Annotated in this window: 218 protein-coding genes, 1 tRNA gene and 12 pseudogenes (2 of these 231 only partly in view); 105 read left to right on the top strand and 126 right to left on the bottom strand. The window is 64.3% G+C overall.

Features of this window, described 5'->3' with window-relative positions; all coding sequences use genetic code 11:
- From NKH51_RS10230 to NKH51_RS10210, 5 genes and pseudogenes are all read right to left on the bottom strand, one after another.
- Positions 1–91 carry the start of an RICIN domain-containing protein gene (locus NKH51_RS10230; RefSeq protein WP_254761582.1) on the bottom strand. 1,169 nt of this gene lie to the left of the window's left edge, so the window shows 91 of its 1,260 coding nt (coding positions 1–91); the start codon lies at positions 89–91; its stop codon lies beyond the left edge, outside the window.
- A 407-nt stretch (positions 92–498) separates the two neighbouring features.
- Positions 499–927, bottom strand: coding sequence for an RICIN domain-containing protein (locus NKH51_RS10225; RefSeq protein ID WP_256527526.1), 429 nt, complete (start codon positions 925–927; stop codon positions 499–501).
- A 30-nt stretch (positions 928–957) separates the two neighbouring features.
- A pseudogene (locus NKH51_RS10220) lies at positions 958–1,788 on the bottom strand (alpha/beta fold hydrolase); the annotation flags it as partial.
- Positions 1,789–2,263: 475 nt separating this feature from the next.
- Positions 2,264–2,692 carry an RICIN domain-containing protein gene (locus NKH51_RS10215; protein ID WP_254765140.1) on the bottom strand — a complete coding sequence of 143 codons (429 nt, stop codon included), beginning with the start codon at positions 2,690–2,692 and terminating at the stop codon, positions 2,264–2,266.
- A gap of 27 nt (positions 2,693–2,719) precedes the next feature.
- Positions 2,720–3,550, bottom strand: a pseudogene (locus NKH51_RS10210) (alpha/beta fold hydrolase); the annotation flags it as partial.
- Positions 3,551–3,825: 275 nt separating this feature from the next.
- On the opposite strand from NKH51_RS10210, the gene NKH51_RS10205 reads away from it, so the two are divergent.
- The 4 genes from NKH51_RS10205 (at position 3,826) to NKH51_RS10190 (ending at position 10,110) form a co-directional block, all read left to right on the top strand.
- A complete protein-coding gene (locus NKH51_RS10205; RefSeq protein ID WP_254761581.1) occupies positions 3,826–4,659 on the top strand; it encodes a pantoate kinase in 834 nt (277 codons plus the stop codon).
- 329 nt (positions 4,660–4,988) lie between these two features.
- Positions 4,989–7,889: a DUF1508 domain-containing protein gene (locus NKH51_RS10200; RefSeq protein WP_254761580.1), complete on the top strand. Its 2,901-nt coding sequence runs from the start codon at positions 4,989–4,991 to the stop codon at positions 7,887–7,889.
- A gap of 139 nt (positions 7,890–8,028) precedes the next feature.
- Positions 8,029–8,709 (top strand): class I SAM-dependent methyltransferase, encoded by a 681-nt coding sequence (locus NKH51_RS10195; RefSeq protein WP_254761579.1) that lies wholly within the window; start codon positions 8,029–8,031, stop codon positions 8,707–8,709.
- A 621-nt stretch (positions 8,710–9,330) separates the two neighbouring features.
- A complete protein-coding gene (locus tag NKH51_RS10190) occupies positions 9,331–10,110 on the top strand; it encodes a 4-phosphopantoate--beta-alanine ligase (protein WP_254761578.1) in 780 nt (259 codons plus the stop codon).
- Positions 10,111–10,138: 28 nt separating this feature from the next.
- Here the strand turns inward: NKH51_RS10190 and NKH51_RS10185 are convergent, their stop codons facing one another.
- The gene (locus NKH51_RS10185) at positions 10,139–10,789 is read right to left on the bottom strand and encodes a hypothetical protein (protein ID WP_254761577.1); all 651 of its coding nucleotides are present in this window, start codon (positions 10,787–10,789) and stop codon (positions 10,139–10,141) included.
- A gap of 298 nt (positions 10,790–11,087) precedes the next feature.
- Here NKH51_RS10185 and NKH51_RS10180 point away from each other — a divergent pair, with 298 nt between their 5' ends.
- Both NKH51_RS10180 and NKH51_RS10175 read left to right on the top strand, forming a co-directional pair.
- On the top strand, positions 11,088–12,068 hold the full coding sequence (locus tag NKH51_RS10180) for a tyrosine--tRNA ligase (protein ID WP_254765139.1): 981 nt from the start codon (positions 11,088–11,090) through the stop codon (positions 12,066–12,068).
- 148 nt (positions 12,069–12,216) lie between these two features.
- Positions 12,217–13,155, top strand: coding sequence for a biotin--[acetyl-CoA-carboxylase] ligase (locus NKH51_RS10175; RefSeq protein WP_254761576.1), 939 nt, complete (start codon positions 12,217–12,219; stop codon positions 13,153–13,155).
- Positions 13,156–13,175: 20 nt separating this feature from the next.
- Here the strand turns inward: NKH51_RS10175 and NKH51_RS10170 are convergent, their stop codons facing one another.
- Positions 13,176–13,652 carry a universal stress protein gene (locus NKH51_RS10170; protein ID WP_254765138.1) on the bottom strand — a complete coding sequence of 159 codons (477 nt, stop codon included), beginning with the start codon at positions 13,650–13,652 and terminating at the stop codon, positions 13,176–13,178.
- Positions 13,653–13,840: 188 nt separating this feature from the next.
- Here NKH51_RS10170 and NKH51_RS10165 point away from each other — a divergent pair, with 188 nt between their 5' ends.
- Both NKH51_RS10165 and NKH51_RS10160 read left to right on the top strand, forming a co-directional pair.
- Positions 13,841–14,317 carry a DUF5799 family protein gene (locus NKH51_RS10165; protein WP_254761575.1) on the top strand — a complete coding sequence of 159 codons (477 nt, stop codon included), beginning with the start codon at positions 13,841–13,843 and terminating at the stop codon, positions 14,315–14,317.
- Between the two features lie 159 nt (positions 14,318–14,476).
- Entirely contained in the window at positions 14,477–14,767 is a 291-nt protein-coding gene (locus NKH51_RS10160; protein ID WP_254761574.1) for a DUF7545 family protein, read from the top strand.
- Positions 14,768–14,859: 92 nt separating this feature from the next.
- On the opposite strand, the gene NKH51_RS10155 is transcribed toward NKH51_RS10160, so the two are convergent.
- Complete coding sequence (locus tag NKH51_RS10155; RefSeq protein WP_254761573.1) at positions 14,860–18,678, bottom strand: DUF7282 domain-containing protein; 3,819 nt, start codon at positions 18,676–18,678, stop codon at positions 14,860–14,862.
- 427 nt (positions 18,679–19,105) lie between these two features.
- On the opposite strand from NKH51_RS10155, the gene NKH51_RS10150 reads away from it, so the two are divergent.
- Genes NKH51_RS10150 through NKH51_RS10140 form a run of 3 tightly spaced genes read left to right on the top strand, consistent with a single transcriptional unit; the run spans position 19,106 to position 21,124 of the window.
- The gene (locus NKH51_RS10150) at positions 19,106–19,687 is read left to right on the top strand and encodes a biotin transporter BioY (RefSeq protein WP_254761572.1); all 582 of its coding nucleotides are present in this window, start codon (positions 19,106–19,108) and stop codon (positions 19,685–19,687) included.
- Positions 19,688–19,712: 25 nt separating this feature from the next.
- Positions 19,713–20,426, top strand: coding sequence for an energy-coupling factor ABC transporter ATP-binding protein (locus NKH51_RS10145; RefSeq protein WP_254761571.1), 714 nt, complete (start codon positions 19,713–19,715; stop codon positions 20,424–20,426).
- Entirely contained in the window at positions 20,420–21,124 is a 705-nt protein-coding gene (locus NKH51_RS10140; protein WP_254761570.1) for an energy-coupling factor transporter transmembrane component T family protein, read from the top strand. Before NKH51_RS10145 ends, NKH51_RS10140 begins: the two co-directional genes overlap by 7 nt.
- On the opposite strand, the gene NKH51_RS10135 is transcribed toward NKH51_RS10140, so the two are convergent.
- The 4 genes from NKH51_RS10135 to NKH51_RS10120 form a co-directional block, all read right to left on the bottom strand.
- A complete protein-coding gene (locus NKH51_RS10135; RefSeq protein ID WP_254761569.1) occupies positions 21,121–21,507 on the bottom strand; it encodes a hypothetical protein in 387 nt (128 codons plus the stop codon). The genes NKH51_RS10140 and NKH51_RS10135 overlap by 4 nt on opposite strands.
- A 456-nt stretch (positions 21,508–21,963) precedes the next feature.
- On the bottom strand, positions 21,964–23,205 hold the full coding sequence (locus tag NKH51_RS10130) for an alkyl sulfatase dimerization domain-containing protein (RefSeq protein WP_254761568.1): 1,242 nt from the start codon (positions 23,203–23,205) through the stop codon (positions 21,964–21,966).
- A 725-nt stretch (positions 23,206–23,930) separates the two neighbouring features.
- Positions 23,931–24,004, bottom strand: a tRNA-Thr gene (locus tag NKH51_RS10125).
- 102 nt (positions 24,005–24,106) lie between these two features.
- Positions 24,107–25,096, bottom strand: a complete 990-nt coding sequence (locus NKH51_RS10120; RefSeq protein ID WP_254761567.1) for a class I SAM-dependent methyltransferase — start codon at positions 25,094–25,096, stop codon at positions 24,107–24,109.
- 146 nt (positions 25,097–25,242) lie between these two features.
- On the opposite strand from NKH51_RS10120, the gene NKH51_RS10115 reads away from it, so the two are divergent.
- Positions 25,243–26,019, top strand: a complete 777-nt coding sequence (locus NKH51_RS10115) for a 2-oxo acid dehydrogenase subunit E2 (RefSeq protein ID WP_254761566.1) — start codon at positions 25,243–25,245, stop codon at positions 26,017–26,019.
- 265 nt (positions 26,020–26,284) lie between these two features.
- Here the strand turns inward: NKH51_RS10115 and NKH51_RS10110 are convergent, their stop codons facing one another.
- Positions 26,285–27,520, bottom strand: coding sequence for a transposase (locus NKH51_RS10110; RefSeq protein ID WP_254761565.1), 1,236 nt, complete (start codon positions 27,518–27,520; stop codon positions 26,285–26,287).
- 266 nt (positions 27,521–27,786) lie between these two features.
- On the opposite strand from NKH51_RS10110, the gene NKH51_RS10105 reads away from it, so the two are divergent.
- From NKH51_RS10105 to NKH51_RS18860, 4 genes and pseudogenes are all read left to right on the top strand, one after another.
- Positions 27,787–28,629 carry a DUF2182 domain-containing protein gene (locus NKH51_RS10105; RefSeq protein ID WP_254761564.1) on the top strand — a complete coding sequence of 281 codons (843 nt, stop codon included), beginning with the start codon at positions 27,787–27,789 and terminating at the stop codon, positions 28,627–28,629.
- A 307-nt stretch (positions 28,630–28,936) separates the two neighbouring features.
- Complete coding sequence (locus NKH51_RS10100) at positions 28,937–29,080, top strand: DUF2080 family transposase-associated protein (RefSeq protein ID WP_254761563.1); 144 nt, start codon at positions 28,937–28,939, stop codon at positions 29,078–29,080.
- The gene (locus NKH51_RS10095) at positions 29,081–30,310 is read left to right on the top strand and encodes an RNA-guided endonuclease InsQ/TnpB family protein (protein WP_254761562.1); all 1,230 of its coding nucleotides are present in this window, start codon (positions 29,081–29,083) and stop codon (positions 30,308–30,310) included. It abuts the gene before it with no gap.
- A gap of 57 nt (positions 30,311–30,367) precedes the next feature.
- Positions 30,368–30,481 (top strand): annotated as a pseudogene (locus NKH51_RS18860) (Rieske (2Fe-2S) protein); the annotation flags it as partial.
- A gap of 246 nt (positions 30,482–30,727) precedes the next feature.
- On the opposite strand, the gene NKH51_RS10085 reads toward NKH51_RS18860, so the two are convergent.
- Positions 30,728–30,904 carry a hypothetical protein gene (locus NKH51_RS10085; protein WP_254761561.1) on the bottom strand — a complete coding sequence of 59 codons (177 nt, stop codon included), beginning with the start codon at positions 30,902–30,904 and terminating at the stop codon, positions 30,728–30,730.
- A gap of 213 nt (positions 30,905–31,117) precedes the next feature.
- On the opposite strand from NKH51_RS10085, the gene dph5 reads away from it, so the two are divergent.
- Complete coding sequence (dph5, locus tag NKH51_RS10080; protein WP_254761560.1) at positions 31,118–31,891, top strand: diphthine synthase; 774 nt, start codon at positions 31,118–31,120, stop codon at positions 31,889–31,891.
- 86 nt (positions 31,892–31,977) lie between these two features.
- Positions 31,978–32,187: pseudogene (locus NKH51_RS10075) on the top strand (hypothetical protein); the annotation flags it as partial.
- An 80-nt stretch (positions 32,188–32,267) separates the two neighbouring features.
- Here the strand turns inward: NKH51_RS10075 and NKH51_RS10070 are convergent.
- The gene (locus NKH51_RS10070; protein WP_254761558.1) at positions 32,268–33,533 is read right to left on the bottom strand and encodes an RNA-guided endonuclease InsQ/TnpB family protein; all 1,266 of its coding nucleotides are present in this window, start codon (positions 33,531–33,533) and stop codon (positions 32,268–32,270) included.
- A gap of 53 nt (positions 33,534–33,586) precedes the next feature.
- Between NKH51_RS10070 and NKH51_RS10065 the strand changes: the two genes are divergently transcribed.
- Together NKH51_RS10065 and NKH51_RS10060 are read left to right on the top strand one after the other, a co-directional pair.
- Positions 33,587–33,724: a hypothetical protein gene (locus NKH51_RS10065; protein WP_254761557.1), complete on the top strand. Its 138-nt coding sequence runs from the start codon at positions 33,587–33,589 to the stop codon at positions 33,722–33,724.
- A gap of 70 nt (positions 33,725–33,794) precedes the next feature.
- Positions 33,795–34,412 (top strand): annotated as a pseudogene (locus NKH51_RS10060) (hypothetical protein); the annotation flags it as partial.
- A 13-nt stretch (positions 34,413–34,425) separates the two neighbouring features.
- Here NKH51_RS10060 and NKH51_RS10055 read toward each other — a convergent pair.
- The 4 genes and pseudogenes from NKH51_RS10055 to leuB all read right to left on the bottom strand — a co-directional run.
- A pseudogene (locus NKH51_RS10055) lies at positions 34,426–34,764 on the bottom strand (alpha/beta hydrolase); the annotation flags it as partial.
- A 62-nt stretch (positions 34,765–34,826) separates the two neighbouring features.
- Positions 34,827–36,050 carry a transposase gene (locus NKH51_RS10050; protein ID WP_254761555.1) on the bottom strand — a complete coding sequence of 408 codons (1,224 nt, stop codon included), beginning with the start codon at positions 36,048–36,050 and terminating at the stop codon, positions 34,827–34,829.
- Positions 36,051–36,389: 339 nt separating this feature from the next.
- Positions 36,390–37,646, bottom strand: coding sequence for an MFS transporter (locus tag NKH51_RS10045; RefSeq protein WP_254761554.1), 1,257 nt, complete (start codon positions 37,644–37,646; stop codon positions 36,390–36,392).
- Positions 37,647–37,680: 34 nt separating this feature from the next.
- Complete coding sequence (gene leuB, locus NKH51_RS10040; protein WP_254761553.1) at positions 37,681–38,661, bottom strand: 3-isopropylmalate dehydrogenase; 981 nt, start codon at positions 38,659–38,661, stop codon at positions 37,681–37,683.
- Between the two features lie 176 nt (positions 38,662–38,837).
- Between leuB and NKH51_RS10035 the strand changes: the two genes are divergently transcribed.
- Positions 38,838–39,527, top strand: a complete 690-nt coding sequence (locus NKH51_RS10035; RefSeq protein ID WP_425606666.1) for a nucleotidyltransferase domain-containing protein — start codon at positions 38,838–38,840, stop codon at positions 39,525–39,527.
- Complete coding sequence (locus tag NKH51_RS10030) at positions 39,520–40,005, top strand: DUF8154 family protein (RefSeq protein ID WP_254761551.1); 486 nt, start codon at positions 39,520–39,522, stop codon at positions 40,003–40,005. Before NKH51_RS10035 ends, NKH51_RS10030 begins: the two co-directional genes overlap by 8 nt.
- Before the next feature lie 23 nt (positions 40,006–40,028).
- Here NKH51_RS10030 and NKH51_RS10025 read toward each other — a convergent pair whose 3' ends face one another.
- The 8 genes from NKH51_RS10025 to NKH51_RS09990 all read right to left on the bottom strand — a co-directional run bounded on the left by NKH51_RS10025 (position 40,029) and on the right by NKH51_RS09990 (position 48,543).
- On the bottom strand, positions 40,029–40,943 hold the full coding sequence (locus tag NKH51_RS10025) for a DMT family transporter (protein WP_254761550.1): 915 nt from the start codon (positions 40,941–40,943) through the stop codon (positions 40,029–40,031).
- A 177-nt stretch (positions 40,944–41,120) separates the two neighbouring features.
- A complete protein-coding gene (gene leuD / locus NKH51_RS10020; RefSeq protein WP_254761549.1) occupies positions 41,121–41,756 on the bottom strand; it encodes a 3-isopropylmalate dehydratase small subunit in 636 nt (211 codons plus the stop codon).
- Positions 41,753–43,174, bottom strand: coding sequence for a 3-isopropylmalate dehydratase large subunit (gene leuC / locus NKH51_RS10015; RefSeq protein WP_254761548.1), 1,422 nt, complete (start codon positions 43,172–43,174; stop codon positions 41,753–41,755). Before leuC ends, leuD begins: the two co-directional genes overlap by 4 nt.
- Entirely contained in the window at positions 43,171–43,446 is a 276-nt protein-coding gene (locus NKH51_RS10010; RefSeq protein ID WP_254761547.1) for a DUF7989 family protein, read from the bottom strand. Before NKH51_RS10010 ends, leuC begins: the two co-directional genes overlap by 4 nt.
- A gap of 13 nt (positions 43,447–43,459) precedes the next feature.
- On the bottom strand, positions 43,460–44,515 hold the full coding sequence (ilvC, locus tag NKH51_RS10005; protein WP_254761546.1) for a ketol-acid reductoisomerase: 1,056 nt from the start codon (positions 44,513–44,515) through the stop codon (positions 43,460–43,462).
- Complete coding sequence (gene ilvN, locus NKH51_RS10000) at positions 44,508–45,167, bottom strand: acetolactate synthase small subunit (protein ID WP_254761545.1); 660 nt, start codon at positions 45,165–45,167, stop codon at positions 44,508–44,510. Before ilvN ends, ilvC begins: the two co-directional genes overlap by 8 nt.
- Positions 45,164–46,984, bottom strand: a complete 1,821-nt coding sequence (gene ilvB, locus NKH51_RS09995) for a biosynthetic-type acetolactate synthase large subunit (RefSeq protein ID WP_254761544.1) — start codon at positions 46,982–46,984, stop codon at positions 45,164–45,166. Before ilvB ends, ilvN begins: the two co-directional genes overlap by 4 nt.
- A 314-nt stretch (positions 46,985–47,298) precedes the next feature.
- Positions 47,299–48,543, bottom strand: coding sequence for a LeuA family protein (locus NKH51_RS09990; RefSeq protein WP_425606702.1), 1,245 nt, complete (start codon positions 48,541–48,543; stop codon positions 47,299–47,301).
- 456 nt (positions 48,544–48,999) lie between these two features.
- Between NKH51_RS09990 and NKH51_RS09985 the strand changes: the two genes are divergently transcribed.
- A complete protein-coding gene (locus NKH51_RS09985) occupies positions 49,000–49,455 on the top strand; it encodes a ferritin-like domain-containing protein (protein ID WP_254761543.1) in 456 nt (151 codons plus the stop codon).
- 297 nt (positions 49,456–49,752) lie between these two features.
- A complete protein-coding gene (locus tag NKH51_RS09980) occupies positions 49,753–50,043 on the top strand; it encodes a DUF5779 family protein (protein WP_254761542.1) in 291 nt (96 codons plus the stop codon).
- A 23-nt stretch (positions 50,044–50,066) separates the two neighbouring features.
- On the opposite strand, the gene NKH51_RS09975 is transcribed toward NKH51_RS09980, so the two are convergent.
- From NKH51_RS09975 to NKH51_RS09965, 3 genes are all read right to left on the bottom strand, one after another.
- Positions 50,067–51,452: an arylsulfotransferase family protein gene (locus NKH51_RS09975; protein ID WP_254761541.1), complete on the bottom strand. Its 1,386-nt coding sequence runs from the start codon at positions 51,450–51,452 to the stop codon at positions 50,067–50,069.
- Between the two features lie 156 nt (positions 51,453–51,608).
- Entirely contained in the window at positions 51,609–53,045 is a 1,437-nt protein-coding gene (locus NKH51_RS09970) for an oligosaccharide flippase family protein (RefSeq protein ID WP_254761540.1), read from the bottom strand.
- Positions 53,046–53,285: 240 nt separating this feature from the next.
- Positions 53,286–53,972 carry a VOC family protein gene (locus tag NKH51_RS09965; RefSeq protein ID WP_254761539.1) on the bottom strand — a complete coding sequence of 229 codons (687 nt, stop codon included), beginning with the start codon at positions 53,970–53,972 and terminating at the stop codon, positions 53,286–53,288.
- A 146-nt stretch (positions 53,973–54,118) separates the two neighbouring features.
- Between NKH51_RS09965 and NKH51_RS09960 the strand changes: the two genes are divergently transcribed.
- From NKH51_RS09960 to NKH51_RS09945, 4 genes are read left to right on the top strand one after another with little or no spacing between them, the layout of a single operon-like run.
- Positions 54,119–54,421, top strand: a complete 303-nt coding sequence (locus NKH51_RS09960) for a hypothetical protein (RefSeq protein WP_254761538.1) — start codon at positions 54,119–54,121, stop codon at positions 54,419–54,421.
- A gap of 2 nt (positions 54,422–54,423) precedes the next feature.
- Positions 54,424–55,302 carry an FAD:protein FMN transferase gene (locus tag NKH51_RS09955; protein WP_254761537.1) on the top strand — a complete coding sequence of 293 codons (879 nt, stop codon included), beginning with the start codon at positions 54,424–54,426 and terminating at the stop codon, positions 55,300–55,302.
- Entirely contained in the window at positions 55,286–55,573 is a 288-nt protein-coding gene (locus tag NKH51_RS09950) for a thrombospondin type 3 repeat-containing protein (RefSeq protein ID WP_254761536.1), read from the top strand. The genes NKH51_RS09955 and NKH51_RS09950 overlap by 17 nt, the downstream gene beginning before the upstream one ends.
- A complete protein-coding gene (locus NKH51_RS09945; RefSeq protein WP_254761535.1) occupies positions 55,573–56,118 on the top strand; it encodes a hypothetical protein in 546 nt (181 codons plus the stop codon). Before NKH51_RS09950 ends, NKH51_RS09945 begins: the two co-directional genes overlap by 1 nt.
- Here the strand turns inward: NKH51_RS09945 and NKH51_RS09940 are convergent, their stop codons facing one another.
- Positions 56,119–56,658, bottom strand: coding sequence for a winged helix-turn-helix transcriptional regulator (locus NKH51_RS09940; RefSeq protein WP_254761534.1), 540 nt, complete (start codon positions 56,656–56,658; stop codon positions 56,119–56,121).
- 2 nt (positions 56,659–56,660) lie between these two features.
- Positions 56,661–56,978, bottom strand: a complete 318-nt coding sequence (locus tag NKH51_RS09935; RefSeq protein WP_254761533.1) for a hypothetical protein — start codon at positions 56,976–56,978, stop codon at positions 56,661–56,663.
- A 142-nt stretch (positions 56,979–57,120) separates the two neighbouring features.
- Here NKH51_RS09935 and NKH51_RS09930 point away from each other — a divergent pair, with 142 nt between their 5' ends.
- Both NKH51_RS09930 and NKH51_RS09925 read left to right on the top strand, forming a co-directional pair.
- Positions 57,121–57,804 (top strand): hypothetical protein, encoded by a 684-nt coding sequence (locus tag NKH51_RS09930; protein WP_254761532.1) that lies wholly within the window; start codon positions 57,121–57,123, stop codon positions 57,802–57,804.
- Between the two features lie 81 nt (positions 57,805–57,885).
- Complete coding sequence (locus NKH51_RS09925; protein ID WP_254761531.1) at positions 57,886–58,308, top strand: JAB/MPN domain protein-containing protein; 423 nt, start codon at positions 57,886–57,888, stop codon at positions 58,306–58,308.
- A gap of 330 nt (positions 58,309–58,638) precedes the next feature.
- On the opposite strand, the gene NKH51_RS09920 is transcribed toward NKH51_RS09925, so the two are convergent.
- Positions 58,639–58,848 (bottom strand): ribbon-helix-helix domain-containing protein, encoded by a 210-nt coding sequence (locus NKH51_RS09920; protein WP_006186097.1) that lies wholly within the window; start codon positions 58,846–58,848, stop codon positions 58,639–58,641.
- A gap of 171 nt (positions 58,849–59,019) precedes the next feature.
- Between NKH51_RS09920 and NKH51_RS09915 the strand changes: the two genes are divergently transcribed.
- Positions 59,020–59,349, top strand: a complete 330-nt coding sequence (locus NKH51_RS09915) for a DUF5789 family protein (RefSeq protein ID WP_254761530.1) — start codon at positions 59,020–59,022, stop codon at positions 59,347–59,349.
- Between the two features lie 130 nt (positions 59,350–59,479).
- Here NKH51_RS09915 and aglJ read toward each other — a convergent pair whose 3' ends face one another.
- The 5 genes and pseudogenes from aglJ to aglF form a co-directional block, all read right to left on the bottom strand.
- Positions 59,480–60,487, bottom strand: coding sequence for an S-layer glycoprotein N-glycosyltransferase AglJ (gene aglJ / locus NKH51_RS09910; protein WP_254761529.1), 1,008 nt, complete (start codon positions 60,485–60,487; stop codon positions 59,480–59,482).
- Positions 60,488–60,619: 132 nt separating this feature from the next.
- Positions 60,620–61,909: a UDP-glucose 6-dehydrogenase AglM gene (gene aglM, locus NKH51_RS09905; protein ID WP_254761528.1), complete on the bottom strand. Its 1,290-nt coding sequence runs from the start codon at positions 61,907–61,909 to the stop codon at positions 60,620–60,622.
- Between the two features lie 167 nt (positions 61,910–62,076).
- Positions 62,077–62,829, bottom strand: coding sequence for a phage NrS-1 polymerase family protein (locus NKH51_RS09900; RefSeq protein ID WP_254761527.1), 753 nt, complete (start codon positions 62,827–62,829; stop codon positions 62,077–62,079).
- A gap of 482 nt (positions 62,830–63,311) precedes the next feature.
- Positions 63,312–65,213, bottom strand: a pseudogene (locus tag NKH51_RS09895) (VirB4 family type IV secretion system protein); the annotation flags it as partial.
- Positions 65,214–65,551: 338 nt separating this feature from the next.
- Positions 65,552–66,310: a UTP--glucose-1-phosphate uridylyltransferase AglF gene (gene aglF / locus NKH51_RS09885; protein ID WP_254761526.1), complete on the bottom strand. Its 759-nt coding sequence runs from the start codon at positions 66,308–66,310 to the stop codon at positions 65,552–65,554.
- A gap of 241 nt (positions 66,311–66,551) precedes the next feature.
- Here aglF and NKH51_RS18920 point away from each other — a divergent pair.
- The 6 genes and pseudogenes from NKH51_RS18920 to NKH51_RS09855 all read left to right on the top strand — a co-directional run.
- Positions 66,552–67,032, top strand: a pseudogene (locus NKH51_RS18920) (transposase domain-containing protein); the annotation flags it as partial.
- Positions 67,033–67,109: 77 nt separating this feature from the next.
- Complete coding sequence (locus NKH51_RS09880) at positions 67,110–67,784, top strand: IS6 family transposase (protein WP_254761525.1); 675 nt, start codon at positions 67,110–67,112, stop codon at positions 67,782–67,784.
- A 518-nt stretch (positions 67,785–68,302) separates the two neighbouring features.
- On the top strand, positions 68,303–69,013 hold the full coding sequence (locus NKH51_RS09870) for a glycosyltransferase family 2 protein (protein ID WP_254761524.1): 711 nt from the start codon (positions 68,303–68,305) through the stop codon (positions 69,011–69,013).
- 4 nt (positions 69,014–69,017) lie between these two features.
- Entirely contained in the window at positions 69,018–70,688 is a 1,671-nt protein-coding gene (locus NKH51_RS09865) for a phosphotransferase (protein WP_254761523.1), read from the top strand.
- Positions 70,689–70,726: 38 nt separating this feature from the next.
- The gene (locus tag NKH51_RS09860; RefSeq protein WP_254761522.1) at positions 70,727–71,131 is read left to right on the top strand and encodes an LNS2 domain-containing protein; all 405 of its coding nucleotides are present in this window, start codon (positions 70,727–70,729) and stop codon (positions 71,129–71,131) included.
- Positions 71,128–72,312, top strand: a complete 1,185-nt coding sequence (locus tag NKH51_RS09855) for a hypothetical protein (RefSeq protein WP_254761521.1) — start codon at positions 71,128–71,130, stop codon at positions 72,310–72,312. Before NKH51_RS09860 ends, NKH51_RS09855 begins: the two co-directional genes overlap by 4 nt.
- Positions 72,313–72,426: 114 nt before the next feature.
- Here the strand turns inward: NKH51_RS09855 and NKH51_RS09850 are convergent, their stop codons facing one another.
- Complete coding sequence (locus tag NKH51_RS09850) at positions 72,427–72,717, bottom strand: hypothetical protein (RefSeq protein WP_254765184.1); 291 nt, start codon at positions 72,715–72,717, stop codon at positions 72,427–72,429.
- On the opposite strand from NKH51_RS09850, the gene NKH51_RS09845 reads away from it, so the two are divergent.
- The 7 genes from NKH51_RS09845 (at position 72,671) to pseG (ending at position 80,826) form a co-directional block, all read left to right on the top strand.
- Positions 72,671–74,077, top strand: coding sequence for an oligosaccharide flippase family protein (locus tag NKH51_RS09845; RefSeq protein ID WP_254765136.1), 1,407 nt, complete (start codon positions 72,671–72,673; stop codon positions 74,075–74,077). The genes NKH51_RS09850 and NKH51_RS09845 overlap by 47 nt on opposite strands.
- A gap of 41 nt (positions 74,078–74,118) precedes the next feature.
- The gene (locus NKH51_RS09840) at positions 74,119–75,099 is read left to right on the top strand and encodes a sulfatase-like hydrolase/transferase (protein ID WP_254761520.1); all 981 of its coding nucleotides are present in this window, start codon (positions 74,119–74,121) and stop codon (positions 75,097–75,099) included.
- A gap of 117 nt (positions 75,100–75,216) precedes the next feature.
- The gene (locus tag NKH51_RS09835) at positions 75,217–76,638 is read left to right on the top strand and encodes a hypothetical protein (protein ID WP_254761519.1); all 1,422 of its coding nucleotides are present in this window, start codon (positions 75,217–75,219) and stop codon (positions 76,636–76,638) included.
- Positions 76,639–76,723: 85 nt separating this feature from the next.
- On the top strand, positions 76,724–78,163 hold the full coding sequence (locus tag NKH51_RS09830; RefSeq protein ID WP_254761518.1) for a sulfatase: 1,440 nt from the start codon (positions 76,724–76,726) through the stop codon (positions 78,161–78,163).
- Between the two features lie 78 nt (positions 78,164–78,241).
- Positions 78,242–78,784: an acyltransferase gene (locus NKH51_RS09825; RefSeq protein WP_254761517.1), complete on the top strand. Its 543-nt coding sequence runs from the start codon at positions 78,242–78,244 to the stop codon at positions 78,782–78,784.
- A gap of 318 nt (positions 78,785–79,102) precedes the next feature.
- Entirely contained in the window at positions 79,103–79,849 is a 747-nt protein-coding gene (locus tag NKH51_RS09820; protein ID WP_256527457.1) for a cytidylyltransferase domain-containing protein, read from the top strand.
- On the top strand, positions 79,849–80,826 hold the full coding sequence (gene pseG, locus NKH51_RS09815; protein WP_254761515.1) for a UDP-2,4-diacetamido-2,4,6-trideoxy-beta-L-altropyranose hydrolase: 978 nt from the start codon (positions 79,849–79,851) through the stop codon (positions 80,824–80,826). Before NKH51_RS09820 ends, pseG begins: the two co-directional genes overlap by 1 nt.
- An 83-nt stretch (positions 80,827–80,909) precedes the next feature.
- Here the strand turns inward: pseG and NKH51_RS09810 are convergent, their stop codons facing one another.
- From NKH51_RS09810 to NKH51_RS09775, 8 genes are all read right to left on the bottom strand, one after another.
- A complete protein-coding gene (locus NKH51_RS09810; protein ID WP_256527525.1) occupies positions 80,910–81,629 on the bottom strand; it encodes a WbqC family protein in 720 nt (239 codons plus the stop codon).
- 20 nt (positions 81,630–81,649) lie between these two features.
- Positions 81,650–82,894 carry a sulfatase family protein gene (locus tag NKH51_RS09805; protein WP_254761513.1) on the bottom strand — a complete coding sequence of 415 codons (1,245 nt, stop codon included), beginning with the start codon at positions 82,892–82,894 and terminating at the stop codon, positions 81,650–81,652.
- Between the two features lie 39 nt (positions 82,895–82,933).
- Positions 82,934–83,989: an N-acetylneuraminate synthase family protein gene (locus NKH51_RS09800; RefSeq protein WP_254761512.1), complete on the bottom strand. Its 1,056-nt coding sequence runs from the start codon at positions 83,987–83,989 to the stop codon at positions 82,934–82,936.
- 35 nt (positions 83,990–84,024) lie between these two features.
- Positions 84,025–85,212 carry a DegT/DnrJ/EryC1/StrS family aminotransferase gene (locus NKH51_RS09795; protein ID WP_254761511.1) on the bottom strand — a complete coding sequence of 396 codons (1,188 nt, stop codon included), beginning with the start codon at positions 85,210–85,212 and terminating at the stop codon, positions 84,025–84,027.
- Positions 85,212–86,159, bottom strand: coding sequence for a dTDP-glucose 4,6-dehydratase (locus NKH51_RS09790; RefSeq protein ID WP_254761510.1), 948 nt, complete (start codon positions 86,157–86,159; stop codon positions 85,212–85,214). Before NKH51_RS09790 ends, NKH51_RS09795 begins: the two co-directional genes overlap by 1 nt.
- A complete protein-coding gene (locus NKH51_RS09785) occupies positions 86,159–87,262 on the bottom strand; it encodes a polysaccharide biosynthesis protein (RefSeq protein ID WP_254761509.1) in 1,104 nt (367 codons plus the stop codon). Before NKH51_RS09785 ends, NKH51_RS09790 begins: the two co-directional genes overlap by 1 nt.
- A 427-nt stretch (positions 87,263–87,689) precedes the next feature.
- Positions 87,690–89,489, bottom strand: coding sequence for a glutamine--fructose-6-phosphate transaminase (isomerizing) (gene glmS, locus NKH51_RS09780; protein WP_254761508.1), 1,800 nt, complete (start codon positions 89,487–89,489; stop codon positions 87,690–87,692).
- On the bottom strand, positions 89,489–90,694 hold the full coding sequence (locus tag NKH51_RS09775) for a sugar phosphate nucleotidyltransferase (RefSeq protein WP_254761507.1): 1,206 nt from the start codon (positions 90,692–90,694) through the stop codon (positions 89,489–89,491). Before NKH51_RS09775 ends, glmS begins: the two co-directional genes overlap by 1 nt.
- A gap of 185 nt (positions 90,695–90,879) precedes the next feature.
- Between NKH51_RS09775 and NKH51_RS09770 the strand changes: the two genes are divergently transcribed.
- Positions 90,880–91,764, top strand: a complete 885-nt coding sequence (locus tag NKH51_RS09770) for a glycosyltransferase family 2 protein (protein WP_254761506.1) — start codon at positions 90,880–90,882, stop codon at positions 91,762–91,764.
- Positions 91,765–91,832: 68 nt separating this feature from the next.
- Here the strand turns inward: NKH51_RS09770 and aglG are convergent, their stop codons facing one another.
- Positions 91,833–92,792, bottom strand: a complete 960-nt coding sequence (gene aglG, locus NKH51_RS09765; RefSeq protein ID WP_254761505.1) for a glucosyl-dolichyl phosphate glucuronosyltransferase — start codon at positions 92,790–92,792, stop codon at positions 91,833–91,835.
- Positions 92,793–92,966: 174 nt separating this feature from the next.
- Here aglG and NKH51_RS09760 point away from each other — a divergent pair, with 174 nt between their 5' ends.
- Positions 92,967–95,864 (top strand): oligosaccharyl transferase, archaeosortase A system-associated, encoded by a 2,898-nt coding sequence (locus NKH51_RS09760; RefSeq protein ID WP_254761504.1) that lies wholly within the window; start codon positions 92,967–92,969, stop codon positions 95,862–95,864.
- A 180-nt stretch (positions 95,865–96,044) separates the two neighbouring features.
- On the opposite strand, the pseudogene NKH51_RS09755 reads toward NKH51_RS09760, so the two are convergent.
- A pseudogene (locus tag NKH51_RS09755) lies at positions 96,045–96,350 on the bottom strand (hypothetical protein); the annotation flags it as partial.
- 459 nt (positions 96,351–96,809) lie between these two features.
- On the opposite strand from NKH51_RS09755, the gene NKH51_RS09750 reads away from it, so the two are divergent.
- The 3 genes from NKH51_RS09750 to NKH51_RS09740 all read left to right on the top strand — a co-directional run bounded on the left by NKH51_RS09750 (position 96,810) and on the right by NKH51_RS09740 (position 98,437).
- Complete coding sequence (locus tag NKH51_RS09750) at positions 96,810–97,178, top strand: hypothetical protein (protein ID WP_254761503.1); 369 nt, start codon at positions 96,810–96,812, stop codon at positions 97,176–97,178.
- Positions 97,179–97,287: 109 nt separating this feature from the next.
- Positions 97,288–97,527, top strand: a complete 240-nt coding sequence (locus NKH51_RS09745; protein ID WP_254761502.1) for a hypothetical protein — start codon at positions 97,288–97,290, stop codon at positions 97,525–97,527.
- On the top strand, positions 97,520–98,437 hold the full coding sequence (locus tag NKH51_RS09740) for a DUF8008 family protein (protein ID WP_254761501.1): 918 nt from the start codon (positions 97,520–97,522) through the stop codon (positions 98,435–98,437). The genes NKH51_RS09745 and NKH51_RS09740 overlap by 8 nt, the downstream gene beginning before the upstream one ends.
- Before the next feature lie 391 nt (positions 98,438–98,828).
- Here NKH51_RS09740 and NKH51_RS09735 read toward each other — a convergent pair whose 3' ends face one another.
- Both NKH51_RS09735 and NKH51_RS09730 read right to left on the bottom strand, forming a co-directional pair.
- The gene (locus NKH51_RS09735; RefSeq protein WP_254761500.1) at positions 98,829–99,263 is read right to left on the bottom strand and encodes a PIN domain-containing protein; all 435 of its coding nucleotides are present in this window, start codon (positions 99,261–99,263) and stop codon (positions 98,829–98,831) included.
- Positions 99,264–99,515, bottom strand: coding sequence for an AbrB/MazE/SpoVT family DNA-binding domain-containing protein (locus tag NKH51_RS09730; RefSeq protein ID WP_254761499.1), 252 nt, complete (start codon positions 99,513–99,515; stop codon positions 99,264–99,266).
- A gap of 162 nt (positions 99,516–99,677) precedes the next feature.
- Between NKH51_RS09730 and NKH51_RS09725 the strand changes: the two genes are divergently transcribed.
- Positions 99,678–99,872 carry an antitoxin VapB family protein gene (locus NKH51_RS09725; RefSeq protein ID WP_254761498.1) on the top strand — a complete coding sequence of 65 codons (195 nt, stop codon included), beginning with the start codon at positions 99,678–99,680 and terminating at the stop codon, positions 99,870–99,872.
- 531 nt (positions 99,873–100,403) lie between these two features.
- On the opposite strand, the gene NKH51_RS09720 is transcribed toward NKH51_RS09725, so the two are convergent.
- A complete protein-coding gene (locus NKH51_RS09720) occupies positions 100,404–100,682 on the bottom strand; it encodes a hypothetical protein (RefSeq protein ID WP_254761497.1) in 279 nt (92 codons plus the stop codon).
- Between the two features lie 380 nt (positions 100,683–101,062).
- Between NKH51_RS09720 and NKH51_RS09715 the strand changes: the two genes are divergently transcribed.
- A complete protein-coding gene (locus NKH51_RS09715) occupies positions 101,063–101,359 on the top strand; it encodes a toxin-antitoxin system TumE family protein (RefSeq protein ID WP_254761496.1) in 297 nt (98 codons plus the stop codon).
- 79 nt (positions 101,360–101,438) lie between these two features.
- Entirely contained in the window at positions 101,439–101,831 is a 393-nt protein-coding gene (locus tag NKH51_RS09710) for an HVO_A0114 family putative DNA-binding protein (RefSeq protein WP_254761495.1), read from the top strand.
- 618 nt (positions 101,832–102,449) lie between these two features.
- Here the strand turns inward: NKH51_RS09710 and NKH51_RS09705 are convergent.
- Positions 102,450–103,766 carry an ATP-grasp domain-containing protein gene (locus NKH51_RS09705; RefSeq protein ID WP_254761494.1) on the bottom strand — a complete coding sequence of 439 codons (1,317 nt, stop codon included), beginning with the start codon at positions 103,764–103,766 and terminating at the stop codon, positions 102,450–102,452.
- 108 nt (positions 103,767–103,874) lie between these two features.
- Positions 103,875–104,087, bottom strand: a pseudogene (locus NKH51_RS18850) (DUF234 domain-containing protein); the annotation flags it as partial.
- Positions 104,088–104,190: 103 nt separating this feature from the next.
- Between NKH51_RS18850 and NKH51_RS18915 the strand changes: the two are divergent.
- Positions 104,191–104,283: pseudogene (locus NKH51_RS18915) on the top strand (IS5/IS1182 family transposase); the annotation flags it as partial.
- On the opposite strand, the gene NKH51_RS09700 reads toward NKH51_RS18915, so the two are convergent.
- From NKH51_RS09700 to NKH51_RS09690, 3 genes are all read right to left on the bottom strand, one after another.
- A complete protein-coding gene (locus NKH51_RS09700) occupies positions 104,280–104,633 on the bottom strand; it encodes a helix-turn-helix domain-containing protein (RefSeq protein WP_254761493.1) in 354 nt (117 codons plus the stop codon). The pseudogene NKH51_RS18915 and the gene NKH51_RS09700 overlap by 4 nt on opposite strands.
- Before the next feature lie 37 nt (positions 104,634–104,670).
- Positions 104,671–106,008 carry a bacterio-opsin activator domain-containing protein gene (locus NKH51_RS09695; RefSeq protein WP_254761492.1) on the bottom strand — a complete coding sequence of 446 codons (1,338 nt, stop codon included), beginning with the start codon at positions 106,006–106,008 and terminating at the stop codon, positions 104,671–104,673.
- 310 nt (positions 106,009–106,318) lie between these two features.
- A complete protein-coding gene (locus tag NKH51_RS09690; RefSeq protein WP_254761491.1) occupies positions 106,319–107,227 on the bottom strand; it encodes a hypothetical protein in 909 nt (302 codons plus the stop codon).
- A gap of 476 nt (positions 107,228–107,703) precedes the next feature.
- Here NKH51_RS09690 and NKH51_RS09685 point away from each other — a divergent pair, with 476 nt between their 5' ends.
- The 5 genes from NKH51_RS09685 (at position 107,704) to NKH51_RS18820 (ending at position 113,458) form a co-directional block, all read left to right on the top strand.
- Positions 107,704–109,041: an RNA-guided endonuclease TnpB family protein gene (locus tag NKH51_RS09685; RefSeq protein ID WP_254761490.1), complete on the top strand. Its 1,338-nt coding sequence runs from the start codon at positions 107,704–107,706 to the stop codon at positions 109,039–109,041.
- Positions 109,042–109,201: 160 nt separating this feature from the next.
- Positions 109,202–109,741 carry a DUF998 domain-containing protein gene (locus tag NKH51_RS09680; RefSeq protein ID WP_425606701.1) on the top strand — a complete coding sequence of 180 codons (540 nt, stop codon included), beginning with the start codon at positions 109,202–109,204 and terminating at the stop codon, positions 109,739–109,741.
- Positions 109,742–109,880: 139 nt separating this feature from the next.
- Positions 109,881–111,845 carry a serine hydrolase domain-containing protein gene (locus NKH51_RS09675; protein WP_254761488.1) on the top strand — a complete coding sequence of 655 codons (1,965 nt, stop codon included), beginning with the start codon at positions 109,881–109,883 and terminating at the stop codon, positions 111,843–111,845.
- A gap of 158 nt (positions 111,846–112,003) precedes the next feature.
- Positions 112,004–112,765: a CPBP family intramembrane glutamic endopeptidase gene (locus NKH51_RS09670; RefSeq protein WP_254761487.1), complete on the top strand. Its 762-nt coding sequence runs from the start codon at positions 112,004–112,006 to the stop codon at positions 112,763–112,765.
- A gap of 558 nt (positions 112,766–113,323) precedes the next feature.
- Entirely contained in the window at positions 113,324–113,458 is a 135-nt protein-coding gene (locus tag NKH51_RS18820) for a DUF7503 family protein (RefSeq protein ID WP_256527456.1), read from the top strand.
- A 98-nt stretch (positions 113,459–113,556) separates the two neighbouring features.
- On the opposite strand, the gene NKH51_RS09665 is transcribed toward NKH51_RS18820, so the two are convergent.
- Complete coding sequence (locus tag NKH51_RS09665) at positions 113,557–115,641, bottom strand: hypothetical protein (RefSeq protein WP_254761486.1); 2,085 nt, start codon at positions 115,639–115,641, stop codon at positions 113,557–113,559.
- 349 nt (positions 115,642–115,990) lie between these two features.
- Between NKH51_RS09665 and NKH51_RS09660 the strand changes: the two genes are divergently transcribed.
- Positions 115,991–116,887: an esterase/lipase family protein gene (locus NKH51_RS09660; RefSeq protein ID WP_254761485.1), complete on the top strand. Its 897-nt coding sequence runs from the start codon at positions 115,991–115,993 to the stop codon at positions 116,885–116,887.
- 223 nt (positions 116,888–117,110) lie between these two features.
- Here the strand turns inward: NKH51_RS09660 and NKH51_RS09655 are convergent, their stop codons facing one another.
- The 4 genes from NKH51_RS09655 to glpA form a co-directional block, all read right to left on the bottom strand.
- Entirely contained in the window at positions 117,111–118,289 is a 1,179-nt protein-coding gene (locus tag NKH51_RS09655) for an AAA family ATPase (RefSeq protein ID WP_254761484.1), read from the bottom strand.
- On the bottom strand, positions 118,289–119,746 hold the full coding sequence (locus NKH51_RS09650) for an anaerobic glycerol-3-phosphate dehydrogenase subunit C (protein WP_254761483.1): 1,458 nt from the start codon (positions 119,744–119,746) through the stop codon (positions 118,289–118,291). The genes NKH51_RS09655 and NKH51_RS09650 overlap by 1 nt, the downstream gene beginning before the upstream one ends.
- A gap of 85 nt (positions 119,747–119,831) precedes the next feature.
- Positions 119,832–121,136: a glycerol-3-phosphate dehydrogenase subunit GlpB gene (gene glpB / locus NKH51_RS09645; protein ID WP_254761482.1), complete on the bottom strand. Its 1,305-nt coding sequence runs from the start codon at positions 121,134–121,136 to the stop codon at positions 119,832–119,834.
- Positions 121,137–122,846, bottom strand: coding sequence for an anaerobic glycerol-3-phosphate dehydrogenase subunit GlpA (gene glpA / locus NKH51_RS09640; RefSeq protein WP_254761481.1), 1,710 nt, complete (start codon positions 122,844–122,846; stop codon positions 121,137–121,139).
- Positions 122,847–123,102: 256 nt separating this feature from the next.
- Between glpA and glpK the strand changes: the two genes are divergently transcribed.
- Positions 123,103–124,644 (top strand): glycerol kinase GlpK, encoded by a 1,542-nt coding sequence (gene glpK / locus NKH51_RS09635; RefSeq protein ID WP_254761480.1) that lies wholly within the window; start codon positions 123,103–123,105, stop codon positions 124,642–124,644.
- Between the two features lie 3 nt (positions 124,645–124,647).
- Positions 124,648–125,721: a DUF7973 family transport facilitator gene (locus NKH51_RS09630; RefSeq protein WP_254761479.1), complete on the top strand. Its 1,074-nt coding sequence runs from the start codon at positions 124,648–124,650 to the stop codon at positions 125,719–125,721.
- A gap of 126 nt (positions 125,722–125,847) precedes the next feature.
- On the opposite strand, the gene NKH51_RS09625 is transcribed toward NKH51_RS09630, so the two are convergent.
- The gene (locus NKH51_RS09625; protein WP_254761478.1) at positions 125,848–126,042 is read right to left on the bottom strand and encodes a hypothetical protein; all 195 of its coding nucleotides are present in this window, start codon (positions 126,040–126,042) and stop codon (positions 125,848–125,850) included.
- A 124-nt stretch (positions 126,043–126,166) separates the two neighbouring features.
- On the opposite strand from NKH51_RS09625, the gene NKH51_RS09620 reads away from it, so the two are divergent.
- Positions 126,167–126,850 carry an HAD-IIB family hydrolase gene (locus NKH51_RS09620; protein ID WP_254761477.1) on the top strand — a complete coding sequence of 228 codons (684 nt, stop codon included), beginning with the start codon at positions 126,167–126,169 and terminating at the stop codon, positions 126,848–126,850.
- Between the two features lie 50 nt (positions 126,851–126,900).
- On the opposite strand, the gene NKH51_RS09615 is transcribed toward NKH51_RS09620, so the two are convergent.
- The 3 genes from NKH51_RS09615 to NKH51_RS09605 all read right to left on the bottom strand — a co-directional run bounded on the left by NKH51_RS09615 (position 126,901) and on the right by NKH51_RS09605 (position 128,556).
- Positions 126,901–127,224: a hypothetical protein gene (locus NKH51_RS09615; protein ID WP_254761476.1), complete on the bottom strand. Its 324-nt coding sequence runs from the start codon at positions 127,222–127,224 to the stop codon at positions 126,901–126,903.
- A 187-nt stretch (positions 127,225–127,411) separates the two neighbouring features.
- Positions 127,412–128,314 (bottom strand): hypothetical protein, encoded by a 903-nt coding sequence (locus NKH51_RS09610; protein ID WP_254761475.1) that lies wholly within the window; start codon positions 128,312–128,314, stop codon positions 127,412–127,414.
- Between the two features lie 23 nt (positions 128,315–128,337).
- Positions 128,338–128,556, bottom strand: coding sequence for a hypothetical protein (locus tag NKH51_RS09605; protein ID WP_254761474.1), 219 nt, complete (start codon positions 128,554–128,556; stop codon positions 128,338–128,340).
- Positions 128,557–128,713: 157 nt separating this feature from the next.
- Between NKH51_RS09605 and NKH51_RS09600 the strand changes: the two genes are divergently transcribed.
- The 4 genes from NKH51_RS09600 (at position 128,714) to NKH51_RS09585 (ending at position 131,502) form a co-directional block, all read left to right on the top strand.
- A complete protein-coding gene (locus tag NKH51_RS09600) occupies positions 128,714–129,052 on the top strand; it encodes a hypothetical protein (RefSeq protein WP_254761473.1) in 339 nt (112 codons plus the stop codon).
- A 98-nt stretch (positions 129,053–129,150) separates the two neighbouring features.
- Positions 129,151–130,170: a 4-demethylwyosine synthase TYW1 gene (twy1, locus tag NKH51_RS09595; RefSeq protein WP_254761472.1), complete on the top strand. Its 1,020-nt coding sequence runs from the start codon at positions 129,151–129,153 to the stop codon at positions 130,168–130,170.
- A gap of 87 nt (positions 130,171–130,257) precedes the next feature.
- On the top strand, positions 130,258–131,064 hold the full coding sequence (locus tag NKH51_RS09590) for a histidine kinase (protein WP_254761471.1): 807 nt from the start codon (positions 130,258–130,260) through the stop codon (positions 131,062–131,064).
- 57 nt (positions 131,065–131,121) lie between these two features.
- Positions 131,122–131,502 carry a PaaI family thioesterase gene (locus tag NKH51_RS09585; protein ID WP_254761470.1) on the top strand — a complete coding sequence of 127 codons (381 nt, stop codon included), beginning with the start codon at positions 131,122–131,124 and terminating at the stop codon, positions 131,500–131,502.
- Between the two features lie 6 nt (positions 131,503–131,508).
- Here NKH51_RS09585 and NKH51_RS09580 read toward each other — a convergent pair whose 3' ends face one another.
- Genes NKH51_RS09580 through NKH51_RS09540 form a run of 9 tightly spaced genes read right to left on the bottom strand, consistent with a single transcriptional unit; the run spans position 131,509 to position 141,279 of the window.
- Positions 131,509–132,951, bottom strand: a complete 1,443-nt coding sequence (locus NKH51_RS09580) for a lipopolysaccharide biosynthesis protein (RefSeq protein WP_254761469.1) — start codon at positions 132,949–132,951, stop codon at positions 131,509–131,511.
- The gene (locus NKH51_RS09575; RefSeq protein WP_254761468.1) at positions 132,948–133,865 is read right to left on the bottom strand and encodes an alkaline phosphatase family protein; all 918 of its coding nucleotides are present in this window, start codon (positions 133,863–133,865) and stop codon (positions 132,948–132,950) included. Before NKH51_RS09575 ends, NKH51_RS09580 begins: the two co-directional genes overlap by 4 nt.
- Positions 133,862–134,986: a sulfatase-like hydrolase/transferase gene (locus NKH51_RS09570; RefSeq protein ID WP_254761467.1), complete on the bottom strand. Its 1,125-nt coding sequence runs from the start codon at positions 134,984–134,986 to the stop codon at positions 133,862–133,864. The genes NKH51_RS09575 and NKH51_RS09570 overlap by 4 nt, the downstream gene beginning before the upstream one ends.
- Before the next feature lie 2 nt (positions 134,987–134,988).
- Entirely contained in the window at positions 134,989–135,627 is a 639-nt protein-coding gene (locus NKH51_RS09565; protein ID WP_254761466.1) for a methyltransferase domain-containing protein, read from the bottom strand.
- Positions 135,624–137,042, bottom strand: coding sequence for a sulfatase-like hydrolase/transferase (locus NKH51_RS09560; protein WP_254761465.1), 1,419 nt, complete (start codon positions 137,040–137,042; stop codon positions 135,624–135,626). Before NKH51_RS09560 ends, NKH51_RS09565 begins: the two co-directional genes overlap by 4 nt.
- Entirely contained in the window at positions 137,039–138,139 is a 1,101-nt protein-coding gene (locus NKH51_RS09555) for a glycosyltransferase family 4 protein (protein ID WP_254761464.1), read from the bottom strand. Before NKH51_RS09555 ends, NKH51_RS09560 begins: the two co-directional genes overlap by 4 nt.
- Positions 138,132–138,839 carry a glycosyltransferase family 2 protein gene (locus NKH51_RS09550; protein WP_254761463.1) on the bottom strand — a complete coding sequence of 236 codons (708 nt, stop codon included), beginning with the start codon at positions 138,837–138,839 and terminating at the stop codon, positions 138,132–138,134. The genes NKH51_RS09555 and NKH51_RS09550 overlap by 8 nt, the downstream gene beginning before the upstream one ends.
- Entirely contained in the window at positions 138,836–140,119 is a 1,284-nt protein-coding gene (locus tag NKH51_RS09545; protein ID WP_254761462.1) for a glycosyltransferase, read from the bottom strand. The genes NKH51_RS09550 and NKH51_RS09545 overlap by 4 nt, the downstream gene beginning before the upstream one ends.
- Positions 140,116–141,279 carry a glycosyltransferase gene (locus tag NKH51_RS09540; RefSeq protein WP_254761461.1) on the bottom strand — a complete coding sequence of 388 codons (1,164 nt, stop codon included), beginning with the start codon at positions 141,277–141,279 and terminating at the stop codon, positions 140,116–140,118. The genes NKH51_RS09545 and NKH51_RS09540 overlap by 4 nt, the downstream gene beginning before the upstream one ends.
- Positions 141,280–141,791: 512 nt before the next feature.
- On the opposite strand from NKH51_RS09540, the gene NKH51_RS09535 reads away from it, so the two are divergent.
- The 3 genes from NKH51_RS09535 to NKH51_RS09525 all read left to right on the top strand — a co-directional run bounded on the left by NKH51_RS09535 (position 141,792) and on the right by NKH51_RS09525 (position 144,273).
- Positions 141,792–142,499: a CTP-dependent riboflavin kinase gene (locus tag NKH51_RS09535; RefSeq protein ID WP_254761460.1), complete on the top strand. Its 708-nt coding sequence runs from the start codon at positions 141,792–141,794 to the stop codon at positions 142,497–142,499.
- Positions 142,496–143,203, top strand: coding sequence for a 3,4-dihydroxy-2-butanone-4-phosphate synthase (gene ribB / locus NKH51_RS09530; RefSeq protein ID WP_254761459.1), 708 nt, complete (start codon positions 142,496–142,498; stop codon positions 143,201–143,203). Before NKH51_RS09535 ends, ribB begins: the two co-directional genes overlap by 4 nt.
- Positions 143,204–143,337: 134 nt before the next feature.
- A complete protein-coding gene (locus tag NKH51_RS09525; RefSeq protein ID WP_254761458.1) occupies positions 143,338–144,273 on the top strand; it encodes a branched-chain amino acid transaminase in 936 nt (311 codons plus the stop codon).
- A gap of 363 nt (positions 144,274–144,636) precedes the next feature.
- On the opposite strand, the gene NKH51_RS09520 is transcribed toward NKH51_RS09525, so the two are convergent.
- A complete protein-coding gene (locus NKH51_RS09520) occupies positions 144,637–145,353 on the bottom strand; it encodes a DUF502 domain-containing protein (protein ID WP_254761457.1) in 717 nt (238 codons plus the stop codon).
- A 203-nt stretch (positions 145,354–145,556) separates the two neighbouring features.
- Between NKH51_RS09520 and NKH51_RS09515 the strand changes: the two genes are divergently transcribed.
- A complete protein-coding gene (locus NKH51_RS09515) occupies positions 145,557–146,933 on the top strand; it encodes an MFS transporter (RefSeq protein WP_254761456.1) in 1,377 nt (458 codons plus the stop codon).
- Positions 146,934–146,958: 25 nt separating this feature from the next.
- Here the strand turns inward: NKH51_RS09515 and NKH51_RS09510 are convergent, their stop codons facing one another.
- Positions 146,959–148,485, bottom strand: coding sequence for a stage II sporulation protein M (locus NKH51_RS09510; protein WP_254761455.1), 1,527 nt, complete (start codon positions 148,483–148,485; stop codon positions 146,959–146,961).
- A gap of 147 nt (positions 148,486–148,632) precedes the next feature.
- Here NKH51_RS09510 and NKH51_RS09505 point away from each other — a divergent pair, with 147 nt between their 5' ends.
- Positions 148,633–149,775 carry an MBL fold metallo-hydrolase gene (locus NKH51_RS09505; RefSeq protein WP_254761454.1) on the top strand — a complete coding sequence of 381 codons (1,143 nt, stop codon included), beginning with the start codon at positions 148,633–148,635 and terminating at the stop codon, positions 149,773–149,775.
- A 1-nt stretch (position 149,776) separates the two neighbouring features.
- Here NKH51_RS09505 and NKH51_RS09500 read toward each other — a convergent pair whose 3' ends face one another.
- Positions 149,777–150,100: a nuclear transport factor 2 family protein gene (locus NKH51_RS09500; protein ID WP_254761453.1), complete on the bottom strand. Its 324-nt coding sequence runs from the start codon at positions 150,098–150,100 to the stop codon at positions 149,777–149,779.
- 145 nt (positions 150,101–150,245) lie between these two features.
- Here NKH51_RS09500 and NKH51_RS09495 point away from each other — a divergent pair, with 145 nt between their 5' ends.
- The gene (locus tag NKH51_RS09495) at positions 150,246–150,749 is read left to right on the top strand and encodes a DUF367 family protein (protein ID WP_254761452.1); all 504 of its coding nucleotides are present in this window, start codon (positions 150,246–150,248) and stop codon (positions 150,747–150,749) included.
- 98 nt (positions 150,750–150,847) lie between these two features.
- On the top strand, positions 150,848–150,997 hold the full coding sequence (locus NKH51_RS09490; RefSeq protein ID WP_254761451.1) for a 50S ribosomal protein L40e: 150 nt from the start codon (positions 150,848–150,850) through the stop codon (positions 150,995–150,997).
- 182 nt (positions 150,998–151,179) lie between these two features.
- Here the strand turns inward: NKH51_RS09490 and NKH51_RS09485 are convergent, their stop codons facing one another.
- On the bottom strand, positions 151,180–151,587 hold the full coding sequence (locus NKH51_RS09485; protein ID WP_254761450.1) for a DUF7344 domain-containing protein: 408 nt from the start codon (positions 151,585–151,587) through the stop codon (positions 151,180–151,182).
- 172 nt (positions 151,588–151,759) lie between these two features.
- The gene (locus NKH51_RS09480) at positions 151,760–152,428 is read right to left on the bottom strand and encodes an MBL fold metallo-hydrolase (protein WP_254761449.1); all 669 of its coding nucleotides are present in this window, start codon (positions 152,426–152,428) and stop codon (positions 151,760–151,762) included.
- A gap of 223 nt (positions 152,429–152,651) precedes the next feature.
- On the opposite strand from NKH51_RS09480, the gene NKH51_RS09475 reads away from it, so the two are divergent.
- The 6 genes from NKH51_RS09475 (at position 152,652) to hisH (ending at position 155,991) form a co-directional block, all read left to right on the top strand.
- Positions 152,652–152,831, top strand: a complete 180-nt coding sequence (locus tag NKH51_RS09475) for a DUF5786 family protein (protein ID WP_254761448.1) — start codon at positions 152,652–152,654, stop codon at positions 152,829–152,831.
- Complete coding sequence (locus NKH51_RS09470; RefSeq protein WP_254761447.1) at positions 152,831–153,406, top strand: endonuclease dU; 576 nt, start codon at positions 152,831–152,833, stop codon at positions 153,404–153,406. The genes NKH51_RS09475 and NKH51_RS09470 overlap by 1 nt, the downstream gene beginning before the upstream one ends.
- A 144-nt stretch (positions 153,407–153,550) precedes the next feature.
- Positions 153,551–153,907 carry a GerW family sporulation protein gene (locus NKH51_RS09465; protein WP_254761446.1) on the top strand — a complete coding sequence of 119 codons (357 nt, stop codon included), beginning with the start codon at positions 153,551–153,553 and terminating at the stop codon, positions 153,905–153,907.
- Positions 153,908–154,081: 174 nt separating this feature from the next.
- Complete coding sequence (locus NKH51_RS09460; protein WP_254761445.1) at positions 154,082–154,678, top strand: uracil-DNA glycosylase; 597 nt, start codon at positions 154,082–154,084, stop codon at positions 154,676–154,678.
- A gap of 129 nt (positions 154,679–154,807) precedes the next feature.
- Positions 154,808–155,275: a hypothetical protein gene (locus tag NKH51_RS09455; protein ID WP_254761444.1), complete on the top strand. Its 468-nt coding sequence runs from the start codon at positions 154,808–154,810 to the stop codon at positions 155,273–155,275.
- 53 nt (positions 155,276–155,328) lie between these two features.
- Complete coding sequence (hisH, locus tag NKH51_RS09450) at positions 155,329–155,991, top strand: imidazole glycerol phosphate synthase subunit HisH (RefSeq protein ID WP_254761443.1); 663 nt, start codon at positions 155,329–155,331, stop codon at positions 155,989–155,991.
- 426 nt (positions 155,992–156,417) lie between these two features.
- On the opposite strand, the gene NKH51_RS09445 is transcribed toward hisH, so the two are convergent.
- Positions 156,418–156,774 carry a hypothetical protein gene (locus NKH51_RS09445; RefSeq protein ID WP_254761442.1) on the bottom strand — a complete coding sequence of 119 codons (357 nt, stop codon included), beginning with the start codon at positions 156,772–156,774 and terminating at the stop codon, positions 156,418–156,420.
- A gap of 124 nt (positions 156,775–156,898) precedes the next feature.
- On the opposite strand from NKH51_RS09445, the gene NKH51_RS09440 reads away from it, so the two are divergent.
- The gene (locus NKH51_RS09440; RefSeq protein WP_254761441.1) at positions 156,899–158,020 is read left to right on the top strand and encodes a tRNA (guanine(26)-N(2))-dimethyltransferase; all 1,122 of its coding nucleotides are present in this window, start codon (positions 156,899–156,901) and stop codon (positions 158,018–158,020) included.
- A 25-nt stretch (positions 158,021–158,045) separates the two neighbouring features.
- Here NKH51_RS09440 and NKH51_RS09435 read toward each other — a convergent pair whose 3' ends face one another.
- Positions 158,046–158,246: a hypothetical protein gene (locus NKH51_RS09435; RefSeq protein ID WP_254761440.1), complete on the bottom strand. Its 201-nt coding sequence runs from the start codon at positions 158,244–158,246 to the stop codon at positions 158,046–158,048.
- Positions 158,247–158,490: 244 nt separating this feature from the next.
- Here NKH51_RS09435 and NKH51_RS09430 point away from each other — a divergent pair, with 244 nt between their 5' ends.
- Positions 158,491–159,789, top strand: a complete 1,299-nt coding sequence (locus tag NKH51_RS09430) for a YihY/virulence factor BrkB family protein (RefSeq protein WP_254761439.1) — start codon at positions 158,491–158,493, stop codon at positions 159,787–159,789.
- 33 nt (positions 159,790–159,822) lie between these two features.
- On the opposite strand, the gene NKH51_RS09425 is transcribed toward NKH51_RS09430, so the two are convergent.
- The 4 genes from NKH51_RS09425 to dcd all read right to left on the bottom strand — a co-directional run bounded on the left by NKH51_RS09425 (position 159,823) and on the right by dcd (position 163,208).
- The gene (locus NKH51_RS09425; RefSeq protein WP_254761438.1) at positions 159,823–160,635 is read right to left on the bottom strand and encodes an alpha/beta fold hydrolase; all 813 of its coding nucleotides are present in this window, start codon (positions 160,633–160,635) and stop codon (positions 159,823–159,825) included.
- Between the two features lie 85 nt (positions 160,636–160,720).
- Positions 160,721–161,326, bottom strand: a complete 606-nt coding sequence (locus NKH51_RS09420; protein WP_254761437.1) for a hypothetical protein — start codon at positions 161,324–161,326, stop codon at positions 160,721–160,723.
- A gap of 87 nt (positions 161,327–161,413) precedes the next feature.
- On the bottom strand, positions 161,414–162,493 hold the full coding sequence (locus NKH51_RS09415) for a Vms1/Ankzf1 family peptidyl-tRNA hydrolase (protein ID WP_254761436.1): 1,080 nt from the start codon (positions 162,491–162,493) through the stop codon (positions 161,414–161,416).
- A 112-nt stretch (positions 162,494–162,605) separates the two neighbouring features.
- Positions 162,606–163,208 carry a dCTP deaminase gene (dcd, locus tag NKH51_RS09410; RefSeq protein WP_254761435.1) on the bottom strand — a complete coding sequence of 201 codons (603 nt, stop codon included), beginning with the start codon at positions 163,206–163,208 and terminating at the stop codon, positions 162,606–162,608.
- A 200-nt stretch (positions 163,209–163,408) separates the two neighbouring features.
- Between dcd and NKH51_RS09405 the strand changes: the two genes are divergently transcribed.
- Positions 163,409–164,224, top strand: a complete 816-nt coding sequence (locus NKH51_RS09405) for a hypothetical protein (protein ID WP_254761434.1) — start codon at positions 163,409–163,411, stop codon at positions 164,222–164,224.
- Positions 164,225–164,308: 84 nt separating this feature from the next.
- On the top strand, positions 164,309–164,647 hold the full coding sequence (pth2, locus tag NKH51_RS09400) for a peptidyl-tRNA hydrolase Pth2 (RefSeq protein WP_254761433.1): 339 nt from the start codon (positions 164,309–164,311) through the stop codon (positions 164,645–164,647).
- Here pth2 and NKH51_RS09395 read toward each other — a convergent pair.
- Positions 164,644–165,624, bottom strand: a complete 981-nt coding sequence (locus tag NKH51_RS09395; protein ID WP_254761432.1) for a DMT family transporter — start codon at positions 165,622–165,624, stop codon at positions 164,644–164,646. The genes pth2 and NKH51_RS09395 overlap by 4 nt on opposite strands.
- A 235-nt stretch (positions 165,625–165,859) precedes the next feature.
- Between NKH51_RS09395 and NKH51_RS09390 the strand changes: the two genes are divergently transcribed.
- Positions 165,860–166,654: a helix-turn-helix transcriptional regulator gene (locus NKH51_RS09390; RefSeq protein ID WP_254761431.1), complete on the top strand. Its 795-nt coding sequence runs from the start codon at positions 165,860–165,862 to the stop codon at positions 166,652–166,654.
- A gap of 21 nt (positions 166,655–166,675) precedes the next feature.
- Here the strand turns inward: NKH51_RS09390 and NKH51_RS09385 are convergent, their stop codons facing one another.
- Positions 166,676–168,337 (bottom strand): spermidine synthase, encoded by a 1,662-nt coding sequence (locus tag NKH51_RS09385; RefSeq protein WP_254761430.1) that lies wholly within the window; start codon positions 168,335–168,337, stop codon positions 166,676–166,678.
- A gap of 230 nt (positions 168,338–168,567) precedes the next feature.
- Between NKH51_RS09385 and NKH51_RS09380 the strand changes: the two genes are divergently transcribed.
- Positions 168,568–170,517 (top strand): hypothetical protein, encoded by a 1,950-nt coding sequence (locus NKH51_RS09380; RefSeq protein ID WP_254761429.1) that lies wholly within the window; start codon positions 168,568–168,570, stop codon positions 170,515–170,517.
- Positions 170,518–170,554: 37 nt separating this feature from the next.
- On the opposite strand, the gene NKH51_RS09375 is transcribed toward NKH51_RS09380, so the two are convergent.
- From NKH51_RS09375 to NKH51_RS09365, 3 genes are all read right to left on the bottom strand, one after another.
- On the bottom strand, positions 170,555–171,754 hold the full coding sequence (locus NKH51_RS09375; protein WP_254761428.1) for a redox-regulated ATPase YchF: 1,200 nt from the start codon (positions 171,752–171,754) through the stop codon (positions 170,555–170,557).
- A 125-nt stretch (positions 171,755–171,879) separates the two neighbouring features.
- Positions 171,880–172,854, bottom strand: a complete 975-nt coding sequence (locus tag NKH51_RS09370) for an ArsA family ATPase (RefSeq protein WP_254761427.1) — start codon at positions 172,852–172,854, stop codon at positions 171,880–171,882.
- Positions 172,854–173,150 (bottom strand): DUF7990 family protein, encoded by a 297-nt coding sequence (locus NKH51_RS09365; protein WP_254761426.1) that lies wholly within the window; start codon positions 173,148–173,150, stop codon positions 172,854–172,856. The genes NKH51_RS09370 and NKH51_RS09365 overlap by 1 nt, the downstream gene beginning before the upstream one ends.
- 73 nt (positions 173,151–173,223) lie before the next feature.
- Between NKH51_RS09365 and NKH51_RS09360 the strand changes: the two genes are divergently transcribed.
- Positions 173,224–174,489: a CobW family GTP-binding protein gene (locus NKH51_RS09360; RefSeq protein WP_254761425.1), complete on the top strand. Its 1,266-nt coding sequence runs from the start codon at positions 173,224–173,226 to the stop codon at positions 174,487–174,489.
- A gap of 15 nt (positions 174,490–174,504) precedes the next feature.
- Here NKH51_RS09360 and NKH51_RS09355 read toward each other — a convergent pair whose 3' ends face one another.
- Together NKH51_RS09355 and NKH51_RS09350 are read right to left on the bottom strand one after the other, a co-directional pair.
- Positions 174,505–174,708 (bottom strand): hypothetical protein, encoded by a 204-nt coding sequence (locus NKH51_RS09355; protein ID WP_254761424.1) that lies wholly within the window; start codon positions 174,706–174,708, stop codon positions 174,505–174,507.
- Between the two features lie 100 nt (positions 174,709–174,808).
- Positions 174,809–175,123: a hypothetical protein gene (locus NKH51_RS09350; protein ID WP_254761423.1), complete on the bottom strand. Its 315-nt coding sequence runs from the start codon at positions 175,121–175,123 to the stop codon at positions 174,809–174,811.
- A gap of 136 nt (positions 175,124–175,259) precedes the next feature.
- Here NKH51_RS09350 and NKH51_RS09345 point away from each other — a divergent pair, with 136 nt between their 5' ends.
- Positions 175,260–175,484 carry a DUF8107 family protein gene (locus NKH51_RS09345; RefSeq protein WP_254761422.1) on the top strand — a complete coding sequence of 75 codons (225 nt, stop codon included), beginning with the start codon at positions 175,260–175,262 and terminating at the stop codon, positions 175,482–175,484.
- A 26-nt stretch (positions 175,485–175,510) separates the two neighbouring features.
- Here NKH51_RS09345 and NKH51_RS09340 read toward each other — a convergent pair whose 3' ends face one another.
- Complete coding sequence (locus tag NKH51_RS09340) at positions 175,511–175,735, bottom strand: DUF8007 family protein (protein WP_486632920.1); 225 nt, start codon at positions 175,733–175,735, stop codon at positions 175,511–175,513.
- Between the two features lie 194 nt (positions 175,736–175,929).
- On the opposite strand from NKH51_RS09340, the gene NKH51_RS09335 reads away from it, so the two are divergent.
- Positions 175,930–176,538 (top strand): DUF8052 family protein, encoded by a 609-nt coding sequence (locus NKH51_RS09335; protein WP_254761420.1) that lies wholly within the window; start codon positions 175,930–175,932, stop codon positions 176,536–176,538.
- A 56-nt stretch (positions 176,539–176,594) separates the two neighbouring features.
- Here the strand turns inward: NKH51_RS09335 and NKH51_RS09330 are convergent, their stop codons facing one another.
- Complete coding sequence (locus tag NKH51_RS09330) at positions 176,595–178,445, bottom strand: carbon starvation CstA family protein (protein ID WP_254761419.1); 1,851 nt, start codon at positions 178,443–178,445, stop codon at positions 176,595–176,597.
- Positions 178,446–178,734: 289 nt separating this feature from the next.
- Positions 178,735–179,802 (bottom strand): pyridoxal-phosphate-dependent aminotransferase family protein, encoded by a 1,068-nt coding sequence (locus NKH51_RS09325; RefSeq protein ID WP_254761418.1) that lies wholly within the window; start codon positions 179,800–179,802, stop codon positions 178,735–178,737.
- A gap of 146 nt (positions 179,803–179,948) precedes the next feature.
- Between NKH51_RS09325 and NKH51_RS09320 the strand changes: the two genes are divergently transcribed.
- The 3 genes from NKH51_RS09320 (at position 179,949) to NKH51_RS09310 (ending at position 181,973) form a co-directional block, all read left to right on the top strand.
- Positions 179,949–180,611, top strand: a complete 663-nt coding sequence (locus tag NKH51_RS09320; protein WP_254761417.1) for a class I SAM-dependent methyltransferase — start codon at positions 179,949–179,951, stop codon at positions 180,609–180,611.
- A gap of 80 nt (positions 180,612–180,691) precedes the next feature.
- Positions 180,692–181,132: a universal stress protein gene (locus NKH51_RS09315; RefSeq protein WP_254761416.1), complete on the top strand. Its 441-nt coding sequence runs from the start codon at positions 180,692–180,694 to the stop codon at positions 181,130–181,132.
- Positions 181,133–181,346: 214 nt separating this feature from the next.
- A complete protein-coding gene (locus NKH51_RS09310) occupies positions 181,347–181,973 on the top strand; it encodes a phosphoribosyltransferase (RefSeq protein WP_254761415.1) in 627 nt (208 codons plus the stop codon).
- A gap of 67 nt (positions 181,974–182,040) precedes the next feature.
- On the opposite strand, the gene NKH51_RS09305 is transcribed toward NKH51_RS09310, so the two are convergent.
- From NKH51_RS09305 to NKH51_RS09290, 4 genes and pseudogenes are all read right to left on the bottom strand, one after another.
- The gene (locus NKH51_RS09305; RefSeq protein WP_254761414.1) at positions 182,041–182,214 is read right to left on the bottom strand and encodes a DUF7556 family protein; all 174 of its coding nucleotides are present in this window, start codon (positions 182,212–182,214) and stop codon (positions 182,041–182,043) included.
- Between the two features lie 129 nt (positions 182,215–182,343).
- Positions 182,344–182,561: pseudogene (locus tag NKH51_RS09300) on the bottom strand (DUF2196 domain-containing protein).
- Positions 182,562–182,678: 117 nt separating this feature from the next.
- Entirely contained in the window at positions 182,679–183,080 is a 402-nt protein-coding gene (msrB, locus tag NKH51_RS09295) for a peptide-methionine (R)-S-oxide reductase MsrB (RefSeq protein WP_254761413.1), read from the bottom strand.
- 688 nt (positions 183,081–183,768) lie between these two features.
- Positions 183,769–184,995 (bottom strand): carboxypeptidase-like regulatory domain-containing protein, encoded by a 1,227-nt coding sequence (locus NKH51_RS09290; RefSeq protein ID WP_254761412.1) that lies wholly within the window; start codon positions 184,993–184,995, stop codon positions 183,769–183,771.
- Positions 184,996–185,151: 156 nt separating this feature from the next.
- Between NKH51_RS09290 and NKH51_RS09285 the strand changes: the two genes are divergently transcribed.
- The 3 genes from NKH51_RS09285 (at position 185,152) to NKH51_RS09275 (ending at position 188,049) form a co-directional block, all read left to right on the top strand.
- On the top strand, positions 185,152–186,753 hold the full coding sequence (locus NKH51_RS09285) for a bacterio-opsin activator domain-containing protein (protein WP_254765098.1): 1,602 nt from the start codon (positions 185,152–185,154) through the stop codon (positions 186,751–186,753).
- Between the two features lie 120 nt (positions 186,754–186,873).
- Complete coding sequence (locus NKH51_RS09280) at positions 186,874–187,824, top strand: phytoene/squalene synthase family protein (protein WP_254765097.1); 951 nt, start codon at positions 186,874–186,876, stop codon at positions 187,822–187,824.
- A gap of 72 nt (positions 187,825–187,896) precedes the next feature.
- A complete protein-coding gene (locus NKH51_RS09275) occupies positions 187,897–188,049 on the top strand; it encodes a hypothetical protein (RefSeq protein WP_254765096.1) in 153 nt (50 codons plus the stop codon).
- 28 nt (positions 188,050–188,077) lie between these two features.
- Here NKH51_RS09275 and cruF read toward each other — a convergent pair whose 3' ends face one another.
- The 4 genes from cruF to NKH51_RS09255 form a co-directional block, all read right to left on the bottom strand.
- Positions 188,078–189,001, bottom strand: a complete 924-nt coding sequence (gene cruF, locus NKH51_RS09270; RefSeq protein WP_254765095.1) for a bisanhydrobacterioruberin hydratase — start codon at positions 188,999–189,001, stop codon at positions 188,078–188,080.
- Positions 188,994–189,872: a prenyltransferase gene (locus tag NKH51_RS09265; RefSeq protein WP_254765094.1), complete on the bottom strand. Its 879-nt coding sequence runs from the start codon at positions 189,870–189,872 to the stop codon at positions 188,994–188,996. Before NKH51_RS09265 ends, cruF begins: the two co-directional genes overlap by 8 nt.
- A gap of 37 nt (positions 189,873–189,909) precedes the next feature.
- The gene (locus tag NKH51_RS09260; RefSeq protein WP_254765093.1) at positions 189,910–191,391 is read right to left on the bottom strand and encodes a phytoene desaturase family protein; all 1,482 of its coding nucleotides are present in this window, start codon (positions 191,389–191,391) and stop codon (positions 189,910–189,912) included.
- Positions 191,392–191,509: 118 nt separating this feature from the next.
- The gene (locus NKH51_RS09255) at positions 191,510–192,613 is read right to left on the bottom strand and encodes a sulfite exporter TauE/SafE family protein (protein ID WP_254765092.1); all 1,104 of its coding nucleotides are present in this window, start codon (positions 192,611–192,613) and stop codon (positions 191,510–191,512) included.
- A gap of 182 nt (positions 192,614–192,795) precedes the next feature.
- Here NKH51_RS09255 and NKH51_RS09250 point away from each other — a divergent pair, with 182 nt between their 5' ends.
- Positions 192,796–192,984, top strand: a complete 189-nt coding sequence (locus NKH51_RS09250; RefSeq protein WP_254765091.1) for a hypothetical protein — start codon at positions 192,796–192,798, stop codon at positions 192,982–192,984.
- A 110-nt stretch (positions 192,985–193,094) separates the two neighbouring features.
- Entirely contained in the window at positions 193,095–193,268 is a 174-nt protein-coding gene (locus NKH51_RS09245; RefSeq protein WP_254765090.1) for a hypothetical protein, read from the top strand.
- 118 nt (positions 193,269–193,386) lie between these two features.
- Here the strand turns inward: NKH51_RS09245 and NKH51_RS09240 are convergent, their stop codons facing one another.
- Together NKH51_RS09240 and NKH51_RS09235 are read right to left on the bottom strand one after the other, a co-directional pair.
- A complete protein-coding gene (locus tag NKH51_RS09240; protein WP_081603348.1) occupies positions 193,387–193,671 on the bottom strand; it encodes a translation initiation factor eIF-1A in 285 nt (94 codons plus the stop codon).
- 91 nt (positions 193,672–193,762) lie between these two features.
- Positions 193,763–194,275 (bottom strand): YkgJ family cysteine cluster protein, encoded by a 513-nt coding sequence (locus NKH51_RS09235; RefSeq protein ID WP_254765089.1) that lies wholly within the window; start codon positions 194,273–194,275, stop codon positions 193,763–193,765.
- Between the two features lie 408 nt (positions 194,276–194,683).
- On the opposite strand from NKH51_RS09235, the gene NKH51_RS09230 reads away from it, so the two are divergent.
- On the top strand, positions 194,684–195,295 hold the full coding sequence (locus NKH51_RS09230; RefSeq protein WP_254765088.1) for a hypothetical protein: 612 nt from the start codon (positions 194,684–194,686) through the stop codon (positions 195,293–195,295).
- Positions 195,296–195,417: 122 nt separating this feature from the next.
- Here NKH51_RS09230 and NKH51_RS09225 read toward each other — a convergent pair whose 3' ends face one another.
- The 12 genes from NKH51_RS09225 to NKH51_RS09170 form a co-directional block, all read right to left on the bottom strand.
- Positions 195,418–196,179, bottom strand: a complete 762-nt coding sequence (locus NKH51_RS09225; RefSeq protein WP_254765087.1) for a fumarylacetoacetate hydrolase family protein — start codon at positions 196,177–196,179, stop codon at positions 195,418–195,420.
- Positions 196,180–196,274: 95 nt separating this feature from the next.
- Complete coding sequence (locus NKH51_RS09220; protein WP_254765086.1) at positions 196,275–196,508, bottom strand: hypothetical protein; 234 nt, start codon at positions 196,506–196,508, stop codon at positions 196,275–196,277.
- A gap of 124 nt (positions 196,509–196,632) precedes the next feature.
- Positions 196,633–197,085 carry a DUF8009 family protein gene (locus NKH51_RS09215; protein WP_254765085.1) on the bottom strand — a complete coding sequence of 151 codons (453 nt, stop codon included), beginning with the start codon at positions 197,083–197,085 and terminating at the stop codon, positions 196,633–196,635.
- 26 nt (positions 197,086–197,111) lie between these two features.
- Positions 197,112–197,909: an adenosylcobinamide amidohydrolase gene (locus NKH51_RS09210; RefSeq protein WP_254765084.1), complete on the bottom strand. Its 798-nt coding sequence runs from the start codon at positions 197,907–197,909 to the stop codon at positions 197,112–197,114.
- Positions 197,902–198,954, bottom strand: coding sequence for an aminotransferase class I/II-fold pyridoxal phosphate-dependent enzyme (locus NKH51_RS09205; RefSeq protein WP_254765083.1), 1,053 nt, complete (start codon positions 198,952–198,954; stop codon positions 197,902–197,904). The genes NKH51_RS09210 and NKH51_RS09205 overlap by 8 nt, the downstream gene beginning before the upstream one ends.
- Complete coding sequence (gene cobT, locus NKH51_RS09200) at positions 198,944–199,996, bottom strand: nicotinate mononucleotide-dependent phosphoribosyltransferase CobT (RefSeq protein WP_254765082.1); 1,053 nt, start codon at positions 199,994–199,996, stop codon at positions 198,944–198,946. Before cobT ends, NKH51_RS09205 begins: the two co-directional genes overlap by 11 nt.
- 1 nt (position 199,997) lies before the next feature.
- Positions 199,998–200,585: an NTP transferase domain-containing protein gene (locus NKH51_RS09195; RefSeq protein WP_254765135.1), complete on the bottom strand. Its 588-nt coding sequence runs from the start codon at positions 200,583–200,585 to the stop codon at positions 199,998–200,000.
- A complete protein-coding gene (gene cobS / locus NKH51_RS09190; protein WP_254765081.1) occupies positions 200,585–201,352 on the bottom strand; it encodes an adenosylcobinamide-GDP ribazoletransferase in 768 nt (255 codons plus the stop codon). The genes NKH51_RS09195 and cobS overlap by 1 nt, the downstream gene beginning before the upstream one ends.
- Entirely contained in the window at positions 201,349–202,323 is a 975-nt protein-coding gene (cbiB, locus tag NKH51_RS09185) for an adenosylcobinamide-phosphate synthase CbiB (protein WP_254765080.1), read from the bottom strand. Before cbiB ends, cobS begins: the two co-directional genes overlap by 4 nt.
- A gap of 36 nt (positions 202,324–202,359) precedes the next feature.
- Positions 202,360–202,998, bottom strand: a complete 639-nt coding sequence (locus tag NKH51_RS09180) for an HAD family hydrolase (RefSeq protein ID WP_254765079.1) — start codon at positions 202,996–202,998, stop codon at positions 202,360–202,362.
- A gap of 113 nt (positions 202,999–203,111) precedes the next feature.
- On the bottom strand, positions 203,112–203,723 hold the full coding sequence (locus NKH51_RS09175) for a translation initiation factor IF-2 subunit beta (protein ID WP_254765078.1): 612 nt from the start codon (positions 203,721–203,723) through the stop codon (positions 203,112–203,114).
- 112 nt (positions 203,724–203,835) lie between these two features.
- Positions 203,836–204,222: a DUF5789 family protein gene (locus NKH51_RS09170; protein WP_254765077.1), complete on the bottom strand. Its 387-nt coding sequence runs from the start codon at positions 204,220–204,222 to the stop codon at positions 203,836–203,838.
- Between the two features lie 848 nt (positions 204,223–205,070).
- Here NKH51_RS09170 and NKH51_RS09165 point away from each other — a divergent pair.
- Both NKH51_RS09165 and NKH51_RS09160 read left to right on the top strand, forming a co-directional pair.
- Complete coding sequence (locus NKH51_RS09165; protein ID WP_425606698.1) at positions 205,071–206,000, top strand: PGF-CTERM sorting domain-containing protein; 930 nt, start codon at positions 205,071–205,073, stop codon at positions 205,998–206,000.
- A 422-nt stretch (positions 206,001–206,422) separates the two neighbouring features.
- On the top strand, positions 206,423–206,650 hold the full coding sequence (locus NKH51_RS09160; protein WP_254765075.1) for a DUF8149 family protein: 228 nt from the start codon (positions 206,423–206,425) through the stop codon (positions 206,648–206,650).
- A gap of 36 nt (positions 206,651–206,686) precedes the next feature.
- Here NKH51_RS09160 and NKH51_RS09155 read toward each other — a convergent pair whose 3' ends face one another.
- Positions 206,687–207,025 carry a DUF7344 domain-containing protein gene (locus tag NKH51_RS09155; RefSeq protein WP_254765074.1) on the bottom strand — a complete coding sequence of 113 codons (339 nt, stop codon included), beginning with the start codon at positions 207,023–207,025 and terminating at the stop codon, positions 206,687–206,689.
- A gap of 222 nt (positions 207,026–207,247) precedes the next feature.
- Here NKH51_RS09155 and NKH51_RS09150 point away from each other — a divergent pair, with 222 nt between their 5' ends.
- The 3 genes from NKH51_RS09150 (at position 207,248) to NKH51_RS09140 (ending at position 211,566) form a co-directional block, all read left to right on the top strand.
- A complete protein-coding gene (locus tag NKH51_RS09150) occupies positions 207,248–210,595 on the top strand; it encodes a PAS domain-containing protein (protein ID WP_254765073.1) in 3,348 nt (1,115 codons plus the stop codon).
- Positions 210,596–210,736: 141 nt separating this feature from the next.
- The gene (locus tag NKH51_RS09145; protein ID WP_254765072.1) at positions 210,737–211,150 is read left to right on the top strand and encodes a hypothetical protein; all 414 of its coding nucleotides are present in this window, start codon (positions 210,737–210,739) and stop codon (positions 211,148–211,150) included.
- A 59-nt stretch (positions 211,151–211,209) separates the two neighbouring features.
- On the top strand, positions 211,210–211,566 hold the full coding sequence (locus tag NKH51_RS09140; protein WP_254765071.1) for a hypothetical protein: 357 nt from the start codon (positions 211,210–211,212) through the stop codon (positions 211,564–211,566).
- Between the two features lies 1 nt (position 211,567).
- Here NKH51_RS09140 and NKH51_RS09135 read toward each other — a convergent pair whose 3' ends face one another.
- The 3 genes from NKH51_RS09135 to NKH51_RS09125 form a co-directional block, all read right to left on the bottom strand.
- Positions 211,568–214,102, bottom strand: a complete 2,535-nt coding sequence (locus NKH51_RS09135) for a DEAD/DEAH box helicase (protein ID WP_254765070.1) — start codon at positions 214,100–214,102, stop codon at positions 211,568–211,570.
- A gap of 2 nt (positions 214,103–214,104) precedes the next feature.
- Positions 214,105–215,601, bottom strand: coding sequence for a ribonuclease H-like domain-containing protein (locus NKH51_RS09130; RefSeq protein ID WP_254765069.1), 1,497 nt, complete (start codon positions 215,599–215,601; stop codon positions 214,105–214,107).
- Between the two features lie 82 nt (positions 215,602–215,683).
- Positions 215,684–216,034 carry a thioredoxin family protein gene (locus NKH51_RS09125; RefSeq protein ID WP_254765068.1) on the bottom strand — a complete coding sequence of 117 codons (351 nt, stop codon included), beginning with the start codon at positions 216,032–216,034 and terminating at the stop codon, positions 215,684–215,686.
- A gap of 210 nt (positions 216,035–216,244) precedes the next feature.
- On the opposite strand from NKH51_RS09125, the gene NKH51_RS09120 reads away from it, so the two are divergent.
- Together NKH51_RS09120 and glnA are read left to right on the top strand one after the other, a co-directional pair.
- On the top strand, positions 216,245–216,601 hold the full coding sequence (locus NKH51_RS09120; RefSeq protein WP_254765067.1) for a DUF8106 domain-containing protein: 357 nt from the start codon (positions 216,245–216,247) through the stop codon (positions 216,599–216,601).
- Positions 216,602–216,848: 247 nt separating this feature from the next.
- Positions 216,849–218,201 carry a type I glutamate--ammonia ligase gene (gene glnA, locus NKH51_RS09115; RefSeq protein ID WP_254765066.1) on the top strand — a complete coding sequence of 451 codons (1,353 nt, stop codon included), beginning with the start codon at positions 216,849–216,851 and terminating at the stop codon, positions 218,199–218,201.
- Positions 218,202–218,317: 116 nt separating this feature from the next.
- Here the strand turns inward: glnA and NKH51_RS09110 are convergent, their stop codons facing one another.
- Positions 218,318–218,551: a helix-turn-helix domain-containing protein gene (locus tag NKH51_RS09110; protein WP_254765065.1), complete on the bottom strand. Its 234-nt coding sequence runs from the start codon at positions 218,549–218,551 to the stop codon at positions 218,318–218,320.
- Between the two features lie 161 nt (positions 218,552–218,712).
- On the opposite strand from NKH51_RS09110, the gene NKH51_RS09105 reads away from it, so the two are divergent.
- The gene (locus NKH51_RS09105; protein ID WP_254765064.1) at positions 218,713–219,030 is read left to right on the top strand and encodes a hypothetical protein; all 318 of its coding nucleotides are present in this window, start codon (positions 218,713–218,715) and stop codon (positions 219,028–219,030) included.
- A 22-nt stretch (positions 219,031–219,052) separates the two neighbouring features.
- On the opposite strand, the gene NKH51_RS09100 is transcribed toward NKH51_RS09105, so the two are convergent.
- From NKH51_RS09100 to NKH51_RS09090, 3 genes are all read right to left on the bottom strand, one after another.
- Entirely contained in the window at positions 219,053–219,880 is an 828-nt protein-coding gene (locus tag NKH51_RS09100; protein WP_254765063.1) for a hypothetical protein, read from the bottom strand.
- Positions 219,881–220,014: 134 nt separating this feature from the next.
- The gene (locus NKH51_RS09095; protein ID WP_254765062.1) at positions 220,015–220,863 is read right to left on the bottom strand and encodes a metallophosphoesterase; all 849 of its coding nucleotides are present in this window, start codon (positions 220,861–220,863) and stop codon (positions 220,015–220,017) included.
- A gap of 7 nt (positions 220,864–220,870) precedes the next feature.
- Positions 220,871–221,469, bottom strand: the final stretch of a protein-coding gene (locus tag NKH51_RS09090; RefSeq protein WP_254765061.1) for a hypothetical protein. Its footprint extends 1,111 nt past the window's final position; 599 of the gene's 1,710 nt are visible here — the last part of the coding sequence; its start codon lies off the right edge, out of view; its stop codon occupies positions 220,871–220,873.

The following is a 221,469-nucleotide window of genomic DNA, read 5'->3' as shown; positions in this document are numbered from 1 at the left end:
CCACGGTCGCGGCGGCCGCCGTCGCGGTGGTCTTGAGGAGCGTTCGTCGATCGGTCGAATACGAGTCGTCGGGTGTACGCTCGTCTGACATACTACACCCCCTCATTTCGGTACGAGCCAGTTGCTTGTTCTCCCACTATTATGAGCATATTCAAAACACGGATGATGAAATATTATGCATCAATCATTCTGGGCCAACACGCTCAGCCGCCGTTTGCTCGGCGAGCACGCGACGTACACTGTACTTGTAGTGGCGTTGGCCCGCCTCTCGAGGATCGAACCGGCGAAGTGGGTAGCGTTGTGTGCGGGCGCCGCGCCCGCGGAACGTCGCTTGAGAGAACGCCCGCGTTATGTTCGGTGAGTAGACGACCCTGACGAAAAGCGTTCGACGACGGCTATCCGTCTTGCTGGGTCGCCGACGGACCGCGGTGAACCGCTCGAGGACCATCGGCTCCCGTCCGAACTATCCGCGTCCGGGCAGCGCGGTCGGCCCTGGGATTAGACCCGATCTAAGGTCCAGCGCTGCCACGCGCCACCGTTCCAGGACCACTGGTTCACGTTGGCGCCGTCGGAGGTACTTCCCTCGTAGACTTCGGCGACTTTGCCGCTGTTGGCGTTCTCGAGGGCGACGGTCCCGTCGCCGTTGTCGAGAACGACCCAGTCCTGGGTCGGATGGCCGGTATCGGCGTACTGCCGGACGTTCGCGCCGTTAACCGTCTCCGCGTTCGCGACCTCGAGGAACTTCCCGCTATTGGCGTTCTCGAACGTGTAGGTGCCGTCACCGTTGTCGCTGACGACCCACTCCTGACACGGGTGGCCGGTGTCGGCGAACTGCCGGACGTTCGCGCCGTCGCTCGTGTTCGCGTTCGCGACCTCGAGCAGTTTGCCGCTATTGGCGTTCGTGACGCGGTAGGTCCCCTCGGCGATCCCCGTCGGCGTCCCGCGAGGTGCACCGCCGCACCCACCGGCGTTGATGACGCCGGCGAGGTGGTTGCCAACGGACGCGTCACCCAGATACTCGAGGTGGCCGCCGACGCTGCCGGTCACGTCGACGTCCCGATAGTTCGGCGCGACGCCGCAGCCGGCCCCCTCGGTACCCAGCGCAGTCGTGCCGCCGAGGCCGTAGGCCCCGCCGACCGTCGAGTCGTTGAAGGAGTGGTAGTTGCGGACCTGACAGGCGTTGGCCATGCCCGGGTTCCAGGGGTTGCCACAGATTTCCGCGCCATCGGCGGCGGCACCGAGCCCGGCGACGGTCTCGATCGTGTAGCCGCTCGCAAGTTTGGTCGCGGTCCAGTAGACACAGCGACCGCCCAGCGAGTGGCCGACCAGCCGGACGTTGCCGCCGCCCGCGTCCTTGAACTCCTCGATGAGGCCGGCGACGACGTTCCCGACGCTTTCGGTGTCGGCCTCGGCGCCGAAAAAGTTGAGCGTGCTGCCCGGCCACTCGATGGCGACGGTCGCATCGGGCGAATAGCCGCCCCCTTCCAAGGAACTGAGGACCTGGGATGCCTGACTCGAGACGGTGGTGTCACCGAACCAGCCGTGGATGAAGATCAGGAGCTCGTCGGTGACCGGCAGACTCCCGTCGGCGCTCCAGCCGAACAGACCGTCTTCGACGTTGATGATCTCCGGGCCGCCGAGAAACTGGGCGGACGCCGAGTTGGACGCGGTGGCAAGTCCCGCGCCGCCGACGATCGTCGTGCCGGCGGTCTTCAGGAGTGTTCGTCGATCGGTCATCCGTGACTCGTCTGCAGGCCGCTGCTCATCGTGGGTGTCGTTGTTCGTCATGCGACAGATTATCATATGCCTCGTTCTCCGTTGTAATTTATTAATCAGAATTGAGTATATTTAATACGAGGCGGGCTGCGATTTTATCGCAGCGGCGCACGGTTTTTCAGGGCGCGGCAGAGAACGGCAGTGTTCGTGGTATCAAAGGAGAACCGAACGCTGCAGTCGGTGATCGAGGCCGCGGCTACGGATCGCCACTGCGCCGAGAGAGGAAGGGTCGGTCGGGTCGACTCGAGACGGCGGGTCACTGCGTCCGCTGATGTGACGAGAGGAAAGTCGCGCTGTAGCGTCTCGGCTCCGTAGACGTAGTCGTTTCTCCTCTGGGTCTGGTGGGTGGACACGTCGCCGACGCTACCGAGTTCGACAGGAACGCAAGAACTCTCGAGGGGTCGGATCGGCAGTTATGAGTTCGGTGCCCCAGGGATCAATCGGAGCGCTTGCCACCTATCGATTCCCGGTACGTTTCGATCGTGGCTCAGATCTGCTGGAGGTTCCAACGCTGCCAGGCGCCGCCGTTCGAGGACCACTGGACGACGTTGGCGCCATCGGCCGTGCTCGCTTCGTAGACTTCGGCGACCTTGCCGCTGTTGGCGTTCTCGAGGCTGACGGTCCCGTCGCCGTTATCGAGGACGATCCAGTCCTGGCATGGGCTGCCGGTGTCGGCGTACTGCCGGACGTTGTCGCCGTCGCTCGTGCCGGCGCCCGCGACTTCGAGGAACTTCCCGCTGTTGGCGTTGGTGAAGGTGTAGGTGCCGTCGCCGTTGGCACTCACGTCCCACTCCTGGCACGGATGACCAGTATCGGCGTACTGCCGAACGTTCGCGCCGTCGCTCGTGTCCGCGTTGGCGACCTCGAGGAACTTCCCGCTGTTGGCGTTCGTAAGCCTGTAGGTTCCTTCGGAGATCTGCGTGGGTGTTCCGCCACCGCTGCCACTGCCGCCACAGCCGGCGTTGATCGCCGCGGCGAGGTCAGAGCCGACGGCACTGTCGCCGAGGTACGCGAGGTGGCTGCCGACGCTGTAGGTGACGTCGACATCGGTGTAGTTCGAGGCGGGGTTGCAGCCGGCGCCCTCGGTACCGAGTGCGGTGTCGCCGAGGCCGCCGTAGGCCCCGCCGACCGTCGAATCATTCAGGGAGTAGTAGTTGCGGACCTCGCAGGCGTTGCTGAGCCCGGGATTCCACGGGTTACCACAGATTTCCGAGCCGTCCGCGGCGGCCCCGAGGCCGGCGACGGTCTCGATTTCGTAGCCGCTGCTAAGCTTCGTGGCGGTCCAGTAGACACAGCGGCCACCGAGCGAGTGACCGACGAGACGGATGTTCCCGCCACCGTTGTCGTAGAACTCCTCGATGAGACCGGCGACGACCTCGCCGACGTCTTCGGTGTCGGCCTCGGCGCCGAAAAAGTTGAGCGTGCTGCCCGGCCACTCGATGGCGACGGTCTGATCGGGTGAATAGCCGCCAGCCTCGAGCGAACCGAGCACGTCGGAGGCTTGGCTCTCGACGGTGGTGTCGCCGAACCAGCCGTGGATGAAGATCAGGAGTTCGTCGGTGACCGGGAGGCTATCGTCGGCGCTCCAGCCGAACCAGCCGTCATCGACCTGAATGACTTCCGGGCCGCCGAACTGGGCGGACGCCGAACTCGATGCAGCGGCCAGCCCCGTCCCCCCGACGATCGTCGTCCCAGTCGCTTTCAGGAGTGCTCGTCGGTCCATCGTCGATTCGCGTGCTTCGGGTCGATCGGTAGACGTGTCGTCTTCTGTCATGGTGCATACTACGAGAAGACATACCGAAGGTTGGCTTTTCTTTCTCTATACTGAGCACGTTTAAGACACATTATGATATATAGAATAATCACTATATTGTTTTGTATGAGGAATAGTCGTCTCGGTCATTTTGGTCGATAGCACGTCAGCACGTTGATTTCCATGGATGTCATACTTAGTATATTATCTGAACTTACACTATAATGATGGTCGACACAACGCCGCTGCGTGGAATTCTTCAACGTTATACCGTTCGGGCCGAAAGCGAAGGCGTAATGCGCGAGGAGGCGACGGCGTTCGTACCCGGACACATCACCGGCTTTTTCAGCGCCCACCCGGACGAGGACCCGACAAAGGCAGGGTCTCGAGGTGCGGGACTGACGCTGACGGATGGCGTCGAGGTGACGGTCGAGCCCGCGGCGGGCGACGACTCGACCGTCGTCCTCGACGGAACGGAGATCGAGATCGACCCGGTGACGACCGTCCTCGAGACGCTAGACGCGACCGCGCGCGTCGAGGCCGAATCCGAGGTCCCACTCGGTGCCGGCTTCGGCGTCTCGGGCGCGATGGCGCTCGGAACGGCGCTGGCGACCAACCGGGTGTTCGAACGCAAACTCTCCATGAACGAACTCGTAACGATCGCCCACGGTGCCGAGGTACAGGCGGGAACGGGTCTGGGCGACGTGGTGGCCCAGGCCCACGGCGGCGTCCCGATCCGCCTCGAGCCCGGCGGGCCACAGGACAACAAACTCGACGCGATCCCCTCGCGGGCGCGCGTGGAATACATCTCCTTCGGCGAGCTTTCGACGGCTGACGTGCTCTCGGGGGACACCGAGGAACTGACAGCCGCCGGCAAGGAGGCGCTGGCTCGGGTCGTCGAGGAGCCGACCCTCCTCTCGTTTCTGTACGCCTCGCGGTTGTTCGCGCGCGACGCCGGTCTCCTCACCGACCGGGTCACCGAGACCATCGCCGATGTCTCGGCGGCTGACGGACAGGCGTCGATGGCCATGCTCGGCGAGACCGTCTTCGCGCTCGGAACCGGGCTCTCCGACGCCGGCTACGAACCGTCGATCTGTGCGACCCACCCGGCTGGCGCCCTCCTGCGGTAGTTAAGTACCCCTGCTATCTATCAGCCGGTGTACCCGTCCTGCCGCCGAATCGCAAGCAAGCGCACCGATTTGGTTTAATCCGATGGTCGAAAACTGGTAGTAAACGCACTCGACACCCAGCTCTCCGTACACTATCACTCTTGAAAATGCTCATTACAGCCGTACTGACTTTCGATTTTGTCCGAATTTGTGCACTCGTCGTCGCCGAATCACGATTCGAACGAGGACCCGACATCACCCAAAATATAAATTATAGTATGTGACAGATAGAGTACCGATAGCCAGAACTTTATTATGGTGCGTTCGAGTTATCCGCTCAAGATTTGGCAATGGCTTCACGGACTGACATTCATCAAAACCTGTTTCAGCTGTACGAACACTACGTCGGTGAACCCGACTCGAGCAAGGACGTCTACGGGTATTGGCTGTTCATCGTCGGCTATATCATCGGCGCAGCGGGCGTCGCAACCTTCGTCGTTGGCTACGCGGGCGCGGCGGACTCCTATACCCTAATCAAAATCTCCGGCGTCACGGCTGCGACGGGGCTCGCGCTCTGTCTGTTCGGTATCGTACTGATGTTGCCGGTGCGAAAGCGGGGGATACAGGCCAGCGTCGTCGGACTCGCGGTCGCCTTCGGGGGCGTCGGCTTCTTCGCCTGGGCGTACCCGTACAACTGGCGCGCGCTCGGCACCGACTACAGCGTCGAAGTAATCTCGGTGTACACGTTCGGTATCGGGATCATCGCGGGCGTCACCGCGCTGGTTCCAGTCCTCACCGGTCAGCGAGGGATGTTCGTCGAAGAGGAAGGACAGACCGAAGACCCGGAGATTCTCACGGGCGACGCGATGGAGAGTGCCCAGTTCGCCGTCTTCCGCGACGAGAACGGCGACTGGAAGTGGCACGTCCTCCACCTCGAGGCGCTGGCCCAGAGCACCGAGAGCGCCGTCACGCGGCCGGACGCGACCGAGGGCATCGAACGCGTCAAGTCCCAGATCAGCTCCGCAGGGCTGATGGAGCTGACGACCTCGGCGTTCCGGCTCTACGAGGACCGCGACGGCACCTGGCAGTGGACGCTCGCGCGCGACGACGGCTCGATCGTCGGCTCTTGTGCCGGCGAGTTCGACCGACGCGACGGTGCCGAGGAGTCGGTCAGCTTCCTGAAAGACCGTGGCCCCGAGGCCGACGTGATCGAGATCGAGGGCGCCGCGTTCACCTACGAGCAGCGGCGTGACCAGTGGTACTGGCAACTCGTCGATGATGACCGCACGCCGCTGGCCTCGAGCGACACGGGCCACTCGACGCAAGAACGTGCCGAGGAGGCCGCCCGGACGTTCGCCGAGCGGTTCGACCGCGCGCGAGTGCTCGATGTCGAGCACATCGGCGTGGAACTCTGCGAGGGGACCGCCGGCTGGACTTGGCGGTTCGTCGACGCCGACGACGACATCATCGCCACCAGCACGCACGAGTTCAGCTCCCGACGCAGCGCCGAGGAAGCCGCGGGCGACCTGCTGCCGGAACTGGACTCGGCGTCGATCACCGTCGCCGGCGAACCGACGTTCGAACTCTACGAAGACGACGACGAGTGGCAGTACCGACTCGTCGACGCGACCGAACACGTCGTCGCGCGCGGCCCCGAGGGGACGCCCGAACTGGGCGGCTCCGAGGCGTGGGCCGACGAGTTCAGCGAGAACGCGCGCGACGCCGATGTCGTCGAGATCGGAAGCGCGGAGTACGAAGTCTACCCAGCCCCGGATGCCGCGGGCGACGAATACACGTTCAGCGAGGCCGAGACATCCGCTGCGGCGATCGAAGACCCCGATCTGACACCCGACGGCGGGACGGTCGCAGACGATGGAGCCGACGACACCGGGCCATGGAACTGGCGACTCGTCACTGACGACCGGGACATCATCGCGGCGAGTAATGTCCCCCACGGTGACGCGGACTCGGCCGCCGACGCGATCGAGCGCGTCCGCCAGCAGGCCAGCGAGGCTGACCTCATCGAGTTCGAGAACGCCGCGTTCCAGGTCTACGAGGCCGACGACGGCGAGTGGCGCTGGCGGCTCATCGACGAGGACGGCAACGTCTTAGCCGACAGCGGCGCAGAACACACCTCCCGCGGGGAGGCCGCCGAAGCGATGATGACGCTCAAAGAGCAGGCCCCCGACGCCGAACTGCTCGAGATCGAGACCGCCGCCTTCGAACTGTTCGTCAACGAAGACGACGAGTGGGGCTGGCGGCTCATCGACGCGGGCGGCAAACTCGTCGCCGAGGACCCCAACACCCATCCGACGCGCGACGCCGCGCGCGACGCGATGAACCGTCTGCTCGAGCACCTCGATTCGAACGTGCGGACGATGGATCGAGCGATCTTCCAGACGTACCCGACCGAAGACTGGCACTGGCAGTTCGTCATGCCGGACGGCGAAATCGTCGCCGTCGGCGGCGAGGAGTATCCGACCCGTGACGAACTGGTCGACAGCCTCGACGACGTGCGCGAGGCCGCCGCGTCGGCTCGCCAATTCACGATCGGCGATGTCTCGGTCCAACTCTACGAGACCGACGACTGGCACTTCCGCCTGCTCGACCGCGACCGCGAGGAGATCGCCGACTCGAACGTCTCCTTCGGCGAGCGCGACGCGGCGATGGCCGGCGTCGAGGACCTCGCGGACCACGCCGCCGACGCGCCGATCTTCGCGATCGAGGACGCCGCGATCCGCCTGACCGACGAGGACGGCTGGTCGTGGGAGCTGGTCGACCGCGACCGACAGGTGCTCGCCGAAGCGGTCGACACCGAAGCGACCAAGGACGACCTCTACGACGTGATCGAGGAGGTCCGTCAGCTTGCGCCGATGGCCGGCCGGGTCGACTTCGACGTGGCCTCCTTCGAACTCGTTGCCGACGAGGACGATCGCTGGCACTGGCGGCTCATCGACGAGGACGGCCGAACCGTCGCGACCGGCTCCGAATCGTACGAGACGTCCGACGCTGCCCGCGAGGCCCTGGAGGACGTCCGCGAGCTGATCAAGTCCGCGAGCATCCTCGAGATCGACAGCGTCTCGTTCGAGCTCCACATCGACGACGACGGCTGGGTCTGGCAGCTCATCGACGAGTACGGCGCGACGATGGCCGAGAGCACCCAGACCTACGAGACTCGGACCGCAGCCCGCGAGGCGATGAACGACGTGAAGGCCCAGGCGCCCGAGGGCTGGATCACCTTCACGGAGTAACGGTCGTTCGGAAGCCGATTTTTTGCAGTCGCTCGTCCGTGCCTGACTCGATGCGATTGCTGCGTGTGTGGTGCATATCGATCGTCCCGTCAGGTATAACGGACCGAAGAGACGACCTATTTCACCGGAGGATCTCGGTATGACACAGCCGACACGGGGCGACGCTACCGTCAAGGAACTCGTCCGACAGCACTGGAACGGCCGCGCGGGGACGTTCGACGAGGAGAGCCACCATGGAATCCACTCCGACGAACAGCACGACCGCTGGCTTTCGGTGTTGCGCGAGTGGGCGGGCGACGACGCTCATCGCGTCCTCGATGTCGGGTGTGGGACAGGGGTCGTCTCGCTGTTGCTCGCAGAACTCGGCCACGAGGTCGTGGGCGTAGACTTCGCCCCGGAGATGCTCACACGCGCCCGCGAGAAGGCCCGACGGACAGCGTGCTCGGTCGCGCTCCAGCAAGGGGATGCGGAGACGCTCGCCTTCCCAGATGCCACCGTCGAACTGCTCACTGCTCGCCACCTCGTCTGGACGCTTCCCAATCCCACTGCGGCACTGCAGGAGTGGCAACGAGTCGTCGAGCCAGGTGGTCGGATTCTCCTCATCGAGGGGTACTGGGATCACGACGAGCCGTGGGACGAGTACGAGGATATGTACGACGACCTCCCGATGTACGATGGCCGACCACCAGACGAACTGGCCGACGTGCTCGCCGACGAGGGGTTCTCCGATGTCACGTACGAACCCCTCGTGGACGCGACGCTGTGGGGCCGAGAACCCCACCACGACTACTATATCATGAGTGGCGTAGTCCCCCGCTGATGGTGCCGAGTTGGCTCTCCGCAACTGACGATTCGACGAGAAATACGTGTCCTGCACTGAGCGATAGCGACGGATGCTTACTCGACGTCGTCGGGTTCTTTGGCGGTGAGTCTGTGGCCAGTTTCTCGACCGTGTTCTACAATCACTTCTGCAGATTTTTGCCCTTCCTTCGTTACCAGTTTCGAGAACGTACATTCAGTACAGACGATGCGGACGTTCTCTGGGGTCTGCATGGTTCCAGTTGTCGAGGGTTCCTCGTTCTTGGACATGTGTAGTCACTGAGGGGGAATTCGTGTCCATTATGATGTGTTCCACGTGACAGCGACGTGGAGAGAACAAGGTGCGCTCCTCAGCAGAACGGGTCTCTGGTTCAATCGTCCCCTTCATCCTCGGGGTGCAAACACACGATATGACTCGTTATTCCGTACTGGATAGAGTCCCTTCTGATAGATAATTGTTTGTGAGCGAACAGCGACTCTTACCTACTCGCTTCGAACGAGACGTGCGCACCCGGTACTGCGTACCGATTTCAGCATCCTGTCCGAACAGCGAAGCCGTGCGCCCTCGATAACACGCCGGCGATCAATCGGCTTTTTTATCGACGGTGCCCAGTCTCCCCACGTGAGCGATTACGACACCGTCTCCGCCGACGTCGAGCACGAGGAGGAGATCCCGGAGGATCACCCCAGATATCAGGATCTACTCACCCGCCACCGAATCGAGCGGGGCGTCGAGAAGGGGATCACCCACCTCCAGGGGATGCACGCAGAGGGCCGGGGCAGCGCGTTCGACTACCTGCTGGGCGAGGAGACGATTCCCAGCGCCGACGACGCCGAACGGGCGGCCGCAGCCCACCTCCTGCTCGCCGACCGGCCGGTGCTCTCGATCAACGGCAACGTCGCGGCGCTGGTTCCCGGTGAGATGGTCGAACTGGCCGACGCGACGGGGGCCGACCTCGAGGTCAACCTGTTCAATCGAACGCCCGAGCGCATCGAAGCCATCGCGGATCACCTCCGCGAGCACGGCGCGGACGAGGTGAAGGGGATCGAGGCCGACGCGCACATTCCGAACCTGGACCACGAGCGCTCGAAGGTCGACGCCGACGGGATCTACGCGGCTGACGTGGTTCTCGTACCTCTCGAGGATGGCGACCGCGCCGAGGCGTTAGACGAGATGGGCAAGACCGAGGTCGTGATCGACCTCAACCCGCTATCGCGCTCGCCGCAGGTGGCCGACGTACCGATCGTGGACAACATCATCCGCGCGGTGCCGAACATGACCGAGCACGCGCGAGACCTGGCCGATGCCGAGGAAGACGAACTGCGCGCGATTATCGACGAGTTCGACCGAGAACGCGCGCTCGAGGACGCCGAAGAGCGAATTCGATCGGGCGACCTCTGATCGTGCGTTCTTCAAGCTCCGCCAGCGCTCACGTCTCCGCGATCGTCGGCGAGACCGAATCGCGCTTCCCTTCGTGCTCGACGACCTGCGGCGCTGCTTCGCCGTCGACGAACGGTAGCTTCGACGCGAACGCTCCCTTCGCCTCCTTGATACGGTAGTACGACAGCCACAGCGCCTCGCTCGCCCGTCGCGCGAGCGAGTTGTCGATTTCGTAGTCGATGCCCGGCCCGAACGCGAGTTCGTCGCCGTCGACGAGCCAGCGCCGCGCGAGCGCGACGCCTTTCTCGGCGTCGTAGCCGCGGGCGACGTAGTGGTGGTACGGATGACGCGTCCACGAACACTCCCAGTGGGCGTAGACGTCGATGCCCGCCTCGTTCTCGAGGTCGTGGAGGACGATGTGCAGTTGCTCGTCGGCGAACAGCGACGGCCGCCACACCCACGACCCCTCGGAGGTGTTGCCGTCCATCCGAACCTTGAGCGCGGCGACCGGGTTGCGCGAAAAGCCCAGCCGCTCGAGGACGTCCTCGAGTGTCCCCTCCGAGCAGTGGGCCGTGAGGGCGTACTCGTCGGCGGTCGTGTGACTGACCGCGTAGCCGCCGAACGTCCCCCGGAGGAGGAAGTGCACTTGCGGAAGAAAGCTGCGCCGCACGGCGTTGACGGCGTCCTCTTGGGAGGTCATCGGTCGGCGTGGTTACGACGACCGATCGGAAGAGTGTTCGGCCGGCACCCGTGGGCGATCGCTCGAGCTACCGTCTCTGCGATCGGAACACGCCTCCTGCGGCGCGGTCGCGGGAGCGAAACTCGGCGGGAAGGTCGGCGGGGCCAGCGGTGCCGTCGCTGCCGGCGTCGGCGCGGCGACCGGTTACCTCGCCAGCGCGGCCCGCGACCGCGCCCAATCGGTCCCGAACCCGTTCTTGGACCCTGGGTCGACGGCTCGAGTCGGGCGATATAAATTCCTGCTCCGGTTCCTGCCACACATGGACGCCTACGAGTTACTCACGCGAAACGCCGAGGAGGTCGTCACCGACGAGGAGGTCCGCGACCTCGCCGAGGATCCGGCGGGGAAACGCGCCTACGTCGGCTACGAGCCCTCCGGCGTGCTCCATCTGGGCCACCTGCTGACGGCGAACAAGCTCATCGATCTGCAGGACGCGGGCATGGAGGTCGTCGTCTTGTTGGCGGACGTCCACGCCTACCTCAACGGGAAGGGCTCCTTCGAGGAGATCCGCGACACCGCCGAGCAGATGAAGGCGCAGTTCCTCGCGTACGGCCTCGACGAGGACAACGCCGAGTTCGTCTACGGCTCGGAGTTCCAGCTCGACGAGGAGTACGTCCTCGACCTGCACGCCCTCGAGGTTGGGACCACGATGAACCGCGCCCAGCGCGCGATGGCCGAGATCCAGGGCGACGAGACGGCCAAGGTGAGCCACCTCGTCTACCCGCTGATGCAGACGCTGGATATCGAGTACCTCGACCTCGACCTCGCCGTCGGCGGCTTAGATCAGCGGAAGGTCCACATGCTCGCCCGCGAGAAGCTCCCGGACCTCGGCTACGAGGTCCGGCCCGCCATCCACACCCCGATCGTCGCGAACCTCTCCGACGGGGAGGGGAAGATGTCCTCGAGCGAGGGGATCACCATCTCGATGGAGGACTCGACCGAGGACCTCGAGGAGAAGGTCAACTCGGCCTTTTGCCCGCCGACGCGGGATCCCGAGGGCGACCTCGAGAACCCCGTCCTCGAACTGTTCGAGTACCACGTCTTCCCGCGGTTCGACGAGGTCGTCGTCGAACGTCCCGAGAAGTACGGCGGCGACCTGACCTACGAGGACTACGAGCGTCTCGCCACGGATCTCGAGTCCGGTGAGCTTCACCCCGCCGACGCGAAGGGGACGCTCGCGACCTACCTCGACGAACTGATCGCGCCGGGCCGCGAGAAGCTGCGCGAGCTCCGGGCCTGAACCGGCTCACGCGGCGGCCCGTTCGACTCCCTCTCTCGCCCAGCGGTCTGTTTCTGGAGCGTCGTCGCCGATCCGAACCTTGCACTCGGGCCCTCCGAACTTCGGCTGATCCCGCCGATTGAAGTACGAGCGGCCCCCTCTCGAGGCTATGAACGAGACACGACGGGCGATCCTCGCGGCGCTGTCGGACGGTCCGGTCTCGGGGCCGGCACTCGCCGACGACCTCGAGATCTCGCGGGCGGCGGTCTGGAAACACATCGAGGAACTGCGCGAAGCGGAGTTCGCGATCGAGAGCGGGCCGAACGGCTACGAACTGGTCGGTGTCGACGCCTACAACGCGCCGGCGATCGAGTTCGGACTCGAGGCCCCGTTTTCGGTCGAGTACCACGACACGCTGGGGAGCACGAACGACCGCGCGCGCGAGCTAGCGGCCGACGGCGCGGCCGACGTAGCCGTCATCGCGGACGAACAGACCGGCGGACGCGGCCGTCTCGAGCGCGAGTGGTCGGCGCCGTCGGGCGGCGTCTGGGTGAGTATCGTCACTCGGCCCGAAATCACGCCCGCACAGGCCCCGTTGTACACGCTCGCGTCGGCGGTCGCGACGGCGACGGTCGCCCGCGAGGCCGGCGTCGACGCCTGGATCAAGTGGCCAAACGACGTGGTCGTCCCGGTCGGCGACGACGGCGACTACCGAAAGCTCGTCGGCATCCTCACCGAGATGGAAGGCGAAATGGATCGCGTAGACTGGCTTATCCCCGGGATCGGGGTCAACGCCAATGTAGACGCCGACGGGCTTCCCGAGGGCGCGACCAGCATTCGGGACGAGGCCGGCGATGTCGACCGGCGGGCGTTCGTTCAGCGCTTGCTCGAGGAGTTCGATCGCTATCGGATCGACCTCGACGCCATCGTTCCCGCGTGGCGCGAACTGGCGCTGACGCTCGGCCAGCGCGTCCGAGTCGAGCTACCGTCGGGCGACGTCGTCGGCGAGGCGGTCGACATCACCGACTCGGGGGCGCTCGAGATCGAGACCGACGACGAACGCGTGACCGTCTCGGCGGGCGACTGCGAGCACCTGCGCCCGGTCTGAGCGGCGACCCACCTCGTCGCTCACTCGGCGGCGAGGTGTGGCCGTTCGGGGCTGTCGTCGACCGCGTCGGGATCGACCTGCACCGTGAGGACGGGAACTGCGGCGCGCCGGACCACGCATTCCGTGACGCTGCCGAGCAACAGTCGGTCGATCCCGCCACGGCCGTGGGTCCCCATCACGATCAGGTCGCACTCGCTTGGATCGGCCGCGGCGACGATGGCGTGACTCGGCGATCCCTCGCGTACTTCGGTCTCGACCGCGATGTCCGCCGGCGCGAGGTCCGCGACCCGTTCGACCGCGGCCCGCCCCTCTTCGTGGAGCGCGTCGCTGATTCCTTCGAGCGCGGTCTCCATGGGGAGGCCGCTGTAGCCGGTCACGTTGACCACGTAGAGCGCGCGGACGGTCGCGTCGTGGGTGTGCGCGAGTTCGAAGGCGTACTCGAGCGCGCGTTCGACCTCCGGGGAACCGTCGGTCGGGACGAGGATTCGGTCGTACATTGCGATACGTGATAGCATACAACAAGCACCTATATCAGCGTTTTCATGGCGAGAATTCCGCCCTGTAGCACCGTTGTCCCGCTGGTGGCGACCGACGGAGCGATCGGCAAGCCGGCACTCGCCCGCCCGACCAGCGACGGGCGCGCGGAGGGGAAACGCTGATACAGCCGCCCCGCCAACCGAATTCCATGAGCGACACGTCGTGGACCGATCGGATCGTCGGGGACCGCATGACCGTCGATCAGGAGTTCGCCGCGCGGATCCGGGAGTCGCAGTTTTCCAACCAGCAGTGGAGCCTGATCATGACCGCGACGGAGTTCGAGATCGAACACCCCGACGACCCCGATCGGGCCCAGATCGTCGCCAACACGGACAAACTCGAGGGAGTGATCCCCGAACTCGACAACGTACAGGCGGGGATGGGCGCCATGGCCGGCGGGCCCGGCGGGCCCGGCGGCTCCACCGACTCGAGTTCGTCGAGCGGCGGCGTCTTCGACTCGATCATGGGCGCGCTCGGAATCGGCGGCGACGGCGGGTCCGCGGAAAAGGAACAGCTCGAGGCCGCCGAACGGCTCACGCAGGAGTACGCGACGGAGATACAGTCACATCTCGAGACGAAGGGGCGATGGGAGTCCGTCCGACAGCACGTCGCCGACGACAGCTAACACGAGTGTTCGACGATTGCTGGCCCTCGCGCCGGCAACTGACCGGCGACGACAACGCAGGCGCGACGGAGCGCCCCGACGGCCGCGCGCGATCGGGCGGCAACGTGGCGTCGGGCCCAAGCCACAGCATCTATAGGTACGGTTCCCGACCGTAGGAGTATGTCAGACGAAGTCCAGACGACGACCTTCTCGATCAGTTCCGACGACGGCGCGACCGACGAGGTAACGATTCCGGCGGGACTCGTCGATCTCGTCGCCGAGGGCGACCAGACCGACGCCGAGACGGTCGGCGACGTGATGCTGCTCTCGTTTGCCAGCCGCGCCCACCACATCGTCCACCACGGCGACGACGCCGATCCGGAACTCGAGGCCCAGGAAGCAGCAGTGATGGACCTCTTCGAGGAGCGGTTCGGCGTCACGTTCGGCGAAGCGACCGGTCACCAGCACTGACGACCGCGCGACTCGACTCGCTCGCTTCCGACACCGGTTTTCCGCGGCCAACCTGCCGCGACGAGTCGGACGATAGGCTGTCGATACGAGACTTATCCGGCACCGGCGGTTTCGTTTCCGGTGTCTGCGGTACCACCCTCGCCAGCCGCGCCGCCGGTTCCGTCGCCCGTCTCGGTCTGCCCGTCGCCGGTCGCGTTCGGGCCAGCGTCACCGTTCGCGTCGGGCTGGGCTGGGTCCGTGGTCTGGTCGGTGCCACCGTCGGCTTCCGGCTCTTGTGGGCTGGGCGGTTCGGGCTGCTCGGGCGGCGCTGGCGTCTCGGGTTGATCCGGCGGTGTCGGTGCGTCGGGCTCTGCCGGGCCGGTCGGCTCGAGTTCGCCGGCGGGCGGCGTCGCCGCGGTCAGCGGCTCTTCGTAGCCGAAGTTCGAGAGGTCGACCCGCCAGACGAGGCGTTCGTCGGTACGTTCGGGCGTCCACTCGGCGGTGAACGTCTGCTGTCCGGGCTCGAGTTCGGTCGGCGGTTGGGCGGTCGTCGTTCCCTCGACGAACTCGCTGGTCGCGGCCAGCGCGGCGTCGTTCGGGTTCTCGTATTCGAAGGTCACGTCGATGCCGTCATCGGTCGAGGTCGTCTCCGCGACCGAGATCGCGGGTCGATCCGGCCGGACCGAATCGAGACACGTCTCGTCGGGGTTCGGGTAGTCGATGCCGCCGACGCGCGCCGCTTCGGGTGAGCTGATACCCGATATGTAGGTTCCGAAGGTCCCGTAGTCGGGCACCTCGACGATCACGCGGTCGCCGTCGGTCGTGACGTTGCGCTCGTCGCTGATCCGGAAGACGATCGTGCCGTCGAACGGCGCGCTGACATCCTCGCCGACGGTGATCATGTCGTCGACGATCGTATTTCCGAAGCCGCCGGTGGTATAGAAGCCCGTGCTCGCGGCGACCCGGTCGCCTTCCTCGAGCGAGGCGTTGACCTCCGCGTACGTGCAGTTGACGAACGCGACATCGAACTGTGCCAGATCGCCGTCGACTGCGTACTCGACCGTGTCCGTCTCGAGGACGGTGCCGTTTGCGGCGTCGACGACCGCGACCTCCAGAGTCGCGTTCGACTCGAGCGGCGGCTCGAGGGGGAACTCGAGCGGGCCGATCGTCTCGTTCGCGCCGAAGGCTTCGGTCGCCGTGCGCTGCGTGCCGTTCTCGTCGGTGACGGTGATCGCGTAGTCGACGGACGCGTTGGCCTGCGTGACGGTGATCGCCCCGCCGTCGCCAGTTTGATCGGCTACCGAGAGGTTCGCCGTCGGCCGGTCAGGAGCCGGTTCCTCGAGGCCGTACGTGATCGTCTCGTTCGCCAGCGCCGCGTCGTCCGCCGCGGCGCGGACGGAGACATCGACGGTCGTGTTCGTTTCGATCGGGGGCTCGAGTTCGAGGACCGCATCGGTGGCCGTCGTGTTCGCCTCGAACGCCTCGCTGTCGACGCGCTGGCCGTCGTACTCGGCCGCGATCACGTACGGGACGGACGCGCTCGCCGCGTCGACCGCGAGCGTCTCGCCGTCGCCGGTCTGGTTGTCGACCGAAAGCGATCCCTCGGGGCCTTCGTCCGCGACGGTGTACGCGATCGTCTCGTTCGCCAGCGTCGTCTCGGCGGCCGCGTCGACGACGGCCACCTCGAGCGTCGCGTTCTCGGCGACGGACGGCTCGAGGTCGATCGTCTCGTTTTCCACCGGCTCGGCGGCCGCGATCGGCTCGGTCGCCGCGAGCCGCGTGCCGTTCTCGTGGGTCACGGTGAGCGCGTAGTCAACGGTCGCGTTCGCCTCGTCGACCGTCAGGCTCGAGCCGGTACCGGTCTGGTCGGCCACCGCCAGCGTTCCGCTCGGCTCGTCCGGTGCTCCCGTGACCGTCACGAACGCGCCACCGAGAACCGGCGCGCCGGCACCGGTGACGTACGGCGGGTCCGCCTCGCCGTCGGAGTCGATGTAGTCGAACGCCTCGTTCGCGTTCGTGTCGTGATGGGCGACCGCCACGACCGCCCCGCTCTCCACGAGCGGTTGGTCGAGTTCGATCGTGACGTTCTCGCTGGTTCCGGCCTCGAGGTAGCTCGAGACGCCGATCACGCTCTCGGGCTCGGCGTCGACGGCGACGCCCTGATAGACGGCCACGAAGCCGCCTTCCGAAAGGGAAATCTCATCGACGGTGACCCGCTGGCCGCTCGAGGCCTGGTCGGCGATGTCGACCGAAGCGGTCCCCTCGAGCCGGTCGACCGTCTCGAGGCGCTGGACGACGGTGACCGCGACGCGCTGGCTGATGACCGTCACGTCGTCGGTCTCCTCCTGTATCGCGTAGGCAGTCGCATCGGCGGCCGTCTCCGCGGTCACCCGCTGGAGCTGCTGGACGCTGATCTGCTGGCTCTGGACGGCGTCGGCTGTCTCCGTGGTGGCGAGCCGGGCGGCCGTCTGGATCTGTTCGACGGTCGCCGACTGGGTCTGCGTCAGCGCGCCGCTCGCGCCGCCGCGCGCGAGGGACTGGACCTGCGTGATCTCGACGAGTTGCGTCTGGGTCACCGCCCCTTCCCCGGCACCGAACGCGGCGGCCTGTATCTGTTCGACGGTCACCGTCTGTCGCTGGATCGCGGACGTGATCGCACCCTCCGCGGCCCCGACTGCGGCGTACTGGATCTGCGTGATCGAGACGACCTGGCGCTGGACCAACACGCCGCTCGCGCTCCCGGTCGCCGCGGCGTGGATCTGCTCGACCGTCGCCGCCTGGCTCTGGGCGATCGCGCCCTTCGCCGCGCCGAAGGAAGCCTCCTGGACCTGCGTGATCGAGATCCGCTGATACTGCTCGATGCGGATCGTCTGGACCTGCTTCAGCGAGCCCCGGCTCGCCCCGCGGGCCGCGGCCTGGGTCTGCTGGACCGACACCCGCTGCTTCTGGACGAGCGCACCTTTCGCCGCGCCGGCGGCGGCCTTCTGGACCTGCTTGATCGTCACCCGCTGGCGCTGTTCGACTTCGACGCGTTGTTCCTGCGTCACGTCGATCCGCTGTTCCTGACTGACGTTCGTCGCCCCGTCGATCGCCCCCGCAGCGGCACCCGCCGCCGCGTGCTGGACGTGCTCGAGCGTCACTCGCTGGCGCTGTTCGACCGTGATCGACTGGTACTGCGTCAGCACGCCGTAGGCCGATCCCTGTGCAGCCTCCTGAATCATCGGCACTTTTCCGGTGTCTTTCGCGCCCGCTTCCGTCGCAGCACCCGCGGCCGCGCCCCTGGTCGCGACCTGAATCTGTTCGCCGGTCACGCGCTGGCTCTGTGCGAGTCCGCCGTGGGCCGCGCCCCAAGTCGCGGCCTGCAACTGGGTCGCGTTCGCCGACTGGGCCTGCGAGAGCCCGCCGCCGGTCGCCCCGGCGACCGCGTGCTGGATCTGCGTCGCGTTCACCGACTGTTTCTGGATCAGCGCGCCGTGGACGGCTCCCGCCGTCGCCGCCTGTACCTGTTCGGCCTCGACGGTCTGGTACTGGGTTACTGCCGCGCGAGCGCCCTCGAGCGCTGCCGCCCGCTGCTCCTGTGTCACGTTGATTCCCTGGGGCTGGACGAGTTCGACGCCCTCCGCGACGCCCGCTTCGACCGGCGAATCGTTGGATTCCTGAACCGCGTCCTGCTCGGCTTCACCGGCGTCGGCCGCCGACTCCCCATCGAACGTCACCAGTTCGAACTCGGATTCGGCGGGCGGCGAAGCGTTCTGGACGGCGGCGGCCTCGAGCGCAGCCATCGGACCGCCAGTCCCGGCACCGTCCCCGGTCGTTTCGCCACCAGCGGTGACCCGGTCGGCGCTGCCGCCGAGGATGGGGACTGCGACGACGCTGCCGACCAGCGCGACTGCGAGCAGGACGACGGCCGCGGTCGTTCGTCGCCGTCTCATCTGTCGATCCCTCCCGCGGCAGCGTCCGCGAATGTCGTTTCGCTCTCCCTCCGACTTGACCCCATTCTCGCCCCGCGTCGCCCCTGATCGCCAGCCGTCTGACTACCGGTTCCCATTTTCCCATCACGGGGCCGAACGTTCGCATAAGACCGCTGGTCGTTCCGGTTGGTGGGGTGAGACAATCAGCTGTTACCGCGGACGACTGGCATCTCTCATGACGGAAGCGATCGGCAGCCGCGCTGTGGCGACCGCACTCGAAATATCGGCAGCCGACCGAGACTTTCATCGAAACTGTGAGGAAGCGCTTTGTTTCGTGCTGCCGCGGTATCGAGGGAGACCCGGAACCCGTTCGACACTACCTGTAATATCGCTCACCACTCGTCTCGGAAACCGAAGTTTTGATCCCGGTTTACGAGAGAGCGGAGGTATGGCAACGGATCAAAATTCGGTCGAACTCGTCGACGACGACGTCGTCAAGCCCTTCGCGCGGGCGGCGGTCCTCGCGGCGCTGCTGGGCGCGTCCGCCTTCGTCGGATCGATTCCCATCCCGTTCTCGCCGGTTTCGGTAACGCTGCAGGTACTCGTCGTCTTCCTCGCCGGACTCTACCTCGGTCCGTACTGGGGGACGGTCTCCGTCCTGCTGTACCTGACCGCCGGCGCGGTCGGGCTCCCGGTCTTCGCCGACCGCGCAGCCGGTATCGGCGTCCTCGTGGGTAACAGCGCGGGCTATCTCTGGTCGTATCCGATCGCGACCCTGCTGATCGGCGCCGTCGTCGATCGGTGGAGCGAGTTCGGTGATCCCGCGGAGCTCTCGCGGCCGGTCCTCGTCGCGACGCTGCTCGCGGCGCTGGCGATCATCTATCTGCTCGGGGCCGCCTGGCTCGGCTACGTCCTCGAGTTGACCCCGATCAAAGCGGCCGAACTCGGCGTCATTCCGTTCGTTCCCGTCGATCTCATCAAGGTCGCTGCCGCGGTCGCTATCGTCGAGGGGGGACGCATCGCGACATGACCGCCGACCGTCGCGTGTCACAGCGATGATCGAGTTCCGGTCGGTCTCCTACGCCTTCGACGACGTGCCCGTCCTCCGAGACCTCTCGCTGTCGATCGACGACGGCGAGTTCGTCCTGCTGGCGGGTGCCAACGGCAGCGGGAAGACCACGCTGTTACGCCACTGCAATGGGCTCTTAGAGCCCGATTCGGGCGACGTGCTCGTCGACGGGACGCCGGTCGCCGAGGATCTGATCGCCGCCCGCTCGAGCGTGGGGATGGTCTTCCAGCACCCGCGCGATCAGTTCGTCGCCGCGACCGTCGGCGCGGACGTGGCCTTCGGCCCCGAGAATCTCGGGCTGGCGCGGGAGGAGATCGACCGTCGCGTCGCGGCCGCGCTCGAGGCGGTGAACCTGGCCGGCCGGGGCGACGAGCGGATCGACACCCTCTCGGGGGGCGAACAGTCCCGCGTCGCCATCGCCGGCGCGCTCGCGATGGAGCCGACCCACCTCGTGCTCGACGAGCCCTTCACTGGACTGGACGAGCCCGCACGTCGGTCCGTCCTCGAGCGCCTGGAAGCGCTGTCGGCCGACGGAACGGGTGTCCTGCTCGCCACCCACGACCTCCGTGACGTTTGCGGGCTCGCGGACCGCGTGATCGCCATGCGGGACGGCCGCGTCGCCGTCGACGGCCCGCCCGCGGACGCGCTGGGAGAACTCGAGGGGCTCGAGGTACGAATCCCGGACGCCGCACGATGCTGACCTACGAGCCCGGCGAGAGCCTCGCCCACCGGCTCGACCCGCGATCCAAGCTGGCGGTCCAGATGGGATTCGCCGCCACCGCGCTGGCCCATCCGACACCGCGCGCGCTTCTCGCCTTCTCGGGGTTGACGGCGGTCGCGCTGGCTGCGGCGCGACTGTCGCTTCGCCGGACTCTCGTCGCCTACCGGTTCGCACTGCTCCTTCTCGTTCTCGCGCCGCTGCTCGCCGGGGTCACCCTCGGTGCGCCCTGGTTCGACCGCTCGGCCGCCGTCGCCTCGGGACTGGCGAGCTATCGGGTGCTGCTCATCCTCCTCGTCAGCGCCGCCTACGTCCGATCGACGCCGGTTCGGGACTCTCGAGCGGCGATTCAGCGGACGATCCCCGGCAAGCCGGGCCAACTCCTCGGCGTCGGCGTCGGGCTCGTCTTCCGGTTTCTCCCCGTGCTCTACGGCGACCTTCGGACGATCCGCGAGGCGATGGCCGCCCGGCTGGGAACCGAGCGCGGCGCCGTCGACCGCGCCGGCACGATCGCGGTGCTCGGCGTGATGCGCGCGTTCGAGCGGGCCGATCGGCTCTCGCTCGCGCTACGAGCCCGGTGTTTCGCGTGGAACCCCACGCTCCCGCCGCTTTCGTTCTCGTGGCTCGACTATCCCGTGCTCGTCCTCGCCGTCGCCCTCGCGCTTTCGACGTTCTACTAATCCGTTTCGAACTCGACCGTCTCGATCTCCGCGATCTGATCTTCGATCGATTCTTCGACAGGTTCGACGCGTTCGATGTCCCCGATCTCCGTGACGATCTCGGCGGCGGCCGGAATCGCCCGGAAATCGACTATCTGTGCGCCGAATCGCTCCTCCTCCGCTCGATCGTGACGGCGGCTCTCTATCGCCTCGAGCCGGGCGATGCCGTCGCCGTCGACCGCGAAGCGAAACCGCGGCGCACCGTAGGTGACCCGCTTTTTCCCGACGTTGGTCTCGTGGCTCGTCTCGTAAGAGAGTCGGAGGTCGACGTGCTCGAGTCGGCCCGCGTGGTCATAGGCCGCCGATACGTCGTCGACGGTCACCGTTAGCTCTCTCGAAGTCATGCCACCCGAATGATCAGGGGCGGGTAAAAGAGTTAGGGCGCCCGGGCGTTTCGTCCGGCGTCCGGCGAGTCGCAGCGCCGTTCCAAACGTGTTTGGGGCCACTGCTATGCCCACCGCGTACCTTCCTTGGGGCACGGCAGGAAGCCACGAATCTCCTGGGCCATACACGCGAAGGTCCTGCCGTCGTACCCCTACTCCCTCGTCGGTTCAATCACCTTCAGCGCCGCAGCCCCGGCGTCGCTCAGTTCGCCGTCCGCGGCCGTTCTCCGCCGGAGTCCGACGGTGCGGTTTCCCTCGACCCGCACCGAGCAACTCGTTCGACGGCCGTTTCGACGGATTTGCTATCGTCGTATTTGGTTTATCCCTGTTTCGTCCCGCTCACGAGGGGCTATCGGCGAGGGCTCGACTACTGTGCAAACCGGGAAAACAGCGATCGAACTCAGTGCGCGGGTTCGCTCACCGAAACGGCCGCCCCTCTCTGGCGTACGCGGCCGCGGACCGAAAGAGGTTCGTCGCCATCAGACTCTCTTCGGCGGCCGCGCGTTCGTCGTACAGTTCGGCCGCAGCTTCCCGGACGGATTCGTCCGCCGGAGCGGCCTCCATTGCGTAGTCGACGAAATGCGTTGCCCGGCGGTACTCCCCGTCGGAAACCAGTTCCTCGGCGCGCTCGAGCAACGCGTCCGGACCGCCGGCCAGCGCCGCGATCTCTTCGGCCTGATCGTCGCGGGTGGCGGGCTTCAGGTCGCTCGGTCGCCCGTTCCACCAGCCGCCGTAGCGCCGGATCAGGTTCCGGACGATGAACTCGCTCTCGTCGTAGATCTCCTCGAGCCAGGACGATTCCGCGTCGGGCGCGTCGACAGCGTGCACGATGTCGGTATGTGGCGGGGAGCCGTCGTTCAGTGCCTCGATGGTCTGGTCTACGATCGACTCCAGATAGGCTGCCGTCTCCTCGAGGCGCGTCCGAATCGCCGCCGGATCGTCGACGACGGCGCTGCCGTGTCCGGGGCAGAGGTGGGCCGGCTCGAGGGCGGCGATTTCGCGCAGCGTCTCGGCCCACTCCTCCGGATACCGCTGGACCTTCTGGGGGTTACCGGCGTTCGGCGACATCGAGATGAAGAAGTCGCCGGTACAGACGACGTCTCGGTCCGGACAGTACACCCAGCTGTGGTCGTCGGTCTCCCCGCGGCCGTGGCGAATCTCGAAGGTCGTCTCGCCGACTTCGATCTCGAGTTCGTCCTCGTAGAGGGTGTCTGGCGTGAGATCCGGTGCCCGGAAGTTCGTGTCCTCTTCGTACCACTCGTCGGCCGCCGACACGGCACCGCCGAACTGGCGGGCATTGATCGCCTCGTTGTGGCCGATCGTTCGCTCGTATCGCGCCCAACGGTCGGGCATCGCCTCGTGGGCGATGATTCGCGGTCGCTCCTGGTCGTCGGTGAGGAAGTGTTCTAGACCGTGAACGTGATCGGCGTGTCCGTGCGTGAAAACCGCCGTGTGGACCGGCCGATCGGTGAACTCTCGGAGCGAGTCGTTCAGTTTCGGACCGAGCTCGCCGAGTCCGGAATCGACCAACACGAGGCCCTCATCGGTCTCGAACGCGGTCACGGCGCTGAACTGCGAGATGTAGTACGTGCGCTCGGTCACGTCCGTCGGCTCGTCAGTCCAGCCGATATCGCGGTAATCCGTGGCATCGTCGGACATGCCCAAGCACTACCATCGTATCGACAAGTAGCTTCGGCAGGCACCGTCTAGTTAGCGCGGTTTGAGAAGCGACCAGGTCGTAGAGCTAGTTTGACATGCAGTTCGCAGACCTGCTCAGCGAGTGCTACGCGGCGGAGGACCCGGCCGAGATGGGAAGAGTTTCCAGCAGCTGTCTACCGGAACAGCACATACTATGTTTTACGAGGAGACAATAAATTAATAAACTGAGGATAATACAATAACATCGAATTGACGAGAAACCCAGCTCATGGCGTGATCCCGGTATATTTCCACTATTGTCGGCGTCATCGCCACAGGCGCATTGCTCTTCTATAGCGTATTGGTCGACTCAGCACCCTCGGTAGAGACGATCACCATCGTTCTTCTTTGGGTGCTTGGTCCCGTGGCGCTAGCGTATGAAGCCTCACGTCGCTGGTTATAGGGTGTGCACGTCTGTGTTCGGTGCGGGAGTCACCGGAGGCACTGCCTGTATCTGTTGTGTGCTGTCCGGAATCGGATTCGTTAGTATCGAACGTAACGTTTGTAGATAACGGAGTATGTGGCCATAGCCTCACCCGAGTCCGTCTATTCCGATTTCACAGTTAGTATTACTTTTCACCACCCGGACCAGTGATAGCAGGTGGGACGACGGCCACGACGAATTGGGCTCCGATTCTACCTCCCAGAGCGCATTCGCTGTTCGCGAATTTGCTCGCAGCAGAAAGAGCCGGTGGAGGGATTTGAACCCTCGACCTAATCCTTACGAAGGATTCGCTCTGCCAGTCTGAGCTACACCGGCACACTCGCGTCGTTCACGTCCCGCGCATTCATTCGTAGGACCGATACCAGCCATAAGGATTGCGAATCGGTGTGGTCGTGTGATGGCGTCCCGACCGAGCGGCTAGCGCTCGAGGCGCACGTCCAGACAGACGTTCAGCTCGTGGGGGGCGTAGGAACGGACGGTGTGGCGCGTCTCGACGGTGACCTCGTATTCGGGCTCGGCGGCCGCGCGGATCGCGCGCTCGCCCGGACCGAAGGGGTCGTCTTCGTGCTGGATGTCGTAGTAGTGGATGACGCAGTCGTCGCCGGCGATGGCGACGGCCGACTCGAGAAACTCGTCGGCGCTGTGAGGGAGGTTCATCACGATGCGGTCGGCCCAGTCCTCGTAATCGGATGCCACGTCGCGAACGTCGCCGTTGATAGCGGTGACGCGCTCTGAAACGCCGTTTCGGCGGGCGTTCTCGCGGAGATAGTCGATCGCGTCGGCGTTGATATCGACGCCGACGCACTCGGCGCCCCGTTTTGCGAACGGGACGACGAAGGGGCCGACGCCGGCGAACATATCGAACGTGCGCTCGCCCGACGCGATTTGCTCGACGACGCGATGACGCTCGGTCGCGAGCCGCGGCGAGAAGTAAACGTTCGCGAGATCGAGGAGGAACTCACAGCCGTACTCGCGGTGGACGACCTCCGTGTCCTCGCCCGCGAGCAACTCCCAGTCGCGTACGCGAGTCTCGCCTTTGACCTTCGAGGCCTTGTTCAGCACCGTTTCGACGGGGAGATCCGACTCGAGAATCGCGTCTGCGATCTCGCGTGCGCGCTCGCCGTCGTCCTCGTCGATGAGCGCGGCCCTGCCGAGTCGTTCGTAGGAGGGCTCGAACGCGAGGAGGTCTGCGGGCGTCGTCTGCGTCTCGCGTTCGTCGACCGTGCGGGTGACGATCGCGGCGTCCTCGAGCAGCTCCCGCGCTGCGTCGGGGTCTGACACGGGAACGTAGAGCCACCCGTCTTCGACGGCGATCTCGTAGGCGTCGTCGATCAGGTCCGCCTCGGCGAGCGTCGTTCGCGTCGCTTCCCCGTCCTCGCGCGCGACGCGGACGCACGGCACTTCCATACGCGAACTGGCCGACGAGTCGCCGTAACGCTGACGTTTTCGTCGCCGCGCTCGAGGAGGAAAACCCATGAATAAACCAGTAGTCGATATATCGAATCGTCCAGTGCGGGGACAAATACGATGCCGGCCGTTGAGGTACGGGACGTATGACAGACCGGACGAAGGCGACCGAGCCTATTCCGCTCCAGCGACGGGGAACGATCGATTACATGCGGATGGCCGGAAAGCGAAGCGACGTTTACGGACTCGTGGAGTTCGACGTAACCGAGGCCAGACGACGCATTCGCGACCGGGAGGAGAACACGGGAGAGTCGCCGTCGTTCACGGCGTTCCTGGCGTACTGTCTGGCTCGGGCCCTCAACGATCACCCGCACGTCCAGGCGTACTCCGACTGGCGGGGTCGGCTCGTCCGGTTCGACGAGGTGGACGTGAACGTCCTGATCGAACGGGAGATCGACGGTAGCCGGATCGCCGTCCCGCACGTGGTCAGAGCGGCGAACCAACGGTCGTTCCGGTCGATCCACGAGGAGATTCGAACTGCCCAGACGGACCCCGACGAGGGCAGACAGACGGGAGTGACCTCGTTGGCCCTCCGGCTCCCCGGACCCCTTCGGCGGCAGTTGTGGCGGTTGCCGCAGTTGTTTCCCCGGCGCTGGAAACGGCTGGCGGGCACCGTGGCCATCACCTCCGTCGGCATGTTCGGTACGGGCGGCGGCTGGGCGCTCAGCCCAACGAACTACACGCTTCAACTGACGGTCGGTGGGATCGATCGCAAGCCGGGGCTCGTCGACGGTGACATCGAGCCAAGAGAGTTCCTCAGTCTCACGGTGACGTTCGATCACGACATCGTCGACGGCGCCCCCGCCGCGCGGTTCGTCCAGCGGCTGCGAGAACTCGTCGAAGGGGCACACGGGCTGGAGTGAACGGCAGTGAGTGCGTCTCTCGGCCTCGGCTCGTTCGATAGTCTGCCCGTCGACGGACGGATCCTCCCGGTCCTCCTCGTGCCTGCCGATTCAAGTCTTCGGTAGCGTTTACTCCAGAAAGTATCAACGGTTGGGTAGCTTATGTACTGCCGGCTCGTTGCCCGGTTGCAGCATGGACGAATACACGCTCGAGGTTCCGGATGCGACATCCTCACCCGCCCTAAAGGGCGGGGCTTCCTACAAGGGAAGCCTCAAGTCGGAGGTTTCAGGACTCGAAGGCCGCAAGCGTCGTCTGTCGGGATTGCCGACTCGGCGTGCGGTGTCCTGTGGCCGTGTCACAACGGCACCCATTCCGTGGCGAGTCATTGCGTTCCGGTTTCCAAGGAACGCTCTCTCCCCATGGATCGACGCGACCGGCGATATTCGCAGCCGCGTTGATATCTGCCTGAAACGTCGAAACGTGACACTCCGCGTTCGTACACGTGAACTCGGCTTGCGATCCACGACGGCCGATGTGACCACAAGCGTGGCACGTCTGAGACGTGTAGCGCGGGTTCACAAACTCGACCGGAATACCGGCTTCGAGCGCCTTGTCCTCAATCCGGCCAGTGAGCCGAGCAAATGCCCACGCGTGAAGTCGTCGGTTCATGTACTTGCCGTAGTCCACGTTCTCACGGATGTACGTCAGGTCCTCGAATACGATTACCGGGTCGTCGAAGGACCTAGCGTACTCGACGGCTTCTCGAGACGCCTTCTCGACGATGTCCGTCAGGGCGTTCTGGTAGTGGCCGAAGCGTTCATCTACGCGCCACTCGGCGGCGTCACGCTCTTGCAGACGCTTCAGCGTTGTGTACATCTCCTTACGAAGTGCTCGCGCACGACCGCCGTCGTAGATGTACGGTTGGATCGGGGTGTCGTTCTGACAGGCACAGCCCGTCAGCAGTTTGGATTCGCCGATATCGAAACCAATTCGAGTCGGCTCGTCCGGGATCTCTGGGTCGGCGACCTCGTACTCGACGGTGATGTGCAGCACCCAGTTCGTGCGGTGTTCTTGGAGTCGGAACTCGCCGACCGAGACGTCCTCGTTGAGCAGGTCGAACCACAGCGATTCCTGTTCGGGATTGATCCGAAGTGGAATCCAGAAGGCGTTGCCATGTCCTACTTGCGGGACGCGCCAGCAGAACTCGTGCGTTCGCTCGCCCGAGTGGTCAATCCGAAAGCCTCGGTTCGTGAATCGAACCGGGTGGTCATCAGCCAACTCGGAAGCATTGTACGTATCTCGGAGCTTCGGGACGTAGTTCTTGAGCGCGTCTTTCGCGTAGGACGTGAGCGTGTACGGCGTGACGACATCGTTGACCGCCGTCTGCGTGTCCGCGCCACTCTCGAAGGCGTCCGAGAGGGCGCGTCGGTAGGTCGCCACAGTACGCTCGAGCCGTTGCTCTTTACCCGTTGTAGGCGGGGCAAGCGTGGCTTCGAGCGTTTTGGTGGCAGTTACCGTCACAACTACGAGTACGATAGCGTAATAGTTAAAACTAACGAAAAACTAACCATGTATATAGATGCCCAACTTGAACATCGAAGTAGATCAAGAAGAGTACGATCGTCTAAGCGAGATCAAAGACGCACACGGTCTCACCTGGAAAGGGGTGTTGCTCCAAGGTGCAAAGTCGTTGGACACCGAGGGGCCGTTGTAGGGCAAGTCGAGACACGAACGAACACGATTCCTCTCCGTGCTAAGGCACGGGGTTTCTTCGCTACCGCAAGGCGATGACCGTCTCGCTTCGATCCGCACTCGAGGGAGCGACCAATCACCTCTCGATCGAAATCGATCGGACGACCGCCGTCGTGACGGCGATGCTCGGTCTCGATGCGGTCTGGTGGCTCCTGCTGTACGGCGGCTCCGTCCCGATGCCGGGGATGCGGTGGCTGATGGCGGCCGAAATCCCGATGGCCGCGCCCGGCGCGATGGAGCGTGCCGTCTTCCACGTCGGGACGCTCGAGGCGATCGCCGGGTACACCGTCATGTGGGGCGTGATGATGTGGGCGATGATGCAACCGGCGATGACGCGGTTCACTCGCGAGTACACCGCCGCGTATCGGGGATCGGCCGTCGGCGCGGCGCGGGCGCTGGCGGCCTTCCTCGGGGGCTACTGCGTCGTCTGGGCGGCCTCGGCCTGCGTGCCGCTCCTGTACAACGCGGTTCTCCCGGGCGGAATCTACGGGCTCACTCGCGAGTACACGCCCTTCGTCATCGGGGGCGTTCTCGTTCTCACCGGGATTTACCAGGTCTCGCGGTTCAAGCGGTCGCGCCTGCGGACGTGCTGTGCGTCCGTCGGCTCGCATTCGGACGATGCAGTGGACGCGGTTCGGGCAGGAGCACACCACGGTGTTCAGTGCATCCTCACCTGCTTCGGCGTCTTCTTCCTCGCGATGATCTTCTTCGGTGAGATGAACCTCGTCTGGATGGTCGCGCTGACGGCCGTCGTGACGGTCGAGCGGCTTCCGACCTGGGGCGAGGAACTGGCGGTCGGCACCGGCGTCCTCTCGCTCGTCGCGGGCCTCCTCGTACTCTTGCTCCGACCGGACCTCCCGCTCGCGTTCGCGCTCTGAGACTGCCGTCGGCGTCGCCCCTTCGGCGGGGGCGTTTTCCGTTCGACGCCCGTATCGGCTGCTATCGATGAGCGAGCGAACGCGACTCACGACCGTCGAGACGGTCCACGAGAGTCGGTCGTGGCTGTTTACCTAAAAATCAGGCGCTAATGCCCCGTCCTCAATAAGCAACGTAGGGAGCGAAGCGACCGAGTAGCGCAGTAGGGCGGGGATACAGCGCCGTCATCGTCACACATACACTCCACAACGACAGGCCCACAGGCCAACCAGAACGTTTATGAGTCCCGACAATGTATCTACATCGTACATGGGGCAGTTCACAATCAACGGCCACGAAGTCGTGGATGGCGACGTGAAAGCCACCGGTAACGGCGCTCACGTCTACGTCCCGAAACGCTGGCGTGGCGCGGACGTGAAAGTCGTCCGCACATCCGACCCGAACGACGAATAGATGAACTACAACTACAGGTATCGGCTGAACCCGACCGACGACTTCCGCGAGCGGTTAGCGTGGACTGTCGATACCTGTAGGCAGGTCTACAACCATTTCCTCCACCGTCTCAATAGACACGACGATACCTCGTCGTACTCCGAGCAGAAGCGCCTACCGGACCTAAAAGACTGGTGGAGTGGCCTGCGAGACGTTCACTCGAAGGTACTTCAGAAAGTCGTCCAGCGGTTGTACGACAACCTCTCGACGCTCAACGGCCGGAAGCAGAACGGCTACAACGTCGGGGAGTTAAAGTGGAAAGCACCGAGAGAGTACCAGTCGTTCACCTACAGTCAGTCCGGCTTCACACTCAAAAACACGAGTGGTCGGACGCGACTGTGGCTCTCGAAGATTGGTGACATCCCCATCACGTTCCACCGCGACCTGCCCGACGACGCCACCATCAAGACCGTCACGGTCAAACGCGAACCCACCGGCACGTGGTACGCCATCCTCGGCGTCGAAACCTCTGACGACCCACCCGAGAAGCCCGACGAGGTGACTGACGCAGTTGGTATCGACGTGGGAATCCTGAAATACGTCCACGACAGCGACGGGACCGCCGTCGAGTCGCCGGACCTTTCCGACGAACGCGAGCGGTTGGAACGCGCTCAACGCAACCTCTCGCGGAAAGAACACGGTTCGAACAACTGGGAGGAAAACCGCAAGACGGTCGCTCGACGCCACGCCGACCTGAAGCGCAAGCGACGTGATTTCTTGCACAAACTCTCGGCGTACTACGCCCGCGAGTACGACCTTGTAGCGGTCGAGGACTTGGACACGAAGGGGCTGGTCGAACTACCGGGCAACTCTCGGAACCGAGCCGGTGCCTCGTGGGGGACGTTCCTCCGAATGCTCGAATACAAGTGCGAGCGGGAAGGAACGCACTTCGTCGCCGTGGACCCCCGAGGCACGACCAAAGAGTGTGCGTCGTGCGGAACCGAGACGGACAAGCCGTTGTGGGTACGCGAGCATTCGTGTCCGTCGTGTGGGTTCGAGGCGGACAGAGACGCGAATGCGTCGTGGAACATCCTTTCTCGCGGTCTTGAACAAGTAGGGACGGGCTGTCCCGAATCACCGCCTGTGGAGACTGCGCTCCCTCCGGACACCGATTCGGTGTCTGCAAAGCGCGTCGTGGAAGCAGGAAGCCCCACCCTCAAGAAGCGAACCGCGTCAGCGGTGAACGAGTAGGGTGGGGAGGAAGTCACGATCGAAGACGAGCACGGAGAGGAAGACGAGGTCATCCTCGTGCCGTGCGACGACGGCGTCGAAGCCTGGATCAACCGGTGTACGCACGAGGCTCAGCGGCTCGATACGGGCCGCGGCGCGGCGATGCGCGACGGGCAGATAATCTGTCCGAAACACGGCTCGATGTTCGACTCCTGTTCGGGCCACTGCGACAACGGCGAGGCGGCCGACACCACACTGCCCGCCGTCGACGTGACCGTCGACGACGGCGTCGTCTATCTCACCGACGGCGACGTGAGCTTCGCCCACGAGGGCGGATCGACGACGAGGACGATGACGACGGCCCCGCGTCGACCTCCCATATCGGCTTCTGACTGTAGAGCGACGATCGAACCGAGATTCGCGTCTCGAAACAGCGACCTACGGCTCCTCGTGTCGGCGCTCGGGGTGTTCGTCCTGTCGCTCGAGGAGCCGTCGGGCCTCCTGCGTCCGCCTGTGCTGTGGGGAGGTGATCGCTTCGCCGGTGCCCTCGATACGCTCCTCGGCGTCCTCGACGGCGATCCGTTCGCGGAGCCAGGCAATGATCCGTCGGACCATAGTGAGACTACATTTCTAGATGACATAAATGTGCGGCAGGGCGAGCGGTCGCAGGCGGATCGCCGCGTCGGGACGGTTTCACCTCGGCTCCGGCTCGCTCACGTGGCAGAGAACCGGAAATCGATTCGAACGGCGTCCGACGGCGTTACTCGACGGTGGAACGCGGCGGCCGGTCTCGAAAGCATATTCCGGATGCTCCCGCTACGACTCGCTATGCTCACGTTCATCGGTCTCGGCCTCTACGACGAGCGGTCGATCACCGTCGAGGGCCGCGACGCCCTCCGGGCGGCCGACCGCGTCTACGCCGAGTTCTACACCAGCCGGCTGATCGGGACGACGATCGAAGACCTCGAGTCCGCCCACGAGATCGAGATCGACGTCCGCGATCGGGCGGGCGTCGAACAACACCCCGAAGAGATGCTCGAGGCGGCCGAACGCGAGGACGTGGCCTTTCTGACGGCGGGCGACACGATGATTTCGACGACCCACGTCGACCTCCGGTTGCGGGCTCACGACCGCGGGATCGAGACGCGGGTGATCCACGGCGTCACGGCCCAGACGGCGACCAGTTCGCTAACTGGGCTGCAGAACTACCGGTTCGGGAAGGCGACGACGCTCCCGTTTCCCTACGCCCACGGGGCCGACGGTCTCCCCGCGAGCGTGACCGAGACGATCGATGCGAATCGGGCCGACGGGCTGCACACGGTCGTCTACCTCGATATAAAAGCCGAACGCGAGGAGTACATGACCGCCGACACCGGCGCCGACCTCCTCGCCGAGGAGTACCCCGATCTGGTCGGCGTCGTCGTCGCCCGCGCGGGCAGCCCCGACCCGCTCGTCGAGGCCGGGACGATGACCGACCTCGCGGACCGGACGTTCGGCGACCCGCTGCACCTGCTCGTCGTTCCGGGGGAGTGTCACCTGCTCGAGGCCGACGCGCTGGTCGAGCTGGCCGGGGCGGATCGCGACGCCCTCGAAATCGCCTGATAGGGGGACCGTCGGACGAGGCCGGCGCCCTCTCGAGCGGATCCGACCGCCGGGGGATTTACGGTCGGGGCGAGAAAGGGTAGCGCATGAGCGGCCCGGAGGGCACGGACGAGTCGGCCCGCGACGTCTCGGCGACGGCCGACGCGTCGGGCGAGTTCGATCGGGAGACGATCGAACTGGCTCGCGAGGAGCTTCGGACGACGTTCGACTATCAGATCGAACGGATCCGCGAGATCGACGCCAAGGCGATCGAGATCCTGAAGGCGAACCTCCTGTTGATCGGGGTCGTCTTGACATCCTCCCGCGCCTAAAGGGCGCGAGAATCCTCACATTGGGGACTCGGCTCATGCCGAACCACCACGCGAGCGACTTTCTCCTATGCGTGGATACTCCGGTTCGTGCGCGCTTCTTTGGAACTTTCGCGAGAGTGTGGTAGCTCCGACCAGTGGTGGTCGTCCCACTCGAATCGCACGGGCCGTGCCATCGGCCGTGGTACGTCTGTTTCGTGCCGCCTCAGGAACGCCTCCGACGCCGTGAGGTCTGCGTGACCCTCGAAGCCGCAGGTGCACGTGAGCGTGTCGCGGTGGCGAGTCGTGTCCTCCGTCGAACCACAGTTCGGACACGTCTGTGAGGTCCATGCTTCCGTTCGCACTTCGACGGAGATACCGAACTCCTCGGCGGTATACGCCAGCCGGTCGATGAACGCGCGGAACGACCAGAAGTTGTGTGTCTTGGCGTTCACTCGCACCGACCAGTGCGTCTCCAGTACGTTGGTGAGGTCGCCGACGTACACCGTTGAGACACCCTCCTCGTATAGCCGTTCTACGAGATCGCGGGCGAGTGCGTCCATGGCGTGGTCGCGTCGACGCGTCTGTCGGCGGTACAGCCGCCGTATCCGGTTCGACGAGTATCTGCCCTCGCGGAGTTTTGACTGTAGCCGGGCGATCTCTCGCGTTGTTTCGCGGAAGCGTTCGAAGAGGCCGCGACCTTCATACAGGTACTGCTCGCCGGTAGTGGTCGTACAGGCGACGATGTTGTTCACACCGATATCCAGAGCGGCGGTTTCGTCCGCCAGTGGTGAATCCAGTCGAGAATTGTCGACATTGACTGGCTGAAAGGCCCTGAATTGGTCCGAAGGCTCGTCGTAGTACAGTTCCAATCGGCCCTGCTTGCCGTTCCACTCCGGGTCGCCCGCAACTTCGAGGCGTAGACGCTCGGTGTAGCCAAGGCCGTACTTCTCTTTGAGTTCTTTCCCGACGGGAATCTCGAGACGTGAGCAGTCGCCGAGTTTCAGTGTATACTGGTCGTTGCGAACGTAGGTCCGCAGCGTACGACCGTCGTCCTCCTTGCCCCAGTAGCCGGGTGGGGAGCACCTCTCGCCGTCTTGTTTGAGCGAGAAGAACGATTTCCACGCGCTCTTGCTCTTCCGAATGAGCTGTTGGGCGGTGGCACTGCCGAGAACACCGACATACTGTTTGCGGTAGTCGGCGGTGTCCCAAACGCTTTCGCCGTCGAAGTACTGCTGGCGCCGTTCGTAGGTAAGCTCGTTCCAGAGGCTGGCAGAAGCGTCCAACAGTTCGTGCAGTAGCTCCCGATCCTGTTCGGATTGGGGGCGAACGACGAACTTGTTGGCCCGCTTCATCATTATATTCTACAACCATGACATACATAAGTGTATGTATTTTGTAGGTGGGTATGGGACGGACCCTGCACATTAAGGTTGACGATGAACAGTACGAGTGGCTCTCTAACGTGAAAGAGAAGCGCGGCCTCACGTGGCGAGGGATGCTTATCCACGCCGCCGAGGACTTGGAGACCGAAGACGGCCTGTAGTCGGTGACTGTTCGGTAGTGCCTACCGCTCGACCCCCTGCCTTCAGACGGGGGCATACGCTTTATTTTCTGTCACCGGCGGCTCGATCGTGGTCCAAGTCGACTTCCCGGTCGCGCCGTTCGTCAACCTCTTTACGGTCGCCGGCGGGTTCCTCCTGCTGGTATCGACGGGACTCGCCGGCGTGACGTACACGGCGTCGAACCTCAGGGGCGGCATCGACGGCGACGCGGTCGAGGCCGCGCTCGCGACGGCGCGGGCCGAACCGGCCGCCGACGGCGACCGGTTCGAGGTGCGACTGCTCAGAAGCTACGGGCGGTGGATCGAGTACAACGCCCGGGTGACGGCCGTCAACGATATGTTCGCGACGATCACCGTCCTCATGGTGATCGCGGCGTTCGTCTACGTCGTCGCCGGGATCGCGGTCGGCGCGCTCGGCCCGTCGACGCTCGTCTCGGTCGGCGCCTTCGTCGCGCTCACCGCCGCGCTGCTGTGGCTCGGGGCGTTCGCGTACTACATGGATCACCTCGGCGCGAACGACGAGCGCTGGGAGGGGACGTTCGACGGCGTCAGGATCTCGAAGGGCGTAACTCGAGAGCGGGGGCTGTCGACGCTGCGATCGATGCGCAGCGAGGGCGCGACCGACGAACGGGAGGAAGAAGCCGCCGCCGAGCGGCCGCCGAAGCCCTGAGAACGCCGCGACCTCAGCCGCGCAGGACGGCCTGGAGCCGCTCCATGAAGTCGCTGGGGACCTCGATGTGAGGCGCGTGCCCCGTCTTGCCGAAGACGACCTCCTCGTACTCGCCGCCGCGGTCGGCGTAGGTCTCGCAGACGGCGCGGGTCTGATCGACCATCGGCTGGGGCGGGAAGACGTCCTCGCCGGGCCAGCCGGGTAGTTCTCCCATTCGGCCGAGCGTGCCGACGTCGAACAGGGACGCGTTCGAGACGATCTGGTCCGAATCGCCGCGGATCCACGTGATCGGCGGCTTCTCGTCGGGGTCGATGTCGGTGATCGCCTCGAGGTCGCAGTACTTCGGCGAGGTGACATCCTCCCAGCCGTGAACGGCGGGGCTTCCCCTACAAGGGGAAGCCAATCTGGCAGGTTTCAGTCCGAGTAGGCCGCGAGCGTCATCTGCGAGGATTTCTCGCTCGTCTCGCGGTGGACTGTGGCGCTGTCACTGGCGCTCCCGTTCCGAGGTGAGTCATCGTGTTCCGGTTCCCAAGGAACGCTCTCTCCCCACGGATCTACGCGACCGGCGATGTTCGCCGCCGCGTTGATATCTGCTTGGAACTCTGTTACGTGGCAGTCGTCGTGCGGACAGACGAACTCAGCTTGTTCGTCTCGTCGCCCGAGGCGGTTGCAGGCGTGGCAGATTTGCGACGTGTACGCCGCGTTGACGTACTCAACTCGAATCCGGGCCTCGGACGCCTTGTCCTCGATACGGCCCTGGAGTCGAGCGAACGCCCACGCGTGGAGACGCCGGTTCATGAACTTGCCGTAGTCGAGTCGTTCGCGGATGTACGACAAGTCCTCGAGCACGATTACCGGGTCCTCGAAGGACTTAGCGTACTCGACGGCACACCGAGATACCTTCTCGATGATATCCGTGAGCGCGTTCTGGTAGTGGTCGAATCGCTCGTCGATCCGCCACTCGGCGGCGTCGCGCTCTTGCAGGCGTTTCAGAGTCGTGAACATTTCCTTGCGGAGGTGTCGGGCACGACTGCCACTTTCTATCATCGGCTCCCGTGGTACGTCGCGTTTGAGGGCACAGCCCGTAATCAACGCGCTCTCACCGACGTCGAAACCGATGTACGTTGGATCGTCCGATTCAGTCGGTTCGTCGACGGAGAACTCAACGGTGACGTGCAACTCCCACGACGTTCGGTGACGCTGAAGACGAAGCTCGCCCGCTTTCGCGTCGTCGTTGAGCAAGTCGAACCACAGAGATTCCTGTTCCGGATTGATCTGAAGCGGAATCCAGAAGTTCGTCCCACGGCCGGGTTGTGGAGCCTGCCAGACAAAGCCGTATTCACGCTCATCAGAGTAGTCGAACTTCGCAGCCCGGTTGACGAGTCGAAGTGGATGCTCGTCGTCGAGCTCGCGGGCATTGTACGTGTCCCGAAGCTTTGGGACGTAGGACTTGAGCGCGTCTTTGGCCTGATACGGCAGGTCATAGGGCGTCACGATATCGTTGACAGCGGACATCGTGTTTGCCCCAGCGTCGAAAGCGTCGTGGAGTGCAGTTCGGTAGGTGTCCAAGAGGTTCCGTAGGCGTTGCTCTTTGCCCGTAGTGGGCGTGGCGAGCGTAGCCTGCAGCGTTTTCGTCACCGTATCGGACGCAAACTTAGATATATCTTAGACGAGATTAAGTATATCGGAGTGTAAGAATGACTTGTGCCAAACATCAATTTCGAAGTAGACGACGACCAGTACGAACAATTGAAAGAGACAAAGAAGCGCCAAGGTCTGACCTGGAAGGGAATGATGCTCTACGCGCAAGAACAGTTGGATTCCGAGAGAGGAGAATGATCGGCGGACAGCGTAGTCGAGTGACGCGATTCCCCACCCGGCCTAAAGGCCGGGGTTCCCTCGCTGTTTAAAGATGGCCCCCGGTACCACGGCCCCGGTGATAACTCTCGGGTCGCCGGATCGACTGCTGAGGCCCGCTCAGTCGTTCGCAGGGACGCCGTCCGGGGACCGTAGTCCGGAGCGGCGACGGAGCGTCCCGCCGATGAGGGCGGCGACCGCTGCGAAGGCGGCGACGACGACGAACAGCGTCGTCGGCGTCGACCGCGTCAGGACGAGCCCGGCCAGCGCCGATCCGATCGCGCCGACGCCGAAGATCGCCGTGTAGGAGTAGCCAAAGGAGAGTCCCCTCGCGTCGGCCGGGGTGTACGCCGAGATCGCTTCCTGATTGATCGGCGCGATCGTGAAGGCGAGAAACCCGAGCAGCCCGGCGACGACCAGCAGCGGTCCGAGCCCCGCGTTCGCCGCCGGCACGAACGCGAGCGCGATCGCCGAAAGCGCCGCGTAGCCGCCGAGCAGGGCGGTCTCGACTCGGACGCGGTCGGCGATGATCCCTCCGACGTACTGGCCGAGCCCGCCGATGAGCAGCAACCCGGAGTAGACGTACTGGCTCGGCTCGAACGACCGCCCGGCCAGCGCCACCGCCTCGAACAGGGGGAGTCCCGCCAGGATATCGGGCAAGAACGTGAACGTCGCCCGGTAGTACAGCCCGTAGAGGACCCCGGTCGCGAACACCAGCGCGAACCCGCCGGTGAAGAGCAGTTTCGAACTGGCGACGAACGTCGCGAGGCTATCGGGCTGGTCCCTGCCGGCTTCGTCGCCCGTCTCGCGGGCGTCGGCCCCGGCTGTCTCGTCGAACTCGAGGCGCGCGCCGACGACCGCGGCCGCGACGACCGGGACGACGAGCAGGGCGGCGACGGTCCGCCAGCCGACGAACGCGAGCAAGACCGCGGCGAGCAGCGGGCCGGTCGCGACGCCGACGTTGCCCGCCGCGCCGTGGTACGCGAAGGCGGCGCCTCGCTCTTTCGCGCCGCGGCTGAGCAGGGCCAGTCCGGCCGGATGGTAGAGGCTCGCCGCCGCGCCCCACAGCAACAGCCCGACCGCGAGCACCGCGAGCGTCGGCGCGACGCTCACCAGCGCGAACGAGCCGGCCATCCCGAGCAGGCAGGCCAGCACGAGCCGCTTCGAACCGATCCGATCGGCGAGCAGCCCGCTCGGTAGCGCGCCGATCCCGATCAGGGCGTAGCTCGCGCCGACGACGGTCCCCAGAACCGCCGGCGTCGCCGAGAACGCCTCGAGCCAGCTGACGACGAAGATCGGGATCACCAGCTCGTAGGTGTGGAAGGTCGCGTGGCCCAGCATGGCGAACGCGGTCACGGCCCTGTCGTTTCGATCCATTCGAAAACGGTGGTCAGTCTCGGTCTGCGAGCCGTTACAGCCGGTCGATGATCGCCTCGGTCACGTCCTCGGTCGAGGCGTCCCCGCCCAGATCGGGCGTGCGCGGCCCCTCGGCGAGCGTGGCCTCGACGGCCTCGTGAACGGCGTCTGCCTGTTCGTCGTAGCCGAGGTACTCGAGCAGCATGGCCGCCGAGATGATCGTCGCGGCCGGGTTCGCGACGCCCTCGCCGGCGATGTCGGGCGCGGTGCCGTGGACCGGCTCGAACAGCGCGCGGTCGGGGCCGATGTTGGCCGAGGGGAGCAGGCCGAGCCCGCCGACGAGGCCGGCGGCCAGATCCGAGAGCACGTCGCCCGCGAGGTTCGGGCAGACGACGACGTCGAACTGCTCGGGATCGAGACAGACGCGCGTCGCGAAGGCGTCCATCAGCACCTCGTCCGTCTCGACGCCCGCGTCGTCGGCGACCGCCTTGACGGTGTCCCGGAAGAGGCCGTCCGTCTCGCGCATGACGTTGGCCTTGTGGACGATCGAGAAGCCGTCGTGCTCGTCGCCGGCGACGTAGTCGCAGGCGAACTCGGCGAGGCGTTCGGAGGCCGATTCCGTCACGACGCGGGTCAGGGTCGACACGTCGTCGGTCAGCCGGTCTTCGTGGCCCGCGTAGACGCCCTCCGTGTTCTCTCGGAGGAAGACTAGGTCCGTCTCGGGTCGCACCGCGTCGATCCCCGGATACGCCTTCGCGGGGCGGACGTTGACGAACGAGTCGACCGCCTCCCGGAGCGGCAGGATGACGTCTGCGGCCGAGTCACCGGCCGCGCCGAACAGCGTCGCGTCGGCCGACGCCGCGAGGTCGTACGTCTCCTGTGGGAGCGCTTCGCCGGTCTCCGCTTCGACCGCGTCGCCGGCGTCCGCTTCGACGAACTCGAAGTCGATATCCAGCGACTCGAGGACCTCGACGGCGGCCGGTGTCACTTCCTGTCCGATCCCGTCGCCCGGGATGACGGCGATTTCGTGAGTCATGCCCGAACATCGACGGGGGGCCGAAAAGAGCGTATCGATACCGGTAGCGGGAGCGGCCGACGACATCGGTTGCGCCTCGCGGTCGCGAGCGTTGATAGTCGAAACCGGTCACGCGCTCGGTCAGAAAGTAGGCCTCTTCGCGCCAATCTTTATACCTCGTTGCAGATAATAGGACAGTGTCCGACGAGATGAAACACCAAACACGAGTTTGTCTGCGTCTCCAACCCGGAGACGATACGAAGATATTCAGATTTCGTGCTGCGGACGACCTGTTACGACTGCTCGTTGACGCCCACGAATCGGAATTCACGATAGCAGAGCTCGCCAGCGAAACGGACCACAGTCGATCGACTGTCTGGCGAGCGATCGACCTGCTCGAAGAACTCGATGTCGTCGAGATACGTGAGACGACACAACGGAAGTACGTCGCCATCGATCCGAACCATCTCGAGAAAGACGATCCTGTTCTCGCTATCGAGCAGACGGAATACCACGAACCTGTTCGAGCATTCGTCCGGCGAGTCGAGGATGCAGCCGAGGAAGCCGACGAGATTGATCGGCTGCTTGGGTTACTCATCTTTGGGAGCGTCGCTCGCGGTGAGGCCGACCGGAAGAGCGACATCGATGTGTTCGTCCTCGTCGACGGCGACCGAACCGTCGCTCGCCGTATCGTCTCTCACATCGCGACCGAACTTGGAGAGGAGCGCTTCGATGGCGATCGGTACACGTTCGAACCGTTCGTCGAAACCGTCGAGAGTGCACAGCGCGCGGGTGAAAAACTCCGAGAAGTATTTCGGGAAGGGATCACCGTCCGAGGCGGTGAGGAGTTCCATCGAGTCAGAAAAGAAGTGATGAGTGATGAGTAGTACTCGAATCGAGACGCTGATAGATGAGGTGCAGGCCGCGTTCGACCGTCGACCGGACGAGATCGAAACCGGGTTGGAGACGAACGAAGCGGACCTCCTTCAGCTCCGGAAGTCATGTCGACTACTCGCCGGAGCAGCGGCGCTTCTCGAACAAGGATACTACACGCTCGTGATCGAGGCATCGTTCGTCGCCATCGAACGGGTCATCGAATTCAAACTACTCGAGGGCGGTGTCGAACCGAGGGATTTGCCGGGAACGCATCCCGGCGTGTACGCGGACGCAACCAGACGCGGTATTCTCTCGGAACACGTCGCCGAAAATCTGCAGGACCTGTGGCGAAACCATCGAGCGAAGACGTACTACCAGGACGGGCTCGCCGCGAGAGAACGCGCGCAACTGTTGTTCGAACTCGCGTCGGAGACGCACGAGTACGTGGTCAACCAATCGTCGAAGCGTCACGAGTGCCGTTGCGGATGAGCGACGACGGGGTCTGTCGCCGCTCAGGGACTGCCGACGCCGCTCGAGACCCCGACCGCGTCGGCGATCGCGCGGCGCTTGAGCAGGACGAAGCCGACGGCGACCAGCGCGAACCCGCCGACCGTCAGCGCGCCGATCGACTCGTCGAGCAGGACTACGCCGGCGACTGTCGCGACGATCGGCACCAGGTAGCCGATCAGCGCCGCCTCGAACGCACCGTGGCGCTCGAGGATCCCGAAGTAGATCATGAACGCGACCGCGGTCGCGAAGACGCCGAGATAGAGCAGGGCGGCCAGCGACAGCGGGTCGAACACGGCCGCACCGAGTCCCTCGCCGAACCCGGCGCTGACCGTGTGCAAGACGAGGCCGCCGACGAGCATCGACCAGCCGACCAGCGGCAGCTGCTCGAGGGTCGGATCGGCCCGCTGTATCAGGACCCCTCCCAGCGAGACGCTGCAGACCTGGCCGACGATGAGCAGCCGCGCGGCGGTGTCGCCGGCCAGCAGGTTCCCCGGATCGGGCTGGACGATGAGGCCGACGCCCAGAAAGCCGATCGCGGCGCCGACAGCACCGAGCCCCGAGAGGCGCTCGCCCAGCAGCGGGATCGCCCAGAGCGCGGTGATGATCGGTACGAGTCCCTGCAGGATCGCGGCGACGCCGCTCGGGACCGTCTGCTGGCCGAGAAAGAGCAGGCCGTTACCGGCGATCAGGAAGACGCCGCCGCCGGCGATGGCCGCTAGATCCTTCCGCGCCGTCGGTCGCCACCGCTCGACCCGGACGACGGCCGCGCCCAGCAACAGGACCGCGGCGATGTCGTAGCGGGCGGCCGCGAAGAGCAGCGGCGGCAGCGACTCGAGACCGACCGAGATCGCGGGAAAGGAAAATCCCCAGAGAACGGCGAGCACCACGAAAAGCGGTGCGTCGAAGGACCGAGACATAGGACAGGATACCGGCCTGGCGCCGAAGTATCTCGCGATGTCGGTACGGACCTGCCGGTTCCGGCGTGATACCATGGACCATGACGCGGCTCGAGTCGGTACGCCTCGCTCGAGCGGCTGGAGAAACGAGCGCGACGAACAGTCGAAACCGAGCCGCGAAATGGGCGTCGGAACGCGCTACTCGGCTTCGGGAATCGCGCTTTCCTCGACGTACGGCAGCTCTCGAGCTCTCTCTCGGACCGCGCCGGCGTTGGACTTCATCAGCGCCGTCGTGTCCCAGACGCCCTCGACCAGAGCCTTGCGCTGGGCCTCGTCGACGGTGACGTCGATCGTCCGCCCACCGTAGGTGACTTCCTCGGCCTCGACGTCGATCTCGATCTCGCCGTCGGGGTTCGCGTCGACCCAGTCCTGCAGTTCCCCGATCGTCTCGCTGTCGGCCGTGACGGTCGGGATGCCGAGGGCCAGACAGTTGCCCGCGAAGATCTCGGCGAAGCTCTCGCCGATGATCGCGTCGATCCCCCAGCGCATCAGCGCCTGCGGGGCGTGTTCGCGCGAGGAGCCACAGCCGAAGTTCGAGTTGACGACCATCACCGACGAGTCCTGATAGCGGTCCTCGTTGAACGGGTGCTCCTTCTGGTTGTCGTCGTCGTCGAAGCGCAGGTCGAAGAACGCGAACTCGCCCAGGCCGTCGAAGGTGACGACCTTCATGAACCGCGCGGGGATGATCTGGTCCGTGTCGATGTCGTTGCCGCGGATCGGGACGCCCGAGCCGGCGACGTAGTTGACCTCGGGAATCTCGACTTCGTCGCTCATGCGAGGTTCACCTCCTTCAGGTCGCGTACGTCAGAGACCTCGCCGTTGATCGCCGCCGCGGCGACCATCTGCGGGCTCATCAGGACGGTCCGGCCGTCCTTGCTGCCCTGTCGGCCGACGAAGTTCCGGTTCGAGGAGGAGGCACAGGCCTCGTCGCCCTCGAGCTGGTCTTCGTTCATGCCGAGACACATCGAGCAGCCGGCGTTGCGCCACTCGAAGCCGGCCTCCTCGAAGGTATCTTTGAGCCCCTCCTCCTCGGCGGCCGTCTGGACGCGCTGGCTGCCGGGGACGACCATCGCGCGCACGTCGTCGTCCACCTCGCGGCCCTCGACGATCCGGGCGGCGCGTCGCAGGTCCGGCAGGCGGGCGTTCGTACAGGAGCCGAGGAAGGCGACGTCGATGTCGTAGCCCTCCATCGTCTCGCCGGGCTCGACGCGCATGTGCTCCTGGGCGCGCCGGGCCGTGTCCTGCTTGTCTTCGGGTAAATCCTCGGGTGCCGGGATCGGCTGGGTGACGCCGACGCCCTGCCCGGGCGTGGTGCCCCAGGTGACCACCGGCTCGAGTTCGTTCGCATCGATCCGGACGATATCGTCGTACTCGGCGTCCGCGTCGGAGCGGATCGACTCCCAGTAGGGTTTGAGTTCGTCGAACTTCTCGGGGTTCTCCTGGAAGTAGTCGGTCCCCTCGAGCCACTCGTAGGTGGTCTCGTCGGGGTTGACGTAGCCCGCGCGGGCGCCGCCCTCGATGGACATGTTACAGATGGACATCCGGCCTTCCATCCCCAGCGACTCGATGGCCTCGCCGGCGTACTCGTAGACGTAGCCGACGCCGCCCTCGGTGCCGAGCCGGCGGATGATCTCGAGGATGATGTCCTTCGCTTCGACGCCCTCGCCGAGTTCGCCGTCGACCTGAATCTTGCGGACCTTCTGTTTCTCCATGGCGACGGTGCCCGTCGCGAGCACGTCGCGGATCTGGGAGGTCCCGATGCCGAAGGCCAGCGCGCCGAACGCGCCGTGAGTCGAGGTGTGGCTGTCGCCACAGACGATCGTCTTTCCGGGCTGGGTCAGCCCTTGCTCCGGCCCGATGACGTGGACGATCCCCTGATCGCCCGTCGTCGGGTCCGAGAAGTCGATGCCGGCCTCGCGGACGTTCTCCTCGAGTTCGGACATCATCTCCTCGGCCGCGTCCTCGGCGTAGGGCCGAGACTGGTCGGCCGTCGGGACGATGTGATCGACCGTCGCGTGGGTCAGCTCCGGGAAGGCGACCTCGAGGTCGCGCTCGCGGAGCATCCCGAACGCCTGCGGACTCGTGACCTCGTGGATGAGGTGGAGGCCGACGAACAGCTGATCCTGTCCCGTCGGCAGCGTCGTTACCTTGTGGCGATCCCAGACCTTGTCGTACAGCGTGCCCTCGCTCATTCCTCGTCCTCTACGGGTGTTCGGCCGCGCTCGAAGACGCGGTTCGCGCCCTCGGCGTCCTGTGGCGGCGTGTGATCCACGTCCGCCATCGTGTCGGTCGGTTCGTCGTCTGTGCGCCCGTTCGAATCGGTTGCGGTCCGTTCGCTACGGTCCGTCCCCCCGTCGGCTGCGACGGTCGGGCCGCGATCGAACAGCCGGCCAGCCGTCTCCCCGGTGTGGGGGTTCGTGTGGCTGACGTCGGCCATCGTGTCTGTCGGATTGTCTTCGCTCATTGGTGGTTCGGTCTCAGTCGTCCGCCTGCACCTGGACGGACTCGTCTTCGTTCTCGCTCGCTTCGTCCTCGGCCCACGCGAACAGGTCGCGCAGTCGCGCGCCGACCTGCTCGATCTCGTGGTTCTTCTCGGCCTCCCGGAGCTGGTTGTAGCTCGGGCGGCCGGCCTGGTTCTCGAGGATCCACTCGCGGGTGAACTCGCCGTTTTGAATCTCCTCGAGCGTCTCCTCCATGTTCTCGCGAACCGTCTCGTCGACGATGCGGTCGCCCCGCGAGAGGCCGCCGTACTCGGCCGTGTCGGAGACGGAGTCCCACATCTCGGCGTGGCCGCCTTCGTACATCAGGTCGACGATCAGCTTGAGCTCGTTGAGACACTCGAAGTAGGCGATCTCCGGCGAGTAGCCCGCGTCGACGAGCGTCTCGTAGCCGTGTTTGACCAGCGAGGTGACGCCGCCACAGAGGACGGCCTGCTCGCCGAAGAGGTCGGACTCGACCTCCTCCTGGAACGTCGTCTCGATGACGCCCGCGCGGGTACAGCCGATCCCCTTCGCGTACGCCAGCGCGCGTTCTTCCGCGTCGCCCGTCGCGTCCTGGTAGACCGCGAGCAGGCCGGGGGTCCCCTCGTCGTTCTCGTAGTTGCGGCGGACGAGGTGGCCCGGGCTCTTGGGGGCAACCATCGTCACGTCGACGCCCTCTGGGGGCTCGATCTGGTTGTAGTGGATGTTCAGCCCGTGGGCAAACTGCAGCGTATCGCCGGCCTCGAGGTTCGGCTCGATGGCGTTCTCGTAGACGTCAGCCTGCACGGTGTCGGGCACGAGCACGGAGACGTAGGAGGCCTGCGCGACCGCGTCGGCGGGCGTCTCGACGGTCAGTCCGTCGGCCTCGGCGGCGTCCCGCGAGGAAGAACTCTCGCGGAGGCCGACGACCACGTCGACGCCGCTGTCCGAAAGGTTCAGCGCGTGGGCGTGGCCCTGGCTGCCGTAACCGAGTACGGCCACGGTCTCGTCGTCGAGCGTCGATACGTCAGCGTCGTCGTCGTAGTAGATGTCGGTGGTGAATTCGTCAGTCATCGTTAGCTGTCTGCGTGTATGTCTCCTGATTCGCCCCGTCGGCGGGCTGTGCGGCTTCGGGCGCGGCCGTCTGGTCGGTGCCGCGGGCCAGCGCCGTCGTCCCGGTCCGTGAAATCTCTCGAATGCCGAACTGACTGAAGGTGTCGATCGCGGCCTCGATCTTCTGGCGCGCACCCGTCACCTCGATCGTCGCCGTCTCCGGACTCGAGTCGACGGTCTCGCCGTCGTACATGTCCGCGACGGCGGCGACCTCGGCGGGCCGGTCGGCGTTGACCTTGATCAGGGCCAGTTCCCGGCGCATCGCGTCTGGCTCGAGTTCGCGCACGGAGATGACCGGCACGAGTTTGCGCAGCTGTTTCTCGACCTGGTCGATACCGGGATCGGGCTCCTCGACGACGATCGTGATCCGCGCGAGGTCCTCGTCCTCGGTCGGGCCGACCGTCAGGCTCTCGATGTTGAACTGCCGCCGGGAGAACAGCCCGGAGACGTCCGAGAGGACGCCGGGCTCGTGTTCGACCAGCGCCGAGATGACGGTACGTCGTGGCTCGTAGGTCGCCTCGACCTCGGGGTCGATGCGGATACCCTGTTTGTTGCGTCGACCCCGCGGGGTCGGGCGCTCCTCTGGACTCGGACCTTCTAATCCACGTTTCATAGCTGGTCCTCCGTCAGCGCGAACTGGCCGTTGTCGCCGCCGCTCGGCACCATCGGGTAGACGTTGGCGTCGGGGTCGATGTGGACGTCGATCACCGACGGGCCGTCGTAGGCGATCGCTTCCTCGATCGTCTCCGCGACGTCGTCGTAGTCGTCGATCCGGAAGCCGGCGGCGCCGAAGGCCTCGGCGAGCTTGTCGAACTCGGGCATCCAGTGGTAGTCCGAGGCAGAGTGACGGCCCTCGAAGAAGGCGTCCTGCCACTGCCGGACCATGCCGATGTACTCGTTGTTGAGTACGGCGACCGTGATGTCTAAGTTCTCCCGGACGGCGACCGACAGCCCCTGTAGCGTCATCAGGAACGAGCCGTCGCCGTCGATGCAGACGACCTCCTGATCGTCGTCGGCCGCGAGTCGTGCGCCGATCGCCGACGGGAGTCCGTACCCCATCGCGCCGAGGCCGTGACTCGAGACCCAGGTTCGGGGCTCGGTGTAGGTCCAGTACTGACAGGCCCACATCTGGTGTTGGCCGACGCCGGTCGTGACGATCGCGCGGTCGCTCGTGGCCTCGTCTAACGCCTCGACGACGAACTCCGGCTGGACCGGCTCGTCCTCGGGGGCCTCGTAGGCCATCGAGTAGTCGGACTTCCACTGCTGGCACTGGGCGCGCCACTTCTTGGCCTCCGGCGAGGCGTCGACGGCGTCGGCCAGCTGTTCGACGACGGTCTCGGCGTCGCCGACCAGCGGGTAGTCAGCGTGGATGTTCTTCGAGATTTCGGCGGGATCGATGTCGACGTGGATGACCTCCGCGTCGGGCGCGAAGGTCTCGATGCCGCCGGTCAGGCGGTCGTCGAACCGGGTGCCGATCCCGATCAGCGTGTCGCAGTGGGTGATCGCCATGTTGGCGTAGCCCGTGCCGTGCATCCCGGCCATCTCGAGGGACAGCTCGTGGTCCTCGGGGAACGCGCCGATACCGGGCATCGTGGTGATGACCGGAATCTCGTGTTCGATGGCGAACTCGCGGCAGGCCTCGCTGGCCTCGCCTTTGATGACGCCGCCGCCCAGCAGCATCACGGGTTTGTTCGAGGTCTCGATCCGCTCGGCCGCGGCGTCGACGATCTCGGGGTCGGCCCGTTCCTGCACGCGGTAGGTGTCGGGCACTTTCGGGGCGTCTGGCTCGCGGTCGGTCTCGCCCTTGGTGACGTCCTTGGGGAGGTCGACCAGGGTCGGCCCCGGTCGGCCTTCGCGGGCGAGCGCGAACGCCTCGCTGACGTCGCTGCCGACGCGGTCCGAGTCGCTCGAGAAGGTGTTGTCCTTCGTGATCGGCGTCGTGACGCCGGTGGTGTCTGTCTCCTGGAAGGCGTCGTTGCCGACGAACTCCGTCGGGACCTGCCCGGTCAGCGCGACCATCGGATCCGAGTCCATGTCGGCGTCCGCGATGCCGGTGACGAGGTTGGTCGCGCCGGGGCCAGAGGTCGCCAGACAGACGCCCGGTTCGCCCGAGACGATGCCGTAGGCGTCGGCCGCGTGGGCCGCGCCCTGCTCGTGGGCCATCGTCACGTGGTAGATGTCCGAGTCGTAGAGGGCGTCGTAGACGGGCATGATCGCCCCGCCTTGCACGCCGAAGGCGTACTCGACGCCCGCGTTCTCTAACGCGCGGACGACGGCCTCGGCGCCCGAGGTGACGGGTTCGGTCGTCGTCTCGGCGTCGGCGTCGGTCGTCGACTCGCTCTCGGTGGCCGCGTCGGGCGCGGCGCTGTCGGTGATCTGGTCGTCGTCCTGTTCCTCTTCCGGTGTGACCTTTGCTGCGCGTTCGCTCATCGATTGCCTCCCGCCGGTGTGCGGCGATCGGGTGGTGTAGGGTGGTGTGTCATCTGCTGGATTGCTGATCGCTCGGAGAACGATACGGATTCCGGTCCGAAGCTACGAGGTACTGAGGGTGGGGCTAGGACGCCCCTACAATACGAATCGGAGCGAGCGCGCCGTTGCCGACCGTGCGAACGCGAGCCGACAGGGGAGCGCTGACCGTCATTACTGACAATGTAGCTCCCCCGAGGGACATAATGGTTACGAGTCCGGTCGCTCGAGCGCGACAGCAGGGGCTCGCGGCCGGTGGCAAACGGGGAGGACATCCCTCAGGCGCGCACCTCCTCGTGCTCCTGCTGGCGTTCGACGCCAGCCTCCTCGGCGAAGCGCTCCAAGACGTCGACGGTGACGCGGCGCTTCTCTGCCCCGTAGTCTTTGACGCGGCGGGTGACCGCCTTGACCTGCTCGTCGGTGGGCTCGAAGCCCCGCTCGACGAGGCGTTCCCGTACCGAGTGGGTGCCGGTGTGCTTGCCCATGACGAGCTTGCGCTCGGCGCCGACCATCTCCGGGGTCATGACGCCGGGTTCGAAGGTATCGGAGTTCTCGATGACGCCGGCGGCGTGGATGCCGCTCTCGTGGGAGAAGGCGTTGTCGCCGACGACGGGCTTGTTGCCCGGCGTCGCCATCCCGCTCTTCTCCTCGACGATCTCCGACAGTTCGGTGATGCGCGTCGTGTCGATCCCCGTATCGGTCTGGTAGAGCGACTCGACGGCCATCACGTACTCCTCGTAGGCGGCGTTGCCGGCCCGCTCCCCGATGGAGTTGACCGACACCTGCGCCTGGGACGCGCCGGCTTCGATGCCGGCCAAGGCGTTGGCGGTGGCCAGCCCGAAGTCGTCGTGGGTGTGGACGTCGACCTTCGCGTCGGTGTGGGCACAGACCTTCTCGATCATGGCCTTGAACCGGGTCGGCGTCGCGACACCGCAGGTGTCCGGGATGTTGATCCAGTCGGTACCGGCCTCGGAGACCGCTTCGATGACCTCGATCAGGTACTCCTCGTCGGTTCGCGTCGCATCCATCGGCGAGAACATGCAGGTCACGCCCGCCTCTTTGATGCGTTCGACCGACTCGACTGCGCGTTCGACGACCTCCTCGCGGGTGGCGTGCATCGAATCCTCGATCTGGACATCGCTGGTGGACACGAAGGTGTGCACCATCTCGACGCCGGAATCGAGCGCCGCTTCGATGTCAGCGTCGACGACGCGGGCTAAGCCGCAGGTCGTCGAACTGGTGGACGAAGCGATATCACGAACGGCCTCAAACTCGGCGTCCGAGTTGACGGGGAACCCGGCCTCGATGACGTGGGTTCCCATCTCGTCCAGAACGGACGCGATCTGCCGTTTATCGTCGTAGGAGAACGAAGTGCCGGGCGACTGCTCGCCGTCCCGGAGGGTCGTATCGAAGACACGTGCTGACTCTATTTCGTCAGTGGAATCTAACGTGCCCTGGAAGAACTCGACCCCCCTGACTGTTGTCAGAGGATGGGCTGTCTTGTGAAGACATTGTATCTGAATCCCAGGTGCGACGATATATATAAAGCTAACGCTGTCTTCACTGAGAGTCGGACCGTCTGATCATCATGATCGTTCGTGAACGGTGGAAAATCGCACGACGGCAGCGTCCTATTAGTTCGGGGTACGTCCTAATACAGTATTTATCACCGCGGCCGTCTGCAGTAGTCACTGCCTGACTTCAGCGCGATCACCCCCGATTCGACCCGCACTCGCTCGTTCGAGCGCTGGCGCGCGCTCGAGAGTGGCCGTTCGGTCGGTCTCGACTCTTCGAAACCGTATCGATACCGAAATTGTGCAGTTTCGTCGAATATCGGAGACAAGTGGTCGGTTCTTCCCCCGATCGGTCGAGAATCGCGCGCTCGAGACGCCGCTTCCGTCGAGACGCTCGTCCCCGGCGGCCGACGTGGGACATGTGAGTGTCAGGATTTTATGCGGGGTCGTGGTACGCCACCGCGCATGACATCTGACGAGGTCACTCGGCTACTGACCGAGGCGTACAACGACGAACTCGAGACCGTGATGAACTACCTCTCGAACGCGATCGTCCTCGACGGGATCCACGCCGAGGAGGTCAAAGAGAGCCTCGAGGTGGACATTCAGGAGGAGCTCGACCACGCCCGAATGCTCGGCGACCGGCTGAAACAGCTCGACGAGTCCCCGCCCGGTTCCGAGTCGTTCGAGGCGAGACAGCACAGCCTCCAGCCGCCCGAAGACACGACCGACGTCCAGTCGGTTATCGAGGGCGTCCTCGAGGCCGAAGAGGACGCCATCGAGACCTACCGGTCGCTGATCGAGGCCGCGACAGAGGCGAACGATCCCGTCACGGAGGACGTGGCGGTGACGATCCTCTCCGACGAGGAGGCCCACCGGACGGAGTTCCGCGGGTTCCAGAAGGAGTTCCCGATGGACTGATCGGTCCGCATTCGATAATCTCCGCGAGCGAACGAATGCGCGGCGCAAAGCGCCCGGAAGGCGAACGGCGGAGTCGTTCGAAACGCCGAAGACGTTTCGTGATGACGAGAGAGCTTTGCTCTCTCGAACCACCGTGAGCCAGTGAGCGAGCGGGCCGACGACCGATGTGGAGGCCTCTTCGGGGCCGGAACGGAGGGAGGAGTGCTTTTGATCGACCTTTTGCGAGGGCCAACGAAACTGGCCCGGAGCGCAAAAAGTTGCCGAACGTTTTTCTAATCCCGGTTCGAGCCACCTCGTATGAGCGATTTCGACCTCGACCTTCGGGCCGTCGAGGAACACATCGACGACGAACTCGAGCTCGAAGGGAGCATCGTCCTCGGCGTCCTCGACGGGGAGACGCCGGCCGAGGAGTGGCTCGAAGCGATCTCCAAGGGAAACGTGCTCGTCCTGAACGTCGACGGCGACGTCAACGAACTGGCCTCCGGCTTCGCGCGCGATATCAAAGAGTCGGGCGGTAACCTCGTTCACTTCCGGGGGTTCCTGCTCGTGACGCCGCCGGGCGTCGACGTGAGTACCGAACGGTTATGAGTCGGTGGGCGGCGAGGCGCTCGCTAGTCGTTTCGATAGATGGGTGAGCGGAAGCCGACGCCGCGAGCCCGAAGGAACCATCCCAGTTCGACCGCTCCCCAGAGCAGCCCCGTAGAGAGCGCGACGATCACCGGACCGATGTCGGACGGTCCCAGCCACGTCGGGCTGGCGTGGACGAGCGCGTTGACGAAGCGGGACGGGACGAGGTCCCGGAACCCGTCGACGATCGGCTCGAAGAGGCCGAGGTCGATGTCGCGGCCGCCCGGATCGTCCGCGCTGCTCGTGCGGGACGCGAGGCCGAGCGCGGCCGCGCTTCGCCCGCCGGCGCTCTCGTCGCCGGTCTCGAGGCGTTCGGCGTCGTACGGATGTTTGAACCGGGCTTGCCAGACGATACCGCCGGATTCGTTCACCTCGAGCACCCGCTCGCCGTCGGTGTCGACGATGAGCGTGCTCCCGCCCGGCAACCGGTCGGCGTCGCGGGGCCACTGCATCTGTGCGTCTGACCAGACCCAGCTCCGGTTCCACGTCCCGTTTTGGCGCTGGAACTCCTGGACGCGTCCGTTCTCGGAGTCGGCGACGACGACGGCGGGCCCGCCCCGACTTTCGGGGATATAGTCCGGATTGTGCTGCTCGTTGAGTATCGAGTAGTCGTCTTCCGCGCCGAGCGTCCAATCCTCGAGCATACCGGTCTCGGGGTCGATGAAGACGACCTGATCCTGGTTTCGCAGACTGGCCATTACGGTGCCCGCCATCCGCCCCCGTTCGATGTACTCCACGTCGTTGAGGTGGACCCAGTTGCCGGGGTAGGGCCCGCCACCGGAGACGGGGAACTCGCTCTGGGCGTCCCAGGTCCACTCGATCATCTCGGTCTTTGTGTCGACCGCGAACACCTGATCGGCGGCGATGTCGGCGACGACGATGTGTCGGTCGTTGATCCGATCGGCGTCGTGCCACTCGCCGGCGGTCTCTCGATAGACGTACTGAGAGTAGATCTCGGTCACCTCGCCCGTCGAGAGGTTCGCGCGTTCGATGACGTTTCGAGCACAGGGCGGATCCTGACACTGCGGACTCTCCGCGTACAGCGTGTCCGTCGCGGCGTACTCGACGGTCATTGAGGCGTTCGCCACGGGGTCGACGTCGTAGTATTTCGTGTGGGTGTCGTTCGAATAGATGCGGCTCCCGTTCGGCGCATACGCGACGATGTTCCCGATTCGGCCGGACTGCGTGACGACCGTGTGATTATCGGTCGACGGGACGGTGCGGACTGTCCCCGTGTTCCCGGCCGTGGAGTCGGCGACCGCGCTGTAGACGATCCCCGCCCCGCTCACCACGAGCACTGTCAGAAACACGATACGCAGTCGCCGTCTCGTTATCCGCTCTGCTATCGGCCCGAGTGCCACGCGTACCATTTGGCAGTTGGCGTCTCTCACCGGCGACGACAATAGTGTTTCAGGGTAGCCTCTCTCCGTGAGGACTGTCTCTTCAATCGACTAGCACGGACCGACGGACCGCTCGCCGAGCGACCGCTCGACGAGAGCGTTCTCGTGACCTGTATTGTCTCCCGATCAGGAACGTAGCGGGAGCCAAGACGGAGAGTTAGCGGTAACAGTCGTTCGGAACTGGGGGGAGACCGCGAACAGCGTCAAAAAGTAGCTGAGTGCTCCGACCGCAACGAGGGAGACGACGATCAAGGCATTGTGGCTGATATCGGATGTTTCGAAGAGGGATCGGCCCGTTTTAACCACGACAGCCATCATCACCGCAGCAGCGCACTGTCTCGCCAGTTCGCCGGCGGGGACCGTGAAGGCAACGAGTTGCCGAAGTGCCCGATACGAGAGGACCAATCCGACACACGCGGAAAGGACGGTTGCGACTGCAGCGCCGACCCAGCCGGTCCACCAGACGAGAAGAATGTTCAGTAACGCGTTCAGCACGATGAAGACCGTATTGATTCGGAACGCGATATCGGGTCGGTCCAGCGCGTTCAAGGCGTTCATCAGTTGTTTCTGATAGCCGTATATGAGGGCCGCGAGGATCAGGAGCCCGAGGACGGCCGTCCCTTGCGTAAACGTCTCACCGTACAGGCGAAGGAGTCGGTCGGCGAGGATGACACCACCGAAGAGCCCGGGGATGACGATCAGACCGCCGTACGATAGCGAATCGGTGATCAACCTCGAAATCCGATCGCGATCCGCTGACGCTTCGGCCTGGCTCAGCTCGGGGAACAGCGTGGCACTCACCGCGCTGTCGAACAGCGTGAGGAACGTCGCGATGCTCCAGGCGACGGAATAGACGCCCACCAGCGCGGAGGGGACGAGCGCACCGAGCACGACGATGTCGACGTCGTTGAACGAGCGGGATTTGAGCCCGCTGAGCCACGAGAACTTCGCGAAGTCGAACAGACTCCGAAAGTGGCGTTTCCGCGGCCGTGTCACGTCGACCGAGAGGAACGCCGCTCCGAGGAGAACGGCGAGGAAGGCGCCGATCGCGTGTCCGATGAGCATCCCCGCTAGTCCGAACCCGGTGAGGACGAGTCCGATCTGGGCCACGCTCCGGAAGCCGGTCTGTATCGGCATGAGCAGTCCGGAAAGGTGGACCAGTCGTTCTCCCTGAAGCGCGGCGGTGACGAGCGAGGACGACAACGAGATCAACAAGAGCACTGCGACGAACGGTGCGACTCGCTCGCCGACGTAGCCGTTCACGACGGCACCGAACGCGAGTACGCCCAGCGAAAGCCCCAGTCCGAGCACCGCGACGATAACCATCCCAGCGGTGAAATGCGCCGACGGCTCCTGCCCCTCGCTGATCCGTTTGACGACCGCCGACGCGATTCCGAGTTGGCCGCCGAGCGAGAGCCACGCGACGATCGCGAGGACGATCGCGTAGTGGCCGAGGACCGTCGCACCGAGCGTACGTGCGAAGTACAGCGTCGCGACGAACCCCAATGCCGAGCCGACGAGCTTGGAGGCGAAGACGACGAACGACGTCTGGCCGATTCTCATATGGTTCTGAAATTCTTCTCTCTGGGAGGGCTGTGCGACCCCCTTCGCTAACCGCGATACTCTCGTCGCACAAATCCGTTGTGAAGCGTTCCTCCTCGATGCCGAATTGCGTCTCGAGTTGGGCGTCGAGCTGTCGGTGTTCGACGCCTGCGGCGCGTGTATCGCCGTGCAGCGTCGAACGACGGACCACGGAACCTGACCAAGCGACAGTCGAACGGGAAATTCCGTTCGCGACGGCTGCTACGGCGACGTGAACGTCAGGAAGTGCCCGTCCGGATCGCGCACGACGATCTCGTCGTCCGTCTCCCGATCGACGGCCCGCACTCGATCGCGCACCGCCTCGAGCGCGGCCGCCGGCTCGTCCGTTTCGAATCCCAGGTCGACGTGGACGCCGCCGCGGGCGTCGGCGATGCCCAGGTGGGGCTCCCACAGCTCGAGCGCCATCGGGCCGTGGAGGCGCACGCGCTTCCGGTCGTCGCCCTCGTCGACGGTCTCGAAGCCCAGCGCCTCGTAAAACGCCTGCGCGCGGTCGAGGTCCTCGACCTCGAGCACGACCTCGAAGATCCCGTCGATCCCCGATCCGGCCACGTCCTGCTGGCCGAGTTCGACGCAGTTGCCGTCGGGATCGTAGAGGTATAGCGACCGCGCGGGGCCGAACCGCGCCTCCTCGAGGTCGTAGTCCGCGGAGAGCCGGTCCCACCAGTCGTCGTACTCGGCCTCGGGGATCGAGAACGCGTAGTGCGTGTGGAGACCCCCGCGCGGGACTCCGGCGGGACGACGGAGGACCAGATCGGTCTCGCCCGCCGCGAAGACGAGCTCGTCGTCGCTGCGCTCGCGGACGGTCAGCCCCAATTCCTCCTCGTAGAACGCCTTCGCCGGCTCGAGGTATTTCGCCTCGAGCGCCAGCCAGGCCAGCCCGGAAAGCATGGCCGTTCGTACGTGAGGGATCGGCATAGAAGCGTCGCCGGCGCGTCGAGGCCGGCTGCTCGCGCGGGACGATTCGACGGTTGGACGAACATTCGACGGATGGACGCGAAGCGATAGATACGGTTCTGGGCTATCTCTACGTGCCCATGAGAGCACCACTCCCGACCAACAGACTCGTCTCGCTGACGCTCGCCGGCGCGGTGCTGACCGCCGTCGTCGCGCTCGCGCTGGCGGCTCCCGGCCTCGGACTCGTCGGCGATGCGCCGACCGACGGGCCCACGTCGACGCCGCTCGCGAGCGACGCACCGACGCCGAACGCGGACTTCACCCCGGCGGTCGATACGCAAGGCGGTGAGTACGAGGACGAGTACGAAGACCACGAGGAAGACGACTACGAGGAGGACGAACACGATGAAGACGAGTACGGCGACGAACGGGAGGACGACTAGCTATGAGCCTGGCGGAGACCCTCACCGCCGCCCGCACGCGACTCGGTGACGCGAGCCTGACCTTCCGGTGTTGCGATACGGAGTTCGTCGTCCGGACGACCGGCTACCGCGCCGACGCCGCGGCCGAGCGCGCACGGCGGACCGCGCTGTCGCTCGAGGCCGAACTCGACGCGTTCGATCCCGAGAGCGCGGTCGCGCGGCTCAACCGGACCGGCAGCGTCGAGAACGAACACGTCGCCCGCCTCGTCCGGCGCGGCCTCGAGTACGCCGAGCGTACCGGCGGCGTCTTCGATATCCGACAGGGCGCGGTCGAACACGACCTGAAGGCGTACCTCCGCGGTGACCGAGCGGATCTCGCGGCGTCGTTCGACACCGACTCGGACGGGGCGGTGGGCGTCGACGGCGACCGCGTCGACGCCGAGGTCGAACTCGATCTCAACGGCCTCGCGAAGGGGTACATCGTCGACCGCGCGGCCGCCGCGGCGGCGGGTCCTGGCCGGCGCGGTTTCGTCAGCGGCGGCGGCGATATGTCGCCGCCGACCGGCCCGGTCGCCGTCGAGAGCCCCTACGGGGACGCCCGCCCGCTCAGGGTCCTCGAGACCGACTGGAACGTCGCCACGTCCGGCGGTTACCGTCGCCGGCGCGGCGGCGTCGACCACGTCTACGACCCGACGACGCAGCGGCGCGGCTCGCGCCACGAGTCGGTCACCGTGATCGCGAAGCGGGACTGTACGGAGGCCGACGCGCTCGCGACGACGCTCGCCGCCGCGCCGCTGTCGGACGCGCTCGAGCTCGCGGCGGACTGGCCCGACCTCGAGGCGTTCGTGGTCCACGACGGCATCTTCCACGCGACGGAGGGATTCGATGCCCACGTCGCATAGTCAGACGATCGCGATCGTCGCGATCGTGTTTTTCGTCCTCGCGCTCCCGGTCACGTGGGGGATCGCCGACGTGCGCGAGACCCAGGCGGTCGACCGCGAGAAGAAGGATCTCGTCGATTCGACGGTCGCGACGAGACAGGCGCCCGCGGATTACGACGGCGACGGGATCCGCGACGCCGCGGACCGCTGCCCGACGCGTCCGGAGACGACGAACGGCTTTCAGGACGGCGACGGCTGTCCGGACGTCGTCGCGACGACGGGGGCCTCGTGATGGAGATTATCTGGTATCTCGACCGCGCGGCGGCGCTCGTCGCCTATCCCGCGTTGTATCTGGCCGTCCTGACGGGGATCTTCTACAGTGCGCGGTCGTTCGGTCCCCTCCACCGCCTCGCCCGCTCGGTCCACATCGAAATCTCGGTGTTCGCCATGCTCGTGACGCTGCTCCACGGTGTCCTCGGCGTCCTCGACACGTGGTTCATCGTCTCTGGGGCAGCCCCTCAGCCCGCGTATTCGACGACTTACCTGCTCGCCGGCGTCGTCGTCGGCGTCGGAGCGCTCCAGTTGCTCGTCGTCGCGGTCCTGGGCTTTCTGGACGCGCGCCGGTTCGAGCGCCCTTGGGGCCCCCGGGTCGTCCACGCGTTCGCTTACGGCGGCTTCGGCTTCGCCACGGTCCACGCGGCCGCGGTCGGGACCGACGTCGCGGGACTGATCCGGCCGGTCTTCGGCCCGGCGGTCGTGTTCCTCGTCTACGTCCTGCTGTTGCGCGTGCTGGCGGACAGCGGCCGGCTGTCGACGCCCGCGACGGCGGAGCAGTAGTCAGTAGCTGTCCCAGAGGTCGAACAGCCGGTCGACGACCCGGTCGGTGAACGTCCGCCGGTGGACCGTGTAGAGGTACTGGACGCGCTCCGGATCGCGCAACTCGTAGGCGACGCTGCGTCCCTGCCGTTCCTTGGTCACGAGGTCGGCCTCCTCGAGCTTCGAGAGGTGCCACGAGACCGTCGAGGGCGACCGGTCGAGGCGCTCGCTCAGCTCGGCGGTCGACAGCGCCCCTTCGACGGCGAGGTGGGCGACGATCCGGCGGGCGTACTCGCGTCGCAACGCGTTCATCACGGCCCGATCGGCCTCGTCGAACTCCTCCGCGGGATAGTACCGGGTGTACTTCCCGTCGTCCGACACGTCCACCAGCCCGCGTTTTTCCAGCCAGCGGAGGTGATACTGGAGCGTTCCCTGGGCGTACTCGAGGTCGTCGAGCAGGCCGCGAAAGTGTACACCCGGATTGGCGCGGACGTGCTGGTAGATCGCCCGCCGCGACCGGAGTTCGAGCTCCGGCTCGCGGTCCGGATCGGCGTCCGTCATGATCAGCCCCGGGAGAGCGCGACGAAGAAGGCGAGCAGTCCCACGAGGATGAGCGCGGCCGCGCCGTGTTCTATGAGCTCGACGGTCCGAAAGGAGAGGTACGGGAGGAGGTAATACTCGAGGAAGACGACGACGCCGTAGACCGCGAACATGAGATAGCCGACGGCGACGACGCCCATGCGGCGGTCGCGCTCCCGTCGCCACGCCAGCAGGCTGAGCGCCGCCAGCGTTCCGGCCAGCAGGAAGATACCGAGACTGATCGACTGCTCGAGCTGTTGGGCGAGCGTCAGTGCGACGACCCCCGAAACCGGCGATACCATTCGGTCTGATTCGACCGACGGTTCGGTCGGGAAAAAGGATTGTCGTCCAACCGTCGAATCGAGCCGGAGCGCCGCTCGGCGGCGCCTCGAGACCCCGATTTGTCGACGAGATTTTATCAGTACCCCGTCCGTAGCCCGGATCATGGCATTTCGCGCCGACGAGCGTGCGACCGATTTCCGGGAGATCGACCGATTCGACGGCGGCGTCGGCTGGATCGCCCACCCCGACGAGCGGATGCAACGCGCCAGCCACGCCCTCGCGGTCGACGGCGAGGTCTGGGTGATCGACCCCGTCGACGCCGACGGGCTCGACGACTTGTTCGCGGAGTTCGGCGACGTGGCCGGCGTCGTCGTCGGCCTCGACCGGCACAAGCGCGACGCCGCCGCCATCGCCGACCGCCACGACGTCCCGGTCTACCTCCCCGAGTTCTTCGAGGGCGTCACCGAGGACATCGACGCCGCGGTCGCCCGGTTCGACGAGGAACTCTCGGACACCGGGATCCGATCGCTGAAAGTGGTCGACAACCGGTTCTGGCAGGAGGTCGCTCTCTACAATCCGGCCGACGGGACCCTCGTCGTCCCCGAGACCGTCGGGACCGTCGATTACTTCCTGGCGGGCGACGAGGAACTCGGCGTCCACCCGGCGCTGCGATTGAAACCACCCCGGGAAGCGCTGCGCGAGGTCGCTCCGGAGCGCGTTCTCGTCGGCCACGGCGCCGGCGTGATGGATCACGGCGCGCGCGCCCTCGAGGATGCCCTCGCCCGCTCTCGGCGGGGCGCGCCCAGACTATACGCCTCGACCGCACTCGACATGCTGCCGATCTGACGAGCCGCGGGCCGAGACCCGGACCGCTGACTCGCCCTACGCGTGGCATACATTGAACTACCGCGCACCCTAAACTGCCGTGTGGTCTACGTAACCCGCGCGCTCGTCGACGTCCTGCTGGACCTTGCCAGCGACGCCGATCCGTCGCCGCTGACGACCGGCGTCTCCGTCACCGCCGCGAGCGAACTCGAGGGCGAGAGCGAGCTGCCGCCAGACACCCCGGTCTTCACGGACTTCTTCCTGCCGAACTCCGACAACCCCGTCAACGCCGTCTTCGGCGTCGACCTCTCGACGCCCGCCCGCCAGACCCAGGGCCGGTTCGTCTCTCACCCCGTCGGCGAGCTCGAGGTGACCCGCCGGGACGACCTGGCCCAGATCGTCTTCGTCGCCGTCCCGCCGTGGGAGGTCGACGAGCGGTCGTTCGCCGCCTTCGACCGCAGCGGCCGACGCCAGCCCCTCGAGATCGTCGACGCCGCGCCGCCGGGCCAGTCGCTGACGGACTGAGCCGGCTCGCGCTCGGAGCAGCGCCGAGGCTAGCTGTCGGTGTGTCTGGCTCGGCCGAAAAAACTCGAGTCGGGCGTCAGCCCCCGAAGGACACCGGGAACTCGTCGTCGCCGATAATTCGGTCGATGATGCCTCCCGGGCTCCGATCACGCCCGTCGTCGTCGCGGTCGTCGGACGGAAACTTCGGGATGTGAGGCACGTGTGGCGACCCTCCACGTAGAGCTAACCGGCTCGAGGCCCAAAAGCGCTGGCCCCCGGTTCTCGGCGGCCGCGGTCGAGCGAGTGGCCCTTTGCGAGCCGCCCCTGTCGGAACGTGAAGCCGGCGCTACGTCACTCGAGGTAGCCAAGCCCCCGGAGCTGTTCGGTGATCTCTTCGAACTCCGCCTCGGTGAGTTCGCCCTCTTTCTGGTGCTGGATGACGATACTGCGCAGGAGGAACCGAACGAGGTCGCTGGTGCTCTGGAAGCTCGTCCCTTCGATCGTCTCCTCGACGCGGTCGGCGAGATCCTTCGGGATCGACACCGTGGTGTATTCGGTCATACGCCATACTCCGTCGCGGCCCCCAAAGGCGTGTCGACGGACGACGGCGGTTCGCGGTCGTCGGTCGCTACTGCGTCCGTCGGCGGCGGCTATCGTGTCAGTCGTCGTCGATTCTCGCCGGTCGTCTCCGCAGGCGTTTTTATATTTGGCTCCGTACCCAAGGGTACAGGCATGGGAGTCCGGCCACCATCGAGCGGAGACGACGAGGAACCCGACAGTATCGAGTTCGGCATCGCCGCCGTCGACGCCCGTCTCAGAGCGTCCGATCTCTCCTTTCCGGCCACGAAAGAGGACGTCAAGGCCGAGCTCGGCCACGAGCGCATCCCCTACGACGTTCACGGCAACGACGTGGCGCTCGTCGAGATGCTCGACCGCGTCCCGACGACCCAGTTCGACTCCCGGCAGGAACTGCTGAACCAGCTCCACCAGCCGTTCGAGGAGTACCGCCGGAACAGCTCGAGCGGCGTCGTCGCACAGGTCCGCTCGCTGCTGCCGTTCTGAGCCGCGCTTCGATCTCGCGTCCGCTGTTCTCGCTCGTTTTTCGATCGTCGCGCCGGGAGCCCAGCGGCGCTATCGACTACGCGTGAGCCGAGCACCCTCGATAAGCGGGAGATCGCCCGAGTCTCTCGAGTTAATCGTCGCGTGCCTCGCGTGCGATCCGCTCGAGCCGGCGCCGTTGCTCGCGGTGGAGGGTCACGAGCATGTCCGAAAGGACGCCGAACATGAGCAGTTGGACGCCCAGAATGATCGCGGCCGCCGAGACGACGGCCATGACCTCGTGGCTCTGCGTGTACTGGATCCACTCCCAGAGGACGTAGGCCGCGATGAGGGCTCCCGAGAGGATCCCGGCGACGCCGAGGCTCCCAAAGTAAAAGAGGGGGTTGTTCGTCTTGGCCAGCGAGTACAGCGCCAGCAGGATCGTCCCGCCGTCTCTGACCGGGTGGAGGTTGGTCTCGGACTCGTCGGGGCGCGCGCGGTAGCTGACCGGGACGACCGTCGTCTCGATCCCGTGTTTGACGCACTCGACGGCCAGCTCGGTCTCGATCGTGAAGCCGTCCGAATCGAGCGAGAGCCGCTCGAACGAGTCGACGGTAAAGGCCCGGTAGCCCGAGAGGATATCCTCATAGTTGGCCCCGTGGACGAAGCCGAACGCGCGGTTGATCATCCGGTTGCCGAACCCGTTCAGCGCACGCATCGCGTCGTCGTCCATGTCCGCGAAGCGGTTGCCGATCACGTGTTCGTAGCCCCGCGCGAGCGGCTCGATCATCTTGTCTGCGTCGGCCGGATCGTAGGTGCCGTCGCCGTCGAGCATCAGGACGTACGGCACCGTCACGTACTCGAGGGCCTCGCGGACGGCCTGGCCCTTGCCGCTCCCCGACTGGACGAACACCTCCGCGCCGTGCTCGCGGGCGATCTCGCGGGTATCGTCCGAGGAGTCGCCGTCGACGACGACGACGTTCGTGTACCCCTCCTCGTAGAAGCCCTCGATCACGTCGCCGATCGTGGCCGCCTCCTCGAGCGTCGGGATGAGCACGCAGACCTCGTCCGGCGTGATCTCGTCGGCCTCCTCGCCCACGGCGACGGCCTCGCCACCGTCCGAGAGGACGCTCGAGTCCGCACGCACCGCGTCGTCTTCCATCGGGAGGTACTCCCCCGCGGATCCGCAAAAGGCTACTGATTGACTAGTGTCGGGCTTTTACCGGTATATACGGCGAGAAATGACGATCAGTGGGAACTGATTTTCAGCAGGGATCGAACGTGTCTCGCTGCGTTACCACGTCAGCCCTTCGTAGACGTCAACGGCGTCCTCGTCGACGTCGATCCGGCGCCCGTCGACGACGACGGAGCGAGCCATCCCTTCGAACGTGAGGTCGTCGAACTCGGGCCAGTCGGTCGCGACGACGGCCCCGTCGGCGTCCGCGAGCGCACCGTCGGCCGAGTCGGCGTACTCGAGTTCGGGGTAGTCGGGTCGGACGTTCTCGATCGCGACCGGATCATAGGCGACGACCGTCGCGCCGCGCTCGTGGAGGTGCTCGATCACGTCCAGCGCGCGCGACTTGCGTACGTCGTCGGTGCCGGGCTTGAACGAGAGCCCGAGGACCGCGATGCGCGCCCCCTCGAGAGAGACGTGTTCTTCGAGCAACTCGACCAGCCGCCGGGGCTGGTCGTCGTTGACGTCGACGACCGCGTCGAGCAGTTCGGGCTCGTATCCCTGCTCGCGCGCACCGGCCCGCAGGGCGTTGACGTCCTTCGGGAAACAGGAGCCGCCCCAGCCCAGCCCCGAGCGCATGAAGCGTTCGGAGATTCGGTCGTCGAGACCGACCGCCTCGAGCACTTCGTAGGCGTCCGCGTCGTACTCCGTCGCGATGTTGCCCAGCTCGTTGACCAGCGAGACCTTGGCCGCGAGGAAGGCGTTGTTCGCGTACTTGATGAGTTCGGCCTCGCGGATGTCGGTCTCGACGAGGTCCGTTTCGTCTCGGTCGAGAATGGGCGCGTACAGCTCGCGGAGGGTGGCGGCCGCCTCGTCGCTCGCCGTTCCGAGGACGACCTTGTCGGGTTCGAGGAAGTCCGCGACGGCGGTCCCCATCCGGAGGAACTCGGGATTCATCGCGACCTCGATCCCCTCGCCGATCGGGGTGCCGGACTCGGCCTCGAGGATCGGCGCGACCACCTCCTCGGTCGTGCCCGGGAGGACCGTGCTCTTGACGACTACGAGGTGGTCGTCGTCTTTCTCGGCCAGCGCTCGCCCTAGCGACTCCGCGCCGGCGCGCATGACCGCGAGGTCGAGGCTGCCGTCGTCGGTCTGAGGCGTGGGGAGACAGAGAAACGTGACGTCAGTGTCGCGGATTTCGTCGTAGTCCGTCGTCGCGCGGAGGGTGGTGCCCGCGTGGGCGGCGATGCGTTCGGCGAGGCCCGACTCGTGGATCGGGGCCTCGCCGGCGTTGATGCTGGCGACGATGTCCTCGTCGATCTCGACGTTGATGACGTTGTGGCCGAGATCCGCAAGACAGGCGGCGATCGTGGTACCGACGTAGCCGCTGCCGACGATAGAGACGTTCATAGGGCGTGAGATGAGCGGTGGACGTTAGACGTTTTTGGGTTCGAGCGGACCCGATTCGGTCCATCGATTCGTGTCCAGCTCGTCACTAGGTCGGGTCTTCGTAGCTCTCGAGGGCGTCCGATCGTACCACGTCTCGAGTAGTCACTCGCTCTTCTCTCTCTTTTCTACTATCGGTCGAAAATCCTCTGTATCCACTGAACGATAGACTTCGACTGATCTTCTTTCGACGGGTCAGGCGTTGCTTCTCGAGTCATCGGCTTTGCCTCATATATCTCGAGCCGTCGCTCGAGTTGCTCGATACGCGCGGTCTTCTCCTCCAACTGCGTTTCGAGAGTCGTAGTTTGCTTTTGAAGCAGTGAGAACTTCTCCTCGAGGTACACACGCTCACGATCTCGCAGTGACTCACCGTTCTGCCCCTTCGTCTCGCCTTGGCCTGTCCGTGAAGGCTCGTAGAACTCAGAGGTGTGCGAGATTGCGCGAGCGATCGTCTTCTCACCGTACGTTGAGCCATCGGCGTAGTGAACCTCAGACCACTTCGGACGGTCCAGTCTGGATCGGCGAAACAATCGATCCATTTGGACAGCATGGCCACCAGTCCAGAATGCGAGGAGACAACACAACGCCATATCTGCTTCCGACTGGCTCGCGTACCCGACAGTCGACCCGTTCCAGAGACGCTCGAATTTCTCCCCATTCGATGCGTTTCGTGCCTTCTCGAGTATTTCGTCGTCCGTAAGGAGCGGTTCCGAACCCCCCTCTGGCGAAGGCATCGGTGATGGAATCTCGTGGGCATCATCGTTGATTTCGCGAACGTACGCCGCGTGAATCTCCTCGAGGTCAGCTTGTCGGTGTTCGATTCGTGTCGGCGTACCCGATACGTGATCACCGGTGACGGTGAAGTATCGGGCGTGGTCGTACATTTCGACATGCCCACGTCGATTACGACCCGCTGGAAGCTCTCCGCGAATCAATACGTGATAGCCAGTCTCTGATGGTGAAATTTCGGTATACGAGTCTAACTGGTTGATGATCCTCTTTGCTTGCTCTGTTGGCTGACCGGTTGCTGGGTCGCGACAGTCATCTAAATCGATTCCAACAAGCGAATCAGTGCTCGAAAACACGAATCCAATCCCACTGGCTGCCGTCGGACTCGACCCGAGATACGCGAGCGCAGTCTCGAGACTGCTCCACGTTCGATCGTCCGTCGTCGATGCGAATTCTGCTGTCTGTGGGTCGATCGGAACCTTCGTCGTCTCTCCATCCCGTTCGGTTTGCTCCCAGCAGATCCACTGCTCTCGAGAACGCAGTGTCTCAGGGATTGCTGTTTCGTCAATCATAACTCTCAGTCAGAGAGGGGTCTCCCCTTCTGACCGCCACCCTTGGTGCGGTCAGAAACACCACCACTATCAGTAGACTGACCTGGCAACTCGGACCGAGACTGTACCTTCGGATCGAAGTCGATAACCGCCTTCTCGTGGGCTAACGCCCGAATCTCTATACCGCGCCATTCGCCATCGACGCCAACGAGAGCCTCTGAATAACCTGCTAAATCATTACCAGGGACCGCATCCTGGACGAAGCGCATTTGCGCGGAGTTCAGACCGAACTCGTCGGCCCACTCACGGTCCATTCCATCGAGATGGTGGAACTGTTTGATCGCACACTGGTCAATGATCGCTTCCGACTCGGGATGTTGGAAGAACTCGTCGACGGTCTGGGTCACGAGTCGGATCGAGAGGTTGTGATGTCGGTGGTGACGGAAGACGATCTCGAGGTACTCGAGACTCGCTGCGTCTTGCATGATGTAGCGGGCCTCGTCGATAACGAAGACGACCTCCTTGTCCGTCTCTTTCGCACGTTCGTACACCGACGAAATCAGTAGTTGCATGATGAGGCTCGTACTGCCGCCGAGACTCCCCTCCTGCTGGGCGAGATCTAAGTAGATCACCTTCTCATCACGGATATCGAACTCCGTCTCACGGCCGAGATTCTCATAGCGGCCGCCTTCGGCGAACGGTCGTAATTGGTCGATGAGCCACGTCGCGTCCTCACGGATTTTGAGTATCTCTTCGTGTGTCCGAACGACGTAGTCGTCAGGGTCGTCGACCATCCCCTGAAGGATATCGAGGGCGTCACGCATCGTCGGACTCTCATTTTGATGCGTCGCGATATCGTCGGTGATTCCCTTGCGGGCGTATGCCTCCTCGATTGCCGTCTCGAGTGTCGTCCGCCGATCGCCGAGTTTGATTCCGCGGAGGGCGAAGTAGTTTGACAGGAAACTCATCACGCTGTCCAGTTTCTCACGATATGGACTGGCGTCTTCGCCCATCGCCCGCTGAACCCGTTCGGGAGTGGGCTTGATCTCGAGCGGGTTCAGTCCCATGTTCCCGCCAATCGTGATCCGTTCTCCGCCGAGCGCTTCGGCAACACCCGCCCAGTTATTCAACGGCTCGAGGATGATCCCGATTCGATCTTCGCTATCCTCGATCGAGCGGATGAAGTTCTGTTTCGAGCCGAAGGATTTCCCGGAACCGGGATCTCCGATCGTGAACATCGCGTACCCGTTTTCTCGAGCAAAGGGATCGATCACGACCGGGCTCTGATTCCGCCAGTGGACGCCAAACTCGACGCCGCCGTCTTCGAGGATCGTCGCGTTGTGCGGCGACGCCAACAGTGCCCCAATAGCCCCGCCGAGTGCCGTTGCCTCCCGACCAAAGGGATTCGGACCGATCGGTGCCGCGGCCTGGATCGCGAGGTCCTGCTTACAGATGGCCGTCTTCGGTGTGAGCCCTGCCGGTTCCTCGCGGAGTCGGCTCTTGATCGTACGGACAGCATCTCGAAGCTGATCACGCGACTCCGCACGGATCGTGATGAACGTTCCCTGATCGAACACACGGCTGCCGTTCTCGACGCACTTGTAGGTCGAGACCGCTTCACCAGCTCGTTCTTGGAGATACGCACCGCGAACACTTCTCTCGAGGTCTGCATCGGCCCGGAGATCGTCCGCGACTCGCTGGAGTTCGTCGCGTGCTTGCTGTTGATTCTTCGGCGTGACGTGAACCGTCAGGTCGAACTCAACGTCGGTGAGCTCGAACAGTTCGTTGAGATACCCGTCTTTCGGATAATCGGGATAGTCAGCGATGTAGAGCGTAGACGTCCACTGGTTGCCAACGCGTGCCGTACGGGTCTCCCACTCGATCGCAGCCGGTGCAACTGCGTGCTTGTGCTGTTCCGTAAGATCATCGAGCAACTCTCCCTCTTCGAGTCCCTCCTCAACGAGTTCGTCCTCGAGCAGATCGGCGATGATTCAAGCGGTCTGAAATACTGAACCGACGGATCGCGAAGCAGATGCGGAGAACGATATTGGATGGCCGCTCATCTCGACAGCATGGTCCTGTTCGAAGAGTTCTTCGGCGATAGAGGGGCTAATGAAACTTATACCGCCGATTACGAGGTGGTTCATGTCCGTCTGAATGGAGGGATCTTAGTTAGTCAATTGCGACCGTGTCGTTACCAGGTGAGGCCTTCGTACGCTTCGGAGACGTCCTCGTTGACGCCGATCCGCCGGCCGTCGACGGCTCCTTGGGCTATCACGTCGAACGTGCGGTCATCGAACTCGGGCCAGCTGGTCGTGACGACGGATTACTGTTCTGGCGCATCTGCCGTCTGCTCTTCCGACTGGTCTGCCGTCCGCTCGGCGAGCCACTCCTCGGCGCGTTCCCGGTCTTCCGGATAGCCGACGTCGATCCGTTTGCCGTCCATGCGGATCGCGTCGATCGTCCGCCCGGACTGAATGAGCAAGTCGATTGCGTCCGGCAGTTCGTACTCACCGCGATCCGAGGGCTGGACGAGGTGGCAGGCGTGGAAAATCTCCGGCGTGAAGGTGTAGAACCCAGTCATGACGAGGTTCGACGGCGGGTCGTCGGGTTTCTCCACGACCTCGACGATTTCACCGTACTCGTTGGTATCGAGGACGCCGTATCTCGAGGCCTCCTCGTACGGGACTTCCTCGACGAGAAAGGCGGCGTCGGCGCGGGCTTCCTGCTGGCGATTGATCACGTCGCCAAGGTTCGCCCGGAAGATGTTGTCCCCGAGCATGAGGACGAAGTCGCTGTCAATATGGGGTTCGGCCTGGAGGATGGCGTGGGCGAGCCCGAACTGTTCGCGCTGGTGGGCGTAGGTAATCGGCGCGCCGCGGTACTCGTCGCCGTAGCGCTCGATGATCTGCTCTTTCCGGTAGCCGACGACAACGACGAATTCAGTGATGCCGATGTCGATCAGGTTGTCGAAGACATCCTCGATGAGGGGCTTGCTGTCAACTTCGACGAGGACCTTGGGCTTGTCTTCGGTGAGCGGCCGGAGACGAGTACCTTTTCCGGCTGCTAAAACCACTGCTTGCATATTCTATATGGTTTCAGCCGGGGATTATATGTCTTGTGAGCGATTCAGATTCGAGTTTACTGGACGTGTCATCGCGAGCTAAATTGAGCTCTCGATCGTTCTTTCGCTTGACTCCCGCTCAACTTTCAGGTTGACCTGAGGAGAGATCGAATACGGGGGTACTGTCTAGTTGCCCAGTTTGGGAACGAGCAGGTCGTTGAGTGAATTGGACTAAAATTCACACAGATCTGCTCGCAAGCACTATAATGCGGGTTTAGAAGAATCGTGGGAGAACGAGCGGATGGTGACGCCCGTCAGGATGTTCGCCGTTCGCCTCCACGAAACCGGTTGTTCGCTCCGTGAGTTAACAACGACCTTGACGGGATTAGGCGTTAGACGCTCGCATGGAGTGATTTGGAAATGAGTTCATCGGCTGGCTGACAGCGGGTGCGACCCGCTTGAGGCGCAGCCGAAGCAGGTTGCGATTGACGAGAGCGCCATCATATTAAAGACAAGTAATCTTAGCTGTACGCTGCAATAGAGACCGAGACGAACCTCATACTCGACGTCGCGTTATCACTCGGAATGGAACCGATCCGGCAATTGTGTTTTTGCAGGACTTGACTATAAATTAAATATATATGACATGATATTTCTCGTGGAGTAATTCGGCTATCGGCTGCCATGCTCGATTAGGGTTGAGCGGTCAGGTCAACTACACCGAGCGAAACCTCGCCAAAAAGTGACTTCATACCCTCAAAGGCACCGTCTAGTTAGTGCGGTTTGAGAAGCGAGCAGGTCGTAGAGTTAGTTTGGATCAATGCTCGTAGACCTGCTCAGCGAGGGCTACGCGGCGGAATTTGATGAATGTTGGGAGCGTGAGCGGACGGCGACGCCCGTTAGGGTGTTCGCCGTCCGCCTTCACGCGACCGGTTGTTCGCTTCGAGAGACACAAGCAATTCTCCGCTTGATCGGCGTAGAGCGCACTCATCAAGCAATCTGGCACTGGGTACATCGGCTGGCTGACAGCGTACCAGACCCGCCGACGGCAAAGCCGTCGCGGGTCGCTATTGATGAAACTGCTGTCAAGATCAACGGAAAATGGTCTTGGGTATACGCTGCAATAGATCTAGACTCGCGGCTGATTCTCGATGTCGCAGTGTTCGGACGACGAGGCACCGATCCGGCTGCTGCGTTCCTGCATAAACTGACCGAGAAACACGATCTCTCCGAGACGGTGTTTCTCGTTGATGGCTACGGTTATCTGACTGCCCTCTCTCGATTAGGGCTGAGCGGTCAACTCGACTACGTTGATCGAAACCTCATCGAAAAGTGGTTTCATACCTTCAAGATGAGAGTTGACCGCTTCCATAATTCATGGGTGGGCAGTCGGGCGAGCGTCAGAAAATGGCTTGAACAGTTCGTACACTACTACAATACACAACGACCGCACCAATCACTTAACGGACAGACGCCAGCGGAGGTGCTTAACTAGACAGTGCCCCCTCAAAATGCGCATCGACCGCTTGAACAATTCGTGAGGGGGCAGTCGTCCGAGCGCACGCAAATAGGTTATGAACAATTTATGCACTACAACCGCCAGAGACCGCATCAAACTATCAACAGAAAGACGCCAATCGAGGAGGTGCAGAACTAGATAGTGCCTTCTTCAGGAGTTAATTTCTTGCCAATTCCCTTCGCTTTCCAGAACCAGTACATGGATCCGGAATCGTCGGTGTCGACGGCAGTGCGATTAGTTGCTGGTATATCTCGAGTTTGAAGAACCTTGGATTGCCCGTTGCAGGTATGGACAGTAGACAGGGTAAGAGGACGATCCTGATCAGAACCTCAGGCCACAGGTCGTATTCGGAGGTGAGTCTATTCATAAGATGAACCACCCTAGCAGGATCGGTGACACTGCTACTCGGTTGGGGCCTTAAAGAAGAGGCGTTGAAAGAGACACTGCTAAGTTAGCCTATTCCAGTTATTAGTTCTGTGAAAGTCCTGATTACGATGGCCGGAAAGGGAAGTCGGTTCAGAAACGTCGGTGTCTCCATTCCGAAACATGAGATTTCGGTCAGGGGCCGACCGATGTTTGACTGGGCGATGCAGAGTTTAAAAATGTTTTTTGATTCGGAGTTTATCTTCGTGACGCAATCTGAACACGCCGCCGCATCGTTCCTTGAAGAAGCGTGCGATCGGCTCGGGATTTCGACGTTCCAAGAGGTCTCTCTTGATGAGTATACCAATGGCCAAGCAGCTACGGCAATGGCCGCTGATCGGCTGATTGGCAACTCTGAATCTGTCGTAATATACAATATCGATACATACATTGAGGCAGGCCAGATCTCGCCCAGCGATATTTCAGGAGACGGGTTTATCCCAGTCTTCGAGACACCTGGCGAACGTTGGAGTTTCGTTCGTAAAGACGAAGACGGAACTGTTACCAGGGTCTCAGAGAAGGAAAAGATCTCGGACCAAGCGACTGTCGGCTTTTATCACTTCGCAGAATGGGGCTCGTTCGCCGACGCGTACGAAGCCGCAGCCTCGAGTGTCAAGTCAAAATACGGCGAAACGTACGTCGCGCCGCTGTACAACTATCTGATCGAGAAGGGTCTAGAGGTAACAACTCATCAAATCGACAGTGAGAGCGTTCACGTTCTCGGAACGCCGGACGACCTTCGCATGTTTGACCCCGGCTTTAATCCAGAAAGCACTGAGTAACAATATGCTCGATCAATCCGCCACAGACATCTTAATCGTTCCGTCAGCGGTGCTGGTTCCTGACGAATTGCGTCTCGACGTCGGCTCGATTCCTACGGGGCTGATTCCACTCCAAGGTCGACCAATCCTCGAGCGAATCGCAGACACGTATGAGGAAATCGACTTGACGAAGGTCGTTGCGGTATCCGAGTCGGGAGACCTAATCCGTGAGTACGTCGACCGGAGTGCATACGAGTGGGAAGTTATCGATGTCGGCGAGACGGTCAGCGTGGGTGATACTATTTTACGAACTCTCGAGAGCCTATCAGTCGAAATGCTAGCCAATTCTGATCTTTATATCAATTTCGCAGACACCCTCGTCGAGCCGGTCCAGCGCGTTTCTGGCCGTGATTACATATCTTACACAGAAGAAGATCGGTCCTATCGATGGACGACTTTCGATATCTCGGGTGGGGAGATCGATACAGTGACAGAGAAGTATAGCTCGGTCGATGAGGGGACACGCCCAACATTCGTCGGCCAGTTTGGGATTACAAATGCGAGAGCCTTTCAAGATGATCTTAAAGTGGCCGTTGAAACTAATTCTCAGGGCCTTGATCCTTTCTACCAAGGCTTACTATCTTATCTCTCAGACCACCAATATTCTCTCCGTGAGCCCGATGTTTGGTTAGATGTCGGCCATCTAGACACCTACCACCGGGCGGCGAAAGAGTTCCTGAACGCCCGTGAATTCAACGAATTAGAGGTCAACGAGAAAAATGTCATCGCAAAGCATAGTGACGATACTAGTACGCTCATTAGCGAGATTAACTGGTATAACCAGATTCCAAATCAACTTCAGCCGTATCTCCCACGTCTCTACGACTGGTCAACTGACGTTCAAGACCCCTACATTGAGATGGAGTATATCGGCTATCCGTCCTTAAGTGATCTACAACTGTACGGATCTCACGGAGACCATATCTGGGATAACGTATTCCACCGGCTATTTGATATGCTCGCCGAGTTCCGACAGTTCAAGGTGGAATCATCCTCGTCTGTCATTCAAAATTCGCTGAAGGAGATCTATCTCGCAAAAACGCGACGACGGCTGAGTGCGCTACACGATAGTGGTCGTGCGGACGCGATGTTCGAAGCAGAAAGCGTTTGCATTAATGGACGCTCATACCCCGATGTTTCGACGATTCTCGAGGAGATCGAGGACCTTGTCTATTCAGTTGGCCTTCTCGATCAGGAAGAATTCTCCGTAATCCACGGCGATCTTTGTTTCCCGAATATATTATACGATCCTCGGAACGGGATCCTGAAACTCATCGACCCACGCGGGGAATTTGGGGAGTTCACGATCTACGGCGATCCACGATATGATGTCGCGAAACTGCGTCATAGTGTCGCCGGACACTACGAGCATCTTATCAATGGTCGATTCTCTGCATCATACGATCCAGAGTCCGCTTCGATTGACTACGAGATTTACACCACTGACCGTCAGAAAGCCCGTAAATCGCATTTCGATGCACTTCTTGAGGAACGTGACGGGATTAGCCTCAAAACGGTGAAACTGGTCGAGGGTTTGTTATTTTTGAGCATGGTTCCGTTGCACGCAGATAGTCCATCACGGCAGCAGTGTATGCTTGCACAGGGAATTGAGAAAGTAGCGCCATATCTTGAGTAACCAGTAAGTTTGTAACGGCTCCGTCGTAAGAGGATATTATGAACCCTAGACCGAATAAGCGGGTTGTATTCGATGTAGACGGTGTCATTTGTAAAAAAGACGCTGAACTGGACTATACTGATCGAAAACCCCACGAAGAAGTCGTGGAGCAATTGCGGAAATATAAGGAAAACGGCTACTACATCATTCTCTATACAGCCCGGAATATGAATACTCACGAGGGCCGTCTCGGGCGGATCAACGCCGACACGGCGAAGACCCTTTTAGAGTGGCTGGAGGAGCACGAAATTCCTCATGATGAGATTCACTACGGAAAACCATGGTGCGGACATGACGGTTTCTATGTCGACGATAAAGCAATCCGTCCGACTGAACTGCTGGAGTACAGCCGCGACGAAATTGAATCACTCTTAGAAGCAGAAGCAGAGGCAATCCATCAATGAACGCGATCGCTGTCTCCCTGTACGATAAGTTCGACGACCTAGCTGTCTTGGTAGATATCATCCGTCATAATTGGGAAGAAGACTACTATATCTTGGTCTGCTCAAACCATCCTGATGCTCACAAGAAAATCTCTGCGATTGAGGGAGAGATTGATTTCTTTGAGCAAGGTGCGCAGATCCGATATGACGATCTCTCGGCAGTCTCTCGGTCAAGAAACAACCTGAGTTTTCGTATCTACGATTCGATCCGAACCTCCTGTAGAGCCGCCTTTGCTAAGGACGATGTTGATTATGTAATGCATCTCCATGCCGACGCCTGGCCGCTTAGTGAAGAGGAATTCAAGAGCCTAATTCAGGACATGGAACAGAATAACTACTCTGTCGCATTCCCTAGCAATACTCGCGCATTTATGGACAAATACTCTCCGGGTAGTTTCGAAGACAACTTCTTGGTGTTTGATGCCGCAGATGCGGCCGCTGTCAATCTCTTTGAGCATTCACCTCTAGAATTACCCCCGACGTGGATACACCAAATTCTCCCGTTTCTCTGTATCCCGAAATTTGGGTGGGGGAAGATTTACCAGTATACAAATGGGGCAGAACGGGAGCACTGGGACGGAAAACCTAGCGCTGAGATTTCCAATGATGCCCGACCAATGTTTCACAATCCCACATTCGGGCAAGTCCACATTGCTAAAGAGGACTTCGCCAGTGAGCTCGGAAAAGCTCTTCAATCCTACTACCTGAGGGACTACGGAATCACCGACGGTGAGTATGTTCAACAGCTATTAGATGATTATGAGTTGCCAGACGATGAATTGTTCCGACGTTTAGATGCCTACCTCGAAAGATTTAACGATGAACTCAAATGGTATCTCCTCTCAGACGATTCGTTTGGCCGAGATATACGGAAAATAAAAGAATTTCTGGAGGAGAAGTCACTACCTGAAAAAGCCATTATATCGGTGGAGAGGAACTCCGAAAATCTGTTCATCCAACCCTTGCTGAAAGGGGCGTTCAAGAGTATAAAGCAATTGATAACGGATAGCCCTCCGGAGTCGTACAACAAATATCCAAATCAATCAATCAACGATCGGTTTAAGCGGGACCTGAAGGAAAGCGATTTTCCAAAAGAACTGCGGGAGGATTATCGGGATACGTTTGAGAAAGGCGATCAATAGGGACACTCGTTCAGGGAACATCAGTCTGTGTATATTTCCGAACATATTGAAATTGGTAACCCAACTGAATGAGTCTCACACACCCACCGATCAGGTATTTTTCCACCGCAGTATTCAGAGGATTTCTTCCAGTTCAACAAGCATACTGTACAGACCCCCGATGGCAAGCGCGAGCCATGCATGAACTAACAGCGTATCAAAAACAGTGTCAGAAAGCAATCGCGCACCGGCGACGATCCCCGTAATCGATACGACGAACCAGCGCCCCGCTAAGGCGAGATATTGATATGGCGACGATAGCAACATCAACTGGACCCACAAATCCCGCGTGACTACTATGAGATACGGCCGCACCTCTATGGTGAATTTCTTCTCCCAGCTTGCAATGTCTCTTTCGGGATTCATTGCGACAATTGTCCTTACACGCACGCTCGGACAGAGCCAGTACGGCACGTACGTTGTCGTGCTATCCGTACTTTCATGGGTCTTGATCGGCGGTCAGCTTGGTCTCCCGCAAGCAGTTCGAAAACGTGTTAGTGAGGCTGACGACGGCAATTATATTGTTTCTGGTGCGGCTGTACAATTTGCGTTGTATGGGGTTGTAGCGATCTGTCTATGGATCGCCCGTCCGTACTTCAATGATTTCATGGGTATTGAGGCGACTTGGATCCTCATCGCTATGTTGGCTGGACAGCTTGCACTCGGTTTCGTCCAAATGGTCCTTGACGGTCAGCACCTCGTACACGTATCAAGCATTCTCTCTCCAATTGAATGGACGAGTCGTAGTATCGTCCAGATCGCTCTAGTTCTTTCGGGATTCAGTATCATCGGCGCGTTTGCCGGGTACATCCTCGGTACGGTCGTTGCAGCCGCTATCGGGGCGTACTTCATTACTATCCCAAATGAGCTACCATCACGGCGAGACTTCTATCGATTGAAATCGTACGCGCAATTTTCGTGGCTCGGTTCTATCAAAGGCCGGACCTTCTTATCGATGGATACGATTATCCTTGCAGTCTTTGTTTCACATAGCCTCATCGCAGTCTACGAAATCGCATGGAATCTCGCCTCTCTACTCGCCATCTTTGGGTCGTCTATCTCTAAGACGTTATTTCCAGAGATGAGCAAATTATCGTCGGAAGGGGAATCTGCGGACCAAATTTCTGGGCTGTTACGCGTCAGTCTCGCGTATTCAGGACTCTTCATCATTCCAGGGCTGACCGGGGCCGCTCTCGTCGGCGACATCGTTCTGACTATCTATGGTTCCGGATTCGAGATGGGGTATTACATTCTTCTCGTGCTTACATTCGCTCGGCTGCTATACGGCTATATGGGGCAATTCCTCTCCACGATTGACGCGCTTGATTATCCGGATCTCACGTTCTCTGTCAACGCTATTTTCGTCGCGGTGAACCTCTCGTTGAATATTCTACTCACATGGCAGTTCGGCTGGTATGGAGCAGCAGCAGCGACGACTCTTTCTGCCGGGATCGGCCTGCTGCTCGGATATCATTATGCCAATCGCGTCATTGATGTCATCCTTCCAGTGAATGAAATCGCTAAACAGTGTCTATCTGCCGGCATTATGGCTACGGTCGTTCTCGTCGCGCGTGTGATGGTCGGTGATTCATTGCCGGTTATCGGTGTACTCGTTATCGTTGGCGCTACAGTCTACTTCTCAGTACTACTCGTACTCTCCCAAGAGTTCCGTACGACTGTCGAAGATAATCTCCCGTTCCGGCTCCCAGTGCTCTCTCCGGAGTGAATCGGTTATCTCATTACCGTTCGTTCTGCTATGGAGAATACATGCAGACAAACGTCCGGGAGTGGCTCTCGGAGATGCGGGAACAACTTCGTGAGAATCCGACTCGAGCACCTCTTTACGTTGTTTATACATGGTATCTCATCCTCTGGTATGCGGTTACGTCGCGAATCCCATTCGGAACGAACGTCTACGAACGTGACTGGGACATCCTGATAATCCTCGATGCATGCCGGGTTGACACGCTTCGCGAAGTTGCGGACGAGTACGACTTCATTGAGGATATCGATACGATATGGTCAGTCGGGAGTCAGTCGGACGAGTGGATGGCGAATACATTTACCGAAACGTACCACGAAGAAATAGAGCAAACACACTACGTGGTTGGAAACGGTCACGTTAGCCAGCTGTTCGAACGCGGTGATCTGCCACCGAAGAACAATACGACACCAATAGATTTCTCGAAATGGGATCTCGTCGATTTGGCAACGTTTGACGCAGTAGATATGGTCTGGCGAGACTACCATGACGACACCTATCACGTGGTTCTTCCAAGGGTAATGACTGACCACGCAATCGAGGCTGGGCGACAAGACAATCCCGATAAACTGATAGTGCACTACATGCAGCCACACCTGCCATATATCGGTCAATCAGTATGCGAGGGACGGCCACCAACCGATATTGAAAGAGATGGATACAAGCGTCTCGAAACTGGTGATGCAGAACATGAGGAAGTCTATAGACTGTACAAAGAGACGCTCCGTTTTGTCCTTGATGACATTGAAACCCTCTTGGAAAACATAAATGCTGAAACCGTTGCGATTACTGCTGATCACGGCGAAGCGTTTGGAGAGTTAGGAGCGTACGGTCATCCAGAAGGGTTCCCTCATCCTATTGTGAAGAGAGTACCCTGGATAACGACATCAGCAAATGATATGGAAACACGGAAACCGAACTTAGGACCAGACACGGCTGAAGAAACAGACTTAGAGAAACACCTCCGGGATCTCGGTTATCGGTAGGCCCCTCAACTATTCAATCAGTTTTGTTATATTAATATGTGTTTCCTGACAGCAGTGTAGAAGCAGTTATCAGGCGAAGTCATTAAACCGACCGAGTCTCATAGGGGAACCAGTTATATGGGTCTCGACCACTCCGACTTCGAAGCCTTTGAACTCGAGCACTCGCTCTTCGAGTTGCGCGTTGATGGGGTGCCAATCTGGGAACGGATCCGGTTTCACGTCCACAGAGAGATTGCCGAGCAAAACGGAACTGGACAGGCTCACACCGGAGTCGGTGACGACTGGCGAGATTACCTTCGTGGGGCAGGGTTGTTTCTCAAAAACATCGTACAGAAGAATCCGTATCTTACAGCGGAACACGATATCCTCTTCTGGGGTCATCACAGACGGAAAAAGCGAGACGACGGCTATTGGTGGGATATCTACTGCGATCCGATTCACGAGTGCAGTGATTACGACTACGTGCATTACGAGAAACCACACATGTTAGAACACCGTAGTCCGGCGCGAACGTCGAACCTTCGCTACCTCGATCTCATAGAACACGGTGGGACCATCCAGCAACTCTTAGGTGTGAACGAACCATCAATCCCGAAAGCGGAACGAGATCGACTTGAGGCGGCTCAAGACGCAATCCGAGATCGGTTCGATGCCGACGTCGATCTAGTTTCGATGGCGAAAGAAGCCCTTCACGTTCGACGGACGACGCTTCCGCTTTACCGATGGCTTCTCAAGCGAGTCGATGCGGAACTGGCCGTCATCGTCGTAAGCTATTGTCGAGAAACCTTCATCGATGCCTGCAAGGAACAAAATGTTCCAGTTGTCGAACTGCAACACGGCGTCATCTACGATCATCACTTTGGCTACTCGTTCCGCGGTCCTCGGACGAAGGAGACATTTCCCGACTATCTCCTCACCTTCGGTGACTTCTGGAAGGAGTCCGTTGAGTTTCCGATTCCAGACGATCGGGTCTTTCCCATTGGATATCCGTATCTCGAGCAATCCATCGACAAGTACGACGATGTCGAAACCAAAGACCAGCTACTATTCATTTCTCAAGGAACGATCGGCGAGCAACTCTCAAAATTCGCACTGGAAGTCGATCGACATTCGGAAATCGACCACGAAATCGTATACAAACTCCATCCGGGAGAGTACGATCGGTGGGAAACAGAATATCCGTGGTTGCTTGAGACAGATATCGAGGTTGTTGATAGCTCTGATCGTCAATTGTATAAGCTATTTGCCGAGTCAGATGCACAGATTGGCGTTGGTTCTACGGCTGTCTACGAGGGATTGGCGTTCGGACTCCAAACGTACATTTACGACTGTCCGGGATCGGAGGTACTAGAGCCTTTGGTAAACGAAGGTTCCGCCAAACTCGTGACTTCAGTCGAGGGGTTTGTTTCATCACTTGGCCGTGAAGAAGGAACGTTTGATCGTGAATATTACTTTGCACTGAAGGCAACTGAACAAGCAAGAAACGTCATTGGACACTTAGCCGATAACGGAACACCGTATGAACTTTCGATCGAATAGATTATATAAATATTTCTACCGACCCGACAGTAATTTGGATCTCTAAGCCAGAACAGTGATAAGGAGAGAAACAAGCGAGATAACTATGACCCGCTCTCAACCAAACATTCTTTGGATTACACTTGATAGTGTTCGAGCTGATCACACTTCTCTCCATGAGTACCGGCGAGATACGACGCCTGAACTCTCTCGAATCGCCTCCGACGTAAACAGTGTTAATTTCAAGCACGGAATTGCACATAGCACTCGGACACCGGTGTCAGTTCCGTCTATGCTCACAGGCTTATATCCATCTCGACACCGAATGATTGGGACAAGTTCGGGGGATATGCTTCCCAAATCTATGAAGACTGCTCCGGAATTACTCTCGAAACAAGGCTATCGGACTATCGGTATCTCTGAAAACGGATATGCAGGTGAGGCGAAAGGAATTGATGAACGATTTGATGATTTTATTAAGTCATCTCCGTCAGGCATCCGAGACTTGTTCTCGCATCAGTACAGATCTAGCTTTCTTAAGTATAGTCTCAAGATGCGAAAGCACGGTCCAGGCTTGACGCTAGATGCTGGCGAACATGGGAAACAGAATTCCTTCTTTACGACAGATATCACGAAGCGGAAACTGCGTCGCGTCTCAAAGATGGATGAACCGTTCTTTTGTTACGTCCACTACAACGACCCCCATCACCCATACATTCCGCCGGTTTCCTGTCGTGACGAGTACGTAGACGAGATCAATGCGACGATAGGTGAGGCTGTTACGTTCGCACAGCGTATGCACGACGAGATGTACGAGTGGATAGCGAATGCACTGCCGCTCTCAGACGACAAACGAGAGATATTATATGCGATGTACGATGCAACGATTAAATATACGGACGCATGTGTAGGGGAGTTATTCGATTTCGTCCAGAAGAGATTTGAGGATACAATCATCGTCATTACAGCGGATCACGGTGATTTATTTGGGGAATATGGCCTCCTCGGACATCATATGGTACTTCACGACGGTTTGATCCATGTTCCACTTATCACCTACGGACTTGACGATGTGGATCACCATGCGGAACGACCCACACAGCATATTGATATAATGAATACCATACTTTCATTAGTCGGTACTGACACGTCTCAGTTTCAAGGGTACGACATACGACAGCAGTCTCGTGATGTTGCAGTTAGCCAAGATTTGCGTGGTACAGTTGACGATAACGAGGCTCAGAACTACGAACGTATCCGTCAGTATAACCCTGATATCGACCTCTCGCATCTTCCACGGTCTCTCATTACAACTGCTCGGACAACCGAGTTTAAACTCGTACAGACAAAAGAGGAAAAGAAACTCTATCAGTTACCTAATGAAAATAGTGATGTTAAAAATAGCTATCCATCTATATACAAGGAACTTACTTCGTTCTTAGATACATGGCTAGAAACCGAGGGTAAACCATTTGAAACTGCGCCAAAAGAACCGAAGCTGGCAGAAGAAACGGAACAGCATCTCCGTGAGATGGGGTACATCTAAACCCGCTATGCAACGTACTACCGTAGCAATCATAACCAAAAGAATATTAGAAGAATGGTTCATATGGACAGATGAAAGATGTTAGGTGACTTATCTCGTGTATTAGTTCCGATGGCTAAATTATTATTTAACTATATGAATAAAATAGAAAGGTGGTACTATACAATGAGAGTTAAGTTAACAGCAGAATCAACTGGCAAAGACCTGAGAGTAAATGGAAAATCCTATGTGAACGCAAATACGGAACTAGGAGATAATGTCAATTTTAATGGGATGAAGATTCGTGGCGATGGGAAAGTAACGATAGGAGATAATTTCCACTCTGGACCGGACTGTCGCATTTTAACTCGGAACCATAATTATGATAACGGGACTAAGATCCCCTATGACTCCACGTATATCCGGAAAGAAGTATCTGTAGGAGATAACGTCTGGATGGGAGTTGATTCAATGATCTTGCCAGGAGTGAATATTGAAGAAGGAGCAATTATTCAGGCTGGTTCAACCGTTGTATCTGATGTTCCGAAGGGAGCGATCGTCGGAGGTCATCCAGCAGAATTATTCTCTTATCGAGACATGGAACATTATAAGAAAATGAAGGAAGAAGGGAATTTTCAATAGTATTTTACATCATGAAAATTATAATAGTTAAAAAGAATAGATCAATCATAAGTCTGCAAGACTTGATCCATCGGTGAGGGGATAAAACTACTAATGATTACAGATACGTCATGATGTTCTAACTCATTGAAAATGTATTGGCGCTGGTAAAAATTCTGTTGGTGGTCGAGGCGAATCCGCCGCCATTCTGTGGGGCGGCGAATTTGTCAACTACACAGTTATTTCATATAGTCCTCCACTGACCATATTCGATATTCTGTGAGATAACATAAACCGGTAAGTGTAAATCACACCGTGAATGATCCATTGCAAGGACCGATGGTAAACATAACTGCTGTTCTTCAAGCCAGAATCGGCTCTACTCGCCTCCCGGGTAAAGTCATGTATCCACTTAACGGCCAGCCAGCACTCGAACATGTCGTCACTCGAGTCAGTCACGCGGACGCCGTAACCGATACCGTCGTCGCAACCTCCACAGAACCTCAGGACGATGTAATTGAACAGTACGCACCCAAGTTTGGCGCGGATGTCATCAGAGGAAGCGAATCGAACGTACTGAGTCGGTTCGAACAGGTAGTCGAGCAGTACGAACCGGAAATCGTCGTCCGAGTGACGGCTGATTGCCCACTCATCTCTCCACGATTTATTGACGCTAGTATCCAGCGTATCAGGGAAAGCGATGCAGAGTATGTGTCCGCTGGTTTCGACCGAACATTCCCTCGCGGAGTGTCATGCGAGGTTTTTACAGCCGAGTCGTTCGAGCAAGTGAATGCTAAATCGACTGAACCTCGTCATCGCGAGCACGTCACACCGTACTACCGGGAGCATCCCGAAGCGTTCGAGCTGTCCAACCTAGGGTCCAACCAGGTATTTGATGAACCATGGCTGCAGGATCGTACCGATCTCCGACTCACGCTTGACGAACCGGCTGATTACCATCTGCTCGAGACAGTGTATCGCGAGGTAGAGTACGAGGAAATGATTGACATTGCTGATGTGATCAAGTATATCGACAAGAACGGACTTGTGGAGATTAATGATCACGTAGAACAGAAGACCGTCTAATGAGAGTCGGAATTCGGGCCGATGGTGGTCCATCCATTGGATTTGGGCATTTGGTTCGAACAGGTGCTATCGCGGCGGAGTGTCTTCGCCGGGGAGATACTGTCGTATATTTTACTACGACGCCTGACTCTGTCTCGACAACGCTACCGGATCCCATAACGATGGAAACACTGGACACCGCGGACGATCCAACAGAAGTGGTGCAGGCACTCAACGAATGTACCATCGATACACTTTTTGTAGATTTATTTGAAGCAGATACAAAATATCAGCGAACACTCTCTCAGAGTGATTCAAGAATCGTTGTTCGCCATAACTATATGAATCATACTGTCTGTTGTGATGCTCTCGTTTACGGTGATCTGCATGCGCCCGCTCTTGATTACGAATGGATCGGAACAAAACCGGAGTTCCTGCTTGGGCCCGACTACGTACTTCTTCGTGAACAATTCCGTGAGGCCACACAAAAAGATACAAATTGGAAGCAAGAGCCGACCCGGGCCCTGATCACGATGGGCGGGAGTGACGTATCAAACGCAACTCCCGATATTATGAAGGCTTTCCAAAATTTCAGTGGAACCGTTGATGTAGTCATTGGGCCAGGCTTTTCGAATACGGAAGAAATAGAGCGAGCGACTGAATCGCTCTCTACCCAGTTCAATCTATTACGCTCTCCTGATAACATGGCAGGACTCATGCGGCGGGCGGATCTTGCAGTGAGTGCTGTAGGCGGAACTGTGTTTGAGCTGCTCGCCGTTCAAACCCCTTTCGTTGGGATACCGCAAGTTGATAACCAGATGCAACGGGCCGAGGTGCTGCGTCGGAACGGACTTGCTAGTATCGTCACTACCGATGACGAAGTTCTATCCGAAGTTGAATCACTGGTGAAAGATGACGGAAAGCGAAGAACATTATTTGAGCGTATGGCTGGTGTTGTTGATGGAGACGGAGCGAAACGGGTTTACGAAGCGTTTTAGATATGGTTGTTTAGCTGGATGAAGGCTTTATGACGAATAATGTATATAAAATATATTAATAATACATACGTATTCTCTCTCAGTTAGGCCTCCTGTAGTAATGCGTTTTCTTCTCCAGTCCGAATTAGAGAAGTCAGTTCATCACCAACGTTGAATAGTGCGTCAATTATTGAAAGATGGGATACAAAATCACCATATAATTGATTATAGCGGGGATGATCAAACTCGTGCCAGTATAGAGATATGCCATTTTCGACAAATTGGTTTACATTTAGGTAGTCTTTCGCACCAGGGCCAGAAATGTACTCATCAGCGTTGATGTGCTGTAAAGTCTTTATAAGCTTATCTGTCCCACTACTATCGATATCAAAATCTGACGAGAGACAGAATTCTACATCGTCAATGGACAACTCTTCATATAATTTCTTTATTAAATGTATATTTAGGTCTCGCAATGACTTCCAATCCTCATTATATATATCGTTGAGTAAATGGATATAGTCGTCGAAGTATGGTGCACTTGCTGATCCATATGGAACCGATTTTGGACCATACGCAGATTTGATGGTTGATAGGTGCTCTTGTTGCCAGTCTCGGGCTTGGTCGATTCGAACAGATCTAATATCCTGTCCGAAGTCCTCAATCACTGGGACTTTTAACCACTCGGTCTGTCCACTGGCTTCTGGGACCTTTATACGGTTTCGTTGCTGCCAAGAGTCACGACTGAACTGGACGTCATCGTAGAATACGAAAACATCGGCCTGATCGATCATGCCAAAGTATCCCAACCAAGGGAGGTACATCGGTTGTAGGACGACTGCCTTCATAGATATCCGAGATCTTCGAGTCGTTGTTTTACCTCGTCTGAATGTTCCTCGTTAGAGAGCAACTGACCGTACTGTGCCCTTAGTTGCTCGTCCATTTGCTCGGCGATGTCCTGTCGCTTGTCAATCATGTTAATTTCCTCACCAGAATCAGATGTTGTATCATAGAGTTCTCGGGTATCTTTGTCGACCGAGACGATGTATTTCCAGCCATCGCGACGAGAGACAGAGAACCGGTTGAACGTCGATACCGACTCTTCATCCGCTTCACCGATTCCGCCGAACTGATCATGTGTCGTCGTGCTACTAAACGCGTATTCGGGAAATTCTCCCTTCCCTTGTTCGAGTTGGGGTAGTAGGGAACTCCCGTCCAGATCATCCCTTAACGGTGTGGTACCGAGGGCGTCCAATATCGTCGGAAGAATATCGACAGATCGAACCATCTCGGAGACCGAACCCGTGTAGTCGATGTCAAAGTTGTAGAGGATCAACGGAACTTTTAGCGCTTCGTCATACAGCAATGTTCCGTGGAGATCAAAGAGGTCAACCGTTGACTGATCGTCGAAGCGTTTTCCCCAACTCTCGCCGTGATCGCCAGTGATCACGATTGCCGTATCCTCAAGCAAGTCCTCTTTACGAAGCCGATCGATAATTGCACCGACGTACCACTCACTAAAGCGTTCGATCGAACGTTCGTATCGATACTTGGCCTCTTCAAGACCTTCACCACCTTCCTGAATGAGAGACATCACCTCGTCCTTACCTCGATGCCATGCCTCACTCGAGTATTTCAGCGTGTACGGGACGTGTGTCCCCCGGTAGAGGTTGTATATAAAGAACGGTTCGTCCTTGTTCTCCGAGATAAAATCAAGTAAGGCTTCGAGATCGTACGACCAATCGTCGTGATCAACGTTTTCGGAGAAGAGTTCGTCCCTTCGGTCGCTGTCGTAGTAGAGTGCAGTCTTGTAGCCGTCCGCTTTGAACTGATCAAATACAGTTTCCCCTTCGTCGACATCTGAGTCAAAAATTCCGATCTCGTGAGGATACTTACCAGTCCCGTGGGATTTCACCGATGGAATCGTCCACGGAGCGGCTGAAACGGTATTTTCGAATCGAACACCGCTTTCAGCTAGCTCATCAATCTCCGAAGACAGGACGGAATCGTTTCCGTAGCAACCCAGATAATCGGCTCGAAGCGAATCTGCGATAAGATAGATTACGTTCTTCTTAGTCTTCGTCCCCATACGGGAGAGTATCGCATTCAAGGTATAAAAACAGTGGAGTCACAGGATCTGAACGTCTACGTCATCCACGTTGACTGGATCTCCCTCGGAGAGGTCGTTGATTGCTGTTGCTCCGACAACGTCTGTCATATATTTGGGAGCAAGACCTTCGCGTTCTAAGGTGCCTGGTCTGAGTGCTCGAACAGCATCTTCAGTAATAATATCGCCTTCATCGATATCACGTACGACAAAAAGACTACGGGTAGCGCGACTAACGGATTCCCTCTCGACAGACGAAACAGCTAACTCCCCAGTTCCTAAAGCCCGTTCGGTCCTGCGAACCTGTTGGATCATTTCAGCTAGTTCGTCGGGCTCGAGTGCAAAGGAATGATCCGGCCCCTCCATCTGGTTATCGAGCGTAAAGTGTTTCTCGACGACTGTCCCTCCGAGAGCGGTCGCTGCTGCTGGTGAAATTGCGGGCTCCGTGGTGTGGTCGGAAAGTCCTACCAATGTTTCAAACTCGTCTTGTAGCGACTGGACGGCTTGAACGTTGATTTTCTCTAGCGGCGTCGGATACGAGGATACACAATGTAACAGAACGAGATCGGCGACGCCGTTCTCACGAAGAACCGTGACGGCTTCGCGTACCTCGTCGATACTGTGGCCCCCGGTAGACATAATGATCGGCTTGCCATACTGTGCGAGTTCCTCAAGGAACGGATGATGCGACAGTGTAAACGACGCCACCTTGAATGCGGGCACGTACTCCGCGAGTTCTGCAGCCGATCGCTCGTCAAACGGCGACGACATGAACTGTATGCCTCGCAACTGGCAGTGTTCGGACAGCTCTGGGATCCATGTGTAGGGTTGCTCGAGCCTCTCCAAGAGCGAGTACGTCGAGTCCTGGGGATCATCGACGAGATGGCGATCATCGACGTACAGATCCTCTGCTCGGAAGGTCTGAAACTTCACTGCGTCGGCCCCAGCGTCTGCAGCAACGTCGATGAGTTCCTTCGCCGTCTCGAGATCACCGTTGTGATTCGAACCGGCTTCGGCGATAACGTATGTCGGCTCGTCGGGACCGATTGCTCGATCTCCGATTTTGAACGATTCCATGTCCGTACCCCGTCACGGAATAGCAATAAGCCCACCTACTTGAGATCCGCGTCGCGAAGTGATTCGATTGCCGTCAAGACGTCCGTGACATCTCGGTCACTCATTTCAGCGTGTAACGGAAGACTCACTAGACCGTCGTACACTCGTTCCGTTTCGGTGAAGAGACCGGGTTCGTACCCGAACTCCTCCTGGAAGTACGGATGGTAATGGAGGGGGACGTAATGCACTTGCACACCGATGTTTTCTGCATGGAGTGCGTTCACGAACTCGGTTCGATCACAGCCGAACGACTCACGCACTTCGATCGCGTAGAGATGGTACATCGGATCTGATTCGGTCGCGTCGGGCGGTGTCCGGATCCCATCGATCTCGTCCAGTGCCTTATTGTACTGCTCGATAATATCGTCACGTCGGTGCTTGAACACCTCAAGACGGTCTAACTGCGCTAGACCGAGTGCTGCCTGCAGATCGGTGACATTGTAGTTGTAGCCGATGCCCTCAGTCACTTGATACCACGGTTCGTCGTCGTGACCGCTGGGGCTGTATTCCATATCGAATGATCGGAGTCGACGACATCGCTCCGCTAGTTCGTCGTTGTCGGTTACGACCATTCCTCCCTCGCCCGTCGTGACGTTCTTGACTGGGTGGAAGCTGAACACGGCTATATCACGCTGTGCGCCGATTGGTTCGCCTCGCCACGTGCCACCGAAGGCGTGACACGCGTCCCAGATCACTGTCAGGTCGTGGTCGTCGGCGACCTCGAGTAATCCCTTGATGTCGGCCGGGTGGCCGGCGTAATGCATCGGAATGAGCCCGACAGTATCGTTAGTCACCTGTTCCCGGACTGCGTCCGGATCCAGCGTGCGGCGATGTGGATCGATATCCGCAAACACCGGGGTTGCCTCGTTGTACGTCGCAGCGTGGGCCGTCGAGACGAATGTCAACGGTGTCGTGATCACATCATCGCCAAGTTCGAATCCGGCTGCTCGCCCGGCTAAGTGCAACGCAGTTGTTCCCGACGTCGTGGCGATTGCATGCTCTACACCAATGAGCTCGGCCACGCGCTCTTCGAACGCTTCGACCGTCGGCCCGCGAGTAATGTAGTCTCCCTCGAGCGACTCGAGGACTGCTTCTTTCTCCCGTTCGGTAATACTTTGACTGCCGTAGCCAAGTACCTCGTCGCGTACCGGTTCGCCCCCGTAGTATGCTGGTTTGCGAGCCATTATGACTCGTTTTGTTCTCGAAGCCAGTCTCGAAGTTGATCGATGCCTTCCTCAAGGGACACCTGCGGTTCCCAGCCCAGCATCTCTTCGGCTTTCGATGGATCGCAGAGGAGTTTCTGAACCTCGCTCTGCGGATGGTGGTGTTCGACGTGAGTGATCTCAGTGTCTTCCGTTGCGATGACTTCTGCGAGTTCGTTGATGGAGATATCTGTACCCGTACCGGCGTTCAACACTTCTCCGATGGCGTCGTCCGAGAATGTTCCGTCGACGATAAATCGGGCACAGTCAGTTGCGTACAACAGATCCCGGGTTTGCGTCCCGTCCCCGAAGATTTTCAGGGGTTTACCCTGAAGATCGCGATTCGTGAAGATCGACACGACACCGCCTGCCATGCTCGTTTTCTGATACGGACCGTATGTATTGAACGGTCGGAGAATCGTCACTGGTAGATCGTAGCCGTGATAGTATCCCTCAGCGAGGTCTTCGGCAGCGAGCTTCGATCCGGCGTATGGCGAGGCTGGCTTTACCGGATGCTCTTCATCGATTCCGGCGTCGGAATCGACCATGTCGTACACCATACACGTCCCGACCAATCCGAGTCGCGCCTCCGCTTGACGGCAGGCTTCGAGTATGTTCTGCGTGCCAACGACGTTCGACTCAAAGTGCGATTGCGGATCCTCGAGACTCTCCTGCACGTCAATCTCCGCAGCGAGGTGGATACAGGCATCGACATCGTCATCAAAGCGACTCGTAACGGTTTTCGGGTTACAGACATCTCCTTCCACGAGATCGAACCGTTCCGAGTCTTCGAACTCGGCAATATTTCGATGTGAACTGTTAGAGAGATCATCCAACCCTCGAACGGTATAGCCTCGCTCGAGCAATTCCCGGACGACCCAACGACCGATAAACCCTGCAGCACCGGTAACAACTACTATTTTGCTCATTAGTGATCGATAGCGCTTGTTCCGTTAAAACTGTCACTCTGCTCTTCCGATTCCGTCTCAGAGCCGTGGTTTCGGTCGAAATCCGACTCTGTCGCAATCAGAGGACCGTTTTCTTCGAGTAATTTTACGATCTCGTCTTTCGAAAGTTTCGGTGCATTCTCGGAAGACAGAACAAGCTCCGATGGATCCGTGAATCCGACTGTACTTGTTTCCGCCTGGAACTCGTCCATCTCCGGTTGAATCGCATACATCTCGTCGTTCTCGTATGCGCGTTGTGCCTCTCGCTCAGTCATGATCTCCTCATGGAACGTCTCCCCGGGCCGCCGTCCGATCACGTTTATGCCGATTTCCGTTGGGTCGTACCCGTATTCGGGTGCCAAAGTTTCGATCATCGCCTCTGCGAGATCTTCGATCTTCATCGCAGGCATTTTGTAAACGAACACTTCGCCGCCTTGCATTTTCTTTATCGCCTGTGACACTAGATCGAAAACATCGTCGTAGGTCAGGAAAAAACGGGTCATGCGCTCGTCAGTAAGGGTGACGGGCCCTCCATCGCGGATTTGGCCAGCGAAAATCGGAATAACTGACTGCGAAGAGTTAATGATGTTCCCAAACCGGACTGATGCGAACCGGAGGTTCCGATCGCCACGATGGTTGTTGCCTGCTGTAATGAGTTTCTCTCCGAGAAGTTTCGTCGTACCCATCGTGTTCGCCGGATTTACGGCTTTATCACTGCTCGTAAACACGACGCGTTCGACGTTCGCATCGATCGCTGTGTCGACTATGTTCTGTAGTCCCAGCGTATTCGTTTTCACCGCTTCGAACGGATTATATTCGCATATATCGACATGTTTCATCGCTGCCGTGTGAATGACGATATCGATATCTTCCATGGCTCGTGCTAACCGATCCCTGTCGCGAACATCGCCAGAGAGGTAGCGACATCGCTCATCGTCTATGGTTGACCGGACCTTTGTGAGACCTGGTTCGTTATTGTCGAAAATCCGTAACACGGACGGATTTTGATCTAGGAATCTCGGGATCAATGTTCGAGCAACTGATCCGGCACCACCTGTGAGAAGAATGTTGTTTCCCGTAATCATCATCTATCAACTGTTATAGAGTCCCTATCAACCTATTGGTACGGCCTCTCCGATTCAGTCGGTTAAATAATACAATTCATTATATATGCGCAATATCTGACTTTGATCTATGAGGTCGATATCCATTTCATCGATCAGGGGGTCGTTCGCCTGAACCCCACCGTTACCAAGTTCGTAGAGTCACACAAGTACCGAGCCCAGACTTTCACAATTCTCGTCCTAGCAGTACTGGGCTGAAGAGATAGTCGGTCTGACCTGCCGGAATAGGCTAGCTTGGAAGGATATGATCCAGTGCGGTTCTAACCAATGAGGGGTGCTTTACGAGGGGACCGGAAGCCACTCGACGATACCTTCCAGGTGAACCAAAGAAGGTTCCAGTACCCGGTTACGCTGTTGACGGTCCAGTTCATGTGGTCGAGTCACACTCTCATTCCACGGTCACGCTCTTCGCCAGATGCCGTGGCTTGTCGATCGACCGTCCTAGCTCGTTGGCGACCCAGTAGGAGACCAGTTGAAGTTGCACGTTCGCCGTGATTGCCCCGGCCACGTCGTTCGAGGCCGGCACCTTGAGCACCCGATCCGCGTACCGCTCGACATCTGTCTGCCCGTCAGTGACCGCAACGACAGGCGCGTCGCGCGCTTCGACCTCTTTTACGTTACTAACGGTCTTGTGGGCGCGTTCGCCGTCTCCAATGACGACCGCGAAGACGGGCGTCTCCTCAGAAACCAGTGCCATCGGACCGTGTTTCAGTTCGCCGGCGGCGAACCCCTCGGCGTGGCGGTACGTGATCTCCTTCATCTTGAGTGCACCTTCGAGGGCCACGGGGTACTGGTGGCCCCGGCCGATGAAGAAGAACGCATCGGAGTCGACGTACTCCGCGGCAATCTCCGACGCTCGCGACGTGTCCAGAACGTGCTGGACCTGATCGGGCACGTCACGCAACGCCTGCACGACATCGTGCGTCGACGCGTCGCTGAGCCGGCAGGCCAGTAGCGTCAGCGCGACCTGCTGGCTCGCGAAGGTCTTCGTCGCGGCGACGCAGATTTCCGGCCCGGCCCGGATGTAGAGCGCGTGATCACATTCGCGCGCAGCAGAACTCCCGACGGTATTCGTCACCGCGACGGTCCGCGCGCCGGCGCGGTTGGCCTCGCGCAGCGCCCGCATCGTGTCGGCGGTCTCACCGCTCTGAGTCACGCCGACGACGAGCGTCGACTCGCCGACCAGCACCCGATCGGCATCGTACTCGCTGGCCAAAAACGTCTGAGCCGGGACACCACGCTCGCGCAACAGTTCCGCGCCGAACATGGCGGCGTGATAGGAGGTGCCGCAGGCGACGAACTGCACCGGCCACGACGGCTCGAGATCGGCCAACTCCGCGAGCTCCACGGTACTGCTGAGTCCGTCGACGCGACCGCGCAGACACTGACGGAGGGCCGTCGGCTGTTCGTTGATCTCCTTGAGCATGTAGTGGTCGTATCCAGACTTCCCGGCGTCTTCGGCGTCCCACTCGAGGGTCTCGACGGTCGTGTCGACGACGGTCCCGTTGGCATCCGTAACGACGAACTCACCGGGCGAGAGCCGCGCGAACTGGCCGTCCTCGAGGTAGACCACGCGATCGGTGTAGTCGATGAACGCCGGGGCGTCACTGGCCAGATAGTAGCCATCATCGCCGATCCCGAGTACCAGCGGCGATTCCTGCCGGGCCGCGTAGATCTCGTCCGAGCTGGCGAACACGGCCGCGACGGCGTAGCTCCCCTCAAGGCGATCGATCGCCCGCCGAAACGCGGTCTCCGGCGCCGCGCCCGCAGATAGGGCCTGCCCGATCAGGTGCGGGATGACCTCGGTATCCGTCTCGCTCTCGAAGTCGACGCCCTCAGCGGTCAGTTCGTCCCGCAGTGCCTGATAGTTCTCGACAATGCCGTTGTGGACCACCGCGACCCGATTCTCGCTGTCCGTGTGCGGGTGAGCGTTGGCATCCGACGGCGGCCCGTGTGTACTCCAGCGGGTGTGGCCGATCCCGATCGAGTCGCCGCGCAGCGACTCCGTCGGCAGCGTCGACTCGAGCGCCGAGAACTCGCCTTCCCGTTTGTGAACCCGAAGCGCTCCATTGGCCACGGCGACGCCTGTGGAGTCGTAGCCGCGGTACTCGAGGCTGGAGAGCCCGTTCAGCAGCACGTCGATCGCGTCGGTCTCGCCGTTGCCGACGTAGCCGACGATCCCGCACATCAGTTGCGTACCTCCGTCTCAGCGTCGATCGAGCCGCAGACGGTCACTCCGGTGCCGAGCACGGCGCTCGACCCGACGACCGTCCCCGGCGCGTACGTCACGCCGCCCTCGTCGCGCACTCTGTCGGCCAGCAAGGCGCCAAGGTCCTCGTCCCGGTGGATCCGGTCTCGGACGTGGACGTCGCCCGGGCCGCCGACGACGGTCGAACCGGGACCGACGCGGACGCCGCGGCCGGTCACGCAGTCGACGAGGGTCGCGTTCGGTCCGATTCGCGTGTCGGCGTCGACGACGCTGTGTTCGACGACGGCGTTCGAATCCACGGTGACGTTCTCGCCGAGACAGACGTTCGGACCGATCACCGCGCCGGGGCCGACGACGCAGTCCTCAGCGACGACAACAGGTTCGCGGACCGTCGCGTCCTCGTGGATCCGTGCCGAGGAGCCCACGTGCCTCTCGACGATCCCATCGGCCGTGTCCTCGAGGAGGGCGTCGGCGACCGCCAGCAAATCCCAGGGGTAGGTCGCGTCGATCCAGATCCCGTCGGAGACGACGCCTTGGACCGTTCCCACGTCGCCGTCGATCAGCGCCGCGAGCCCGTCGACCAGCGTGTGCTCGCCGGGCCGGGAACTCGCCGCTCGGACGGCGTCGAACGCACGCGCCTCAAGGGCGTAGACGCCAGCGTTGAGCTGGTAGCTCCGATCGTCCCGCGGATTCTCGACGATCTCGGTGACTCGCCGGGATGACCCGTCAGCCCCGTCGCGCTTGAGGATCACGCCGCCGTAGTCGGCAACGTCGCGGTGGCGAATCAGTCCGAGGGTGGCCGCGGCGTCGGCGTCGTGGGCCGCGACGACGTCCTCGACGATCCGCCGGTCGACGAGCTGGTCGCCGTTGACGACGAGCGACGGCCCCTCGATTTCGGCCTCAGCAGCCAGCAGCGCGTGGCCGCTCCCGAGCTGTTTCTCCTGAATGACGTAGGTCAGTGGTACGTCACGATAGGTCGATCCGAAGTGAGACTGGACACGATTGCGGCCGTAGCCGACAACGACGGTAATATCCGTGACGCCGGCCGCAATCAACGCGTCGAACACGTGCTCTAGAATGGGTTTGGTGGCAGCAGGTAACATGGGCTTGGGCCGATGTTCCGTCAACGGCCGTAACCGCTTCCCCTCTCCAGCGGCGAGAACGATAGCGGATCGAACGCTCATTGCCTCCCTCTCGTAATACAGTCAGTGTATGTCTTGTGGTGAATCGGCGAATGGATCGCAATATCCTCCACCATACCGGATACACATATTTTGAACACATATAGAATTTCAAGATAAGATTTGATAAGGAATCCGGAACCTTTTCGCCAGAGTTAGGCGTATCACTATTCGGTGAAGATCAGGACGTGAATCCGGATATTTCGGTCGTCATCCCCGTTTATAATGATCCGAAAGGTCTCTCAACCACTCTTAACTGCCTAGTACAAATAGACTATACAAACGCCGAGTTTGCCGTCGTGGATAACGGCTCGGTCGATCGAACTCCTGACACTGTCCGTTCCTATAATGACTCTCGAGTTCTTCTCTACCGTGAAACGGATATCCAATCTTCCTACGCCGCCCGCAACACCGGTATTCGAAACACCGATAGCGACATCCTTGCCTTCGTCGACGCGGACATGACCGTCTCTGAGGACTGGCTTGAGTCGGCCCTCCAAACCTTCCAAACTCAAGACGCCGACTACATGGGTTGCAACGTCGAACTCACCCTCCCGGAGGACCCCGCGCTCGCCGCTCGCTACGATCACCACACCGGCTTCCCCGTCCAGCAGTATCTCGAACACCAGCAGTTCGCACCGACTTGTTGTCTCTTCGTCCGCCGTGAGGTCTTCGAGGACATCGGCCTCTTCGATCATAGACTCATCTCCGGCGGCGACAAGGAGTTCGGCAATCGAGTTCACGACGCGGGCTATGACATGCACTTCGCCGAGGACGTCACGATGTATCACCCGACGCGAAACACCGTCCGCGAACTCGTCAACAAAGATCACCGTGTCGGCCGCGGTCTCTGCCAACTTCAGCGGTATCATCCCGACCGATACGGTACGCCGGGCGTTCCGCCACGACCGAGCGGCGTCAAAACCCCCGATCCAGAACTCGGGACGAGCGATCGGCTTGCCTTCAGTGCGCTCTCGACGTTCCTCACCGGGGTGCGTGGCCTCGGTTACTATGGGGAGTACCTCACCGGCGATCGTCGTGATGACCTTGGCGGGATACCAGAACTCGACTGATGGTGCCGCTCGAGCGTGAAATAACCGAACTCTTCGATAGACGCCTCAAGTGAATTTGTGAGAGTCCGTTAAGCCTCTAGCGCTGCGTCGTGATCAACAGTTAATTCCGATCGATCGACGTCGGCCAGCCCATATAGGTAGCCGAACCCAACAGCCGCGGTGAAGACGAAAATCGTCACCAGCTGCTTCACTTTCGGAATCGAGGGCCGCTGCAGAAGACTCGAGAGCCGATCCGGAACGAATTCGAGCATTAGATGCCCTAAATACGCGTTCTTGTCGCCCTTCGCCTCGGGCAACAGCAGATCCATGATCCGCTTCGAGTAGCCTTGCCAGAACGAACGGAACACGAGCCACCGGAAGTCTCCACGGTAGTCGAAGAGCTTGTGATGGACGACAGCATCAGTATTGTAGATCACGCCCTTGCCATACTTATTGGCCATCCGGATACAGACCGGCGCCTCGTGGGCCTGGATATGCCGATCACCCTGTCGCCCGGTGTTCTCGTCGTAGCCACCCACCGAGAGGAACACGTCCCGGCGGAAGGAGATGTTCGAGCCGTACGTGTTGCGCAACTCCTCCATGTGCTCGCCCATGCCACGCTCGTCACAGCCGACGAGCCAGTAGAACTCCGCGGGGAAGAAGTCCGGCTTTTCCGTCACCCAGTCGGGCGCGACGTGGCCGCCGACGGCGATCGCATCGGTTTCGTCGTAGACGCGTGCCAGTTCGGCGACCCAGTCTTCTTCGGCGACGGCGTCGTCGTCGATAAACGCCACCACTTCGCCGGTCGCGAGCTCGGCGCCCCGTGTGCGGCTGTAAGAGATGCCCTGGTTCGCGTCGTTACAGTGGAGGACAACCTCCTCGAGCCCGCCGTAGTCTTCTTGGACCCGTTCGAACACCGCGTCGTTCCCGTCGACGACGAGTACGACCTCGAGGGGCTCATACGTCTGGGCGAGGACGCTATCCACACACTCGGAAAACACGTCGTAGCGGTCCATCGCGTACGTACAGATGACGACGGAGACCTTCATCGACGGCGGATTTCGGTGAGGTGCGAATAAGCTTTTTCCTTCGCGGAAGATTCCACTACGCAGACAGTCTGTAATCGACGAGCGTCAGTAAATCTCTCAGGTGGGTTGCCCGTATATTAACTCGCCACGACTATATGGCAAGGCTTATTCTTCGGTTGGGGTTGGTACACGCTAATGAGTACTGACACCGAACACGTCGAGGAGGGCACCGAAACATCTCTCCTCGCGTCGTTCCGCGACTGGTATCACCTCCCCGTCCTCGGGGCGGTGATCCTCTTTATGATCTGGGTGCGCACCCAGTCCTATAGCCGATTCGTCACCGAGGACGGGGCGCCTGCGCTCGCGGGCGTCGACTCGTGGTATCACTGGCGAACGCTCAACTGGACGGCCGAAAACTACCCGCATACGATGCCGTACGAGGTCTGGACCGGGTTCCCGACGGGCAACTACGTGGGCCAGTTCGGCACGCTGTACGACCAGCTCATCGTTACTGCGGCGATGATCGTCGGCCTCGGCGATCCCTCCCAACAGACGCTGTACGCGGTCGCGCTCCTGTCGATCCCTGTCATGGCGGCGCTCGTCGCGATCCCCGTCTTCTACGCGGGCCGGCGCCTCGGCGGGACACTCGGCGGCCTCGTCGCCGTGGTCGTCCTCGCGCTTGCAAAAGGGCAGTTCCTCGCGCGCTCGACGGTGGGTCAACTCGACCACCACACCGGCGAGATCCTCTTCATGGCGATCGCCGTCCTCGCGATGATGGTAGCCGTCACCGTCGGCGAACGCGAGAAACCGATCTACGAACTGGTCGCCGACCGCGACTGGACGGCCCTCCGCACCCCTGCAATCTACAGCGCCCTCGCGGGCGTCGCCCTCACGCTCTACATGTGGGTCTGGCCATCCGGCGTCCTGCTGGTCGGCATCTTCGGTGCGTTCTTCGTCGTCCAACTCTCGCTCGACTACGCCCGCGGCGTCTCCCCCGACCACCTCGCCTTCGTCGGCGCAGTCAGCATGGGCGTTACCGCCCTCCTCATGACGCTGCTGATCGAGAACCCCACGATGGGCTCGACGAGCTTCGGGCTGCTCCAACCCCTGCTCGCTTTGCTCGTGGCCGTCGGCTGTCTGTTCTTGGCCTGGCTCGCCCGTGAGTGGAACAACCGCGATCTCGAGCGTCAGTACTACCCCCTCGCGGTCGGCGGCCTCATCGCGGCCACGCTGCTGGTCATGTGGCTCGCCCTCCCCGACCTCTACAACGCGACCGTGGGTAACGCCATCCGGCGGATGCTTCCCATCGGCGGGACCGCGACCGACCTCACCATCGTCGAAGCCCAGCCGCCCGAGGACTTCTTCAATCGCGTCTTCACCGAGTTCGGCGCGGCGTTCTATACGATGCTCGCCGGGCTCGCCTTCCTCGCGATCCGGCCGCTGTTCGGCCGGAAATTCCGCGCCGAGCACACGCTCGTCATCGTCTGGGCGCTGTTCCTCATCAGCATGGCCGCAACGCAGGTGCGCTTCATGTACTACCTGCTGCTCGCGGTGGCGATCGTCAACGCGGCGTTCATCGCCGAACTCGTCCAGCTGTTCAATCTGGATCTCGAGCGCAGCCTCGCCTCGCTGCGCGAGCTCGAGACCTACCAGGTGATCGTCGTCGTCCTCGTCGTGCTCCTACTCTTCGCGCCACTGCTCCCGCCGCTCGCCTCCGCCACCGCGTGGCAACAGGGCAAAGCCACCGGCCCCCAGAGCGATTCGATTACGTGGGAGGGGTCGAACGAATGGCTCCAGGAGAACACACCCCGGCCGGGCAACTACGGCGGGGCGAACAACGCCGATCAGCTCGACTACTACGGGACCTACACGCCCGGTGACGGCGACTACGACTATCCGGAGGGCGCCTATGGAGTCATGTCGTGGTGGGACTACGGCCACCTGATCACCACGCAGGCCGAGCGGATCCCCCACTCGAACCCGTTCCAGCAGAACGCGCGGTCCTCGGCAGCGTTCTTCACCGCCGAATCGGAAGAGCGCGGTGAACTGATCATGGAAGCGATCGCCGAAGGCCAACCGGTCGCCGACAGATCCACCGAGGAACTCCGACAGGCGGTCTCAGAGGGCGAGTCCGGCGAGCCGATCAAGTACGTGATGATCGACTACGCGATGGCCGGCGGGAAGTTCGGTGCGATCACCCGCTGGACCGGCCCCGGCTACGGCCACTACGTGACGCCCCAGAATTATAATGGCGGGCCGATCAACGCCAGTGAGCTCGGCCAGGTCTACGGCGACCTGCCGTACGACGACACGATGCTGTCCCAGTTGTACTTCGACGACACCAACAACATGGAACACTACCGTCTCGTCCACGAAGGCGCCGACGCCGGGACGGCCACCTACGTCAGCTACGCACAGGTCGACAACAACGGGCAGGTCGTCTTCCTCGGCCCGAACAACCAGCCGGTCCCCGCGGGTCAGGGCCGCCCCGCCGTGGCCGTCAACCAGCGGATGAACCCCCAGCGGATCGCCCAGATCCAGAACCACCCGAACTATCAGGTCTTCGACGTCAAGCAGGCCGCCGCCGTGAAGACGTTCGAACGCGTCGAGGGCGCGACGATCACCGGCAGCGCCGACGAGGTGTCCGACCCCGCAAACGCTACCGTCGCCGCACAGGTCGAACTCGAGACGAACTCGGGGCGGACCTTCAACTACACGCAGCGCGGCACGCTCGCCGAGGACGGGAGCTTCGAGCTGACGGTGCCGTACGCGACGAACGACGCACTCGGCGTCGACGATGGCTACACCAACAGCAGCGTCGAGGCGACCGGCAACTACACCGTCAACGTCATCGCCTCCGAGAACGGATCGATCGATCAGTACAGCGGCGAGACAGCCGTCCCCGAGCCCGCGGTGATCGATGGCGAGACGGTCGACGTCTCCCTCGAGGCGGTGGAGAACCCGTCGGGCAACGAATCGGCCGGCAACGAAAGCAGCGGTGAGACCAGCGAGAGCAGCGGTAACGAGACCGGTACCGGCGACGGGACCACAGCGAACGCCGTCACGCCAGTCGCGGCCGAGCCAGCGCGCTGAGGCCACGTCGCTCCAGATCCGGTTCGATCAGAGCGCATTTCCTGTCCTCGAGTCGGCCATCATCTCTCGGTTTCGCGTCTGTCGCCTCGCGTCTGTCTCCTCTCGTTCGGTCCAGCCGGTGAGCGGCGAGTCGGTAACTGTGATCCAGATCGATACCAGTGTGTATTCTCGCACTCACGATTAGCGGACGGAGCCGAGACTGCGCGCGGCGTCGGCCGAGACGATGATATCTCGCTCCCAGAGTCGGACTCCACTGTCGGCGACATCGTCGATGAGGTCAGCCAGTGCTTCGAAATATGCGCGGTAGCGATTCTCGCGCACGGTCACCGTCGCCTTCCCGTCGTGGTCGACGGCGCGGTTCTCGAGAGAGGCGTAGACGAACTACTCGCGCGTCTCATCAGGAGCGTCCGCGAGATAGGCCGATAGTGTGAGCCGCTGGTCGGCCTTCGGGCCGACCGGCACACCGAGCACGGCAAGGACGCGTCCCCATTTCATATCAGGTGAGTAGTTCCTGCTACTGATATTGTTCCTTTTCTTTTCGAGGATCATTGACGAGTTCGAATAGCCGAGTCCCTTCATGAATACATTTGATGTAGCCAGCGGCCTCAAGGACCTCGAGGCGATTGTAGACCGTGTTTCTCGAATAACCTGTCCAATCTACTAACGCACCCTTCGTTACTCGACCACCCTTTAGTTCGTCAAGGATCGCCTCGTCAGCGGGTCTGAGATCGTCAGGATCCATCGATTTGCTTCCTTGTGTAGCCGCCATGCGCATATATTCCACTAGTACGCATTTAGAACTGCTGCTACGAACACCAGATAAGCATGTGCAGATAGCACAAGTTCTAAGACAGAGGGGTTCCTAGAGGTTAGCAAGTGCGGGATGCCTCAGTAGAATTTGAGGCCGGTGTTTCAGGCACCGACCCCGTGCTGGAGCAACCAGCAATGGCAACTACGTCATCTACTACAGTAGACGTTTCGGATGGACAGCAAAATGAGATCATCCTCGAGCAATCGGGGAGCTACTACGACTACCTCGGGAAAGACGGCGAAGGATACCATCATCACGTCGATGAGGCCACGAACACCGTCTACGTAACGCCAGATCGCGCGGAACGATTCCTTCCAGACGATGCAGGACTCTACTGGTTCCGCGTTCGGGGCGAATTAGATCACATCGAAGAACTCGAGCGCGACGAAGATCGCGATAAGTGGGTCGCATACGTCGACTCGGTCAGAGGCTGGACAGACCGCCCGGTCTGCCTCGACGTCACAGACATCTTCGCCGCGATGCACGAGGGCGATCGGCGATGACCGACGAACGACGAGTCTCCGTCACACTCGAGCTTGAGCACCCCATAACCCCGGGCGATCTCGAACGCGCCTACTGCGAACTGCTCGAGCAGGCTGCGGAGGGGCGATAATGGACGCACTGTCCCTGCAGTGGACGCCCGCACAGGGCCCACTGCGAAAGCTCGTCTTCGAGCCCCAATCCGGCGGCGAGTACGCGTGGGCGCGCATCGAGTTCGAACTCAGCGAATCCCAGTGGCGAGAGGTCGGCATCGAGTATCTCGAAGAACTCTCATTCACCGTCACCGACGACGCAGAAACGACGGCCTCTCACGCTCACCCCCAGCTCGAAGGAGGTGACGCTGATGCGTAGTCTCTCGGAACACGGAGATGTCGACATCGGTACCCTCATAGAAGCCATCGACCACCTCCGGAAGCAGAACAAACGACTCACGGAGCGCGTCGAGACGCTCGAGGGCGACCTCGAGCAAACCAATAACAAACTCGAGCGACTCGAAACTGAGAAAACGGACCTCCAGGAGACAACCCACCATCTTCGCGACCGGCTCGAGGACTACGAACAGGAAACCACGCGGCTTGACGCACTCACGGATGCGGCGCGCAAGCGATCAGGCGCGAACAAACAGCGTATCGAAGAACTCCAGGCCCGCGAACTCGAGAAGGGGGCCCACCTCCGCACGGAGACCGTCGACCATCACGAAATCGATATCGACGGAGATCACCTCGAGCGAATCACCAAAGACGACGGCCACCCCTATTACCGCCTCCCTCACTCGGAAGATCCACTCGACCGCGGCGGCAGCGTCACGCTCGCCCACGGCGATTTGCTCCCGATTCAGCAACTCGCCCAAATGGACGAAGAGATGCTTCGCTCGACGGCAAATGCCCTCCCGACACGGCTCGCCGCAACACTCTGGAAAGCACGAACTGACTCAAGCGTTGGCGACAACCCGTGGAAATCGGGCTGTAAGGAGATCGCCGAGTACGTCAAGGCGAGCGATCTGAAACACTGGATCCGCCGACAAGAGCCTGGAACGAGCGAGACATACGCGAAGAAACTCGTCTCCCGGACGATTGATGCCATCCTCGACCTCTCGAATCACCGTGTTGCGGTTCGGAAACGCACCGAGCGCAAGAACGGCCTCGAGTACACCGAACGTCGGCTCATACTCCCCACCGACGCAGAGATCCCCGGTGAGACACCAAACTCATGCACACCAGAACAGACTCCGAAGACAGGTGGCGTCCACAGCCACCCGTAGACACTGGGTAGAACACACCCGCGAGAGGGGCTAACTCTCTCAGCACGCAACACCCACACATCACGCAGGCAGTTGGTTAGTAGGTCAGTTAGCTGTCGGTGGCTCTCTCGAGCGGGTCTCGGCGGGTACGTCCGAATACGGTCTCGAACATCTCTTCCGGAGACGACAACTGTCCACGGATACGGAGACAGCTCTAGCCCACCGCCACTCTCAGCCGGGCAATCATCGGTGAGTCACGGGCCCACACCGACGCTGAATCGGCCTGCACCGCGGTCGCTGGCAGGTGGCGTGGCCCGTTCTGTCGTCCCCGCCTGCCACTGGTCGTCTGCCCGCACGGTTGGTGGCCTGTCTTGAGACCGAACGTCGTCGCCAGCCGCAATATCTGCTCGCGTCAGTTCGGATCGTAGGGATTCGTTGCTGTATCGAGCCGATAGACATCCTCGACAGCGTCAAAATCATCGTCAAACGCATACAAGTAGCCGACCCCCTCAGTTTGCATATATGCGACAATACAGGCATCGACGAAGGAGAGGGGTTCGTGTTGGCGAAAGAGGGCCTTCCCCGTCGCGAGGGCATCGGTGGTGAGTGAGTCGATGTGGAAGCGGGCGTTTTCTTCGATGCGATCGAGGAGGTCGACGGCTGCGTCGTGGCCGGCGTGGGTCGTAAGTCCGTTGAGCGTTTCCGCGAGAACGTAATCGAGGACGACTGCTTCTGGGAGCGTTCCATTGTCGATTCCTTGGAGCACGGGAAGCGCAGCATCGTGGGATCCATCCCGCCGGTATGCAGCGGCAAAGAGGACTGTCGTATCGATGAGTGCACGAGGCATTTACTCGACGTTGACGCCCCAGGCGTCGTGATCGCTCGTTACATCGGTCGGTTCCTCACCAGCGTAGCCGTCGAAGTCGGCGAATGTGCCTGTTTGTTGTTGGATGACTTGGACCCGAATGCTTCCGTCGTCTTCGAGATGCCAACGGAGCTGATCACCATCGTCGATATTGAGTTCACGCCGAATCCGGGCGGGGATGTTTGCCTGGTTTCCAGATACCTTGCTTTCGGCGTCGATTCTGTCGCTGTTCATACTTCCCGGTATGTGACCGGCCATGAAAAGCCTAGTGTGCCGTCACACTACAGTAATAGAATAGAAATTTCGACGAGGAATTTCTGGGCCGTCGCGTCGTCGATGTCCGCCGTGTCGACGCCGGCGGAAGCGTCACGGATACGGCGCTGTATACAGTCAACTATGAGCAAAAGCATCCGTGTCGCCGATGACACCCACGCGGCGCTCGCCGCACTGAAAAGCGAGGACGAGACGTTCGACGAGCTGCCCTCCCGGCTTATCCGCGAGCGCCGCGAGAGCATTCAGGCCGGAGCTGGCCTCTGGGCCGACAGCGACGCGGCCGCGAAGGCGTGGGGGGCGCGCAGCGAGATGAAGTAGGACGTCGGGCGGCGATGACAGCTAGACAGCGGAAGCCCTTTCTCGATCAGGCCGGCCCGAACCAGCGGCACGTAGTGTTCCCAGCAGATGAACGCTCCCAACTGGCCGACAGCTAAGCACGAGCCATATCTTCGCGACCGGAGTCATACTCATGCAGTTCGGGCCCTTCTTGATCCTACGAGTGCGCTCCAATGGGTTCTCGTTGCTGGGGAACGCTTAGCCGCGCTGACCGGTGTGCTGAGCGTTCTGCTTGCATGGGTCTGTCTGGCAGTGGCCGGGTCCACATACCACTGTCGTTCAGCCCTCAGGCCAGTCACTGTACGGCACCGGCTCAGCGGTCAGTTCCACGAGGCCATACTCGTCGGCATCGTCGACCCAGGGCGGGACGGGGTCGAGGAGTTTGTCGGCGACGGACTCGGCCGCCGCGGGCGCAGGACGTCGGGAGACCTCGAGGAATCAACCCCGCTTCTGCAGTTGGGAGATGCACACCAGCCTCGACAGCGCCGGTGGTCGTGGCTGCGCCGCCGGTCGTTACTGAGCTCGAAGCACGTCTACGATTGACTCGAGCTCCGCTTTCCGGAAGGCGTGGTCCGCCTGCGACGAATCATCCGCATCGAGTTCGCCGATTTGCCGGAGAATCCCCGCTCGCATCTGCGCCTTCGGCGGCAGCCGGTCCGTCGTGATGTCGTAGTCGACGGCCTCACAGATCGCGGCGAGGTCTTCTTTGGTGAAGGCTGTCGATTCAACACGTTCAAACCGGCCGACGGCGGTCCTGATCTCATTCCGGAGGTCGGCAACTGTCGGGCTCATACCGACACTGTGACGGCGCGCCGGCCTGTAGATTTCGCTCCTGCGGTGGCCTCGGCCTCGGTTACAGTGGTGGGCACCACTCACTGCAGACACAGTTGCGAGAGAGGAGGCTCGGTTTTTGTCGGTGCGACGTGACGTCCTTCCCTCCCGGACGGTCGGCGGGATGGAGGGCCGACACTTGGACAGCGCGCCCCGCATCGGCCGCGGCACTGGTCGGCCGGCCAGCAGCGGGGGCGGTCGCTCGAGATCGTGCTGGCGACCAGCAGCCTCCCAGAGCAGGGCGCTGCCACCACTCGGCACGCAGTGCCGGCAGACCAAGCGCGTGACCGGCCCGTGACAGTTATGGTGTTAGGGAGAATACTAACAGACAGCGATGAGCGATGAGCGATGATGTCACCGTCGTCCGCGATGAGATTGAAGCCTATGCGGACGGAACTATCGCCCGCGTTCGTGTGCTCGCCGTGCCCGAGTCGAAGAAGTTCACGGAGGGGCTCAAATACGCGTTTCACTACGGAGAGGCCGGCGCTGACGACCCGTTCATTCGGTTCGACAACCACCACGGCGTCCATGAACTGCATCTCGGCTCAGAAACGGTCGAAACGGACTACCCTGGGTTGCAGATGCTCTACCGAACATGGCGGGCGGCACTCCCCTTCGACAAACGAGACGACTGGTAGTGCGACGGTGGTTGACCGACGGAATACCGCTCATCACGTACCGCAGTCGACTACATAGAAAATCAAACCTCAAAAACCAATGTCTGGAACGCTCCACGTCAAGATCGGTGCTGATTCGGATCGCAGCGACCTCGAAGATACCTTCGCAGCTCTCGATGCCGGTGAAAGTGTCGACCCAAAACCCTCGACGCTCTCGGTTGAGGACCTCGAGACATTTGGCCGTATTTTCCGACCAACGAATCTTGAGCTCCTCGAGGCGATCGCCGACCACGAACCAGAGAGTATTCGTGAACTCGCCCGGATCGTCGATCGTCACCCGCCAGAAGTCACCCAAAACGTGACTGAACTTGCTGACTACGGCCTCATCGAACTCGAGCAGAACGGTCGCGCGAAGCGTCCAGTCGTTTGGTACGACGAGATCGACATTGACCTCCCGATCGGCCAGCATTCCCCCGACTTTGCACCGGCGTGATTATACTCACGTATATTGTAAGGGTTTAGCTCAACCGAGGCGCTAAGCCCCCTTCCTCAACGAGCGCCGAAGGCGCGAGTAGGGAGGGGATACAGCGCCTCGGTTAAGCTAACGGAGGTGCGAATTCAAAATTCGTAGTGAGCAATCTCCTCTGAATCGCAGGTGAAACACTTGTCAACGTCTATTGCGAATTTTTGGCCACAGTTGCGGCATTCGTATAGTTCCGTTTTGCTGGTGGCCCTCTTCTTACGGCCTTTATTCCGAAATAGTTTGAGCGTTCCCATGCTATCCCCCCTTCATTATAAATCTTAGCGACAGGGAGACATCAGTATTTTCTTTGATTATGGCGAATTTATCAACATATGGCCAGTGGGGGAGGGGTGGACGATGCTTTTCTCACCCGTCTCGAACAGCACCCTCGAGCAAGCACAACCCCGGACACCGTCCGAAACGGAGAGGCGAATTCGACAGGGGTCGTGCAGCAGTGCGAATACGGAGCGTAATCTGGACCTTCCACGTGGTTAGCGGATCACCGAGCGCGAAGCGCTCAGCCGTTTGTACCTTCGCGGGGCACTTCCCGTCCCACGTGCATCTCACTCGCAAGAAAAAGATGGAATTTCATTCCTCGTTCGTCTCGTCACCGACAGCGCGCGTCGAGACGTTGACGAAGTAGTCATCGAGGATATCCCGGCCGAGCAGAACGGGGTAGTTCATATGCTCGCGGTCGATGACGTCCGCGGTGACCTCGTGCCAGCGGTCGCCGACGCGGACGTCGAGGGTGACGAGGGGACGCGAACTGCTCGACTTCGAGGAGCCGGAGCGGACGCTCGTCGTGCCTTCAAGGGGGCCGGCGCCGACCTCGGCGGCGAGCGAGAGGTCGACGGTGGTACGCTTGGCCCCTGTGTCGGACTTCGCAACCGCGGTCGCGATGCCGCCGCCGGCGGCGACGTCCACGCGCTCGGTGTAGCCAACAGTACGGAAGTCCTCGTCGGGGCCGAGGTCGGGCGCACACGCCGGCCACTCGTCGGCGAGGCGGGTCTCGTGGTCGGCGAACCCCGCATCGTCGACCGTCCCGCCGGCGCGCTCGATGGCGAGGCGCGCGATGTAAGGCGCGGGGCTCGCGCCCGTCGCCTCGAAGAATCCCTTGAACCCCGCGGTGGCGTTCACTTCGAGGACGTACGGATCGCGCTCCGTCCCGATGACGTCAACGCCCGCGACGTCGAGGTCGAGCGCGTCGACGGCGCGCACCGCGGTCTCGCGGACGCCATCGTCGAGGTCGTGGGTGACGTTCTCGACCGCCCCGCCAACCGCGACGTTCGTCCGCCAGTCGCCGTCGGGCGCGTGCCGCCGCATCGCGCCGACAACCTCGCCGCCAACGACGTAGATGCGGACGTCGGAGGCGCGATCGCCCGTGTCGACGAATCCCTGGATGAGTGTTCGGCGCGACGCGGGCGGGCGGTCGTCGGCCTCCTCGGCGATCGAGACGCCGGCGCCGTTCGTGCCGAGCACGGGCTTGCGGACGTAGCGCCGGTCGCCGCTGCCGGCCCCGTCGCTTCGGCCGTCGAAGTCCTGGTAGGTGTCAGGGACGGAGACACCCGCGTCGGCGAGGATGCGCAGCGCCGCGGGCTCGTACGTCGTCCGGAGGACGGCTGCGCTCGGGTTCAACACGGGGATCTCGTGGTCCTCGAAGAGTTCAACCACCCCGAGGTCCGCGAGCCCCGTGTCGCTCTTCGTCAATAGCAGCCGGTTCACCACCGCGTCGACGTCCGGCTCGACGCGACCGCGGCCGCCATCGACCGCGAGCGAGAGCGTCTCTTCGCGAATCCACACGGGCTCGTGGCCGAGCGCCTCGATCGCGTTGAGGATCGCCTTCGTCTCCTTGCTGTTGTGCAGGCTCAATACCCCGATTCGTTTCTTGGGTGGTGTCTCGGTCATCTTAGTCACATCCGGTCGTCCGTGGTATGTTGTATGTTACCACTATTTATACGTACCTCCGTCCGCCGTCGGTCGATTCGCGAGCGGGTCCTTCTCGGGTTGGATTCCCATTTCCGCTGCTGTTCGTTCGAGCTCGGCGAGGACACATTCACTCACGGGGCGGGCGGTGAACGTGCACTCACCGGTGACAAGTCTCTCGTCGGTGAGGCCGAGGACGTCCAGTTCGTATTCCTTGAATCACCACTGCCCGATGTCATGGAATCGTCGGTCGATGAGCTCCGGGAACTCGCGCTGGCAGAGGCGTTCAAACAACGGGCTCACTTGACATCCTCTCCGCGCTGAAGGGCGAGGATTCCACGTTGGGATATTGTGGCCTAGTTAAAACCCTTGCTGAGGAACATAAGAGTGAGTAGCGTAAGTGATGATGGATGGTCTCCCGAAATCTCAACTTCTTCAGTTCGTCGAACGTGCGATGGTGTTGGCTCGCCGTGCAGTAGCCCGGTTCTCGACACGTTACCCAGCTGGAAGCAGAAGTTGGTATTCCATTAGCAGGGTTAACACCGGTGCGATAGTTCCGAAGAGAGGTCCGCGAGTGATCGTGTCGGTCTCTCGATCCCACCTCACGTAGCCAACCGCAGTGAGCCTCGGGAGGTGGTTGTGACGAAGTTCCAATCGGTCTGACTCCGACCAGGGTCTCTCGATCTCGGGGTCGTTGATACTGAAAGCCGTTCCAGGACCGGCCGAAACGAGTTCGCGAAGAATCCGTCTCCGCATCGGATGGCTGAGCTGGTAGAAGAGTTCGTTTCGCAGTTGTGCAGACTCGGCCAGGCCGCTGTCGTCCTGAAACATGATCTCTCTCTCTTCCATGGGACATCGTCCCACTGTATGAGAATAGCAGTTGACGCTAGTCATCTAGCTCTTCGAAGAACCAACGAGCGACCTTTCCCTCAGCGAGTCGCAGGTGGCGAAGCCACGTCGAGGCGGCGATTCCCATTGATGCCGCAATCGTCTCCGCCTGGCTATTTCTGGGCCACTCGAAGTAGCCCGCGAGATACGCCGCTCGAAAGACCTCCGCCTGCCTGTCGGTCATGTCACTGGTGAGTGACTCGCGATACTGTCTCGTCGTCGTGACCGGCCGGTCCAAGATGCGCTTTGCAACGACCTCTGCGCCGGGATATTCCGTCTCGACCTCGTTGAGAAGTTGCTGGAGGTCTGCGTGAGCCCCGAGTTCGGCGATGACCGTCGTAAGACCCCCGGTGGTTCGCATCGAGTGACCGCTTGCCCCGGCTTCGACAAGCGTTTGAATGGGTGACTCCGCCAGCGCTAGCTCTAAGAGCGTCACTCTGTCGGATTCAAAAACGACGCGGTATTCATCCACCTCGGGGGATTCGGCCGCCATCGCCTGGACGGCTTCGGGTGGCGCTCCCGCCACAGTGACATATTGGAGCAACCCTCCTTCTGAAGCCGAAACCATCCCTTCGAACTCACAACTGCAGCTCAGTTCGGCGGAGAATCGACTGAAAACGTCATCTTCGATCTGAATCTCAAGTTGTATTATTGTATCTGCGGCGAGTGTCTCCTGGGACTGCCGTTTCAGTTCTCGTTCGTCTTCCAGCTTTTTCTCCGCTTTTCGCCGCTCGGTGACGTCTCGGATCACCGACAAATGTCTGTTCGGGAGAATGTTCGGTGTTGCGGCGAATTCGACGAGTCGGTGCTCGCCGTCGGCACGGACCAACGGAAAGAGGCCTCGATCTCGGTCCGACGCCTGGAAATTTTGCCACGCCGTCTCGACGTCGTATCCCTCGGCGGCGAAGTCGGCGATCGTTCGGCCGAGAAGTTCCTCTCGCGGGAGACCGAACAGTTCGCACGCCGCTGGGTTCGCGTCGACGTACTGCGCGTCATCGTCAGCGATCAGTATCGCGTCGAACGCTTCTTCGAACACGGCGCGGAACTGCTGTTCACTGGCGGCGAGCTCTCCGTACTGTTTCTCGGACGCATCTCTAGCAGATCCCGATTCGAACTGCTCTACTCTCGGTGGAACCCACCATACCCGCCCGCGAGCACCGACCTTCTTTGTATGCAGGATGCCGGACTCGGCCAACTGTTGGAGTTTCTTGTACGCTGTCGTCCGAGCACACTCGAGTTCATCCGCGATTTCACGCGAGGTATAGGGCACGCCCGGCTCGAGGATCGGAAGGAGTTCTTCGGTTCCCTCTGGAGCCGGGGGTGCTCCGCCGTTCATACACCGCAATAGGCTGTTGTGGAGATATCGTTGACGGTATCTCCACTTTGTCCTACAGGTAACTGTCAGGTTACATTGAGCATTGCGCGCTCGACGGCAATCTCTGACTACCTGACGAATCAACGCCTGGTGAGACTGGAGCTGTCCTCGGGCCCGGTGGTCCTGATGGACATACAAGAACTCTATTCTCGTGGTCGTTGCGAGAGCACGCTATCGGGATGTGATCCCTGCACGTGTCGTCGGTGACAGAGAAACTCCCACCCCACGGAGCGAACCGCAGAGCAGTGAGCGAGCAGGGGGAGCTCGGTCACTAGTCGGTTGCATACGCTGAGAGGACACAGAGGTTGTGCTCACGGAGCTGAGCGGTCGCAAGCGACCCAGTGACGTGGCCTTTCTCCAGTACGGACAGCGACAGCCCCCTGTAAGCCGATCGCTGTCGGTTGTACTCGATGATGCGATCCCACCGGGCGAGAAGCGGGAAACAGTCGGCTGCCTCGACGGCCCTAAACTCCGCCTCGAAGTCGAGTACCTCACGGAGTTGATCTGGCTGATATCGAGCCGCTTCAGCGGTCATTTTCCGATAGACTGACGAGACGAACATCTCGCCTAGCGCAGCTCCGGCGAAGATCGGGATGTACCGATCGACGGAGTCGAAGCAGGCCCGGTGGAGGTTGATAGCCCAGCCACCGAGGCTGATGCCCGATGCGAGGACCGAGCTACTGGTTCGATCGCTCGCCTGTGTCGCGAGTGCGTCGATGAGGGCGACCGAGGAGGCGATCATCCCAACGAAGTTCTCGAGGTCACCCATCGCCTGGGCGTAATCCATAGTCGACCCGTCGTGGAACGGGGCCCTGACGGCCACGACGTTGGCCGGGATCCCGTCGTCGGTTGCGACGAACAACCGCCGAAACGAGTTCGAACTGATCCGCCCGAAGTCGAACGGTCGCTCGCCGCTCCCGTGGTGATAGATGAGCGTCGGATAGTCCGGACCCCGCCACTGCCAGGGCATGTACGCCGCCTCGAACGCCCCGATGGGTGTGTCGACGGCCACGGTCCGCTCACCAGCGCTACTGAGGTCGTCGACACTGGCCTCCGATTCGCTCGCCACCTCGACGAGCGGCCGCGAGTCGAGCGACCGGGCGAAGAACTTCGCATCGCGCAGGAGGAGCGCACTAACCTGGACGGTCCCGACGTCGATGAGTTCGTGGCTGGTCGTCACCTGACTTGGAAGCCCGGTTCGGACACGCTTCGTTCTCTACGTCGGTTTTGGGTCCCTCGCAGGCTGACCGTGTACTCCTGTGACCTATGAACATCGCACTAGCGATACTGAAGCTGACCGCAGCCAGCGTCTTATGACCGCCGCTGAGGTGCCCAATCATAACGCTGTTTGGCTGCTCGAGTACCTCACCAGTTGCGATGAAGTCGATTCCTACCTATGTTTAAACAGCGAGAGAATCCCACCCCTTAGAGTGAGCGTGAATCGCGTCACTTGACTGTGCAATCTACCGTCTACAGCAGTCCGGATACCATACGGAACCTATTAGTACCAAAATAACGTACAAAAAATTGTGCGAACTGAAATCGATCTGGAGCGGGGAAGCGCCCTTCACGAACGGGTGAAGGACTACGCCCGCGATAATGGCATCCGACATCCTCGTGCCTACGCTGAACTAATCGAGAAAGGATTAGACATCAGTGACGACGATAACTAAGACGCTTCAAGCGACGTTCGCCCCACCCACCGCGCACAAGCAGTCTAAACTGAATGACCTACTTGTAACGTACCGTGACAGTCTGCAAGAGGCGTTCGATGCCGGGGCGAGTACCATGTCGGCAGTCAGCGACATCGTGACTCCCTACGACCTGCCGTATCAGGCCAAAGCCGCGCTCTGCAACTACGTTCCGAAACTGTGGAAGACGTACAACGCCAAACAGTTGGACGACGAACACCCGATACGGCTTACGAATCAGGCTGCGACGTTCGACCACTCCGAGGAACGCGACTACGAGTTCACGTGGTGGGTTCCACGCCCCGGTCGGGGAACGAACTTCTGGATTCCGCTCCGCATCAACCCCGAGCAAGAAGGCCTCTGGCACGACCTCGTATCCGAGGACGCGAAGGCGGGTGAGATACGGCTTCAGAAGCACCGGAAAAACTGGGTACTACACGTCACCGTCGAGTACTCGGTCGAAGAACCAGAGACAGACTGTGACGCCACACACATCGGTTTAGACATCGGAGAAACCGCCCTCATCACGGGCTGTGCCCTCAAGGGTGGTTCTCCGACTGACCCGTTCGTGTGTAGCGGAAGCAGAGCGAAGCATCTCCGCAAAGAGATGCATACGACCCTGAAACGACTCCAAGAGCGTGACGCATCCGAGTGGCGGATTGAAGACCGCTTCTCGCACTACCAGAACGCGCTCACCGACATCGTGGAGAAGGCGTCTCGGGAAGCCGTTGAGTACGCCCAACAGTTCGATAATCCGGTGTTGGTAATGGAGGACTTGACGTACATCCGTGAGCGTCTCGACTACGGGAAGTACATGAACCGTCGGCTTCACTCGTGGGCGTTCGCCCGGCTGCAAAGGCGTATCGAGGACAAGGCGACGGAAGCAGGCATCCCTGTCAAGTACGTGAATCCGGCGTACACCTCGCAGACGTGCCACTCGTGCCACCGCATCGGTCGGCGGAACTCCCAAGCCGAGTTCCGGTGCCCGAACGGCGACTGCCACGTTTCGACGTTTCAGGCCGACATCAACGCTTCTGCGAATATCGCACGACGGGTTGACCCGTGGGGAGAGAGCGTCCCGCTTGATAAGGCTGGACGCGATGACTCGTCTCGGGATGGGTGCGATTGTGACACCGCCACGACTCACCGTGAGCAGAGCGTACCAGCGCAGATGACGCTCACGGCCTACGAAGAGTCTGAACCCTCTGCCAGCATTCACGAGACCGAAGGTCTCGTGCAGTCCGCCAGAACCGAAGGTCTCGTGCAGTCCGCCAGAACCGAAGGTTCTGAAGACGACGACTGACTGGTATTCCCCATGCGTGGGAAGCCTCGCCGTAAACGGCGAGGAGGGTGTCACGACACAGTTCGAAACCCGTGACCGACCGACCTTCTCGATCCGGGGCGTGACGCTCGAGAGTCTGCAACTCGCCGGCCTGTCGTTCCTCGTTCTCGCCGCCGGTTTCATGACGGTCATCATGCTCGCGGCAGCGATGGTCCCTGGGTACGATTTCCGCGGCGGGGCCATCAGTGACCTCGGAACGTTTCCCGAGACGGCGCTCCTGTTCAACACGTCGCTCGTGCTCGTCGGCGTGCTCAATCTCGCGGGCGGATACCTGTTCTACCGCACCCACGGGGCGCGCTGGCTGCTGATCGTCTACACGCTCGCCGGTCTCGGTGCGGTCGGTGCCGGGCTGTTCCCGCTCGACACCGGTGGTCTCCACGGCCTGTTCGCGCTGTTGGCGTTCCTGTTCTTCAACGTCCAGGCGCTCGGGACGGCCGCTCGACTCCGCAGCGCGATGCGGCTCCTCTCGGTTATTGCGGGCGGTTCGGGCCTCGTCTTCGTCGTTCTGATGGTCCTCGGCGACGCCGGCAACGCCGCGGCGTTCGGGCCGATCGGTCATGGCGGCACCGAACGGATGATCGTCTACCCCGTGATGCTCTGGTTGGTCGCCTTCGGCGGTTACCTGCTCGCAGAGAGCGAGGGGGCGGAGCCGTCCGTCTAGCACTCTGCATGAACCACACCTCTGACCCCATAGTCGGACGCGTGCCGACCCCGCACGAGCCCTCACCGGCGGACCGGTTTCCCCGCTCGTCCGGGAACCGGGTATTCGGATCGAGCACCACCGCGCCGAGGTCTGCCACGTGAACCGCTCTTCGATCCACACCGCCGTCGTGGTGGCGCTGGTCGTCGTTCTCGCGAGCACGCCCGCCGTAGCGACATCCACCACGTCGACGGCTCGCTCGGCCGACTCTGTCGGGCAGGCCGAATCGGCCGACCTGTCTGATCGGGATGAGTTCGAGCGCTGGCTCGATGAGACGATGGCCGACCACGTGGAGCGCCACCGCGTCCCGGGTGCGACCGTCGTCGCCGTCAAAGACGATGAGGTGGTCCTCGCGAAGGGCTACGGCTACGCCGACCTCGAGTCCGGTCGGCCAGTCGTCGCCAACGAGACCGTCTTCAGCATCGGTTCAACCGGCAAGCTCGTGACCTGGACGGCGGTGATGCAGGGCGTCGAAGACGGCCGGCTGGACCGCGACCGCGACGTGAACGACTACCTGCGTGACTCCGAGGTTTCCGTCCCGGATACATACTCCGAACCGATCACTCTCGAGCACCTCGGCACCCATTCGGCGGGGTTCGAGGACACGCTCGACGGGATGGTCGTCGACGATCCCGCGGAGATCCGTCCGATGGAAGAGATTCTCGCCGAGCACCGGCCGGCCCGCGTCCGGCCGCCGGGCGAGTTCGTCGCCTACTCCAACTACGGAACGGCACTCGCCGGGCACGTTCTCGCCGAGCAGTACGACACGACGTTCGTCGAGTACGTCGACGGGCGGATTTTCACCCCGCTCGGGATGAACGATACCACGTACGCCCAGCCCCTCCCGGATCGGCTCGAGCAGCGGCGAGCTATCGGGTACACGTCTCAGAACGGGGACTACCGGGCGCACCCGCCGTTGGTCTGGACGCTGCCGCCTGAGGGCGGGTCGTTCCGGACCACGGGGACGGACATGGGTCGGTTCATGCTGGCCCAACTGAACGAGGGGGCATATGGCTCCGCACGCGTCCTCGAGGCGGAGTCCGTCGAGGACATGCATCGTCGTCACTTCACGAAATCACGCGCCGTCCCCGAACTCAACGGGATGGCCTACGGATTCATCGAGATGGATCGCAACGGCGAGCAGATCGTCGGCCATTGGGGTGACACCCCCCGCTTCAAGAGCCTGCTCGCGCTCTTCCCGGAGCGAGACGTCGGCCTGTTCGTCGCATACAACGCGCCCGGCGGTCACGCCGCTCGATTCGAACTCCTCGAGGAATTCACCGACCGGTACTACCCGCGTTCGGACGCGCCGCTCGTGGATCCACCGGCGGGCGCTGCCGACAGAGCCGAAGCGCTGGCCGGTGACTATCGATCGCTGACAATCTCGGAGTCCTCGTGGCAACGGATCCTCGGCGTGATGACCCGGACCTACACGGTCGAGGCGACCGACGACGGTTCCCTCACGACCGAGCGACTCGGCGAGGGGACGCGCAGGTGGGTCGAACGCCGACCCGGCGTCTACGAGGAGGTCGGCGGCGACGAGATCCTCGTCTTCCGGTTCGACGAGGACGGCCGAGCGACCCACCTGTTCCGGGGTGCGTTCGGGCCGGCGACCTACGAGCGCGTCCCGTGGTACGAATCACTGACCGTCCTGCAGAGCGTCCTCGCTGTCGGAGTGCTGGCGTTCGCCTCGGTCCTCTCGCTGTGGTTCGGCGCACCGCTCTGGCGGCGAGTGCGCGACCGAGACGCTCCGACGAGGCGCGAACGACTCACCCGGGGGCTCCTCGGTGCGGTGAGTCTCCTGTGGCTCGTCGTCCTGGTGATCTTCGTACTCGCCTGGATTAATCTCAACGCGGAGGTCGCCTCACCGTCGCTCGCCCTCCAGGCCGGGAAGGGACTCCGCTACGTCGCACTCGCGGGAACGGCTGGTTGCGTCATCGCGACCGGGTTCGTCTGGCGTGGGGACTACTGGAACACGCCACTCAGGGTGCACTACACGGGAGCGACGCTCCTCGCGCTTCTGGTCGCCTGGCAGCTGTATCTGCTCCGCGTCCTACCGCTGTGAAAATACACGATATCGATATGATTACCACGCGACCATCGGAGGATTGACCCGTGAGCCAGCAGCGGATCCGGGGCATCGTAGACGATCGCCCTGTTGCGACGTTCTTTGTCTTGGCGTATGCCTTCTCTTGGGTAGGGTGGCTGCCGGTCGTCATCGGGATGGGGGAGCCAGTTCGGACGCTCAGTTTCGTCGTCGGGGGATTCGGCCCAGCGCTCGCCGGTGCAGTAACAACCTGGCTCGACGGCGAGTCCGTCCGGGCGTGGGCTCGACAGATAGTCCGCTGGCGCGTCCCACCGCGGTGGTACCTCGCTGCGTTCCTCCTCCCGCTGCTCGTCGTCGGCCTGGCGAGCGCGGCTATCGTCCTCCTCGGAACCGACGTGAATCCCGCGGTGCTGTCGGGACGGTTCTCGCTCGTTCTCGGATCGTACGTGTTCGTCGCGCTGATCGGCGGCGGGAACGAGGAACCCGGGTGGCGAGGATTCGCCCTCCCGAGACTCGAGAAACGGTACGCGCCGGTCCCGGCCACGCTCGTTCTGGGAGTGGTTTGGGCGTTCTGGCACCTCCCTCAGCTGGTCGCGGACCCGAACGCCGTATACAGCTTCGCGTGGCTCGTCGAGGAAACTCCCGGTATCGTTCTTCGAGTCGTCAACATTGTGGGCTTCGCGTTCCTCCTGACGTGGATATACAACGAGACGGAGAGCGTCCTGCTCGCTCTGCTTCTCCACGCGGGCATCAATACGGCCAACAGCACGCTCGTCCCGCTCCCGATCGAGGCGATCACCGGCGAGAGCTTCACGACGGTACTGATCGCGGTCGACGTCGCGGTATGGATCGTTGCCGTCTTGCTCATCGCCGCGACCCGCGGACAGCTGGGATACGACCTCCCGCGGGCCACCGCCGATGGCAAAGCGGATCGCTGACGCTTCGATCTCGCCGCCGTCGTCGCTGCATGCGATAGACGAGTGGAGAGGCCCATCGGGACGGACGACGAACTCGAGGTCGCGAGTTCCGGAGGAAACCGCCAGAAGACGACCGCGTGTGCGTCGGTGTGATCCGCGACCGTGCTAGTAGTTCCCACGCCTGTCGGTAGTGACCGCGCCACGGGAGTGACAGGGGGAGTCCTGCGCTCATCGCTCACGTATCGGCTCAGATTCGAGCCGCTCGACCCCGAACCACGCCGAGCCGCGCAGGGGGGCGACAGTGAGTCCGACAGCAGGAAGCGGGGACTGTCACTCACACTGATATAGCTGTCACGGCGTGTCGCAGGCTGTGAATCCGAGGGAAGCACCTACCAGCCACCGACACGTCCGTTCGGCGAACGGCGGTCAGTGCTCGTGACGCGGCCGGTTCGGGCGGACTGATTGGAGCCGGCGCCACCGCGATTACGGCCCCAACCCCGACGCTCGTTCATTCATATTTATTCGTATATGTAAGTATACGATAATTTTATTACCAACGGCGACAACCATTGGATTGCTATGGACGCGAAAGACAGCATGAAGGATTACCTCGCACAGCACCCCCGAATGATCGGCGCCCTGTTCACCCTGTTCGTCCTACTCAGCCAGGCCGGCTCGGTGGCCGCGGGCACCACGTCGCAGGTCGGACCCTAACGTCGATTCGAAGAACCAGTTGCACGCGCCCGTTCGTCTTCTTCGCCGCCACCTACGAATAATAGTCACCGATCAGCCAGCGCGCTGTCCGGACGTCGTCAGTCGATGTCGATCGGACCGATCCCGTCGTTCCAGCGCAGTCGGTCGTCGACCAGCACCGGCAGTTCGGTCCAGGTGAGGTACTCCTGGAGCGAGTCGCGGTCGACCTCGGCGAACGGCGTATAACCGGGCGTGAGGTGTCTGTCTTCGACCGTCTCGAGCGTCGAGGCCGTCGCGGTCCCGAGCTGGAACTCCTTCGTCGAGTACGATCGCATGGCGAACTCGAAGCCGCCGTCGCCGTCCCGGTCGAGTTCGATGATCGCGGGCGCGCCGCCGTCGGACTGGGCGATGTCGGCCGAGCCGTCGCCGACGATGAGGTACTGGTCGCCCAGTCCCGCGTTCCGCCGGGCGATCTCGAGCGCGCCGCGCAGCGGGAAGCCGCGGTTGAGCAGTCGCGCCATCGTCTCGCCGGCGTCGACGGCGTCGTCGTTGACGACGTCGGCGTCCGTGCTGACGCCGCCGAACGCGCCGCGGCGGGTGAGCGCGAGCCCCTGTTCGTAGGAGCGACAGGCGTTCAAGAAGAAGACGCCCACGTCGACCGACTCGAGGGTGCGGACGTCGAGGTCGCCGTCGGGACACTGGAGCCCGTCCGGGGTCGCGTGGCCGATGTAGTGGACGAAGTCGTAGCCGCCGTCGGCCAGCAGGCTCGCGAGGCGATCCGTGCTGACGCCGAACTCCGAGCGGATCTCGAAGGGGAGCATCTCGCGGTTGCCGTAGGTCTCGTCCAGGAGGTCGTGCTCGTCGATCATGCGGACGTCGTTGCAGACGAGCAGGATCTCGATCGACTCGTTTCGCGCGTCGCGGGCCAGCTGGTTTCGGTAGGCCTCGAGCGTCGCCTTCGAGGCCTGCTGTGGGATGCCGTCGCCGAACCAGGCGTGCTCGACGGATTCGTCGGTGATCGCGGGAACGACGAACGACGATTGTGTCGCCGACGACGGCTGTGGCGGGCTGCGAGCCCCGCTCGTCGAGCGGACGAGCCCCGAGAGCTCCTCGGTCGCGGTGCCCGGGACCGCGTCCGGCGGACTGCCGCGCGTATCGCGGACGATGCCGAGCTCGTTGACGATGAACGGCAGCAACTCGACGGTCTCCGGGTCGGCCGGGACGTGTGCGGTCAGCGGCCAGCGCGGGATGTGTGGCTCGATCGTCTCGTAAGGGACCTCGAGGTACCGCTCGAGGCGGGCCGGCAGGTCGGCCTCGTACAGCGTCGCGAGGTCGTAGGGCAGCTCGGCTTCGAGTTCCCGTCGCTCGTGGAGTTCGTACCGAAAGATGCCCTCGGTCCGGGTCAGACAGTCGAGGAAGAAGAACCGCTCGAGCAGTCGCGCGACGGCGTCCTCGAACCCATCGTCTGCGGGCAACGGCCGTTCGAAACGGTCCGTCTCGAGGGCGGGCTCGTCGCCGGTCCGTACGGTCGCGCCGAGGAAGAACGCGAGCGGCGCGGCCCGGTAGAGCGACAGCCGGTCGGGCGGGACGGTGAGCGTCACGTCACCGGCCGGCTCGTCGATCGCGTCGGGAATCTCGAGGGCGTCGCTGAGTTCGATCAGCGGCGGATGACCGCGCAATGTCGGCCACGTCCGTTCGGCCGAGGTCGTCTGCAGCGCCGACGGGAGCGCGGAGATCACCTTCGCCATGGAGGCGATGTCCGGCCCGGTCGTGATCGTGGCGGCGGGTCGCTCGTGGAGCGACCGGCCGCCGAGCTCGATCGTCGTCGGTCGCTCGAGCGCGATCCGGATCGAGGTGAGGCCGATGTCGATCGTGCCCGGCACGCCGATCCGGCAGTAGAGCTTGATCGGGCCGCTCAGACCGATGAACTGGGTCCGGTCGTCGAGCTCGACCGTCTCGCCCGCGTCGAAGCTCGCTTCCGTCTGCCCGCTGCGGTCGTGGACGGTGACCGAGTAGAGCTGGTCGAAGACGAGGCCGTCTGTCTCGATCGCGACCGTCGTATCGACCGGGAAGCAGAACCCGTCCGTGTCGATCTCAGCCGGCGAGACGGCCCCCGCCGTCTCGATCTGGAGGCGGCGCTGCTCGATCGAGTCGGCCACCTCGAGTCCTGTCGGCGCGGTCGTCTCGGTAAAGGAAATCGTCATTGCTCGCCCCGTTGCTACCCCACCTATTCGGCCGCACGATCAAAAAGGGTCGTATCGGCCATCCCGAGGAAGGCGGTCCCCTCGAGAATCGGCACGCTCGATCGAATTTTCGTCTCGTACTCGTTGCACTCGAGAAACGGAGGTTCGTGCTCCGTTCCCGACGCTATCGATAGCCTCGAACGACCCGATCGTCGACTCCGGATGGGCCGACAACTAGACTCACGAGGAACTCTCTTTAGCGTTAGTCCTCAGATTGCGTTATAAAGACACTCAGATGAGAGTAACACAGCTCATTGCCGTGGCTCGGTATACCGTAGCACGGATGAGGGATTCCGACAGCTCAGACCGCATGCGGTGTGGGGATTCAGAATCGACGATCGACCGCCGGAAGATCCTCCGGTCGACCGCCGGTCTCGCGGTGGGGACCGCCGGTCTCGCGGCGGCTTCCGGATCGGCGTCGGCGACGGTCGAAGCGCTCTACGAAGCGCTCGAGTGTACGGCCGACGGAACCTGGCAGGCCGCACCGGACGGCTATCCGGTGCTCGACCTGCGCGGCTCGACCCCGACTCGGTTGGGCGATTGGCCGGACGATCCGCGGGACCTGACGATCTTCGTCCACGGGCTCGGCGGCGACAGCGACGACGGCTGGAAGGACCAGGCCTACACGTTCGAACAGGCGGCCCGGCAGAACGGCTGGGACCCGACGCAGATCGCCGTCCTCTACAACACCGGCGGCGACTCCCTCGACTGGGAGTCGTCCGTCGACAAGGCGAAAACGGCGGGCCGACGGCTCGCGGACTGGCTCGGCGGATACGCCGCCGAGAACGACGTCTCGTCGTACAGGGTCGTCGCCCACTCGCTGGGCGGCCACGTGACCGGGACGCTGCTGAACGAACTCGACGGCGACGTCGTGATCGACGACGTCGCCCTGCTCGGTCCGGCCGTCCCGAAGGACAGCGTCTGCAAAGACGACGGGCAGTACGCGCCGGGAATCGAGGCCTCCGCGGAGGCAGTTTACAACTACCGATCGTGGGACGACGAGGTCGTCTGTGACCTCTACTCCTCGGTGATCCTCGGATCGGGCAACGACGGTCTCGGCTGCAAAGCACCGGACTGCGGTTGGTTCGACTCGCCGCCGTCGAACTTCGAGGACAACAGCGTGACCTTCTCCGTCGACGGCCACTGCGACTACCCGCGGCCGGACGTCGGCTGCGTCGACGAGGTCGTCGACGACTTCGGCGTCTGATCTCGCCGGAGACCGGTGCGTCCGGTCCGGACGCGAGTACCGATATCGAACGGCTCGGCCAGCCGCGGTCGAGGACGCGACCGAGCGGGTCGACCGCTCGCACAGTTTTGTCGCTCTCGTGGCGCGTTCCGACTCGAGAAAGAGCGACGAGCGCTGACGAGACGCCGAGCAGGCCGAACGCCGTCCCGATCACCTCGAGATCGAAACCGATCGTCTCGGCCGCTCAGCCCGAGCGCTTGTCGTCGAGCGCCGTCGAGAGCGCCCGGAATACGAGCGTCGGAAATCGCGGTTCGACCGTGCTGGGTTGGCGACCGCCGCCGCCACCGGTGTCGACGGTCTGCAGGGGCACCCGTTCGATGACGCCGTCGTCGGCCAGTTCGTAGAGGAACCGCTCGACGGTCCCGGCGGTCAGCGACGAGCGGTCGGCGATCGCGGTCGCCGTCTCGCTGATCGGTCGCTCCGTCGCGTCGAGGTCGACGAGCGCGAGCAGCGCCCGCTGGCGGGTCGCCGAGAGCGCGAGCGGCCGGCCGACGTGGACGCCGTCGTCGGGCACGGCGGCCCACGCCGCCTCGAGGTGCCGGCGCTCGAGCCGATCGGCGTCGTCGTCGGTCGCGAGGACCGCGGCGCCGAACAGGGCCGCGAGCGCGTCGTGGGCGTTGCCGTCCGCCCACCCGGCGAGTTCGCGGACGGCGTCGTGGGCGAGCGCGCCCGCCGCGAGGCCGCTCGAGGCCCGCTCGGTGAGCACGTCGACGAGTTCGTGGTCGCGATAGGACGGCACAGTGACGGTCGGGCCGTGGTGCCCGTCGGGTTCCCGGTGGCCGACCGCGACGGTGGCGACACTGTCCGCGACAGGAGACAGGAGTTCGCGGACGCGATCGGCACCGAGCGTGCCGGGTTCGTCGTGGTGGTCGATCGCGACGACCGCGCGTCGGTCGGCGCGCGCGAGCCGATCGCGCAGCCGGTCGCGCAGCTCGTCGGTCCCGACGCCGCCGTTCGGGACCTGCTCGGTCGACAGCCCCGCGAGGACGGCCCGATAGAAGGCGAACGCGCTCTCGACGCGGCGGCCGTCGACGGTGACGAACCACGTCACCGGCTCGGACCGCCCCCCGCGGGTCGTCGTGGCGATCGCTCGGCTCGAGCCGCCCAGTTGCTCGTTCAACGCAGCGAACGACGCGGTCACGACGGCCGACGTGCCGGAGCCGGGCGGGCCGACGACCGCGACCGGTGGCGGCAACGCGCCGTCGAAGACCGGTTCGAGCGCGTCGAGCAGTTGCTCGAGGACGGGACCGCGACCGACCGGTTCGGCGGGGTGGACGACCGGGCTGAGCTGGTCGCGGTCGACGATGACCCGCCCGTGTTGTCGTCCGGACCGCCGCCGCGCGATGCGCTCCCGGAGGTCCATTACTGCGCTCGAGCCTCCGCGTCGGGCCCGACGAGCGCCGCCGCGAGCACCTCGAGGGTGTGGGTAATCTCGTAGCCAGTCCCGTGTTCCATCTGCATCGAACAGGTGGGACACTCGGTGAGCCCCTGCGCTGCGTCCGCGTCGTTCATATGCTCGAACATCTCAGACCCGATCTTCATGGAGGTTTCGTAGTTCTCCGCCTTCCAGCCGTAGGTGCCGGAGATGCCCGAACAGGAGTCGCCGACATCGTGTGCCTCGACGCCGTCGATGCGCTCGAGCAGTTCGACCGTCTGACCGTCGAGGCCCTGATTGCGGGCGTGACATGGCGCGTGGTAGGCGAAGTCGTCGAACTCGTCGCCGACCGACGTGCCCTCGAGTGCGCGCTCTAGATCCTCGTGAACCCGGAGGTACTCGACGGCGTCCCAGGTGTTCGCCGCGACGTCCTCGATCCCCGCGATGTCGAACAGCTCGGGGTACTCCTGGCGGAGCGACATCGAACACGAACTGCAGGAGGCGACGATGTCCGCGCCCTCTTCGAGAGCCGCGCCGAGTTCGCGGACGTTCGTCTCGGCCGACCGACGCGCGTCCGCGAGCATCCCGTTGGCGAACATCGGCGTCCCCGAGCAGTGCTGGTCCGGGACCAGAATCTCGTAACCGAAGTGCTCGTAGACCCGCACGAGCGCCTTCGCGACCTCGGGGGTGTTGTAGTTCGAGTAGCAGCCGTGGAAGTAGGCGACGCGCTTGTCCGGATTCTCGACCTTCGCACCGCCTCGTTCTGTCTGCTCGCGGGACGATGTCCCGCTCGCATGGTCCGAGGGATGCGTCGCATCACTCGCGACTCGCGCCTCCCGCGCTCGCTTTTTCGAGGTGGCGTTGCCACCTCGCTTCGCCCACCACTCTCGGAAGGTCTCGGTCGCGAACTCGGGAAACTCCCGCTGGCTCGTGATCCCCAGCACTTTCTCGCCGAGCCACTGCGTCGCCGACAGCCCCATCACGACGTTCGTCGTCCGCGGGAACGCGGCGGCCAGCGGCGCGAGCCGCCGGTAGTTCGCGAGGATCCGGTTCCGGACGTACTCCCGCGAGAGTTTGTCCATCCGCTCCTCGACGTACTCCCCGCGAGCCGTGTTGTGCATCTGCGAGAGCGGCACGCTCGAGGGACAGGCGCTATCACAGCGCATGCAATTCGAGCACTTCATCACCGACTCGTCGATGTCGTGGTCCTCCTGGCGCTTGAGCCGCCACTGTTCGGGGCCCTGGAACTTCGGTCCGGGGAACTCGTCGTCGACCTCGGCGACGGGACAGTTGGTGTCGCAGGTCGAGCACTTGTAGCAGTCGTCCGCGCCCGGTCGGAGGTCCGTCTCCCCGCCCTCAGGAAAGACCTGAATCGGTTCGAACGCGTCGTCTTGGTCGTCGTCGTCGATCGATACGTCGTCGGTCGGTCGGTCCGCGTCGCTCATCGAATCACCTGTCTGGATCGGTCGCTGTCGGTCGAGCTAGTCGTTCGTCGGCGTTCGAGGTCGCCGTTGGCGCCCGCGAGAGCGCTCACTGACATTCCTCCGCGGCGCGTCGGCCCGCGACGTAACCGGTCGCGAGCGAGACGCCGCCCCCGGACTTCTCGGCCGCGAAGTCGTACCCGCCGAGTACTGCACCCGCCGCGTGGAGGTTCGCAAATTCCGGAGCGTCGTCCGCGTCGAGCGGTCGGAGAGCGCGGTCGACGGGAACCCCGAACCGCGCGTAGGGCTGATCGCCGAAGACATCGTCGACGAACCAGTCGTAGCGGTCCGCGGGGTGGGGAACGTGACAGTCGAAGATCGGCTCGTGGACCCGCTCGCGGTCGGATTGTACGCCCTTCCCGACCAGCCCGCCCGTCGCGAGGACGTACTGTTCGGCGCGGTGGGGAATCGCGCTCCCGTTGCGGTCGACGATCACGCGCTCGATCCGCTCGGGACCGGCGGCTCCCGTCTCGGCAGCGTCGGTCTCGTAGTCGACCACCGGCACGCCCGTCGTCACGCGGACCCCCGCGTCCGCGACCGCGTCGTAGAGCAGGTCCTCGAGGCGCATTCCGGGCAGGCTCGGCGGTCCCATCGGCACCTCGAAGACGTCGACGCCGAGCCGGTCCGCGAGGTCGCGACGCACGTCGGCGGCCCGTTCGTCGCCGAGGATCGCCGGGAAACCGACGCGGGGCTCGTCCCCGAGGTGGGGACGGACGGTCTCGGCCAGCGCGGCGCGCGCGCCGGTCTCGCCCGCCGCGGTCTCCACGACTTCGTCGCGGTCGAGGAGGTGGGCGTACCGAGTGATTTTCGCGTCGTCCCGGCCGATCCCGGGGAACCGGACTGTGACGCCCCGGGCGTCGAAGGGGACGCCCGCCGCCTCGAGGTGGGCGGCTGCCAGCGGGGCGTCGAAGTCCGGCAACGTCTCGAAACCGACGAGCAGCGCGTCGCCGTCGGCGCTCGCGAGGCCGGGCGCGGTCGCGGTCGGATACCGCGCGGTCGGCTTGACGGTGCCGCCGTGGGTCGGGACGAGCGCGTTCGCGTCCGTGTGCGCCCCGTCGTATGCGTCGCCCGCGACGGCGTCGAACAGCTCGAGGGCCTCGCGGACCGCCTCGAGGCCGACGCGCTCGTAGGGGTGGCCGTCGGGGAGGTCCGGGATGGCCGAAAACGGGTCGGCGAGCGGGCCCTCGCCGGTCGGCGCGTACCCCAGCACGTCGATCAGCCCGCTGGCGTGGCGGAGCGTGCTCTGTCTGTGCGAGATGAGCCGGACCCGAACGTCTCCTCGGGCCGCGGCCAGCGCGGCGGTCGCGCCGGCGAGTCCGCCGCCGACGACGAGCACGTCGTCCTCGATGGCCATTCAGCGGTCCCCCCTCGAGCCGCTGACCTGGTTCGTTGCCATCCCGCCGTCGTCGAACGCCGCGAACTCGACCTCGCCCGACTCGCTCGCGGGGTCGCGGTCGCGGTTCATCGTCGTCGCGTGGAGGGCGTAGGTGAGCATGGCTTGCGAGAGCTGTTCGCCCCACAGCGCGTGGCGCTGTCCCTTCCAGCGTTCCTGAAAGAGCTCGTCGAGCGCTTCGCGGACCGTCTCTTCGTCGTGTGCGGGGTGGAGCTCGTTGGCCATCGGCTGACAGCAGAAGCCGCCCTGACAGTTCCCCATCGAGGCGCGCGTTCGGATCCTGACCGCGTTCAGGTCCGCGCCCGACTGCGAGATCGCGTCTCGAACTTCGGCCCGCGTGACGCCCTCGCAGGCACAGAGCACCGGGTTCGCCGCGTCGGTCGCGAGCACCTCGCGCGCCCGGCTTCCCAGCCGCTGTCTGCTCCGGCGCGCGATCGGCGAACGGAGGCCGAAGTCGTCCATCCCCGCCTCGAGCGTCTCGATCTGCTCGCTGCCGGGCAGGGGTTCGTCGGCCGTCACGCAGGAGGCGGTCACCCCGAGTTTCTCGCAGACGTGGTCTGCGATCTCCTCGGCCATCGCCCGGTAGGTGGTGAACTTGCCGCCGACGATGCTCGCCATCCCGTCGACGCCGTCGCGGTCGGCGTGATCGAGCAGGAAGAAATCGCGCGTGATGTCGGTCGGGTCCGCGGTGCCGGTTCCCGGCGGTTCGTACAGCGGGCGCACGCCCCAGAACGAGCGGATCGTGCGCGCCTCGGTGAGGATCGGCACGAGTTCGGAGAGCGTATCGATCATCTGATCGACCTCCCACTGCTCCTCGGGGTAGTCGTCCGGATCGGACACTTCTTCGTCAGTCGTGCCCAAAATCGCGGTCGTCTCGTGAGGGACGACGATGTCGGCGTCGCCTTTCGGCCGACAGCGGTTGATCACGGTGTCGACCTGCCGGACGTTCATGATCGTCATCACGCCCTTCGAAGGCCGGACCTCGACCTCGAGGTCGGCCATCGCGCCGATCTGGCCCGCCCACGCGCCGGTCGCGTTGACGACGTACTCGGCGGTGATCTCCTCGGTCGTGCCGGCCGCGGCGTCGGTGCGCTTGCCGGGGCCCGAGCCGTGGCGGATCTCGACCCCGTAGATGTCGTCGCCGTCGCGCAGGAGGTCCACCACCTCGGCGTGGGTCTCGACGCGCGCGCCGTGGGCCTCGGCGTCGATCGCGTTCGCGACGCAGAGCCGGAACGGGTCGACCGCCCCGTCGGGGACTTCGATCGCCCGTTCGATATCGTCGGCGAGGTAGGGCTCGACCTCGCGGGCTTCCCGGCCCGAGAGGACGCGGGCCGGAATGCCGCAGTCGCGACAGCCCTCGAGTTTCTCCCGAAAGTAGTCGTCCGAGTCCTCGGGGCACTGGACGAACAGGCCACCGGTCTCCTCGACGCAGTGGCCCGCAATCTCCCGGAGGATCCGGTTTTCCTCGATGCACTCGCGCGCGCTGGGCCGGTCGGAGACCGCGTACCGGCCGCCGCTGTGGAGCAGGCCGTGCATCCGCCCGGTCGTGCCGTCCGTGAGGTTCCCTCGTTCGACGAGCGTGACGGAGAGCCCGCGCAGCGCCAGGTCGCGGGCGATGCCACAGCCGGTCGAGCCGCCGCCGAGAACGAGGACCCCGGTGTCCGTTGCCATTCGTCACCGGATCTACGGGAACTCGCCCCTTCATTTTATCGGCACTCCGTCAGCGGTAGTAACTCATTACTTACCGTCTCGATCCGAGAGGGAGATGAGACGCCAGCACCCGTATTCGGAGGCTAATGGACCGGTTTCCGTTCGGCTCTCGCTACTGTGTGTGCTACGGTGGCTAACATTTATAATGATCGTCAGTATTGTTTACCGATATCGTGCGACCGCCAGTAAACAAGTCGCATGGGCGAGGTGACTACCAGTGACAGCAACCACATACGTCGGCGCGGTAGACCAGGGAACGACCGGTACCCGCTTCATCGTGTTCGATCACGAGGGGCAGGTCGTCGCGAACGCCTACGAGAAACACGAACAGATCTATCCCGAACCCGGCTGGGTCGAGCACGACCCGATGGAGATCTGGGAGAACACCAAAGACGTCATCAGAGAGGCACTGGGGCAGGCGGGCATCGCGCCCGACCAACTCGAGGCCATCGGCGTGACCAACCAGCGAGAGACGACGCTGCTATGGGACGCCGACACCGGCAAGCCGGTTCACAACGCCATCGTCTGGCAGGACCGTCGAACGACCGACCGCGTCGAGCAACTCGAGGAGGACGAGCTGATCGAGCCCATCCGCGAGAAGACCGGCCTCGAGGCCGACGCCTACTTCTCGGCGACGAAAGCCGAGTGGCTGCTCGACAACGCCGATCCGATCAAACTCGAGCGCTCGCGCCCGCAGGACATCCGCGACCGCGCGGAGAGCGGCGAGATCCGCTTCGGGACGATCGACTCGTGGCTGATCTACAACCTCACGGGCGAGCACCTCACCGAGATCACGAACGCTTCGCGGACGATGCTGTACAACATCCACGACCTCGAGTGGGACGACGACCTGCTGGCGGAGTTTTCGATCCCCGAGGCGATGCTGCCGGAGGTGCGACCCTCGAGCGACGACGAGACGTACGGTTCGACCGATCCCGACGGCTTTCTCGAGGCCGAGGTTCCGGTCGCGGGCGCGTTAGGCGACCAGCAGGCGGCGCTGTTCGGCCAGACCTGTTTCGACCCCGGCGACGCGAAGAACACCTACGGCACCGGTTCTTTCTTCCTGATGAACACCGGGGAGGAAGCCGTCGCGTCCGATCACGGCCTGTTGACGACGATCGGCTTCCAGCGCTCGGGCGAGCCGGTCCAGTACGCCCTCGAGGGGTCGATCTTCGTCACTGGCGCGGCCATCGAGTGGCTCGAGGACATGACGCTGATCGAGGACCCCGCCGAGACGGCGGAACTCGCCCGCAGCGTCGACACGACCGACGGCGTCTACGTCGTCCCCGCCTTCACCGGGCTGGGCGCGCCCCACTGGGATCAGCGCGCCCGCGGGACCATCGTCGGGATGACGCGGGGCACCCGCAAGGAACACGTCGTCCGCGCGACCCTCGAGTCGATCGCCTACCAGACCCGCGACGTGGCGGAAGCGATGGAGGGTGACTCCGGGATCGAGATGACATCACTGAAAGTCGACGGCGGCGCGGTCAAGAACAACTTCCTCTGTCAGCTCCAGTCGGACATCATCGGCTCGGAGATCGTCCGCCCGGTCGTCGACGAGACGACCGCGCTGGGCTCGGCCTACGCGGCTGGGCTCGCCGTCGGCTACTGGGACGATCCCGAGGAGTTGCGGAGCAACTGGCAGGTCGACGCGGAGTTCGACCCCGAGATGGACCCCGACGAGGCCGACCAACGGTACGACCGCTGGTCGGACGCCGTCGAGCGATCGCGCGACTGGGCGCGGGACGCGGAGGACTAACCCATGCTGGCGCCGTTGTTTCAGGTTCCCGTCATCGGGATGGAACTCGAGGCGTTCGCCGTCCTGCTGATCGCCGCCCTCGCCGGCGGCGCCTTCGGGGCGGCGCTGGGCGCACTGCCCGCGTTCGTCTTCACGGGGTTCGTCGTCTTCCTCGGCGAGGGGCTGGCCGTCCTCGAGGGCGAACTCGGCGGGCTCGAAGCCGTCGGTGCCGGTAACATCGCCACCGGGATCACCGGCACGATCGGGTTCGGCCCGGTGACCGGCCCCCACATCGCCTTCGCCGGTGGCGTCGCAGCGACGGCCTACGCCGGGCGGCGATACCCCGAGATGAAACCCGACGACTGGGACTACCACTTCGGGAAGGACATTCTGTACGCGTTCGGGACCAAACCCGACATCCTCGCGGTCGGGGCGATCTTCGGCGCGCTCGGGATGCTCATCACGCAGGTGATGACCGGCCTCGGCTTCCCGACGGACAACATCGCGCTCTCGGTCGTCGCGACGGCCTTCATCGCGCGACTCGTCTTCGGCTACCCGCTCGTCGGCAGGGTCGGCGGCTCGAGCATCCTCGACATGTCGCCGTTCGAGCGCGAGGAGAAACGCGTCGCGGCCGACGGCGGGACCGAGACCGACCGACTGGCGACGGAACCGTGGCTGCCCCACCAGTACGAGTGGTCCGGCGTCACCGCCATCGGCATCATCGGCGGGATCCTCGGCGGCTTCATCTGGCTCGAGACGGGGAGCATCTTCATGGGTTATGCCATCTCGGCGATGAGCCTGCTCTTTCTCAATCTCGGCGTCGAGAAGATCCCGGTCACCCACCACATCACCCTGCTGGGCGCCGTGGGCGCGGTCATCGCGATGCCCGCCGTCGGCAGCGAGCCGGTCGTCCTGCTCGTCGCCGGCGCGTTCGGCGCGATTAGCGGTCTCCTCGGCGAGGTGGGCCAGCGCGTGTTCTACTCGCACTCGGGGACGCACGTCGATCCGCCGGCGATGGCGATCGCGGCGTTCATGTTCGTCCTCGGACTCCTCTATCTGGCCGGACTCCTCCCCAACGCGGGGTATCTCGCACTCTGACGGGAGTCGAACGCTACCCGCGGCTCGGTGCCCCCACCCGTCGTGATTTCGGTCTCCGGCACCGGGGAACCGCAGCGATCGCGACGGTCGTCTCCCTGCGTGGTTCGTCTCGTCCTCTCGCCCCGATCACATTCGAGTCGCTTCTTTCGCCTCTTCGGCGTGTTCGAGCGCGTACTCTAGTTGTCGGCGGTGAACCGCTTCCAGTTCGTCCGCGTCCGCGTCGTCAAGTTTCGTCGTCACGACCACGCCGGGGAGACTCGTCTTCAGTTGTGACCCGCCCGTCTCGAGCAGTTCCGCTACGTCGAAGTCATCCATTGACATCGGTGGGAATAGGGGCGCTCGAGACATCTACGTTTGCCCTTCGACGATGGGATTCGGTGGTCGCTCAGTGGGGCTCGAGCGACCGAACCGACTCCTTTAGGCCGCCCGGCCCTCGAGTGATGCTATGGCAGCCGATCCGCCGCTCGTCCTCGACGTCGACGGCACCCTGACCCGTCCCGAGGGCTGGGGCATCGATCCGCGCGTCTTCGACCCGCTGCGCGAGTGGGACGCGCCCGTCGTGATCGCCACGGGGAAGGCCTTCCCCTATCCCGTCGCGCTCTGTCACTTCGTCGGCATCCCCGAACTCGTCGTCGCGGAAAACGGCGGCGTCGTCTACACCGGCGACGACGTGTTCTTCACCGCCGACCGCGAGGCCGCCCAGGCCGTCGTCGAGGAGTACCGCGCCGCCGGCTACGACCTCGGCTGGGGCGAGGAAGACACCGTCAACCGCTGGCGCGAGACCGAGATCGCCGTCAATCTGGAGCAGCCGCTCGAGCCGCTGCGCGAGATCGCCGCCGATCACGGCCTCGAGGTGATCGACACCGGGTACGCCTACCACGTCAAAGACGCCACGCCGAACAAGGGCGACGGCGTCGAGCGGATCGCCGAGCACGTCGGGGTCGACCTCGCGGACTGCGTCGCCGTCGGGGACTCGGTCAACGACGCGCCGACGTTCGCGGTCGTCGGCCGGAGCTTCGCCGTCGGCAACGCCGACGAGGCCGCGACGGCGGCGGCTGACGAGGTCCTCGAGGAGCGCCACGCCGACGGGATGCTGGCGGTCGTAGAGCGGGTCCGCGGCTCGCTGTAGCGGGCGCGACCGGCCGGTGGTCGCCGTCTCGCTCAGTCGACGGACGGCGACTACCGGTTCACGCACCGAACTCGATACGGGAGCTCCTCGTCGTGCTCGGCGAGCAACTCGAGCAACGGCTTGATGTCGTCGAACCGGGAGCCGGTCGTGATCCAGTTATCGTCTCGGTGCCACTCGATCAGGTCGCCCTCGGCCAGCATCGGGAGGTGGCAATGGTGTAGCTCGGCTACCTGCGCGTCGCGGTTCGCGCCGTCGACTGCGATGTCGTCGGGGAGCAGCGCCTCCGTTTTCCGGTCGCGCTCGCGCTCGAGCAGGCTGATCAACAGTTCGCGCCGGTAGTCGTTCGCGACGATGGTGAGGAGATCGTTGAGCATTGATCCCCCGTACCGTACTCGCGGTGTTGACTCTATACCCTTGCGACGCAAGCGTTCTAATCGTTACTTTTGAAAATGGATGTTCGAAATATAGGCGCTCAATTAATAGCTGTGTTACCCGAACCATCACACGGTCTCGCCGGCTGGCGATCCGCCGCGGCGGGCCATCACGGCTGATCGACCATCGTTACGCGCTGTCCTCGAGTACGTCGTCGAGCCACTGCTCGGGGACGATCTGAATCTGGCCGTTCGCTTCAAGCGAGTCGGCGGTGACGAACGTGATTTGGGTACCGGAGGCGACGGCAGTCCCCCCGCCTGCCACGGCGTCCCAGTGGTTCAACACTGTATCGGGGACTGTCAGCATCCGGTCGTCGTCGATTTCGCTGCTCGCGACGTAGCGGATCCCCTCGTGGTCTCGAAGCGGATCGAAGCGCTCCGAGACGACGACGGCGTCGTCCTCCTCGCGAATCCCCCAGAACGCCTCGGCGCCGAGCGAGAGGACGTTCCGGTTGAACGCCTCCTGTGGGACGGGAATCTCGCTGCTGCGTTCGTCGAACGCCGCCGCGCCCAACCGTTCGTACGTCTCGGATTCGGGAACTTCAACCGCTGTGTCGGATTCGCTCCCCGTCGCCGACTCCGCCGCGTCTGACTCCGACCCCGAGGCTGCGTCTTCAAGATCGACCGAGGAATCGGCGACCCGCTGAGCGTCGGCACCATCGGCGTGTTCCGCCTCACTCGTCGCGCCGCCCTCGAGGTTGCCGATGTCCGGCCCGGTGCTGACGACATCCGTCTGGTCGACGGCAGCGCCGGTGGCGCGCTCGTCGGGCGATCGCCGCAACTCGAGTGCGATCGCGACGAGCACGCCGCCGAGCGCGAACCGACCGACCGCGCGCTCGCTGTCGCCGCGCCAAAGCGCGCGGACGCCGCCGAGCAGACTCACACTGCCCCCGATGCCCGCAATGGCGCTCAGTCTTCCGCCGTCTCGAGCGGCCCGGAGCGCTCGCGAGACGCGTCCGCCGGTCGCCTCGCGGTGCTCGCCGTCGCCGCCGAACTCCGCCCCCATTTCGGTGCGCGTATCTGTATCACTCATTGTTGGATGATCGGTATCGCGGCTCAGCGCTCGTCGCTCGAGTCGCCGTTCGATCCCTCGGTCGTCGCGTCGGTCTTCGACTCGGTGCCGGTGGCGTCGGGCGTCGTCGACCGCTCGAGCGCGCGCCGGACGACGAGATACCCGGTCAGCGCCGCGCCGCCGGAGGCAACCGCACCCGGAGTCCCATCCCGTTCGTCGCCGACGGTCGCCGTTTTCTTGCCGATCGTGTCGGATCCGATCATATGGAAGGTAGGATCGGAACGGGCAAGAGAGCGCGGCTTTCGTAGGGAAGGGTCGGGAAAGGTCGCCGCGGTATCCCGGTTCGGTTCTCGAGCACCGTGGGCCACCCGCCGAAACGGCTCTCAGAACCCTTTTCCCGTCGTTCGCGTAACCTCGGATATGGTCACGCTGCAGGCCGTCGCCGTCGCGGTCCTCGGGTTCGTCGTCGCGCTGGGCTGTGCGGGTGCCGTCTATCGGGACGCGACGGCCCTCGAGGTCCCGCGCCCGCGCTTTTGGGCGGGCTTCGTCTTCCTGGCGGTCGGCAGCGGGCTGGCCCTCTATCTCGCGCCGCCCGACGTGCCGATCCCCGGATTGCTCGTGATCGTGCTCGCGGGGCCCGCGCTGTACCTGTTCGAACGCGACGACGCACAACACGGCGACGAGCCCGCGGATCCGCACGCGCTGCCGAACGCGCCCGAATCGGGTGAGTCGGCGCGCGACCACCGCAGCGACGAGTAGCCGGCCGACGAGCTTCGCATGCGGTCTCGAGCCCGTCGGCCGCCCCGTCGGCCGAGACACCACACGGCTTTTGCCCGCGCCCGCCCAACGCCGGCAACATGAGCGACTCCGCGAACTCCGGGGGCGACGGTGCGAACGCCGACGGCGGCGACGGCGGGCCCGCACAGGTCTCGAGCCCGAACTACCACAGCGAGAACCACACGGCCGCCCAGACCTGCGGCTGGACGGCCAACGCACTGCGCGGTGAGGGCAAGTGTTACAAGAACATCTTCTACGGGATCGAGTCCCACCGCTGCATCCAGATGACGCCCGTCGTCCGGTGTAACGAGCGCTGTGTCTTCTGTTGGCGTGACCACAACGGCCACGCCTACGAGATGGACGACGTGGAGTGGGACGACCCCGAGGCCGTCGTCGACGCCTCGATCGACCTCCAGAAGAAGCTCCTCTCGGGCTTCGGCGGCAACGACGAGGTCCCCCGCGAGGTGTTCGAGCAGTCGATGGAACCCCGCCACGTCGCCATCTCGCTGGACGGCGAGCCGACGCTCTATCCCTACCTCCCCGAACTCATCGAGGCCTTTCACGATCGGGACATCACCACCTTCCTCGTCTCGAACGGTACTCGCCCCGAGGTGCTGCGGGAGTGCGATCCCACGCAACTCTACGTCAGCGTCGACGCCCCCGAGCGCCACACCTTCGACCAAGTGGTCGGCGCGATGGAAGACGACGCCTGGGCGAAGCTCCTCGAGACGATGGCCGTCCTCGCGGACAAAGACGAGACTCGAACCGTGCTCCGGACGACGCTCGTCGACGGCGAGAACATGCACCACCCCGACTGGTACGCCGGCTTCTACCAGCAGGCCGACCCCGACTTCATCGAACTGAAGGCGTACATGCACGTCGGCCACTCGCGGGGCCGACTCGACCGCTCGGCGATGCCCGACCACGAGGCTGTCGTCGACTTCGCGGAATCGGTCGCCGACCACATGCCCGAATTCACCGAGGTCAAAGGCGTGCCGGCCTCCCGCGTCGCCTTGCTCGCGAAGACGGGCGACACGTGGGTCCCGAAGCTGAAGAAAGACAGCGAATTCTGGGAACGCGACCCCGTCACCGGCGACTGACGCTGCGAGTCGGTCTCGTCCGCACGGGGGCTCGAGAAACCGTCGGCGGCGGGAACGTTTATTAGCCGAATTGGCCAATATGTGCCAGTGACCCTTCGATCGTTCATCGACGATGTCGGTCCCCCACAGCGGACGATCGCGGTCGTCAGCGAGGACGCGACGGGATCGGGGCCGCTCGAGGAGATGCTGGCCGAGACGTTCGCGGACCAGCCGATCGCCGTCGAGGCAGGCGCGACGCTGGACGACGCCGACGCGTCGCCCGCCGTCGCCGACGCGCTCGCGGCCGACGGCGACACGGCCCTCTTGCTCGAAGACGGCGAGCCGGTCGCGGCTTCGCCGATGCTGGAGCTGTACGACTCGCTGCTGGCGATCAACTCCGACCTGTTCGTCACCGGGGCCCGCGGCGTCGGCGAGATCGAGTTCCCCGCCGTGCTGGCGGGCCTCGAGGGGACGAAGCTCCGACTGCGCGGCTATCCGCTCGCGCACAAGGAGAAACTGCTGTTGATCCTCGTCTCTCGATACATCGAACAGCGCGCCTGGGCGGCGGGTAGCGGCACGCTCCACAGCGCATTCCAACGGTTGTCGCGCATCGACGACGAAGTGGGAACGTACGAGACCTACGACGCGCTCGCCGAGACCGCTGTCGACGTCAACGTCTACGGCGCCGGGGGCAGTGCACCGGTCGACCTCGAGGTGACCGAACACACCGGGACCGATAGAGCGTATCGGGACGGCTGGTTCGTCGTCTTCGCGCCCGACGACCGCGCGCCGGCCGACGCCGAGGGCTGTGCGCTCGTCTGTCTCGAGACCGAGCCGCGCATCTGGGAGGGCTTCTGGACGACCGACTCCGAGCGCGTCGCGCGGATCGAATCCTACGTGGCGCGCGAGCTGTAAAGACGCGACGGCCGCCCACGCGCGGTTTCAAGTGGGTACGACTCGAGGGTCGAACGGATGACGGCCGAGAGACCACAGATGTTCTCCGATCTGATCGACCTGGAATTCGTCGATGTCGACCCGGGATACAGCCGCGGCGTGATCGAAACGAGCGACGAACTGCAGAACCCGAACGGGGTGCTACACGGGGGCGTCCTGTACACGATGGCGGACACCGGGATGGGCGCGGCGCTCGCGGCGATGCTCGAGGAGGGCGAGCAGTGTGCGACGATCGAGATCAAGATCAACTACCTGGAACCGGTCCGGGCCGGCCGCGTGACCTGCGAGACGAACGTCCTGCGCAAGGGCGGCTCCGTCGCGTATCTCGAGTCGGACATCGCCCACGACGGAGAGACGGTCGCTCGCGCGACCGGGACGTTCTCGGTGTTTTCCCCCTGACCGAGCTCAGAGTTCGAGCCGGGAGCTCCGGACGACGCCCTCGATGGTCACCCGGAGCTTGCGGCTGATGATCGCCAGCGTGGCGCCGTAGACGGCCGCGCCGACGGCGACGACGGCGAGCAGGTGATACCAGCGGTCGATGACGACGGCGTCGGCGGTGGGGACGACGACGACGAACATGAGGACGCTCGCGGCGACCTGCTCAGCCAGCGTCCGCGGGAGCAGTTCGGTCTCGGGGACGTGCCGTTTGACGACGAACGCGACGAGGACGTAGCGGAGCGTCTCCGCGACGATCGTCGCGACGACGACGCCGATCGCGCCGACGGAAAGCGTCAGCGCGATCCCGAGGACGATGTTGAGCCCGAGCGTCACCGCCGAAATTCGGGTATTGAGATCCGGTCGGTCGATGCCGTCGACGACCTGCGAGAGGGTCCCGCTCTGAGTCCGGACGAGCTGGTACAGGGCGAGGCCGACCAGCAGCCCCGCCGCGTCGGCGTACTCGGCCCCGTAGAAGGTGACCACCAGCCGCTCGGAGAGCGCGAGCGCACCGAAGAACATCGGGACCGCGACGATGCTGACGAACGCCAGCGTGTTCGAGACGTCCTCGCTCAGGCCCTCGCCTTTGCTGTGGCGATGACTGACGCGGGCCATCAGGCCGCTCGAGGCGGCCATCATGACGAACGTCGCCGGAACGGTGAGCTTGAACGCGACCTCGTAGTTGCCGGCGGCGGCGGGGGCGAGCAGCCAGCCGAGCAAGAGTACGTCGAACCGGTCGTATGCGGTACCAAGCAGCGAGTTGACGCTGCTGTACTTGGCGTACGACCAGAGGTGCTCGAGGGTATCCCGCGACGGCATCGCGGGTCCGACCGGTACGAAATACCAGAGGACGGGCAGCGAGAGGAAGGTCGCGGCGGCGAGCCCGTAGGCCATCCCGGCGGCACCGAGCCCGAGGAGGATCAGGCCCAGTTGGAGCGGAAAGGTGAGCAGCGAGCGCAGGGTGTCGGTCCAGGTCGACGCGCCGACGAGGCCCCGCGCCTGCACGACGCGGTCGATCGGCTCGTAGAGGGCGACCGCGGCCATCAACACGAGAAAGAGGATCGGCGCGTCGGGCAGGCCCGTATAGGACGCGAGCCACGGCGCGGCGAGGGCCACCGCGACGGCGCTGAGAGCAACCCAGCCCGCCGTGAACAGCAACTGACTGCCGAGCAACTCTTCCTTGGCTGCCCCCGCTTCGGAGTAGCGTTTCTTGACCGCGGTTCCCCAGCCGATCACCGCGCGGTCGGCGATCTTGACCAGCGCGAACAGCAGGTAGAAGCCGCCGAACGCCGTCGGCCCGAGGAGACGCGCGAAGACGATCGTCCCGACGAAGCCGACGGCCGCCATCGTAAACTTCGCGGCGGTGGCCTTGACGGTCTCGCCGCCGAGGCTCACGCTCGAGGCGTCGGTCATTCCAGATAGCCGAGTTCGCGCAGTCGGTCGGTCGGCATCTCGATGTCTTCGTCCACGTCCTCGCCCGTAGAAGTGGCGGTCGCGGCCCGCGATTCGACCCACTCCCGGACGCTGTAGACGGATCCCGGTCGGCTGTCGGCAGTGGTACTCGCGTAGGCCCGCCAGGAGTGGCTCGCGGGGTCCTCGCCGGCGTCGGGCGGGTAAAACGCCGTCCGCATGCCGTGATCGGAGAGCAGGAGGAGTTCGTCGTCGGGGCCGAGCGCGTCGACCACCTCGTCGACGAAGCCGCCGATCCGCTCGTAGGCGCGCCGGAGCGCGGCCTCGTCGTCGGCGTAGGCGTGGCCCGCCGCGTCGAGCGCGTGGACGTGGACGCCGGCGACCGAGACGGGGTGGTTCAGCATCTCGCGGGCCCAGCCGAACTGTTCGGCCGACTGGCCGAACAGGTCGCGCTCGAACTCGGTGCGGCCCATCCCCTCGGAGACGGCGTTCATCAGGTCCCAGGCGTACTGGAGCGGCCGGCCGTCGTGGACGCCGGGCCAGTTGTGGACGACCGCGTCGTCGGCGTCGAACAGCGACTCGCGGTCGGTCTCGCCGATGCGTTCGCGCTCCCCCGTTCGGGTGCGGACGAACTTGCCGAGCGTCCCGCGGGTGCCCTCCGAGAGGCGACCCGTAAACCGGGAGGCGAACTCGAGGGCGGGATTGTCCCACTCGCTCGTCCCGGCGGCGGAGATTCCGTGTTTCTCGGGGCCGAGCCCGGTCGCGACGGTCGCCCACACCTCCGGCGTGTACGGCACGGGCTTGGTGTGGGCGTAGGTCTCGAGCGAGCCCGACGACTCGAGGCGGAAAGCGTCGATACCGAAGTGGTCGATCAGTCCCTCGTCGAGCGCGTCCAGCGCGAGGACGAGCACCGTCATACGTATCCCAGATCTTCCAGATCTTCCTGCAGCGCTTCCTCCTTGACGACGTACTCGGGGTCGAACCGCTCGAGGGCGCGCTCGAGGTCGGGATCGCTCGCCGACTCGCCGGTCTCGAGCGAGATCGTCCCCTCGCTCGTCGCCAGCAGGTCCGCGTTCATCGCGGCCTTCCGGTCGCCGTAGGCCGCGAAGGCCCGCTCGCGATCGAGTCGACCGACGCCGTGTTCGCGCCCGGTCAGCACCGAGGGTACGTCGATCAGTGAGACGACCTCGCCGAGGTCGGGGGCGTTTCGGGTGCCGAAGGGGACGCGGAGCAGTTCCGGGCGCAACTCGCCGGGATGGCCCCACAGGTCGTCCTCGCCGAGCAACTCGCCGTGGTCGGCACAGAAGACGACGCGCGTGTCGTCGGGGATCGATTCCCAGAGCGCCCCCAGCGCCGCGTCGAGCTCGCTGATCTCCTGTCGGTAGAGTTCGCGAACGAGTTCTTCCTCGGCGTCGCTGCCGCGGCCCGCGAGCACCGTTCGCGTGATTCGCTGGGCCTCGTCGCGGCTCACCGGCGCGTCGTCGGGGTCGTAGGGGTGGTGGGGCTCCATGAAGTGGAGCCAACCGAACCACGAGTCGCGGCCGTCTACCTCCCGGCGGAACGCGTCGATCACGTCGTCGGCCCGGCGGAACGACTTCTCGACCTCGCCGACGAACCCCTGAAGCTGCTGGTAGCGGTTCCACCCCCACGTCGCGACGCGGTGAGGGAGTGTCCCGCGCTGGAGCAAGACCGCGCCCTTGTCCTTCAGTGACTCGCCGCCGCCTTTCGGTGACGCGAAGGAGTCGAAGCCGGCATCGTAGCCGTACTCCGCGGAGAGCAGGTGGTTCGTCGTGATGCCCGCGCTGTAGGCCTCGAACTCGTGGGCGACGCTTCGCTCGCGCTCGAGGCCCCCGCCGGCGGCGTACTCGCCGCCGACGATGGCGGGGAAGCTGCCCAGCGTCGCGGTGCTGGTCGCGAACGCCCGGTCGTGGGTGGCCTCGAGAAAGCCCGTCGTCCGGGGCATGTGCCTGACGTGGTCGTGGCGCAGCGAGTCGACTGTGACGAGCACCGTTCGGTCGTGGATCGTGTCGTGTGCCATCGTTACACCTTGCGTAGCGTGAAGTGGATCGAGCCGCTGACCGACGGCCGGTAGACGACGCCGTCGGTCCAATCGAGCAGTCGGTGCGCCGTTTGCAGCGCCACCGAGCGGACCCCGCTCAGCGGTGCGCCCTCGAGGACCCAGACGGCCACCTCGCGGTCGACGAGTTCGAACGCGAACGCGCGGTCGTCGTAGTACCACGAGAAGTTGCCGTCGGCGAAGTACTCCGGCGTGCCGTAGGTCCAGCTCGAGCGGTGCGTCGGGTCCTGATCGTACAGCCGCGAGGCCGCGTGGGGGACCCACGCCTCGAGGCGACCGCCCGCCCGGAGGACGCGGTAACACTCCTCGAAGACGTCGCCGAGGCGTTCGGGGGCGATATGCTCGAGCACCTGGTCCATCTCGACGACGTCGAACGTCTCGGCGGCAAACGGCAGCGCCGTCGCGGTCCCCTGGACGTCGGGCCCGACCGACGAGAGCAGGTCGAGCGTCACGTCGCCGTCGCCCTGCTCGCCCGCGCCGACGTTCAGGACGGTGCCGCCAGTCGTCCGTGCCTCGATCTCCGATCGCGCGCCGGCGCTCGAGTCGGCGGCAGTCGGTGAGCCGGCGTCCGTTGCCGCGGGTCGGTTCGTTCCCTCGCTCATCGATATCCCAGCTCCTCGAGTCGCCGTTCGACGGTCGCGTCGACGTCCTGGTCGGCGTCCGCTTCGCTCTCCTGTGCGCGCTCTTTGTACTCGCTGATCTCGACGTCGAAGAAGTCGCGGGCCCACGACGGGACCGTCACGTCCTCGCCGACCTGTCGCTGCCAGCAGGGTCGGTCGTGGTCGATCTCGTACTCCCGGCTGCCGCCCAGCGAGTCCCAGACGTACTTCGTCTCGCCGTCGTAGACGCAGCGAAGCATCCGATCCCAGTAGCGGTGTTCGTCGGGGTCTCGGGGCGCGCCGCCGACGCCGATCCCGATCAGTTCGGCCGGGACGCGCTCCCGGAAGACGTCCGGCGTCTCTTCGTTCGCGAGCCCGACGATGAGCTCGCCCAGCTCGAGGTGACTGACATACTCGGTCTCGGCCGCCTCGTACCCCTCCGGCGGGTTGATCAGATAGCAAGGGACGTGCAACAGCGACTCCGTGAGGCTGCTGGTGTGGCCGAACAGCTCCTCGTCCTCGGGGAAGGCGAGGTTCTCGCCGTGGTCCGCGGTGACGATGAACGTTGTCTCGCGGTCCGTCTTCCGCTGGACCTCGCGGACGAACGAGGCGACCTTCCGGTCGAGGTAGTCGATCGCCGCGCTGTAGAGGTCGCGGTGATAGCGGAGGTCCCGTTCGTGCTCGGCGGAGACGCCCCCGGTGTTGATCTCCCAGTCGTCGAACGCGAAGGAGGTCCAGTCGTTGGGCGCGTCGTGGAACTCCCTGTCGTAGCCAAGCACGTGATGGACCGGCCCGTGGGCGTCCATGAAGTTCGTAAAGAGGAAGACCGGCTCCGCGGTCGAGTCGACCATCGACAGCCCCTCGCTCGAGACGATCGACGCGCCGTCGTCGAGCAGCTTCGGCAGCGGCGCGCGCCGGAAGAGGTCGTTGGCCTTGAAGAGGACGCCGTTGCCCAGGCTCTCGAGCGTGTGATCGTGGCGGACGGCCTCGCGGAGGAACTCGACGTACCGCCGGGCGCCCTCCGCGTCCCGGTCCTGAATGAACTTCTCCATGTCCATCCCGGCGGGGAACCGGCGGTGAGGGGCGATATCGGAGTAGCGGTCGAAGACGGTGTCGAAGCCGAACGTCGAACTCGCGTAGACGTTCGCGCTGGCTCCCAGCGCGGCGTGATCGGGGATATCCCCGAGGAAGGTGTCCGACCGCGAGAGGCCGGTGAAGTCCCGGTTGTGGGTGTGGATACCGTGTCGATGCGGCAGTTCGCCGGTCAGCATGCTGGCGTGACTCGGCGTGCTCCACGCGCTCGCGGCCCGGCACTGCTCGAAGGAGACGCTCGCCATGTCCCGCAACCGAGGCGCGTACTCGTCGAAGTAGTCCTTGCGGACCGTGTCGAGACAGAGCAGGACGACGTTTCGCGTCACGCCACCACCTCCGTGAGCGCGCGCCGAAATGCCGCGGCCTGCCGCTCCTCGGTCAGGGGCTCGACCCGCGCTCTGAGCGCTGCCCCACGCTCTCGGCGCTCGGCGGGCGACAGCGACTGTGCGTACTCGATACCCCACCTGATGTCGCGCGCGGTCGGCGCGCGAACCAGCAGCGGATCGACGTCCTCGACGATCTCCCGCGTCCCCGTCCCCGTCGAGACGACGGTCGGGAGGCCCGCGAGCATCGCCTCGAGGCTGGCGACCGGGAACGCGTCGCCGGAACTGGGCTGGACGTAGACGTCCGCCGTGGCGAACTCGCTGGCGAAGGCCTCGAGCTCGAGGTAGCCAATCGCCTCGACGCCGGGGAGGTCGCTGTAGGCGAACTCGTCGTGGCCGGAGCCGAGCAACCGCAGCTCCCAGTCGGATCGAGAGGCGACGACGCGCGCGAGCAGATCGACGTTCTTCTTCGCGACGGCGGCCCGGTCGCTCACCGTGCCCGCGTGGAGGATGCGCGTCGGTTCGGCGCTACGTTCCGTCCCGGCACCGTCCGTCCGCGGCGACGCCGTCGCGGCGTCGGCCTCCTCGGAGCCCGAACCGACCGACTCCAGTCCCCGGCCGATCGGCTCGAGCGCGTCGTACTTCGCGTCGGCGATCGGCGGGTGGACGATCTCGAACGGCACGTCGAGGTAGTCTCGGGCCCACGAGCGCGCGAGGTCGCCGACCGCGATGGCCCCGGACACGACGTGGCTCATGACTGGTCCGAGCGCGTGCCGCCAGAGGTGACGGGTCCGCTGGTCGCGGATCTTCAGGAAGGTCTCGTCGGCGATCAGCGGCACGACGCGGGCGTCCCACCGGTTCAGCAGCTTGTAGAACAGCAGGGTGTAGATCGGCGTCGTTCCCTCCCCGATCACGACGTCGTAGGACTCGAGGTCGACGGCCGTTCGCAGCCGCGCGAGCATCGAGTCGAGGTTCGCCTCGGGGCCGCCGATCTCCGCGCCCGTCTCGAAGTGGCGGTAGTCGGCGCCGACGGCGTCGCCGAAGACGCGGTGGGCGTGGTGGGGCTGGTGGAACTGGTGGAGCATCAATACGTCAGCCACGGCCGCTCACCCCCGACCCGTAGCGGACGGCGTCGACGGCGTCCCAGACGCCCTTGCGCCAGAGCCAGTCGTTGACCCGTTCCGGCAGCGTATCGGGGACGATCACGTCCTCGTACTTCTCGGGGTAGCGCTGTTTGAGCAGGGCCTCGTTCGCCTGAACGATCGACGAGCGCGGCCGCTCGGGGTGGACCATGCGAACGCGCTCGTCGTAGACAGCGGTCCCGTGCTCCTCGAGGCGCCAGCCGAACTCGGTGTCCTCGCGCCAGTACTCGAAGCGCTCGTCGAAGCCGCCAGCCGCGAGGGCCGTCTCGCGGTCGACCGCGAGGTTACAGGTGGGGTACTTGCGCCGCCCCTCGTAGGTCATCCCGCCCTCGACGGGCCCCTCGAGGACCACCAGATCCGCGTGCTCGTCGAAGGCCCGCTCGATCGCCTCGACCCAGCCGGCGGGCGGCCGGCAGTCGTCGTCGGTGAAGGCGACGATATCGGCGTCGGCATGCTCGAGGCCCAGATTTCTGGCCTCGCAGACGCCCAGTTCGGGATCGTTCACGACGAGCACGTCGTAGGCGTCGGCGCACTGGCGCGCGAGGCACGCGACGACCGCCTCGTGATCGTTGTCGGGGACCGTCGGAACGATCACGGTGACGGCTGGATCGGGGTGCTCGATCGGCCGCAGGAGGGAGCTGGCCGCCGTCGCCGTCACTGGTCCGGCACCCCCTCGAGATCGGTTTCGGCGTCAGCATCGTCGTTGGCGGTCAGTTCTTCGACGGTCTGGGGCCGCGGTTCGTCTCGTTCTTGTCGGCCGCCGCCCGATTGCGAGTCGGCCGCTCGCTCGGGTGCCGGGACGCGGTCGGGCTCGAGGTCCGGCGCGTCGATGTCGGCGGCCGCCGTCTCCGCGACGACCGCGCGCAGGCTCTCCGCGAAGCGGTCGTACTCGTAGCGTCTGGCGGCCTGCCGGATCTCGACGGGATCGAAGTCGTCCGGGTCGAACCGCCGGACCGCGTTCCGGATCGAGTCGACGGTGGGTTCGAAGAGCAGCCCCGTCCGGCCGCCCTGGACCTGATACCGGGTGAACCCCTCGTCGACCCCGAGCAAGGGTTTGCCGGCCATCATGGTCTCCGCACCGACGAGGCCGAAGTCCTCCTGTTTGGGCGCGTAGACGACCGCGGTGGCCCGCGCGACGAGCGACTCGATGTCCTCGACGTAGCCCCGGACCTCGATGTTGTCGTAGTTCGCGGCGAACGCCTCGAGTTGCTCGCGCTGTTTCCCGTCGCCGGCGATCACGAGTCGCTCGTCCAGTCCCGCGAAGGCCTTCGCGATCAGGTCGATGCGCTTCTCGGGGGCGAGTCTGGACCAGGTGACGAAGTAGCCGTCGTCGCCCTCGGTGCGCCAGTCGCCAGTCACCGGCGGGTAGACGACCGTCGCGTCGCGGTCGTAGAACCGCCGGATCCGGTCGCGGACCAGTTCGCTGTTCGCGACGAACTGGTCGACGTAGTCGTTGGCCTCTTTATCCAGTGCGCGCCAGCCCTTCGCGTAGGCCTTGACGGCGGCCTCGACGAACGGTTTGCGGAACCCGGAGAGCCGATCTCGATACAGGTCGTAGAGCCACCGCGGCGGGCTGTGGGGGTAGTGGACGATCCGCTGCCCGACTTCGGGGACGTAGTACTTCGATAGCGGAGCGCTCTCCAAGACCACGTCGTAGTGGGCGAGATCCGGATGCGCGTCGGTCATGTCCAGCGCCACGTTGAGCGTCTCGAGCGGGTTCATCCCCTCGTTCTTCCACTCGAGGAAGGGCCGCCACGGCAGCGAGGTGTACTTGTCCTGCTTGAACGGGAAGACGTGCACGTCGTCGGGGATCTCGGTCCCTTCGGCGACGTAGGTAGTGTAGATCGGCGCATCGAGGACCCGAGCGGCCTCGATGGCGAACTCCTCGCCGCCGCCGATGCCGGGGAAGCGATCGTGGAGGATCGCGACGTCGGTCACTGTAACACCTCCCGGAGTTCGCGGTCGGGCGACCAGGTGCCGTCGTGGGTCTCCTCGTCGCCGTCGGCGCGGGCGCGGAGCAGCGAGACGCTCGCGCGGAACAACGAGATCTGGGTATCGAACAGCGAGTAGAGCGGCTGGAGCGGCCCGAGCCTGTCACGCGAGCCCAGCGCCGTAAACGCGAGGACGGCGGCCGGCGTCGCCAGCCCGAACGGCCCCAGCGCGGCCAGCGAGCCGAGCGTGGCCAGTGCGACGCCGGTCGCGACGAGCCACGGCGAGACGATCATGAACCACCAGTTGAACGGCAGGACGACGCGGCCGTAGGCCCCGTGACGACCGAGCGCGTCGCGCTGTCGCCACAGCAAGCGCAGCAATCCCATCGCGCGCCGGTCTTTCTGCTCGCGGCGCTTGCCGAACGCGGAGTGGGCGGCCTCCTTGTAGTGGATGTCGGGATCGAAGATCACGCGCCCGCCGTTGCGTCGTATCTTGAGCGCCAGCTCGGTGTCGTCGGCGATCGAGTCTTCGTCGATCGGGACGATCGCGTCGCGCTCGAACGCCGAGAACGGGCCGTGGAAGATCAGCGTCGAGTCGATGTGGGACTCGAGGATCTGGATCATCGTCTGGAGGTCCCGGTAGCCCCGCTCGACCTCGCTGTCGCCGATGACCTCCGCGTTGCGGCCGGTTACCCCCGCGACGCTCGGATCGGCCAGGTTCGCGACCGCCTTCCGGACGGCGTCGGGTGCGAGCCGCGAGTCGCAGTCGGTCTTGACGACGACCTCGTTGTCCGCGGCGGCGTAGGCCTCGTTCAGCGCGACCGCGAGCCCTCGCCGCTCGTTCTCGCGGATGAGCGTCAGCTCCGGGTCCGATCGGCCCGCGAAGAAGGTCTCGACCAGGTCGGCCGTTCCGTCGTCGCTCGAGTCGACGACGACGAGCTCGACCTTCTCCATTGGGTAGTCGAGTTCAACCAGCTCCTCGAGTTTCGATTCCACGATCGCGCTCTCGTTGTACGTCGGGAGGACGATGCTCACCGACGGCTCCTCCGGCCACGTGTCGGCGGGCGTACCGGACGGCCGTCTGAGGTAGTACACTCCGAGATAGATCAAGTACGGGAGGCCCGTCAGTGCAACTAACCCGAACAGGGCCTCGAGGAGACGCTTCATGCAAGTGCCTGAACGCTCAACGGACCGTATGTTAGTCCGACGGCTTGCATTGTCCGAGCGTTATCGTCACCCCCGTAGGTGCCGTCGTAGTACGCCCCGACAGGGATGGTTGAACAGCAGCCACACCGGCTGCCTATGCGGTGGCGCGTGCGGTGCGGCGACGAGCCGTCGGCGAGTCGCCGCTCGAATGCACGCGAGGGATGAGCGAGTGAGCGAAGCGACCGAGCGAATCGGTTGGGGAGGGTGTGGAAACCCCCGTGCCCACGATAGCTGGATTCCCATCTCCGTCGACAACGTTCGATTCCACTCCCGTTCCCGACGACCCATTCCGGACGAAACTGAGCGTCGCCGCCCGATCTTCGCTGGCCGGTAGTGCCTCTCACTGACCGGTGGCTTTTTCCACCCACCTCTGAATACCAACGTACGCGATAAACGCTGGGAAACACCATCACAGTTCCGTGATGCGTGCCACATTCGGTATGCTTTTACGCGACTAGGGGTTACCGTCTCGTATGTCAGTGATAGCCGAGTCTGCCGTCGGGCACGACGAACTCGCCGTGCTCAAACTCCTCGCGCTCGAGGGGGGACTCGAGGGCGACGTCAAAATCTCCTGTTCTCACCTCGCCGACCGTCTCGACGCGTCGAACCAGACCGCCTCGCGCCGGCTCCAGCGTCTCGAGAGTGCCGATCTGCTCGAGCGCGACACCGTCAGCGACGGGCAGTGGGTCGCGATCACGGAAACGGGCGAGCGCACGCTTCACGCCGAGTACGAGGACTACCGGCGCATCTTCGAGACGGACGCGACGATCGAACTCGAGGGCACCGTCACCAGCGGGATGGGTGAGGGCCGCCACTACATCTCGCTGTCGGGCTACCAGCGCCAGTTCGAGGAGCGGCTGGGCTACGAGCCGTTCCCCGGCACGCTGAACGTCGACCTCCGCGAGGACAGCGTCCGCCGGCGCAGCGCCATGGCCTCGCTCGAGCCGGTCCCCATCGACGGTTGGGAGTCCGACGAGCGGACCTACGGCCCCGCGGTCTGCTACGCCGCGACGATCGAGACCGCCGACGGCGAGGTCTACGAGGACGCCCACACCATCGCCCCCGAACGCACTCACCACGACGACGACCAACTCGAGGTCATCGCCCCCGACAAACTCCGCGAGGAACTCGATCTCGAGGACGGCGATCACGTCACCGTCTCCGTGGGTGATCGCGAATGACGGGCCACCACGCCGGACCGCAGTCGAACGCCGGCTCGAACTCGAGTCCGAGCGCCTCGGCGAACGCGTTCGACCGCGCGCTCGAGTCGCTCCGTGCGGGCGAGCCGATCCTCGTCCACGACGCGGCCGACCGCGAGGGCGAGACGGACCTGATCTACCACGCCGACGCCGTCACGCCCGAGGCCGTCGCCCGACTGCGCAACGACGCGGGCGGGCTGATCTGCGTCGCGCTCGGCCACGACATCGCGGAGGCGTTCGACCTCCCCTTCTACTCGGATGTCGTCGACCACCCCGCGACGGCCGATCACGAACTCGGCTACGACGACCGGTCGTCGTTCTCGCTGACGGTCAACCACCGCGACACCTACACCGGGATCACCGACGAGGACCGCTCGACGACCATCCGGGCGCTCGGCGAGGCCGCCGCCGCCCCCGACGAGACCGACTTCGCCGAGGCGTTCCGGGTCCCCGGCCACGTCCACCTCCTCAAGGCCGCGCCCGACCTGCTCGCCCAGCGTGAGGGCCACACCGAACTCGGGCTGGCGCTCGCCGACGCCGCCGACCTCACGCCCGCCGTCGTCGTCTGCGAGATGCTCGACGACCAGACCGGCGAGGCGCTGACTCCCGCTGACGCCCGCGCCTACGCCGACCGGCACGGCTTCGCGTATCTCGAGGGGCGGGACGTGCTCGAGCGTCTCCGATAAGGATTCTATCGCAGACTCTACGCCTCGACTGCCGGGACTTCGTCGCTTGCATTTCGTCCGCACGTAGTGACCAGACGCATCGATTCGGGCGGAACCGCGAATACTTAGTACGGGGACTTGCAACACACTCGACAATGGGATTCGACGAGATGGACGTCGACACGATCTGGATGGACGGCGAGTTCGTCGACTGGGACGATGCGCAAGTCCACGTTCTCACGCACGGCCTCCACTACGGCAGCGGCGTCTTCGAGGGCGCGCGCTGTTACGACACCGAAAACGGACCTGCGCTCTTCCGCTGGGAGGAGCACTTAGAGCGCCTGTTTCAGTCCGCGAAGCCCTACGAGATGGACATCGAGTACACGAAAGCGGAGCTCACCGAGGCGACGACAGAGCTCATCCGCCGACAGGAACTGCCCTCCTGTTACGTGCGGCCGATCGCGTTCTACGGCTACAACTCGCTGGGCGTGAGCCCGAAAGACTGCCCGACCCGCACCGCCGTCGCCGTCTGGCCGTGGGGGGCCTACCTCGGCGAGGAAGCCCTCGAGAACGGTATCGACGTGATGATCTCCTCGTGGCGAAAACACGCCTCGAGTCAGATTCCGACTAACGCCAAGACCACGGGCCTGTACGTCAACAGCATGCTCGCGGGCGAGGAAGCTCGCCGGAACGGCTACGCCGAAGCGATCGTCCTCAACAAGGAGGGCAACGTCGCGGAAGGCCCCGGCGAGAACATCTTCCTTGTGCGCGACGGCGAACTTTATACGCCCGGGCTCTCGGAGTCGATCCTCGACGGTATCACTCGCGACTCCGTCATCCAGATCGCGGAGGAGCTGGGCTACACCGTCCACGACAACGTCTCTATCTCGCGGGGCGAACTCAACACGGCCGACGAACTGTTTTTCACCGGTTCTGCGGCCGAGGTCACGCCCATCCGAAAGGTCGACAACGTCGTCATCGGCGACGGCTCCCGCGGCCCCGTCACCGAGGAGATCCAGCAGCAGTTCTTCGATATCGTCGAGCAAGCCCCCGCGGAGTACGACGAGTGGTTCGAGTACGTCGACGTCTGAGGGCGACTGCTCGGTAGGGAACGATCCAGTCGATCGAGATAACGACCGAACGCCGACGCGAGTCGCCTGTCTTCTCCCGTGATTTTCGTGGCCGGGAGCGCGCCTCGAGCGCTGCGAGAGGCGCGCGACTCGGGGGAGGGCAGGTAGCTCACCGAATACTGCCGTGAGCGAGGCCGTAGGCCGAGCGGGCGGGCCGACGACCGATGTGGAGGGCGCTGTGCGCCCGGAACGGAGGGAGGAGGCTTTTGATCGACCGTTTGCCGAGGGACACCGCGCTGTGCGGCAGACCGTGGTTCGAAACGCCTCTGGCGTTTCGTCATCACGAGAGAGCGGAGCTCTCTCGAACGACAGCGTAAAAGGTCGTTAGTCGTCGTTGACCCGCTCGACTTGATCGGGGCGGTCGTCGCGGTCGGTTCGCGCCTCGTCGACGACGTCGATCGAGATCCCGGCGTCCATGCCGCGTTTGTTGGCGTCGCCGAAGCCGGCGCTCAGGACGCGAGTCAGCGCGTCCTCGACGTCCTCCTCGAGTTCGGTGATCTCGTCGGGTTCGACTTCGACGACGTAGCCGGTCGTGATGTTCGGCGAGGTCGGCAAGAAGAGCACCTCGCGGCCGTCGCTGGTCACTTTGCCGGTCTTGAAGGCGGTCATTCGAAGTCCCTCCCAGGTTTCGATCTTGACGGGCTTCTGTAACGATTCCTGCTCGCCGAAGGCGGTCTCTGCGGCCATCTTCGAGGCGTTGTAGACGACGCGGATCACCGGGACGCGGTTGGCGATGTTGTCGACGAGCCGTTCGGCGAGGCTGCCGACGGTGGTTCGCATGAGGTAGCCGACGGAGAAGGTGAGAATGATGAAGACGGTCAGCGCGACGATCACGCGGAGGAACTGCGCGAGTTGCTCTCGGGTCTGGACGGCCTGCGCGCTCGTGCCCGGGATGAGCGGCTTGAGCGCCGTCGATTCGAGAATGAGACCGGGTGTCAGCCCGGAGACGAGTCCGTAGAGCCAGTAGATCGCGTAGAGCGTGATGAGGATGGGGCCGAGAACGATGAGCCCGCTCGCGAAATCCCGCTTCCACGAAGCCATGTCCGTCACCTCACACTACTGGCTAATGAGCGCTTCCCTTTAGCGCATCCGTCGGCGGGCCGGCTGGCGATAGCTGTGGTTCTCGGTCCCGATACCCACGGCAGCGAACGCGGACGCGGGCCGGTGCTCGATCGCCTGCCGGACGCGGGGTGGCGCCGACCCGCGGACCAAATTTCAAGCCGATTCGGCGAGCACCAACAGGTATGAGCCTCGAGCAGGAGCCGACGGACGGGAAGGCCGATCCGCTGGACGCCTTTCGGCAGTTCTTCGCGCTCGAGCGTGACGTGCTCGTCCTCTCGGCGGCGATGTTCGCGTTCAGTCTGGGCTTCCAGATGACCAGTCGGTACATGGCGGAGTACATGTCGGCGCTGGGCGCGTCGGTGTTCGTCATCGGCCTGTTCGGGACGGTCAGTAACGTCGTCAGCGCCGTCTACCCCTATCCCGGCGGTGCGATCTCCGACTGGCTCGGCTCGCGGTACGCGCTGACGGCCTTCGGGCTCTGTTCGACGCTCGGGTTCGGCGTCTGGCTCGCCGCTCCCCTTCTTGCGGGCGTTTCGGTCGGCTCGGTGTCGCTATCGATCGTCGCGATCTTCGTTGGCCTGTTGCTCGCCCAGGCTTGGAAATCGTTCGGGCTCGGGGCGACGTTCGCCATCGTCAAACAGTCGGTCTCCCCCTCGCATCTGGCCGCCGGCTTCGCGAGCACCGAGACGTTCCGCCGCACCGCCTTCCTGGTCGGGCCGCTGTTCGCCGCCGCGTTGTTCTATCCCTTCGGCTCGAGTGGCGGCGAGATCGTCACCGCCTTCCAGCTGATCTTGCTCGTCGCCGCCATCTTCGGGGTTCTCGGGACGGTTGCCCAGCACGTCCTCTACCGGGCCGACGAGGACGACATCGGGAAGGCGTTCGAGGGCGTCTCCCAGTTGATCGCCGATCTTCGGGCGATGCCGGACGAACTCCGGCCCCTGCTGGTGGGCGATACCCTCGTTCGGTTCGCGAACGGCATGGTCTACGTCTTCTTCGTGATCGTCGTCACGCGGTTTCTCGAGGTCGGGCTCTCGCTGTCGCTGCCGGCGATCGGCACCGTCGTCCTCTCGCCGCAGTCGTACTTCGGGATCCTGCTGGGGATCGAGATGCTGGTCGCGCTGCTGACGATGGTGCCGGTCGCCAAGGCCGCCGAGCGCATCGGGCTCAAACCGGTCGTGGCCCTCGGGTTCGCGGTGTACGCGATCTTCCCGATCCTGTTGATCAACGCGCCCGCCGATCCGGCCGCCCTCGCGGTCCTCTTTGCCTTCTCCGGCCTGCGGTTCGCGGGGTTGCCCGCTCACAAAGCGCTGATCGTCGGCCCGGCCGAGCGCGGCGCCGGCGGCCGCGTCACCGGCGCGTACTACCTCCTGCGGAACGTGATCGTCATCCCGAGCGCCGCGATCGGCGGACTGCTCTGGGGCGGCTTCTCGGTTCCGGTGATCGACACGCGGGAGTTCGCGGGCGATCCGACGCTCGCGTTCGGCATCGCGACGGCGATCGGGCTGTGCGGCACGGCCTACTTCCTGCTGTTCGGCGAGGAGTTCGAGGCCTATCGGTAGCGAGACGGTAGAAACGGCGCTTGCGCTACAGGAACAGCCGGTAGTAGTACGGGCTGACGAATCCCTCGATGAACGCCGCGACCGCAAGCACGATGCCGATGCCGACGAGCACCCAGAAGGCGCGCTCGAGCGCGTCGGCGAGGTCTGCCCGGGTCGCGCGGCCGCGCCACGTCCGCCAGGCGGTGGCACCCACGGAGACGCCGAGCGCGCTGGCGACGAGGATGGCCGGAATCTCGAAGATGCCGTGGGGGACGACGAAGGCGGCCAGTTCGAGCGGATCGACCTCGAGGCGGGCGTAAATCCCGAGGAAAACGCCGTTGAACAGCAAGGAGACGATCGCCGGGATCGCGAACGCCAGCCCGGCGTAGGCCGTCGTGAGCGCGACGAGCCAGTTGTTGCCGAACAGTTCCGCCGCCATCGCCGGCGGTAGCCACCCGTCGAGACGGGCCGTGATCGACGCCTGAAACGTGCCGGCGAAGGGGTCGGCGGCCACCCAGCCCGCGCCGAAGCCGACGAGCGCGAGGACGACGACGAGCGCGTGGAGTCCCGGCGTCGACCGGACGAACGACAGCATGTCGTTCCAGCCGCGTCGGAGGCCGTCGCGCAGCTGCTCGCGGAGCGATCGCTCCGGCGGGGTCGGCGGCGCGAGTCGCTCGCGGTAGCCGCAGTAGACGGCCGTCTTCAGCAGATCGAGCGCCGGGAACACGACCAGCGCGGAGAGCAGCGAGCCGACGGTGACGACGTCGACGAGCGAGAGCAGTCCGGTGACCGTCGAGAGGGCGACGACTGCCACGAGCGCGACGAGGTAGTAAAACACTGCGCCGCCCGGCTGTGCGCGGATGAACCCGAGCGTGTTCCGCAGGGAGCCGAAGACGCCGGCATCGTCGACGACGACCGCGACCGGCGCGAACGCGAACACGGCTCGGATCGCGAGGAGGACCACGACCGTGACGAGCCCCGCCAGCAGGACGACGGGGAGCGTCGCCGCGACGGAGCCGCTGGCGACCGAGGCGGCCCCAGCGGCCAGCGCCGTGACGATACCGACGCCGGTGAGCACCACGGCCCAGCAGACGAACTCGAGGACGAACAGGCCGAGAAACCGGAGCCAGTAGCGGCGCGCCCCGTCGAGCCCGGCGAGGAGTCCGCGGTTGTCCTGCAGCCGGCTGTAACAGGTCGAAAGCTGTCCCGCGGCGACGACCGCCGTCAGCCCGACGAACAGCAGGAAACTGAGGACGGCGGCCACCGCCGCCAGCGCGACGAGCGGCGGCGCGAGGAGTTGGTCGACGATCGGCTCGAGTCCGTTGGCCCACGCCTCGAACGCCTCTGGATCGGCGCTCGGGTCCGGTGGCGATTCCAGCGCGGCGAGGTCACCGCGAATCGACGCGAGTCGACCGGTTGTCGCCAGAAAGGCGTAGGCGATGGCGATCGCGAAGAACGGAACGACGCGGACGATCGCGGGGATCGCGGAGCCCAGCAGGTACATCGGGAGGATATCGCCTGGGCGGCGGCGGAGGACGGTGGCGGCGGCGGCGACGTAATCGGACAGAGCCATACCGCCCCTTCGAACTGGTATCAGTTAAATGAACCCTCTCGGTAAGCGTGAGATAGCACGGACTGATGACATCCGTCGACCGCCTCGCTCGCTGACCCTGCTACTGACACGTCGATGGTTACCTCGCTCGCCCCGCTATAGACGTATATGGTTACCACAATTTCGCCCAGTCGACTCGCCGAACTACAGGACGAGGACGCGGACTACGTTCTCGTCGACACTCGCTCCGAAGACAGCTACGAAGCCTGGCACATCGCCGGCGCGGTCCACTTCCCGTTCGGTCCCGAGGAGGAACTCGACGGTCGCCTTGAGGAGTTAGCGGAGACCGTCGGCGACGCCGACCGCGTGATCACCGTCTGCGCGAAGGGAATCTCTTCGAGCAACCTGGCGACGCGCCTCGAGTCGGCGACCGACGAGTTCGACGTGGCGGCGGTCGACGGCGGGATGAAAGGGTGGAGCGGCGTCTACGACCGCGCGGAGATCGACGCTGGCGAGGGCCTGACGGTCGTCCAGATCCAGCGGCGCGCGAAGGGCTGTCTCGGCTACGTCGTCGGCTGCGCCGAGACGGGCAAGGCCGTCGTCGTCGACCCGACCGCGGACACCGACGAGTACGAGGTCGCCGCCGAAGAGCGCGGGCTCTCGATCACCGGCGTGATCGACACGCACGTGCACGCCGATCACATCTCCGGCGGCCGCCAGTTGGCCGACGACCTCGGCGTCCCCTACTATCTCGGCGAGCGGGCGAGCGAGCGCGACGTGGAGCGTGAGTACACGCCGCTCGAGCGAAACGAGGTCCTCGCGGTCGGCGAGCGCGAGGTGAAAGCGGTGTTCGCGCCGGGGCACACGAGCGAGATGATCTCTCTGCTGGTGGACGACCGGGCGCTGCTGACCGCCGACACGCTGCACGTCGACTCGACGGGCCGGACGGAACTGGAGTTCAGCGAGGACGAGGGAGAACGGGGGGCGAAACTGCTCTACGAGACGCTCCACCGGACGATCCTGGCCGAGCCCGAAGGCATCGTCGTCCTCCCGGGGCACGTAACGGTCACCGCGGACGGCGAGTTCGAACACGGCGCGCCCGGCGAACCGATCCGGACGACGATCCGCCACGCGCGGACGGGGATCGACCTGCTCAGCCTTGAGAGAGACGCGTTCGTCGAGCGGATGGCCGACGCCGGCGAGAAGCCGTCGAACTACGAGGAGATCATCGAGTACAACCGCGGCGTTGCGGAGGTTCCACCGGAAGAGCGCGTCGAACTCGAGTTAGGACCGAACAACTGCTCGGCCTAAGTTAGCGCGAATAGGTCTCGAGCCGGCCGATCCGTCCGTCCCCGAGTTCGAAGAAGTCCGCGAACTCGAAGAGCGTCGTACCGCCCTCGGTCACGCGGCCCCGGACCGCGACCCGCTCGTCCGCAGTGACGACCGACTCGAGATGGTGGCTGGTGTCCGGGTTCGGCCGCTCGTCGCGCATGAACGCGACGAAGGCGTCGCGGTCCTCGAACGTGCGATCGGGGCGACGCTGGGAGAACGCGGGCGCGAGGACGTCCTCGAGCGCGTCGTAGTCGTGGTCGTCGAGCGCATCGTAGTATCGCCGGACGAGCGCGGCCGAATCCATACGTGGCGTTTCGCGGCGAGCGTCAAAAGCGTGCTACTCTCCTGACTGTCGCGCCGAACGGTCCTGTCCTGCCGCCAGATCCTCGAGCGCTACTCGCCGGCGCCGTTTCACATTCCTTTTCTCTCGGCTCCTCGTACCGGCTCGCGTGGAGTGTCACGTCTACTACGAGGGCGACGACGACCCCGAGAAGTGCACCGCGCGTCGCCTCGAGCGCTTCGACAAGGCGACCCTCTATCGATTGATGGGGCAGGTGCCCTACGGGGTCGTGCTCAACCCCCACGCCGAGCAGGCGCTCTCGCCGGCCGATTGCGAGGAGGGGTTGGGGACGCTGGTCGCCCTCGATTGCTCGTGGGAGTCGGCCGAGGCCGCGTCGTTCCGAATGAACGGCGTCCATCGGGCGCTCCCCTTTCTCGTCGCCGCGAACCCGGTCAACTACGGCCGGCCGTTCCGGCTGACCACCGTCGAGGCGCTGGCCGGCGCGGCCTGTATCTTCGGTGAGCGGGAACTGGCCGAAGACATCCTCGAGCCGTTCCGCTGGGGCGAGACCTTCCTGACGCTCAACGAGGAGCCACTACGTCGGTACAACGAGTGTGCGGACTCGAGCGAGGTCGTCGCGGTGCAGGACGACTACCTGGCCGACGAGGAGTGACGGCTCGGGTCGTCTTAGGTGGCCGAATCGGCGGAAGCGCCTACGCCGGCCGGTACGGCAATCACAGCGGTTAAATGCACCACGGCTAAAGGACGGGTATGGCCAGTTTCGACGCCGCAGAGAAACGGACGCTCGAGAAGATGATCTGCATGCGCTGTAACGCGCGCAACTCCAAGCGATCGAACCGCTGTCGCAAGTGCGGCTACGAGAAGCTTCGTCCCAAGGCGAAAGAGCCCCGCGCCGCATAACGACGCTCCGTTCTCGGCCGCTTTCTCGCGCTCGGAGTCGCATCGCCCGTTCGGTCTCCCGTTCTCTCGAGTCGCCGTCCGTTCTCGCCACGAGACCGGTCTGCGTCTCGGTGAGTTCGACGGCGCCGGTCGCCACTGTATCGCTCTGTCTTATCCGTCGCCCCTCGTCGGTTCGGCGGCGGTCATTCGAACTCCATCGGGGTCGACTCGAGGTCCGAGCAGACGTCGAGAACAGTCGTCAGGGATGTCGACGGCCGTCTGTATCGGATGGTCTCGCTTCGAGGATCGTAGTCGATACAGCCCGCTTCCTGCAACTTCGGGAGTACGGCGTGGACCAGCTCAACCTTCGTTCGGGAGAGCTGATCGGTACTCGGCGACTCCGAGATCGTATCGGTGCTTTCTGTGAGCCGCTTCGCCAGTTCGTCGACGCTCGCGGTCTCGGACTCCCGGAGATAGTAGAGCGCGTGCCGTCGTCGGCGACTCGAGACGAGAGCTAACAGCGTATCCAGTCCCTTACCTCCACCATCGGTCCGTACGGCGTCACCGCCGGGCAGTCCCTCTACAGCGATATTCTCCCCCTCCACGTTCATACTCTCTGGCAGTCGTTCCAGCGAGTTATTCTTTATCCCCAATTGACACGTATTATTCGGAGTGCGTCTCGCAAATCCCGAGTGCCAAAATACTATATTTAGCCAGCTCCCGGAGAGAAAGCCACCACACGGATTCGTAGCGAGAAGAGGACGACCGGGGTCGAACGGATCCCTACTCGTCGGGGTACTTCGGCTCCCGCTTCTCGGCCCGCTCGAGCGCCGTCTCGACCACATCGCGGACATCGCCGTGGAAGACGCCGCCGTGGCCGGCGTACATATGCTCGACGCCGGCAGACTCGCTCTGCTCGTCTCCCGAGGCCGCGCTCGCGTCGCTCGCGCGACCGCCGTCGGGCATACGCTCGAGCAGGTCCCGGATGCTCTCGATGAGTCGCTCCCGGGACTGGCCGGCCATGTCGGTGCGGCCGAAGCTACCGTAGTCGAAGGCCCCGTCGTCGTGGACGACCACGTCGCCGGAGAACAGCGACGACTCGGAAACCAGCGAGACGTGGTCGTCTGCGTGGCCCGGCGTGAAGACCACGTCGAACGTCTCGTCGCCGATCTCGACGCTGTCGCCGTCGTCGATCTCGTGGGTGCGCGCCGGATGATCGGCGTAGGCGTACACGTCCGGATCGAACGCCTCGACGACGGCCTCGAGCTGGGCGACGTGGTCGCCGTGCTGGTGAGTCAGGACGACCGCCTCGAGATCGTCGGTGTGTGCGCGAATCTCGTCGACGACGCCGTCCATCGCGCCGGCGTCGACCAGCGTCGTTCGGTCGCCGACGGCGAGGTAGGCGTTGCAGGTGAACGTCTCCGCGTCCTCGGTGACGTGGTGGACTTCCATACCCGGACAGTTGCGGGCCGATGACAAAAACGATGGCACCGAGCCGGCCGAACGCAGTTCCGGCCGCGCTGGCGCAACGAGCGCGCGCTATATGGCGGATATGTTACAGAACGTGGCTATATCGTCGACGACGCGGATTTTCTCGGGAGTGTGACTCAACTATAAACCCTAATAAACGGGTAACCATGGAACTTTTCAATCGGTATCCCGTAGGTAACAGTGTATGGGATTCGGGAGCTACGACGAATCCGAACAGCAGGAAGTGGACGCTGATTTTGACGACGATGACGCAGTAAAATCGGGAGAGAACAGCCACGACGGGAGTATCGAGTTCGAAAACGGCGCGTCTAGCGACGAACTCCTCGATCGGCTCAAGGAGATCAAAGACGAAGACGACGCCTGATGAAAGCCGGGGTGCGGGCGCTGGGCATCGCGGAATCGTACCGCGAAGACCGCGACGACGGTCGGAACCGAAGCACGCTGGCAGGTGCCGTCGTCCGCGCCGACCGCGTCTGTGACGGGCTCACCTGCGAGGGCTGCACCGTCGGCGGCACCGATGCCACCGACGCCGTCGTCGCCCTGCTCGAGGACCTCGGCCGGCCGGACGTCCGGTATGTCATGCTCGGCGCTGTCGCCCCCGCGTGGTACAACCTTCTGGATCTTTCGCGCGTTCACGAGGTCGCCGACCGACCGGTCCTCGCCGTCACGTTCGAGGCGAGCGACGGGCTCGCGGCCGGCCTCCGGGACGCGTTTTCGGGCGCCGAACTCGAAGACCGACTCGAGACCTATCGGTCGCTCCCGGACCGCCGCGAACTGACGGTCGACGACGAGACGGTCTACGTCAGGTGTCTCGGTCTCGAGCCCGCCGACGCTGACGAGATCGTCCGCGCGTTCACGCCCGAAGGCGGCCGCCCGGAGCCGATTCGGGTGGCGAAGCTGGCGGCTCGAGCGGCCGATTCGTACGCTCGGTCCGTCTAGAACTTCTATACCCAGCGCGATAGCTATTGGATAGTGCTGAATACAGCGCGCGTATCGGTCACGGCAGTGTCTTCCAGTCGAGAACACCCTGACGATTGGGGGTCCTATGTGGCTGGCCGTCGAAGTGTCAGTGGAGGGCACCTCATGAACGTAATCGACCGGCTCACGACCGTCCTCGAACCGCTCCACGGCTCGGCATCCGTCAAGTCAGTGTACGGCGATCCAATCGAAACCGATGGCCGAACCATCATTCCCGTGGCGAAGGTCGCATACGGGTTTGGCGCCGGATACGGGTCGAGTCCCGTGAACTCACCTGACGACCAGTCCACGCAAGACAACGAGGGTGGCGGCATCGGAGGCGGTGTTTCGGCAAAACCCGTCGGCGTGGTCGAAGTAACTGAAAATGAGACGAGATTCGTTCGACCGACTTCTACTCGCCGTCGCATCACTGTACTTCTCGTCTGTTTTCTCACAGGGTATCTGCTTGGTCGTCGGAAGTAACGCTCTCGCGTGTCGGGTTCGACCTACTGCACTCACCCTCTGTCTTCAGCACGGCATTTGCAGCAACTGCTGAGGGTTTCGACAGACTCCTCGAGACGGATATCGAAGCGACGTTCGGACGGCGGACGACAGCCAAAGGGAAAACCATAGTAGCCAGCCGTTCGAGCCGTGGCTATGGGTGAAATGACGGATCTCTGCGTCACCGAGTGTACACGCTGTCCGGCGCTGGTCGACTCCCGCAGTCGGATCGTCAACGGCACCGGCCCCGAGGACGCCGACCTGCTGTTCGTCGGCGAGGGCCCCGGCGCCAACGAGGACGAGCAGGGCGAACCGTTCGTCGGGCGCAGCGGCTCCGTCCTGGACGACGGCCTTCGAGACGTCGGACTCGCGCGCAAGGACGTCCGAATCACCAACTGCGTCCGCTGTCGGCCGCCCGAGAACCGCGATCCCACCGAAGAGGAGCTCGGGAACTGCCGGGGCTACCTCGAGCGAGAGATCGACGCGCTCGACCCCGAGGTGATCGTCACGCTGGGCAAGGTACCCAGCGAGCACCTCCTGGGGCGTTCCGTCGCAGTCACGAAGGAGGCCGGCGATCTCGAGGAGGTCCGCATCGAGGACGCGCCGCGGCGTGTGCTGCTCTGTGTCCACCCGGCGGCGACGCTGTACGACCGCAGCCAGCGGGAGACGTTCGAGGCCGCGTTACAGCGGGCGGCCGATCTCGCGGGCGTTGCCGACAGCGACGGCGGGCAGACGCGCTTTGACGACTTCTGACGGCCGGATAGCGGTCGTCAGTCGCGTTCGATGGCGGCCGGAATCGACGAACACCGCGTGAGTCGGCGTTTTATCTGTCTACAAAATTCAGTGAATATACACGTCTTGCCTGTCGATACAGGGTTACGTATGTCGTCCGCCCCCGATTCCGAACCGCCGGCGGCCGCCGACCCGTCGTGGCGATACGGCGTGTACCTGTTCCCGGTCGGACCGGTTTCGATGCTCAGTTCGTACGCCGGGCTTCGACTCTTCGTCTCGGCGAGCGAGGGCGGCTCGATCGGCGTCGGAATCGCCGCCTTCGTCGTGACCGTCCTCGCCGGCTGGCTGTCGTACCTGTTCGCCGCGATCGTCGCGGTCGCGCTGGTCATGGACGCACGCGCGCTCCGCGACCACCCCGCGTGGAACCCGAACCCGTGGCTCGTCGGCGTCCTCGGCGTCGTCCACCTCGCCGGTGCGGTGCTAGCATATCCGTATCTGCTCTCGACCCCGGCGATCGCGTACTACGTGTACCGGCGGCGACGGCACGTCGGCGACGATAGCGGCGACGGCGGGCGTAGGCCTGCGGAGGCGACGGGCGAACGCTCGACGCTCGAGTAGCCCGCGATTGCGCGAAGGGCAACGCACTTCAACGCGCTGCACCGAGTACCGATATGAGCAGCGTCTCCGCAACACAGGAGCAGTCCCTCGCCTCCGTCGTCGTCGTCGACTACGGACTGGGGAACCTCCGCAGCGTCACCCGCGGCTTGGAGCGGGCAGGTGCCGAAGTCGAGATCACCGACGACCCCGCGGCGTTCGAGACGGCCGACGGCGTCGTCCTGCCCGGTGTCGGCGCGTTTCGCGAGGGCGTCGAGAACGCCGATCCGCTCCGCGAGGACCTCCTCGCGGTCGCCGACCGCGGTCAGCCGCTGTTTGGCATCTGTCTCGGGATGCAGATGCTGCTGACCTCGAGCGAGGAGGGCGAGACCGACGGCGACGCCGCCGTCGAAGGGCTGGATCTGGTTCCGGGAACCAACGTCCGGTTCGCCGAGGGCCAGAAAGTGCCCCACATGGGCTGGAACGAACTCGAGGTACAGCGCGAGCACCCGCTGGTCGACGGTGTGGACGGCAACTACGCCTACTTCGTCCACTCCTACTACGCGGTCCCCGACGACGAGGAGGCGACGGTCGCGACGACCGACTACGAACGCGAGTTCCCCTCGATCGTCGCCAACGAGGCGGGCAACGTCTTCGGCACGCAGTTCCACCCCGAAAAGAGCGGCGAGACGGGGCTGCAGATCCTGCGGAACTTCGTCGAGATCTGCGCGGACGAGTAGAGCCGTCGCGACACGAGCGCTCGAGTGTCGATTCTGCCGTCTCGAGTCAGGTAGTTATTCCGTTGTCCGCTATCGGGCGTTCACTCGGTGAACGGTCTGTTCTACTGGGGTTGCATAGAAAGACGTGTCTGCAGTCATCATGGGTGTGGGTGGAAGTGATACTGGGAGAAAACTTCTATGTCTCCCTCGTGTCCTGCTATCGTGGCGGCAGGGTATGGCCACGCCCTCCCCAGCCGATTCACTCGTTCCTTTCAGTCACTCGCTCATCCCTCGCACAGGGTTGTCGGCCGACCTCACGTTCGTTCGGTCGACCGACAGCGCGCGCCGCGCCACCGCATGCCGTTGATCGGTCCGCAGTGAGCCGTTGCTGTCCCGTATCGAGTACCGCTGTCGAGGGGCCGGTAGGAAGTACTCAGCACACCGCTCTCAGAGCAGTTCACGCACGTCCGAGTACCACATGTCGTGGTAGTCGACGTGGCCGACCCGACGGGCGATGGCGACGGCCAGCGAGTGCCAGCACCGCTCGGTCGGATCGTCGGCGTCGAGATTGTACTCGCTGTCCTTGCAGGTACAGCCGCCGTCCTCGACGATGTACTCGTCGTCGTAGCCGACGACGATCGTGAAATCGCGGTAGGCCTTCACCCGGTTTTCACCGACCGCCTCGATGGCGCGGACCCCGCGGTCGCCGTGGATCCCCGAGATATCGCCGACGATCTCGGGCGTGAGCTCGCCGGCCTCCTCGAGGGCGGCCTGCCATCGCTCGACGGGATTAGCCTCCGACACGACCGGAACTGTGCACCCAACTGTAAAATCGGTTTGGTTGTCGCGCCGAGTGGTCGGCGTCGAAGCGAGTCTCGAGCCGCCTCGAGATCACGACGCTTTTCGACGGGGAGCGTCCAGCGGACGTATGCGCGTCACCGAGGGCGGGGTCGAACTCGAGGTCCCCGGCGAGCAGACCGAGGGGATCGAGGAGGCGGTCTTCTACAACCCGCGACAGGAACTGAACCGGGATCTGACGATCGCGACGCTGCGGGCCTACCGCGAGCGCGAGGACCGCGCGGAATCGTATCTGGACGCGATGACGGCAAGCGGCGTCCGCGGGGTGCGGGCCGCCGCCGACGGTTGGGACGTGACCTGCTGCGATATCGACGAGGAGGCGGTCTCCCTCGCTCGCGAGAACCTCGAGCGAAACGACTGTGGCGATCGAGCGCAGGTCGAGCACCGGAACGTCTCGGCGCTCATGCACGAGCGGCCGTTCGACGTGATCGACCTCGATCCCTACGGGACACCGATGCCCTTCGCCGACGCCGCGTTCGCGAACTGCCGCGATCTCGTCTGCGTCACCGCGACCGATACCGCGCCGTTGTGTGGTGCACACTTCAACAGCGGCGTCCGGTCGTACTCCGCCGTGCCACAGAACACGGATTACCACGCCGAGATGGGCGTGCGGATCCTCGTTTCGGCCCTCGCCCGCAGCGCTGCCCGCTTCGACGTCGGCGTCGAACCGATCCTGACCCACGCGACCAGCCACTACGTCCGGACCTACCTCGAGCTCGAGCACAAGGCCACGTCGGCCGATGCCGCGATCGACGCGTTAGGCCACCTGTACCACTGTGAAGACTGTCTCTACCGCGAGTCGGATCCGGGACTGATCGCCGACCCGCTCGAGACGTGTCCCCACTGCGGCGGGAATCGCATGCTCACCGCCGGGCCGGTCTGGCTCGGCCCCGTGCGAGATTCCGAGTTCGTCGGCGCGGTCCGGGACGAAATCCCGTACACCTTCGGGACCGCGCCGGAAGCGCGAGAGCTGTGCGAGACGCTCGCGGCCGAACTCGACGAGCCGACCCACTACGACCAGCACAAGCTCTGTCGGAACTGGGGGCTGCCCGCGAACGCGATGGACGAGTTCCTGACCGATCTGCGCGAGGCCGGCTACGCGGCCTCGAGAGCCCACTACGGCGGAACGACGTTCAAGACGGACGCGAGCGTGGGCGAGATTCGCGCGGCGACCGAGGACAACCTCGACTGAGCCACCGCTCGCGCCCCGGTGGTCGCTACTCCACGTCGGCGTAGAGCCGGACGAGCCCGCATTCGGGACAGCAGACGCCCCGAAGTTTCGTCGTACTCTCGAAGCCGATCTTCCCCAGTAGTCCCTCGCGCTTGCCGGTCGCGATCGACGGTCGCATCCCTTCGCCATCGCGGACGGTCACCGGTTCCATCGTCACGCCGCAATCGGGACAGCGTCGCTGCTCCATGGGATCACTCCCGTGCGCTGATAGAAAAGAGGAAAGGATCGTGTCGCCACCCCGAGACCGGTCCGACGCGATACGAACGGTCGACGTACCGGACGTAGCGTTCCCGTACGCGGCGTCTATCGGTCGATCCGGAATCGAAATCGGTGCCGACTCGAACGGCCGCGCGCGGCCGCCCGGCCGTAACGAGCCGTTGGGGCGGCGTGCCGTGCGATTACATATTGTGCCGCGTCTCGTAGCCGATACCGTGATCGATCATCGTCGGGGACGCGAGCTGACGACGCGGGCCGTCAGGCTCGCGAAGGACGAACAGCTGACGCTGCTGGCGGCCGGCGTCGCGTTCTACGGCTTCATCTCGATCGTCCCGCTCGCCTTGCTCGCGCTGGGGATCGCCGCGTCGATCGGCGGGGAGGCGCTCGCGACCCGACTGTCGGTCGCGGCCGAGGACATCCTTACGACGCAGGCCCAGGAGTTGCTCGCCGAGACGATCGTCGACCAGACCAACCGCCAGAGCGCGACCGTCGTCGGCATCCTCGGGCTGCTCTGGGCCTCGAGCCGCGTCCTTCGCGGTCTCGATCGAGCGTTCTCCGAGGTATACGGCACTGCGGGGTCGAAATCGCTGCTCGATACGATCTGGGACGCGACGATCGTCTCCCTCGTCATCGCCGGCGGCCTCGTCTTCGTCGGGATCCTCGAGTACGTGATCCAGTTCGTTCCGGGGTCAGGACTGGCGATCGTCGGCCAGCTGTTCGTCGTGGTCGGACTGGTAGTGACGTTCCTGCCGCTGTACGTCATCTTTCCGAACGCGAACGTGGGGGTCCGCGAGGCCGTCCCCGGAACGGTCGTCGCCGCTGTCGGCTGGTTCGTCCTCAGCCGGACGTTCGCCGTCTACACGACCCTCGCAACCGGCTACACGGTCTACGGCGCGCTCGGGGCCGTCTTCCTCGTGCTCGTCTGGCTGTATCTCGGCGCGATCGTCCTCATTTTCGCGGCCGTCCTCAACGCAGTGCTCGCCGACCGTGAAGTGGATCGGCAGCTACAAAGTCCCGGCGGACGACAGGTCTCGACAGAAGCGATGACCGACGACGCCACGGGTGCCGACGAGGGGGCCGCCGAGGACCGCGAGAGCGAGCGCGCCGCGACGAGCCGTGCGAGCGCCCGGACGCACGACCGGGCCGACGATCCGGAAGTCCTGCGCGAGGAGATCGAGCGCCTGCGCGACCGCGTCGACGCCTTCGAGGACGATGTCGAGGACCGCACCGTCAGGAAGGAGTCCCTCGAGGGCGACCTCAAGCGCTACGTCCGACGCCGGATCCGCAGCGGCCACGCCCGCGACTGGGGCCCGTACCTCGTCTTGCTGTACGGCACCGCGATGTCCATCGGGGCCTTCTACTTCCTCGAGGGCGGCTGGGCGATTCTCGCGATGTTCGTCGTCTGGACGTCGACGCTCGGACTCTACGTCCTGATGGTCCTGTTTGGCTTTGGCATCTCCTTGCTCGACGTCCCCGGTCGCCTGCGCGATGCGATCGGCGAACGACGCTCCTGAGGACCGCTCCTGTTGTTCCTGACGGCCCTCTTGTCACCCCTGACGACCCTGTTGTTCCGTCGGGACGGAGCGCCGAACGAACCGCCGGATCCGATCCGTGTACGTATCCGATCGGTCGAGGTTACAGATGTGGCCGGTGTTCGCGAGCACCTCGACGCGGCCGTCCCGCGCCGCGGCGGCGTGGTCCCGCTGGCCTCGGCGCATGAGCCTGTCGCCCTCGCCGTTGAGGACGAGCGTCGACGCGGGGACCGTCGAGAGTTTCGCCCGGAAATCCTCCCCGGCGAGTTCCGGCCCCGCGTCGCCGAACCCCCGCGGGTAGAAGCCGGCGTCGACGATCTCGCGCTCGATAGCCGGCGCGAGATCCCGCGTTCGTACCCAGCGCGTCGCCAACTTCTCGACGGCGCGAGAACCGAGGTCGGGTTTCGTCAGCAGCCGTCCGAGCCCGCCGGCCAGACGCGTCCCGCGGTCCAGTCCCCGCACCGGATTCGCGCTACACCCCGACAGCACCAGTCCGTCGATCGCGTCGGGGTTGCGGTAGGCGTACTCGGTCGCCACGTAGCCGCCCAGCGAGAGGCCGACGAGAACCGCCGAGCCGTCGGTGTGCCTCTCGAGCGCCTCCTCGAGCACGTCGATCGCCGGGGCCATTCGGAACGGCTCGTCGGCACGAGCACCGTGGCCGGGGAGGTCCGGCGCGACGACGCGGAACCGGTCGGAGAGGCCGCGTCGCTGGGGGGCCCACTGCTTCCGCGTGAAGATCGCGCCGTGGACGAAGACGATCGGCTGCGCGTCCGACGGGCCGGCGACGTCGATTCCCTCGCCGCCTCTCTGCTCGTTTCTGGGGGTCATAGCCGTCGGACGTATCACGAGCGGGGTCTTAGTAGGCAGCCCGGAAACGCACCAGAAGAGAACGTCGGCGGGGACGTGGCGCCGGCTATTCGCGGTCGCCGCTCCCGGCGTCGGTGTCGCCGTCCGTCCCGCGAACCGCGTCCGGGTCGACCGCCGCGTCGGTTCGTTCGGCGTCCTCGTCGGGATCGACGGCCGCGTCCGTCCGCTGGCCGCCCTCGTCCGGCCGGGCCGAGAGCCCGGTGTCCCGATCCACGAGTTCCGTCGGATCGATCGCCGCGCCGCGGCCCCGGTCGTCGACGGCGTCCAGATCGTTGGTCGGGTCCCGATCCTCGGCTGCCATCTCCTCGGCCATCTCGGCCTCGTCGAGGCCGCTCATGCCACCGGCCGGCTCCGTCTCTGGATTCCGGTCCGACGACGCGTTGCGCTCGGGTCCGGGCACGTCGTGGACGGGGAGTTCGCCCTCGAGCCGAACCGCGTCGGCGCTGATCTCCCGAATCGACGCACGGTCGAGCGTGACGCGTTGCTCGGCGACGCCGTCCCAGCCGAGCGACGACTTGATCGAGCCCACGGTCGACGGATCGGGTCTGACGTGCGCGATGTCGCCCTCGACCGCGGCGATGACGCCGACCTTCTCGCCGGTACCGTTTTCGACGGGTTTGTCGACGTCGTCGTCCGAAAATGTGGCACACATGCGTTCGGCTATCCCGGCTCGAGGCAAGCCGGTAGTGCCTGCAAAGGCCGGTCGATCGTCACGGGGATCGAGCGCCCGGTGTGGCCGTCAGTCGACCGGAAACCGCAGCAGGGCACCGAGCCCGTCGAACGCCTCGCGGAACCGCTCGCCGTCGGGGAAGTCCGCCGGAACGACGACCGTCTCACCGCCCTGTTCGAGCGTCCGGTCGCCGAACTCCTGTAGCTGCGCTCCCTCGAGCGCCGTCGAGAGCAACAGCGTCTCGACCGCGTCGTACGCGAGGGCGTCGTCGACTTCCTCGCGGCCGTAGGCGACGGGTACCTCGTCGTCTCGCAGCCCCTCGAAGAACGTCTCGAGCGTCTCGCGCGCGTCGCTTCGGTCGCGCTCGTCGATGGCGTCTTGGCCGCGCTCGGCCAGTTGACGAAGGCCCTGTTCGGTGGCGTACTCGACGGCGAACTCGCCGAGCAGGTCCTCGGCGAGGCGGTGATCGAGGTCGGCTTCGTCGCGGAACTCCTCGATGGTGCCGGTGGTACCCCCGAGCAACACGCCGTCGACAGGCTCGCCCTCGACGAACTCGAGGCGGGCGCGCTCGGCGACCGCGTCGAAAAAGTCGCGCTTCTGGCGTTCGCGGTCGCGCTCGAAGCGCTCGGCCGATTGCCCGCCCGCGCTCGACTTGCCGGGCACGTCGCTGTCGAACGTCTCGATGGGCTCGACGCCGTCGCCGCGCAGCCGGCCCAGCGCGGCCCCACCGCGCTCGACGACCAGCAGCCCGTAGGTCGCGTCGGGGCCGGTCACGTTCTCGAGGGGCTCGAGGTCGAACTCGTTGCCGTGGTCGTAGGTCCCCTCGTCGATGGTGACGGGCAGGTCGTCGAAGGTGGCGGTGACGAGGTCGCCGTCGACGACGCCGGCGTAGAGGACGAGCCCGTCCTCGGGGACCTCTTCGTACTCGTTCAGTCGGCTCCGAACGTCGTCGAGGGCTTCCTCGAGCGGTTTGGGAACCGGTCGGTCGTCGCGCTGCGTCGCTTCGGCGTAGTCGGTCTCGACGGGCCGGCGCGCCTCGCCGATCGACTGGTCGGGCGGGACGGCCAGCGTGACGAGTACGTCGCGGTCCGCCGATGCGGCCGAGAGCCGGTCGAGTCGCTCGTGGAGTTCGTAGTTCGCGCGGGACATGCGTGTCAGGTGTGGCGTCTATACCGGTCTAGAACCGACTCGAGGGTGAATCCCCTGCCGGCAGCCGACGGTGATCGGGCCACGCCGGCCCGCTCGAAACGCGAATCGCGGGTCAGTCGTCGCGCTCGAGTTGGTCGCCGCCGAACTCGTCGTCGCTCTGGATGCGCGAAGCCTGCGGGCCGTCCTGGTCTTGGTACTTCGAGCCGCGTTCGCTGCCGTAGGGGCGTTCGGCTTCCGTTTTGAGCTCCGTGAAGGTGAGCTGGGAGATTCGCATGCCGGGCGTGAGCGCGACGGGTGCGCTGCCGAGGTTGGAGAGTTCGAGGGTGATCTGGCCGCGGTAGCCGGGGTCACAGAGGCCGGCCGTCGCGTGGACGACGATGGCGAGCCGACCCAGGGAGGACCGGCCCTCGACGTGGGCGATCAGGTCCGCGGGAATCTCGACGCGTTCGTGGGTCGTTCCCAGCACGAAGTCGCCGGGATGGAGGATAAAGTCGTCGCCCTCGTCGACGATCGTCTCGGTGACGTACTCGCCGACCTCCCGTTCCGAGTCGGGGTGGATGCAGGGGATGTTCGTCCGCTGGAACTCGAGGAACTCCCGTCCGAGCCGGAGGTCGATACTGGCGGGCTGGATCTGCAGGTCCGGATCGTCGAGCGGTTCGACGACGAGGTCGCCCTCCTCGAGGCGCTTCAGGATGTCCGCGTCGGAGAGGATCATATCCAGTAGGAGCGAACATGGGGTCCTAATTCCGTCGGTCCGCGCTCGGTCGGGCAATCGTTCGGCCGCCGGCCGCTGGACGTCGTGGCAGCGCCGCGCCGGCGATCGGTCCGGTTGTGCCCGTCCGAACACGTGGACGGCTTGATATTCTCTCTCAGACGGCCTAATCGGTTATTACGCTCTATCGCAAAGAGCGCCGCATGGACGGGATGCAGGACCGATTTACCGGAGCGACCAGTGTTCTGCACCAGCGAGCGGTCCGAGTGCCGCTCCCCGATCGGGAAGCCGAGCGAGTCTTCCACGAGAACATGCTGACCGTAGCGGACGCTCGAGAGCGGAAGGCAGACCTGCTCGCGGATCCCGACGTACCGGTGCTGAACGCCTACGAAGCGGAACGCGATCGGATCGCCGAGAGCTTCAAGCGACGACTCCGACGGATCGCCGGCGACGATTACCGGGAGGTCGCGATGGCGTACAACCGCGGCGAGCGAGACGACCGGATCGGCGCGCTCGCGGCGTACTACTTCGAGGGCGCGTGGCGGATCCAACAGCGGACCACGATAACGGATATGCTGTTCTCCCCGCTCATCCTCCGCTATCCCGACTGCTTTACGATGAACATCCGGTTCGCGAGCAGCTACGCAACGCCGAAATCGATCCGCTACGAGTCCCCGGCACACTCCTCGGCGGAGTTGAGCGACGAGCACGTCGAGCAGTACTACGAGGAGAGCCTCTACTCCCAACAGCAGGCCGCGACGTATCTCCGGGAGACGGCCCAGATCATCCGCGAGGAGTTCCCCGACCCCGACGAGACGCCGTTCGAAGAGCGCAAGTACGGCGGGGTCGTCTCGGCCGGCGGCCGTCGGGGATCGACGTTCTCGGTGTTCCTCGAGCGCGTCGAGCCCGACCCCGATCGGTTCTCGGACGCGGTCGACGAACCAACGCTCGTCGAGACGGGCCCGGAGGCGAGACGGACGGAACGGGAACTCGGCCTCGAGAACGAACTCGTCTACTGAGCGGCCACCACCGCGTTCGATCGGCGACCGGGCGTCGCCGACGGTATAGTCACCGCTAAAGGGCTACCCCTCCTCGAGTCGGCCATGAAACAGGCCATCGTCGCCCGCACGGACATCGGCATGGGACAGGGAAAGCTCGCCGCGCAGGTCGCCCACGCGTCGCTGTCGGCCTACGAGAAGGCCGATAGCCAGTTGCAATCGCAGTGGAAGCAGGGCGGCCAGAAGAAGGTCGTCCTGAAAGGAAAAAGCGAGCGCCAGCTACACGAACTCTCTGAGATCGCCGAACAAGCGGGGATTCCCACCGCCATCGTCCGCGACGCCGGTCACACGCAACTCGAGCCCGGTACCGTCACCGCGCTGGCGGTCGGGCCGGCCGCGGACGACCGTGTGGATAGCGTGACCGGCGAACTCTCGCTTTTCTAATCGGAGCGGTAGCCACGCGGTTCCTCTCTGACCGTCGACTCGTCGTCGGTTCGCGGCGCGTCGGTGAGAACGCTCGGGAGCAGCGAACCGAAATCGATCGACGCGCTGCCCAGCACGACGAAGCCGGCGAAGATCGTCAGGAAACCGGCGACCGCAAGGGCGTCGACGGTCTCGCCGAGCAGCGCCCAGCCGCCGAGCGTCGAGACGACGGGGACGACGTAGAAGATCAGGTTCGCGCGGATCGCGCCGGTCTCGTCGATGAGACCGAAGTAGGCGATGTAGGCGAGCACGCCCGCGAAGAGGCTGACGTAGCCAAGCGCGAGGAGCGCTTCCGGGGTCCACTCGATCGCCGCCGCCGACTCGCCGCCGGACCAGGCCAGGAAGTGACACAGCGCCGCGGCGAAGGGCAGCCCCCAGGCGACGCGGACCGTACTCGAGAGGTCGCTGTCGGCCCGCCGGATGAGGACGGCCCCGAGCGCGGCGCTGACCGCGCCGGCGAACAGGATCCCCTTGCCGCCGGCCCCGCCCAGCAGGTTCGCGGGATCGGGACTGACCACGAGGCTGACGCCGAGCAGGCCCAGCCCCATGCCGGCCGCCCCGCGGGCGGAGAGGCGCTCGTCGGCGAGCAACACCGCGGCGAAGACGGGGGTCAGAACGGGACTGAGGCTGAAGACGATCGAGGAGACGGCGCTCGAGACGTACCCTTGACCGACGAACAGCAGTGCGTTCGCCAGGCCGATGGAGAGGACGCCGGTCGCGAGGATGCCGACGGCGTCGTCGCGCGTCCGCGGGAGCAGTTCCGCCCGCGAGGAGGTCCAGCCGACGTAGGCCAGCATGACGACGGCGGCGACGTCGAACCGGAGCGCGACGAACAGCAGCGGCGGGAAGTAGGCGAGGCCGGCCTTCGCGGCGACGAACGTCCCGCCGAAGAACAGACTCGAGAGCGCGAAGAACGCGAGGGTGCGGCGGGAGACCATTTACGCCGTCACCTCCGTCCGTACCGTCTGCGCCCTCGGAACGGAGGGCACACTGAGAACGGGAATCATCATACTACTCCGTACGAGCACCGGGGTTATAGTTTCGTTCAGAAACTATTTCATGGTAAGAAAATGCCGCGGATCGAGAAACAATGGGCCGCCCCGACACCCTCACACGTCGTGCAATCATTTCACGCCGCGAAAGCGGTTTACCGCGGGGGGACGAGGAGACGGTATGGAGTCGGCACTCGAGGAGATCGAGTTCCTCGCGCTCTCGGCGAACCGCGTCGACGTGCTCAGGTTGCTCTCGGCGGGACGGCGGACGCGAACCGAACTCGCGGCCGAGACCGGGGCCTCACAGGCGACGCTGGGGCGCATCCTCGGGGACTTCGAGGACCGATCGTGGATCAGACGCGACGGCGGCGGCTACGTCGCGACGGCGACCGGGCGGCTCGTCGCGGAGGGCTTTACCGATCTACAGGAGATCCTCGAGACCGAGGGTAAGCTACGCGATATCGTGGACTACCTGCCGACCCACGCGATGGACGTCGACCTCCGGCGGCTCGCGGATGCGACGATCACCGTCCCGAGCGCGACCCGGCCGAACGCGCCGCTGGGACGGCTGCTCGACGTGCTCGAGGACGGCGCGGATGTCCGGACGTTCTCTCACACGTTCAACGAACAGACCCTAAGCGTCGTCCGCGAGCGCGTGACCGACGGCGAGCAGCGGTTTCGGGGCGTGTTCGGCCGCAGCGCGATCGACGCGCTGGCCGACGATGCGGCGCTCCGAGGGCAACTCGAGGCGCTGCTCGCGGCCGAGGGTGCCGAGATCAGGGTCCGCGAGGAGGGCGTGCCGATCGCGGTGATGCTCGTCGACGACCTCGTCTATCTGCTCTTGCGTGACGAGACAGGCATCCTGCGGGCCTCCGTCGACACCGACGACGACGCCGTGCGCGCGTGGGCCGCGGACGCGCTCGACCACTACTGGCGGACGGCGACGCCGCTCGAGTCCGACGCGCTGTCGGAGTGACGATCGAGATCGAGTGAGGGGCTACGCCGGCGCTGGCTGGGATCCCATCGACACCGCCGGCTCGAGCGTCGGCGCGGGCCGCGCGAGCGTCGCCGGCTGCGGCCCGGCCGCGAGCGACGACGCGGGTTCGGTCCGGCGCTCGCCGTCGGTCTGCTCGATGACGTACTCCTGGCCGATCGTCGACGACTGGAGTTCGCCGACGGGCGCGTGGTCTTCGGTTAGCATCGGCACGTCTTCGGTGGCGGGCGCGTGCATGTAGCCGTCGATCTCGCCGCGTAGGTCGATCGCGAGGTCCCGGTTTTCGTTTCGCGTCGCGAGTTCGGCTTCGGTGAAGTCGGTATCCGCCTTCGTCGCGACGACTTCGATGTTCTGGACCGAGCTCCAACTCGAGGTACGGAAGCTGTACGTCGATGCGAACGCCTCGTCGATCGTCTTGTACTGCGCTCGGTAGAACGCCGAGCCGCTGCCGCTGGGCGCGGCGATGACGTTCGCCATGAAGACGCCGTCCTCGTCTAAGTGGTCCTCGGCGAGTTCCATGAAGCCGAGCTGGGTCAGGTGGATCGGAACCTGGTCCTTCTGGTAGGCGTCGAGGACGATCAGATCGTATTTCTTCTCGGTGTTCTGGAGGAACACCCGCCCGTCTTCGGTGTGTGCGGTCAGGTTCTCGCTCTCCTCGAGGCGGAAGTACTCCTTGGCGGTCCGGGTCACCTTGGGGTCGAGTTCGACGACATCGACGTCGACGCCGTAGGAGCGCTCGAAGTCTTTGGGGCCGGTATACCCGCCCCCGCCGATGAACAGCACGTCCTCGACTTCCCCCGGATCGTCGACCATCAGCATCGGGATGTGGAAGTACCGCGTGTACTCGAAGACGTGCCGATCGGGATCGTCGAGGTCCATCGCGCTGTGGCGGGCCCCGTCGAGATACAGCGTCCGCACGCCGTCGTTGTCGACGACCTCGAGTTCCTGATAGGCCGTCTGGGTCTGGTAGACCACGTCGCCGCGGTGGTCGAACGCGACCGGACCGATGCCGGCCGCGACGACGAGCAATACGGCGACGGCGACGCTGGCCGACGCCGGCTCCGGCGAGAGAGTGGGGAGCGTGAGCCCGAACGCGGTTCCCACGAGGATGAGCCCGAACAGGAAGCCGATCATGTCGATGCCGAGCGCGGGAATGAGGACGTACGTCGTCGCGCCCGCGCCGACGATGCTGCCGATGGTACCGAGCGCGTAGACGTGGCCCGACGCCTCGCCGATCCCCTCCTTCTGGGAGAGCTCGGCCGCGTAGGGGCTGATGAAACCGAGCAGGTACGTCGGCGGTCCGAAGAGGACGAGCACGGCCGGCAGCGAGGCGTAGCGCGTTGGCAACGGCAGCATCGACGCCGAGAGTAGCAGTTGGTCGCTGCCGTAGACGACGATGGCGACGTACCCCGCGGTCCCCAGCATGAGCCAGCTCATGCGTCGGTTCGACGCCGTCTCGGCGTGCTTGCCGCCCTGCCAGTAGCCCAGACTCAGCGCGGCGAGGAAGACGGTGATGATGCTCCCCCAGGTGTAGATACTGCTCCCGAACTGGGGTGCGATGATCCGCCCTGCGAGGATCTCCAGTCCCATGCTGGTGACGCCGGAGACGAACACCGCGACCTCGGGTTTCGTCGGCCGATACGCAGCAGCCTGCCCCATACTCATTACCGGGACAAAGGGGGCCCGGGACGTGTACCTGTCGCCTTATCGCGGCAACCGCTTGCACGCAAGCGGCGCGGGTGCACTACCCCGGGCGATTCGTCTCGACGAAATCGTCGCCGCGTGTTCGGTCGCGTGCCAGACGAGCCGTACTACACCGGTGCACTATGACTCCTGTTCACTACCCATAAAGTAATGAAAACATACTTGTTTTTTCGACAACAACTCCGCCTCGTATGCCGCAGTATCCCCGCCGAACCCTCCTCGGTGGTATTGGCACGACGATGGCGCTCGGACTGGCAGGCATCACTGCCAGTTGGGCGAACGCGGACGCAGACGCAGTCACCGAACGTGATTCCGCTGACGCGCCAAGTTTCGACGCCCTCCTCGATCACCTCCCGGCCTCGGTCGCGACGGAGCCGATGACGCTGTCGGTGGTGGACCTTGAGCGACGGCGCGAGGCGAACGAGCCCTACGAGCCGACCGCGACTACCGGCCGATTTCGAATCGACGACGATGATGTCGCCAAACAGGCTGTCGTCTACTCGATGAACGGCGATTTCACCCGGCCCATCACGGTTCTGGCCGGCGATATCGACCTCGAGGGCGACGGCGAGTCCCGCGAAACCGATGGCGGCATCACGTACGACCGCTACGAGGCCGGCGATCAGGTCGCCGCGGTCACGGCCGACACCGTCATCATTGCACAGGACGCGGCCACGCTTGCGGACGCTGTCGCCGCGGGCGCGGGCGACGTTGACCGGCTCCTCGACACAAAGCCCCTGCTTGAGGAAGCGTTCGGTGTCTACGAGGACGCCGACGGGTATGCCATCAACGTCGGGTCCGTGGCCCAATCACTGGAAATCGATGCGACCGTCGAATACACCGTCCGGGCACTGACGGTCCTCGGTCCGGATACGATGGCGATGGACTTCGCGATCTCCTTTACCGACGAAGACGACGTGACCCGCGAACTCGCCGAGCGTCTCGAAGGGGAGTTCGCGTATACGGCGACGACTGACGAGCCGACGGCCGAGATCGACGGCAGCCTCGTCACCGTCTCTGTGAAACGCGACCTCGCGGCAGAACGGGCCGCACAGGAACACGACAGCCCCAGTTCGCTCCGAGCCGAGCGCGATATCGACCTCGAGGACGAGTACCTCGAACTCGAGGTCGGCTACGGCGATCCGACCCCGATCGAGGACCTCACGTTGGAAGTCGACGACGAGGAGTACGACCGCGATATCTGGACCAACGGCCACGGAACCCTCGCGGAGGGCGATACGATCCTGATCGAGACCGACGATGTCGAACCGAACCTCTCGGTGACGCTCACCCACGATCACGAATACGGCTCGAGTTCGAGTACGACGACGCTCCTCAACTACTTCCGATTCGACTTCGCGTACGATCCCGACGCGAAGCGACTCGACATCGAGTACGCCGATACCTTCCCCCTCGACGGCGACGAGGTGTCGCTCGCGGTCTACGAGGAGCGGCCCAGCTACGGCTTCCGCGAGGACGAGCCCGAGCCGACGAGAACGGCCCAGCCCTGGACGGGAACCACGATGGAGTCCGGCGACGACGCGACGCTCGAGGGCATCGAACCGGGGCAGGTGGTCTACGTCTGCTGGGAGGAGCCGGGCTACCGAGAGAGCCTCTCGAGCCACCGAGCTCGGCCGCCAGGCACCGTCGAGTACGAGTACGAGTACGAGAGTAAATCGCTCTCGGCGACACTCGAACTCGAGGGTGACACCGAACGGCCCGCGTCAGCGTACGAACTCCTGATCGGCGGCGAGCCCGCTGACACGCAGTGGGCGGACGAGGCCGACACCGTCGCTTCGGGCGCGACGATCGAAGTCGACTCCGTTCCGGTCGGTGCCGACGTCGAGGTCGTCTGGGGCGAGGACGACGTCCGCGTGGGCAGAGTGCATCCGCAACCGACGGTCGACCTCGAGTTCACCGACGACGGCGGGATCGAACACGCCGGCGGCGATTCGGTGCCCGCCTCGAAGCTCCGAGTGCGCGTCTGGACCGAAGGAGACAACGTCGAGATCGACCTTGCGGACGAGATCGACGGCGACTTCGAGAACGGCGACACCGTTCCCATCGACGTCTCGGAGCCAGAGGGGGTCAATCTGATCTACGAAGGGAACCACTACATCGGCTACGCGTATCAGGAGTGAGAGACGGGCCGGCCGGCGGCCGTTCCGGGTCGACGGCTCAGTTCGTCGTGATGACCTCGATCACGTCCCGCGATTCGACCTCGTAGTCCTTGCCGAGTTGGCGGTTCGTCCGACAGTCGATGGCGTGTAAGAAGCCGTCGCCGATGTCGGAGTGGAGGCTGTATGCGAAGTCCTCCGCGGTCGAGTTCGGCGGGATCAGGTAACAGTCCGGCAGCACCTCGCCGCGTTCGTTCCCCAGGCCGTTCGCGCCGCCGGGAAACACCGGCGTCACGCCGAGCACGTCGAACAGCGCCGTCTCGAGGGCTGCCTGCACGCCCGTCGCGCCGTACACCGTCAGAAAGTCGCGGATCTGCTCGAGCCCCTGCTCTTGCTCGCCGGAGATATCGCCCGTGATATCGAAGTCCGTATCACCGGGGCGGTAGTCGACGACGCCGGCCTTCTCGGCCGATTTCAGGGCCTTCTCGGCGTGGGCGCTACAGGGGACGATCGTCAGGTGATCGTAGTCGGGATCGCTCGTGATCTCCTCGTAGTGTTCCTGCGCCTCGGGCGTGTCCATCTTGTTTGCCGCGATCACCATCGGCTTGGTCTCCTTGCGGATCTCGCGGGCGAGTTCGAGTTCGTCCTCGTCGTCCCACTCGTCGGGGTCGAAGCCGATATCGACGCGCCGGATCAGGCGCTTGATCTCGTCTTCGTTGGTCTTGAACGCGCTCATCTGCTCGGCGAGTTCCTCCTCGATGGCGTCGTCATCGGTCGTGTAGCCCGTCTCGTAGCGTTCGATCCCCTTCTGTAAGATGCCCAGATACCACTGGTCGAGTTCCTCCTCGAGGAAGGCGATGTCCTCGCGCGGGTCGTGGCCCTCGGTGGGCTCGCCCTCGGCGTCGGTCGTCCCGGAGAAGTCGACGACGTGGACGAGCACGTCGGTCTCGTTTAAGTCCGAGAGGAACTGATTGCCGAGCCCGTTGCCCTCGTGTGCGCCGGGGATCAGGCCGGCCACGTCGACGAGCTTCGTCGGGACGAATCGCGTGCCGTGCTCGCAGAAGCCGACGTTGGGCGTACACTCTTCGTCGAACTCCGGGGCGGCGCAGTCGACGCGGACGTAGGCCTCGCCCACGCTGGGGTCGATGGTCGTGAACGGATAGGCCCCTTCGGGCACGTCGTTCATCGTCGCCGCGTTGAAAAAGGAGGACTTGCCGACGGACGGTTTGCCGACGAGTCCGATCCGGTAACTCGTACTCATTGTCCATCCCTCGGACGGCCGAGCTAAACGGGTTTTGTTCCGCTCTCAGGGTGGTATGCGGAGACGTGGCAGGACCGTCGGGTCGGCGCAAAGACGGGGCTCGAGGAACAAGCGGCCGACTCGAGCTACACGTGCGTCGGCGGTTCGGTGGCCGTCTCGATGTCGAGTTCGGCCGCCACGTCGTCGAGCAGGTCGCCTTTGACCTCCGAGCTTCGCCAGCCGATCTCGGCGACCAACGGCGGTCGGAACTCGGCGCGGATCGTCTCGAGGCGCTCCGTTTCGGTCTCGACGCGCTCGCGGAGGTAGCGCGCGCCGCGGCCGTTCTCGTCGGAATCGGGCGACGGCGTGAGCTTGTTTGCGACGAGCCCGCGGACCGACAGGTCCTGCTCTTGCAGACCGTCGATCGCGCGCCGGGTCTCGTTGAGCGAGAGTTCGTCGGGGTTCATGACGAGGAAGAAGGCGGCGTCGTCGTGCAGCGCCGAGCCCGCGAACTCGAAGAACCCCCTTCGCTCCTGCAGTCGCGCGAGCACGGGGTCGCCCTCCATCACGCGCCGGGGCTCGTTGTTGCCGACCGCGGCCTTCTCGAAGAGGTCGATGCTCGTCCGGCGCTTGTGCATCAGCCGGTCGATCCACCCCTCGAGCAGGTCCGGCAGGCCGAGCAAGCGGAGCGTGCTGCCCGTCGGCGAGGTGTCGAAGACGACCCGGTCGTAGGCCTCCGCGTTGCGCATCACGTCGACGAACCGGTCGAACAGCGCCGACTCGTAGGCCCCCGGCGTCCCGTGGGCCATCTCGAGTTGGCGGTTGATCTCGTTGACCATCGACGCGGACACCTGCTCCGAGAGGTCTTGGCGGATCTCGTCTAAGTGACGCGTCACCTCGTCTTCGGGGTCGATCTGCATGGCGTCGAGTCCGTCGATGCCCTCGACGGACTGCGGCGAGTCGTCGAACGGCTGATCGAACACGTCGGTGACGGAGTGGGCCGGGTCAGTCGAGACGACGAGCGTTCGATTGCCGTCGCGCGCACAGCGCAGCGCGTAGGCACACGAGACGGTCGTCTTGCCGACGCCGCCTTTGCCGCCGAAGAAGACGAACGGTTCCATCAGAAGTGGTACTGCTGTCCCTTGCGTTCGATGTACGAGTCCCGGTCCCACAGCCGTCGCTCCCACGACTCGAACTCGTCCTCGAGGTAGGGCAGTAGCTCCGAGGTGTAGTACGAGACCGGCGACGGAATGCCGAAGGCGTCCGGGAAACACGCGAGGATAAACGCGTCCTCGGTGTCTTCGGCTTCCTTCTCGATCTTCTCGTAGGCCGGGTGCGAGATCATCCCGTGGTAGAGCCCTCGCAGCCACTCCTCGAGCGTCTCGCGAAACGTTTCGATCCGGTCTGCCAGCTCCATGCCCGTCTCTCGGGGCCGAATGCTAAAAACTCTCATGATCGATTTCAAGTCGCTTCGGCCCCACCGTGCGAGCATGGACACGGGAACGGACGAGGCGATTCCGGTGACGATCCTCTCCGGGAGTCTGGGCGCCGGGAAGACGACGCTGCTCAACCACCTGCTGTCGACCGCCGGCGACCGGACGCTTGCGGTGCTGGTCAACGACATGGGCGAGGTCAACGTCGACGCCGAACTCGTCGCCGAAGGCTCGGAGCTCGAACTCGACGACGGCGTCGCGGAGCTCTCGAACGGCTGTATCTGCTGTGAGCTTCAGGACGACCTCGAGACCGCCGTGGTCAGGCTGGCCCGCGACCGGTCGTTCGACCACCTGATCGTCGAGTCGTCGGGTATCTCCGAGCCCGCGCCCGTCGCACGGCTGTTCACCACCGAATCCCGCGTCGCGGCGCTGTACGACGTGGATACGCTTGTGACCGTGCTCGATACGCCCGCGTTCCTCGAGGCCTTCGGCGGCGAGGGAGTCCCTGAGCGCCGCGGCGACGAGGGCGATCGGCCGCTCTCGGACCTGCTCGTCGAACAGGTCGAGGTCTCGAACCTCGTCTTGCTCAACAAGGCCGATCTCTGTTCCGATGCGGAACTCGAGGAGGCCGAGGAGCTCGTCAGCGCGCTCCAGCCCGATGCCGAGACGATTCGCACGGAGTTCTCGGCGGTCGATTCCGACCGACTGCTCGGCGCGGGGCTGTTCGATCCGAAGCGGGTGAACGATCTGCCGGGCTGGAAGCGAGCGCTCGAGTCGGCCGAAGACGACAGCGGACACGCCGACGATGGGCACGCGCACGGACGTGGCGACGACGCGCACGACCACGTCGAAGGCGAGGGCCACCACGGCCACCACCATCCCGACGAGGTCTACGGCGTCTCGTCGTTCGTCTTCCGCTGCCGCCGACCGTTCCACCCCAAGCGATTCGCCGCGTTTCTCGAGGAACTTCCAAGCGAGATCGTCCGCTCGAAGGGCACCGCCTGGCTCGCCGGCAACGAGATGCGGATGACGATCGCACAGGCCGGCCCGTCGATCAGGGCCACCGCGCAGGGGCCGTGGATCGCGAGCCTCCCCGAAGTCGAGCGCGACATGTACCGGTCGAACCGGCCGAACCTCGAGTGGGACGACGAACACGGCGACCGCCGGACCGAACTCGTCTTCATCGGCACGGCGTACGACGAGGCGGCCCTCCGGGCGGGGCTTGAGGACGCGCTGGTCACCGACGAGGAGTGGAAAGACGCCGCTCTCGAAACCCGCTTTCCCGACGAGCAAGGCGAGGAAGCGGTCGTCCGCGAGCCCTGAACCGCGTTCGCAGTCTCAACACGCGCAGTCGCGACCGGTCGCGCGCTCGAAGCGCATCTCCGCGCCGCAGTCCGGACAGACCGGCTCCCCCTCGAGGTCGACGTCCCTGATTCGAACGTCGCAGTCGTCACACCAATAGGCACCCTTCGAGCCGTCGTCGGGACGACTCTGTGGTGCGGGCGAGGTGAGCGCCGCTTTCATCGAGTCGATGAGTCCCATAGGGGCCGTACGTCGGCCGCGCCCATAATTCATGGGCCACTGTGACACGCCCCCTCCGGCCCGCGTCCGACCTCGCCGCGCGAAGCCGAGTCCGACGAACTCAACCGACGAGCAGGGGGACGGCGAGCGCGACGATGAGCGCCGTCAGAATTGGGATGAGGTAGAACAGCCGCTGCGCGCGCAGCGCCGACGGGACGAGCGCGTCCGGATCCGCGTTCCACACCTGTCGGTAGAAGGCTGCCGCAGCCGCGAGAACGAACAACGCGGCGGAGGCCGTGATTCCCGTCTCGAGCGATACCCCGAGCGCCTGGCCGTACAGCGGGCCGAACGACAGCAGGATCATAAAGGCGAGCCCGACGACCACGACGAACGGGACCGGATCGACGGGGACGCCAGCGCGATTTCGAAGGGGCATAGGAGACGTACTCCCTCGAGAGACAAAGAGCTATACCGCCGCCCGGAGCCGTCGGCCCGACGCTTTCGACCGGTTCACCGAACGGGCGTGCGATCCGCCAGCGAACAGTTAAGTGGTGCTGTCGTCGTCTCCCTGTATGAGCAACGGTGACTCGGAACGGGAGGGGTTCGAGGCGGGCGTCTCGTCCTCGCGGGGCGACCCGCGCGTGCTGCTCGCGATGAACGCCGTCCTGTCGACGCTGTTCGCGTGGACGATCGTCTGGGGGCTGGCGTTTCTGGATTTCCTCGAGTTCGGTCTCGTCAACGTCGCCACGGCGGCGATCGTGCTGTTCGCGATGACGTATCTCGTGACGATGTCGTGACCGCTCGTAAGAACGTTCCCGCTGGGCTATCGGCCGTAGATAAGGCGGCGACCGATGTCGTCGATCCGGTCGGTCACGCGGCCGGCCCAGGCGGCCGGCGAAACGCGTCGGAGCGTCTCGTCGTCGATCTCGATCGCGCTCTCGGCGAACGGATCTCGCCGCTTCTCGTCGTCCTCGTCGCCGGACGAGGCGACATCGACGACCGTCGACATCGAGCATCGGCCGCAGGATTCGGTCTGTTTGCCACCCATGGTAGCTTCTTGCACGCTAGTTCGGTCCCGACGAGTAAAAACTGTCGCCCGCCTTGTTTCGCGCGATACCGATGCCACCGACGCTTATTTGATAGCCCGACGGTAACCGGTGGTATGCGAAAACGAGCCATGGAACCGAACGAACCCGAACCGGCGTGGGGGCGCGAACGACCGGTACCGGCCGTCACCACGTCATGAGCGAGCGCGCAGCACCGGCGGACTTACCGGCAGAGATCCGCGAGGCCGTCCCCGACTGGGACGACGAGTATCTCGATCGGGTCTCCGACCGGCTGATGTACAACTACGACCTCGAGAAGGACCACCGAACCGGCGGCGAGCGCTGGGACCTCTACGGTGAGATGCGCGTGCGGAGCCAGAAGCAGTTCTTCCATCCGGCGCTTTCCTACGCCGACCACGAGGCCGAGGAGTACCTGTTCGCCCGGCGCGAGACGCGGCCCACCGTGGCGGAACTCGAGCGTCTCGTCGACCTGGGTCACGACCTCGCGGACGAACGCGTCGTTCCCGACGAGGAACATTTCGGGACGGACTTCACGTTCGTCCTCGTGGCGGACGAGCTATCGGACGAGGTCCGCGAGTTCGTCTCCGGCTTCCGCGATCGGACGCTCCTGAAGTTCGGCTACCACGGCCACTACGAGGTGAATCTGGTCGTCGTCGTTCCCGACGCCGAAGACCACGTCGCCAGCGAGGCCGCTGACGCCGCGGAGGCGTTTACCCTCTGGGACGACGTGACGACGCCCGATGAGGGCTTCTTTTCGCGGATCGCGAAGCGATTCTGGCAGTAGTCGATTCTCTCTCTCGAGACTTCGCTTCGGTCGATAAAAACCGGAGACGCAGCGCGTTAGTCGTCGCTCGGTTCGGCAGCGGGTGCTCCGGGTTCACGGCGGACGCGGCTGATGTTCCGATAGCCGAGCCTGACGAGCGCGAGCGCCAGGCCGATGAGGACGAGTCCGAGGATCATCTGTACGCCGGCCGAGAGTTGCCCCTCGATCGATCCCGCCCCGCCCTGCAGCAGGTTCAGGTAGAGGTTCTCGTAGAACACCAAGATTAGCAGCCCGAGGACGGTGATCGTGACCATGATCGCCATCGGGACGCCGGTCGAGACGAGCTGTTTGTTGTCGTCCCAGTTGGCGAGCCAGACGGTCGCGGTCAGCAACGCCAGCGCCGCGAGCAGCTGATTCGCGCCGCCGAACAGCTGCCAGAGGACGACCCACTGGCCGGAGACGACGAGCAGGTACGCCGGGATGATCTGCACGAGCGGGTTCGTGTACCGACCGCGCGCGATCGAGGCTGGGTCGGCGTTCAGTCCCGTATCGGTCCGTCCCGCAGGCGTGCCGACGATCTCCTCCATCATGTACCGACCGAGACGAACGGCCGTGTCGGTCGAGGTCAGTAGGAAGCTACAGAGCACGAGCGCCATGAAGACGGCCCCGACCGTCTCGGGGACGCCGAGGCTCGTGAGGATGAGGCCGCCGCCGGACGCGAAGTTCGGCAGCGCGGCGCCAATCCCGCCGGCCGGATCGGCGAAGCCCCACACTGCGAGCGTCGAAAGGGCGACCGCGGCGAGCAGCCCTTCGCCGAGCATCCCGCCGTAGCCGATCAGGCGGGCGTCAGTCTCGTTGTCGAGTTGTTTGGCGGTCGTCCCCGAGGAGACCAGCGAGTGGAATCCGCTGATCGTCCCGCAGGCAATCGTGATGAACAGCAGCGGGAACAGCGGCGCGTAGCCGGCCGCATCGACGCCCCAGAAGCCTTCGAACGCGCCGATGGAGCTGTCGATGACGAGCGGTTCGGCCGACGTGCCGAGGAACGTTCCGACGACGATCGCCACGATTGCCCCGCCGACGCCTGCATACAGCAGGAACGACGACAGGTAGTCTCGCGGCTGTAGCAACACCCAGACCGGAAGTGCACTCGCGATCGCGGCATAGACCATCACGAGTGGAATCCAGGCTGCGGTGTTCGCTCCGAGTGCACCCGCGCCGGGCACCCACGATCCCTCGCCGCCCAAGAGGACGATCACAGAGAGATCCGCGGTGCGCTCGGCAGTCGGCTGGAAGAGCGCAATCGGAAACTGGATCCCAACCCAGACGGCCGCGAACACGCCCGCGACGAAGACGACCGTCCCGGGGATGAACGGGCCGTTGAACTGGTACAGGTACACCCCAAACGCCAGCGCCAGCAGGATGTAGATGAACGATGCCGTTACCACCTCCGGATACGCGTTGAAGACGATCCCAACGACCAGCGCGAACACCGCGACGACGAGGATGATCGTCAGGAACGCGAACCACAGCAGCATGTTCTTCCCGCTCTCGCCGACGTACTCGCCGATGATGTAGCCGACCGACTTCCCCTCGTGGCGGAGACTGCCTGACAGTGAGACGAAGTCATGAACCGCCCCCATCAGCGGGTTCCCGATGGCGATCCACAGCAACGCAGGAACCCAGCCCCAGATCGCGCCGGCCGTGATCGGGCCGACGATGGGCGCACCACCCGCGATGCTCGAGTAGTGGTGGCCCAATAACACCGGTTTTTTCGATGGTACGTACTCCTGTCCGTCCTCGTATTTGTGTGCCGGCGTCTCCGCCTCCTCGTCGAGTTCGACGAACTGCGTGAGGTATCTCGAGTACCCCACGTAGCCGGCGGTAAACGTGACCAGTACTGCCGCGATGATCCATATAACCTGTGTCATGGTAACCCCACGCGAACTAAGGGTGTGCATAAACCTTAATTGTTATTTATAATTTTTGTGTTGACCGCCGGCATTTTTTAACGTAACGTGTCTGTGGAATACTGATTGAAGCTGAATGACCGTTCCAATTGGCAATATCTAATCACGATTCCGACAGACTAGCTGTGACAACCTTGTGATTGTTCTCGGCTCGGTTCCGACCGCCGAAACCGTTCAGCGAACAGCGTCGTCGCTTCGCAGCGAAGTGAGTTCTCTCAGCCACCGCGACATACCGATCGACGATCTCGGATCAGTCGAGAACGGCCGCGAGCGCGTCCATCGTCCGCTCGACGCGGTCGACACGCGCGTTGTGGCCCATGTGTCCGACGCGGAGCACGTCGTCCTCGAGATCGCCGAGCCCCGTCGCGAGGACGACATCGTGCTCGTCGGCCAGTTCGCGCTGGAGATCCTCGGCGCGTCCCTCGACCTCGAGCGCGGTCACCGTCGGCGAGGCGGTCGCGTCGTCGGGGTACAGCGCCAGCCCGAGGTCGTCTGCCCGCTCGCGGCACCGCGTCGCAGCGTTCTCGTGGCGCTCGAAGACGGTCTCGAGGCCCTCCTCGAGCAGCAGGTCGATCGCCGCGTCGAGCCCGTAGAGGTTCGCCGAGAGGTGCGTGTAGGGGAACCACTCCTCGTCGGCGGCGTCGCGCCACGGCTCGAGGTCGGTGTACAGCGACGGCGTCTCGAAGGATTCGATCTTCTCCCAAGCCCGGTCGCTGACCGAGGCGACGGTCAGCCCCGGCGTCGCGCTGAAACACTTCTGGGAGGCGCCGAGACAGATATCGATCAGGTCGGTCGGCACCGGCGTCCCGCCGAGCGAGGAGACCGCGTCGACGACGCTTACCACGTCGTAGTCGTCGCACAGTTCGAGAGCCGGCTCGAGGTCGTTGAGCACGCCGGTCGGCGTCTCGCAGTGGACCATCGTGGCCACGTCGAACTCGCCGTCCGCGAGGTGGGACTCGACTTGCTCGAGGTCGATCGGTTCGCGCCACGCTGCGTCACAGACCACCGCCTCGCCGTCGGCCATCTCGACGAAGTCGGCGAACCCCTCGCCGTAGAGGCCGTTCGCGATACAGAGCACCCGATCGCCGGGCTCGACCAGCGACGCGACGGCGGCCTCGAGCCCGAGGATACCCTCGCCGCCGAGGATCACGATGTCGTCGTCGCCGTAGATCGCCTCGAGTTTCTCGGTCAGGTCGCGGTAAAACGCGAAGAACTCGGGTTCGACATCGGGGTTGGGCGTCGGTTCTGCCATGCGCTCGCGGACGGCCGTCGGAACCTCGGTCGGGCCGGGGGTCATGCGCAGTCGATCATCGGTCATACGCGTGTCACCGAGGGGTCCCGGCATAAAACCACTCGAGACGCTCGGCGGCATCGAACGCGCCGATCGCGTTTGCGAACGCCGAACGGCCCCGTTCGACAGAAACGAGTATCAGTCCCGCCGTCGTCGGTCGGACCGAGAACGCCATGGCAGACTGTACGCTGCGGCGTACGATGGGGGAACGACGGATCGACCACCCGGTGTTCGCGGCACTTTACGACCGGTTCGTGCCCGATCGACTCCTGTTCGGCCCACACCGCGAGTACCTCGCGGCCGACCTCTCGGGTCGGGTCCTCGACCTCGGTGCGGGAACGGGCGCGATGATACCGTACGTGGCCGACGCCGGCGGCGACGACCTCGAGTACCACGCGGTCGAACCTGATCCGAACATGCGCCGTCGAGCGGCGGCGACGGCCGAGCGATCGCCCATGCAAGTCCACCTCCGTGGCGATCGGGCGGAGTCGCTGCCCTACGTCAACGACGCCTTCGATACCGTGCTCTCGAGTCTCGTCTTCTGTACGATCGGCGACCCCGACGCCGCCATAGACGAGGTCGCCCGCGTCCTGCGGCCGGGCGGCGAACTGCGCTTCGTAGAGCACGTCCGCAACGATGGCTGGCGCGCGCGGGTACAGGATCGGCTGAACCCCGTCTGGGAGCGGGCGGCCGCCGGCTGTCAACTGAACCGTGAGACGGTCGAACGGTTCGTCGGCCATGACGCGCTCGACGTCCTCGAGATCGAGCGGCTGCGACTCGGTCTCTTCCCGGCGACGCCGATCGTCCGAGGGCGACTCCGGCGGCGACACGACTGATCGACCAAACGTTCGCTCGTAGCTGACTGACACGGGATCGTGAGACAGTCGTTAAGCCCGGTTCCGTGGTACCGTGGCGCATGGCACGGAAGACGTTAGTCGCCGTCGACGGCTCACCCCAGTCCGAGGCGGCGCTCGCGTACGCGCTCGAGGAAGTCCCTGAATCGGCGATCACAGCCCTGCACGTCGTTCAGTTACCGGAGGGGTACTGGGCGTCGTTCGCCAGTTCGGAAGCGGAGTTGCCCGGGTACGAGCAGGCACAGGAGCGCGGCCGAACGCTGCTCGCGGAGGCCGTCGAGGCGGCCGCCGAGGGAGACCGCGAGATCCAGACCGCCGTCGTCTCGGGGAAGCCGGCTCGAGAGATCGTCGACTACGCCGTGGAGAACGATTTCGACCAGATCGTCATCGGGAGCCACGGCCGACACGGCATCGACCGCGTTCTGCTCGGAAGCGTCTCCGAAATCGTGGTCCGTCGCGCGCCGATGCCGGTCGTCGTCGTCCACGAGCAACCCGATGGGTAGCCCGACCGTTCGGCCGAGCGTCCCGTCCGCTCGCGGCGATCCGAGCAGCGGATCGTCTCCGGAATCCGCTCGAGGACGTCCTCGGAGCCGGTCCACAGCGCCACCCACCGAGCGCACGGTCTGGTTCGGATACGCGACGCTGCCGGAGTCGGGCGACCCCGGCGTATGCGACGTAAACGCATAGTAGGCTGCCGTCGTACTTCCCTGCGAGACCATGTACGACGATCGAACCGACGCCGGCGAGCGGCTCGCAACGGAACTCGAGCGCCGCGATGTCCGGGCCGACATCGTCCTCGGCATCCCGCGCGGCGCGCTGCCGGTCGCTCGACCGGTCGCGGACGCGCTCGACGCCGACCTCGATGTCGTCGTCGCGCGCAAGATGGGGGCACCGCAGAACCCGGAAGTGGCACTGGGGGCCGTCGCCAGCGACGGCAGCGTCTGGTACAACGACGACCTGATCGATCGGCTGAATCCGTCGGCGGAGTACCTTGAGGAGATCCGCGCCGAAGAGGCCGACAACGCCCGCGAGAAAGCCGATCGGTACCGCGCGACGGGAGGGTTCCCGGACCTGCGTGGGAACCGCGTCGTGGTCGTCGACGACGGCGTCGCGACCGGCGCAACCGCGACTGCCTGCCTTCGGCAGGTCCAAGAGGCCGGCGCGGACTGGATCGCGCTGGCCGTTCCTGTCGGCTCTCCGCTCGCCCTCGGCGACCTAGAGCGAGAGGCCGACGCGGTGATCGCCCTACAGACGCCCGCGAACTTCCGAGCCGTGGGTCAGTATTACCGGGACTTCGGACAGGTAACCGACGCGGAGGCGATCGAGTACCTCGATCGGGGATAGCGCGCCGATCGCCGCGTCACCCGACGCTGTCGGTCGGTGTCCGTCGGGAAAAAGCGCTCGGAGCGGGTTACCGGCACTCCTCACGCGTCACGGCCGCCGACTCGGGGACGGCGAGCCAGGCGTCGTCTCGAGCGATGTCGGCGATGACGAGGTGCGACCGTCCGTCGATCTCGTCGACTGCTGCTACTACTTCGCTCGCTGCCCCCACCTGCCGTTCGACCGACGTCGCTTCGGGTGCCATACTCACGTATTTCTGCACTTCAACCATGAATGTGTCGGAATGGGTCCGATAGTGTGTTGAAGAACGAATAAAAATGTGTATTTACGCCCAGGATGCGGTGCAATATCGGATTATGGTTGAAGAACGGAATTAGCAGTATGCGCCCCTTTCACTCGTGACCGACGACCGAACGCGGCCGACGCCGCCTTTCAGTTCGACGTGCGGTCTCTCGGGCTCGTCACCGTAGACCGTCCCGTCTTCGCCGACGAGCGGCTCCGAATCCTCGGACTGCGGTCCGCGTCGTCCTATACGAGTTCGACGGTCATTCCCTGTCGTAGTCCCTCGGCTGTCGGTCGGTCGTTGGACATGGCTCGAGACAGGACTGGTACCTGCAAAGGGGTGATGCCTGCACTCGCTAGCCGATCGCTCGGGCCGTCGAACTCGCCGCGCTCCGTCCTCGAGCGTCAGGACAGCCGGTTGCTCGCTCACTCCTCGTCGAACTCGAGGGCGACGGAGTTGATGCAGTAGCGCTTGCCGGTCGGGTCGGGTCCGTCTTCGAAGACGTGGCCGAGGTGACCGCCGCAGTCGGCACACAGGACTTCGGTCCGACGCATGCCGTGGCTGGTGTCGAGTCGGGTTTCGACTCGTTCGTCGTCGACATCGTAGAAACTCGGCCAGCCACAGCCCGACTCGAATTTCGTCTCGGAGTCGAACAGTTCGGCTCCGCAGCCGGCACAGGCGTAGGTGCCGTCGTCTTTGTGATCGACGTACTCGCCGCTGAACGGCGCTTCGGTGCCGGCCTCGCGGAGGATTCGGTACTCTTCGTCGCTCAGCGTCTCCCGCCACTCGTCGTCGCTCGTCGACGCGCGATCTGCCTCGTTGCTCATGGGTTTCGGTAGGGGCGAGACACTCAAGAGTCTGTCTGCGCACTCGCAGCTGTCGTCGCCGGCGACGACAGCCGCTCGGAGCGTCGCACTCGACGGCCGGTCAGCGGCTCGTGATGACGTCCGTGCTCTCGCAGTTTGGACACTGGGTCATTCGACCGAGTTTCGGGACGACGATCCGCCGCCATTCGTCGTCTCCGCCCGGGGCTTCGAAGCCGCAGTTGCGACATCGCGACCGTTCGTGTAGAGCTGTGTCACTCGCCATGCCTCTGAGTATGCCATAGACCCCCATAGGAGTTTGTTCGATCGCGCGGAACTGTCACGGCGACCAACGGGTCGTGCGGCCGATCGGTGTGACGATCGGCCGCGACCGCGGTTGACAGGGGATGAGCGTGGACAACGCGATTCGGTCGAGCCGGTCCGACGCGACGCGAGCCGTCGTCGGATCGCCCGTCCGCTCGCGCGGATCTCGATCGGAGATCGCCTCGTCGGTTCGGCTCCCGCCTCGAGTACCTGTCCCGGGGCGACCGGTAGTCCGGCGAACCGCCCGAATCCGGTACTCGGCTCGTCGTCGGGTGGATCAGCGACCCAGCACGCCTGACCTCCGTGGAACCAGTCCACAAACGAATATATAAGCGTTTGTGAACGTCTCAGCCGGAGAGCACCACGCCGTCGACGGCGACTGCCGTGCTTATCGGCGTTGCCGAGCGACGAATCCGCCGACGACCGCGGCGATCGCAGCGATCGCGGCCGGCGATCCGAAGCCCGGCATTCCGTCGTCGGCCGGCGTATCAGCGCTCGAGTTCTCGCTTTCGCTCCCCTCGCCGCCGTTCGAATCGGCACCGTTCGGATCGACGCCCTCGACGACGACCGGACTCGAGGTCGTCCCGTCGGCCTCTGCCGTCAGTTCGAGCTCGCCCGCCGTCTCGATCGGAACCGTCGCGGCTCCCTCTGCGTTCGTCGTGGCGGCGCTCGAGCCGTCGAGGCGGACCGTCGCGCCCTCCACGGGCTCGCCGTACTCGTCGGTGACGGTCACGCTGACGGTTTCGCCGAGGAGGACGCGTTCGTTCGCGGACTCGACGGTCAGCATCGGCGTTCGTTCGATCCGATAGCTGCGGCTCGTGTCGGTCTCGCCGACCGTCAGTTGCCGCTCGTGTGTGCCGTAGCCGTCGCCCTCGATGCGAACGGTGTACTTGGTGTTGACTTGCAAGTCGATACTGCGCTCGCCTTTCTCGTTCGTCGAGAGCGTCGAGTCGCGCTTGCCATCGTGTAAGATGGTCACGTCGACCTCGAGTGGTTGCTCGAGCGTGCTGTCAGTGACTGCGAACGTGACCTCCGCGCTCCCGGACTCGATGTCGACGGTCGTGCTGTCGGTCGACGCCAGATCGACGGTCGTCGACCGCTCGTAGTAGCCGGGTTTGCGGACGGTCACGTCGTAGACGCCGGCCTCGATGTTCTCGACCGCGAAGGCGCCGTCGGCGTCGGTCGTCCCCGTCGCGGCCGCGCGGTCGTCGCCGACCTTGGTGAGCGTCACGGTCGCGTCGGCGACCGAGTCGCCGTCTTCCGTCACCGCGATCTCGCCGCCGGTCGGCGCGTGGACCTCGACGGTTCGAGTCGTGTGATCGGTCACGGCTCCGAGCCTCGCCGGATTGTTCAGGACGTAGTCGGCGTGCTCGACGGTCACCGAGACGTCCGCGCTCTTCGGAACGTCGATGAGCGTCTGCCCGTTCGAGGCCGTCGTCCCGGTCGCTTCTCCCCCATCCCACGATGCGGTCACCGCTGCGTCGCCGACGTCGTTGCCGGCGTCGTCGACGACGTGAACGGTTACCGTCACCCTCTCGGTCGATTGGGCCGCCCCGGCACCGACCAGCGGCACCAGGCAGACCGCCACGACGACGAGAAGTACGATGCGATTCATAGCTGCGGGTGGAGAGCGCATTCACTTAAATTTCTCCCTGTGAGTGTCTCTCGTTCCGAGACTATTTCACCCGGAACGATCCACCGGAGGGGACGACGCCGCGATAGCTGCAGCCAGCCGGGTTCGTTATGGGGCTGAAACCACAACTTACACTCGATGGACGCCAGCCACGATCTCGCCGCAGCGGCCTTCGAGACGCTTCCGATCACCGTGGCTATCATCGACGGCGACGGGGACATCCTGCTGACGAACCGCTCCTGGCGCGAGTTCGACTCGAGCGACACCGCCGAACACGTCGGTGTCAACTACCTCGCGACCGCCGCGACGGACGACGACGAGCACGCCCAGCGGGCGGTCGACGGGATCGAGGCCGTCCTCGCGGGCGACCGGGATTCGTTCGCGATGGAGTACCCCTGTCACACGCCCGATGAGCGGCAGTGGTTCATGATGCGGGCCAACCGGTTTACCGATCACGGCGAACTGTTCGTCTCCGTCATCCACCTCGAGATCACCGAGCGAAAGGTAGCCGAGATCGAGGCGGCGGAAAACGCCGAGCAGGTCCGCGAGGAGCGACGGGCGCTCGAGCACGTTCTCGACCGCGTCGACGGGTTGGTCCGCGATGTCACGGACGCCGCCGTCGGCGCGGGGACCCGAGGGGAGATCGAACGCGAGGTCTGCCGCCGACTCGCGGAGACCGATCCGTACGTCCTCGCCTGGGTCGGTCGCGTCGACGTGACGAATCAGCGGCTCTCGCCCCGCGAGTGGGCCAGCCGGGACGAGGTCCCCCTCGAGGACGACGAACTCGTTTTGCGGTCCGACGAGACCCATCCCGCCGTCAGAGCGGTCGAAGACGGCGAGGCGCAACTGATTCAGGATGTGGCGTCGTTCGACGACGCCGACCGGTGGTGGCCGTCGGGGGCCGGGGACCGCTTCCGGTCGGTCGCCGCGCTCCCCATCGCGTACGGTGACGTGACCTACGGCGTGCTCGTCGTGTTCGCCGACGAGCCCGACGCGTTCGACCAGCGCGAACTGCTCGTCCTCGAGTCGCTCTCCGGGACCGTCGCGACCGCGATGAACGCCCTCGAGACCAAGCGGATGCTCACGACCGAGCGCGTCGTCGCCACCGAGTTCACGATCGCGGACCCGTCCCTGCTCGTTACGGCGCTGTCGCGGGCCCTCGAGGCCGAGATCACGTATCGCGGGCTGACCTACGACCGCGACGGCACGCCGCTGGTGTTTCTGTACGCCGATTGCGAGGTCACCGCCGACGGCGTCGCGGAAGGAATCGGCGACGGCCGCGAGGTGACGGTCCTCTCGGGGGACGAAGACGGTTCGATCTTCGAGGTCACCGCCGAGGACGGTCTCGTGACGGCGCTGAGCGAGCACGGCGCGGTGATCCGGCGGTTGACGGCGGCGGCCGATGGGCCCGCGGAACTCGCCGTCGAACTGCCTGACGGCCGCGCGGCGCGCTCGGCCTACGACCTGCTGGAGCGTCGGTACGACCGCGTGGAACTCATCAGCTACCACGAACAGGAGGAGCCGGCACGAACGAGACGGGACGTGACGACGCAACTCGAGTCATCGCTGACCGATCGCCAGCTCACGGCGCTACGGACGGCCTACTACGCCAACTACTTCGAGTGGCCCCGCGACGTCTCGGGCGAGGAACTGGCCGAATCGATGGACATCTCTCGGTCGACGTTCCACCAGCACCTGCGGACCGCCCAGCGGAAGCTCCTCGACGAACTGTTCGACTAAAGCCCCTGAAACCGGCTCGGTAAACATAGTGAGGGGGTGATACTTTATATAGTCCTGTCGTAGGAGATACATCCCAGAGCCGGTCGTCGGTCGAACGGAGGCGGGGTCTACGATACAGCAATGAAACAGGAACATATCGACGCAGGCAAGGCGATACAGAAGCGGACCGGAAAGACGTTCTATCTCGCGACGCGGTTTCTCCCCGAGCGGGTGCGACACGCCACGCACGTCCTCTACGCGTTCTTCCGGATCGCGGACGAGGTCGTCGACGACGCAGACGGCACTCCTCCCGCAGAGCAGCGAGCCCGGCTCGAGGACCTTCGTGCGCAGGCGACAGGCGAGCAACCGCCCGACGACCCCGTCCTCGAGGCGTTCGGGGAACTGCGGGAGCGCTACGGGATCTCCGCCGAGGAGGTCGACACCTTCATCGATGCGATGGCGGCCGACATCGAAACCGACCGGTACGAGACCTATGGCGACCTCGAGTCCTACATGCGCGGCTCGGCCGCGTCGGTCGGCGTGATGATGACGGCGATCATGGAGTCCGACGCCGAGGAGGCCGCGCTCCCCCACGCCGTCAAACTCGGCGAGGCGTTCCAGATGACGAACTTCCTGCGCGACGTCCGCGAGGACATCGTCGAGCGCGACCGGATCTACGTTCCCCAAGAGACGCTGCGGGAACACGGTGTCGACCCCGAACAGATCGAGCGCCTCGAGCACTCCGAGTCGTTCGCCACGGCGATGGCGAGCGAACTCCAGCGGACCGAGGAACTCTACCGCGAGGGCGTCGCCGGCATCCGATACCTCCCCGAGGACTGCCAGCTCCCGGTGTTACTGGCGGCGGTCCTCTACGCGGAACACCACGCCGTCATTCGCGCACAGGGGTACGACGTGCTCTCGAGCGAGCCGTCGCTGTCGACGGCTCGAAAGCTGTGGTGTCTCGCGAAGACGCGCTGGCACTGGCACTGGAACCGCGATCCGGAAGCCGTGTTCCAGCGGGTGTCGGCGGTGCCGACGACCGAACCGGACCGGCGCGGTCCCGAGCACGGAGACAGGATTCCGACCCGGTAGCTATCCGGCGCATATCAAACCCCTCGATATGGTGGATTTCCGTTTGTTATTCCCGCAGTCGAACGAACAGCTATGTCTACGAACGCGAATTCGACAGTCATCGACGAGGAACGAGAGATGGCGCGAACGACCGCGATCGGGCTCGGCGTCTGGCTCGCGGTGACGGTCGCTGCCGTCGTGTTATTGCTCTTGTTCGGCGACAGCATCTCGAGTCTGTTCGTCTGACTGGTCGATCGGGACCGTCCGACAGTGGCTATTTTTGGGGGTGGCTCCCCGGCAGCGTCCGCCGAACTATCGCGAGGTCGTACCGATCGGTCCGGGCGAGGGCGAGACAGAACAGGCCGGCCACCCCGGCCGCCAGCCACTGCCCGTAGAGGACGTTGATTGTCCCCCAGAGCAGGACGAAGCTTACCAGGTCGTCCAGCGCGAACTCGCAAGCTCGAACGCGCTCTACGACGGCCGCGCGATCGAACGCGAGATCGACGAGGACGACGGCGACGGTCCCCGAGAGGAGCCACCCCCGGTAGTTCGAGAGCGGGACGCCGTAGTAGCCGCCCGACGGGTCGTACGACCAGAAGCCGATCGCGACGGCACCCGGATCGAGGACCAGATCGATCGCGAGGACGGCGGCGACCGCGGCGAAAAGGCGAGGCAGGGCGTGTTCGATCCGCTCTCCGAGTAGTAGTAACGAGAGCAGGTAGGCGTTCAGCACCAGCGGCACGAAAAACAGCGGCAGCGCAAGCGGGACCTCGCCGGCCAGCATCGGCCCCAGCTCGATGCCGTATTCGAAGGGGCCGTAGGGCCAGCCGGTCCGGACGCCGACGAACTCGATCGCGTAGGTGTATGCCGTCAAGACGACCAGCGGGACGAGCGCCCGTCGGTCGATTTCGGGCAGCAACGCGACGACCAGCGGCGAGCGCATCACCAGTGTCCCGAACAGGAGCAACAGCGGGTTGTACGCAAGCGGCGGCGGGAGCAACTCCGCCGCGCTCGCGAGTAGCGATATCGCGCCGACGACCGGGAAGACCACTGCGATCGTGAAGCGATTCTCGCGGACGAGGTCCTCGAGCCGGCGCTGGACAGCGGCCCGCGTTCGCACCGGGTCGGTCTCGTCGGCGGCGGTTTCAGCGCTCGAGCGCGGGCTCGCGGACGACCTCGTCGCCTCGTCGCTACCCATGAGCCACCCTCCAGAGTCCGCCCATCGTCAGGAGCGCGCCGACGACGGTGTTGATCGCGGGGAACCACCAGTACGCGCGGTCGACGGCGACGTTGGCGACCGCGATCGCGGCGACGAGCGCGGGATAGACGAGCATGAGCGCGCCCAATCGGTAATCGAGCGCGCCGAAAGCGGCCGCGCTCGCGAGCCAGCACGCGCCGCAGTAGGCGTAGGTGCGCCCCTCGCCGAGCACCGTCGCGGTGGTCCGGATCCCCGCCTCGCGGTCGGGCTCGATGTCGGGGACTGCCGAGAAGGTGTGCATCCCCATCGCCCACAGCCAGCCGCCGGCGATCGCCAGCAACGGCGGCTGGATGGCCGCGACGGCGGCGTAGGCGGCGATCCCCGGCGTCACGTAGAGCCCGTTCGAGACAGAATCGAGGATGGGCGTCGTCTTGAACCTGACCGGCGGGGCGCTGTAGGCCGCCCCGAGGATGAGGAAGGCGACGAGCCAGGGCCAGGCCGCGGTCGAAAGCAGCGGCGCGAACAGCAGGGGGAGCGCCGCACAGAGCCCCACGGCGGCGGGAACGTACCGCTGGCCGCGGTAGCGGGCCTCACGGTCCGCTTTCTTCGGGTTCTCGGCGTCGATCTCCCGGTCGTAGATGTCGTTGATCCCGTAGAGGAAGACGTTCGCCGGCACGAGGAAGTACGCGAACAGCGCGACCGTCGCCGGCGTGACCAGTTCCCCGACCGACGCCGCGGCGTAGGCGACGCCGACGAGGACGGGGCCAGCCAGATACAACCAGAACCGCGGCCGCGAGAGCGTCAGCAGATACGACAACTCCTCGCCGAGCGCGGACTCGGCCTCGGTCGCCGAACTCGAGCGCCCCGTCATCGCCGTCTCGAGCCCGGCGTGCGGTCGTTCGGCCCGCTCATCCGTGGTCCTCGAGCACTTTCTCGGCCGTCAACTGGCCGCTGATGAGGCACATCGGCATGCCGATCCCGGGTGTGGTATCGCCGCCCACGAAGTAGAGTCCATCGACCGCTTTCGAGCGGTGCGGAGGGCGGAACAGCGAGGTCTGCCGGAGGGTGTGGGCCAGCCCCAGCGCCGTCCCGCCGTAGCTGTTGTACCGGTTCGCGAAGTCTTCGACGCAGAAGCGCTCCTCGAGGACGATCCGGTCGCGAACGTCGGTTCCCGCGTTGGCGGCGATGTCCGCGAGGACCAGATCGCGGTACCGGTCGCGGATTTCGGGAGAGTCCTCGAGGCCGGGCGCGATGGGGACGAGGACGAACAGCGCGCTGTGGCCCTCGGGTGCGACGGTGTCGTCGGTCTCGGAGGGAACGCAGACGTAGTAGGCGGGGTCGTCGGGCCACTGCGGGTCGTCGAAAATCTGGTCGAAGTGTTCGTTCCAGTCGGTCGGCAGGACGAGGGTATGGTGGGCGAGTTCGTCCACGTCGCCCTCGATGCCGAGGTAGAGCAAGAACGCGGAGGGCGCGTAAGTCCGCTCGTCCCAGTAGTCGGCGTCGTAGCCCCGTCGCTCGGGCGTGAGCAGGTCCTGTTCGGTGTGGGCGTAGTCGGCGTTGCTCACGACCAGATCCGCTTGCAGCGGGCCACTGGCGGTCTCGACTTCGAACCCGCCTGCGCGTCCTTTGATCTCCGTCGCCGGCCGCTCGGTGTCGTACTCGACGCCGAGTTCCCGTCCCAGTTCGGAGAGGGCGTCGATGACCGCGCCGATGCCGCCTTCGGGGTACCAGACGCCGAGGTTGAAATCGACGTGACTCATGAGGTTGTAGAGTGCCGGCGTGTTCGTCGGCGACCCGCCCAGGAACACCAACGTGTACTGCATGATCTGCTGGAGCTTCGGGTGGTCGAAGTAGCCCTCGACGTGACCCTGCATCGAGCCCAAAAGCGAGAGGCCGCGGGCCTGTCGGGCCACGTCGAGATCGACGTAGTCGCGCAGGCGCTCGCGGTCTTCGTAGACGAAGTGTTCCATCCCCACCTCGTAGTTCTCTTTCGATTTCTCGAGGTAGCGCTCGAGGGCCTCGCCCGCGCCCGACTCGTACTCCTCGAAGACGGCCTTCGTCCGCTCGAGATCGGGCGTCACGTCGACCTCATCTCCGTCTTTGAAGAAAATTCGGTAATGCGGATCGAGGTGCTCGAGTTCGTAGTAGTCACTCGGCGTCCGGCCGAAGTCGCCGAAGAAGCGCTCGAAGACATCGGGCATCAGATACCACGACGGCCCCATGTCGAACCGAAAGCCGTCTCGCTCGAGGCGGCTTGCGCGCCCGCCGACCTGTTCGTTCTTCTCGATAACGCGTACGTCAGCGCCTGCGTCGGCCAGATAACAGGCCGTCGAGAGCCCCCCGATCCCGCCACCGATCACGACGACAGACTCACCGGCCAGCGATTCCATGCCTAATGGACGTGTCCGACCGATGTTAAACGTGATTCATACATAGGTAGGGAATCCGGACCGTTCGCTCGAGTTCGATATCCTCGAGCGAACAGCGAGCCGCGGCCTTCGTCGACGCTCAGAAGCCGCTGACGGCCATCAGGAACAGTGCGACGGCGATAATCGCGAACAGGCCGCCGACGCCTTTCTTGATCGTCCCGGTATCGAGCGCCGCCGAGACGTAGGGAGCGATCTGCCCGCCGAGCGTCGTCGCGGGGACCGTCCAGACGACCATGTTCCACGGCGTCGATGCGAGATCCATCGTGTGGCCGCCGGGGACCAGCCCGCCGCCGAAGACGTGAACCAGCGAGGCCAACACGGCCGTCGTCGCGACGACGATGTGGTTGGTGCCGATGGCGACGCGGACCGGGACCTCCGTCCGCAGCATCGAGATGATGCCGAGTTCGCCGATACCGAAACCGGCCAGCCCCTGGAAGACGCCGCCCACGCTGTAGTTGGCGAACCGCTCGAGGTAGCCGCCCAGCGAGTACTGGTAGTCGTTGCCCTCGCGATCGACTCGGGTGATGGTGCCGCTGTCGTCCCGTTCGACCCCCGCGGGGCCGAGCTTGTCCGAGTCGTTGGGGAGTTCGCCGCCCGCACCGCCGTCGGCCGACACCGTCTCACCGCCGTCCCCGCCCGAGCCGCCGCCGGGCTCCTCGTGGCCGAGATTCGCCCGGAAGAGCAGGAACGACGCCGCCAGCAGTGCGATCCCCAACAGCGCGTGGAACAGCGGTTCCGGGATGACAAAGGAGAGCAACGCGCCAGCGACGACGAAGGGAACGCCGCCCAGCACCAGCGTCGTCGCGAGCCGCCGGTCGACCAGTCCGTATTGGATGAAGGCCAGCGCGGAACTCGAGAGGCCGAAGGACTCGCTGATGAGCCCGATCTTCACGAGTGTCTCCGGCTCCAGCGGGTACGCGATAAGCGGAAAGACGAAGATCAGGAAGGGGACGAACAGCGCGGAGCCGCTGATTCCGACCGTGTTGACGATCGTCGCGCCGATGAGAAAGGCGATGAACAGCCACCAGTACTCGAGCCAGTAGCCGGTGCCTGGGTCGGCGGGCCCCGTCGGTGCGAGGAAGAAGACGCCGACCACGAACGCCAGTGGTGCGAGAAACACGAAGACGTGCTGGTACTTGAGAAAGGTCTTCTGAACACTGGTGGACGATGACGAGGGGGTCATTGAGCCGTGAGGCCAGGGTTATGAATCGGGAAATAAGAGTATTTCCGTCTGCTGTCGCCTTGGTAACCGTTGGTACGGTGTCTGAGGTGGGCAACGACCGGCAACTGCCGGGTCACCCCTCGTCGTCCCGCGCGGTCGAATCATCATCAACGTTTATTACGCCACTCGTGCTACATACTACCATGAGTTTTCCAGAGGGGCCCCGGAAACCGGGTGAGCAGTCCGCAGTAGATGACAGCGACGCAATCGATCACGCCCCGACGGACGGACTCATCGCGGCCGCACGCGAGTCGTTCCGAACCCACGCTCTGACGTGGGCGCGGCGCTACGTCGAAATGCGCGTCGACGCGCGGACCGCCCGTCGGGAGTAACGACCGCTCGCGGTTCCGACCGACCGTTTTTCGTCGTGAGGAAACGTTCCGGTCGAAACGCTACTAACCGTTATCGTTCCCCGTGGTGTACTGTGTCACGGTGATCGAGGATGCAAGACGTAGCGGCGACTGCGGTTACCTGTCCCCACTGCGGGGAGAAAGCGACTGTCTCGCTCCCTGCCGCGGGGACGGACGTGAAAGTGCGGCAATCGGTCGCGGCGTTCGGCGACTACACGACGGTCACGTGCTCGGAAGGTCACACCTACTGGGTGTACTTCTGTTAGCGCGCATTTTTCGGCCGCTGTTGCCGCGTTCGGCCCTCGAGCGGGGGCGATACGGCGTTCTCACTGACCGATTCGTCGTTTCGAGAGAAATCTACGTCTCAGGCCGTCTCCGAAGGAATCAATCGATGTGGCCTTCGCGGCGGAGCTGGTCGGCGTCCTGGCCGGTGTAGCGCCACTCGATGGTGGCCTTCTCGTCTTGCCAGTCCCAGGGTTCGGCGACGACGATGTCGTCTTGCTCGATCCAGGTGCGGTATTTCATGCGTCCCGGGATGCGGCCGAGTCGCTCCTCGCCGTCCTCACAGCGGAGGCGGACGTGGTTGCCACCGAGATGTTCGGTTACGACGGCGAATACTTCATCGCTGTTGGGCATACGGAGGTTCCGTCGCCCGGAGTCTTCTGTCACAGCCAAACTACGTGCGCCAGACGTTTAAAGGATTGGAGATCCACGGTAACGTATCACTCGATTTCGTGAACGATCGGTCTCCGGACAGCACCTAGAGCTCACGATCCGAATCCGGATCTTCGAGCTCCCACAGGAGCTCCGGGAGGAACGCCTCGAGATTGTCGATGACGCGTCGGTCGCTGACATTCAGCCCATCGCAGTGATCGTGGGCTGACTCGCGGATATCGACGTGGAGGTCGCCGTCCTCGAGTCGGACCCCCAGCGGAAAGACCGAACACCGGGTGGGCTTCCAGTCTTCCTCGAGGTGGAGCGAACAGAGGCCGTCCTCCCGGAGGAAGGCACAGGCGGCGCCGTCCTCGGCGACGTGATCCTCGCGGGCTTTCGGCTCGCGCGTGACGAACTTCTCGCCGCGGAACTCCGTGGTGGTCTCGGCGAGGTTCGCCCGCTGGGCTAACTCGAGGAGATCCCGATCGTACAGGAGGACGCCGTGATGACAGCACCACGTGCAGTCGTCGACGCACTCGAAGGTGAGGTCGGGATCGAACTCGACGATGACGTCGCGGCCGGGGTAGACCTCGACGCGTTGCGGGGCGTCAGCGCTCACGTATTGCGCGTGGTGAGTCGTCGTGAAGTGCCTTTCTACCCACCGTTTCAGTTCCTTTCGGGGCTCGAACGGACGTTGACTTCCTGACGGTCCCTCCCGAATCGGGCCACCAGCGGCGGCGTATGTAGTATGACAACGAGATTCCGCGTGAACACACCCGGTAACGATCTCTTGAACGATCGGCAGTCTCTGGCAGAAGGACGAATGGACCCGAACAATCACTCGGGAGTTCGAGTGGAAGAAAACGGTAGCTCGATTGGGAGAAACGGTCGGGGAGGTGGTGAAACAGTCGGGCGGGTGAGAGAAACAGTGGCTCAGGTCTTTACTGGCGCGACCGGTCTGATCCCATGTCCTGCGAGGCGACTTACTGCCGAATCCCAGTCCTCGTGGGATACCACCCAGAGAACCATGTCATACCAACAGCCACCGCAACAACGAACGGGACAGGCAGCACAACAGCAGGTCGGACGCCAGCAGCCCCAGCAACAGGCTGGACAGCAGCATCAACAGCAGCCCCAGCAACAGGTCGGACAGCAGCCCCAGCAACAGATCGGACAGCAGCCCCAGCAACAGATCGGACAGCAGCCCCAGCAACAGGCTGGACAGCAGTATCAACAACAGCAGTCTCAATCGTTCGACCAGGCCGTTCCCCAGCAGGTCTCGCAGGCCATCTACCAGCTCGAGCAGCTCGAATCGGATGCCGAGTGGGCACACGGACAGGCGATGGAGGCCGGCGATCGGTTCACAGCCAAGAAACTGGCTGACATCTCTCAGATCACCCATCTCCAGAAGTCCCTCCTCCTGCGCCAATCCGACGTGGCCCAGACGTTCAGTCAGTGCTCCCAGCAGGCGCTCCAGCAGAGCACTCAGCAACTCCAGCAGTCGCAGGTTCCCGGCGTTCAGCAGGTAATCCAGAAGGCCCAGCAGCTCTCCCAGACGCTCCCACAGGCGAGCCAGCAGGTCACACAGCAGATGGGACGCCAAACGTCGTCGTCCCAGGTCGGCGGGCAGTCCTTCTAACGACGGCTCAGGAAGCGACCTCGCTTTTTTCGGGTACTCGCCGGGCCATCGTCGCGTATTCGGCGTGAAACCCACCGTCCGGAACCGACAGCACCTTGCAGGTACGTTCTCACTCAGACGGGCTACGCGCGAACCGAGTCCGCTTCGAGCGGTAGTTTCTCGCGTTCGCTCGAGTCGACGACCGTATTTCGAAGGGTACCGATACCTTCGTAGGTAATCTCGACGGTGTCGCCGGGTTCGACGAGACCGGGGTTGGCGGGGCTGCCAAAGGAGACTACGTCGCCGGGGCGGAAGGTGACTCGCCGAGAGAGGTGGGCGATAACCTCGTAGGGGTCGAACAGCATGAGTTCGGTGTTTGCCTCCTGGCGGCGCTCGCCGGCCACGTCGGTGTACATGTCGATTCCGGTCGGATCGACCGCGGTCTCGATCCAGGGGCCGAGCGGGCCGGAGGCGTCGAAGGCTTTCCGGGGCGAGCGTTCGCCCTGATCGAGTGCGTCCATGTCGTTCAGGATCGTGTACCCGCGAACGACTTCGGGGACCTCGTCTTCCGAGAGGTTGCGGCAGGGTTCGTCGATGACGGCCGCGAGTTCGCCGGCGTAGGTCACCTCGTCGCTGAACGAGGGATAGGGAATCGGGGCGCCGTGGCCGACGAGCGACGCGGGCGGCTTGATGAAGAAGTCGGGTTCGTCGGGGCGTTCGTACGCCATCTGCTCGATGGTCGCCGCGAAGTTGCGCCCGACGCAGTACAGCGCCGAGGGCGTACACGGCGGACGGAAGTCGGCGTCGGTGCCGACCTCGTAGACGCCGTCGTCGGCGTGTACGACGCCGTCCTCGTATCGTCCAGCAACTGTGCCGTCGTCCGTCGCGATCCGCGCGAGTTTCATTATCGGCGCTCTCTGTCGTGACGGATTAGTCGTACCGGTTTAATTTCGGACGGATCGCGGGTTCGGACGGCGAACCTCCCGCGCGACCGAGCGCCTCACTCCTCGAGCAATAGGTACGTGCGACCGCCGCGGTGCTCGAGCGAAACGGCGTCTGTCTCGACGTTCGACCGAACGAACTCCTCGATGCCCGCGGCGTGCAGGTCGGTAACGTCGATTCGGTCGCGTCCCTCCTGCTCTCCAGAACGGCGGTCGACGGTCGCGGCGGATTCGAATCGCTCCTCCTCGCTGCGGTCGGCGCGGTCCTCGGTCGCTTCGACGATCAGTGACATACGTTTCAGTTAGACCGACAGTACGTCAAACCGACCCGTCCGGAGTGAAAGTGAAAGTACGGGACGGAGCGGCTCCGATCCGCTGACTCGAGGAGCGCGAGCGTCGGGCCCGAGTCACGGCGATTCAGCCGAGCGTCTTGACCTCGACGCGGTGGGGGCCGTCGTCCGTCTCGAGCGGTACCGCGTCGACGATCGCCCCGCGGGCGCGGTCCTGCCAGTCCGCGACGGCGTCGGCGTGGCGCTCGCGGAGTCGCTCGGCCTCGCTCGAGTTGGCATCCGCGCTGGCGTCCGCGTCCGCGAGTTCGGACTCGAGGTCGGGATACGCTGCGACGATGTCGTCCGCGATGACGTCGGCGGGCGCGAGGTGGACCGCGCCGGTCAGTTCGGTGTCGTCGACGCGGTAGACGTGGATGCGGGCCCGCATCCGGCCGTGGAACGGCGGGGTCAGCCGGAGGACGGCCTCACCTGGGTTCTCCTGACTGTAGGCGTAGGCGTCGACCGCGTCGTCCGGCGAGAGCGCGACCGAACGGATCGCCGACGGGTCGTCGGTTTCGGCTGCGGAGTCGTCCTCGACCATCGGGTTCGGATTGGACGCGCGGCCGTTTAACCCTCGGGTTCGACGGCTTCGTCCGCCGGTCGCGGCCGAAACACCGCGGCGCGCTCGGCCGTCGACACGCCGTACGGGGCGTCCGCGACGGAGTCGGGCCGTTCCACGTCGCCGTCCGCGTAGTGGGCGCGCAGCGACGCCCGAACGGCGTCCCGGACGCAGGCGCGGGCCGCCGCGCCGACCTCGGTGCCGCTGCCGGAGAAGTCCGCCGGCGTCCCCGAGGGATCGTGGCCGACGACGACCGCGTCCGTCGTGGTTCCCGGAAAGCCGGTCTCGGCGAGCAGCGTCGCGGCTTTCGCCTCCGCGGCGACCGCGATGAGATTCGCCAGCGCACCGGGCGCGAGCGCGCGCGTCGTTCCAACGATGACGTTGACCGTTCCCCGGCCCTGACCGCGCTCGGCGCTCGAGTCGTCGCCCTGAACTCCATCGGGTTCGGACGCGGCGTCGCTCGGTTCCATCGGGAGCGCGGCGGGGTTCGAAACCCCGGCGGTCGCGTAGGCCGTCACGGGACCGCGGCGAGCGCCGCGGGCGTCCGCGATGTCGACGCCGGTCAGCAGGGCCGGCCCGGCCGCGTCGGCGCTGGCCCGATCGAAGCCCGCTCGCTCGAGGCGGTCGTCGACGTACTCGCCGAGATCGGTCTGTCCCCATCCCTCCGGGACCGAGACGTTGTACGCGTGGGCGGCGACGCAGCGGCCGCCGTCCCAGCCGGTCGAGAGCCACTCGGCGTCCGGCCGGCTGACCCGGAGGACGCCGTCCCGCCGGATCGCGTCGTACGCGGGATCGGTGTCACTCATCCGTCCCTCCATCGTCATCGCCGCGAACGCCCAGCGCCGCCAGCAGGCGGTCGTTCGACGCGCGGTCCTTGACCGCGACGCGGACGTGCGAGTCGAGCCCGCGGAACGTCGTCGCGTCCCGGATCGCGACGCCGTCGGCTCGTGTATCGGCGATCACCTGCGACACGTCGCGGTTGCCCACGTCACACAGGAGGTAGGGCGCGTCCGACGGGTGGACACCGAACGCACCCTCGAGCGCTTCACGCAATCGCTCGCGCTCGCGGTCGACGCGCTCGCGCGTATCACGGACGAACGCCCGCTGGCGGAGACAGTGCGCGCCGACTCGGGCGGCCGGCGTCCCGAGCGACCACGCGCGTCGAGCCGTCTCGAGCCGATCACGCCGCTGCCCGCTCGCGACGGCGAAGCCGGCGCGCAGCCCCGGCAGCCCGAACAGTTTGGTGAGCGAGCGGGCGACGACGACGTGCTCGCGCTCGAGGGTGGCGGCCGACGGCAGTTCCGTGTAACCGAGGAAGGCCTCGTCGACGAGTAGGGTCGTGCCGGCGTCCGCACAGCGATCCACGAGGGCTTCGAGCCCCGCCGGATCGGCCGCGTCGCCGGTCGGGTTGTTCGGCGTACAGACCACCGCCAGCGCGCAGGGCTCGAGCACCGCCGGCCCGACATCGAACAGTTCGTCGTAGCGGACGAACCGAGAGGTGGCCCCCTGCAACCGGACCTCTCGGGCGTACTCCCCGAAGCTCGGGTAGGGAACGAGCGCCTCGTCGCCGGGCTCGAGTGCGGTTTCCATCGCCAGCCGAATGGCGGCGAGCCCGCCGGGGGTCGGGATCACACGCTCGGGATCGCAGCCGACGAACGCGGCCGCCGCCTCTCGGTAGTCGGGATAGCCGTCGTCCGGGTAGCGTCGCGATTCCTCGAGCGCGGCCGCGTACACGTCGTCGACGCCCTCGGGCGTCCGGGGGTTCGTGTTGGCCGAGAAGTCGAGCAGGTCGCGGTCGGGTTCGCCGCCGTGGGGGACCCGCTCGGCGGTGTCTATCGACTCAGCGTCCACGACCGCCCTCCGGCGCGTCGCCGGGGTCGCTTTCGGCGCTCGGTCCGTCGGCGGCGTCGCTCTCGATCCCGAGTCGGGCACAGACCTCTTCGAGTCGGTCTCTGACCGACCCCATCCACCCGTCCGGAACGAGCGAGAGCGCGCCGCCCATCGCGACGCCCTCCTTGGCCTCGCCGGCGCAGTAGCGCGCCATCGCGACGTGATCGCGCCCGTCGAAGCCGGGGTCGGTGACGGTGAGATCGCAGTCGAACCGGTCGCAGGCCTCCGCGAGCCGGTCGCCCTGTTCGTCGGCCACGAACGAGGTGGTCGCGATCGACAGCTGCCCGTCGACGCCGGCGTGGCGTAGCGCGGCCGCGACGGCGACCATCTGCGTGCCGCCGCCGAGCGTCACGTCGGTCCCGGCCTCGAGCGCGCCGGCCGCGATGCCGGCCACCGTCGGCTGGACGGGGTCGCCGACGGCCTCGATCGCCTCGAGCGGCGACTGGGCGCAATCGCCGGCCTCGAGGTCGCTCGCGGCCAGGGCCTCGTCGACGACGCGGCGCTTGCGCTCGATGGGGTTCTCGGGCAGCGACGAGGAGACGCCGCTGGGCTCGCCGAGCGCGGTGAGGACGCCGAGCGCGGTGGTCGTCCCGCCGGGGACCGTCTCGCCGATCACGAGGGTCTCGTCGGGTAGGCTCGCCCCGTAGTCGTACGCGCGGTCGAAGGCGGCGTCCGCGTCCGGCACGGCGATCGGGTCGCGAATGTCGTTTCCGGGTCGGACGCCGAGGTCGACCGTCGGCGCGGCCGTCGACTGGGTGAGCCCCGCGTCGATCACCGCCACGTCGAAGCCGACGACCTCCCGCACCGCACGGGTCACGGCAGCGGGCGTCGGGCAGCCGTTTGGGCTCACCGGCGTCACCGGCGACGCGGTCGGCTCGCCGTACGCGAGGATCTCCACGTCCGCGGAAGGGGTGTGTTCCATCAGTTCGGGCGCGGCCCCGGCGGCGCTGATACCGTCGATCAGGGCCGTCTCGGTCGTGCCGGCGGGGAGGAGCACGCGCATCTCAGTTCCCCTCCGCTATGGGGCTCCCCAGCCGCTCGGCCGCAACGCGGGCGTCTTCGAGTCGGTTCACGTTCACTGCGAGTCGCAAGTCGTAGGAAACGTCTGTCATGGCTGTGGAATCGTCGGTCGTGCCGACTACGTTGACCCCGGTCGGCGCGAGGTGGTCGTCCGGCTCGAGTCGCGAGTCGACGCTGACCCCGAGTCGCCGTTTGAGCGCCGCGGGGACGCAGACCGTCCGTGAGCCGGTCCCGTCGCCGTGGGCCGCGAGCACCCGGTCGACGACCGGGTGCTCGAGCAGCGGCAGATCCGCGGCGACGGTCAGCACGGGCGGCGAGATCTCGGGCCGCTCGAGGAGCGCCAGCAGGTCGGTTACGTACCCCTCGCCGGCCGTCTCGATCGTCCGAACGCCGGCGACCGACTCGAGGTGCGCTCGCGTCTCCGGGGCGTTCGCCGAGACGGCGGCGTAAATCGTCTCGACCGCGCTCTCGCGGAGGGCCGCCAGCACGCGATCGACCATCGGCGTGCCGGCGATCGGGTACAGGGGCTTCTCGTGGGGGCTCTCGAGGCGGGTGCCCTTGCCGCCGCACATCACGAGAGCGTCCACGCGATCACCCCCAGGTGGACGCCGGCGACGCGACCGATCTCGTTTGCCGCGCCGAAGATATCGCCGTTAATCCCGCCGAGGTGGCGGTTCGCCCAGTGCCACGGGAGGCCGATGCCGGCGACGGCACCGCAGAGGGCGACCGCCGCGGCGAAGGAGGGCCAGGTGAGCGCGACGACGGGGAGCGCGACCGCCGCGGGCGCGACGAACGAGGCGGGGTCGGACGCCGCGGTGAACTGCCGTCCCATCCCCTCGTAGCTCGCGGCCCCGAAGCAGGCCATCGCGGCAATGCCGAGTTTCGTTCCGACCTCGGCCGCGACCGCGACGCCGACCGCCGCGCCGACCGGGAGGCCCGCCACTCCGAGGCCGGCAAGCGCCAGCGCGGCGATCGTGATCGCCACCGCCAGCAGCGCACCCACACCGGTCGTCGTGTCCTTCAACACCTCGCGGCGCCGCTCGACGCCGCCGTGGACGACCAGCGCATCGCCCAGATCGGCGACGCCGTCGAGGTGGTGGATCCCCGTCACGGCGTACACCGCGAGGAGGTAGCCGAGTGCGACGGTCGAAGCCGGGAGCGTGTCCGCGGCGAGCAGCGGGAGCGACGCCAGCGCGCCGGCGACGAGGCCGACGATCGGAAACGCACCGGGCGTCGTCCGGAACGCGTCCCAGTCACCGTCGCGGGAACCGATCGGCAGCCGCGTCAGAAAGCCGAGCGCGCCGCGGACGGCACCGACCCAGCGACCGATCGCGGTCACCCCGCCACCTCCAACGTCGTTCGGCCCAGCGACGCGAGTTCTCCGCCGATGACGGGCGCGACGGCCGCGAGCGCGACGGCGAGGACGACCGAGACAGCGGCCCCCCGTCCCACGAGGGTGACGGCCCGCTCGCCCTCGGCCAGCGCCGGCAGGTCGGCGTCGGGATTGAGGACGTAGACGCCCGGCTTCTCGAGGCGGACACCGAGCGCGACCGCGAGCGTCGCCATCGGCCAGCCGGAGTTGGGCGACGGGGGGACCTGCGCCCACGCTCGAGCGCGGCCGAGCGAGCGGGGCGCGGCCGCGGCGACGGCGATGGCGACCGCCGCGACTCTGGCGGGCAGGTACATCACCGCGTCGTCCAAGCGCGCGCTGGCCGTCCCGATCGGCTTCGAGTGGTAGCCGAGCATCGAATCCAGCGTGTTGACGCCCTTGACCCAGGCGGCGGCCGCGGCGGCGGCCGGCAGCGAGATCGGCGCGAGGACCGCGAAGGAAAGCAGGCTCGCGACCAGCCCGTCCGCGAGGTTCTCGGCCGCGCTCTCGACGGCGGCGCTGCGGAGTTCGCCCGCCGAGAGCGTCGACGCGTCGCGGCCGACGAGCCCGATCACGTCCTCGCGAGCGCGCTCGAGGCTTCCGTCCGTGGCCGCGACGACGGTCTCGGTCAACTCGAGCAACGAGCGCAGGCTGGTCGTCAGAAAGAGGACGAAAGCGGCGACGATGGCGCCGGCGAGCGGGTGCAACGCGGTCGCCGCGATGACGGCGCCGCCGGCAACCGCGGCGGGAACGAGCGGCGCGGCGGCCGCGACCCCGACGCCGACCAAGCGCTGGCCGCGTTCGGATTCGCTCCACTCCCGATCGAGGGCGTCGACGAGCCGGCCGAACCACGCCACCGGATGGGCGGGGGTCGGCGGCTCGCCGATCAGGAGATCGAGGCTGAACGCCAGTCCGATCACGGCGAGCGTCGTCAGCGCCACGTCATCGCCTCCGTCTCGGTGTCAGGGTCCGGCAGCTCAGTCATGGCCGCCACGTTCGACCGCCGCCAGTCGCGCCGGGACATCCGCGAGCGGCGTCTCCTCGAGCAACAGCGCCGTCCCGCCGACGGCTTCGATCCCGCCGTCCGCCTGCGGATCGTCGCCGACGTGGACCAGTGTCTCGGGGGCGACGCCGAGCCGGTCGGCAGTCAGTTCGAAGATTTCGGCGGCGGGCTTGCGCCAGCCACAGCCGACGCTCGTGACGATGGCGTCGAAGTCGTCGCGCTCGAAGTCGGACCTGAGGAGCGTCCGACCGACCAGCTCCGGGACGCTGCAGTTCGAACAGATCGCGACCGGCCCTCGTTCGCGGGCGGCGTCGACCGCCTCGAGCGCGCCCGGTCTGGTCTCGACTGCCGGATCGAACGCCGCGACGACCGCGCGTCTGGCCGCGTTGTGTTCGTAGTCGACGCCGCGGCTCGCGAGCGCCCGCGAGACGTGCGCCGGCAGCGGTACCTCCGCGCCCTCGGGCGCGTCGACGTGGGGCTCCGCGTAGGCGTCTGCCCAGTCGTCGGGCACCGCCACGTCCCGCTTCTCGAGTTCGGTCGCGACGGCCGCGGCTGGGTCGTCCGGGCGGTCGGCGGTCACCAGCGTCCCAAAGAGGTCGAACGATACTCCCACGTTCGCGTGACTAGCGCAAGCTGACTTTAACTTCGCGGTCCGCGAGCGGTCGTCGCGACGGCGACCCGCTTCCGAGCAGCGGCGAAAATCGAGAACGAGAGCGAACCGCGGCCTCAGTCGAGCCGGGCGAACGCCAGGTTGCCCGAGATGTTCTTGATGTAGATGTCGACCACGTCGCCTTCGTCCGCGCCGGGGACGAAGATGGTGTAGCTGCCCTTCTCGGCGACGCCGTCGCCCTTTCGGCCGGTGCCGGTAATCTCGACCGTGTAGGTCTGGCCCTCTTCGACAGCGTCTTGTTGCTGTTGTTGCTGGCTGCTGGTCGAGCGCTTGGTGACTGGCCGGAACGCACCGCAGGCATCACAGCGAAGCATTGGCGTGCGGTCCTCGCGGACGAGTCGGGTGTCGGGCAGGCCACACTCCGAACAGAGGACGTACTCGTCGACGTAGGCGTCGATCGCCGCGTCGAAGTCCTGCTGGGAGAAGGTCCCGTTGTATCGGCCGCGACCGTTCTCGAGTTTGCCGCTGGTCCCCAGCTCGCGCTGGATGAATCGGTGGAGATGCTCGGTCTCCCGGGAGAGGACGTCGGCGATCTCGTCGAGATTAGTGACGCGCGTGAACGCGCCGTCTTTCTGGGGCTGGGGGTCGGGAATCTGGAGTCGCTGTTCGTCGCCCCCGATGTCTGGCACGTCGTCCATCGCTCGGTCGAGACTCGATTCGTAATCCATACGCGGGAACAGGTGTCGGGAACGTAAATCCGTTCTGCTCTCATGATCCACCCGAGAGCGGGGCGATGCCCACCGATTACGGCGATGCGGGCCGGGGGCGACCCGCGGTGGATCAGTACGTGCTGTCGCCGCTTTCGCCGAGCGAGCCCTGCGACTCCTCGTCGAGTTCGTCGAGGTCGCGTTCCGCGTTGGCCTCGTTCGGGCTACCAGCTTCGCCCGTGATCTCTCCGTAGACGGCTTCGCGAGCGTCTTCGGGTGTATCGTACTGCTCGTCGACCAGCCGGTCGAAGACCGCTCCGAGCGACTCCGTCTCGTTGGGCATGTCGATCGGCTCGTCGCCGTACTCGGTGGCGAGTTCCTCGCTGGTGACCGGGTACTCCAGTTCGCCGAGGTGGCGCTCGACGTCCTCGAGGATCGACTCGGTGTGGGCCGCCCGCTCGGATTTGCGTTCGTTGGCGCGGTCTTGGACGCGGTCGTGGCTCCGTTCGTCGTCGCTCATACGTGGAGGTATCGCCACCCGTCTGAAAAGCGGCCGGCCGGCGTGTGCGCCCCGTCGATGTCGGTTAACCGACCTCTATAGACCTCTATTCGGAAATTATACAGCGTTATCCCCCTCGGCTGCCGACGCTCAGCCGGCGTGTCTGTTCCGCCTCGTGCCAGCCATCACGCGAGTTACCGATTCCGTGTTCTACCGGGCACGCCCAGCCACTCGTTTCGTCCGGCCGCCGCTGGCGGAGGCCAGCGGCCACCCCCAGTTTCCCGCCGCTGCCGTCGGGTCCGACAGCCCGGACCGTCGCCGACGTTCGGCCGATGGTGTTACGTCAGGGGCAACATCCATAGCGTCACTCGGCACCTCACATCAACTATTTGTCGGCAGTTCGACGACCGTCGCCGCGAGGATGGACGAGACCGACGGAACCAGCGAATAGCGCGGTCGGCGTATCGACCGTTTTCGGCTCGAGACGCGACCGCCGGACAGCGAACGCTGTAATCGGTCGGCGGTAGCGTCCCGTCGACCGGTGGGATGTGTCTCTAGCAGCCGATTACTACCGTCCGTTTCGCACGACCTTCGGAAACGGCCAAACGGCCAAACGGCTTCCTAATCAGCGTAGAGGCGCTCTACCGCCAGGTACGACGCTCATATATAGAACAGGTGATCCGGTACGTCAGCGCGATGATCCGTACTGTTGCAGGACAGTCATCGTCGCGGGACGGTACTACGATCGAACCACTCGGCGACGCGATCCGCTCCGGTCGGCGCGCCACGAAATCGCTGACCGAAATCGATGTCGAGGAACTCGGGGACGAGGCGTAACCATGCGTGGGAACCGAGGAGTTCGCGAGCGTATGGTGTGCGGAGCGCGCCCGCTCCTCGCGCTCGCGCTGGGACTTGCCGTAATCGGCAGCCTCGTCGCGATGGGCGCCGGGGGAGTCGTCGCACAGGACGCGAACGAGTCCGTCTCGGAGGAAGCGTATCGCGAGCCCGCGCCGGAGCCGGGCGACCCCTACTTCGAGGCGCGGGCCGAGGACGGGAGCTGGGTGAGCTACGAGAACCCGCGTGACGAGTATCGCAGCCCCTATCTCGGCGACGGGTCGGGGAAGATCTGTGTCACGCTGGTCAACGAGAACGGCGAGCCGGTCATCGGCGAGTCGGTACCGGACACGACGGTCACGATCCCGACCGGTGGGGCGACGACGTGGCACTCCGAGGCGGATCCGATCACCGTCAACTTCCCGATGAACGACCACTACGACTTCCCGCTCGACGGCGATCAGTTCGGGACTAGCCCGGACGTCGCGCAGGGCGACGGCTACATGGACTCTCACTGCTACGAGTTCCACGGGAATCCCGAGGACGCGACCATCTCGTACGGCAAAGCGCAGATCAGCGGCCAGTACGCCGACCGAATCGAGGTCGCGGGCTACATCCAGCAGGTTCCCCAGGGCGAGGGCTGGGACACTGACATCGATCCGGTCGCGGCCGCGGAACCCTACGAGGAAGCCGGCGGCGGCTGGACCTACGACGCGGCTCGGAACGCGACGCACGCGCAGGCAGTCGTCGTCCTCCAGCTCGACGCGCCGGCCGACGAACGCCTCGAGCCCTCGAATACGTCCGACACCGCGGACAACGGCTCGACGGAGCCGCCGACCGGCTCCAACGAGCTCACGGGCGAGGCAGACTCCGGAGCCGACGGTGGCGACGAGATGCCCGGCTTCGGCGTCCTCGCGGCCGGTATCGCCCTCTCGGTCGCGGTCCTCGCTCGCGTGCGAGGCTGACCGGGCCCCTTCACGGACTGACGGCGGTCGTGCTCGAGGCGGTCGAGCGGCCGGCCACGGTCGCGACTCGTGCTGGCGGTGAGGAGAGACGAAGCACAGGGACCCGCTACAGATATCGTGTAGCCGGGGAACCGTGGAGTACCGTGTGCGACGGGGTAACCGAGACGGACCGAGACGGCTGCAGCGGTCAGCCGACAGACTGGCGTACCCCCGTCTACCGGATACGCCGGTCGAGCCAACATAATACCGCTGGCCAACGGGTACGGCAACCACTGGCATCGACCCCTGCGGTCTATCTATGGCCGGAATTGTGTTGTCTCGGCATCCCACCGACGAGCGCCGGATCAAACCGGGCATCGAAGCTGGGCCGACTGCCGCTGGAACCAATTAGGTTTTGACGGTCGCCGCCAGACACTCGACAGATGACGAACACGAGCGACTCGGACGAGGACGGTCCGCGCGTGCCGGTCGTCTGTTCCGCCTGCGAGACGACCTCCCGCGTCCCGCTGTCGGACGTCGCCGACGCGATCGACCGACACAACGAGCAACTTCACGACGGGGACGATATCGCCGAGGTCGACCCCGACGTCGCCGACCGGATCGCGGACCTCATCGCTACCGACCTCGGCCTGCTCGGGGACGACACGTGACCGGCCGGGACGAACGCGACGAGCCCAGCCGGTCGTCTACATATTCTGTGAGTCGGCTCGAGTAGGACAGGATTCGATACGCCGCGTTTCCGGATCGTAGTCGATGATCCCGATGTCGGCCATCAGCGGGAGATGCACGTGGTGGAGGTCGACGGAGACGGGCCCGACGGACGCCTCGTCGACCGCGTCGACGCCGTCCTCTCGAGCGACGATGCCCGTCGCCAGTTCCGAGAGGGAGACCGGTTCGGTGACGCCTGCGAGAACGTCGAGCGTCAGTCGCCGCCGCGTCGAGGTGAGCAGTCGGTGACGGTGGCTCTCGAGTCCGTCCGGAAGCATCGGTCGATTCTCCGTCGCCTCGTGTGCAGGGTAGGTCATGGAGAGAGTCGTGCCGGCCGGCTATCGTCGGCCCGCATGTATCCATTCAGTATCCGTTCACGGGTAAGGGTATACTAGATGTGTTTAGGTGGTCTTCTCCGCCAGTCCCGTTTCGCCTGCGGAAACGCGACCGCGAAACGAGCAGTGGACCCGTTCGCGTCGCCTCCTCGATTGGGTTCCATCGGCGGAGGGTTGATACGGTTTGAGTCACTGTGTGTACCAATGACATCGCGCTCGCTGACCGAGAGCCTTCGGGAGACGCTCGCGATCTTCGACGGGAGCGAAATCCCACGGACGACGACCGAGGTGGCCGACCGGCTCGACCTCGGTCGCCGGAGCACGTACGAACGGCTCGAGCGACTCGTCGATCACGGCGAACTCGAGACGAAGAAGGTCGGCGCGAGCGGACGCGTGTGGTGGCGGCCTCGAGCGGCGGCCGATCGGGATGGCGACGCCGGAGCGGGGAAGGGCGTCACTGCGTCGCTGATCGACGACGTGCTCGACGACGCCGAAGTCGCGGTGTTCGTCCTCGATGAGGCGTTCAAGGTGGCGTGGCTCAACGAGACGACCGAGCGCTACTTCGGGCTCGAGCGCGAGCAGGTCCTCGGCCGGGACAAACCGACACTCGTCCGGGAACGCATCGCGTCGCTGATCGACGATGGCGACCGATTTGCCGACGCCGTACTGGCGACCTACGAGGAGAACGCGCACGCTGAACGGTTCGAGTGTCGCGTGACCGAGGGCGAGGGCCGCGAGGAGCGCTGGCTCGAGCACCGAAGCGAGCCGATCGAGTCGGGCGCGTACGCAGGCGGTCGCATCGAACTCTACTATGATGTCACCGAGCAAAGGCACACGGAGCGCATGCGGCGGGAAAATCGAACGAAGTTCGAATCGCTGGTCGACGCCGTCGAGGAGGACGCGATCTTCATGCTCGACGCTGCCGGTCACGTCCGCAGCTGGAACGCGGGGGCCGAACAGATCAAAGGCTACGCGCCGGAAGACGTGCTGGGTGAACACGTCTCCGTGTTCTACACGGACGAGGACCGGCGAGCGGGCGTCCCCGAGTCGAGTTTGAGAGAAGCCGCCGAGACGGGATCAACCGAAAGCGAAGGGTGGCGCGTCCGAGCCGACGGCTCTCGGTTCTGGGCCAGCGTCACCATTACCGCGATTCGCGACGACGACGGCGACCTCGAGGGGTACGCGAAGGTCATCCGGGACATGACCGATCAGCGCGAACGCGAGCGCGAGCTGCGCCGCGAACACGCCCTCCTGGAGCGGATCCTCGAGATCAGCCCGACGGGGATCGGCGTCTTCGACACCGACGGCCAGTCGCGGCGCGTGAACCGACACTTCACCGAGTACCTCGGACTCGGCGGGGACGACTCCGAGACGTACGTGCTGGGGGACCGGCCGCTGCTCGACGAGGACGGCGAGGTGGTCCCGTATCCGGAGCGACCCGCCCCACGAGCGCTCGCGACCGGCGAAACGGTCATCGACCAGCGCGTCCGGGTCGACGCGCCCGACGAGGGAACCCGCTGGCTGTCGGTAAACGCCACGCCGCTTTCGGACGAGACCGGCGTCGTCGTCGCGATGGCCGACGTCACGCGACTCGAGGAGCAGTCTCGCCGTCTCGAGCGCCAGCGCGACGATCTGGAGAGCGAACTCGAGGAGGTGTTCGATCGCGTCGACGACGCGTTCTACGCGGTCGACGACGAGTTTCGGTTCACGTACGTCAACGACCGCGCCGAGGACCTCCTCGGCCGCGACGAGGCGGACCTGCTCGGCCAGATCGTCTGGGAAGCGCTGCCCGTCCCCGACGACGACCCGATCCGCGAGCGCTTCGAGACGGCGATGGCGACCCAGACCGCGATGAGTTTCGAGCGCTTCTCCGAGCCGCTCGGGATCTGGGAGACCGTCCGGCTCTATCCCTCGGAGTCGGGGCTGTCTGTATACTTTACTGATATGACCGAGCGCAAGGAGCGCGAGCGCGAACTCGAGGAAATCCAGCGGCGGTACCGAGCGCTGGTCGAGAACTTTCCCAACGGTGCCGTTGCGCTCGTCGACGAGGACCTCCGGTACATCACCTTCGGCGGCACGCCGGAGGGGAACGCGGATATGACGCGATCGGACCTCGAGGGCGAACACCTGCACGACGCGCTCCCCGATCAGATCGCAGAGGTCGTCATCCCGCCGTACGAGGCTGCGCTCGACGGAGACGCCGCCGAGTTCGAGGACACGATCGACGGCAGGACCTATCAGTTCCAGTTCTTCCCGGTTCGCGACGATAGCGGCGACGCGTTCGCCGCCATGGCGATGTCACAGGAGATCACCGAGCAGAAGCAACGCGAACGGGAACTCGAGCGCCAACGCGAGCAACTCGCCGCGCTCAACAATTTGAACAACGTGGTTCAGCGCATCACCGAGGCGGTCGTCGACCAGTCCACGCGCGAAGAGATCGAGCGGGTCGTCTGCGACCACCTCGCCGACTCCGACTCCTACCTGTTCGCCTGGATCGGCGATGTCGACGTGGCTTCACAGACGGTCGACCTGCAGGTCGAAGCGGGCGTCGAGGGCTATCTCGACGAGGTCACGATCTCCGTCGATCCGGACGACGAGCGCAGTATGGGGCTGACGGGGAGGGCCGTTCAGAACCGCGAGATCCAGACGTCACAGGACATCGAGACCGACTCGAGGTACGATCCCTGGCGGGACCACATCGAACAGTACGGCTTCCGCTCCTCGGCGGCGATCCCGATCGCCCACCAAGGTACCGTCTACGGCGTCCTGAACGTGTACGCCGAGCGACCGAACGCGTTCGAGGGTCAAGAGCGGACGGTGATCGGTCAACTCGGGGAGGTGGTCGGTCACGCCATCGCCGCCGCCGAGCGCAAGCGGGCGCTGATGAGCGACGAGGTCGTCGAACTCGAGTTCCGCATCCGGGACCTCTTCGAGACGCTCGGGATCGACCTCGAGACCGACGGCACGATCTCGCTCGATCACACGGTCCCCATCGAGGACGACGAGTACCTCGTCTACGGGGCCACAACCGAGGACGCCGTCGAGAGCGTCGAGGCCCTCGTCGACGCGATCCCCCACTGGGTCGACGTGACGTTCCGATCCGATAGCGGACGGCGGCACTTCGAACTGCGGCTCTCGGAACCCCCGGTGCTGTCGGCCGTCGCCTCGCTCGGCGGGGCCATCGAAACTGCCGCCATCGAAGACGGCGACTACCGGATGACGATCCATCAGGCACCGGGCGGTGATATCCGTCGGGTTATCGATACCGTCCAGACGGCGTACCCGACCGCGGAACTGCTGAAACACCGCCAGATCACGCGTCGCGATGAGACGGCCGAACAGGTCCGGGACGTCCTCTCGGGGGCGCTCACCGACCGACAGCGGGCGACCCTCGAGGCGGCCTTCCACGCCGGCTTCTTCGAGTGGCCCCGCGACGCCTCCGGCGAAGACGTCGCCGACTCGCTCGACATCGCCCCGGCGACGTTTCACCAGCACCTCCGGCGGGCACAGAAGAAGGTGTTCGAGTCGCTGCTCGCGGCGCCGTCGACCTGAGGCTCGACGCGCGAGCGGCCGACAGAATGCGGGGACTGTCGCGCACCGTTTCGGGATTCCCTCGAGCGGTTGTATTTCGACCGTTCTGACCGTTCGCTCGGTGAGAAGGCTTATACTGTCGTCCCCGACTGACTCCACCATATGACACGCGAGAGCGCGACGCCCGACCGCGATAGTACGCCGTTGCCCGCCGAGCCGAGGGATCGATCCCCGTCGCCGGTCGGCACCGAGACGGCGGCGACCGCGACGATCGCGGCGACGCGACCGAAAGCGGACGACGACCGAAACACGCTGACGATCATCGGTCAGGGGACCCCCACGAGTTTCGAACTCACCGTCGACGGCGAGATCGAACCGGCCGAGGAAACGGGGACCGGGCACGTGACTGTCCGCTCGGGGACCACGGTCGAGGGAACTGTCGAGCGCGACACGGTGTCGTTTCGCTTCTCGGGCGATCTGACCGACGTGACGTTCGTCGACCGCGAGATCACGGGCCTCGAGCCGGCGAGGACGCCGAACGTCCACGTCGACTACGGCGCGCCGGACCGTTCGTAGCCGGCCCGCCCGCCTCGAGAGCGACAGACGTTCCTTGCCGGAGCGCAACGTGTCCCTCAATGGACGACTCCACGACCGACGCCGACCCCGAACCGGAATCGGAGCCAGAGTCGGAACGCGAGGGCGACCCCGACGCGGAGGGTGAACTCGCGGACGAGGAGACGGACGCCGAGTGGATGCACCCCGTCGACAAACCGATCCTCGAGTTGTTCGCCTCCGACGAGGAGATCTTCGAACCGTCGCAGATAGAAGAAGACGGACTCGCGCGGGGGAACTACGCGTCGTTTCGTTGCCGCGAGCTGACGAAATACGGATTGCTCGAGAAACTCATGCCCGGCGTCTACGAACTGACCGACGCCGGCGAGCGGTACCTTGCGGACGAACTCGATCCCAGCGACCTCGAGCCCGACGAGTAGCCTACGAGACCGACGCCGGCGGCCGTCGCTCGTCGCCATCGGTCTCGCCGCCCTCGCTGGCAGTCGACTCGACCGTGGCTTCCATTCGATCCATCTCGCCCAGCAGCGCGTCGATCACGTCGGTCGCGGCGGGCGCGTACAGCGGTCGGTTATCGTTGCCACAGCGCGGGTCCATCAGACAGGCCGGACAGCCCTCGTCGCGCCCACAGTCGCAGTCGGTCATCAGCTCCCGCGCCCGGCGAGCGACCGCCTCGTACTCCTCGTAGATGCGCCGCGAGAAGCCAAGGCCCCCCTCGATGCCGTCGTAGATGAACCAGCCGCTGGCGTCGGAGCCGTCGGGCAGCCGGTTCGTCGCGAGCCCGCCGAGGTCGGCCGCGTCGACGGTCAGCTCGAGGGGCGCGACGCCGATCATCGCGTGCTCGATGGCGTGGATCCCGCCGAGGTAGCCGTGGAGCCGCGGCGGGAGGTCCTCGCAGTCGGCGTTGCGGTAGTCGCTGTGGGCGGTCGTCACGGCCCGCTCGACCGCGGCCGGCACCTCGGCCCAGCACAGTTGCGTGCGCATCTCCAGGGGCGGGACGCCCGTCTCGAGGCCGACCTCGCGGACGTCGCCGGAGCCGATCTCTCGTTTCGAAAACGTATCGTAGCGGACGGTGACGGTGCCGTACCCCCAGTTGAGCCGGAACGGTCCCACGTCGCGGGACTCGCGGACCTCAGTGTCGTAAATCGTCGTCTGCCGTTGGGATTGCGTGTAGTAGTCGACGTCGACCGGCTCGAGTTCGACGAACGGCCGGGGCCGGTCCTCGCACAGCGCGACGACCTCGTACTGGTCGCCGCGATAGAGCACCGTCGCGCCCTCGTGGTAGTCCCGATACGCGCGTGCGCGACCGATCGGCTGGTGATCGATCGACCCCTCGCCGGCCAGCCGGACCTCGAAGGCGTTCCCGCCCGACGCGTAGAGACTGATCCCGTCCTGGGGTCGGTCCCGGTGGGCGTAGGTCACCCCGCCCGCGAGCGATCCCTCGAGATCGCCCGTCCGCCGGCCGTACTCGACGGCGCGCTCGAGGCGGTCGCGCCCGCCGAACCGAGCCGCGTCCTCCCCCCGGAGCGGCAGCTCCTGAGCGGCACAGCGAAGATGCTGCAGATAGACGGGGTTGTTCTCGAGGTCGACGACCGCGCTCTCGGGGTCCTCCTCGAGGAGGTAGGCCGGGTGGCGCAAGATGTACTGGTCGAGCGTCGCGTGTGCGGGGACGAACACCGAGAGCGACTCGCGCTCGCCCCGGCCCGCGCGGCCGATCCGTTGCCAGAACGACTGTCTCGAGCCGGGATAGCCCAGCAGGACGGTGCCGTCGATCCCGCCGACGTCGATGCCGACCTCGAGCGCGCTGGTCGTCGCGACGCCGTCGAGGTCGCCGCTCTTGAGTCGGTTCTCGGTCCCCTGCCGAGAGCGCTTGCCGTGGCCCGCGTTGTACGCGGCGAGGTCGGTCGATCCGTGGTAGGGAAGCGTCGGGTTCTCGAGGTACTCGCGCGCGCGACCGGCGGCCAGTTCGGTTCCTTTTCTGGAATCACAGAACAGCAACGAGGGGACGCCGTGATAACAGCAGTGCGCCCAGACCTCGGGCGCTTCGACGGTGGCCGGGCGTTTGCTCGGCGACCACCCGGCGCTCTCGCTTCCCTCGGCGGCGCAACCGCTGTCCTCGTCCATCGGCGGGTCCCAGAACGCGAGGTGACGGCGGCCGCTCGGCGAGCCGTCCTCGTCGATCACCGCTGCCGGCTCGCCGGTCAGTGCCTTCGCATGCTCGGCCGGGTTGCCGATCGTCGCGGTCGTCAGCACGTATTGGGGGTCGCCGCCGTACCAGTCGATCACCCGGCGAGTCCGCCGGAGGACCCAAGCGGCGTGCATCCCGCTGATGCCGGTCCACGCGTGGGCCTCGTCGACGACGATCAGCTCGCAGTTCGCGTGGAACGCGGCCCAGCGGTGGTGGCCCTCGAGGTACTGGTTCAGCCCGGCGACGTTCGTGATGACGACGTTGGCCTCCTCGCGGATGCGCCGCTTTTCCTCACGTTTCGTGTCGCCGTCGTAGACCCCGACCGTGACGTCCAGCCCGAGCGCGTCGAAGAGATCGTTCAACTCGCGCTCCTGATCGCGGCTGAGCGCCTTCGTCGGGTAGACGAGCAGCGCGCGGACGTCCGGATTCTTCCGGAACCGTCGCGCGACGTGTAACCCGTAGACGTACGTCTTCCCGGAGGACGTCGAGGTCGCCACGCAGACGTTCTCGCCGTCAGCGAGCGCCTCGAGCGCCGCCGCCTGGTGACTCCAGGGGTCGACCCGCAGGCGCGCCGCGAGATCGGACGGCAACACCTCCTCGGCTGGCACGTGGCTGGCCGACTCGGCCGGCAGCGTAAACGTCTCGTGAAGCTGTCCGTGGTAGCGCTTCGACGGGTACGTCTCGCGCAACTCTTCGGCGGTCAGCGCGAGGCCGCCCGAGTCGGTCTCGAGTCCGTCCTCGATCGTGGTGTCGGTATCGTCTGGTGGCATGGTCAAAAGTCCGCGAGTCCGGTCTGGGTCGTTTCGCCGTCGGTCGCTCGATCCCCGTCGGTCGCCGGCTCGGCCGCCGCGATCGCGTCGGCGACCGCGGCCAGTTCGCGCACGTCGGCCTCGCAGTACCTCCGGGCGGCCGTCCAGTCGATCGTCGGTGCGCTCGCCGGCTCGCCATCGGCGTCTGTGCCGTCGGCGTCGTCGCTCGATGCCTCGAGCAGCCGTCGAACCCGCTCGGCCACCGTCTTCCCGTCGAGGGCCGCCGCCGGCCCGGATCGCTCGCAGCCAAGCGCCGCGGCCACGTCCTCGAGTCGGTTCGTCCGCCCTGGCAGGACGGCGTTGTTCCGGCGGACGGCCCAGTCGTAGAGGTCGTACCTGTAGACGTTCTCGGACCAGTAGTCGCGGTACTCGGGCGCATAGCGAGTAATGAAACGCTCGAGGTGTTCGTAGTCGAACGCGTGGCCGTTCCACGCGACGAGCGACGGGGAGTCGTACTCGGCGGCCAGCCACGAGACGAACTCGCGAGTCGCCGCGCCGGGGTCGTCCCGGCCCGGGTCGGTGTCGGCGAAGTCGACGTACGCGTCGCGCTCGGGGTCGTAGACACCGATCAGCCAGATGATCGTCGGCTGCAGCCCGTCGGTCTCGATATCGACGAACAGCGGCGTCGCCCCCTCGGCCACCGGCGGCACCGGCTCGTCGCTCCGGCGGACGACGCGTGACTCCGCGAGCGCGCGGGCGCTGGTGACGACCTCTCGAGCCGTCGCGTCGCCGATGCCCTCGATCGATCGCAACTCCGTCTCGGTCGCGTCGGCGACGGCCGCGCGCGTGTCGTACCCGTTCGCCCGGAGCCGCTCGGCGGTCGTCGGGCCGACACCGGCCAGCGCCCGCAGCCCGAACCGGTCGGCCGGCACCGACGAAACCGCTGCGGCGCCGTTCCGGTCGCAGGTGAGGCAGGCGAGTTCGGCCGCGCCGGACCGGCGCAGCGGGGCGACGCCACGCACCGGTAGCCGGACGGTCTCGCCGTCGACCGTCGCCGTCCAGACGTGGTCGTAACTCGCCTCGAGCGCGCCGGTGAGAAAGGTCGTCGACTCGCTCGCCCGCGACCGATAGCGCGCGAGAGCGTCGCGGCCGGCGAGGGTTGCCTCGAGCGCGACGGGATCGGTCGTCGGCGCGATGTCGTCGCAGACGACGAAATCGGCGTCCGACCGTTCTGGGCCGTCCACCTCGTTGGGGTCGAGCAGCGATACTGAACTTGCGAACGCGAACGAGACGCCCGCGACTGTCTCGCGTCGCACGTCGGCGGGACCGGCCGCGGCGACGACCGGCCCGTCGAACGCGCGGCGGAGCCGGCTCGCGACTCGAACGTCGGTGTCCTCCCGGACGACGTAGAGCAGGTCGGGATCGACGTACTCGAGGAGATCGGCCAGCGCCGCGCTCGTCAGATCGGCGACGGCGTCACAGCGCAGCGCTAGCAGGTCGGTTCCCTCCCCCGCGGTCATAGCCGTTGCATGCCGGCGAGCGGCCATAAGCGTTCACGGACGAGCGTCGGTCGTCGCGACTCGAGACACGCGGCCGCTGGCGTCACTCCGCCTCCACGGCGGTCGGGACGTGATCGGCCAGGAAGTCGGTGACCGCGTCGCCGCCCTGGAACCCCTCGGCCAGCCGCGCGGTCTCGTCCCCGTCTTCGAACAGAACCAGCGTCGGCACCGATCGGACGTCGAACCGATCGACGAGTCCGATGTCGTCGCCAGGGTTGACCATCCCGATCGCGACGGCAGTGGCGCGAGCGACGTTTCCGAGCACCGGCTCCATCGCCTGACACATCGCACAGCCGCTGGTGTAAAACTCCACGAGCGCCACGTCGTGGGAGTCGACGAAGGCGTCGAGGTCGTCGCCGGTCGCCAGCCGAGTCGGTCTGTCGGTCGCGGTCATGTCACGGCGTACGGCCCGGTCGGGGAAACCTGTGGCGGACGTGGCGGTTCGGGGATAGCAACCGACAGACCGATATCCGGCCGCAGTCGTCCGATCTCGTCCATCGCTCGGATCGACGAACGGTGTCGAAGCGACGATTCACCGGACGGCTGCGTTGTGTGAATCGATGACTATGGGTGATTTTATAGCAGGCGCGCGTACCCCAGCGCGATGACCCGGCCCGCATCCGACCGCACCGACGGTGCGCCGACGCGTCGAAAAGCGACGCTGTTCTGCTGGGAGTGCGACTACGCTGCCCCCATCGAGGGCGACTGGGAACTGCGCTCGCAGGATCGCCACGTCGCCTACGTCTGCCCCGTCTGCGGAACCACGCTCGCGGAGCGGCCGTGTGCTCCGTCGTCGGCACCCGGCCGCCTGACTCCGAAGCCGATCACGGCGTGGCAACGAGCTGTGTGCACGTCGGTGACGATCTGGCGGGCGAGCGTCGACATCGGCCTCTCGAGTCTGGCCGCACTGGTCGGCGTTCGGTCGACGACCGAGCGGCAGCGTCGCCACGATATCAGCTAATCGCCTCGCCCGGAAGGCGTCCCATCGAAGCGGAACGATCCGCTCGAGCGGACGATCTGATGTGAAGCATTTCGATAACCGATAAACGCGTATCCAATTCAGAGGGTACTTTTTCAGAGAACGTCATCAATAGTCCGAATATAGAATATTACAAATTACGTACGATCATTTTTGAGACTATTTGCGGAAACTCGCCCACAACAGTAGAGCTTTAATACTAGAATCCGTTGGCCTACGCGAGTAGAAGATGACGAACGGAAATCTGACCGGTGTGGAAGAAGACGTACTGGACGAAATCGAAGAACAGAACATCGATTTCCTGCGGCTGCAGTTTACGGACATTCTGGGGACGGTCAAGAACGTCTCCGTGCCGGCCCGCCAGGCTGAGAAGGCCTTTACCGAGGGCATCTACTTCGACGGCTCCTCGATCGAAGGCTTCGTTCGCATTCAGGAGTCGGACATGCGTCTCAAACCCGACCCCGAAACGTTCGCCGTCCTCCCGTGGCAGAACCGCGAGGACGGCGCGTCGGCTCGGATGATCTGTGACGTCATCGACACCTCGACGGGCGAACCGTTCGAGGGCGACCCGCGTCGCGTCCTCAAAAACGCCCTCGAGCGCGCCGACGACCTCGGCTATACGGTCAACGCCGCGCCCGAGCCGGAGTTCTTCCTCTTCGAGGAGGACGAGGATGGCCGCGCGACGACGGAAACGGGCGACCACGGCGGCTACTTCGACCTCGCGCCGAAAGACCTCGCCAGCGACGTGCGCCGCGACATCATCTACGGCCTCGAGGACATGGGCTTCGAGATCGAGGCGAGCCACCACGAGGTCGCTCGCGGCCAGCACGAGATCAACTTCGAGTACGATGACGCGCTCTCGACGGCCGACAACGTCGCGACGTTCCGGACCGTCGTCCGCGCGATCGCCGCCCAACACGACCAGCACGCGACGTTCATGCCCAAGCCGATCCCGCGAATCAACGGTTCGGGAATGCACACCCACCTCTCGCTGTTCGAGGACGGCGAGAACGCCTTCCACGACGACGACGACGAGTTCGACCTCTCGGAGACCGCACACTCCTTTATCGCCGGTATCCTCGAGCACGCGCCGGCGATCACGGCGATCTCGAACCCGACGGTCAACAGCTACAAGCGACTGGTGCCCGGCTACGAGGCGCCGGTCTACGTCGCGTGGTCCGACCGCAACCGCTCGGCACTGATCCGCAAACCCGCAGCCCGCGTCCCGGCGGCCTCGCGCGTCGAGGCACGCTTCCCCGACCCGTCCTGTAACCCGTATCTCGCACTCGCCGCGCTTATCCACGCGGGCCTCGACGGGATCGAGCGAGACCTCGAGTGCCCCGATCCGGTTCGCGAGAACATCTACGAGTTCGACGAGGAGAAACGCGAAGAGTACGGCATCGACACGCTCCCGACCAACCTCGGCGAGGCCGTCGAAGCGCTCGAGGAAGACGAGGTCATCTACGACGCGCTGGGCGACCACGTCGGTCCGAAGTTCGTCGAAGCCAAAGAACAGGAGTTCGAGGACTACCTCGTCGACGTCTCCCAGTGGGAGCTCGACCGCTACCTCGAGACCTTCTGAGTCGCTGCGATCCCCTGCAGTATCCGACAGTACCGCTCGTTCGACGCCGCCCGTTTTTCGCGCCCGTCTCCGAAAATAGCAGCGACTTCGTCGTTCCCGACACCCCCGTTCGACGATCAGTTCGCGACGACGTACTCCGCGTCGAGTCGCTCAACGTAGCCCGCACTCGAGAGCGAGTTCAGAACGCTCAGGATGTTGATCTTCTTCATCGCCAGAATCTCGCCCAACTCCTCGGCCGTCGCACCGTCGGCTGCATCGAGGTAGATATACACCAGTTTTGCTCGTGCCGATTCGAGGTCGTCGGGAACCGGATCGATCCGTGTCGTCGGGTGCGGCTTTTGTGAGGTCATTGTCATCAGTATCGACCTCACTCTGGTATATAAATCTACACGTGGTTGGGGATTAATGAATACTAGGTCTCAATAGAGTCACCGTCAACACGGCACAAATCAAGGAAATCGAGACGGTCCGGAGCGAGCTACTTTAGGTTCCCGACGGGCCATCGATGGACATGACCGCTGACGACCGACCGACGCCACCGGCGGCGCTGGACCGGGCCGGCCGGGAGGCCCTCCGAGAACTCGAGGACAGCGATCCGGAGACACTCCGCGCGGTAGGGCGGTATCTCGAGGCGCTCGCAGCATGGGAGGAGGAACGGGCAGCGACAGACGAGGGGGAATCGACGCCGGCGGACGACGAGCCGGACGCGTATCCCGACGGCGTCCCGGACCGGGCCAGCGTCTCGGTGACGGAGATCGCCGGCACGGAGTACTACTACTATCAGTGGCGCGAGGGCGACGAGATCAGGTCGGAAACGGTACAGCGGTAGCTTCGACCGAGGCGGCGGTCGCTTACGCCGCCTCGTGATCGGACTCGAGCGATCGCACGATCGCGTCCGCGACCCGATCCGGACGTGCCATCGCCCCCGTGGCACACCGGATTGGGAGCGGCCACGGGAGCCCGCGGTCGATCTCGAGTCGTTCCTCGCCGAGATCGACGGCCCGCAACTGGGAGCGAGGCACGAACTGGTGACCGATCGTCTTCGATTGGTGAACGCACAGGCCGCTTTCGAACAGCGTGTAGGTTCGAGGTCGGCCGACGGTGAGTGCCTGTCCGAGTACCGCGCCACCGAACGCGGGAAGCAGGTTAATCTCCGTCTCGACGGCGACGACGAGGCCGAACCCGACCACGAGACAGCTACAGCCCAGAACGAACTTGCTCGCTCGGAGAAGTCGCCGATATCGCGCGTCCGGCGGTGCGGTCCACTCGACCAAGACCGATTCCCGTTCGTGAAGGAAGGCCACGTGGCGGTTTACCGTGACGAAGAAGACGAGCCCGCCCGCGAGACTGGCGACGAACAATTCGGCGAGCCAGTTCATCACCCAGCCTTCGTACCCGTGACTGCCGAGCAACGCGAACGCCGGCGCGAGAAACAAGATGAGTATCGGGACCGCCATGGGGAGCAAATACAGCCGCGCTCGGACCAGCCTTGTCGCGAGCCCAGCCTGCGTATAGCTACAGACGGCCACGAGGACGCCGACGGAGCCGCCGACCGCCACGGGCCACCAAGTGACGTAGTCAGTCCCCAGTACGAGGCCGGTCACGCCCAGCGCGAGGAGGCCGACGTACCCTCCGATGACGACCGAGAACGTCGCCGCCGACGGCTGTCGGAATGACATGATTCACTAGTGACTTTTGTCGCGGAAATACGTTCGTTTTCACCGACATCCGATACCGTCCTTGACGAGGGCGACGAGGGAGTCGGCTTGAGGGCCCGGCCGATAGACCCGGCAAACCCGATCGGTCGATCCGATCACACCGACTCGTAGGGGCCGAGTCGGGTCCCGTCGAGCAGATACGCCTCGCCCGCGGCCAGTCCCGCCGGCAGGAACGGCGAGAGAAACGACTGCCCGGTCACGTTGATCCACGTCCCGCCGACGAGGTCGTTGAACGCCGGGACGACGACCACGCGCGGCGGCGACTCGGTCGCCTCCTCGAGCCACGATACGTCCTCGTATTCGGGTCGGTCGCGAAACGGGTCGGGATCGAGCCGACCGCGCAGCCACGCGCGTTCGACACGGCTGCCGCCGACCTCGTCCTCGAGTCGCACGCAGGGGTGTTCGTGGCCCAGACAGACGACCTCGCGCTCGAGGACGGCCGGTGCGGGCCACGTGTGGCCGTGACAGACGCCGACATCGCCGAGCGCGACGCCCGCGCCGGGTTCGACGGTGACCGAGGCGTCGATATCGGTGCCGTCGGCCAGCCAGGTCTCGATCCGGCCGTCGTGGTTGCCCTTGACGACCGTAACCGAAAGCTCGGCGGAGAACGATTCGAACAGCACCTCGAGCTCGCCGCGTTCGGCTCCGCCGGGGTCGCCGATCGAGTGCATCAGATCGCCCAGCACGACCAACCGATCGGGACGGACCCGCTCGAGCAACGACAGCAAGTGCTCGCGGCGAGCCGCCGCCCGGCTGGGAACGTCGACGCCACGCTCGTAGCGCAGGCCGGCCTCGTAGCCGGCGTGGTAGTCGGCGACGAACAGCGCGCGCTCGTCGTCGATCGTCGCGGTCGCGGCGGGTTCGCCGGGGAGCGGTTCGACCAGCGGACGCGCCGACGGCGACCGCGGGCCCGACGGAGACGATCGGCCGGAGTCGTCGCCCATCGCGGAGTCAGATCGCTTTCAGCGTCTCGTCGTCGGGCTCGTAACACTGGCCGCCCATCAGCGCGTCCTGAATCGCGTCTTCGACCTCCTCGGCCGACGCGCCGGTGTCCGCGGCGACGGTCTCGATCAGTTCGTCCCGATCGGCCCCCTCGCCATCGTCGAGGTCTTCCATCGTCTCGACGACGGAGGATTCGAGATCGACGTCTTCGGCCGGCTCCGTGTCCTCGGCTCCCGCCTCGGTATCGTCCGTCGATTCATCGTCGGCGTCCGCTTCGAGGCTGTCCGTCGATTCGTCCTCAGCCGCGGCGTCCGGTTCCGCGTCGGCCTCGGCTTCGTCAGATTCGTTGGTCTCCGCGGCCTCGAGTCCCGACTCGGGCGGCGCACCGAGTTCGTCGTCCGGTTCGGCGGATTCGGTTTCGCCGGCGTCGTCGGCCGCCGGTTCGGGCTCGCTCGCTGCCGGTTCGTCCTCGTCGTCGGCCGCCGGCTCGTCGGGCTCTGGCACGTCGATATCGGCCTCGCCGGGGTCGTCGACTTCGGAACCGGTCGTAAACTCCGCGCCGAACTGCTCCTCGAGCTCTTCGCGCTCCTCGTCGTCCATCTCGTACA

This window comes from Natrinema marinum (assembly GCF_024296685.1).
GTDB lineage: Archaea > Halobacteriota > Halobacteria > Halobacteriales > Natrialbaceae > Natrinema > Natrinema marinum.
The sequence above is the reverse complement of the archived record's forward strand: the minus strand, read 5'-3'. Positions and strand labels throughout refer to the sequence as shown.

What these genes read in the sequence shown, in the direction of transcription:
- NKH51_RS09740 (WP_254761501.1), top strand. Translation starts at nt 97,520, where the DNA reads ATGCGTAGTCTCTCGGAACACGGAGATGTCGACATCGGTACCCTCATA.
- NKH51_RS09210 (WP_254765084.1), bottom strand. Translation starts at nt 197,909, where the DNA reads ATGAGTGACACCGATCCCGCGTACGACGCGATCCGGCGGGACGGCGTC.
- NKH51_RS09850 (WP_254765184.1), bottom strand. Translation starts at nt 72,717, where the DNA reads ATGAATCCCGAAAGAGACATTGCAAGCTGGGAGAAGAAATTCACCATA.
- NKH51_RS10100 (WP_254761563.1), top strand. Translation starts at nt 28,937, where the DNA reads ATGGGGCAGTTCACAATCAACGGCCACGAAGTCGTGGATGGCGACGTG.
- NKH51_RS09860 (WP_254761522.1), top strand. Translation starts at nt 70,727, where the DNA reads ATGAACCCTAGACCGAATAAGCGGGTTGTATTCGATGTAGACGGTGTC.
- aglF (WP_254761526.1), bottom strand. Translation starts at nt 66,310, where the DNA reads ATGCAAGCAGTGGTTTTAGCAGCCGGAAAAGGTACTCGTCTCCGGCCG.
- ilvB (WP_254761544.1), bottom strand. Translation starts at nt 46,984, where the DNA reads ATGAGCGAACGCGCAGCAAAGGTCACACCGGAAGAGGAACAGGACGAC.
- NKH51_RS09930 (WP_254761532.1), top strand. Translation starts at nt 57,121, where the DNA reads ATGGCATTTCGCGCCGACGAGCGTGCGACCGATTTCCGGGAGATCGAC.
- NKH51_RS09335 (WP_254761420.1), top strand. Translation starts at nt 175,930, where the DNA reads ATGAGCGAGCGCGCAGCACCGGCGGACTTACCGGCAGAGATCCGCGAG.
- NKH51_RS10175 (WP_254761576.1), top strand. Translation starts at nt 12,217, where the DNA reads ATGAACGAGACACGACGGGCGATCCTCGCGGCGCTGTCGGACGGTCCG.
- NKH51_RS09835 (WP_254761519.1), top strand. Translation starts at nt 75,217, where the DNA reads ATGGGTCTCGACCACTCCGACTTCGAAGCCTTTGAACTCGAGCACTCG.
- leuD (WP_254761549.1), bottom strand. Translation starts at nt 41,756, where the DNA reads ATGAGCGACGAAGTCGAGATTCCCGAGGTCAACTACGTCGCCGGCTCG.
- NKH51_RS10065 (WP_254761557.1), top strand. Translation starts at nt 33,587, where the DNA reads ATGGGACGGACCCTGCACATTAAGGTTGACGATGAACAGTACGAGTGG.
- NKH51_RS09665 (WP_254761486.1), bottom strand. Translation starts at nt 115,641, where the DNA reads ATGACGATTTCCTTTACCGAGACGACCGCGCCGACAGGACTCGAGGTG.
- NKH51_RS09615 (WP_254761476.1), bottom strand. Translation starts at nt 127,224, where the DNA reads ATGCTCAACGATCTCCTCACCATCGTCGCGAACGACTACCGGCGCGAA.
- NKH51_RS09970 (WP_254761540.1), bottom strand. Translation starts at nt 53,045, where the DNA reads ATGAGAATCGGCCAGACGTCGTTCGTCGTCTTCGCCTCCAAGCTCGTC.
- NKH51_RS09375 (WP_254761428.1), bottom strand. Translation starts at nt 171,754, where the DNA reads ATGAGTACGAGTTACCGGATCGGACTCGTCGGCAAACCGTCCGTCGGC.
- NKH51_RS09620 (WP_254761477.1), top strand. Translation starts at nt 126,167, where the DNA reads ATGGCAGCCGATCCGCCGCTCGTCCTCGACGTCGACGGCACCCTGACC.
- NKH51_RS09670 (WP_254761487.1), top strand. Translation starts at nt 112,004, where the DNA reads ATGGGGGAGCCAGTTCGGACGCTCAGTTTCGTCGTCGGGGGATTCGGC.
- NKH51_RS09465 (WP_254761446.1), top strand. Translation starts at nt 153,551, where the DNA reads ATGAACGTAATCGACCGGCTCACGACCGTCCTCGAACCGCTCCACGGC.
- NKH51_RS10115 (WP_254761566.1), top strand. Translation starts at nt 25,243, where the DNA reads ATGACAGACCGGACGAAGGCGACCGAGCCTATTCCGCTCCAGCGACGG.
- NKH51_RS09710 (WP_254761495.1), top strand. Translation starts at nt 101,439, where the DNA reads ATGTCTGGAACGCTCCACGTCAAGATCGGTGCTGATTCGGATCGCAGC.
- NKH51_RS09280 (WP_254765097.1), top strand. Translation starts at nt 186,874, where the DNA reads ATGAAACAGGAACATATCGACGCAGGCAAGGCGATACAGAAGCGGACC.
- NKH51_RS09135 (WP_254765070.1), bottom strand. Translation starts at nt 214,102, where the DNA reads ATGCCACCAGACGATACCGACACCACGATCGAGGACGGACTCGAGACC.
- NKH51_RS09380 (WP_254761429.1), top strand. Translation starts at nt 168,568, where the DNA reads ATGCCGCAGTATCCCCGCCGAACCCTCCTCGGTGGTATTGGCACGACG.
- NKH51_RS10195 (WP_254761579.1), top strand. Translation starts at nt 8,029, where the DNA reads ATGACACAGCCGACACGGGGCGACGCTACCGTCAAGGAACTCGTCCGA.
- NKH51_RS09940 (WP_254761534.1), bottom strand. Translation starts at nt 56,658, where the DNA reads ATGACGGACGCCGATCCGGACCGCGAGCCGGAGCTCGAACTCCGGTCG.
- NKH51_RS09950 (WP_254761536.1), top strand. Translation starts at nt 55,286, where the DNA reads ATGCCCACGTCGCATAGTCAGACGATCGCGATCGTCGCGATCGTGTTT.
- NKH51_RS09390 (WP_254761431.1), top strand. Translation starts at nt 165,860, where the DNA reads ATGGAGTCGGCACTCGAGGAGATCGAGTTCCTCGCGCTCTCGGCGAAC.
- NKH51_RS09600 (WP_254761473.1), top strand. Translation starts at nt 128,714, where the DNA reads ATGGTCACGCTGCAGGCCGTCGCCGTCGCGGTCCTCGGGTTCGTCGTC.
- NKH51_RS09525 (WP_254761458.1), top strand. Translation starts at nt 143,338, where the DNA reads ATGGGATTCGACGAGATGGACGTCGACACGATCTGGATGGACGGCGAG.
- NKH51_RS09720 (WP_254761497.1), bottom strand. Translation starts at nt 100,682, where the DNA reads ATGAGCCCGACAGTTGCCGACCTCCGGAATGAGATCAGGACCGCCGTC.
- NKH51_RS09865 (WP_254761523.1), top strand. Translation starts at nt 69,018, where the DNA reads ATGCTCGATCAATCCGCCACAGACATCTTAATCGTTCCGTCAGCGGTG.
- NKH51_RS10205 (WP_254761581.1), top strand. Translation starts at nt 3,826, where the DNA reads ATGCGCGAGGAGGCGACGGCGTTCGTACCCGGACACATCACCGGCTTT.
- NKH51_RS09150 (WP_254765073.1), top strand. Translation starts at nt 207,248, where the DNA reads ATGACATCGCGCTCGCTGACCGAGAGCCTTCGGGAGACGCTCGCGATC.
- NKH51_RS09920 (WP_006186097.1), bottom strand. Translation starts at nt 58,848, where the DNA reads ATGACCGAATACACCACGGTGTCGATCCCGAAGGATCTCGCCGACCGC.
- NKH51_RS09425 (WP_254761438.1), bottom strand. Translation starts at nt 160,635, where the DNA reads ATGACCCCCAGAAACGAGCAGAGAGGCGGCGAGGGAATCGACGTCGCC.
- NKH51_RS09575 (WP_254761468.1), bottom strand. Translation starts at nt 133,865, where the DNA reads ATGACGGTGCTCGTCCTCGCGCTGGACGCGCTCGACGAGGGACTGATC.
- glpA (WP_254761481.1), bottom strand. Translation starts at nt 122,846, where the DNA reads ATGGCAACGGACACCGGGGTCCTCGTTCTCGGCGGCGGCTCGACCGGC.
- hisH (WP_254761443.1), top strand. Translation starts at nt 155,329, where the DNA reads ATGAGCAGCGTCTCCGCAACACAGGAGCAGTCCCTCGCCTCCGTCGTC.
- NKH51_RS09195 (WP_254765135.1), bottom strand. Translation starts at nt 200,585, where the DNA reads ATGTGCGGCGGCAAGGGCACCCGCCTCGAGAGCCCCCACGAGAAGCCC.
- NKH51_RS10180 (WP_254765139.1), top strand. Translation starts at nt 11,088, where the DNA reads ATGGACGCCTACGAGTTACTCACGCGAAACGCCGAGGAGGTCGTCACC.
- NKH51_RS09540 (WP_254761461.1), bottom strand. Translation starts at nt 141,279, where the DNA reads ATGAAGCGTCTCCTCGAGGCCCTGTTCGGGTTAGTTGCACTGACGGGC.
- NKH51_RS09955 (WP_254761537.1), top strand. Translation starts at nt 54,424, where the DNA reads ATGAGCCTGGCGGAGACCCTCACCGCCGCCCGCACGCGACTCGGTGAC.
- NKH51_RS09775 (WP_254761507.1), bottom strand. Translation starts at nt 90,694, where the DNA reads ATGAGCGTTCGATCCGCTATCGTTCTCGCCGCTGGAGAGGGGAAGCGG.
- NKH51_RS09975 (WP_254761541.1), bottom strand. Translation starts at nt 51,452, where the DNA reads ATGGTACGCGTGGCACTCGGGCCGATAGCAGAGCGGATAACGAGACGG.
- NKH51_RS09470 (WP_254761447.1), top strand. Translation starts at nt 152,831, where the DNA reads ATGAAAGCCGGGGTGCGGGCGCTGGGCATCGCGGAATCGTACCGCGAA.
- NKH51_RS09415 (WP_254761436.1), bottom strand. Translation starts at nt 162,493, where the DNA reads ATGTCCCGCGCGAACTACGAACTCCACGAGCGACTCGACCGGCTCTCG.
- NKH51_RS09700 (WP_254761493.1), bottom strand. Translation starts at nt 104,633, where the DNA reads ATGGAAGAGAGAGAGATCATGTTTCAGGACGACAGCGGCCTGGCCGAG.
- NKH51_RS09340 (WP_486632920.1), bottom strand. Translation starts at nt 175,735, where the DNA reads ATGGGTGGCAAACAGACCGAATCCTGCGGCCGATGCTCGATGTCGACG.
- NKH51_RS18820 (WP_256527456.1), top strand. Translation starts at nt 113,324, where the DNA reads ATGGACGCGAAAGACAGCATGAAGGATTACCTCGCACAGCACCCCCGA.
- NKH51_RS09485 (WP_254761450.1), bottom strand. Translation starts at nt 151,587, where the DNA reads ATGAACGTGGAGGGGGAGAATATCGCTGTAGAGGGACTGCCCGGCGGT.
- NKH51_RS09455 (WP_254761444.1), top strand. Translation starts at nt 154,808, where the DNA reads ATGTCGTCCGCCCCCGATTCCGAACCGCCGGCGGCCGCCGACCCGTCG.
- NKH51_RS09825 (WP_254761517.1), top strand. Translation starts at nt 78,242, where the DNA reads ATGTTAGGTGACTTATCTCGTGTATTAGTTCCGATGGCTAAATTATTA.
- NKH51_RS09440 (WP_254761441.1), top strand. Translation starts at nt 156,899, where the DNA reads ATGCGCGTCACCGAGGGCGGGGTCGAACTCGAGGTCCCCGGCGAGCAG.
- NKH51_RS09275 (WP_254765096.1), top strand. Translation starts at nt 187,897, where the DNA reads ATGTCTACGAACGCGAATTCGACAGTCATCGACGAGGAACGAGAGATG.
- NKH51_RS09405 (WP_254761434.1), top strand. Translation starts at nt 163,409, where the DNA reads ATGGACGGGATGCAGGACCGATTTACCGGAGCGACCAGTGTTCTGCAC.
- NKH51_RS10105 (WP_254761564.1), top strand. Translation starts at nt 27,787, where the DNA reads ATGACCGTCTCGCTTCGATCCGCACTCGAGGGAGCGACCAATCACCTC.
- glnA (WP_254765066.1), top strand. Translation starts at nt 216,849, where the DNA reads ATGACGAACGGAAATCTGACCGGTGTGGAAGAAGACGTACTGGACGAA.
- NKH51_RS09715 (WP_254761496.1), top strand. Translation starts at nt 101,063, where the DNA reads ATGAGCGATGATGTCACCGTCGTCCGCGATGAGATTGAAGCCTATGCG.
- NKH51_RS10045 (WP_254761554.1), bottom strand. Translation starts at nt 37,646, where the DNA reads ATGGATCGAAACGACAGGGCCGTGACCGCGTTCGCCATGCTGGGCCAC.
- NKH51_RS10170 (WP_254765138.1), bottom strand. Translation starts at nt 13,652, where the DNA reads ATGTACGACCGAATCCTCGTCCCGACCGACGGTTCCCCGGAGGTCGAA.
- NKH51_RS09310 (WP_254761415.1), top strand. Translation starts at nt 181,347, where the DNA reads ATGTACGACGATCGAACCGACGCCGGCGAGCGGCTCGCAACGGAACTC.
- NKH51_RS09820 (WP_256527457.1), top strand. Translation starts at nt 79,103, where the DNA reads ATGGTAAACATAACTGCTGTTCTTCAAGCCAGAATCGGCTCTACTCGC.
- NKH51_RS09570 (WP_254761467.1), bottom strand. Translation starts at nt 134,986, where the DNA reads ATGGCACACGACACGATCCACGACCGAACGGTGCTCGTCACAGTCGAC.
- NKH51_RS10185 (WP_254761577.1), bottom strand. Translation starts at nt 10,789, where the DNA reads ATGACCTCCCAAGAGGACGCCGTCAACGCCGTGCGGCGCAGCTTTCTT.
- NKH51_RS10200 (WP_254761580.1), top strand. Translation starts at nt 4,989, where the DNA reads ATGGCTTCACGGACTGACATTCATCAAAACCTGTTTCAGCTGTACGAA.
- NKH51_RS09170 (WP_254765077.1), bottom strand. Translation starts at nt 204,222, where the DNA reads ATGAGCGACGACGAACGGAGCCACGACCGCGTCCAAGACCGCGCCAAC.
- NKH51_RS09480 (WP_254761449.1), bottom strand. Translation starts at nt 152,428, where the DNA reads ATGGAAGTCCACCACGTCACCGAGGACGCGGAGACGTTCACCTGCAAC.
- NKH51_RS09585 (WP_254761470.1), top strand. Translation starts at nt 131,122, where the DNA reads ATGACGGCCGAGAGACCACAGATGTTCTCCGATCTGATCGACCTGGAA.
- NKH51_RS09790 (WP_254761510.1), bottom strand. Translation starts at nt 86,159, where the DNA reads ATGAGCAAAATAGTAGTTGTTACCGGTGCTGCAGGGTTTATCGGTCGT.
- NKH51_RS09155 (WP_254765074.1), bottom strand. Translation starts at nt 207,025, where the DNA reads ATGACCTACCCTGCACACGAGGCGACGGAGAATCGACCGATGCTTCCG.
- NKH51_RS09880 (WP_254761525.1), top strand. Translation starts at nt 67,110, where the DNA reads ATGCTCGTAGACCTGCTCAGCGAGGGCTACGCGGCGGAATTTGATGAA.
- NKH51_RS09360 (WP_254761425.1), top strand. Translation starts at nt 173,224, where the DNA reads ATGGACACGGGAACGGACGAGGCGATTCCGGTGACGATCCTCTCCGGG.
- pseG (WP_254761515.1), top strand. Translation starts at nt 79,849, where the DNA reads ATGAGAGTCGGAATTCGGGCCGATGGTGGTCCATCCATTGGATTTGGG.
- NKH51_RS09315 (WP_254761416.1), top strand. Translation starts at nt 180,692, where the DNA reads ATGGCACGGAAGACGTTAGTCGCCGTCGACGGCTCACCCCAGTCCGAG.
- NKH51_RS09460 (WP_254761445.1), top strand. Translation starts at nt 154,082, where the DNA reads ATGGGTGAAATGACGGATCTCTGCGTCACCGAGTGTACACGCTGTCCG.
- NKH51_RS09165 (WP_425606698.1), top strand. Translation starts at nt 205,071, where the DNA reads ATGGTGTGCGGAGCGCGCCCGCTCCTCGCGCTCGCGCTGGGACTTGCC.
- NKH51_RS09730 (WP_254761499.1), bottom strand. Translation starts at nt 99,515, where the DNA reads ATGAACAGCGACAGAATCGACGCCGAAAGCAAGGTATCTGGAAACCAG.
- NKH51_RS09145 (WP_254765072.1), top strand. Translation starts at nt 210,737, where the DNA reads ATGACACGCGAGAGCGCGACGCCCGACCGCGATAGTACGCCGTTGCCC.
- NKH51_RS09385 (WP_254761430.1), bottom strand. Translation starts at nt 168,337, where the DNA reads ATGAGTATGGGGCAGGCTGCTGCGTATCGGCCGACGAAACCCGAGGTC.
- NKH51_RS09650 (WP_254761483.1), bottom strand. Translation starts at nt 119,746, where the DNA reads ATGAGCGACGCGGACCGACCGACCGACGACGTATCGATCGACGACGAC.
- NKH51_RS09105 (WP_254765064.1), top strand. Translation starts at nt 218,713, where the DNA reads ATGACCGCTGACGACCGACCGACGCCACCGGCGGCGCTGGACCGGGCC.
- NKH51_RS09435 (WP_254761440.1), bottom strand. Translation starts at nt 158,246, where the DNA reads ATGGAGCAGCGACGCTGTCCCGATTGCGGCGTGACGATGGAACCGGTG.
- NKH51_RS09705 (WP_254761494.1), bottom strand. Translation starts at nt 103,766, where the DNA reads ATGACCGAGACACCACCCAAGAAACGAATCGGGGTATTGAGCCTGCAC.
- NKH51_RS09505 (WP_254761454.1), top strand. Translation starts at nt 148,633, where the DNA reads ATGGTTACCACAATTTCGCCCAGTCGACTCGCCGAACTACAGGACGAG.
- NKH51_RS09870 (WP_254761524.1), top strand. Translation starts at nt 68,303, where the DNA reads ATGGCCGGAAAGGGAAGTCGGTTCAGAAACGTCGGTGTCTCCATTCCG.
- ilvC (WP_254761546.1), bottom strand. Translation starts at nt 44,515, where the DNA reads ATGACTGACGAATTCACCACCGACATCTACTACGACGACGACGCTGAC.
- NKH51_RS09420 (WP_254761437.1), bottom strand. Translation starts at nt 161,326, where the DNA reads ATGTGTGCCACATTTTCGGACGACGACGTCGACAAACCCGTCGAAAAC.
- NKH51_RS09630 (WP_254761479.1), top strand. Translation starts at nt 124,648, where the DNA reads ATGCTGGCGCCGTTGTTTCAGGTTCCCGTCATCGGGATGGAACTCGAG.
- NKH51_RS09785 (WP_254761509.1), bottom strand. Translation starts at nt 87,262, where the DNA reads ATGATTACGGGAAACAACATTCTTCTCACAGGTGGTGCCGGATCAGTT.
- NKH51_RS09490 (WP_254761451.1), top strand. Translation starts at nt 150,848, where the DNA reads ATGGCCAGTTTCGACGCCGCAGAGAAACGGACGCTCGAGAAGATGATC.
- NKH51_RS09370 (WP_254761427.1), bottom strand. Translation starts at nt 172,854, where the DNA reads ATGGAACCGTTCGTCTTCTTCGGCGGCAAAGGCGGCGTCGGCAAGACG.
- NKH51_RS09960 (WP_254761538.1), top strand. Translation starts at nt 54,119, where the DNA reads ATGAGAGCACCACTCCCGACCAACAGACTCGTCTCGCTGACGCTCGCC.
- NKH51_RS09610 (WP_254761475.1), bottom strand. Translation starts at nt 128,314, where the DNA reads ATGAGTGATACAGATACGCGCACCGAAATGGGGGCGGAGTTCGGCGGC.
- NKH51_RS09175 (WP_254765078.1), bottom strand. Translation starts at nt 203,723, where the DNA reads ATGGATTACGAATCGAGTCTCGACCGAGCGATGGACGACGTGCCAGAC.
- NKH51_RS09220 (WP_254765086.1), bottom strand. Translation starts at nt 196,508, where the DNA reads ATGTCACTGATCGTCGAAGCGACCGAGGACCGCGCCGACCGCAGCGAG.
- NKH51_RS09475 (WP_254761448.1), top strand. Translation starts at nt 152,652, where the DNA reads ATGGGATTCGGGAGCTACGACGAATCCGAACAGCAGGAAGTGGACGCT.
- NKH51_RS10095 (WP_254761562.1), top strand. Translation starts at nt 29,081, where the DNA reads ATGAACTACAACTACAGGTATCGGCTGAACCCGACCGACGACTTCCGC.
- NKH51_RS09350 (WP_254761423.1), bottom strand. Translation starts at nt 175,123, where the DNA reads ATGCCCCTTCGAAATCGCGCTGGCGTCCCCGTCGATCCGGTCCCGTTC.
- NKH51_RS09500 (WP_254761453.1), bottom strand. Translation starts at nt 150,100, where the DNA reads ATGGATTCGGCCGCGCTCGTCCGGCGATACTACGATGCGCTCGACGAC.
- NKH51_RS09935 (WP_254761533.1), bottom strand. Translation starts at nt 56,978, where the DNA reads ATGGTATCGCCGGTTTCGGGGGTCGTCGCACTGACGCTCGCCCAACAG.
- NKH51_RS10120 (WP_254761567.1), bottom strand. Translation starts at nt 25,096, where the DNA reads ATGGAAGTGCCGTGCGTCCGCGTCGCGCGCGAGGACGGGGAAGCGACG.
- NKH51_RS10165 (WP_254761575.1), top strand. Translation starts at nt 13,841, where the DNA reads ATGAGCGACACGTCGTGGACCGATCGGATCGTCGGGGACCGCATGACC.
- NKH51_RS09985 (WP_254761543.1), top strand. Translation starts at nt 49,000, where the DNA reads ATGACATCTGACGAGGTCACTCGGCTACTGACCGAGGCGTACAACGAC.
- twy1 (WP_254761472.1), top strand. Translation starts at nt 129,151, where the DNA reads ATGAGCGACTCCGCGAACTCCGGGGGCGACGGTGCGAACGCCGACGGC.
- NKH51_RS09305 (WP_254761414.1), bottom strand. Translation starts at nt 182,214, where the DNA reads ATGGCACCCGAAGCGACGTCGGTCGAACGGCAGGTGGGGGCAGCGAGC.
- aglJ (WP_254761529.1), bottom strand. Translation starts at nt 60,487, where the DNA reads ATGGAAGACGACGCGGTGCGTGCGGACTCGAGCGTCCTCTCGGACGGT.
- cruF (WP_254765095.1), bottom strand. Translation starts at nt 189,001, where the DNA reads ATGGGTAGCGACGAGGCGACGAGGTCGTCCGCGAGCCCGCGCTCGAGC.
- NKH51_RS09845 (WP_254765136.1), top strand. Translation starts at nt 72,671, where the DNA reads ATGGTGAATTTCTTCTCCCAGCTTGCAATGTCTCTTTCGGGATTCATT.
- NKH51_RS09290 (WP_254761412.1), bottom strand. Translation starts at nt 184,995, where the DNA reads ATGAATCGCATCGTACTTCTCGTCGTCGTGGCGGTCTGCCTGGTGCCG.
- NKH51_RS09325 (WP_254761418.1), bottom strand. Translation starts at nt 179,802, where the DNA reads ATGACCGATGATCGACTGCGCATGACCCCCGGCCCGACCGAGGTTCCG.
- NKH51_RS09510 (WP_254761455.1), bottom strand. Translation starts at nt 148,485, where the DNA reads ATGGCTCTGTCCGATTACGTCGCCGCCGCCGCCACCGTCCTCCGCCGC.
- NKH51_RS10010 (WP_254761547.1), bottom strand. Translation starts at nt 43,446, where the DNA reads ATGAGCGAAGACAATCCGACAGACACGATGGCCGACGTCAGCCACACG.
- NKH51_RS09255 (WP_254765092.1), bottom strand. Translation starts at nt 192,613, where the DNA reads ATGACCCCCTCGTCATCGTCCACCAGTGTTCAGAAGACCTTTCTCAAG.
- NKH51_RS10140 (WP_254761570.1), top strand. Translation starts at nt 20,420, where the DNA reads ATGCTGACCTACGAGCCCGGCGAGAGCCTCGCCCACCGGCTCGACCCG.
- NKH51_RS09840 (WP_254761520.1), top strand. Translation starts at nt 74,119, where the DNA reads ATGCAGACAAACGTCCGGGAGTGGCTCTCGGAGATGCGGGAACAACTT.
- NKH51_RS09250 (WP_254765091.1), top strand. Translation starts at nt 192,796, where the DNA reads ATGAGTTTTCCAGAGGGGCCCCGGAAACCGGGTGAGCAGTCCGCAGTA.
- dph5 (WP_254761560.1), top strand. Translation starts at nt 31,118, where the DNA reads ATGCTCACGTTCATCGGTCTCGGCCTCTACGACGAGCGGTCGATCACC.
- NKH51_RS09830 (WP_254761518.1), top strand. Translation starts at nt 76,724, where the DNA reads ATGACCCGCTCTCAACCAAACATTCTTTGGATTACACTTGATAGTGTT.
- NKH51_RS09535 (WP_254761460.1), top strand. Translation starts at nt 141,792, where the DNA reads ATGTCAGTGATAGCCGAGTCTGCCGTCGGGCACGACGAACTCGCCGTG.
- NKH51_RS10130 (WP_254761568.1), bottom strand. Translation starts at nt 23,205, where the DNA reads ATGTCCGACGATGCCACGGATTACCGCGATATCGGCTGGACTGACGAG.
- NKH51_RS09160 (WP_254765075.1), top strand. Translation starts at nt 206,423, where the DNA reads ATGACGAACACGAGCGACTCGGACGAGGACGGTCCGCGCGTGCCGGTC.
- NKH51_RS09655 (WP_254761484.1), bottom strand. Translation starts at nt 118,289, where the DNA reads ATGGACCTCCGGGAGCGCATCGCGCGGCGGCGGTCCGGACGACAACAC.
- NKH51_RS09285 (WP_254765098.1), top strand. Translation starts at nt 185,152, where the DNA reads ATGGACGCCAGCCACGATCTCGCCGCAGCGGCCTTCGAGACGCTTCCG.
- NKH51_RS10150 (WP_254761572.1), top strand. Translation starts at nt 19,106, where the DNA reads ATGGCAACGGATCAAAATTCGGTCGAACTCGTCGACGACGACGTCGTC.
- NKH51_RS09125 (WP_254765068.1), bottom strand. Translation starts at nt 216,034, where the DNA reads ATGACCGCGACCGACAGACCGACTCGGCTGGCGACCGGCGACGACCTC.
- NKH51_RS09725 (WP_254761498.1), top strand. Translation starts at nt 99,678, where the DNA reads ATGAGCAAAAGCATCCGTGTCGCCGATGACACCCACGCGGCGCTCGCC.
- NKH51_RS09345 (WP_254761422.1), top strand. Translation starts at nt 175,260, where the DNA reads ATGAGCAACGGTGACTCGGAACGGGAGGGGTTCGAGGCGGGCGTCTCG.
- NKH51_RS09760 (WP_254761504.1), top strand. Translation starts at nt 92,967, where the DNA reads ATGAGTACTGACACCGAACACGTCGAGGAGGGCACCGAAACATCTCTC.
- NKH51_RS09745 (WP_254761502.1), top strand. Translation starts at nt 97,288, where the DNA reads ATGGACGCACTGTCCCTGCAGTGGACGCCCGCACAGGGCCCACTGCGA.
- NKH51_RS09735 (WP_254761500.1), bottom strand. Translation starts at nt 99,263, where the DNA reads ATGCCTCGTGCACTCATCGATACGACAGTCCTCTTTGCCGCTGCATAC.
- NKH51_RS09915 (WP_254761530.1), top strand. Translation starts at nt 59,020, where the DNA reads ATGGGAGTCCGGCCACCATCGAGCGGAGACGACGAGGAACCCGACAGT.
- NKH51_RS10025 (WP_254761550.1), bottom strand. Translation starts at nt 40,943, where the DNA reads ATGTCTCGGTCCTTCGACGCACCGCTTTTCGTGGTGCTCGCCGTTCTC.
- NKH51_RS09680 (WP_425606701.1), top strand. Translation starts at nt 109,202, where the DNA reads ATGACGGTCATCATGCTCGCGGCAGCGATGGTCCCTGGGTACGATTTC.
- leuC (WP_254761548.1), bottom strand. Translation starts at nt 43,174, where the DNA reads ATGAGCGAGGGCACGCTGTACGACAAGGTCTGGGATCGCCACAAGGTA.
- NKH51_RS09100 (WP_254765063.1), bottom strand. Translation starts at nt 219,880, where the DNA reads ATGTCATTCCGACAGCCGTCGGCGGCGACGTTCTCGGTCGTCATCGGA.
- NKH51_RS09800 (WP_254761512.1), bottom strand. Translation starts at nt 83,989, where the DNA reads ATGGAATCGTTCAAAATCGGAGATCGAGCAATCGGTCCCGACGAGCCG.
- NKH51_RS09130 (WP_254765069.1), bottom strand. Translation starts at nt 215,601, where the DNA reads ATGACCGCGGGGGAGGGAACCGACCTGCTAGCGCTGCGCTGTGACGCC.
- NKH51_RS09320 (WP_254761417.1), top strand. Translation starts at nt 179,949, where the DNA reads ATGGCAGACTGTACGCTGCGGCGTACGATGGGGGAACGACGGATCGAC.
- NKH51_RS10070 (WP_254761558.1), bottom strand. Translation starts at nt 33,533, where the DNA reads ATGAAGCGGGCCAACAAGTTCGTCGTTCGCCCCCAATCCGAACAGGAT.
- NKH51_RS09965 (WP_254761539.1), bottom strand. Translation starts at nt 53,972, where the DNA reads ATGCTTTCCGGGCTGGCCTGGCTGGCGCTCGAGGCGAAATACCTCGAG.
- NKH51_RS09795 (WP_254761511.1), bottom strand. Translation starts at nt 85,212, where the DNA reads ATGGCTCGCAAACCAGCATACTACGGGGGCGAACCGGTACGCGACGAG.
- NKH51_RS09395 (WP_254761432.1), bottom strand. Translation starts at nt 165,624, where the DNA reads ATGGTCTCCCGCCGCACCCTCGCGTTCTTCGCGCTCTCGAGTCTGTTC.
- NKH51_RS09900 (WP_254761527.1), bottom strand. Translation starts at nt 62,829, where the DNA reads ATGTACGACCACGCCCGATACTTCACCGTCACCGGTGATCACGTATCG.
- NKH51_RS09110 (WP_254765065.1), bottom strand. Translation starts at nt 218,551, where the DNA reads ATGACCTCACAAAAGCCGCACCCGACGACACGGATCGATCCGGTTCCC.
- aglM (WP_254761528.1), bottom strand. Translation starts at nt 61,909, where the DNA reads ATGAACGTCTCTATCGTCGGCAGCGGCTACGTCGGTACCACGATCGCC.
- NKH51_RS09945 (WP_254761535.1), top strand. Translation starts at nt 55,573, where the DNA reads ATGGAGATTATCTGGTATCTCGACCGCGCGGCGGCGCTCGTCGCCTAT.
- leuB (WP_254761553.1), bottom strand. Translation starts at nt 38,661, where the DNA reads ATGACTCACGAAATCGCCGTCATCCCGGGCGACGGGATCGGACAGGAA.
- dcd (WP_254761435.1), bottom strand. Translation starts at nt 163,208, where the DNA reads ATGATCCTCTCCGACGCGGACATCCTGAAGCGCCTCGAGGAGGGCGAC.
- pth2 (WP_254761433.1), top strand. Translation starts at nt 164,309, where the DNA reads ATGAAACAGGCCATCGTCGCCCGCACGGACATCGGCATGGGACAGGGA.
- NKH51_RS10145 (WP_254761571.1), top strand. Translation starts at nt 19,713, where the DNA reads ATGATCGAGTTCCGGTCGGTCTCCTACGCCTTCGACGACGTGCCCGTC.
- NKH51_RS09215 (WP_254765085.1), bottom strand. Translation starts at nt 197,085, where the DNA reads ATGGTCGAGGACGACTCCGCAGCCGAAACCGACGACCCGTCGGCGATC.
- NKH51_RS09580 (WP_254761469.1), bottom strand. Translation starts at nt 132,951, where the DNA reads ATGACCGACGCCTCGAGCGTGAGCCTCGGCGGCGAGACCGTCAAGGCC.
- NKH51_RS10160 (WP_254761574.1), top strand. Translation starts at nt 14,477, where the DNA reads ATGTCAGACGAAGTCCAGACGACGACCTTCTCGATCAGTTCCGACGAC.
- NKH51_RS09140 (WP_254765071.1), top strand. Translation starts at nt 211,210, where the DNA reads ATGGACGACTCCACGACCGACGCCGACCCCGAACCGGAATCGGAGCCA.
- NKH51_RS09855 (WP_254761521.1), top strand. Translation starts at nt 71,128, where the DNA reads ATGAACGCGATCGCTGTCTCCCTGTACGATAAGTTCGACGACCTAGCT.
- NKH51_RS09365 (WP_254761426.1), bottom strand. Translation starts at nt 173,150, where the DNA reads ATGGAGCTGGCAGACCGGATCGAAACGTTTCGCGAGACGCTCGAGGAG.
- NKH51_RS09980 (WP_254761542.1), top strand. Translation starts at nt 49,753, where the DNA reads ATGAGCGATTTCGACCTCGACCTTCGGGCCGTCGAGGAACACATCGAC.
- NKH51_RS09230 (WP_254765088.1), top strand. Translation starts at nt 194,684, where the DNA reads ATGTCATACCAACAGCCACCGCAACAACGAACGGGACAGGCAGCACAA.
- NKH51_RS10135 (WP_254761569.1), bottom strand. Translation starts at nt 21,507, where the DNA reads ATGACTTCGAGAGAGCTAACGGTGACCGTCGACGACGTATCGGCGGCC.
- NKH51_RS09750 (WP_254761503.1), top strand. Translation starts at nt 96,810, where the DNA reads ATGGCAACTACGTCATCTACTACAGTAGACGTTTCGGATGGACAGCAA.
- NKH51_RS09330 (WP_254761419.1), bottom strand. Translation starts at nt 178,445, where the DNA reads ATGACACAGGTTATATGGATCATCGCGGCAGTACTGGTCACGTTTACC.
- NKH51_RS09120 (WP_254765067.1), top strand. Translation starts at nt 216,245, where the DNA reads ATGACCCGGCCCGCATCCGACCGCACCGACGGTGCGCCGACGCGTCGA.
- NKH51_RS09095 (WP_254765062.1), bottom strand. Translation starts at nt 220,863, where the DNA reads ATGGGCGACGACTCCGGCCGATCGTCTCCGTCGGGCCCGCGGTCGCCG.
- NKH51_RS09625 (WP_254761478.1), bottom strand. Translation starts at nt 126,042, where the DNA reads ATGTCAATGGATGACTTCGACGTAGCGGAACTGCTCGAGACGGGCGGG.
- NKH51_RS09660 (WP_254761485.1), top strand. Translation starts at nt 115,991, where the DNA reads ATGCGGTGTGGGGATTCAGAATCGACGATCGACCGCCGGAAGATCCTC.
- ilvN (WP_254761545.1), bottom strand. Translation starts at nt 45,167, where the DNA reads ATGAAACGTGGATTAGAAGGTCCGAGTCCAGAGGAGCGCCCGACCCCG.
- NKH51_RS09225 (WP_254765087.1), bottom strand. Translation starts at nt 196,179, where the DNA reads ATGAAACTCGCGCGGATCGCGACGGACGACGGCACAGTTGCTGGACGA.
- NKH51_RS09520 (WP_254761457.1), bottom strand. Translation starts at nt 145,353, where the DNA reads ATGGCTTCGTGGAAGCGGGATTTCGCGAGCGGGCTCATCGTTCTCGGC.
- cobT (WP_254765082.1), bottom strand. Translation starts at nt 199,996, where the DNA reads ATGCGCGTGCTCCTCCCCGCCGGCACGACCGAGACGGCCCTGATCGAC.
- NKH51_RS09260 (WP_254765093.1), bottom strand. Translation starts at nt 191,391, where the DNA reads ATGGAATCGCTGGCCGGTGAGTCTGTCGTCGTGATCGGTGGCGGGATC.
- NKH51_RS10030 (WP_254761551.1), top strand. Translation starts at nt 39,520, where the DNA reads ATGAGTAGTACTCGAATCGAGACGCTGATAGATGAGGTGCAGGCCGCG.
- NKH51_RS09245 (WP_254765090.1), top strand. Translation starts at nt 193,095, where the DNA reads ATGCAAGACGTAGCGGCGACTGCGGTTACCTGTCCCCACTGCGGGGAG.
- msrB (WP_254761413.1), bottom strand. Translation starts at nt 183,080, where the DNA reads ATGAGCAACGAGGCAGATCGCGCGTCGACGAGCGACGACGAGTGGCGG.
- NKH51_RS09805 (WP_254761513.1), bottom strand. Translation starts at nt 82,894, where the DNA reads ATGGGGACGAAGACTAAGAAGAACGTAATCTATCTTATCGCAGATTCG.
- NKH51_RS10155 (WP_254761573.1), bottom strand. Translation starts at nt 18,678, where the DNA reads ATGAGACGGCGACGAACGACCGCGGCCGTCGTCCTGCTCGCAGTCGCG.
- NKH51_RS09695 (WP_254761492.1), bottom strand. Translation starts at nt 106,008, where the DNA reads ATGAACGGCGGAGCACCCCCGGCTCCAGAGGGAACCGAAGAACTCCTT.
- NKH51_RS09565 (WP_254761466.1), bottom strand. Translation starts at nt 135,627, where the DNA reads ATGAGCGAGGGAACGAACCGACCCGCGGCAACGGACGCCGGCTCACCG.
- glmS (WP_254761508.1), bottom strand. Translation starts at nt 89,489, where the DNA reads ATGTGCGGGATCGTCGGCTACGTCGGCAACGGCGAGACCGACGCGATC.
- NKH51_RS09265 (WP_254765094.1), bottom strand. Translation starts at nt 189,872, where the DNA reads ATGACGGGGCGCTCGAGTTCGGCGACCGAGGCCGAGTCCGCGCTCGGC.
- ribB (WP_254761459.1), top strand. Translation starts at nt 142,496, where the DNA reads ATGACGGGCCACCACGCCGGACCGCAGTCGAACGCCGGCTCGAACTCG.
- NKH51_RS09355 (WP_254761424.1), bottom strand. Translation starts at nt 174,708, where the DNA reads ATGGGACTCATCGACTCGATGAAAGCGGCGCTCACCTCGCCCGCACCA.
- NKH51_RS09810 (WP_256527525.1), bottom strand. Translation starts at nt 81,629, where the DNA reads ATGTACCTCCCTTGGTTGGGATACTTTGGCATGATCGATCAGGCCGAT.
- NKH51_RS09605 (WP_254761474.1), bottom strand. Translation starts at nt 128,556, where the DNA reads ATGATCGGATCCGACACGATCGGCAAGAAAACGGCGACCGTCGGCGAC.
- glpB (WP_254761482.1), bottom strand. Translation starts at nt 121,136, where the DNA reads ATGGCCATCGAGGACGACGTGCTCGTCGTCGGCGGCGGACTCGCCGGC.
- aglG (WP_254761505.1), bottom strand. Translation starts at nt 92,792, where the DNA reads ATGAAGGTCTCCGTCGTCATCTGTACGTACGCGATGGACCGCTACGAC.
- NKH51_RS09515 (WP_254761456.1), top strand. Translation starts at nt 145,557, where the DNA reads ATGAGCCTCGAGCAGGAGCCGACGGACGGGAAGGCCGATCCGCTGGAC.
- NKH51_RS10085 (WP_254761561.1), bottom strand. Translation starts at nt 30,904, where the DNA reads ATGGTCCGACGGATCATTGCCTGGCTCCGCGAACGGATCGCCGTCGAG.